Annotated in this window: 181 protein-coding genes, 4 tRNA genes and 3 pseudogenes (1 of these 188 running past the window's edge); 66 read left to right on the top strand and 122 right to left on the bottom strand. The window is 64.1% G+C overall.

Translation table 11 applies throughout. The annotated features are described in order from the left end of the window. A pseudogene (locus tag BM315_RS01275) lies at positions 1-347 on the top strand (IS4 family transposase); the annotation flags it as partial. Between the two features lie 72 nt (positions 348-419). Here BM315_RS01275 and BM315_RS01270 read toward each other — a convergent pair. Beyond that, positions 420-773, bottom strand: coding sequence for a winged helix-turn-helix domain-containing protein (locus BM315_RS01270; protein WP_090496980.1), 354 nt, complete (start codon positions 771-773; stop codon positions 420-422). Positions 774-922: 149 nt separating this feature from the next. Here BM315_RS01270 and BM315_RS01265 point away from each other — a divergent pair, with 149 nt between their 5' ends. From BM315_RS01265 to arsJ, 5 genes are all read left to right on the top strand, one after another. After that, positions 923-1336, top strand: coding sequence for an arsenate reductase ArsC (locus BM315_RS01265; RefSeq protein ID WP_090496978.1), 414 nt, complete (start codon positions 923-925; stop codon positions 1334-1336). Positions 1337-1344: 8 nt separating this feature from the next. Then, positions 1345-1704, top strand: a complete 360-nt coding sequence (locus BM315_RS01260) for a metalloregulator ArsR/SmtB family transcription factor (protein ID WP_090496977.1) — start codon at positions 1345-1347, stop codon at positions 1702-1704. 25 nt (positions 1705-1729) lie between these two features. Next, positions 1730-2446: an arsenical resistance protein ArsH gene (gene arsH / locus BM315_RS01255; protein ID WP_090496975.1), complete on the top strand. Its 717-nt coding sequence runs from the start codon at positions 1730-1732 to the stop codon at positions 2444-2446. 57 nt (positions 2447-2503) lie between these two features. Further along, complete coding sequence (locus tag BM315_RS01250) at positions 2504-3508, top strand: ArsJ-associated glyceraldehyde-3-phosphate dehydrogenase (RefSeq protein WP_090496973.1); 1005 nt, start codon at positions 2504-2506, stop codon at positions 3506-3508. Positions 3509-3609: 101 nt separating this feature from the next. Continuing rightward, entirely contained in the window at positions 3610-4839 is a 1230-nt protein-coding gene (gene arsJ / locus BM315_RS01245; protein ID WP_090496972.1) for an organoarsenical effux MFS transporter ArsJ, read from the top strand. Here arsJ and BM315_RS01240 read toward each other — a convergent pair. From BM315_RS01240 to BM315_RS01215, 6 genes are all read right to left on the bottom strand, one after another. Next, positions 4836-5069: a thioredoxin family protein gene (locus BM315_RS01240; RefSeq protein WP_090496971.1), complete on the bottom strand. Its 234-nt coding sequence runs from the start codon at positions 5067-5069 to the stop codon at positions 4836-4838. The two genes, arsJ and BM315_RS01240, sit on opposite strands and share 4 nt — an antisense overlap. Before the next feature lie 8 nt (positions 5070-5077). Then, the gene (locus BM315_RS01235) at positions 5078-6439 is read right to left on the bottom strand and encodes a permease (protein WP_090496969.1); all 1362 of its coding nucleotides are present in this window, start codon (positions 6437-6439) and stop codon (positions 5078-5080) included. Positions 6440-6671: 232 nt separating this feature from the next. Beyond that, on the bottom strand, positions 6672-8027 hold the full coding sequence (locus BM315_RS01230) for a hypothetical protein (RefSeq protein WP_090496967.1): 1356 nt from the start codon (positions 8025-8027) through the stop codon (positions 6672-6674). Next, positions 8024-9187 (bottom strand): ACR3 family arsenite efflux transporter, encoded by a 1164-nt coding sequence (arsB, locus tag BM315_RS01225; RefSeq protein ID WP_090496965.1) that lies wholly within the window; start codon positions 9185-9187, stop codon positions 8024-8026. Before arsB ends, BM315_RS01230 begins: the two co-directional genes overlap by 4 nt. 227 nt (positions 9188-9414) lie before the next feature. Beyond that, positions 9415-9720 carry a chaperone modulator CbpM gene (locus tag BM315_RS01220; RefSeq protein WP_090496963.1) on the bottom strand — a complete coding sequence of 102 codons (306 nt, stop codon included), beginning with the start codon at positions 9718-9720 and terminating at the stop codon, positions 9415-9417. A gap of 3 nt (positions 9721-9723) precedes the next feature. Then, on the bottom strand, positions 9724-10677 hold the full coding sequence (locus BM315_RS01215) for a DnaJ C-terminal domain-containing protein (RefSeq protein ID WP_090496961.1): 954 nt from the start codon (positions 10675-10677) through the stop codon (positions 9724-9726). Positions 10678-11141: 464 nt separating this feature from the next. Here BM315_RS01215 and BM315_RS01210 point away from each other — a divergent pair, with 464 nt between their 5' ends. Beyond that, on the top strand, positions 11142-11891 hold the full coding sequence (locus BM315_RS01210) for a TIGR01458 family HAD-type hydrolase (RefSeq protein WP_090496959.1): 750 nt from the start codon (positions 11142-11144) through the stop codon (positions 11889-11891). A gap of 79 nt (positions 11892-11970) precedes the next feature. On the opposite strand, the gene BM315_RS01205 is transcribed toward BM315_RS01210, so the two are convergent. Together BM315_RS01205 and pgm are read right to left on the bottom strand one after the other, a co-directional pair. Continuing rightward, a complete protein-coding gene (locus BM315_RS01205) occupies positions 11971-12213 on the bottom strand; it encodes a hypothetical protein (RefSeq protein ID WP_090496958.1) in 243 nt (80 codons plus the stop codon). Between the two features lie 299 nt (positions 12214-12512). After that, positions 12513-14165 (bottom strand): phosphoglucomutase (alpha-D-glucose-1,6-bisphosphate-dependent), encoded by a 1653-nt coding sequence (gene pgm / locus BM315_RS01200; RefSeq protein ID WP_090496956.1) that lies wholly within the window; start codon positions 14163-14165, stop codon positions 12513-12515. A gap of 155 nt (positions 14166-14320) precedes the next feature. Here pgm and cls point away from each other — a divergent pair, with 155 nt between their 5' ends. From cls to BM315_RS01185, 3 genes are all read left to right on the top strand, one after another. Further along, positions 14321-15709: a cardiolipin synthase gene (gene cls, locus BM315_RS01195; protein WP_244527230.1), complete on the top strand. Its 1389-nt coding sequence runs from the start codon at positions 14321-14323 to the stop codon at positions 15707-15709. After that, positions 15706-16608 (top strand): hypothetical protein, encoded by a 903-nt coding sequence (locus BM315_RS01190; RefSeq protein WP_090496954.1) that lies wholly within the window; start codon positions 15706-15708, stop codon positions 16606-16608. Before cls ends, BM315_RS01190 begins: the two co-directional genes overlap by 4 nt. A gap of 115 nt (positions 16609-16723) precedes the next feature. Beyond that, positions 16724-17674 (top strand): bile acid:sodium symporter, encoded by a 951-nt coding sequence (locus BM315_RS01185; RefSeq protein WP_090496952.1) that lies wholly within the window; start codon positions 16724-16726, stop codon positions 17672-17674. A gap of 9 nt (positions 17675-17683) precedes the next feature. Here BM315_RS01185 and BM315_RS01180 read toward each other — a convergent pair whose 3' ends face one another. From BM315_RS01180 to zwf, 4 genes are all read right to left on the bottom strand, one after another. Beyond that, a complete protein-coding gene (locus tag BM315_RS01180; RefSeq protein WP_090496951.1) occupies positions 17684-18547 on the bottom strand; it encodes an aldo/keto reductase in 864 nt (287 codons plus the stop codon). Between the two features lie 137 nt (positions 18548-18684). Continuing rightward, entirely contained in the window at positions 18685-19356 is a 672-nt protein-coding gene (locus BM315_RS01175; protein WP_090496950.1) for a bifunctional 4-hydroxy-2-oxoglutarate aldolase/2-dehydro-3-deoxy-phosphogluconate aldolase, read from the bottom strand. 19 nt (positions 19357-19375) lie between these two features. Beyond that, positions 19376-20089 carry a 6-phosphogluconolactonase gene (gene pgl, locus BM315_RS01170; protein WP_090496948.1) on the bottom strand — a complete coding sequence of 238 codons (714 nt, stop codon included), beginning with the start codon at positions 20087-20089 and terminating at the stop codon, positions 19376-19378. Further along, positions 20076-21545, bottom strand: a complete 1470-nt coding sequence (zwf, locus tag BM315_RS01165; RefSeq protein WP_090496946.1) for a glucose-6-phosphate dehydrogenase — start codon at positions 21543-21545, stop codon at positions 20076-20078. Before zwf ends, pgl begins: the two co-directional genes overlap by 14 nt. A gap of 180 nt (positions 21546-21725) precedes the next feature. On the opposite strand from zwf, the gene BM315_RS01160 reads away from it, so the two are divergent. Then, positions 21726-22586, top strand: coding sequence for a MurR/RpiR family transcriptional regulator (locus BM315_RS01160; protein ID WP_170862132.1), 861 nt, complete (start codon positions 21726-21728; stop codon positions 22584-22586). 211 nt (positions 22587-22797) lie between these two features. On the opposite strand, the gene gpmI is transcribed toward BM315_RS01160, so the two are convergent. From gpmI to edd, 15 genes are all read right to left on the bottom strand, one after another. Then, positions 22798-24324, bottom strand: coding sequence for a 2,3-bisphosphoglycerate-independent phosphoglycerate mutase (gene gpmI, locus BM315_RS01155; protein ID WP_090496943.1), 1527 nt, complete (start codon positions 24322-24324; stop codon positions 22798-22800). A 10-nt stretch (positions 24325-24334) separates the two neighbouring features. After that, positions 24335-25957, bottom strand: a complete 1623-nt coding sequence (locus BM315_RS01150) for an NADP-dependent glyceraldehyde-3-phosphate dehydrogenase (RefSeq protein ID WP_090496941.1) — start codon at positions 25955-25957, stop codon at positions 24335-24337. A 4-nt stretch (positions 25958-25961) separates the two neighbouring features. Then, the gene (gene eno, locus BM315_RS01145) at positions 25962-27254 is read right to left on the bottom strand and encodes a phosphopyruvate hydratase (RefSeq protein WP_170862131.1); all 1293 of its coding nucleotides are present in this window, start codon (positions 27252-27254) and stop codon (positions 25962-25964) included. Between the two features lies 1 nt (position 27255). Then, positions 27256-27432 carry a hypothetical protein gene (locus BM315_RS24600; protein WP_170862128.1) on the bottom strand — a complete coding sequence of 59 codons (177 nt, stop codon included), beginning with the start codon at positions 27430-27432 and terminating at the stop codon, positions 27256-27258. A 14-nt stretch (positions 27433-27446) separates the two neighbouring features. Then, positions 27447-28895: a pyruvate kinase gene (gene pyk / locus BM315_RS01140; RefSeq protein ID WP_090496938.1), complete on the bottom strand. Its 1449-nt coding sequence runs from the start codon at positions 28893-28895 to the stop codon at positions 27447-27449. Positions 28896-29237: 342 nt separating this feature from the next. Continuing rightward, on the bottom strand, positions 29238-30143 hold the full coding sequence (locus BM315_RS01135; RefSeq protein WP_090496936.1) for a D-hexose-6-phosphate mutarotase: 906 nt from the start codon (positions 30141-30143) through the stop codon (positions 29238-29240). 21 nt (positions 30144-30164) lie between these two features. Then, a complete protein-coding gene (locus BM315_RS01130; protein WP_090496934.1) occupies positions 30165-31415 on the bottom strand; it encodes a maltoporin in 1251 nt (416 codons plus the stop codon). A gap of 202 nt (positions 31416-31617) precedes the next feature. After that, positions 31618-32769: an ABC transporter ATP-binding protein gene (locus tag BM315_RS01125; RefSeq protein WP_090496932.1), complete on the bottom strand. Its 1152-nt coding sequence runs from the start codon at positions 32767-32769 to the stop codon at positions 31618-31620. A 9-nt stretch (positions 32770-32778) separates the two neighbouring features. Continuing rightward, entirely contained in the window at positions 32779-33609 is an 831-nt protein-coding gene (locus BM315_RS01120) for a carbohydrate ABC transporter permease (RefSeq protein ID WP_090496931.1), read from the bottom strand. After that, the gene (locus tag BM315_RS01115; protein ID WP_090496929.1) at positions 33602-34510 is read right to left on the bottom strand and encodes a carbohydrate ABC transporter permease; all 909 of its coding nucleotides are present in this window, start codon (positions 34508-34510) and stop codon (positions 33602-33604) included. The genes BM315_RS01120 and BM315_RS01115 overlap by 8 nt, the downstream gene beginning before the upstream one ends. A 166-nt stretch (positions 34511-34676) precedes the next feature. After that, positions 34677-35930 (bottom strand): ABC transporter substrate-binding protein, encoded by a 1254-nt coding sequence (locus BM315_RS01110; protein WP_090496927.1) that lies wholly within the window; start codon positions 35928-35930, stop codon positions 34677-34679. A gap of 292 nt (positions 35931-36222) precedes the next feature. Next, positions 36223-37668, bottom strand: coding sequence for an ATP-binding protein (locus BM315_RS01105; RefSeq protein WP_090496925.1), 1446 nt, complete (start codon positions 37666-37668; stop codon positions 36223-36225). Then, a complete protein-coding gene (locus tag BM315_RS01100) occupies positions 37661-38389 on the bottom strand; it encodes a response regulator (protein ID WP_090496923.1) in 729 nt (242 codons plus the stop codon). The genes BM315_RS01105 and BM315_RS01100 overlap by 8 nt, the downstream gene beginning before the upstream one ends. Positions 38390-38500: 111 nt before the next feature. After that, positions 38501-39463: a glucokinase gene (locus BM315_RS01095; protein ID WP_090496921.1), complete on the bottom strand. Its 963-nt coding sequence runs from the start codon at positions 39461-39463 to the stop codon at positions 38501-38503. Continuing rightward, positions 39460-41286, bottom strand: coding sequence for a phosphogluconate dehydratase (edd, locus tag BM315_RS01090; RefSeq protein WP_090496919.1), 1827 nt, complete (start codon positions 41284-41286; stop codon positions 39460-39462). The genes BM315_RS01095 and edd overlap by 4 nt, the downstream gene beginning before the upstream one ends. 135 nt (positions 41287-41421) lie before the next feature. Here edd and gap point away from each other — a divergent pair, with 135 nt between their 5' ends. The 6 genes from gap to BM315_RS01060 all read left to right on the top strand — a co-directional run bounded on the left by gap (position 41422) and on the right by BM315_RS01060 (position 46150). Further along, positions 41422-42438: a type I glyceraldehyde-3-phosphate dehydrogenase gene (gene gap / locus BM315_RS01085; RefSeq protein ID WP_090496917.1), complete on the top strand. Its 1017-nt coding sequence runs from the start codon at positions 41422-41424 to the stop codon at positions 42436-42438. 439 nt (positions 42439-42877) lie between these two features. After that, entirely contained in the window at positions 42878-43342 is a 465-nt protein-coding gene (locus BM315_RS01080; RefSeq protein WP_090496916.1) for a methylglyoxal synthase, read from the top strand. 285 nt (positions 43343-43627) lie between these two features. Further along, positions 43628-43942 (top strand): BufA1 family periplasmic bufferin-type metallophore, encoded by a 315-nt coding sequence (locus BM315_RS01075; protein ID WP_090496913.1) that lies wholly within the window; start codon positions 43628-43630, stop codon positions 43940-43942. Positions 43943-43965: 23 nt separating this feature from the next. Beyond that, positions 43966-44871 (top strand): MNIO family bufferin maturase, encoded by a 906-nt coding sequence (gene bufB, locus BM315_RS01070; protein ID WP_425287756.1) that lies wholly within the window; start codon positions 43966-43968, stop codon positions 44869-44871. After that, positions 44868-45647: an HvfC/BufC N-terminal domain-containing protein gene (locus BM315_RS01065; protein ID WP_090496910.1), complete on the top strand. Its 780-nt coding sequence runs from the start codon at positions 44868-44870 to the stop codon at positions 45645-45647. The genes bufB and BM315_RS01065 overlap by 4 nt, the downstream gene beginning before the upstream one ends. After that, entirely contained in the window at positions 45644-46150 is a 507-nt protein-coding gene (locus tag BM315_RS01060) for a DoxX family protein (RefSeq protein WP_090496908.1), read from the top strand. The genes BM315_RS01065 and BM315_RS01060 overlap by 4 nt, the downstream gene beginning before the upstream one ends. Here the strand turns inward: BM315_RS01060 and BM315_RS01055 are convergent. Together BM315_RS01055 and BM315_RS01050 are read right to left on the bottom strand one after the other, a co-directional pair. Next, complete coding sequence (locus BM315_RS01055; RefSeq protein ID WP_090496906.1) at positions 46138-47043, bottom strand: LysR substrate-binding domain-containing protein; 906 nt, start codon at positions 47041-47043, stop codon at positions 46138-46140. The two genes, BM315_RS01060 and BM315_RS01055, sit on opposite strands and share 13 nt — an antisense overlap. Before the next feature lie 171 nt (positions 47044-47214). Next, complete coding sequence (locus tag BM315_RS01050) at positions 47215-47646, bottom strand: MerR family transcriptional regulator (protein ID WP_090496904.1); 432 nt, start codon at positions 47644-47646, stop codon at positions 47215-47217. Positions 47647-47710: 64 nt separating this feature from the next. On the opposite strand from BM315_RS01050, the gene BM315_RS01045 reads away from it, so the two are divergent. Further along, positions 47711-48352, top strand: a complete 642-nt coding sequence (locus BM315_RS01045) for a cation efflux transmembrane domain-containing protein (RefSeq protein WP_090496901.1) — start codon at positions 47711-47713, stop codon at positions 48350-48352. Between the two features lie 120 nt (positions 48353-48472). Here the strand turns inward: BM315_RS01045 and arfB are convergent, their stop codons facing one another. Then, entirely contained in the window at positions 48473-48886 is a 414-nt protein-coding gene (gene arfB / locus BM315_RS01040) for an alternative ribosome rescue aminoacyl-tRNA hydrolase ArfB (RefSeq protein WP_090496899.1), read from the bottom strand. Between the two features lie 206 nt (positions 48887-49092). Between arfB and BM315_RS01035 the strand changes: the two genes are divergently transcribed. Beyond that, complete coding sequence (locus BM315_RS01035) at positions 49093-50181, top strand: metal-dependent hydrolase (RefSeq protein ID WP_090496897.1); 1089 nt, start codon at positions 49093-49095, stop codon at positions 50179-50181. Positions 50182-50347: 166 nt separating this feature from the next. Here the strand turns inward: BM315_RS01035 and BM315_RS25355 are convergent, their stop codons facing one another. The 6 genes and pseudogenes from BM315_RS25355 to hppD form a co-directional block, all read right to left on the bottom strand. Continuing rightward, on the bottom strand, positions 50348-51211 hold the full coding sequence (locus tag BM315_RS25355; protein ID WP_425287759.1) for a methyl-accepting chemotaxis protein: 864 nt from the start codon (positions 51209-51211) through the stop codon (positions 50348-50350). Beyond that, positions 51206-51391: pseudogene (locus BM315_RS25350) on the bottom strand (HAMP domain-containing protein); the annotation flags it as partial. The pseudogene BM315_RS25350 and the gene BM315_RS25355, both read right to left, overlap by 6 nt. 1364 nt (positions 51392-52755) lie before the next feature. Beyond that, positions 52756-53397 carry a maleylacetoacetate isomerase gene (maiA, locus tag BM315_RS01025; protein WP_090496893.1) on the bottom strand — a complete coding sequence of 214 codons (642 nt, stop codon included), beginning with the start codon at positions 53395-53397 and terminating at the stop codon, positions 52756-52758. 123 nt (positions 53398-53520) lie between these two features. Further along, positions 53521-54504 carry a fumarylacetoacetate hydrolase family protein gene (locus BM315_RS01020; RefSeq protein WP_090496892.1) on the bottom strand — a complete coding sequence of 328 codons (984 nt, stop codon included), beginning with the start codon at positions 54502-54504 and terminating at the stop codon, positions 53521-53523. Between the two features lie 62 nt (positions 54505-54566). Then, on the bottom strand, positions 54567-55703 hold the full coding sequence (locus BM315_RS01015; protein ID WP_090496890.1) for a homogentisate 1,2-dioxygenase: 1137 nt from the start codon (positions 55701-55703) through the stop codon (positions 54567-54569). 63 nt (positions 55704-55766) lie between these two features. Beyond that, the gene (gene hppD / locus BM315_RS01010) at positions 55767-56849 is read right to left on the bottom strand and encodes a 4-hydroxyphenylpyruvate dioxygenase (RefSeq protein ID WP_090496888.1); all 1083 of its coding nucleotides are present in this window, start codon (positions 56847-56849) and stop codon (positions 55767-55769) included. Between the two features lie 394 nt (positions 56850-57243). Between hppD and BM315_RS01005 the strand changes: the two genes are divergently transcribed. Then, complete coding sequence (locus tag BM315_RS01005; protein ID WP_090496887.1) at positions 57244-57819, top strand: hypothetical protein; 576 nt, start codon at positions 57244-57246, stop codon at positions 57817-57819. A 4-nt stretch (positions 57820-57823) separates the two neighbouring features. Here BM315_RS01005 and BM315_RS01000 read toward each other — a convergent pair whose 3' ends face one another. The 5 genes from BM315_RS01000 to BM315_RS00980 all read right to left on the bottom strand — a co-directional run bounded on the left by BM315_RS01000 (position 57824) and on the right by BM315_RS00980 (position 62189). Continuing rightward, positions 57824-59602: an ABC transporter ATP-binding protein gene (locus tag BM315_RS01000; protein WP_090496885.1), complete on the bottom strand. Its 1779-nt coding sequence runs from the start codon at positions 59600-59602 to the stop codon at positions 57824-57826. Further along, positions 59595-60227 (bottom strand): DsbA family protein, encoded by a 633-nt coding sequence (locus tag BM315_RS00995; RefSeq protein ID WP_090496883.1) that lies wholly within the window; start codon positions 60225-60227, stop codon positions 59595-59597. The genes BM315_RS01000 and BM315_RS00995 overlap by 8 nt, the downstream gene beginning before the upstream one ends. Before the next feature lie 3 nt (positions 60228-60230). After that, positions 60231-61169, bottom strand: a complete 939-nt coding sequence (gene trhO, locus BM315_RS00990; RefSeq protein WP_090496882.1) for an oxygen-dependent tRNA uridine(34) hydroxylase TrhO — start codon at positions 61167-61169, stop codon at positions 60231-60233. 212 nt (positions 61170-61381) lie between these two features. Further along, complete coding sequence (locus BM315_RS00985) at positions 61382-61675, bottom strand: BolA family protein (protein WP_090496880.1); 294 nt, start codon at positions 61673-61675, stop codon at positions 61382-61384. A 13-nt stretch (positions 61676-61688) separates the two neighbouring features. Further along, positions 61689-62189, bottom strand: coding sequence for a DUF2059 domain-containing protein (locus BM315_RS00980; protein WP_090496878.1), 501 nt, complete (start codon positions 62187-62189; stop codon positions 61689-61691). Between the two features lie 235 nt (positions 62190-62424). Here BM315_RS00980 and BM315_RS00975 point away from each other — a divergent pair, with 235 nt between their 5' ends. The 3 genes from BM315_RS00975 (at position 62425) to BM315_RS00965 (ending at position 65538) form a co-directional block, all read left to right on the top strand. Beyond that, positions 62425-63435, top strand: a complete 1011-nt coding sequence (locus BM315_RS00975; protein ID WP_090496877.1) for a DUF2804 domain-containing protein — start codon at positions 62425-62427, stop codon at positions 63433-63435. 97 nt (positions 63436-63532) lie between these two features. Further along, positions 63533-64918 carry a class II fumarate hydratase gene (locus BM315_RS00970; protein ID WP_090496875.1) on the top strand — a complete coding sequence of 462 codons (1386 nt, stop codon included), beginning with the start codon at positions 63533-63535 and terminating at the stop codon, positions 64916-64918. 2 nt (positions 64919-64920) lie between these two features. Then, on the top strand, positions 64921-65538 hold the full coding sequence (locus BM315_RS00965) for an NAD(P)H-dependent oxidoreductase (RefSeq protein WP_090496873.1): 618 nt from the start codon (positions 64921-64923) through the stop codon (positions 65536-65538). Between the two features lie 17 nt (positions 65539-65555). Here BM315_RS00965 and BM315_RS00960 read toward each other — a convergent pair whose 3' ends face one another. After that, positions 65556-66527 (bottom strand): DMT family transporter, encoded by a 972-nt coding sequence (locus tag BM315_RS00960; RefSeq protein ID WP_090496871.1) that lies wholly within the window; start codon positions 66525-66527, stop codon positions 65556-65558. 264 nt (positions 66528-66791) lie between these two features. Here BM315_RS00960 and BM315_RS00955 point away from each other — a divergent pair, with 264 nt between their 5' ends. Beyond that, positions 66792-67001 carry a DUF6316 family protein gene (locus BM315_RS00955; protein WP_090496869.1) on the top strand — a complete coding sequence of 70 codons (210 nt, stop codon included), beginning with the start codon at positions 66792-66794 and terminating at the stop codon, positions 66999-67001. Between the two features lie 88 nt (positions 67002-67089). Here the strand turns inward: BM315_RS00955 and BM315_RS00950 are convergent, their stop codons facing one another. Together BM315_RS00950 and pap are read right to left on the bottom strand one after the other, a co-directional pair. Continuing rightward, complete coding sequence (locus BM315_RS00950) at positions 67090-68274, bottom strand: thiolase family protein (protein WP_090496867.1); 1185 nt, start codon at positions 68272-68274, stop codon at positions 67090-67092. A 131-nt stretch (positions 68275-68405) separates the two neighbouring features. Then, positions 68406-69893, bottom strand: a complete 1488-nt coding sequence (pap, locus tag BM315_RS00945) for a polyphosphate:AMP phosphotransferase (RefSeq protein ID WP_090496866.1) — start codon at positions 69891-69893, stop codon at positions 68406-68408. A 299-nt stretch (positions 69894-70192) separates the two neighbouring features. Here pap and mnmC point away from each other — a divergent pair, with 299 nt between their 5' ends. The 5 genes from mnmC to lpxH all read left to right on the top strand — a co-directional run bounded on the left by mnmC (position 70193) and on the right by lpxH (position 74840). Continuing rightward, on the top strand, positions 70193-72175 hold the full coding sequence (gene mnmC / locus BM315_RS00940) for a bifunctional tRNA (5-methylaminomethyl-2-thiouridine)(34)-methyltransferase MnmC2/FAD-dependent 5-carboxymethylaminomethyl-2-thiouridine(34) oxidoreductase MnmC1 (RefSeq protein WP_090496865.1): 1983 nt from the start codon (positions 70193-70195) through the stop codon (positions 72173-72175). 80 nt (positions 72176-72255) lie between these two features. Next, positions 72256-72816 (top strand): Tll0287-like domain-containing protein, encoded by a 561-nt coding sequence (locus BM315_RS00935; RefSeq protein ID WP_090496863.1) that lies wholly within the window; start codon positions 72256-72258, stop codon positions 72814-72816. Then, positions 72813-73082 (top strand): metal-sensing transcriptional repressor, encoded by a 270-nt coding sequence (locus BM315_RS00930; protein WP_090496861.1) that lies wholly within the window; start codon positions 72813-72815, stop codon positions 73080-73082. The genes BM315_RS00935 and BM315_RS00930 overlap by 4 nt, the downstream gene beginning before the upstream one ends. Before the next feature lie 544 nt (positions 73083-73626). Next, positions 73627-74121, top strand: a complete 495-nt coding sequence (locus tag BM315_RS00925) for a peptidylprolyl isomerase (protein WP_090496859.1) — start codon at positions 73627-73629, stop codon at positions 74119-74121. Continuing rightward, the gene (gene lpxH / locus BM315_RS00920; RefSeq protein ID WP_090496857.1) at positions 74118-74840 is read left to right on the top strand and encodes a UDP-2,3-diacylglucosamine diphosphatase; all 723 of its coding nucleotides are present in this window, start codon (positions 74118-74120) and stop codon (positions 74838-74840) included. The genes BM315_RS00925 and lpxH overlap by 4 nt, the downstream gene beginning before the upstream one ends. A gap of 9 nt (positions 74841-74849) precedes the next feature. Here lpxH and BM315_RS00915 read toward each other — a convergent pair whose 3' ends face one another. Further along, positions 74850-75731, bottom strand: coding sequence for a LysR substrate-binding domain-containing protein (locus BM315_RS00915; RefSeq protein ID WP_090496855.1), 882 nt, complete (start codon positions 75729-75731; stop codon positions 74850-74852). 122 nt (positions 75732-75853) lie between these two features. Between BM315_RS00915 and BM315_RS00910 the strand changes: the two genes are divergently transcribed. Beyond that, the gene (locus BM315_RS00910; protein ID WP_212632923.1) at positions 75854-77074 is read left to right on the top strand and encodes an MFS transporter; all 1221 of its coding nucleotides are present in this window, start codon (positions 75854-75856) and stop codon (positions 77072-77074) included. Between the two features lie 24 nt (positions 77075-77098). Here BM315_RS00910 and BM315_RS00905 read toward each other — a convergent pair whose 3' ends face one another. Next, positions 77099-77701: a MiaE family protein gene (locus tag BM315_RS00905; protein ID WP_090497000.1), complete on the bottom strand. Its 603-nt coding sequence runs from the start codon at positions 77699-77701 to the stop codon at positions 77099-77101. A 203-nt stretch (positions 77702-77904) separates the two neighbouring features. Between BM315_RS00905 and BM315_RS00900 the strand changes: the two genes are divergently transcribed. Then, entirely contained in the window at positions 77905-78768 is an 864-nt protein-coding gene (locus BM315_RS00900) for a universal stress protein (protein ID WP_090496853.1), read from the top strand. 281 nt (positions 78769-79049) lie between these two features. Here the strand turns inward: BM315_RS00900 and BM315_RS00895 are convergent, their stop codons facing one another. Then, a complete protein-coding gene (locus tag BM315_RS00895) occupies positions 79050-79655 on the bottom strand; it encodes an arylesterase (RefSeq protein WP_090496851.1) in 606 nt (201 codons plus the stop codon). 10 nt (positions 79656-79665) lie between these two features. Here BM315_RS00895 and BM315_RS00890 point away from each other — a divergent pair, with 10 nt between their 5' ends. Genes BM315_RS00890 through greB form a run of 3 tightly spaced genes read left to right on the top strand, consistent with a single transcriptional unit; the run spans position 79666 to position 83382 of the window. Continuing rightward, positions 79666-80349 carry an ABC transporter ATP-binding protein gene (locus BM315_RS00890; RefSeq protein ID WP_090496849.1) on the top strand — a complete coding sequence of 228 codons (684 nt, stop codon included), beginning with the start codon at positions 79666-79668 and terminating at the stop codon, positions 80347-80349. Then, positions 80349-82850 carry an ABC transporter permease gene (locus tag BM315_RS00885; protein ID WP_090496847.1) on the top strand — a complete coding sequence of 834 codons (2502 nt, stop codon included), beginning with the start codon at positions 80349-80351 and terminating at the stop codon, positions 82848-82850. Before BM315_RS00890 ends, BM315_RS00885 begins: the two co-directional genes overlap by 1 nt. 34 nt (positions 82851-82884) lie before the next feature. Next, the gene (greB, locus tag BM315_RS00880) at positions 82885-83382 is read left to right on the top strand and encodes a transcription elongation factor GreB (RefSeq protein WP_090496845.1); all 498 of its coding nucleotides are present in this window, start codon (positions 82885-82887) and stop codon (positions 83380-83382) included. A 13-nt stretch (positions 83383-83395) separates the two neighbouring features. Here greB and BM315_RS00875 read toward each other — a convergent pair whose 3' ends face one another. After that, positions 83396-83704 (bottom strand): hypothetical protein, encoded by a 309-nt coding sequence (locus BM315_RS00875; RefSeq protein ID WP_090496998.1) that lies wholly within the window; start codon positions 83702-83704, stop codon positions 83396-83398. 224 nt (positions 83705-83928) lie between these two features. On the opposite strand from BM315_RS00875, the gene thpR reads away from it, so the two are divergent. Beyond that, complete coding sequence (thpR, locus tag BM315_RS00870; protein ID WP_090496843.1) at positions 83929-84459, top strand: RNA 2',3'-cyclic phosphodiesterase; 531 nt, start codon at positions 83929-83931, stop codon at positions 84457-84459. 113 nt (positions 84460-84572) lie between these two features. On the opposite strand, the gene BM315_RS00865 is transcribed toward thpR, so the two are convergent. Further along, entirely contained in the window at positions 84573-85007 is a 435-nt protein-coding gene (locus BM315_RS00865; protein ID WP_090496841.1) for a DoxX family protein, read from the bottom strand. Positions 85008-85106: 99 nt separating this feature from the next. Continuing rightward, on the bottom strand, positions 85107-86522 hold the full coding sequence (locus tag BM315_RS00860; protein ID WP_090496838.1) for an MltF family protein: 1416 nt from the start codon (positions 86520-86522) through the stop codon (positions 85107-85109). A gap of 234 nt (positions 86523-86756) precedes the next feature. Between BM315_RS00860 and BM315_RS00855 the strand changes: the two genes are divergently transcribed. Next, positions 86757-87590: a TatD family hydrolase gene (locus BM315_RS00855; protein WP_090496836.1), complete on the top strand. Its 834-nt coding sequence runs from the start codon at positions 86757-86759 to the stop codon at positions 87588-87590. 206 nt (positions 87591-87796) lie between these two features. After that, positions 87797-89278, top strand: coding sequence for a methyl-accepting chemotaxis protein (locus BM315_RS00850; protein WP_090496833.1), 1482 nt, complete (start codon positions 87797-87799; stop codon positions 89276-89278). A gap of 98 nt (positions 89279-89376) precedes the next feature. Here BM315_RS00850 and BM315_RS00845 read toward each other — a convergent pair whose 3' ends face one another. Then, complete coding sequence (locus BM315_RS00845; RefSeq protein WP_090496831.1) at positions 89377-90174, bottom strand: acyl-CoA thioesterase; 798 nt, start codon at positions 90172-90174, stop codon at positions 89377-89379. A 94-nt stretch (positions 90175-90268) separates the two neighbouring features. Then, positions 90269-90742 carry a MarR family winged helix-turn-helix transcriptional regulator gene (locus BM315_RS00840; RefSeq protein WP_090496829.1) on the bottom strand — a complete coding sequence of 158 codons (474 nt, stop codon included), beginning with the start codon at positions 90740-90742 and terminating at the stop codon, positions 90269-90271. 111 nt (positions 90743-90853) lie between these two features. Here BM315_RS00840 and BM315_RS00835 point away from each other — a divergent pair, with 111 nt between their 5' ends. The 5 genes from BM315_RS00835 to BM315_RS00815 all read left to right on the top strand — a co-directional run bounded on the left by BM315_RS00835 (position 90854) and on the right by BM315_RS00815 (position 99223). Continuing rightward, positions 90854-92623: an N-acetylglutaminylglutamine amidotransferase gene (locus BM315_RS00835; RefSeq protein ID WP_090496827.1), complete on the top strand. Its 1770-nt coding sequence runs from the start codon at positions 90854-90856 to the stop codon at positions 92621-92623. A 157-nt stretch (positions 92624-92780) separates the two neighbouring features. Beyond that, positions 92781-94517, top strand: a complete 1737-nt coding sequence (ngg, locus tag BM315_RS00830) for an N-acetylglutaminylglutamine synthetase (RefSeq protein WP_090496825.1) — start codon at positions 92781-92783, stop codon at positions 94515-94517. A gap of 96 nt (positions 94518-94613) precedes the next feature. Continuing rightward, complete coding sequence (locus BM315_RS00825) at positions 94614-95804, top strand: osmoprotectant NAGGN system M42 family peptidase (RefSeq protein WP_090496823.1); 1191 nt, start codon at positions 94614-94616, stop codon at positions 95802-95804. A 91-nt stretch (positions 95805-95895) separates the two neighbouring features. Next, positions 95896-98646 (top strand): hybrid sensor histidine kinase/response regulator, encoded by a 2751-nt coding sequence (locus BM315_RS00820; protein WP_090496821.1) that lies wholly within the window; start codon positions 95896-95898, stop codon positions 98644-98646. Positions 98647-98983: 337 nt separating this feature from the next. Further along, on the top strand, positions 98984-99223 hold the full coding sequence (locus BM315_RS00815; protein ID WP_090496819.1) for a YheU family protein: 240 nt from the start codon (positions 98984-98986) through the stop codon (positions 99221-99223). 215 nt (positions 99224-99438) lie between these two features. Here the strand turns inward: BM315_RS00815 and rlmKL are convergent, their stop codons facing one another. Then, positions 99439-101706, bottom strand: a complete 2268-nt coding sequence (rlmKL, locus tag BM315_RS00810) for a bifunctional 23S rRNA (guanine(2069)-N(7))-methyltransferase RlmK/23S rRNA (guanine(2445)-N(2))-methyltransferase RlmL (RefSeq protein ID WP_090496817.1) — start codon at positions 101704-101706, stop codon at positions 99439-99441. Positions 101707-102145: 439 nt separating this feature from the next. On the opposite strand from rlmKL, the gene rmf reads away from it, so the two are divergent. Beyond that, positions 102146-102361, top strand: coding sequence for a ribosome modulation factor (rmf, locus tag BM315_RS00805; protein WP_090496816.1), 216 nt, complete (start codon positions 102146-102148; stop codon positions 102359-102361). Between the two features lie 138 nt (positions 102362-102499). Here the strand turns inward: rmf and BM315_RS00800 are convergent, their stop codons facing one another. Together BM315_RS00800 and BM315_RS00795 are read right to left on the bottom strand one after the other, a co-directional pair. After that, the gene (locus BM315_RS00800) at positions 102500-103528 is read right to left on the bottom strand and encodes a quinone-dependent dihydroorotate dehydrogenase (RefSeq protein ID WP_090496814.1); all 1029 of its coding nucleotides are present in this window, start codon (positions 103526-103528) and stop codon (positions 102500-102502) included. Positions 103529-103643: 115 nt separating this feature from the next. After that, the gene (locus BM315_RS00795) at positions 103644-103865 is read right to left on the bottom strand and encodes a DUF2835 family protein (RefSeq protein ID WP_090496812.1); all 222 of its coding nucleotides are present in this window, start codon (positions 103863-103865) and stop codon (positions 103644-103646) included. A 151-nt stretch (positions 103866-104016) separates the two neighbouring features. On the opposite strand from BM315_RS00795, the gene BM315_RS00790 reads away from it, so the two are divergent. Then, the gene (locus tag BM315_RS00790; RefSeq protein WP_090496809.1) at positions 104017-104919 is read left to right on the top strand and encodes a DUF6685 family protein; all 903 of its coding nucleotides are present in this window, start codon (positions 104017-104019) and stop codon (positions 104917-104919) included. A gap of 280 nt (positions 104920-105199) precedes the next feature. On the opposite strand, the gene BM315_RS00785 is transcribed toward BM315_RS00790, so the two are convergent. Next, positions 105200-105595, bottom strand: coding sequence for a helix-turn-helix domain-containing protein (locus tag BM315_RS00785; protein WP_090496807.1), 396 nt, complete (start codon positions 105593-105595; stop codon positions 105200-105202). A 131-nt stretch (positions 105596-105726) separates the two neighbouring features. Here BM315_RS00785 and BM315_RS00780 point away from each other — a divergent pair, with 131 nt between their 5' ends. Together BM315_RS00780 and BM315_RS00775 are read left to right on the top strand one after the other, a co-directional pair. Then, entirely contained in the window at positions 105727-105948 is a 222-nt protein-coding gene (locus BM315_RS00780) for a hypothetical protein (protein WP_090496804.1), read from the top strand. Next, positions 105945-106220, top strand: coding sequence for a hypothetical protein (locus BM315_RS00775; protein WP_090496802.1), 276 nt, complete (start codon positions 105945-105947; stop codon positions 106218-106220). The genes BM315_RS00780 and BM315_RS00775 overlap by 4 nt, the downstream gene beginning before the upstream one ends. Before the next feature lie 237 nt (positions 106221-106457). On the opposite strand, the gene BM315_RS00770 is transcribed toward BM315_RS00775, so the two are convergent. From BM315_RS00770 to BM315_RS00750, 5 genes are all read right to left on the bottom strand, one after another. Further along, positions 106458-111299 carry an NAD-glutamate dehydrogenase gene (locus tag BM315_RS00770; RefSeq protein WP_090496800.1) on the bottom strand — a complete coding sequence of 1614 codons (4842 nt, stop codon included), beginning with the start codon at positions 111297-111299 and terminating at the stop codon, positions 106458-106460. Between the two features lie 336 nt (positions 111300-111635). Further along, complete coding sequence (locus BM315_RS00765; protein ID WP_090496798.1) at positions 111636-112940, bottom strand: TRAP transporter large permease; 1305 nt, start codon at positions 112938-112940, stop codon at positions 111636-111638. 60 nt (positions 112941-113000) lie between these two features. Continuing rightward, on the bottom strand, positions 113001-113507 hold the full coding sequence (locus BM315_RS00760) for a TRAP transporter small permease (RefSeq protein ID WP_090496796.1): 507 nt from the start codon (positions 113505-113507) through the stop codon (positions 113001-113003). A 73-nt stretch (positions 113508-113580) separates the two neighbouring features. Then, on the bottom strand, positions 113581-114564 hold the full coding sequence (locus BM315_RS00755) for a TRAP transporter substrate-binding protein (protein ID WP_244527229.1): 984 nt from the start codon (positions 114562-114564) through the stop codon (positions 113581-113583). A gap of 366 nt (positions 114565-114930) precedes the next feature. Next, positions 114931-115875, bottom strand: coding sequence for a LysR family transcriptional regulator (locus BM315_RS00750; RefSeq protein ID WP_090496794.1), 945 nt, complete (start codon positions 115873-115875; stop codon positions 114931-114933). Positions 115876-116148: 273 nt separating this feature from the next. On the opposite strand from BM315_RS00750, the gene BM315_RS00745 reads away from it, so the two are divergent. Together BM315_RS00745 and BM315_RS00740 are read left to right on the top strand one after the other, a co-directional pair. After that, the gene (locus tag BM315_RS00745; protein WP_090496792.1) at positions 116149-117366 is read left to right on the top strand and encodes an OprD family porin; all 1218 of its coding nucleotides are present in this window, start codon (positions 116149-116151) and stop codon (positions 117364-117366) included. Between the two features lie 118 nt (positions 117367-117484). Beyond that, on the top strand, positions 117485-119368 hold the full coding sequence (locus tag BM315_RS00740) for a methyl-accepting chemotaxis protein (RefSeq protein ID WP_090496791.1): 1884 nt from the start codon (positions 117485-117487) through the stop codon (positions 119366-119368). Between the two features lie 343 nt (positions 119369-119711). On the opposite strand, the gene BM315_RS00735 is transcribed toward BM315_RS00740, so the two are convergent. Beyond that, positions 119712-120719 (bottom strand): TRAP transporter substrate-binding protein, encoded by a 1008-nt coding sequence (locus BM315_RS00735; RefSeq protein ID WP_244527228.1) that lies wholly within the window; start codon positions 120717-120719, stop codon positions 119712-119714. A gap of 441 nt (positions 120720-121160) precedes the next feature. Between BM315_RS00735 and BM315_RS00730 the strand changes: the two genes are divergently transcribed. The 4 genes from BM315_RS00730 (at position 121161) to BM315_RS00715 (ending at position 125036) form a co-directional block, all read left to right on the top strand. Beyond that, on the top strand, positions 121161-121913 hold the full coding sequence (locus BM315_RS00730; RefSeq protein ID WP_090496788.1) for a 5-oxoprolinase subunit PxpA: 753 nt from the start codon (positions 121161-121163) through the stop codon (positions 121911-121913). Beyond that, positions 121910-122638 (top strand): 5-oxoprolinase subunit B family protein, encoded by a 729-nt coding sequence (locus BM315_RS00725; protein WP_090496786.1) that lies wholly within the window; start codon positions 121910-121912, stop codon positions 122636-122638. The genes BM315_RS00730 and BM315_RS00725 overlap by 4 nt, the downstream gene beginning before the upstream one ends. Continuing rightward, positions 122635-123570 (top strand): 5-oxoprolinase subunit C family protein, encoded by a 936-nt coding sequence (locus BM315_RS00720; protein WP_090496785.1) that lies wholly within the window; start codon positions 122635-122637, stop codon positions 123568-123570. The genes BM315_RS00725 and BM315_RS00720 overlap by 4 nt, the downstream gene beginning before the upstream one ends. A gap of 140 nt (positions 123571-123710) precedes the next feature. Then, positions 123711-125036, top strand: coding sequence for an MFS transporter (locus tag BM315_RS00715; protein WP_170862127.1), 1326 nt, complete (start codon positions 123711-123713; stop codon positions 125034-125036). A gap of 661 nt (positions 125037-125697) precedes the next feature. On the opposite strand, the gene BM315_RS00710 is transcribed toward BM315_RS00715, so the two are convergent. Both BM315_RS00710 and pedF read right to left on the bottom strand, forming a co-directional pair. Further along, a complete protein-coding gene (locus BM315_RS00710) occupies positions 125698-126591 on the bottom strand; it encodes a substrate-binding periplasmic protein (RefSeq protein ID WP_090496781.1) in 894 nt (297 codons plus the stop codon). A 5-nt stretch (positions 126592-126596) separates the two neighbouring features. Beyond that, positions 126597-127016, bottom strand: a complete 420-nt coding sequence (gene pedF / locus BM315_RS00705; RefSeq protein ID WP_090496779.1) for a cytochrome c-550 PedF — start codon at positions 127014-127016, stop codon at positions 126597-126599. A gap of 302 nt (positions 127017-127318) precedes the next feature. On the opposite strand from pedF, the gene exaA reads away from it, so the two are divergent. Further along, a complete protein-coding gene (gene exaA / locus BM315_RS00700) occupies positions 127319-129190 on the top strand; it encodes a quinoprotein ethanol dehydrogenase (RefSeq protein WP_090496777.1) in 1872 nt (623 codons plus the stop codon). A 139-nt stretch (positions 129191-129329) separates the two neighbouring features. Continuing rightward, complete coding sequence (locus BM315_RS00695) at positions 129330-129980, top strand: pentapeptide repeat-containing protein (protein ID WP_090496775.1); 651 nt, start codon at positions 129330-129332, stop codon at positions 129978-129980. A gap of 102 nt (positions 129981-130082) precedes the next feature. On the opposite strand, the gene BM315_RS00690 is transcribed toward BM315_RS00695, so the two are convergent. The 3 genes from BM315_RS00690 to BM315_RS00680 are packed head-to-tail and all read right to left on the bottom strand — an operon-like array spanning position 130083 to position 132437. After that, the gene (locus BM315_RS00690) at positions 130083-130733 is read right to left on the bottom strand and encodes a response regulator transcription factor (protein WP_090496773.1); all 651 of its coding nucleotides are present in this window, start codon (positions 130731-130733) and stop codon (positions 130083-130085) included. Positions 130734-130736: 3 nt separating this feature from the next. Beyond that, the gene (locus BM315_RS00685) at positions 130737-131996 is read right to left on the bottom strand and encodes a HAMP domain-containing sensor histidine kinase (RefSeq protein WP_090496771.1); all 1260 of its coding nucleotides are present in this window, start codon (positions 131994-131996) and stop codon (positions 130737-130739) included. Positions 131997-131999: 3 nt separating this feature from the next. Further along, positions 132000-132437, bottom strand: a complete 438-nt coding sequence (locus BM315_RS00680) for a cupredoxin domain-containing protein (RefSeq protein ID WP_090496993.1) — start codon at positions 132435-132437, stop codon at positions 132000-132002. A gap of 157 nt (positions 132438-132594) precedes the next feature. Between BM315_RS00680 and BM315_RS00675 the strand changes: the two genes are divergently transcribed. From BM315_RS00675 to BM315_RS00650, 6 genes are all read left to right on the top strand, one after another. Further along, the gene (locus tag BM315_RS00675; RefSeq protein WP_090496769.1) at positions 132595-133788 is read left to right on the top strand and encodes an ABC transporter substrate-binding protein; all 1194 of its coding nucleotides are present in this window, start codon (positions 132595-132597) and stop codon (positions 133786-133788) included. 33 nt (positions 133789-133821) lie between these two features. Continuing rightward, complete coding sequence (locus BM315_RS00670) at positions 133822-134787, top strand: YVTN family beta-propeller repeat protein (protein WP_090496767.1); 966 nt, start codon at positions 133822-133824, stop codon at positions 134785-134787. Then, on the top strand, positions 134784-135512 hold the full coding sequence (locus tag BM315_RS00665) for an ABC transporter ATP-binding protein (RefSeq protein ID WP_090496765.1): 729 nt from the start codon (positions 134784-134786) through the stop codon (positions 135510-135512). The genes BM315_RS00670 and BM315_RS00665 overlap by 4 nt, the downstream gene beginning before the upstream one ends. 193 nt (positions 135513-135705) lie before the next feature. Beyond that, on the top strand, positions 135706-136497 hold the full coding sequence (locus BM315_RS00660; protein WP_090496763.1) for an ABC transporter permease: 792 nt from the start codon (positions 135706-135708) through the stop codon (positions 136495-136497). A gap of 323 nt (positions 136498-136820) precedes the next feature. Continuing rightward, positions 136821-137360 carry a rhodanese-like domain-containing protein gene (locus tag BM315_RS00655; RefSeq protein ID WP_090496761.1) on the top strand — a complete coding sequence of 180 codons (540 nt, stop codon included), beginning with the start codon at positions 136821-136823 and terminating at the stop codon, positions 137358-137360. A 62-nt stretch (positions 137361-137422) separates the two neighbouring features. Continuing rightward, the gene (locus BM315_RS00650) at positions 137423-138088 is read left to right on the top strand and encodes a response regulator transcription factor (RefSeq protein ID WP_090496759.1); all 666 of its coding nucleotides are present in this window, start codon (positions 137423-137425) and stop codon (positions 138086-138088) included. 382 nt (positions 138089-138470) lie between these two features. On the opposite strand, the gene nahK is transcribed toward BM315_RS00650, so the two are convergent. From nahK to BM315_RS00600, 10 genes are all read right to left on the bottom strand, one after another. After that, on the bottom strand, positions 138471-141110 hold the full coding sequence (nahK, locus tag BM315_RS00645) for a hybrid sensor histidine kinase/response regulator NahK/ErcS' (RefSeq protein WP_090496758.1): 2640 nt from the start codon (positions 141108-141110) through the stop codon (positions 138471-138473). Beyond that, positions 141049-142203 carry a nitric oxide-sensing protein NosP gene (gene nosP, locus BM315_RS00640; RefSeq protein WP_090496756.1) on the bottom strand — a complete coding sequence of 385 codons (1155 nt, stop codon included), beginning with the start codon at positions 142201-142203 and terminating at the stop codon, positions 141049-141051. The genes nahK and nosP overlap by 62 nt, the downstream gene beginning before the upstream one ends. Before the next feature lie 117 nt (positions 142204-142320). After that, a complete protein-coding gene (locus BM315_RS00635; RefSeq protein WP_090496754.1) occupies positions 142321-142716 on the bottom strand; it encodes a hypothetical protein in 396 nt (131 codons plus the stop codon). Positions 142717-142919: 203 nt separating this feature from the next. Further along, complete coding sequence (locus BM315_RS00630; protein ID WP_090496752.1) at positions 142920-144104, bottom strand: porin; 1185 nt, start codon at positions 144102-144104, stop codon at positions 142920-142922. 267 nt (positions 144105-144371) lie between these two features. Then, entirely contained in the window at positions 144372-146912 is a 2541-nt protein-coding gene (gene pqqF / locus BM315_RS00625) for a pyrroloquinoline quinone biosynthesis protein PqqF (protein WP_170862126.1), read from the bottom strand. 261 nt (positions 146913-147173) lie between these two features. Further along, entirely contained in the window at positions 147174-148832 is a 1659-nt protein-coding gene (locus BM315_RS00620) for a fatty acid--CoA ligase (protein ID WP_090496748.1), read from the bottom strand. 109 nt (positions 148833-148941) lie between these two features. Continuing rightward, on the bottom strand, positions 148942-150720 hold the full coding sequence (locus BM315_RS00615; protein ID WP_090496745.1) for an acyl-CoA dehydrogenase C-terminal domain-containing protein: 1779 nt from the start codon (positions 150718-150720) through the stop codon (positions 148942-148944). 56 nt (positions 150721-150776) lie between these two features. After that, the gene (locus BM315_RS00610; protein ID WP_090496743.1) at positions 150777-151445 is read right to left on the bottom strand and encodes a TetR/AcrR family transcriptional regulator; all 669 of its coding nucleotides are present in this window, start codon (positions 151443-151445) and stop codon (positions 150777-150779) included. A gap of 54 nt (positions 151446-151499) precedes the next feature. Continuing rightward, positions 151500-152351 carry a 3-hydroxybutyryl-CoA dehydrogenase gene (locus BM315_RS00605; RefSeq protein WP_090496741.1) on the bottom strand — a complete coding sequence of 284 codons (852 nt, stop codon included), beginning with the start codon at positions 152349-152351 and terminating at the stop codon, positions 151500-151502. Between the two features lie 17 nt (positions 152352-152368). Further along, positions 152369-153553: an acetyl-CoA C-acyltransferase family protein gene (locus BM315_RS00600; protein WP_090496739.1), complete on the bottom strand. Its 1185-nt coding sequence runs from the start codon at positions 153551-153553 to the stop codon at positions 152369-152371. Between the two features lie 178 nt (positions 153554-153731). Between BM315_RS00600 and BM315_RS00595 the strand changes: the two genes are divergently transcribed. The 3 genes from BM315_RS00595 to acnB all read left to right on the top strand — a co-directional run bounded on the left by BM315_RS00595 (position 153732) and on the right by acnB (position 158818). After that, a complete protein-coding gene (locus BM315_RS00595) occupies positions 153732-154745 on the top strand; it encodes an AraC family transcriptional regulator (protein ID WP_090496736.1) in 1014 nt (337 codons plus the stop codon). Between the two features lie 432 nt (positions 154746-155177). Further along, a complete protein-coding gene (gene prpB / locus BM315_RS00590; RefSeq protein WP_090496734.1) occupies positions 155178-156074 on the top strand; it encodes a methylisocitrate lyase in 897 nt (298 codons plus the stop codon). 143 nt (positions 156075-156217) lie between these two features. Next, positions 156218-158818: a bifunctional aconitate hydratase 2/2-methylisocitrate dehydratase gene (gene acnB, locus BM315_RS00585; protein ID WP_090496732.1), complete on the top strand. Its 2601-nt coding sequence runs from the start codon at positions 156218-156220 to the stop codon at positions 158816-158818. Between the two features lie 283 nt (positions 158819-159101). Here acnB and BM315_RS00580 read toward each other — a convergent pair whose 3' ends face one another. The 8 genes and pseudogenes from BM315_RS00580 to BM315_RS25345 all read right to left on the bottom strand — a co-directional run. Continuing rightward, on the bottom strand, positions 159102-159932 hold the full coding sequence (locus BM315_RS00580; RefSeq protein WP_141123910.1) for a substrate-binding periplasmic protein: 831 nt from the start codon (positions 159930-159932) through the stop codon (positions 159102-159104). Between the two features lie 138 nt (positions 159933-160070). After that, on the bottom strand, positions 160071-162509 hold the full coding sequence (locus BM315_RS00575; RefSeq protein ID WP_090496730.1) for an efflux RND transporter permease subunit: 2439 nt from the start codon (positions 162507-162509) through the stop codon (positions 160071-160073). A gap of 27 nt (positions 162510-162536) precedes the next feature. Then, on the bottom strand, positions 162537-163613 hold the full coding sequence (locus BM315_RS00570) for a WD40/YVTN/BNR-like repeat-containing protein (RefSeq protein ID WP_090496729.1): 1077 nt from the start codon (positions 163611-163613) through the stop codon (positions 162537-162539). A 157-nt stretch (positions 163614-163770) separates the two neighbouring features. Then, complete coding sequence (locus BM315_RS00565) at positions 163771-165129, bottom strand: DUF1329 domain-containing protein (protein ID WP_090496728.1); 1359 nt, start codon at positions 165127-165129, stop codon at positions 163771-163773. Between the two features lie 39 nt (positions 165130-165168). Next, on the bottom strand, positions 165169-167130 hold the full coding sequence (locus BM315_RS00560) for a DUF1302 domain-containing protein (RefSeq protein WP_090496725.1): 1962 nt from the start codon (positions 167128-167130) through the stop codon (positions 165169-165171). Between the two features lie 140 nt (positions 167131-167270). Beyond that, complete coding sequence (locus tag BM315_RS00555; RefSeq protein ID WP_090496723.1) at positions 167271-167837, bottom strand: RBBP9/YdeN family alpha/beta hydrolase; 567 nt, start codon at positions 167835-167837, stop codon at positions 167271-167273. A 236-nt stretch (positions 167838-168073) separates the two neighbouring features. Continuing rightward, on the bottom strand, positions 168074-169315 hold the full coding sequence (locus BM315_RS00550) for a methyl-accepting chemotaxis protein (protein ID WP_425287758.1): 1242 nt from the start codon (positions 169313-169315) through the stop codon (positions 168074-168076). Continuing rightward, positions 169313-169639 (bottom strand): annotated as a pseudogene (locus tag BM315_RS25345) (PAS domain-containing protein); the annotation flags it as partial. The pseudogene BM315_RS25345 and the gene BM315_RS00550, both read right to left, overlap by 3 nt. A gap of 265 nt (positions 169640-169904) precedes the next feature. Here BM315_RS25345 and BM315_RS00545 point away from each other — a divergent pair. Further along, a complete protein-coding gene (locus BM315_RS00545; protein ID WP_090496719.1) occupies positions 169905-171023 on the top strand; it encodes an AraC family transcriptional regulator in 1119 nt (372 codons plus the stop codon). Here the strand turns inward: BM315_RS00545 and BM315_RS00540 are convergent. From BM315_RS00540 to BM315_RS00415, 27 genes are all read right to left on the bottom strand, one after another. Then, positions 170926-171771: an SDR family oxidoreductase gene (locus BM315_RS00540; protein WP_090496716.1), complete on the bottom strand. Its 846-nt coding sequence runs from the start codon at positions 171769-171771 to the stop codon at positions 170926-170928. The two genes, BM315_RS00545 and BM315_RS00540, sit on opposite strands and share 98 nt — an antisense overlap. Beyond that, on the bottom strand, positions 171768-172982 hold the full coding sequence (locus BM315_RS00535) for a multidrug effflux MFS transporter (RefSeq protein WP_090496714.1): 1215 nt from the start codon (positions 172980-172982) through the stop codon (positions 171768-171770). Before BM315_RS00535 ends, BM315_RS00540 begins: the two co-directional genes overlap by 4 nt. A 182-nt stretch (positions 172983-173164) precedes the next feature. Further along, positions 173165-173914 (bottom strand): hypothetical protein, encoded by a 750-nt coding sequence (locus tag BM315_RS00530; RefSeq protein WP_090496713.1) that lies wholly within the window; start codon positions 173912-173914, stop codon positions 173165-173167. A 24-nt stretch (positions 173915-173938) separates the two neighbouring features. Next, a complete protein-coding gene (locus BM315_RS24595) occupies positions 173939-174076 on the bottom strand; it encodes a hypothetical protein (RefSeq protein WP_170862125.1) in 138 nt (45 codons plus the stop codon). Between the two features lie 162 nt (positions 174077-174238). Beyond that, positions 174239-174868, bottom strand: a complete 630-nt coding sequence (locus BM315_RS00525; RefSeq protein WP_090496711.1) for a CoA transferase subunit B — start codon at positions 174866-174868, stop codon at positions 174239-174241. Between the two features lie 2 nt (positions 174869-174870). Further along, positions 174871-175254 carry a hypothetical protein gene (locus BM315_RS00520; protein ID WP_090496709.1) on the bottom strand — a complete coding sequence of 128 codons (384 nt, stop codon included), beginning with the start codon at positions 175252-175254 and terminating at the stop codon, positions 174871-174873. Positions 175255-175256: 2 nt separating this feature from the next. Continuing rightward, on the bottom strand, positions 175257-175952 hold the full coding sequence (locus tag BM315_RS00515; protein WP_090496708.1) for a CoA transferase subunit A: 696 nt from the start codon (positions 175950-175952) through the stop codon (positions 175257-175259). A gap of 33 nt (positions 175953-175985) precedes the next feature. Continuing rightward, the gene (locus BM315_RS00510; protein WP_090496706.1) at positions 175986-177842 is read right to left on the bottom strand and encodes an alpha/beta fold hydrolase; all 1857 of its coding nucleotides are present in this window, start codon (positions 177840-177842) and stop codon (positions 175986-175988) included. Between the two features lie 46 nt (positions 177843-177888). Further along, entirely contained in the window at positions 177889-178899 is a 1011-nt protein-coding gene (locus BM315_RS00505) for a YeiH family protein (protein WP_090496704.1), read from the bottom strand. Next, positions 178896-179222, bottom strand: coding sequence for a Rieske (2Fe-2S) protein (locus BM315_RS00500; RefSeq protein WP_090496703.1), 327 nt, complete (start codon positions 179220-179222; stop codon positions 178896-178898). The genes BM315_RS00505 and BM315_RS00500 overlap by 4 nt, the downstream gene beginning before the upstream one ends. Continuing rightward, entirely contained in the window at positions 179219-179881 is a 663-nt protein-coding gene (locus BM315_RS00495) for a DsbA family oxidoreductase (protein WP_090496701.1), read from the bottom strand. Before BM315_RS00495 ends, BM315_RS00500 begins: the two co-directional genes overlap by 4 nt. Next, the gene (locus BM315_RS00490; protein ID WP_090496699.1) at positions 179878-181206 is read right to left on the bottom strand and encodes an MFS transporter; all 1329 of its coding nucleotides are present in this window, start codon (positions 181204-181206) and stop codon (positions 179878-179880) included. Before BM315_RS00490 ends, BM315_RS00495 begins: the two co-directional genes overlap by 4 nt. 215 nt (positions 181207-181421) lie before the next feature. After that, the gene (locus BM315_RS00485) at positions 181422-182471 is read right to left on the bottom strand and encodes a beta-keto acid cleavage family enzyme (protein ID WP_090496698.1); all 1050 of its coding nucleotides are present in this window, start codon (positions 182469-182471) and stop codon (positions 181422-181424) included. A gap of 52 nt (positions 182472-182523) precedes the next feature. Next, positions 182524-183372 (bottom strand): TauD/TfdA dioxygenase family protein, encoded by an 849-nt coding sequence (locus tag BM315_RS00480; protein ID WP_090496696.1) that lies wholly within the window; start codon positions 183370-183372, stop codon positions 182524-182526. A gap of 14 nt (positions 183373-183386) precedes the next feature. Further along, positions 183387-184367: a quinone oxidoreductase family protein gene (locus tag BM315_RS00475; protein ID WP_090496694.1), complete on the bottom strand. Its 981-nt coding sequence runs from the start codon at positions 184365-184367 to the stop codon at positions 183387-183389. A 270-nt stretch (positions 184368-184637) separates the two neighbouring features. Then, entirely contained in the window at positions 184638-185696 is a 1059-nt protein-coding gene (locus BM315_RS00470) for a beta-keto acid cleavage family enzyme (protein WP_090496692.1), read from the bottom strand. A gap of 47 nt (positions 185697-185743) precedes the next feature. Continuing rightward, positions 185744-186592 (bottom strand): TauD/TfdA dioxygenase family protein, encoded by an 849-nt coding sequence (locus tag BM315_RS00465; protein ID WP_090496690.1) that lies wholly within the window; start codon positions 186590-186592, stop codon positions 185744-185746. An 839-nt stretch (positions 186593-187431) separates the two neighbouring features. Then, complete coding sequence (locus BM315_RS00460; RefSeq protein ID WP_090496689.1) at positions 187432-189306, bottom strand: SurA N-terminal domain-containing protein; 1875 nt, start codon at positions 189304-189306, stop codon at positions 187432-187434. Positions 189307-189403: 97 nt separating this feature from the next. Beyond that, positions 189404-189480, bottom strand: a tRNA-Asp gene (locus tag BM315_RS00455). Positions 189481-189528: 48 nt separating this feature from the next. Further along, positions 189529-189801 (bottom strand): nucleoid-associated protein HU-beta, encoded by a 273-nt coding sequence (gene hupB, locus BM315_RS00450; protein ID WP_003239952.1) that lies wholly within the window; start codon positions 189799-189801, stop codon positions 189529-189531. A gap of 135 nt (positions 189802-189936) precedes the next feature. Further along, on the bottom strand, positions 189937-192333 hold the full coding sequence (gene lon, locus BM315_RS00445; RefSeq protein WP_090496687.1) for an endopeptidase La: 2397 nt from the start codon (positions 192331-192333) through the stop codon (positions 189937-189939). A gap of 152 nt (positions 192334-192485) precedes the next feature. Further along, positions 192486-193766, bottom strand: a complete 1281-nt coding sequence (gene clpX, locus BM315_RS00440; protein WP_090496686.1) for an ATP-dependent Clp protease ATP-binding subunit ClpX — start codon at positions 193764-193766, stop codon at positions 192486-192488. 108 nt (positions 193767-193874) lie between these two features. Then, a complete protein-coding gene (gene clpP / locus BM315_RS00435; RefSeq protein ID WP_090496684.1) occupies positions 193875-194516 on the bottom strand; it encodes an ATP-dependent Clp endopeptidase proteolytic subunit ClpP in 642 nt (213 codons plus the stop codon). A 92-nt stretch (positions 194517-194608) separates the two neighbouring features. Further along, entirely contained in the window at positions 194609-195919 is a 1311-nt protein-coding gene (gene tig, locus BM315_RS00430) for a trigger factor (protein ID WP_090496682.1), read from the bottom strand. Positions 195920-196046: 127 nt separating this feature from the next. After that, positions 196047-196131: transfer RNA gene (locus tag BM315_RS00425), tRNA-Leu, on the bottom strand. A gap of 55 nt (positions 196132-196186) precedes the next feature. Beyond that, positions 196187-196262 (bottom strand) — tRNA-His (locus BM315_RS00420). A 33-nt stretch (positions 196263-196295) separates the two neighbouring features. Continuing rightward, positions 196296-196372 (bottom strand) — tRNA-Arg (locus BM315_RS00415). A gap of 270 nt (positions 196373-196642) precedes the next feature. On the opposite strand from BM315_RS00415, the gene folD reads away from it, so the two are divergent. Both folD and BM315_RS00405 read left to right on the top strand, forming a co-directional pair. Next, entirely contained in the window at positions 196643-197497 is an 855-nt protein-coding gene (gene folD, locus BM315_RS00410) for a bifunctional methylenetetrahydrofolate dehydrogenase/methenyltetrahydrofolate cyclohydrolase FolD (RefSeq protein ID WP_090496680.1), read from the top strand. Positions 197498-197843: 346 nt separating this feature from the next. After that, positions 197844-198152, top strand: coding sequence for a hypothetical protein (locus BM315_RS00405; RefSeq protein WP_090496678.1), 309 nt, complete (start codon positions 197844-197846; stop codon positions 198150-198152). Between the two features lie 69 nt (positions 198153-198221). Here BM315_RS00405 and cysS read toward each other — a convergent pair whose 3' ends face one another. From cysS to nosZ, 9 genes are all read right to left on the bottom strand, one after another. After that, positions 198222-199604, bottom strand: coding sequence for a cysteine--tRNA ligase (gene cysS, locus BM315_RS00400; RefSeq protein WP_090496676.1), 1383 nt, complete (start codon positions 199602-199604; stop codon positions 198222-198224). A gap of 61 nt (positions 199605-199665) precedes the next feature. After that, positions 199666-201330: a glutamine--tRNA ligase/YqeY domain fusion protein gene (locus BM315_RS00395; protein ID WP_090496992.1), complete on the bottom strand. Its 1665-nt coding sequence runs from the start codon at positions 201328-201330 to the stop codon at positions 199666-199668. Between the two features lie 242 nt (positions 201331-201572). Further along, positions 201573-202316 (bottom strand): SDR family NAD(P)-dependent oxidoreductase, encoded by a 744-nt coding sequence (locus tag BM315_RS00390; protein WP_090496674.1) that lies wholly within the window; start codon positions 202314-202316, stop codon positions 201573-201575. 310 nt (positions 202317-202626) lie between these two features. Then, on the bottom strand, positions 202627-202791 hold the full coding sequence (gene tatA / locus BM315_RS00385; RefSeq protein ID WP_090496672.1) for a twin-arginine translocase TatA/TatE family subunit: 165 nt from the start codon (positions 202789-202791) through the stop codon (positions 202627-202629). Positions 202792-202873: 82 nt separating this feature from the next. Further along, complete coding sequence (locus BM315_RS00380) at positions 202874-203416, bottom strand: nitrous oxide reductase accessory protein NosL (RefSeq protein WP_090496670.1); 543 nt, start codon at positions 203414-203416, stop codon at positions 202874-202876. A 90-nt stretch (positions 203417-203506) separates the two neighbouring features. Then, complete coding sequence (locus BM315_RS00375; protein ID WP_090496668.1) at positions 203507-204337, bottom strand: ABC transporter permease; 831 nt, start codon at positions 204335-204337, stop codon at positions 203507-203509. Further along, on the bottom strand, positions 204334-205260 hold the full coding sequence (locus tag BM315_RS00370) for an ABC transporter ATP-binding protein (protein ID WP_090496666.1): 927 nt from the start codon (positions 205258-205260) through the stop codon (positions 204334-204336). The genes BM315_RS00375 and BM315_RS00370 overlap by 4 nt, the downstream gene beginning before the upstream one ends. Beyond that, positions 205257-206546 (bottom strand): nitrous oxide reductase family maturation protein NosD, encoded by a 1290-nt coding sequence (locus BM315_RS00365; protein ID WP_425287757.1) that lies wholly within the window; start codon positions 206544-206546, stop codon positions 205257-205259. Before BM315_RS00365 ends, BM315_RS00370 begins: the two co-directional genes overlap by 4 nt. Positions 206547-206687: 141 nt before the next feature. Beyond that, positions 206688-207508, bottom strand: the 3' portion of a protein-coding gene (gene nosZ, locus BM315_RS00360; protein WP_170862129.1) for a TAT-dependent nitrous-oxide reductase. Its footprint extends 1066 nt past the window's final position; the window shows 821 of its 1887 coding nt (coding positions 1067-1887); its start codon lies beyond the right edge, outside the window — the gene reads right to left on this strand; it ends in the stop codon at positions 206688-206690.

Raw genomic sequence — 207508 nt, 5'->3', positions numbered from 1 at the left:
ACACGTTACGCAGCAAGACGCCCGAGATGATCGAGCAGGAACTGTGGGGCGTGTTATTGGGCTACAACCTGCTGCGCTATCAGATGGTGGAGATGAGCCGCCATTGCCCAGGTATTTACCCGTGCGAAATGAGCTTTACCGCGTGTACCTGGGCGATTTTAGGTTTTATCAACAGCGTTTCCGCGGACCGCTCCGGGAACATACCCAAGTACCTGGCCGAGCTTCATGCTTCAGCCTTGCACAATGTCCTGCCGCATCGACGAGAAGAGCGTGTTTATCCCCGGGCGATCAGGCTCAAATCCTCGAAGTATCCGATCAGAAAGAAAAATGCCAGTCAGCTTAACTGACTGGCATTAGCGGCCACTGGCCGCCTTTTTTTGTTCCCCCCCTGGCTCCAGACACACCACCGTCCCAACTGGTTAGCGGGTGGGATCGGCCAACAAGGCGCCCAGATCATCCAGGCCATCCTGCACGGCGGCCAGGGCCTGGTCACAGAGATCACGGTAGCGCCGCAGCACGTGCACGCCCACCTCCGTCAATTGGGTGCCACCGCCATGGCGTCCGCCCGCCAGGGTGGTCACCAGGGGTTCCTTGAAACAGCGGTTCATGGTTTCGACCAACAGCCAGGCACGCCGGTAGGACATGCCCAAACTGCGCGCGGCCGCGCTGATCGAGCCGGTTTGCCGGATGGCTTCGAGCAAGTCGGCCTTGCCGGGGCCGATGGCGATATCGGCGCCACAATGCAGGCGAATCTTCAGGTCGAGTCTGTGCATAGGGTTCTTGCATTCAATGGTGGGGAGAAAGCGCTCACAGCCAGCACTATACCTGCCCAGGCGAACACCCTGGCGCATGCCCGCCCGGCTTTACGATGCATACGATAAGACGTATATTCGGCCAGCCATATATAAAATGAGACCCTGCAATGGCCTACCAAACCCGCGTGCTGTTCGTCTGCGTCGCCAATGCCGCCCGCTCGCAACTGGCCGAGGCGTTGCTCAGGCATACCGATCCGGATAACTTCGCCGCCTTCAGCGCTGGCAGCGCACCCACTGCAGTCGACCCGCGCACCCTCGATGCCTTGCAGCACCTGGGCGTCGACACCCAGGATTTGCGCAGCAAGTCGCTCGACGAAGTGCGCGGCGATGAATTCGAATACGTCATCAGCCTGTGCGATAAATCGGCCCAGGAATGCCAGCACCTCGAGTTCAGCGGCGAGCAGCTCACCTGGAATTTCGCCGATCCGGTGACCAGCGACAAACCGGACGCCTTCCGCCACTGCCTGCATGAGATCCATGAACGGATCAAGATGTTCGTGTTGGTAAAAACCAAACGATGAGCAGCGCAATGGCAGAACAGCTGACCCCGACCAGCGTCTTCAAATGCCTGGCCGACGAAACCCGGGTACGCCTGATGCTGTTGATCACGGCCGAGCAAGAGCTGTGCGTCTGCGAGCTGACCTGCGCGCTGGGCGAAAGCCAGCCCAAGGTCTCCCGTCACCTGGCGCAATTGCGCACCTGCGGGCTGCTGGCGGATCGACGCCAGGGCCAATGGGTGTATTACCGCCTGCACCCCAACCTGCCGCACTGGGTGACTGCCGTGCTGGACGCCACCCTGGGCGCCAACCGGCACTGGCTCAGCCCCGACGCCAAGCGCCTCGACGGCATGGGCGAGCGGCCCGCACGCCTCGCCGCCGCCTGCTGCTGAAACGCCACGCCACTGGAGTGAATTGATGGATCACGATCACCTGCCCAATCTGGATGACCAGTTGGTCGAACTGCCGACCCTGGAAAGACTCGGCTGCCAGCCGGCGCTCGGCCACCCGCCGCGCATCCTGCTGCTCTACGGCTCAAACCGCGAGCGCTCGTTCAGCCGCCTGCTGGTTGAAGAAGCGGCGCGCCTGCTGCAACGCTTCGGTGCCGAGACGCGAGTGTTCGACCCATCCGGCTTGCCCCTGCCGGATGACGCACCGGACAGCCATCCCAAGGTGCAGGAACTGCGCGAACTGATGCAGTGGTCGGAAGGTCAGGTGTGGTGTTCGCCGGAGCGCCACGGCTCGATGAGCGCGGTATTCAAGGCGCAGATCGACTGGGTACCGCTGGCCATCGGCGCGCTACGCCCGACCCAGGGCAAGACCCTGGCGGTGCTGCAGGTGTGCGGCGGCTCGCAGTCGTTCAACGTGGTCAACCAGTTGCGTGTGCTGGGCCGCTGGATGCGCATGTTCACCATCCCCAACCAGTCCTCGGTGCCCAAGGCCTTTCTCGAGTTCGACGCCGAAGGGCGGATGAAACCGTCATCTTTCTATGACCGGCTGGTGGACGTGATGGAAGAGCTGGTCAAGTTCACCCTGCTGCTGCGCGAGCGCCAGGATTACCTGGTGGACCGCTATTCCGAGCGCAAGGAATCCGCCGAAGCCTTGTCCAGGCGCGTCAACCAGCGCGCTCTTTAAATTGATTGCGCAGTCAAATTCATCGCATCGTCAAATTCACTGCATAAGGAGGCCATCATGACCATCAAAGTAGGCATCAACGGTTTCGGCCGCATCGGCCGCCTGGCACTACGCGCCGCCTGGGGCTGGCCGGAGTTCGAGTTCGTGCAGATCAACGATCCGGCCGGCGACGCGGCGACCCATGCCCACCTGCTGAATTTCGACTCGGTGCACGGCCGCTGGCAGCATGAGGCGAGCAGCGCGGGCGACTGCATCCTGATCGACGGCAAGCGGGTCAGGGTCAGCGCCAACAAGGCCATCGCCGACACCGACTGGTCGGGCTGCGACCTGGTGATCGAGGCCAGCGGCAAGATGAAAACGGTCGCGGTACTTTCGGGTTACCTGGAGCAGGGGGTCAAGCGTGTGGTGGTCAGCGCCCCGGTGAAGGAAGCCGGCGCGCTGAATATCGTCATGGGCGTCAACCAGGACCTGTTCGACCCGGCCCTGCACCGCATCGTCACCGCCGCCTCCTGCACCACCAACTGCCTGGCGCCGGTGGTCAAGGTGATCCACCAGCACCTGGGCATCCGCCACGGTTCGATCACCACCATCCACGACCTGACCAACACCCAGAGCATCCTCGACCAGCCGCACAAGGACCTGCGCCGCGCCCGTGCTGCGGGCATGAGTCTGATCCCCACCAGCACCGGTTCGGCCACCGCGATTGCCGAGATCTTCCCCGACCTCAGGGGCCGCCTGAACGGCCATGCCGTGCGCGTGCCGCTGGCCAACGCCTCGCTGACCGATTGCGTGTTCGAAGTCGAGCGCGCCACCACGGTGGACGAGGTCAACCAGTTGCTCAAGGCCGCGGCCGATGGCCCGCTGAAGGGCATCCTCGGTTACGAGGAGCGTCCGCTGGTGTCGATCGACTACCGCAGTGACCCGCGCTCCTCGATCATCGATGCGCTCTCCACCATGGTGATCAACGGTACCCAGGTCAAGCTGTACGCCTGGTACGACAACGAATGGGCCTACGCCAACCGCACCGTGGAACTGGCGCGGCTGGTCGGTTTGGCGGGCTGATACCCAGGCCGGGCCATGCCCGCCTCGTAGGGTGCGCCGCACCCGCAACATGGTGCGCACGGCGCACCCTACGACCCGAAGCCCGCTCACTGGATAACACCATGCCTGCCCTCTCCACGCTCTCGCCCGGAGTCCGCCAATACCTGCTGGTGACCGGCAACTACTGGGCCTTCACCCTCACCGACGGCGCCCTGCGCATGCTGGTGGTGCTGCATTTCCACAGCCTGGGTTACACGCCGCTGCAGATCGCCGCACTGTTTCTGTTCTATGAAATCTTCGGTGTGATCACCAACCTGGTCGGCGGCTACCTGGGCGCCCGCCTGGGCCTCAATCGCACCATGAATATCGGCCTGGGCCTGCAGGTGGCCGCCTTGCTGATGCTCACGGTACCGGCCGCCTGGCTGAGCATCCCCTGGGTGATGGGCGCGCAGGCGCTGTCGGGCATCGCCAAAGACCTGAACAAGATGAGCGCCAAGAGCTCGATCAAGCTGCTGGTGCCGGACAGCCAGCAGGGCACGCTGTACAAGTGGGTGGCGCTCCTCACCGGCTCGAAGAATGCGCTCAAGGGCGTGGGCTTTTTCCTCGGCGGTGCCCTGCTCGCCCTGCTCGGTTTTCGCGGAGCGCTAATGCTGATGGCTGCGCTGCTGGCGCTGATCTGGCTGGCCAGCCTGTTGCTGCTGAAGAAGGATCTGGGCAAGGCCAAGGCCAAACCGCGGTTTCGCGACATCCTGTCGAAGAGCCGGGCGATCAACATCCTCTCCGCCGCGCGCCTGTTCCTGTTCGGCGCCCGCGATGTCTGGTTCGTGGTGGCGCTGCCGGTGTACCTGTCCAGCGTGTTCGGCTGGGATTTCTGGATGGTCGGCGGCTTTCTCGCGGCCTGGGTGATCGGCTATGGCATCGTCCAGTCCTTTGCCCCGGCGCTTACCGGCAAGGCCCGCGGCCAGGTGCCCGATGGCCGCGCCGCCTGCGTCTGGGCGGCGCTGCTGGCGGGGCTACCGGCGGCCATTGCCCTGGGTTTGTATAGCGACTTGTCGGCGCACGGGGTATTGCTCGGCGGGCTGCTGCTGTTCGGTGCGCTGTTCGCGGTCAACTCCTCGCTGCACAGCTACCTGATCGTCAGCTACGCCAAGGAAGACGGCGTGTCGCTGGACGTGGGGTTCTACTACATGTCCAACGCCATGGGCCGGCTGCTCGGCACCCTGCTTTCCGGCTGGGTCTATCAGGCTTATGGCCTGGAGGCCTGCCTGTGGATTTCCTCGGCGTTCGTGTTGTTGGCCGCCTTGATTTCCATCGGCCTGCCGCGACATCAGGCGCCTCATTCAGCCGTTTAACTACCCAGCAGCGCCTCCAGTTCGTTGCTGCTGGGTACTTTGCCTTCGACAACGATGTCTTCATCCACGGCCAGGGCCGGGGTGCGCAGGATGCCGGCATCGATAATGGCATTCACGTCGGTGACTTTTTCCACCTCGAACCTGAGGCCAAGCCGGCGCGCGGCGGTCTCGGCATTGGTGGTCAATTGCTGGCACTTGGCGCAGCCGGAACCATAGATCGTCAGTTTCATCGCATCACTCACATCAGTTGGCCGTAGAGGTTACCGCTGAGGGTGGCCATCACCACCACCAGCGCGCAGTAAACCAGGGTTTTCTCGGTGCCCAGCACGGTGCGAATCACCAGCATATTGGGCAGTGACAGGGCCGGGCCGGCCAGCAGGATCGCCAGTGCCGGGCCCTTGCCCATTCCCGCGCCCAGCAGCCCCTCGACTATAGGTACCTCGGTCAGGGTGGAGAAGTACATAAAGGCGCCGAGTACCGCCGCCAACAGGGTCGAGCCGAAGCTGTTGTCGCCCACCGCCCAGACCACCCAGTTACTCGGGATCAGCCCCTCGTGGCCGGGACGACCGAGCAACATACCGGCGATCAGCACGCCACCGAGCAGCAACGGCACAATCTGCTTGGTGAAGTCCCAACTCTGGCCGACCCACTCCTGGCCCGCGGCATTCTCCCGGCTGGCCTGCAGCATCAGGCCGGCGATGCCGATAACCATGGCCAACTCCGGCCACTCGGGTCTGAATGCGGCCACGGCAGCGACCAGCGCGGCAGTGGCAAGCAACGGCTTGGCCGACCATTGCCAGCGGCGTACCAGCAACCAGCCCAGGAGTGCGGCCAGCAAAGCGGTGATCGGCCATTTCCAGGCATAAATGGCCATCCAGGCAGCGCTGTCGGCACGGGCCCAGTTGGCGAATACCAGAATGCCGATCATCAGGCTGAACAGTGCGACCACGTCGCGCAGCGGATGCCCCTCTTCCTCACCGGCGAAGCCACGCGCACCCTTGATCGCTCGCGCAGCCTCTTCACGGCGATACAGCAGGTGCATGATGGCGCCAATCACCAGGGAGAACAGAATGGCGCCTACCGCCCGGGCTATACCCAGCTCGGCCCCCAGCACCTTGGCAGTAACGACTATGGCCATGACGTTGATCGCCGGCCCCGAATAGAGAAAGGCGATGGCCGCACCCAGGCCAGCACCGCGTTTATAGATGCCGCCAAACAGCGGCAGCACGGTGCAAGAACAAACCGCCAGCAGAGTGCCGGCGATCGAAGCCACGCCGAAGGCCACCGGCTTCGGAGCCTGTGGGCCGAGGTGGCGCATTACCGCGCCCTGGCTGATATACGCCGCCATGGCCCCGGCAATCACGAAGGCCGGCAGCAGGCAGAGAATCACATGTTCACGGGCGTACCATTGGGTCAGGCGCAGGCCTTCCAGCACGGCATTCTCGAAGCGCGGCTGGCCCATGGGCAGAAAGAAAATCAGCAGAAACCCTGCACAGCTCCCCAGCAGCACTTTGACTTCTGTAGGGTGGCCGCGCCAGAAACTGCGCAGATGCTGGGCCATGGATGCCTGGTTAGTCGCGGTATCAGGGGTGTCGGGCATGAACAGAGTTCCTGGCAGTCAGCAACTGTATGGCGACCACGCAGGCTTGTGCAGGTATCTGCGTTAGCCGCAGACGAGGCTTTGCATAGCGTCTCAGTCTAGTCTTTGACAACACCGCCAGATTGATCGAGGTCAATCGCCAGTCATGCAGCAGCCCCTGAAACTCACAGCCTGCTGCAGCGATTCGCGCAGGTTGGCAACCCTTCGCCAGGCACGGATGAAATCGACCACATCAGCTACGGCTCGCCCCCATATCCGGTCCCGGATAGACCGGCGCGAAGCCACCGCCGGGGGTGCGGAAGTTGGTGGTCTGCCCCTGGTACAGGCGCGCCGCCACCCATTGCACCGCGCCGTCGTAGGCGTAATCGCGCAGGTCGTACTTCAACGCCGGGGTGTTACTGGCCATCACCCGTTGCCCCGGCAGCACCAGGGCCTGGGCGACGTAATCGCCGGCGAGAATCTCCTGCCACACACGCTGGGTCAGTTTGTCGCCGCGGTAGGCGGCGCGGCTGCCGTAACCGGCGCAGGGCTTGAAGAACAGCCGCTTGCGCTGGCGCCACAGGCGCTCGGCATTGGCCGGCCCGACCACCTCGGTATGCGGAATGGCCGCCAGCAGCAGCTGCTGAATCTCCTCGGGCACGCCGAGCGCCTGTAGCTGATCGGCATCGCTGAGCAGCGCCAGGTTGCGCTTGTCGGCATACAGGGCGTGGGCCTGCGGGTGCGGCGTGAGCACGGTTGCCTGCTGCAGATAGGCCTGGCGCAGGGTGGCATTGGCGGGCTCGTCCAGGGCGAAGTCGGTCAGGCGGTTGTAGACCAGGTCGATGGCCAGTTCGCCATGCCAGAGCAGACCATCCTTCAAGCTCAACTCGGCCGGGTCGGCGATCACCGCCTGCAGGCCATGGCGCTGAAACAACTGCTGAAACAGCAGAAACTCCGGATAGAGGTACTGCTGCTCGGGCGCCTCGTCGACGATGGCTATACTGCGTAGCGGCCGCGTATGCCCGGCCAAGGCCCATTCCTGCCGGAACATGACGATGACCCCGGCCTCCAGGGTCTCGGCCCGCAGTGCCGGCGGCAACAGCTGTTCGATGGCCGGGCAGCAGGCCCGTTGCGCCCGCGCCAACACCGCGTTGAGCATCGCCCCGCCGGCATTGCTGTTGATCTCGATCAGGCCGAAAGCGCCTTCGGTGACATGAAAGTCGTAGCCGAAGAACACCCCCTTGGCGCCACCCGGATCATGCGCCGCGATGGCCGGCGAACGCGCCAGCACCTGCTCGCGATAGGCCGGCAGCGCCACCACCGAGTCGACGGCGCGGATCACCTCGGCCATGCGCTGCAAGTGCGCCGGGGCGATAAACACCGGATACGCCGCGAACAGATAGGGGCAACGCTGTTGCACCAGCTCGAACAGCCCCGGCTGGCCCAGGGTCGATTCCAGGGCATCGCGCAGCGCCGCGGCATCCAGGCTGATGCAGAAGCAGCGGCTGTTCAGCGTCTCGATCGAAACCCCGGCCAGGGCTGCCGCAGCGCTAGCCGTCGAGAGATAGGTCGTGTCGTTTGCACACGGGGGTAGCAGCGGCTTGCTCATATCAATTCCCGCGGGGCTGGAGGGCTGACAGGTGCCGCGGGGTGCAACTGCTCCCCTGCTTGAGGTTCTGCAGATCGAGATGCAGTTGACCCAACGCAACCTGGAGCCGCTGCCGGGAACCAGCTCCGGGTGCGGTTGGCGAAAGCCACCAACGACAACATCACCGGCACCTCCACCAGTACGCCGACCACGGTGACCAGGGCGGCGCCGGAGTTGAGACCGAACAAACCGATCGCCACCGCCACCGCCAGCTCGAAGAAATTCGAGGTGCCGATCAGGGCGCAGGGCGCCGCCACATTGAAGGGCACTTTCCATAGCCGTGCCGCCGCATAGGCGATGGCGAAAATGCCGTAGGACTGAATCAGCAAGGGCACTGCAATCAGGGCAATCAGCAGCGGCTTGTCGAGAATGATCTGCCCCTGAAAGCCGAACAGCAGCACCACCGTGCCCAACAGTCCGAGCACCGACAGGGGTTTCACCCGGGCATTGAAGCGAGTGACCGCCTGTTCGGCCTCGACCGCGCTACGGGCGCCGGCACTGAGTTTGAGGCGGGTGAACACGCCGGCCAGCAGCGGGATCAACACGTAGAGCCCGACCGAGAGGATCAAGGTTGCCCAGGGCACCGCGATGTCGGTGACCCCGAGCAGCAAGGCGACCAGGGGCGCGAAGGCGAAGACCATGATCACGTCGTTCAACGCCACCTGGGCCAGGGTGTAGGTGGCATCGCCACGGGTCAGTTGCGACCAGACGAAGACCATGGCGGTACAGGGCGCGGCACCGAGCAGGATCAAGCCGGCGATGTACTGGCTGGCATCGGCCGGATCGATCAGGCCGATGAAGAAATAATGGAAGAACAACACCCCTAGGCCCGCCATGGTGAACGGCTTGATCAGCCAATTGACCGCCAGGGTGATGATCAGACCCTTGGGCCGCTCATGAATACGCTTGAGGCTGGAAAAGTCCACCGACACCATCATCGGGTAGACCATCAGCCAGATCAGCACCGCGACTATGAAATTGACCGAGCCGTATTCATAACCGGCCATGGTCTGGAACAAGCGCGGCAACAGGCTGCCCAGACCAACGCCGGCAACGATACAGAGCGCGACCCAGACCGACAGGTAGCGCTCGAAAAAACCGATGGACTGGCTGGCACTCATGCCCAGACCCCTTCTCTTTGCGTCAGCGCACGCAGGTTGTGGATGCCCATCGGCGCGTGCTTGAGCAGTGGGGTCGCTGCGCAGGGTGCGGGATCGCATAGGTGAACGGCCTTCATGTTGACTCCCCAGTGACTAGAATTCAGCACCGGCCTGGATGCTTGCGGCCGGCGTTATATCACGCCATGCGCCGATCAACTCGATGAACTGCGCGGCGCGGCGAACTGCTGCTACTTTTCGTCGATGCCCGCCGCCCTGAGTCGGCCCTTGAGCCGCCCTACTTCCTCGATCAAATCCACCACCAGGGCAGCCAGTTCGGGGTTGGCGTCGAAATCCCGCTCGATCGCCAGCAGGCGCCGGGCGCGGAGCAATTCGGCACTGCTGAAACGCTGCTGCGGGGCTGCCTCGCAGAGCAGCCCCGCCTCGACCCGTTCAACGACCCACAGGGCATCGACCGAGCAGGCCCGGGCCAGCTCATCGAGGTCGAGGGCGACCTCATCCAGCACAACGCCGGTGACAATTTCAATCTGTGGCATGGCTCAGACTCCCATGGCCAGACGCGGGTTGAAGGCCATCTCCCGCGCCATCATTTCATAGAGCTGCCGCGCCTTGTCAGTGTCGGCAGGCGGCAGCGCGATCTCCAGCAGCAGATACAGATCGCCCGCCGGCTCGCCGGGAATGCCGCGGCCCTTGAGGCGCAATTTGCGGCCACTTTGCGAATTGGCGGGGATTTTCACCTGCACCTTGCCGGAGGGTGTGGGCGCCTCGACACTGGCGCCCAGGGCAGCTTCCCAGGGCGTTACCGGCAAGCTCAGGTAAACATCGCGACCGTCCACGCGGTAGTGTGGATCCTGCTTGAAATGCACCTCGAGGAACAAATCCCCCGCGGCACTACCACCGCTACCCGGGCCGCCCTGGCCGGCCAAACGGATGTGCTGGCCCTCCTTGATGCCCTTGGGGATCTGCACGCTGAGGCTGTATTCCTGCATGCTCACGCGGCCCTCGGCATCGGTCCGCGCAGCACGCAGGGTGACGGTGCGCGGCGCGCCCTGATAGGCATCGCGCAGGTCGATGACGATCTTGGCATGGTGATCCTCGCCGCGCCTTGGCCGTGGCCCGGCACGTCCGCCGCGGCCTGCCTGGCCTGCAGCAGCCTGACCGAACAGATTGGCGAAAAACTCGCTGAAGTCGCCCATGTCGGCAGCGGAGAAGCCAGCGCCGGAAAACTCGAAACCGGCGTCCCAGTTCGGTGGCGGCTGGAACTCCTGACCGTCCCGGTAGCGGCCGCCGAGCTGATCGTAGGCCGCGCGTTTTTCCAGATCGCCGAGCACCGCGTAGGCCTCGTTGACCTCCTTCATGCGCAGTTCGGCATCCGCCTCCTTGCTCACATCCGGATGATATTTGCGCGCCAGTTTGCGGTAGGACTTCTTGATTTCAGCCTCGCTGGCGTTCTTGTCCAGGCCGAGAACCTGGTAGTAATCCTTGAATTCCAATGGCTCGCCTCCCCAGCTGATTGATGACTTTAGCCTGCTCGATCTGCGCTAACGCCAGCGTTTGCGGGCTTGCAGAGAGGCCCCTATGTCACCGGCCGTCGGTACCTGATCGGCGATCGTCAGAGCGGGCATCGCCATGACTCCGTAGACGTGGATAACGACATCAACTGCCTGAGTGTGCCGGGACAAGACCTTGCCGTATTCGGTACCGCAGAATATAGCCGAGCAGCCGTAAGCGATAATGATCCAGGACAACTCGAACCTAAGCGACGCCCCCCTGCGGCTGCGCCGTAGCGCATACCAGGCTCGGCGTGCGTTCCTCGGCGCCGGGGAGACGAGCGGGACGCGCGGGAGGGTGCCGGGCTGGCTATGCTCGGCACATCGAGCCCGTGGATGACGCTCTGGCTGGACAGGTGCGAACCCAACGGGTGCCACAACGCGACAACCACACGGAGGGCCAAGCCATGCCAAAGGCCGTGCTACTCGATATCAGCGGAGTGCTCTACCAGGATGGCCAGCCCCTGCCGGGGTCAGTCGGAGCGGTCAAGGCGCTGCAAGCCAAGGGCTACCCCTTGCGCCTGCTGACCAACACCTCGCGCCTGACCGGCGCCGAGATCCACCGGCAACTGAGCGGCATGGGCTACGCTCTGCAGCCCGAACAGATCTATAGCGCGCCGCGCGCCATGCGCCACTACCTCGAGGCCCATGAACTACGCCCCTACTGCCTGATCCACCGCAACCTGGAGGAGGAGTTCGCCGACCTGCTCGAGCAACCCGCGCCCAATGCGGTGGTGCTCGGCGACGCCGAGGAGCGCTTCGACTACGCCCATCTCGAGCGCGCCTTCCACCTGCTGCTGGCCGGCGCGCCGCTGCTGGCCATGGGCGACAACCGCTATTTCCACAGCCGCGGCGCCCTGCGCCTGGACGCCGGCCCCTTCGTCCGCGCCCTGGAGTATGCCGCCGGGGTCCAGGCGCTGATCCTCGGCAAACCCTCGGCAGAGTTTTTCCGCGCAGCCCTGGACGAACTCGGTGTGGCTGCAGACGCGACCTTGATGATCGGCGACGATGTCGAGAGCGATGTGCTGGGTGCGCAGCGCGCCGGGTTACAGGCTTGCCTGGTACAAACCGGCAAATACCGCTGCGGCGACGAGACCAAGGCGCCCACCGCCCTGCTGGCCAAGGATCTGGCCGAAGCCGTGCGCGACTTCTGCTGAGAGGCTGTAAAGATATCGCGCAATCTCGGTGGCGAACGCTTGGCGGTGGTAGCTGTAGGCGAGCGTTTTTCAGCGCCGCTCAGAGATCCGCGCCCGGCGCCCAGGGGTTGCTGCCGACACGCCGACTCGTGCCACTGCGGCGGTCTTCCTGAAAACGGATTTCGGCGCGCCGATCCTGAGTCTTGCGACGTTCGCCGCCACCGCGCGTATCGATCTGGAACTTGGCCCGCCCCTTGGACGTCGGCGTCTCGACGGCCGGCTCGGCGATAGGTTCGAGCGTCAGGACTTCCAGGGAAATCTCGGGGTTTTCACGATTGGCCATTGGCGTACTCCACTTCAGCCTGCCTTAGCGGCATTGAACTCGCCTGACAGCCTCATGATGTTCATGCGCGCAGCGCTCCCTTGCTGACAGGTCTGTGGATAGGCTAGTACCGCTTGGCCCGGCACGACAGGCAGGTCGTCGCTTTTCAAATCGAACCTGCATGCTCTCGGCCTATCCAGTAGGGCCTGCACCTGGGCTTCGCCGGGGCATTCTGGCGAGGCTGGTGGCGAACACCACACCCGCCCCGGCTTATCCAGGCTACAAGCGGGAGCCCGTAGCCGTGCTTGCAGAGGCCTGACTCAGCCCGCCGTCAGCGCCACATCGACGATCTGCTGCGCCTCGCCGAGAATCCGCTGCAGGTGGGCCTGGTCGCGGTAGCTCTCGGCGTAGATCTTGTAGATGTCCTCGGTGCCCGATGGCCGCGCGGCGAACCAGCCACCGTCGCTGACCACCTTGATCCCGCCAATCGCCGCGCCGTTGCCCGGCGCCTTGTCGAGCACCCGGGTGATCGTATCGCCGGCCAACTGGGTGCTGCGCACCTGCCCAGGCGTGAGTTGGCTGAGGGCTTTCTTCTGCACTGGGGTGGCCGGCGCATCGATGCGGTCGGCCACTATCTCGCCGAACTCCTCGGTCAGGCCACGATACAGTTCACCGGGATCGCGACCACGACTGGCGGTCATTTCCGCCGCCAGCAGGGCCAGCACCATGCCGTCCTTGTCGGTGGTCCAGACGCTGCCATCGCGGCGCAGAAAGGTGGCGCCGGCGCTTTCCTCACCGGCGAAGCCCAGGGAGCCGTCGAACAGGCCGCCGGCAAACCACTTGAAGCCGACCGGCACTTCCAGCAGGGGCCGCCCGAGGCGCGCACTGACCCGATCGATCATGGCGCTGCTGACCAGGGTCTTGCCCACCGCCGCGCTGGCGCTCCACTGCGGGCGATGCTGGAACAGGTAATCGATGGCCACGCTGAGAAAGTGGTTGGCCGGCAGCAGGCCGACACTGGGCGCGACTATGCCGTGGCGGTCGTAATCGGTGTCGCAGGCAAAGGCGATGTCATAGCCATCCTTGAGGCCGATCAGCCGTTGCATGGCATGGCTGGACGAGGGATCCATGCGGATCTGGCCGTCCCAGTCCAGGCTCATGAAGGCGAACTGCGGGTCAATGACCTGGCTGACCACCTGCAGATCGAGCCCGTAGCGCTCGGCGATGCGCGACCAGTAATGCACGCCCGCGCCACCCAGCGGATCGACGCCCAGGCGCAGGCCGGCTGCGCGAATAATGTCAAAGTCGATCACGCTGCCCAGGTCGCCGACATAGGCCGCCAGGTAATCGTGCGTATGGGTGCTGGCTGCCTGGCGCGCCTGGGCCAGCGGCATACGCTTGACCGCCTTGAGGCCGTCTTCGAGCAAGGCATTGGCGCGGTTCTGCACCCAGTTGGTGATGTCGCTGTCGGCCGGGCCGCCATTGCACGGGTTGTATTTGAAGCCGCCGCTGTCCGGCGGGTTGTGCGACGGGGTGATCACGATACCGTCGGCCAGGCCGGTGCTACGGCCGCGGTTGTGCACCAGAATGGCGTGGGATATCGCCGGGGTCGGGGTGAACTCGCCGCCAGCGGAAATCATCGTCTGCACGCCATTGGCGGCCAGCACCTGCAGCGCGGTGTCCAGCGCCGGTTGCGACAGGGCATGGCTGTCCGCGCCGATATACAGCGGGCCAGCGATGCCCTGGGCGTTGCGGTAATCGCAGATCGCCTGACTGATGGCGAGCACGTGCCACTGGTTGAAGCTGGCGGCCAATGAACTGCCGCGATGCCCCGAGGTGCCGAAGGCCACACGCTGCGCGGCCACGCCCGGATCGGGCTGCAGATCGAAGTACGCGGCCAGCAGTTGTTCGATATCGACCAGCAGCTCTGCGGGCGCCGGCTTGCCGGCCAATGGATGGATGCGTGAGTTCAAACGAGTCTCCCTGACTGTGTGGACAAAGCCATAGCCTAACAGGCATCCAGCAGCCTACTGAATAGGCCGTCGTGTTAGTCCGTTTGCGTCTACATTCAGGCAATGCAACGGTTCGACAGCAAGCCAGCTGTCGTGCCTCCCCGGGAGGACGCCTGATGCAAGCGCCTGATTGGTGGCTGCCGGCCAGCATGGCAATCCTGTTTCTGGCGCTGAACGCCTGTAGTTCGTTGCCGACTCTCACGCCGGATATGGCGCGCCCCGATGCGCCGCCGGTGCAGCTCGACGGCCCCCATGGGCCACTCTCGGCCACGCGCAGCAAGGCCATTCTCGATCGGCTGCAGGCGCGCGGCGCCGAGACCAATATCTTCGACCTGCACCTGGCAGTCGAAGAAGCCATCGTCGGCAGCCCCCTGACCACCGGCAACAAGGTCGAACTGCTGCAGGACGGTCCCGCTACCTATCGGGCGATGATCGATGCGATCGACGCCGCTCAAGACCACATCAACCTGGAAACCTACATTCTCGAAGACGACGAAGTCGGCCAGCGCTTCGCCGATGCGTTGATCGCCAAGCAGCTGGCCGGTGTGCAGGTCAACCTGATCCGCGACAGCGTCGGCACCCGTGCTACCCCGGGCCAGTTCTTCACCCGCCTCAGCGCGGTCGGTATCCAGGTGCTGGAGTTCAACCCGGTCAACCCGCTGACCGCCAAGGCCGGCTGGACGGTGAACCAGCGCGACCACCGCAAGCTGCTGATCATCGATGGGCGCATCGCCTTCCTCGGTGGCGTCAACATCAGCAGCGTCTATTCCGGCAGCTCCTTCAGCCAGCAGTCGCAGCAACGCCCCGGCGCGGCGCTGCCCTGGCGCGACACCCACCTGCAGCTCGAGGGCCCGGTGGTCGGCGAGCTGCAAAAGCTGTTCATCGATACTTGGGAAAAGCAGCAAGGCAACCCCCTCGCACCACGCGATTACTTCCCGCTCAGCGAACACCAGGGTAACGACGTGGTACGCGCAGTCGGCAGCTCGCCGGACGATCCCTACAGCCTGATCTACGTCACCCTGATCTCGGCACTGCGCAGCGCACAAAGCGAGATCTGGCTGACCAATGCCTACTTCGTGCCCGACCCGCAGCTGCTCGACGCGCTCAAGCAGGCGGCGGCGCGCGGCGTCGACGTGCAGCTGATCCTGCCCGGCAGCAGCGATTCCTGGCTGGTTCTGCATGCCGGCCGCGCCTATTACGGCGAGTTGCTGCGGGCCGGGGTCAAGCTGTACCAGCGCCGCGATGCCTTGCTGCACGTGAAGACCGCGGTGATCGACGGAGTCTGGTCGACCGTCGGCTCGACCAACCTCGACTGGCGCAGTTTTCTGCACAACCAGGAGGTCAATGCGGTGGTGCTCGGCCCGGATTTCGGCGGCAAGATGCGCGCGGCCTTTCTCGCCGACCGGGATAGATCGGAGCCGATCACCCTCGAACAATGGCGCCGTCGCCCCCTCGACGCGAGAATCAAGGAATTGCTCGGGCGCCTGTGGGCGTACTGGCTATGAGGCGTTCGCTGCCAGCAGGCGGTTTGCAGTGGCTAGGCGCAACCCTGTTGTTGGCGCTGCTGCTCATGGCACCGGCCTACGCCCAGGACCCGCAGTCGCTCAAGGCCCGGCATGCCGCCCTGGCTGAACAGCTGAGCGACACCCCGTTCCAACGCCCGTTGCATCTCGAGTCCCGGCAAACAGAAGACACCTTGCAAGGCGATATCTACGCCGTGATCGAGCAGCCCTATGCCCTGGTCGGCACGGCGTTGCAAGGCAGCACGCACTGGTGCGACATCCTCATCCTGCACCTGAATGTGAAAAGCTGCCGCGCCTCATCGAGTCCGTCTGCTGAGGTTCTGCACCTGCATATCGGCCGCAAGTTCGAGCAGGCGCTGGCCGATGCCTATCCGTTCGAATTCACCTACCGGGTCGCCACGGCTACGCCCGAGTTTCTCCAGGTGCGGCTGGATGCCGAGGATGGACCGCTGGGCACCAGCCGCTACCGCATCAAGCTCGAAGCGGTGGCGCTCGATGAGCGGCGCAGCTTCCTGCACCTGTCCTACTCCTATGCTTACGGCATGGCGGCGCGCGTGGCCACGCAGGCCTACCTGGCGACCCTGGGGCGCAACAAGGTGGGTTTCAGCATCGTCGCCCGCGATGCCGCGGGCCAGCCCGTCTACATCGGCGGCATGCGCGGCCTGATCGAACGCAACACCATGCGCTACTACCTGGCGATCGAGGCCTACCTCAGCGCCCTGGCGGAGCCGCCAGCGGCGCGCCTGGAAAAACGCCTGAACCTCTGGCACAGCGCTGTCGAGCAATACCCGACGCAACTGCACGAACTCGAGCGCGAACAGTACCTGACGATGAAACGCCAGGAGATCCACCGTCAGCAGGCGGACACGACTGTCGAATAAGCGACCGGGGCGTCGTGATTTAACCCAAGAGCCCGTCTATGATGCGCGGCCAAACCGCGGGCGCCTGGCTGACGGCTGGCTGCACGCGCGCACATGGACCTACGGAAGCAGCGCATTGAATCGTCTGACCCTGGAACGCCGGCAAGTCTGGGTTTACCTGACGGCCATCATCGCCGGACTGCTGCTCGGCAGCCGGTGGCCGGGCCTCGCCGCGACCCTGCAAGCCCTGCTCTGGCCGACGCTGCTGCTGTTGCTCTATGCGACCTTCGTGCAGGTGCCGCTGCTGCACCTGCGTGAAGCCTGCGCCGATCGACGCTTCATCAGCGCCTTGCTGGTCGGCAACTTCCTGCTGGTCCCCGTGCTGGTCTGGGGCCTGCTGCACTGGCTGCCGGATGATCCGGTGCTACGTGTCGGGGTGCTGCTGGTGTTGCTGGTGCCCTGCACCGACTGGTTCATCACCTTCACCCAGCTGGGCCACGGCGATGTGCCGCGCGCGGTGGCCGTGACGCCGCTCAACCTGCTCCTGCAATTGCTGCTTCTGCCGCTCTATCTGTGGCTGCTGGCGGACGCGCAACTGGCCAGTGCACTGGCGCCCGGGGATCTGTTGCCGGCGCTGCTGGTCGTGCTGCTGCCCCTGCTGCTCGCCGCCCTCAGCGAGCGCTGGTTCGCGGCGCGGGCCGAACGCGACGCCCTGCGCCAGCGCCTGGCCTGGTGGCCGGTGCCGCTGCTGGGTCTGGTGTTGTTGCTGATCGCCGGCGCCCAGGTCGCGGCGGTGCGGGATGCACTGGAGCTGCTGCCGGTGCTGGTGCCGGTGTTTATCGCCTACCTGCTGCTGGCGGCACTGATCGCCAAGCTGCTGGCGCTGGCCTGGCGACTGCCCGCCAGCCACGGTCGCACCCTCGCCTTCAGCCTGGGCACGCGCAACTCCTTCGTCGTGCTGCCCTTTGCCCTGAGCCTGCCGCACGGCTGGGAAGTGGCGGCAGTGGTGATTGTCGTGCAGTCGCTGGTCGAACTGTTCGGCATGCTGGGCTATCTGAACTGGCTGCCGCGCCGGCTGTTCCGCTAGCAGATCCGCTCAGGGAACCCTGTGCCCGCGCGCCGCTTCGGCCAGGTAAAACCAGGTCGGGGCGTCCAGGTGCAACGCAGCGCCGCTCAAGGCCTCCTCGATCCGCGACCAGCGCAGGCTGCCGAGGATCGGCCGCGGGCTGCCCGGCAAACGGCGCAACCAGGCCAGGGCAACCTGGTTGGGGGTTGCCTGTAACACCCCAGCCACCTCGGCCAGGGCCTGCTGCAAGGCCGGAGGAAAAGCGCCGCCGGCCAGCGGCGACCAGGCCAGGACCTGCAAGCCGTCGGCCTGCATGGCCTGCAACTGACCGTCCCAGACTGGTTGCTGAGCCTGCAGCGACAGTTCGATCTGGTTACAGCGCAGCGGCAACTCGCGGCCCAGGCTTTGCCAGTGCAGCGGCGCGGCGTTGGACAACCCGAGCCAGCCGACCTTGCCGCTCTCGACCAGGCCCTGCAGGGCGCGCACTACTTCGTCGGCGCACAGCAGCGGATCGGGACGATGCATGAGAAAGCCATCCAGGCGCTCGACACCCAGGCGCTGCAGGGAATCATCGACCGCCTGCGTCAGGTAGGCCGCCCCGCTGTTGTAGTGCTTGACCTTCCAGCGCGAGCTGTCCAGCGCCGCCGGCACGATATCGGCCTTGCTGATCAGTTGCAGCTGGCCGCGCAACTGCGGGCGCAGGCGCAAGGCCGCGCCGAAATGCGCTTCGCACTGGCCCATGCCGTAGATATTGGCGTGATCGAAAGCATTCAAGCCCAGCTCGACGCAGCGTTCGACAAAGCCCAGCAGGGCCTGCGGGGTTGCCAACTCGGGATAATCGAGCAGGCGCATCATGCCGAGCAGCAAGGGCTGCTCGATCGGTGGTTGATTCATGCTGGCGGATTCCAATAAGGAGTCGGGCGAACGCCCGTAGGGTGTGCTGTGCCGCCCAGGCCGCGCGCACCATCGCAGGAAGGCGACGCGTCCTATATTGGTGCGCACGGCGCACCCTACGCTCGGGCGCCGGCGGCTCAGGCCAGCAGTTGCAAGGCCTCGGCACTGCACTGCTGAATGCGTGCCCAGTCGCCGTTCTTGACCCACTGGCTGTCGAACATCCAGGTGCCGCCGACGCACATCACGTTGGGCAGGGCCATGTAGCGCTGCAGGTTGTCGGGGTTGATGCCGCCGGTGGGGCAGAACCGCACATCGCCGAAGGGACCACCAAGAGCCTTGAGCGCCGCGGTGCCGCCGCAGACTTCCGCAGGGAACAGTTTGAAGCGGCGGTAGCCGAGGGCATAGCCGAGCATGATGTCCGAGGCGCTGCTGGTGCCGGGCAGCATTGGCACCTCGCTGTCCAGGCTGGCCTTGAGCAGCTCGGCGGTCGAGCCGGGGGTGACGATGAACTGCGCACCGGCCTCCTCGGCGGCGGCGAGCATCTGCAGGTCGAGCACGGTGCCGGCGCCGACGCAGAGTTCGGGCCGTTGCTCGCGTAGCAGGCGAATGGCGGTCAGGCCATGGGCCGAGCGCAGGGTGATTTCCAGCACGCTCAGGCCACCGGCCGCCAGGGCATCGGCCAACGGCAGGATGTCCGCCTCGCGGGCAATGGTAATCACCGGCATGATCCGCGCACGGGCGCAGAGGCTGTCGATCTGGGCGATTTTTTCGGCCATGCGGGTGTGCTGGCGATTGTCGTTGGTCGTCATATCGGCTGGTCCTTCGGCCCTAGGGGCACCAGTAAATCTCAAGGGGGGAATGTAGGAGCGCGCGCACCGGCATGTTTGCCTCCTCGCCCGCAGCCAGGGCGGCGGCCAGGGTCTCGAGCTTGCCTTGACCCTGCAGGGCCAGCAGCGGCATACGGGCCGAGCGCAGTAACGGCAAGGTCATGCTCAGGCGCTGATGCGGCACGCTGGGCGCCAGCATCGGCAGACAGCGGCGCGGGCAGTCGGTCTGCAAGGCGTCGTGCAGATTCGGGCTATTGGGGAACAGCGAAGCGGTATGGCCGTCATCGCCCATGCCCAGTACCAGCACGTCGATCGGCGGCAGCTCGGCCAGGGCCTGATCGGCTTGCAGCGCCGCTTGCTCCAGGTTGGCAGCTGGCTGGTACAGGCCGACAAAGCGTGCCGCAGCAGTCGGGCCCCGGAGCAAATGGCGGCGCACCAGGCCTTCGTTGCTGTCGGGGTGGGCGACCGGCACCCAGCGCTCGTCCGCCAGGCTGATCACTACCTGCGCCCAGTCCAGTGACTGCTGCGCCAGGTGTTCGAAGAAGGCGATCGGACTGCGCCCGCCGGAAACCACCAGGGTCGCGACACCATGGCTGTCGATCGCCACGCGCAGCGCCTCGCCAACCGCCTGGGCCAGGGCCTTGGCCAGTTGCGCCGGATTGCTCAGGCTGCGCGCCACCACGCCCAGCGGTAAATCGAGATCAGAGATCGCCATACCAGGACCTCCCGTCGCGGGTGATCAGGGCAATCGAGCCCATCGGCCCCCAGGTGCCGGCCGCATAGGGTTTCGGCGAGTCACCCAGGCGCTTCCAGCCGGCGATCAGCTGATCGCACCACTGCCAGGCGTGTTCGATTTCATCCTTGCGCACGAACAGGTTCTGGTTGCCACGCATCACTTCCAGCAGCAGCCGTTCGTAGGCATCGGGCACCCGGGCACTGCGGTAGGTATCGGAAAAATTCAGTTGCAGCGGGCCGCTGCGCAACTGCATGCCCTTGTCCAGGCCCTGATCCTTGGTCATCACCTGCAGGGCGATGCCCTCGTCCGGTTGCAGGCGGATGATCAGTTTGTTGCCGATCAGCTGGCGCTGCTCAGGGTCGAAGATGTAGTGCGGCGGCGCTTTGAAGTGGATGACGATCTGCGACATCTTCTCCGCCATGCGCTTGCCGGTGCGCAGGTAGAACGGCACACCGGCCCAGCGCCAGTTGCGAATGTCCGCACGCAGGGCGACAAAGGTTTCGGTGTCGCTGCGGGTGTTGGAATTCTCTTCTTCCAGATAACCCGGCACCGCCTTGCCATCGCTGCTGCCGGCCACGTACTGGCCGCGCACCACCTGCTGGCTGAGTTGCTCACCGGTCATCGGCGCCAGGGCCTTGAGTACCTTGACCTTCTCGTCGCGAATGCTGTCGGCGGACAGGTCGCTGGGCGGGTCCATGGCGATCAGGCAGAGCAGTTGCAGCAGGTGATTCTGGATCATGTCGCGCAGCTGACCGGCCTGGTCGAAGTAGCCCCAACGGCCTTCGATGCCGACCTTCTCCGCCACGGTGATTTCCACGTGGGAGATGTGGTTCTGGTTCCACTGGGTTTCGAACAGGCTGTTGGCGAAACGCAGGGCAATCAGGTTCTGCACCGTCTCCTTGCCCAGGTAATGGTCGATGCGGTAGATACGGGTTTCCGGGAAATACTGCGCGACCGCGTCGTTGACCGCCCGCGAGGACTCCAGATCATGGCCGATGGGCTTTTCCAGCACCACCCGCGCCCGCTCGGCCAGACCGACCCGCGCCAGGTTGGCGCAGATGCCACCGTAGACCGCAGCCGGCGTGGCGAAATAGGCGATCAGCCGTTCGCCACTGCCAACCTGCTCGGCCAGCGCGTCGTAGTCATCGGCCTGGAGGAAGTCCATGGTCAGGTAGCTGAGGCGTGCCTGGAAGCGCTGCAGCACCGCCTTGTCGACCTCGTTGGCCGGCACGTGGCGCAGCAGGTGCTCGCCGATGCAGGCCAGATGCTGTTGCGCCTCGCCATTCTCGCGCGCCAGGGCGAAAATCCGCGTATCGGCATGCAGCAGGCCCGCGCGGTCGAGTTGGTAGAGTGCCGGAAACAGTTTGCGCAGGGCCAGATCGCCCAGCGCGCCGAACAAGGCAAAAGTACAGGATTCAACGGTTATCGAAGGCATGATGTTTGTTCTTTTATCAAGTTAAGCTAGAAATACCCTGTAGCCGGGATTTTATCAAGGCCAGATGTAGTAATAAAAACAACATTTTGCTAAAAAACACTTTCCGATGGTAGCTCCCTGGCCCCATCAGTACGATAGGCCAGCAATTTCAGCCCTGGCTAAGGAATGACAATGGACCGCGTGCGCAACCTTCTGGAGCAGATCCAGAGCCGACTCGACAGCCTGAACAAGGCCGAGCGCAAAGTCGCCGAGGTGATTCTGCGCAACCCGCAGCAAGCCACCCGCCTGAGTATCGCCGCCCTGGCCCAAGCCGCACTGGTCAGCGAACCGACGGTCAACCGCTTCTGCCGTTCGTTCGGCGTCAGCGGCTACCCCGAGCTGAAGATGCAGCTGGCGCAAAGCCTGGCCAGCGGCGCCGCCTATGTCAGCCGCGCAGTGGAAGCCGACGACGCCCCCGAAGCCTATACCCGCAAGATCTTCGGCAGCGCCATCGCCTCATTGGACAGCGCCTGCCAGTCCCTCGATCCGCAGCTGATCAGCCGCGCGGTCGACCTACTGATCCAGGCCCGGCAGATCCACTTCTTCGGCCTCGGCGCCTCGGCCCCGGTGGCACTGGATGCACAGCACAAGTTCTTCCGCTTCAACCTGGCGGTATCGGCCCACGCCGACGTGCTGATGCAACGCATGCTCGCCTCGGTGGCCCACACCGGCGACCTGTTCGTGATCATCTCCTACACCGGGCGCACCCGCGAATTGGTCGAGGTGGCGCGCCTGGCCCGGGAAAACGGCGCCTCGGTACTCGGCCTGACCGCCGCCGGCTCGCCCCTGGCCCAGGCCAGCACCCTGAGCCTGGACATCCCGCTGCCGGAAGACACCGACATCTACATGCCGATGACCTCGCGGATCATCCAGCTCACCGTGCTCGACGTACTCGCCACCGGCATGACTCTGCGCCGCGGCGTGGACTTCCAGCCGCACCTGCGCAAGATCAAGGAAAGCCTCAACGCCAGCCGCTATCCGCTGGACGAGGAACCGAGCTGACCCGGAATCAAAGCCCGCAGGGCGCGTTATGCACTCCAGGCACCCAGCGCCAGCGGTGCGCACGGTGCACCTTACTGCGATGCAGCGATTGCCTACCCATCCCCACCGACAAGCCCACCATCCCGTAGGGTGCACCATGCGCACCAAGCGACAAGCCCCAGCGGTGCGCACGGCGCACCCTACGCACGTCACCGAGCTGGCTGGCAGGTAACTAACCGACCACCAGCAGCGACCGTCCATCCATCTCCGCCGGCACCGGCAGGCCCATCAACTCCAGCAGCGTCGGGGCGATGTCGCACAGCCGGCCATCGCGCAGGGCGAACTGCCCGGCGCGGCCGCTGACCAGGATCAGCGGCACCGGATTGAGGGTGTGCGCGGTGTGCACCTGGCCCGACGCGGCGTCACACATCTGCTCGACATTGCCGTGATCGGCGCTGATCAGGCACTCGCCGCCCGCCGCCAGAGTCGCCTCGACCACCTCGGCCAGGCAGGCATCCAGCGCCTCGACCGCCTGCACCGCGGCGGCGAAGTTGCCGGTGTGCCCGACCATGTCGCCGTTGGCGTAGTTGCACACGATCAGGTCGAAGGCCTGACTGCGGATCGCCTGCACCAGCTGCTCGGTCAGCTGCGGGGCGCTCATCTGTGGCTGCAGATCGTAGGACGCGACGCTCGGCGAGGGGATCAGAATCCGCTGCTCGCCGGCAAACGGCTGCTCGCGCCCACCATTGAAGAAGAAGGTGACGTGGGCATATTTCTCCGTCTCGGCGATGCGCAGCTGGGTCTTGCCCAGCGCCGCCAGGTACTCGCCCAGGCTGTTGGCGATAGCCTGCGGCGCATAGGCGCAAGGCCCATCGAGTCGGTCCGAATAGCGGGTCAGGGTCAGCAGGCGCTGCTTGTCGATCGGCTTCGCCCGGGCGAAGCCGTCGAACCCGGGGTCGACCAGGGCCTGGCAGAGCTGGCGCGCCCGGTCGGGACGGAAATTCATGAAGATCAGCGCGTCCTCCTCCGCCACCTGCACCGGCTCGCCGATGGCGCTGGCACGGACGAATTCGTCCGACTCGCCGCGCGCGTAGGCCGCACCCAGTGCCTCGCCGGGACTGGCCGCATGAAACTCGGCGCGGCCCTCGACGATCAGCCGATAGGCCGCCTTGATCCGCTGCCAGCGGTTGTCGCGATCCATCGCGTAGTAGCGACCGATCAGCGAGGCGACACGTCCGCGCCCCAGCCCCGCCAGCTCCGCCTGCAGCGCGTCGAGCGAGGCCTGCGCGCTCTTTGGCGGGGTGTCGCGACCATCGAGAAAGGCGTGCACGTAGAACCGCTCGATACCGCGCTCGGCCAGCACCCGGCAGGCGGCGAGTATCTGCTCGCTGTGACTGTGCACGCCGCCCGGCGACAGCAGGCCGAGCAGGTGCACCGCGCCACCGCGGCGCCGGGCGCCATCGACCAGGTCGAGCAACGGCGGATTGGCGGCGAACTCGCCGCTGGCGATGGCCTTGTCGATACGCGTGAGGTTCTGGTACACCACGCGGCCGGCGCCGAGGTTCATGTGGCCCACTTCGGAGTTGCCCATCTGCCCCTCGGGCAGGCCAACGGCCAACCCGGAAGTGGCGATCCGGCTATGCGGAAAGCACTGCAGCAGGCCGTCCAGGGTCGGCGTGCGCGCCGCGGCCAGGGCATTGGCCTCGGCCTCCTGACGCAAACCGACGCCATCCAGAATAATCAGGGTTCGGGTGGTCATGTATGCGCACTCAGAAGATGTAGTCGGTGGTCAGGAAGCTCGACTCGCGGTTGCGAATGATCTCGCTGACCAGCGCCTTGTTGCTCTCCTGGAATTTGGTCGCCACCAGGGTGCGGATGGAAAACACCCGCAGCGCGTCATGCACCGACAGGGTGCCCTCGGCCGAGTTCTTGCGCCCGTTGAACGGGAAGCTGTCCGGGCCGCGCTGGCACTGGGCGTTGATGTTGATCCGCCCCACCTGGTTGGCGAAGGCGTCGACCAGCCGGCCTACCTGGGCCGAGTCGCTGCCGAAGATGCTCAGCTGCTGGCCGAAATCGGAATCGAGCACGTAGTCGATCACCGCCTGCAGGTCGCGATAGGGCACCACCGGTACCAGCGGGCCGAACTGCTCCTCCTGGTAGATGCGCATGGCCGGGTTCACCGGGTAGAGCAGCGCCGGGTAGAAGAACGATCCGCGGCTTTCGCCGCCGCCGGCGTTCACTACCTGCGCGCCCTGCTCCAGCGCATCGGCCAGCAGGCCGCCGAGGTACTCGACCTTGCCCGGCTCGGGCAGCGGCGTCAGGCTCACGCCCTCCTCCCAGGGCATGCCCGGCTTGAGCGCGGCGACCTTGGCGGCGAACTGCTCGAGAAAGCGCTCGACCACATCCTCATGCACGAACAGGATCTTCAGCGCCGTGCAGCGCTGGCCATTGAACGACAGCGCGCCGGTGACCGCCTCGCTGACCGCGTTATCCAGGTCGACCTCGGGCAGGACGATCCCCGGGTTCTTCGCATCCAGGCCCAGGGCCGCGCGCAGCCGGTGCGGGCGCGGGTGCAGCTTCTTCAGGTCGCTGGCGCCCTTGTGGGTGCCGATAAAGGCGAACACATCGATCTTGCCGCTGGCCATCAGCGCACTGACGGTCTCCCGGCCGCTGCCGTAGATCACGTTGATCACCCCGGCCGGAAAGCTGTCGCGGAACGCCTCGAGCAGCGGACGAATCAGCAGCACGCCGAACTTGGCCGGTTTGAACACCACGGTGTTGCCCATGATCAGCGCCGGGATCAGGGTGGTGAAGGTCTCGTTCAGCGGGTAGTTGTAGGGCCCCATGCACAGGGTCACGCCCAGCGGCACGCGACGAATCTGGCCGAGGGTATCCTGCTCCAGCTCGAAGCGGCTGGAGCGGCGGTCCAGCTCCTTGAGCGCCTCGATGGTGTCGACGATGTAGTCGCAGGTACGGTCGAACTCCTTCTGCGAATCCTTGAGGTTCTTGCCGATCTCCCACATCAGCAGCTTGACCACCCGCTCGCGCTGCTCGCGCATGCGTGCCAGGAAGGTCTCGACGTGCTGGATGCGCTCGGCCACGCGCAGGCTCGGCCAGGCGCCCTGGCCATTGGCATAAGCGCGCACCGCGGCATCCAGAGCGACCAGCGCAGTCTCGGCGTCGAGCAACGGCGTGCTGCCGAGGATTACCTGCTGCTCGCCCTGCTCGGACTTGAGGAACACCGGGCTGCGTACGCTGGCCAGCGGCCCCTCCCAGGTGCGCAACTGGCCATCGACCAGGTAGTCGCGCTGCTCGATGGGTGCGCCGAAACGGTACTGCTCGGGAATCTCGGCCAGGCTCGGAAACAGGTTATCAAGGCGGTTGGTAGTCATGGCGTTAACTCCTCTGGGGGAAGATCGCAGCGCTGCTATAGGCCGCGCGACCCTGCAGTGCCTGCTCGATGCGCAGCAGCTGGTTGTACTTGCCGACCCGGTCGGAACGGCACAGCGAGCCGGTTTTGATCTGCCCGGCACAGGTCGCCACCGCCAGGTCGGCGATGCTGGTGTCCTCGGTTTCCCCGGAACGGTGCGAGATCACCGCGGTATAGCCGGCATCCTGGGCCATGCGAATGGCGTCGAAGGTTTCGCTGAGGCTGCCGATCTGGTTGAACTTGATCAGGATCGAGTTGCCGATGCCGCGCTCGATACCTTCGCGCAGGATCTTGCTGTTGGTGACGAACAGGTCGTCGCCGACCAACTGCACCTGCTTACCCAGGCGCTCGGTCAGGTAGGCCCAGCCATCCCAGTCGCTTTCGTCCATGCCATCCTCGATCGAGGCGATCGGGTAGCGCTGGCACAACCCGGCCAGGTAATCGGCGAAACCGGCGGAGTCGAAGCTCTTGCCCTCGCCAGCCAGCACATAGCGGCCGTCGCGATAGAATTCCGAGGCGGCGCAATCCAGCGCCAGGCTGATGTCCTTGCCCAGCTCATAGCCGGAGCGGCGCACCGCCTCGGCGATCACCACCAGCGCCTCCTCGTTGGACGCCAGCGATGGCGCGAAGCCGCCCTCGTCGCCCACCGCCGTACTCAGGCCGCGCTCGCCAAGCACCTGCTTGAGGGTATGGAAGATCTCCGCGCCCATGCGCAGCGCCTCGCTAAAGGAGCTGGCGCCGATCGGCTGGATCATGAACTCCTGGATGTCGACGTTGTTGTCGGCGTGCTCACCGCCATTGATGATGTTCATCATCGGCACCGGCAGGCTGAAGCGGCCCGGCTGGCCATAGAGCGTCGCCAGGTGCTCGTACAGTGGCAGCTGCTGCGCCGCCGCGGCGGCCTTGGCGGTGGCCAGCGAAATCGCGAGAATCGCGTTGGCGCCCAGCACGCTTTTGTCCTCGCTGCCGTCCAGCGCGATCATCGCCGCATCGACCGCAGGCTGATCCAGCGCATCCAGCCCGCGCACCCGATCGCCAAGCGGCCCGTTGACATTGGCCACGGCGCGCAGCACGCCCTTGCCCTGGTAGCGCTCGCCGCCGTCGCGCAACTCCAGCGCCTCGCGGCTGCCGGTCGAGGCGCCGGACGGCACGCTGGCGACGCCCACGGCGCCGCCGGCCAGGGTCACCACGGCCTCCACGGTCGGGTTGCCGCGCGAATCGAGGATTTCACGGGCGGCCACTTGCTGGATCAGGGTCATGTCAGTCATTGCGCTCGGTACCTTGGACGTGGGTTGAGGTCTCGCGACACAGGGGCGCCTGGTCGAGCAATTCACGCTGCTCGGCGTAGGCTTCGCGAAAATCGAAGTCGCGCGGCCACTCAGCGTCGACCGCCGCGATGACCGTCGTGCGGTCGTTGTGGGTACTGGATCGGTTCACAGGCAGCTCCTCGATTAACAAATGCGATCGCCCACGCGGATCACCCGCAGGCAGTTGGTGCCACCCTGGGCATTGGCGTGATCGCCGCGCGAAATCAATACGTGATCGCCCTCGACCACCACCCCGCAACGCAGCAACTCGTCGACTGCGCGGCCGTTGACCTCGGCGATCGGGTAGCTGTCGCTGTCGAATGGAATGGTCTGCACCCCGCGGAACAGCGCGACCCGGCTCTGGGTGCGCGGGTTGCGGGAAAAGGCATAGATCGGCAGGTGCGAGCGAATCCGCGACATCAGCCGCGGCGTGTCGCCACTCTCGGTCATGCAGATGATCGCCTTGACCCCGTGCAGGTGGTTGGCCGCGTACATCGCCGACATGGCGATCGACTCGTCGATCTTGTGGAACACTTCGTCCATGCGGTGCTTGGAGCGATGCGCCAGCGGGTGCTTCTCCGCACCGACGATCACCCGACACATGGCCTCGACGGTTTCCACCGGATAGGCCCCGGCCGCGGTCTCGGCCGACAGCATCACCGCATCGGTGCCGTCGAGCACGGCGTTGGCCACATCAAACACCTCGGCGCGGGTCGGCATCGACTGGGTGATCATCGACTCCATCATCTGGGTCGCGGTGATCACCAGCCGATTGAGCGTGCGCGCGCGCTCGATGATCATCTTCTGCACCGCGACCAGCTCGGCATCACCGATCTCCACGCCGAGGTCGCCACGCGCCACCATGACCCCGTCGGAGGCCTCGATAATGGCGTCCAGCACCGCGAGGTCGTTGACCGTCTCGGCCCGCTCGATCTTGGCGATCAGCCCGGCCTCGCCACCGGCCTCATGCAGCAGGCGGCGCGCCAGCTGGATATCGGCGGCATCACGGGGAAAGGACACCGCCAGGTAGTCGACCTGCATCTCGGCCGCGGTGCAAATATCGAGGCGATCCTTGTCGGTCAGGGCCGTCGCCGACAGGCCGCCACCCTTGCGGTTGATGCCCTTGTTGTTGGACAGGGGGCCACCGACCAGCACCTCGCAGAGCAACTGACTGGATTCGACCTGGCGCACCACCAGTTCGATGCGGCCGTCGTCCAGCAGCAGGATGTCACCGGGGCGGCTATCGCTGATCAGCGCCTCGTAGTCGATGCCCACCGCCTGGGCATCGCCGGCGTTCTTGTCCAGCCCGGCGTCGAGGACGAAGGCCTGGCCCTTGCACAGCTGCACCTTGCCCTCGGCGAAGCGGGCGATGCGGATCTTCGGCCCCTGCAGATCGGCCAGCACCGCGACGAAGCGCCCATGCTTGCGCGCCATCTCCCGCACCAGCACAGCGCGAGCGATGTGCTCCTGGGCGCTGCCGTGGGAAAAGTTCAACCGCACCACATCGACGCCGGCCTGAACCAGCGCCTCGATCGCCTCGGGACTCTCGGTAGCCGGCCCCAGGGTGGCCACGATCTTGGTTCTTCGGCGCATAGCTCAGACTCCTCAACGACGGTTTGGACAGGGATAGGCAAAGGCACTGGCGGCGAGCACAACAGGCAACCCGCTCACTGCGCCAGCACCCGGAAAGCAGCCACATTCGTAGTTGCTTTACCAAACAATGCCATTGTTATCCGACACAACACCAATCATCAAGGGTAAATGTTGTTTTATTACAACATTTACTTTTGATCGTTCCCGATCCGTGGCGCGAACTGAAATCCATCCACGTCAGAAAGCCCGACCAGCCACCGACCTCATGGACGAAGCCGGTTGAAGGGGTAATCGCCGATGCGTCGTACGCGACCCTGGTCATACCCGGCAATGGCTACGGACTCAGCCCAGGCGGGCCTGCAACTCCAGCACGGCCTCCGCGCCCGGTTCGAGGGACAGGCTGTCGGGTCCGCAACTGGCGGCCTCGACACAGACAAAACCCAGCGCCTCGCGCCAGCGCACATCGGTCAAGGGCCGGCTGCCCGGATGCCAGACCACGCTGTTAGCGCCGCCACGGGTGTCGACCAGCAGGCGCCGCTGCCAGGCCAGATCCTGCACCTGCACGAGCGCGCCAGGACGGAAGATCCGGTGGCAACCCTCCTCGACGCGCAGTTCGCCGTGCTGTTGACAGTCGTCGCGCGTCAGCAGGTCGTAGCCCTGGGCGCCATCCAGGCCGAGCAACGCCACCCGCGCGACATCGCTGACCTGCCAGTAGGCGTGCAAGGCATGGCTGAGCCGGCAGGGTTCGCTGTCCTGGTGCGAGGTGCGCAGGCGCAACCTCATCTGCTCGCCCAGTTCGGCCTCCAGGGTTACCGTCCAGTCGCATAGCTGCAACTGCCAGGTCAGGTGCATGCCCTGCTCGTCCACCTCGCTGCCGAGCAACTGCCAGTCGCTCAGCCGCGCCCAGCCGTGGGACGGCCAACCGCTCTCGCTGGGGTGACGGCCGAACCAGGGCCAGCACACCGGCACGCCGCCGCGAATCGCCCCAACCCGCGGCCAATGGCTGGCGCACCACAGCCAGGGGCGCTGACCGCGCGGCTGGAAGTGCAGCAGTTGGCCGCCCTGACGACTGAATACGGCCTGGAAACGCGGATGCTCGACCAGCAGCAACTCGCGCTCCTGACGGGTCACCCAGCGCAAGGCGGGCCCGGCGGACGGCACAAACAACCCGGCCAGGGGATGCTCTGCAGCAGCCCCCGGCCGGGTTGTCGGCACGCCGGGCGAACGCCGCGGCTTAGCCGGCAGCATCGCCCTGCCCGTACCTGGCGATCACCACCAGTATTCCACCTGCACGCCGAAGTTCGAGCCGTGCCGGGCGTTATCGAAGGCACCGCTGTCGGACAGCGCCGAGCCCGCCGCCAATGCGCTGGCCGCACGCTGCGCTGCTGCGTTCCAGCTGGCATAGGTGTAGTACAGACGCACTTCCGGACGCGCCCAGAACCCCGGACCGGCCGGCGACCAGGTCGGCGCCACGGTGAACTTGCTCAGCTTGCGCGTACCATCGACCGCATCGACCTGATCGTGACCGACCTCGCCGACCAGTTTGAACTGTTCGGTGAAGGCATAGCTGGTACGCCCACCGACCGACAGCCAGTCCTGGTCGCTGCCATCCGGGCGCACGTCTTTCTGGTAGACGAACTGCACCTGGCCGCCCAGGCGCGGGGTGATCTGCCAGTCGAAGAACTCGACCAGGCGGTAACTTTTGTTGTCGCGGTCCAGGCTGACGTCGCCGGTGTAACCCAGGCCGGTACCCGGGCCGCGGCCGTACTGCAGGGCGAACTTGTTCTTGCCGCCGAGGAAATCGCTCTGCACATGCTGCGCGGTGAGCGCCCAACCACTGTTGGCATCGGTGCTGTCGGGCTTGTCGATGTAGCTCAGGCCGAACTCCAGCTCGCCGCCGGGATTGGTCTTGAAGCCGGCGACGTTGAAATCGTGACGGTTGATATAGGGTTCCTGGAAGTAACTGTCCTTGCGCGAGAAGGCGTAGCTGTATTTCAGCCCGCCCAGTTCGTAGTTCTCGATACCGGCGCCGGTGGCGCTCTGGTTCCAGTAGTAGAAGTCGCTGATATGGATGTCGTTACGCTTGTAGAAGCGTCGCCCGGCCCACAGCGAACCGCCATTGAGCGCCGGCACCTTGCTCCACTCGGCGTACATCTGGTTCATCCGGGCGAAACCGTACTCGCCGGTGAACTCGGGTGTGTGGCCGTACTCGTTGTACAGCTGCGCCATGCCCTCGACGCTGAGTACCGAGCCGTCGTCCAGGGTCAGCAGGTCCTGACGCAGATCCAGCTCGATATAGTGTTCGCACTCGTTGCCCAGGCGGTATTTCGACTGCGCGCCTGGCAACTGGAAGCACGACTGGCTGCCATTACCGTCGGCACTGCCGGCGCCGCTACGGACGTAGCCGCTGAACTCCAGCGCCTGGGCCTGGGGCAATACCAATGCCAGGGCCAACAGGTAGGGCGCGCCACGCGCACCACGGGCGATACGCGATGACTGAGGGGTGAGACTGATAGTCATGACTGCTCCTGATTGTTTTTATTGTGTGAACTGCTTCGGATAACCGCCGAAGCGACGGATTCGGTGAAATCCAGCGGTGCGCACGGCGCACCCTACGGGAACGAGGTGCAGCGTAGGGTGCGCCGTGCGCACCAGGGGCCGAGGCTGCCGATTGTCTTTAGCAACCGCCGAAGCGACCCTGGCAGCGCTGCGTGCACCCTACTCAACCAATCTTCAACCGGGCGACCTTGTCCTCGGTCGCCCGGGACTTGCCCGGCAGCAGGCGCTCGCCGGTTTTGGCGTCGAACAGCAGCACCTTGCCCGGATCGAACTGCAGCTCCAGGGTTTGCCCCACCTGCGGCGCATCGTCCGGGGCCATGCGGCAGCAGACCTTGGTCTGGTTGAGTTCGACGAACACCAGGGTGTCCGGCCCGGTGGGCTCGATGACCTCGACCTCGGCGCGAATCGACGACTGGTTGCGGCTCTCGGCCGTGGCCAGGAGGATCTGCTCGGGACGAATGCCGAGGATCACCTCGCGATCCTCGAAGCCCGCCTCCATCGCCCCCAGCGGCAGCTCGCAACGGGCCTGGCCCGAGTCGAGCAGGGCCAGCAACTGGCCGTCGCGGCGCTGCAGGCGCAGGGGAATGAAGTTCATCGGCGGCGAGCCGATAAAGCTGGCGACGAACAGGTTGGCCGGGTCGTTGTAGATCTGCTTGGGGGTGCCGAACTGCTGGATGATGCCGTCCTTCATCACCGCCACCTTGTCGCCCAGGGTCATGGCCTCGATCTGGTCGTGGGTGACGTAGACCGTGGTGGTCTTTAGGCGCTGGTGCATCAGCTTGATCTCGGTGCGCATCTCCACCCGCAGCTTGGCGTCGAGGTTCGACAGCGGCTCGTCGAACAGGTAGATCTTCGGCCGCCGCGCCAGCGCCCGCCCCATCGCCACGCGCTGCTGCTGGCCGCCGGACAGCTGGCCGGGCTTGCGCCCGAGCAGGTGCTCGATCTGCAGCAGCTTGGCCACTCGCGCCACTTCCGTGTCGATGTCGGCCGGAGCCATCTTGCGCATCTTCAGGCCGAAGGCGATGTTGTCCTTCACGGTCATGGTCGGGTACAGCGCATAGGACTGGAAGACCATGGCGATGTCGCGATCCTTGGGGCTCATGCCGCTGATGTCCTGATCGTCGACCAGGATCGCGCCGCCGCTGATGTTCTCCAGGCCGGCGATGCAGTTCATCAGGGTCGATTTGCCGCAACCGGAAGGACCGACCAGGATCAGGAACTCGCCGGAGTCGATCGAGATCTCGATGTTTTTCAGGGTGTCCACCAGGCCGCTGCCGTAGGACTTGTTGACGTTGCGCAGTTCGAGGGTTGCCATATCGTTCTCCTAACCTTTGACCGCGCCGGCAGTCAGCCCACGCAGGAAGTACTTGCCGGCCAGCACATAGACCACCAGGGTCGGCAGGCCGGCGATCATCGCCGCGGCCATGTCGACGTTGTATTCCTTGGCCCCGGTGCTGGTGTTGACCAGGTTGTTCAGGGCCACGGTGATCGGCTGGGTATCGCCGCTGGCGAACACCACGCCGAACAGGAAATCGTTCCAGATCTGGGTGAACTGCCAGATCAGGCAGACCATGATGATCGGGGTCGACATGGGCAGCAGGATGCGCCCGAAGATGGTGAAGAAACCCGCGCCATCCAGCCTTGCGGCCCGCACCAGGGCATCCGGAATGCTCACGTAGTAGTTGCGGAAGAACAGCGTGGTGAAGGCCATGCCGTAGACCACATGGATCAGCACCAGGCCGCCGGTGGTGTTGGCCAGGCCGAGCTGGCCGATGGTGAAGGACGCCGGCAGCAGCACCACCTGGAACGGCAGAAAGCAGCCGAACAGCAGCAGGCCGAAGAACAGCTGCGAACCGCGGAAACGCCACATGGCCAGCACGTAACCGTTCAACGCGCCGATCACGGTGGAGATCAGCACCGCCGGAATGGTGATCTTCACCGAGTTCCAGAAATAGCCGCCGACCCCGTCCCAGGCCTTCAGCCAGCCGATGGCGGTGAATACCTCGGGCCAGGACAGCAGGTTGCCGGTGCGGATGTCTTCCGGGCTCTTGAAGCTGGTCAACAGCATGATCAGCAGCGGGATCAGGTAGACCGCGCAGGCGGCCAACAGAGTGGCGTAGATCGCCATGCGGCTCAGGCTGACGGGCTTAGTCATGACGTTTGCCTCGCAGTTCGGAGTACAGGTAGGGCACCAGGATCGCCAGCACCGCGCCGAGCATGAGGATCGCACTGGCGGCGCCGAGGCCCATCTGGCCACGGGTGAAGGTGTGGGCATACATGAACATCGCCGGCAGATCGGAGGCGTAGCCGGGGCCGCCAGCGGTCATCGAGGCGACCAGGTCGAAGCTCTTGATCGCGATGTGCGAGAGGATCATCAGGGCGCTGAAGAACACCGGGCCCAGGCTCGGCAGGACAATGCGCAGGTAGATGTTCGGCAGGCTGGCGCCATCGACCTGGGCGGCGCGGATGATCGACTGATCGACCCCGCGCAAACCGGCGAGAAACAGCGCCATGACGAAGCCCGAGGACTGCCAGACCGCGGCGATCACCAGGCAGTAGACCACCCGATCCGGGTCCACCAGCCAGTCGAACCGAAAGCCTTCCCAGCCCCAGTCGCGGAGCATCTTGTCGATGCCCAGGCCGGGGTTGAGCAGCCACTTCCAGGCGGTGCCAGTGACGATCATCGACAGTGCCATGGGGTAGAGAAAAATGGTGCGGATAAAACCTTCGCGGCGAATGCGCTGATCCAGCAGCACCGCCAGCAGCACGCCGATCACCAGGCTGATGCCGATGAACAGGCCGCCGAAGGCCAGCAGGTTCTGGCTCGCCACCCACCAGCGGTCGTTGTCCCACAAGCGGGCGTACTGCTGCAGGCCAACCCAGGAATAGTTGGGCATGAAACGCGAGCTGGTGAACGAGAGCAGAAAAGTCCAGAGGATGTAGCCATAGAAGCCGACCAGGATGATCAGCATGCTCGGCGCCAACACCAGCTTGGGCAGCCAGCGTTGCAGCGCATCCAGCGGTGAGGCCTTGGTGAAAACTGCGATTGAACTCATGGGTGACTCCGTTGCGTGTTGCGCCGCCTGCAGGAGCCAGGGGGCGCCTGGCTCCTGCAGAAATCCGGCACGGCCGATCCCGTGGCACGTGCCGGAGGGCATGCGCCTGGGATAAGCAGGTCAAACGTAGTGGGTTACCGCCGGCGCACCGGCGGCCGGACTGGCTCTACTGCACGGCCTGGATAGCCGCGGCCAGTTGCTGGGCAGCCTTCTGCGGATCGGCCTTGGGGTCGTTGAAGAAGTTGGTCACCACATCGAACACCGCGCCCTGCACATAGCTGGAGGCAGCCATGCCGTGGGCCAGGCTCGGCTGCAGGCCACCGCTGGCGGCAGCGGCCTTGAAGTCGACCATGGACTTCTGCGCGCAGGCATCGAAGCTGCTCATGTCCTGATCCATACGCACCGGGATCGAGCCCTTGTTCTGGTTGAAGAACTGCTGGAACTCCGGCTCCAGCACGGTGCGCGCCAGATCCTCTTGGGCCTTGCGGTTGTCCGCATCGCTCAGCTTGAACATGGCCAGCGAATCGATGTTGTAGGCGAAGCTGCCCTGGGTGCCGGGGAACGGCAGGCACTCGTAATCGCTGCCGGCGACCTTGCCGGCGGCGCTCCATTCGCTCTTGGCCCAGTCGCCCATGATCTGCATGCCAGCCTTGCCGTTCATGACCATGGCGGTGGCGCTGTTCCAGTCGCGTCCGGCGGCATTGGCATCGACATAACCGCGCAGTTTCTGCAGGGCGGCGAACACCTCGACCATCTTGGCGCTGGTCAGCACGGACTCGTCCAGTTCGACGAAGGCCTTGTGGAAGTCGTCCGGGCCCAGCACCGCCAGGGCCAGGTCTTCGAACACGGTGCTGTCCTGCCAGGGCTGGCCGCCATGGGCCAGGGGCATGAAGCCGGCGGCCTTGAGCTTTTCCGCGGCGGCGAAGAATTCATCGAGGGTGGTTGGTGGCGTAGCGCCGGCCTTGGCGAACACCTCGGGGTTGATCCACAGCCAGTTGACCCGGTGCACGTTGACCGGCACCGCCACGTAGTCGCCGCCGAACTGCATCACCTCGATCACCTGGGGTGGCAACAGCTCGTTCCAGCCGTTCTGCTCGGCCACCTGATTGAGGTCGGCGAGCAGGCCCAGTTCGCCCCACTCCTGGATGTCCGGGCCCTTGATCTGCGCGGCGGCCGGCGGATTGCCGGAGACGGCGCGGGTTTTCAGCACGGTCATGGCCGCTTCACCACCACCACCGGCGACGGCGAAGTCTTTCCAGCTGTGGCCCTGGTCTTCGACCAGCTTCTGCAGGGTATCGGCGGCGCGCTTTTCGCCACCGGAGGTCCACCAGTGCAGCACTTCGACTTCGCCGGCGAGGGCGGTCAGCGGCATCAGGGCAGCGAGGGAAACAGCGGTGGACAGACGAGAAATCGCATTCATATGAGCAGGTTCCTTTCTTGTTGTTATTCACCGGCAAGTCTGGTGCTTGCGCTGGAATCGAGTCTAACCAGGGTCGGCGCCGCCGCGGGTAACGAAGGGATGCGCAAAGGTCACAGGATGGTTACAAAGCAGGGCACCAGCACGCACCCCGTAGACCCTAGGTTCATTTGCAAGAGCTGCGAGCTCGTAGAGTGGATCGGGGCGCGTAGCTGACGCTTCACCCATCCACCAACTGCAATGATGGATGAAAAAGGCGTCATCCACCCACACACCCCCCGGATACAGGCCCCCATCAACGCGGCAGGCTCAGGGTCACCCGCAACCCGCCTTCGCGCAGGTTGCGCAGACTCAGCTCGCCGCCATGGCTGTGGGCGATGTTGCGCGCGATGCCCAGGCCCAGGCCATAGCCCTGCTGCTGTCCGGCCAGGCGGAAATGCGGTTCGAACACCTGTTCCAGGCGCTGCTCGGGCACCCCAGGCCCCTCGTCGTCGACATGCAGGACGAAGGCCTGGCCATCATCCTCGATATGCAGGTGGGCGTTCTGCCCGTACTTCAGCGCGTTGTCCACCAGGTTGCCGATGCAGCGCTTGAGCGCCAGGGGTTTGCCGGGATAGGCCGCGCACGCCTGGCCATCCAGGGTCACCCGACCATTGCCGGCCGGCGCCAGGTAAGGCTCGACCACGTAATTGAGCAGCTGATTGAGGTCGACCGGCTCGATGTTCTCGTGAATATCGGTGTCCTTGACGCACTGCAGGGCGCCCTTGACCAGCATCTCCAGCTCGTCCAGATCACGACTGAACTTGGCCTGCACGACTTCGTCGTCGAGCAATTCGACGCGCAGACGCAGGCGGGTAATGGGCGTACGCAGATCGTGAGAGATGGCGCTGAACAGCTGGCTGCGTTCGCGCAGGTAACGACCGATACGCTCGCGCATGGCGTTGAACGCGCGACTGACCTCGACCACCTCGCTACCGCCCGCCTCCGGCAGCGGCTCGACCTCGCTGCCCAGCGACATTTCCCGCGCCGCCAGCGCCAGGCGCTTGAGCGGCCGGCTCTGCCAGTGCACCAGAATGCCGATGAACAGCAGCAGGAAGCTGCTGGTAAGGATGATGAACCACAGCTGCTGGGCCGGCAGCCCCTGCTGTTCCAGGCTGACATAGGGTTCGGGCATCAAAGAGGCGAGGTACAGCCATTCGCCCGGGGCGATCTGGATCTGCGTCACCAGCACCGGCGGGTTGAGCGGTTCCAGACTCAGGGCGTAATGCGCCCAGGAGCGTGGCAACTCGTCCAGCTTCAGCGCGTTATTGAAGATGCGCAGGTCATCCGGGCTGACGAACTGCGCCGACACATCCAGGTCCTGGCCCAGACGCTCGCGCAGGGTGGCGTCGACCGCATCGAGCACCGCGCGCTTGCGCGGGGTTTCCGGCAGCACCTGCATCTGCAGCGGCTTGTCATTGAGCGAGACGAAGAAGCGCGTGCCGCCCATATTGCGCAGTTGATCGAGCACCATGGGCCGATAGCCCAGCGGCAGCGAGCGGAAGTAGCCGACGCTGGCAGCCATCGACTGCGCCAGGCTGCGCGCGCTGGTGAGCAGGCCCTCCATCTGGCTGGCGCGCAACTGCGACACCCAGATCACGCTGGACAGCGCCTGCGCCAGCAACACCACCAGCAGGGTCAGCAGCAGCATGCGCCCGAGCAGCGAGCGCGGGGCCGACAGCAGTTTGCGCAGGCTAAACATGGTTATGCGGCGTGACCGTCGCCGCCAACTGGTAACCACTACCGCGCACGGTGCGGATCAGTCGCGCCGGCTTGCCGGTATCGCGCAGGCGCTGACGCAGGCGACTGACCGCCATGTCGACGATACGCTCCAACGGCATCACCTCGCGGCCGCGGGTGGCGTTGCCGATGGTGTCGCGGTCGAGGATCTGCTGCGGGTGGTCGAGAAACAACTTGAGCAGGGCGAAGTCGGCGCCGGAGAGGATCACCTCCTCGCCATCGCGGTGAAACAGGCGGTGACTGACCATGTCCAGGCGCCAGTCGTCGAAGGCCAGCACCTCGCTGCCGCGCTCCTGGGTGAAGTGCACCCGGCGCAACAGGGCCTTGATCCGCGCCAACAGCTCGCGCGGACTGAACGGCTTGCCCAGGTAATCGTCTGCGCCCAGTTCCAGGCCGATGACCCGGTCGGTCTCATCCGAGCTGGCAGTGAGCATGATGATCGGTACCTGGGCAAAATGCTGATGCTCGCGGACCCAGCGACAGAGGCTGAAACCATCCTCGTCGGGCAGCATCACATCGAGAATCACCAGATCCGCCGATTCGGCACACAGGGCCTGGCGAAAGCCCGCGCCATCGCCGACGGTACGCACCTGAAAGCCGGCACGACTCAGGTAGGTGTGCAGCAGTTCGCGAATTTCCTGGTCGTCATCGACCAGCAGAATCGACTTTCCGGGCTGGCTCATGGTCCGCCGTCCTTATTGTCATGCACTCGCCAAAATGGCATGTAGATAGCACTCTGTAGGAGCGGCCCATGGCCGCGAATCGCGGGCATGGCCCGCTCCTACAAGGAATACCTAAGACCGGCCCAGCGCCTGCTGCAAGGCCACGCCCGCGCCCATCAACCCCGGGTATTCGGCCGTCACCAGCCATACCGGGATACCCTCGAAGTAGTCGCTCATGCGGCCCTTGTCGCGCAGGCAGCGGGTAAAACCGCTGGCCAGGAACAGCTCGGCGAAGCGCGGCACCACGCCGCCGACAATATACACGCCGCCGCGCGCGCCCAGGCTCAGCACGTTGTTGCCGGCGGCGCGCCCCAGCCAGCAGCAGAACTGCTCCAGCACCGCCACCGCCACCGCATCGCCGGCCAGCGCCGCCGCCGTGACCTCGGCCGGCGAACTCAAGCGTGGCTCATGCCCATCCAGCGCGCAGACCGTGCGATAGAGCAGCAGCAGGCCGCTGCCGCTGAGCACATCCTCGGCGCGCACATGGCCGAGCTGGCGATACAGCTGCTGCCACAATTCGGCCTCGCGCGGGCTGCCAATCGGCAAGTCGACATGGCCGCCCTCGCCGGGCAAGGCCAGCCAACTGCCATCGGCCAGGGCCAGCAGCGTGCCGACGCCGAGGCCGGTGCCCGGACCGATCACCACGCAGGGCCGCTCGATCTCGGCCGTGCCGGGACAGACCGGCAGCCGCTCGTCATCGCGCAAGCGGGTCATGCCCAGGGCCATGGCGGAAAAATCGTTGATCAACAGCAACTCGCGCACCTGCAGCTCGCGGCAGAAGGCCGAGCGGCTGAGGCGCCAGTGGTTGTTGGTGAAGCGGAACAGGTCGCCGTCGACCGGGCCGGCGCAGGCCAGGCACACCGAACCCACCGCGCCGGGCGCCAGGCCCAGTTCACTCAGGTAGGCACGGATCGCCTGTTCCGGCCCCGGATAGTCGGCGGTGGCCAGCACCCGCACCGACTCCAGCTGTTCGTCGCGCCACAGGGCGAAGCGCGCATTGGTGCCACCAATGTCACCGACCAGGGCCAGTTTCACTTCAGCGACTCCAGGCTGGCGGTGAAGGCGCTGGCGCCCTGCTCCGCCGAGCTGAAGGCCTGGCGCATGAAGGCGAACAGCTCGCGGCCGCAGCCCACGGCATTGTCCAGGGTGCCAACCGCCGGCTCGCGCGCCGCCAGCTCGGCGGCATCGACCAGCAGCTGCAGTTCGCCGGTGTGACCGTCGAGCCGAATCAGGTCACCGTCGCGCACCAGCGCCAGCGGCCCGCCACCGTAAGCCTCGGGACAGACATGGATGGCCGCCGGGATCTTGCCCGAGGCGCCGGACATGCGCCCGTCGGTGACCAGCGCCACCTTGAAGCCGCGATCCTGCAGCACGCCGAGGAACGGGGTCATCTTGTGCAGTTCCGGCATGCCGTTGCTGCGCGGCCCCTGGAAGCGCATCACCGCGACGAAGTCGCGCTCCAGCTCGCCGGCCTTGAAGGCATCGGCCAGCTGCTGCTGATCCTCGAACACCAACGCCGGGGCCTCGACCAGCTGGTGTTCCAGGGCCACGGCGGAGACCTTCATCACCCCGCGCCCGAGGTTGCCCTGCATCAGGCGCAGACCGCCCTCGGCGGAGAAGGGCTTGGCCACCGGGCGCAGCACGTTTTCGTCGTGGCTCTTGCTCGGGCCGTCGCGCCAGACCAGCTGGCCATTGTCGAGGAAGGGCTCGCGGGTGTAACGACTGAGGCCGTGACCGGCCACGGTGTTGACGTTTTCATGCAGCAGCCCGGCATCCAGCAGCTCGCGAATCAGGAAGGCCATGCCGCCGGCGGCCTGGAAATGGTTGATATCGTCCTTGCCGTTGGGATAGACGTGGGCCAGGGTCGGCGTCACCGCCGAGAGATCGGCCATGTCCTGCCAGGTCAACTGGATCCCCGCGGCCTGGGCGATGGCCGGCATATGCAGGGTGTGGTTGGTCGAACCGCCGGTGGCACTCAGGGCGACGATGGAATTGACCAGGCAGCGCTCGTCGACGATCTCGCCGAGCGGCATGAATTGCCCGCTCTGCTTGGTCAGGCGGGTGACCTGCTGCGCCGCCTCGCAAGTTAGGGCCTCGCGCAGCGGCGTGTTGGGATTGACGAAGGAGGCGCCCGGCAGGTGCAGACCCATCACTTCCATCAGCAGCTGGTTGGTATTGGCGGTGCCGTAGAAGGTGCAGGTGCCGGGGCTGTGGTAGGCGGCCATCTCGGCGGCCAGCAGCTCGTCGCGCGTCGCCTTGCCCTCGGCATAGCGCTGACGCACGTCGGCCTTTTCCTTGTTCGACAAGCCGGACGGCATGGGACCGGCCGGTACGAACAGGCTCGGCAGATGACCGAAACGCAGGGCGCCCATCAGCAGGCCGGGGACGATCTTGTCGCAGATGCCCAGGTACAGCGCGGCATCGAACATGTTGTGCGACAGCGCCACCGCGGTGGCCATGGCGATCACCTCGCGGCTGGCGATGCCCAGCTCCATGCCCGGCTCGCCCTGGGTCACGCCGTCGCACATGGCCGGCACACCGCCGGCGAACTGGCCGACCGAGCCGATTTCGCGCAGGGCCTGCTTGATCCGCTCGGGATAGTTTTCATAGGGCTGGTGAGCCGAGAGCATGTCGTTATAAGCAGAAATAATCGCTACGTTGGCCGCGTTCATCAGGCGCAGGGTCTGCTTGTCTTCACTGCCGCAGCCGGCCACGCCATGGGCGAAATTGGCACATTGCAGCTTGCCGCGCTGCGGGCCTTCGCTGGCCGCCGCGCGAATCATCGCCAAATAGGGCTCGCGCGTGGCGCGGCTGCGGGCGATCAGGCGGTCGGTTACCTCAAGTACGCGGGGATGCATGTGGTTGACTCCAGGCTGGCGGTTAGCGATATTTTGTACTTAATACAAAAATACTGCCACTTAAAACACTTGATTTCTATACTTACGAGCATAATCTTGTAATTCAAACAACAAAACCAGGTCGAGACCTCATCCATGACTATCCGCATCGCAATCAACGGTTTTGGCCGCATCGGCCGCAACGTGCTCCGCGCGCTCTATAGCCAAGACTACCCCAGCCAGAACTACCGCCAGCAGCTGCAGGTGGTCGCCATCAATGACCTCGGCGACAGCGCGATGAATGCCCACCTGCTCAAATACGACAGCGTGCACGGGATATTCGCCGGCAGCGTCGACAGCGATGGCGAAAGCCTCACGGTCAACGGTGATCGTATCGCCGTCAGCGCCATTCGCAACCCGGCCGAGCTGCCGTGGCAGGCGCACAAGGTCGATGTGGTCTTCGAGTGCACCGGGCTGTTCACCGAGCGCGACAAGGCCGCCGCCCACCTCGCCGCCGGTGCGCGCAAGGTGATCATCTCGGCGCCGGCCAAGGGCGCCGACGCCACCATCGTCTATGGCGTCAATCACGACATTCTGCGCCAATCCATGCAGATAATCTCCAACGCCTCCTGCACCACCAACTGCCTGGCCCCGGTGGCCCAGGTACTGCAGCGCGAGCTGGGCATCGAGCACGGCCTGATGACCACCATCCACGCCTACACCAACGACCAGAACCTCTCCGACGTCTACCACAGCGACCCCTACCGCGCCCGCTCGGCCACCCAGTCGATGATCCCGACCAAGACCGGCGCCGCCGAAGCGGTCGGCCTGGTGCTGCCGGAACTGGCCGGCAAGCTGACCGGCATGGCCGTGCGCGTGCCGGTAATCAACGTCTCGCTGGTCGACCTGACCCTGCAGGTCAAACGCGAAACCAGCGCCGAGGAAATCAATCAGCTGCTGTTGAGCGCCAGCCGCACCTCCCCGGTGCTGGGCTACAACAGCCTGCCGCTGGTCTCCTGCGACTTCAACCACAACCCGCTGTCGTCGATCTTCGACGCCAACCACACCAAGGTCAGCGGCAAACTGGTGAAAGTCATGGCCTGGTACGACAACGAATGGGGCTTCTCCAACAGGATGCTGGATACCTGCCTGGCCCTGTGCCGCGCCGCGTGAAGGCTGTTGCACTGCAAGTCCGTAGGAGCGAGGGGACGCTGAGCTCCATGGCCGCGATAGCGCCTGCCAGACTACGGATCGCGGGCATGACCCCTCTTATCAAACAATAAATAACTCATTGTTTTATATATAGAAATCTGTACGAAATCTTGTCGGAGCCAGTAACTGTAGGATGGCGTTGAGCGCAGCGATACCCATCGGGTGGTTTATGCCTGTATCCGGTTGTCGTGGCTGAAATCCATGATGGGTTACGGCGCGGTTATCTGCTGGCAGCCGGTCAATTTGTGGGCGCCTAACCCATCCTACGGTCGTGAGCCTTGAGCACCCAGTTTGCTGCGCGACAGCGCGGCGTCTGGACGACGGGGGATCTCCTACGATGCGTACTGATACCGTGGCCCGGATGCAATCCGGGCTACCCAGTCAAATCCAGGACTCGAATATGAGCCGTATCAGCTTTACCACCGCCACCCTGCCCGAGCGCAAACGCATCGCCCTGGTCGCCCACGACCACTGCAAGGAATTTCTCCTCGACTGGAGCGAACGCCAGCGCGACAAACTGGCCAGGCACCACCTGCTGGCCACCGGCACCACCGGCCTGCTGCTCGGCCGGCGCCTCGAGCTGCCGATCGAATGCATGATCAGCGGCCCGCTCGGCGGCGACCAGCAACTGGGCGCGCGCATCGCCGAGCGGCGGGTGGACATGCTGGTGTTCTTCTGGGACCCCTTCGAGCAGCAGCCCCACGACCCGGACATCAAGGCGCTGCTGCGGGTCGCCGCGGTGTGGAACATCCCGGTGGCCTGCAACGAAAGCAGTGCCGACTACATGCTCGGCAGCGTGTTGCTGGATCAGGCCCACGACTACCGCATTCCCGACTACAGCACCTACCTCGCCGCCCGCAGCTAACTGGCGCACACCGCCGCGTCAGCACCGACACCGCCCCCCGACGCTGCATGTCCTGCGGCGTCGGCAGGCAGCCGTGTCCTGCCCGCTACCTAGCCCCCACTTGCCGCAAGTCGCCCGCACCCGCGCGCGCCGGCATGCCTGCGTTTTTGTTCAAGCGTGTCTGTAACAAAACCAGGCCCGCTCCGTCTCTAGAAGCAAGAACAGCAAACGCGGCCAAGGCGAGACGCCCGATGCGACTGCCGTTCCCCTAGCGCACCAATCAATCGCTGAATCGGAGCCACCCAGATGAACACCACCGCTTCCCATACCGTTGTTTCGGCCGCCGCGCTCGCCCTCGCCCTGGGCGCCGCCCTGGCGATTTCCAGCGCGCCGCTCACCGCCCAGGCAGCGGACAGCGAGAAATGTTTTGGCGTCGCCCTGCAGGGCAAGAACGATTGCGCCGCCGGCCCCGGCACCACCTGCGCCGGCACCTCCAAGATCGACTACCAGGGCAATGCCTGGAAACTCGTCCCCAAGGGCACCTGCGAACAGACCGCTTCACCGACCTCGCCGACCGGCTTCGGCCAGCTCGAGGCCTTCGAGGAAGTGAAAAACTCCTGACCGCCCCACGTGCCGGAGCGCCGATGATGATCGCCTCGCCAATCCACGTTACCAACAGCGCTCCTGCACGCCTGCCCGAGCTGCCTTGCCAGGCCGGCATCGGCCTGAAATCGCAGCATTACCAGCAGATCCTCGAGACCGACCCAGCGGTCGGCTTCTTCGAGGTACATGCCGAAAACTACCTGGTGGCGGGCGGGCCCTTCCACCACTACCTGGGCCTGATCCGCGAGCGCTACCCGCTGTCGATCCACGGCGTCGGCCTGTCGATCGGTGGGCAGCAGGCGCTCGACCGGGAGCACCTCGAGCGCCTGGCCACGTTGCTCGAACGCTATCAGCCGCAGGCCTTTTCCGAACACCTGGCCTGGTCGAGCCATGGCGAGGTGTTTCTCAATGACCTGCTGCCGCTGGCCTACGACGCCGCGACCCTGACCCGGGTCTGCGAACATGTCGATCAGGTGCAAAGCCGCTTGCAGCGCCAGCTGTTGCTGGAGAACCCGGCGACCTATGTCGAATTCGCCAGCTCGAGCATGGACGAGGCCACCTTCATCGGCGAGGTGGTCCGCCGCACCGGCTGCGGCCTGCTGCTCGACGTCAACAACGCCTACGTTTCCAGCGTCAACCATCACTGGGACGTGCAGGCCTACCTGCGCGCCCTGCCGCTGCACGCAGTCGGCGAAATCCACCTCGCCGGCTTCGCCGAAGACCGCGACGCGGCGGGCGAGCGCCTGCTGATCGACAACCACGGTGCGCCCGTCGACGCCGCCGTATGGCAGCTCTACGCCGAGGTGCTGCAGCTGATCGGCGCCACCCCGACCCTGCTTGAGCGGGACAACGCCATCCCGCCCCTGCAGGTATGGCTGGAGGAAGCGCAGCACGCGCAGACGCTGCTCGAAGGCGCTCGTGCGACTCGACCGCAGGCTCTGGCATGAACAGCCAAGCGGAGTTTGTCGCGGCCCTGCTCGATCCCGAGCGTGACTGCCCGGCAGATTTGAAAACCTGGAACGGCTCGGACCCGGCGGCGCGCTTCGCCGTCTACCGCAACAACGTCCTGAGTTCACTGATCGACGCCCTGGCCGCCAGTTTTCCGGTGGTGCAGCAACTGGTGGGCGAGACGTTCTTCCGCGCCATGGCGGCCGTCTACGTGCGTCACTCGCCGCCGCGCACGCGCATCCTCGCCGACTACGGCGCCGACTTCCCGGCGTTTATCCAGGGCTTCGCCCCGGCCGCCAGCCTGCCCTACCTGGCGGACGTGGCGCGTCTCGAACTACTGCGCATCCGCGCCTACCACGCGGCCGACGCCGCGCCCCTGGACGCGGATGCGCTGGCCACGGCCCTGGCGGCACCGGAGCGCCTCGCCAGCCTGCTGCTGCGCCTGCAGCCGGCGCTCGGCCTGCTCGATTCGGCCTTCGCGGTGGTCTCGCTGTGGGCCGCCCACCAGGGCGCGCTGACGCTGGCCGAGGTCGACCTCGACCAGGCGCAATGCGCCCTGGTGCTGCGCAACGGCCTGGAAGTCGAAGTGCTCGGCATCCGCTCAGGCGACGCGGTGTTGATCCAGGCTCTACTCCAAGGCCGGCCGCTGGGCGCCGCCACGCAGCTGGCGCTGGCGTGCGATCCGGCGTTCGACCTCGGCGCCTGCCTGGCCCACTTGCTGCGCGCAGGTGCCATCACCCATTGTGCATACGACACGCAAAGGCCACTGCCATGACCACCCATGCCCTGACCACCCCCGCTCGCCTGATCGCCCGCGCGATCGACCTGTGCCAGCTGATCCCCTACAGCCTGATCGCCTTGCTCGCACGCTTCTCGATTGCCGCGACCTTCTGGAAGTCCGGGCAGACCAAGATCGAAGGCCTGGCCATCGATATCGTCACCGGGACTTTCGAGTTCGGCCTGCCCAGGCTCTCCGCCTCGGCCGTGCCGTTGTTCGAATATGAGTACCAGCTGCCGCTGCTGGCGCCGGCACTGGCCGCGCAGCTGGCCGCCTTCAGCGAGCACCTGTTCCCGCTGCTGATCCTGCTCGGCCTGGCCACCCGCTTCTCCGCCCTGGCCCTGTTCGGCATGACCCTGGTCATTCAGCTGTTCGTCTACCCGGATGCCTACCCGACCCACGGGGTCTGGGCGGCCGTGTTGCTGCTGTTGGTGGCCAAGGGCCCGGGGCTGCTGGCCATCGACCGGCTGATTGCCCGGCGCTATGGCTACACCGGCTGATCCGCCTGGTCGCCCAAGCGGTCATTCAGATAATCGAGAAAGCAGGTGATGCGCGAAGTCAGCGCGGTGTTGCGGTAATAGACCGCATGAATCGGCTGGCGCACCTCGACCGTGTGCGGCGTCAGGATCTGCACCAGCTCGCCGCGGGCGCGGTCGGCGCGGGTCATGAAGTCGGCCAGACAGACGATGCCGGCACCGGCCAGGGCCAACTGGCGCAGGGTTTCACCGCTGGAAGCCTGCAGGCTCGGGCTGATCGCCAGGGCATCGCCGAGCGGATGGCGCAGCGGCCACTGGTTGAGGCTGTCCGGCTGGGTGAAACCGAGCAGACTGTGCTCGCGCAACGATTCGACGCTTTGCGGCGTGCCATGAGCCTCGAGGTAGGCCGGGCTGGCGAGGATGCGCAGGCGGTTGCTGCCCAGCGCGCGCGCATGCAGGGTCGAATCGCGCAACGCACCGATGCGGATGGCGACATCGGTACGCTGCTCGAGCAGATCGATGATCTGATCGCTGCTGTGCAGCTCCAGCTGGATCTGCGGGTATTGCTTGCGAAAGCCTGCGATCAGCGGCACCACGGCATGCAGCATGAAAGGCGCGGCGGCATTCACCCGCAGACGCCCGGCGGGCTTCTGCCGACGCACCTTCATCTGCTCTTCGGCGTCCTCGACCGCATCGAGGATCTTGCGCGCCTGGGCGAGAAAGGCCTGGCCCTCCTCGGTCAGCTCCAGACGCCGGGTGGTACGGCGCAACAGGGTGACATCCAGCTTGTCTTCCAGCCGGCTCAAGGCGCGACTGACACCGGAAGCGGTCTGCGCCAGGTGTTCGGCCGCGGCGCTGATAGAGCCGCTGTCCACCACGCTGACAAAGGCCAGCAATTCATCGAGGGTCGTTTTCATTCGTGCATATTAGTCAAATATCTTGGCGCCTAAACTCTGATTTTGCGCATGAGTAGCCAGACGACACTGCGCACCTCAGTGTCCCCGCCATGGCCATTGCCCTGCTGGCCTGACAAGCGCCCGACGATGCGGATGCGCTCTGCGGCACGGGTGGGCAAACCGGGCCAGCGCTCAGCCCGCCTGAGTGCCCCCGCCGGCACAGCAATCGCGGCTGTCCAGCGCCTCCAGCAAGCGGCAGTGCTCGGCCTCGGCGCTGGTACAGCCGGCGAGTTTGCTCAGCTCCGTTTTCATCTTCTGCAGGTCGCGAATCCGCGCCTCGATGGTCAGCAAATGCGCTTGCACCAACTGGTCGGCTTCCGCGCAGGGGCTGTGGGGCTGGGCGGCCAGGCCGAGCAAGGTGCGAATCTCCTCCAGGCTGAAACCCAGTTCGCGGCCGCGGCGGATAAAGCGCAGCAGGCGGATATCGGCCTCTTGGTAATGCCGATAGCCTGAGGCGCTGCGCCTGGGCGGCGGCAGCAGTTCACTGCGTTCGTAGAAGCGAATGGTCTCCAGGTTGACCCCGCTCGCGCGGCTCAACCCACTGATGGTCAGCGGCTTACTCATAGCTTGACTCCGTAGTGACTACAGGATTTAGCGTACTGCCCATACCCTTCCAGGAGAAGCCTACATGGGCGCCAATTGCTGCAACCCCGCATCGAGCCGTGCAACCACCCGTCTCAGCAAGCGCTACCGCAAGATTCTCTGGGCCGCGCTGGTAGTCAACCTGGGCATGTTCGGCGTGGAAATCATTGCCGGCATACGCGCCGATTCGGTGTCGCTGCTGGCGGATTCGCTGGACTTTCTCGGCGATGCCGCCAACTACGGCATCAGCCTGGCGGTGCTGGGCATGAGCCTGACCCTGCGCGCCAGAGCCTCGCTGTTCAAGGCCCTGTGCATGCTGGTATTCGGCGTCGGCGTGCTGATCGCAGCGATCTGGCACCTGCTCAGCGGCCAGGTGCCCGACGCCCCCACCATGGGACTGGTCGGCAGCCTGGCCCTGCTCGCCAACGTCGGCGTGGCCGCCCTGCTCTACGCCTACCGCGAGGGCGACAGCAATATGCGCAGTGTCTGGCTGTGCTCGCGCAACGACGCCCTCGGCAATATCGCCGTGCTGCTGGCCGCCCTCGGCGTATTCGGCACCGGCAGCGCCTGGCCGGACCTGCTGGTGGCCAGCCTCATGGCCGGCCTGGCGGTCACTGCGTCCTATCAGGTGATGCGCCATGCGCGCCAGGAGCTGGCCGAGGAAGCCGAGGCCAAGGCCGTGACTTGAGCGGCTGCGCGATACCTCTCCAACTGGCCGGTGAGCGTTTGTGAAAAAACGCTCGTCTACCGCGGCCGCCGGACCGCCGGACCGCCGGACCGCCGAGTATTAGCCAGAAAAGGTCGCCCGCTAAAAATCCACCTTGCCGCGTCCCGCCTTGATCGTCCCGCGCTTGCTCTTGCCTTCCAGGCGGCGCTTCTTCGAGCCCAGGGTTGGTTTGGTCGGCCGCCGGGCCTTCTCGGTCTTGCCGGCATTGCGGATCAACTCGGCCAGGCGCTCCAGGGCATCGGCGCGGTTCTGCTCCTGGGTGCGGTATTGCTGGGCCTTGATGATCACCACCCCCTCGGCGGTGATGCGACTGTCGCGTAGCGCCAGCAGACGCTCCTTGTAGAACGGCGGCAAGGATGAGGCCTGGCTGTCGAAACGCAGGTGCACGGCGCTGGAGACCTTGTTGACGTTCTGCCCACCGGCGCCTTGCGCACGGATGGCGGTCAACTCGATTTCAGCGTCGGGCAGGTGAACGCTGTTGGAAATAACCAGCATGGCAAAGGGCTTCGGCACAAAGGGCAGTCAGGATATACCCAGGCACGCCAGGAGGCAGCCTCGCAATGACCATCGATAGTTTCACAGCCTCTGCCGACTTAGCCCCAGGCCCATCCCAGGCAAAATCGTTGCTTGGGATTTCCGCACAACAGCGGCAACTGCTGGCGATGTAACCTAAGCATCTCGACAAGACGGACGACTAAACGATGGACTCCATCACCCAGGCAGTGCTCGGCGCCAGCATCCAGGGCGCATTGCTCGGCCGCTGGCAGGGGCGCAAGGCGCTGCTGTATGGCGCCATGCTTGGCACCCTGCCCGATCTCGATGTGGTGATCGATTACGGCGATGCCGTGGCTGAGATGACCTACCACCGCGGCTTCACCCATTCGCTGTTCGTTCTCTTCGGCGTGACGCTGCTGCTGACCTGGCTGGTGCGGCGCCTGCACCCGCATCCGGGCTACTCGTCGCGACGCCTGTTCGCCACCCTGGCCCTGATACTACTGACCCACCCGCTGCTGGACAGCTTCACCAGTTACGGCACCCAGCTGTTCTGGCCGCTGATGCCGACGCCCACGGCTTGGTCGAGCATCTTCATCATCGACCCGCTCTACACCGCCCCCCTGGCCATCGCGGTGCTGCTTGGGCTGGCCTTCGGCCTGCGCGACAAAGCGGCCAAGGCGCCGCTCATCGCCCTGGCCCTGTCGACCCTGTATCTGGGTTCGACCCTGGCCGGCAAGTCCATGGCCGAGCAGCGCGTCGAGGCGCAACTGGCTCGCCAGGGCATCCAGGCCGAGGCGCTGTTCAGCACCCCGACGCCACTCAACAGCCTGCTCTGGCGCGTGATAGTGCTGGATGGCGCGTATTATCACGAGGCCCTGGTCGGCTGGTTCGACCAGCAACCACCGCAACTCAGCCGCCTGCCGCGCGGCACTGCGCTGGCCGAGGTACTCGCGGACTCGGCCGCGCACCAGCGCCTGGCCTGGTTCACCGACGGGGTGCTGCGCTACGACCAGATCGGCGAGCACCTGGTGGTCACCGATATACGCCTGGGCATGACCGGCGTGCACCCGTTCCGCTTCGACTTCGCCATCAAGCACGACGGCGAATGGCGGGTTCACGAGCGGATCGATCGCTGGCCGTCGGGCCTGGTCGATCTGACACGCTTGCAGGTGCTGTGGCGGCGCATCTGGCAGCCGGATCTGCAGGTGCCCCTGACGGTCTGGGCCAACGAACTGGGCAAGCCCCTGCTCAGCGCCGCCCGGCAGCCCTGCAATGCGGAGCGCGACGAGTGCTGACGGCGTGTGGCGGAGCGTAGCCAGGGTCGGTTGGCGGCCGCCCCCAGATTACGCCGGGGCTCATCCAGGCTACGGCTCTGCGACTGCACCCAGGCTCCAGCACTCGTAGCCCGGATAAGCGCAGCGCAATCCGAGTGGGACTGCCGCCCCGGATCGCGCCAGGCCCTCAGGTACGGAACTGCGCCACCAGACCCTGCAACTCGACACCCAGGCGCGCCAGTTCGGCGCTGGAGGCGGCGGTTTGCTCGCTGGCGGTGGCGCTCTGCTCGCCAATGTCGCGCACCCGGGTGATGCTTTCGCTGATGGTATCCGCCACGGCGCTCTGCTCTTCGGCGGCGGCGGCGATCTGCTGGTTCATCTGTTCGATGGTGCTCACCGCCTGGGTGATGCGACCCAGGGCAGCGCCCGCCTGATCGGCCAGGCTGACGGTGCCCTGGGTCAGGCTACGGCTGCTTTCCATCTGATCCACCGCTCCGGCCGCCATGCGCTGCAGGCTGCCGATCAGGCCTTCGATTTCTTCCGTCGAATCGTGAGTGCGCCGCGCCAGCGCCCGCACCTCGTCGGCGACCACGGCGAAGCCGCGGCCCTGATCGCCGGCCCGGGCCGCCTCGATGGCCGCATTCAGCGCCAGCAGGTTGGTCTGCTCAGCGACCGCCCGGATCACCTCCAATACGCTGCCGATGCGGGCGCTTTCCTGATTCAGCGCCTGGATTGCGGCGGCCGATTGATCGACCTCCAGCGCCAGACTGCCGATCTGGCTCACCGCCTGCTGCACCACCCGATTGCCCTGCTGCGCCTCGCGGTCGGCCTCGCGGGCGGCCATGGACGCCTGCTCGGCGTTCTGCGCCACTTCCTGCACGGTGGCGGCCATCTGGTGCATGGCGGTGGCGGTCTGTTCGGTTTCCTGGCGCTGCTTGTGCACCCCGGCGCTGGTTTGCGCGGTGATCGCCGACAGCTGCTCGGCCGCCGCGGCGATCTGGCTGACGCCGCCACCAATCCGCCCGACCAGGTTGCGCAGGCTGGCAGTCATGCCCTGCATGGCCGCCAGCAACTGGCCGAGTTCGTCGTGGCGATCGAGCGGCAAGTCATGGCTGAGGTCGCCCTGGGCGATGCGCTGGGCAAAGGCCACGCTCTGGCGCAAGGGGATGACGATCGAACGGGTGATCAACCAGGCGGCCAGCAAGCCGAGAATTACCGCCGCCACGCCCATGGCCGCGAGCAGCAGCATGGCTTGGCGGCTGCCGGCCGCCATGCGTTGCTCTTCGCCGACTTTCGCCGCTTCGGCCAGAGCGAGTACCGCCCGCGCCCGCTCGACCATCGCGGTTTCAGTGGTACGGCTCTGCTCGCGCACCTGCTGGTAATAGCCGAAGGAGCGCTGGTAGGTGGTCAACGCCTGCAAGGCCGTTTCGATCGCGGCCTTCTGCTCATCGCTCAACCACAGCAGCAGGCTGCGGGCAACACTGTGCAGGTCCTCGCCGATGTAGGCCCACTCCTCCAGCGCCTCGGCCGAACCGTCGATGATGTACAGGCTCTCATGGCCACGCAGGTCGAGCATGCGCTTACTCATGCCGGACGCGGTTTCCGCCAGGGTCAGCGGATCGCTGCCGCGCAGCCGGTCACCCTGCAGGCGCAACTCGCGCACGGCATCGTACATCTGCAGTTCCAGCGTCTCGAACTGAGCGCGCGTCTCGACCGCGGCAGCGCCCATGTCCTGGCGCGCCTGACGCGCCCTGTCCTGCAAGTCGACATAACTGTCGAACTGGCTCAGGTAATCGACAAGCGCCTGGCGCATGGTCTGATAGTGCCTGGCTTGCGCCGCCGAGGCGCCCTGCTCCAGTTGGGTCAGCAACACCTGCACGCGCGCCAGGCTCTCGCGCACCCGCGCGGCACGCTCGGCGCTTGGTTCGATGGCAAAAGTACGCTCCAGACGCCGCGCCTGGAGAATTTCCATATTCACCGCCGTCAGCTGTCCGGTCAGCTTATGCCCTTGCAGGATGCTCTGGACCGCGATGAAACCGCTGGCGGTCACGGCGATGGTCAGCAGCAGCACCAGGGCAAAGCCGCAGAGCAGCTTCTTGCTGACAGCCAGGTTGGTGAACAGGCGGGTGGCAGAGGACATAAGCACAACTCCATTATTGTTATTCGACACGCCGACCGCCCTGCGGGGAGCGGGTTGGCTGGCATGCAGGTGCACGGCATCGATTTTTCAGGCCTGGAGCATCGCAACCCTTGTGCCAGCTTTTGCCTCTATCACCTTTTATAGTCGACCGCTTGCCGCGAACCGTTAGGGCAGAGGCGGCCAGGCATGCACGGCCAATCGGGCCATGATTGCGCCCCGCCTCTTGCCCGGGCCGGTATCGGCGACTTTCCGCCGAGCAAAACCGACAAGTGGCGGCTATTCGCCGATCTGCCGATCACCAGAGACTCGTCCGCCTCGATCAGGTGCGCACAAAAAGAGGCGCGCGACACAAGGCCGGGCGCCTTTTTTGGTATGACAGCAGCAGGCCCATCCTCCGGCGCACCGCATCCAGCCATGCGCAGTCAGACAGTCGGACCAGGCAACCGCGGCCAGCCTCACGGGGCGTCGGGCTGCACCTCGGGAGCGGCCTGCCTGAAGGCCTCGAGGGATTCGCAACGGGCCGCCATGGCGAGGATGCGCGGGTAGGCATCCAGCGCACAGTTGAAACGGCGGGCGTTGTACAGCTGCGGCAGCAGACAGGCCTCCAGGTAGCCGGGGCGCTGGCCCAGCGACAGGCGCCCCTCGAAACCCGCCAGCCCCTGCTCCACTGCCGTCAGGCCGGTATCCACCCAGTGCCGATACCAGGCATTTTTCGCCTCCTCGTCCACGCCGAGCCGATCGCTCAGGTACTGCAGCACGCGCAGGTTGTTCAGCGGATGGATCTCGCAGGCGATGTGCAACGCCAGCGCGCGCACCTGGGCCCGTTGCGCCGGATCTGCCGGCAGCAACGCCGGCACCGGGTAGACCTCATCCAGGTATTCGAGGATCGCCAGGGACTGGGCGATCCTGACCTCGCCATCGACCAGCAGCGGCACCAGCTGCTGCGGGTTGAGCGCCTGGTACTCGGCCGCGTGCTGCTGGCCGCCGTTCTTGACCAGATGCACCGGCACCTGCTCATAGGTCAGGCCCTTGAGGTTCAAGGCGATACGCACCCGGTAGGCGGCGCTGGAGCGCCAGTAGGAATATAGAGTCAGCATGCGAGCTCCTTTGGCGACGTAACCAAGAGCGAAACGTAGGATGGGTTGAGCGCAGCGATACCCATCACTGCTCCCGATGGGTATCGTCGCTACGCTCCTCGACCCATCCTACGATCTACCAATTCACGACCTGTACTTTTCCACCACCTGGTCGATGGCGCCGAAGATGCTCTGGCCGGCGGCATCGAACATCTCGATGCGCACCCGGTCGCCAAATTTGAGGAACGGCGTGCTGGCCTCGCCCTGCTCGATGATCTCCAGCATGCGTTTCTCCGCCAGGCAGGACGAACCGGCGCTGCGATCGTAGTTGGACACGGTGCCCGAGCCGATGATGGTCCCCGTGCCCAGCGGCCGGGTCTTGGCGGCATGGGCCAGCAGGGTCGGGAAGTTGAAGGTCATGTCGGTGCCGGCATCCGGCTGGCCGAACAGCACGCCGTTGAGGTGCGAGACCAGTGGCCGGTGCACCTTGCCGTCTTTCCAGCAATCGCCCAGCTCGTCCGGGGTGATCGCCACCGGCGAGAAGCTCGACGACGGCTTGCTCTGATAGAAGCCGAAGCCCTTGGCCAGCTCGCCGGGGATCAGGTTGCGCAGGGATACGTCGTTGACCAGCATCAGCAACTGGATGTGCTGCGCGGCCTCGGCCGCGCTGACGCCCATCGGCACGTCGTCGCTGATCACCGCGATCTCCGCCTCCAGGTCGATGCCCCAGGCCTCGTCGGCCATCTGGATCGGCGCCTGCGGCGCGATAAAGCAGTCGGCGCCGCCCTGGTACATCAGCGGGTCGTGCCAGAAACTCTCCGGCATCTCGGCGCCGCGGGCCTTGCGCACCAGCTCGACGTGGTTGACGTAGGCGCTGCCGTCGGCCCAATGGTAGGCGCGCGGCAAGGGGCTGTGGCAGGCTGCCTGGTCGAAGGCGAAGGCGTCCGCTTCCAGCCCCTCGTTGAGGCGCCGGTAGACCGCGTCCAGCTTGGGACGGGCCACGGCCCAGTCGTCCAGCGCGGCCTGCAGGGTGGCGGCGATGGCCGGGACTTTCAGCGCACGGGTCAGGTCGCGGGAGACCACGACCAGCAGACCGTCACGGCCGTGCTTCAGTGATGCGAGTTTCATGCTCAATCCTCGTAGGGTGCGCCCTGCGCACCACAGATATCTGTCAGGTTGGTGCGCGCGGCCTAGGTCAAGCCAGGCGCGCGCCAGGAGTTGACGTATTCGGGCACATCGACCTGCGCGGCCGCCGGGTCGATCTCCAGGGCGCGACGGGTATCGATCATCACCGCCACCTCCTCGACGAAGGTCGCCGGGTTCTCCAGGCTCTTCTGCAGCGCCTTGGGGTGCGGACCGTGGGGGAAGCCGCAGGGGTGCAAGGTGACCATGCCCTGCTCGATATTGTCGCGACTGAAGAAGTTGCCGCGGTGGTAGAACAGCACTTCGTCGTAGTCGTCGTTGTTGTGATAGAAGGGCACCTTGAGCGCACCCGGATCGCTCTCCACCGGCCGCGGGGTGAAGGTGCAGACCACGAAACCATTGGCGACGAAGGTGGTGTGCGCCGAGGGCGGCAGGTGATAGCGATGGCTCATCAGCGGACGGATATCGCGCCAGTTGAGCCGCACCACGCAGTTGTCGCCATGCCAGCCGACCACATCCAGCGGGTTGTAGGGGTAAGTCACGGTGCTGACCTGGTTGCGCCGCTTGATCCGCAGCTGCCAGGTGCTTTCGTCCTGCTGGGCCTTGAACGCCTCGTCCAGGCGCGGATGTTCGAGCACCGCTGGATCGAAGATCGCCTGGGGTCCGAGCAGGCCCTTGTCCGGCAGCTGGTAGGCGCCATCGCTGCTCTCGATCAGCAGCATGAAGGTCGGCTCGCGGGCCTCGATACGCCAGGCGGTGCCACGCGGGATCACCAGGTAGTCGCCATCGCGGTAGCTCAGGTGACCGAAATCGCAGAAAAACTCCCCTGCTCCCTCATGGATGAACAGCAGGTCATCGCCATCGGCGTTGCGCACCAGATGGCGCATGGCGCCGTGGGTCTTCCATACGCGCAGCTTCATCTCGGCGTTGTGCAGGGTCAGCGGCGCCTCCAGCGGACAGTCGCGCTCGCTGGCGATGTCGTTGAAATCGAACGCATGCGGGCGTAGCGGTCCCTGCCAGTCGATCCAGCCAGTCGGCGGATGCTTGTGGTGCAGGTGCGCAGTGGGACCGAAAAAACCCTCACGGCCCATCTCACGCTCGTAGGTGCCTTCGGGAAAGTCGCAATGTGCCTGGCGCGAGCAGTCGCCTTCGCGCAGGGGGAAGCTGATCCATTTACGGCTCATGACAGAACTCCATCGTAGGGTGCGCCTTGCGCACCATTAAGCATAGGCGCACAGGGTCAAGGCTCATTCGTCCTTGAGCACGCCGCGCTTGATCTGGTCTTCCTCGATGGACTCGAACAGCGCCTTGAAGTTGCCCTCGCCGAAGCCCTGGTTGCCCTTGCGCTGGATGATCTCGAAGAAGATCGGGCCGATCACCGTATTGGTGAATATCTGCAGCAGAATGCCGTCGTCCCCCGGCGCCCCGTCGATCAGGATATTCAGCTCGCGCAGCAGCTCGGTCGGTTCTCCATGGCCGGCGACGCGGGTGTCCACCTTGTCATAATAGGTGCCCGGGGTTTTCATGAAGTCCACGCCGCTGGCGCGCAACTGGCGCACGGAGGCATAGATGTCATCGGTGCTCAGGGCAATGTGCTGAATGCCTTCGCCGTGGTATTCGCGGATGAACTCCTCGATCTGCGACCTGTCGTCGGCCGACTCGTTGATCGGGATGCGGATCTTGCCGCACGGCGAAGTCATGGCCCGCGAAACCAGACCGGTGAGCTTGCCCTCGATGTCGAAGTAGCGGATCTCGCGGAAGTTGGCGATACGCTCGTAGAAGCCCGACCAGACATCCATCTGCCCGCGCTTGACGTTGTGGGTCAGGTGGTCGATCTGCTTGAGGCCGACCGCGTTGTCGTTAGCCGTACGTCCTTCGATGTACTCGAAATCGACGTCATAGATGCTCTTGTCACCGTAGCGGTCGACCAGGTACAGCAAGGAGCCGCCGATACCTTCGACGCAGGGGATATTCAACTCGCCGAAGTTGGCGTGGCTGCCCACCAGCTTGGCCCCCTGCGACTCGACATAGGCCGCCGCCTGGGCCGCATTCTTCACTCGGAAAGCCATGGCGCAGGCGCTGGGCCCGTGCTTCAGGCCGAACTCGTGGACATGTCCGGTGGGGCTGCCGTTGAGCACGAAGTTGATGTCGTTCTGCTGGAACAACCAGACTTCCTTGGAACGGTGCTTGGCGGTTTCGGTAAAGCCCATGGCGGTGAACAGTGCACGCAGCTGCTGAATGCCTTCGGGGGTCGGCGCGGTGTACTCGACAAATTCGAAACCGTCGGTACCGATGGGGTTGTGCTGTTCGATCTTGTTCACGGCGGTCATTACGCCTCCTCGTTATTGTTGTGGATTCGGCGCCCTCGCCAGCAGGCGGGACGACGTCGATAGCTCCATGACAACCGAGGCAAGCACGCCCGACAAGACGGAGCAGGCGCTGTGCGGCAGCACCCTGCCCGCCCATTGGCAACAAAACCTTACAGCCTGATGAGCATCAGGCAAAGTAGCTAGCGCAGGGTAAAAGCCCAGGAATATCGTAACGATTTATTTACAAAGCGGCGCGTTTAACTGCCAAACAAGCGCGGACTCGGCCGATAGCTGCGGCATAAACGCCCAGACAGGAACCGGCGATTACCCAAAGTGCCAGCCATACTCGAATAGTGGCACACTGCCATTTAAGGACCTGCCACTTCGACCCGCACAACCACGCGACGGAAAAGCCATGAGCAATGACCTACAAGAAAGCAGCGGCGAACCCATCAGCGCAGAGCGACGCCTGGAATCGCTGGAGAAAGGCCGCCGACTCGACCGCATCCTGCTCTTTGTCCTCGCCGCAGTGCTGGCCATGACCCTCACCAGCTGGCTGACCATCGGCTTGCTCCGCCAGCCTGGCGGGCAGGAAGAAAACGGCGACGCCGAGCGGATCCAGAGCTTGCAAAAACAGGCAACCGCCCTGCAAAAACAGCTCGCCGTGCTCGAACAGCACGTGGCCCAGCAGGGCCAGCAGTTGAGTGCCCTGCAAAGCAGCAAACCGGCGACGCCGCTGAGCAGCGGCGACAACCGCCCCGTGCAGCAACAGGTCGCACAAACCCTGATCGGTCAGGAACAGAGTTTCCAGCATAGCCTCGGCGCCCTGAAAAACGGCATGCGCGACCTCGCCGGCATGATCGCGGGGTCACGCAGCTGGCTGAGCGACTACCAGGAGGCGCTGGACAGGCAAGTGAGCGCAAGCCAGACGCGCGCGCAACACTTGCAGCAGTGGGCCAGCGACTCGAGCGATTCGCCAGCGGCGCCCTAACCGATCAATGCTGCAAATGCCCATACAGCTTGGCGTACAGCCCACCATCGGCGATCAACTGCTGGTGATCGCCATCCTCGGCGACGCTGCCGCCATCGAATACCAGCACCCGATCGGCCTGTTTCACCGCCGACAGGCGATGGGCGATGATCAGGGTGGTGCGGCCGTTGAGGAACTGGCCCAGGGCCTGATGCAGGGCGTACTCGGTGGCGGCATCGAGGGCCGAGGTGGCCTCGTCGAGAATCACCACCTTGGGCTCGGCCAGCACCATGCGGGCGATGGCCAGGCGCTGGCGCTGGCCGCCGGACAGGCGCACCCCGGAGCGACCGACGATGCTTTCCAGCCCGCTTGGCAAGGCGCGGATGGTGCCGGCCAACTGGGCGATGTCCAGGGCGCGCCAGCAGGCTTCGTCGCTGCGTAAACGGCCCATGCACAGGTTGGCGCGCACCGTGTCGTTGAACAGCGCCGGGTGTTGCAGCACCACCGCAACCTGTTCGCGCACGGTTTCCAGGCCGATCTCCTGCTGGCTGCAGCCGCCGAAACGAATGATCCCCGCCTGCGGCGTATAGAGGCCGAGCAACAGCTGCACCAGGGTACTCTTGCCGCCGCCGCTGGCGCCGACGATGGCCACCTTCTCGCCCGGGGCAATGCTCAGGTCGAGGTTGTCCAGCACCGGCTCGTCGCCGTAGGCGAACGTGAGTCCGCGCACCTCGATACCGACGGTGTCGCGGCCCTTGAACGGATCGACACCGCCCGGGTACTGCGGTTCGTCGCGACGCGCGAGCAACTCGTTGATCCGCGCCAGCGCGCCCCCGGCGGCGTAGAAGGCGTACTGCAGGTTGAGCAGTTGCTCGACCGGCCCGATCATGAACCACAGGTAGCTGAACACCGCGAGCATCTGGCCGATCGACAGGTCGGAAAACAGCACGGTGAGCATGGCAGCGGCGCGGAATACGTCGACACCGAACTGGAACAATAGGCCGCTGGCGCGGTTCGAGGCATCGGTCCGCCACTGCGAGGCCACCGCGTAGTCGCGCACCTCCCGGGCCCGCTCGCCGAGGCGGCTGAGAAAATAGCCCTGGCGATTGCCGGCGCGGATCTCCTGGATCGCCTCGAGGGTTTCGCTGAGGGCCTGGGTAAAGCGCGAAGTGCTGTCGTTCTCCAGCCTTTTCAGGTGTTTGACCTTCTTGCCCAGCAGCACCGTGGCGTAGATCACCAATGGGTTGAACAACAGGATCAACAGAGCCAGTTGCCAGTGCATCCACAACAGAATCGCCGAGGTGCCGACCAGGGTCAGCACTGCCACCAGAAAGCGGCTGAGGGTTTCGCCGACGAACTTGTCCAGGGTTTCCAGATCGGTGACCAGGTGGGTGGTCACGGTGCCGCCGCCGAGGCTCTCGTATTCACCGAGGGAAATGCGTTTGAGTCGCTCGATCAGGCGGACGCGAATGCGGTAGACGATGTCTTTCGACAGGCGGGCGAACAGGCGTGCCTGCAACACGTTGAAGATCAGTGCCGAGCCGCGCAGCAGCAGGGTCAGCACCAGCATCAGACCGATATAGCCGGCCGCGACTTCCCAGCCGGCCGGGAGGAAGCGATCCATCACCTTGAGCGCGGCATCGCCATCGTGGAGCAGTACTTCGTCGACCAGCAGCGGCAGGAGCAGCGGGATGGGCACGCTGCACAGGGTGGCGAACAGCGCCACCAGATTAGCCAGGATCAGGGCTTGCTTGTGCTGCAGGGCCAGACGGCGGATCTCCGCCCAGCTCAACCGATCAGGCATAAGCCGCGCGCTCCAGCCAGCGGCCGAGCAAGGGCGCCAGCACCTCGAGCGGCTGATAACCATTGGTCAGCAGGGCCAATTGACCGTTGCGTTCGGCCAGCAAGGTGGGAAAGCCGGAGATGCCCAGGTCCTGCACCCAGCTGAAATCGGCACTGGTGGCTTCACGCTGCTCGGCACTGTCGAACGCGGCGGCGAACTCGATCCGCGGAATCCCGGCACGCTCGGCCAGCCCGAGCAATACGCTGGCCCGGGTGACATCCTCGCCCTTGGTATAGAAAGCGCGCTGGATCAACTGGGTCAGCGGCCAGACGCTTTGCACATCGAGACTACGCGCGGTAACCAGCGCCCGGCAGGCCGGCTCGGTGTCGTAGACCAGGCCCTCGGGCAGGCCATCGACGAAATTGAACAGCTGGCCGGTACTGGCATTGACCGCCTGCCAGTAGCCCAGGTAGCGCACCCGCGCCGCCGCATCGATGGCCACAGCATCACGGCGCAGGCCGCCGAGCACCAGGTGCAGGGGCACGCCGGCCGCAGCCGCCTGCTCGGCGAGGGACTCGAGTACCGGGGCAAACCCCCAGCACCAGGAACACATCGGGTCCATCACGTAGAGCAGGCGTGCGTGCATGATCTAGCCCTCGTTGGCTTGGCGTGGGTTGTAACCCAATGGATGCGGCTGGTTGCGGGCCTTGGCCAGTTCGATCTGTTTTTGCCGTTCGCGGGCGCCGGCGCGGGTTTTCTCGGGCAGCGAATCCCAGCAATGCGGACAGCTTACGCCTGCGCTGTAGTACTCGGACTGGCGATCTTCCACGGATATCGGCGTGCGGCAGGCATGGCACTGGTCATAATCGCCCGCAGTCAGGTCATGTCGAACGGTGACCCGGTTGTCGAAGACGAAGCAGTCACCCCGCCACCTGGTCTGTTCCTCGGGCACTTGCTCCAGGTATTTGAGGATCCCGCCCTTGAGATGGAACACCTGTTCGAAGCCGGCACCGAGCATATAGCTGGACGCCTTCTCGCAGCGAATGCCGCCGGTGCAGAACATCGCCACCTTCTTGTGCCGGGCCGGGTCGAAGTGCGCCTTGATGTACTCGGGAAACTCGCGAAACGACTTGGTCTTGGGGTCGACTGCGCCCTCGAAAGTGCCGATCGCCACTTCATAGTCGTTGCGCGTGTCGATCAGCAGCACCTCGGGATCGCTGATCAGCGCATTCCAGTCGTGGGCCTCGACATAGGTGCCGACCTGCTGGTTGGGATCGACGCCCGGCACGCCCAGGGTGACGATCTCCTTCTTCAGCTTGACCTTGGTGCGGTAGAACGGCTGCTCGTCGCAGTACGACTCTTTGTGGTCGACATCGGCCAGGCGCGGGTCCAGGGCAAACCAGGCGAGCAAGCCGTCGATGCCGGCGCGCGAAGCGGAAACGGTGCCATTGATGCCTTCTTCGGCGAGCAGCAAGGTGCCCTTGATCCCGTTGGCCAGCATGCTGTGCAGCAGGGGCTCACGCAATGCCTGGTAATCCGGCAGGGAGACGAACTTGTACAGCGCGGCCACGACTATCTTGTCACTCATCGAATCTTTTCCTTCAGTAGTCGCCCACGTAAAGGGCGGACTGGGTCTGCAAACGAACGCGCCGGCGTGAGCCGGCGCGCTGGGTAGTTTACTTTTCTTGCTGCCTGCCGTGTAGGGGCGGATTGATCCGGCGCCCCGGACAGGTTGCTTTTTGTCGGTGCGCTAGGCGCTCGACCGTAGAGTAGAGAAGGTCGCCGGCAGACCGCTCGGCTTCAATGCCCACCCTGGCAGGTCGGCGATTTCGGCGCAGCCCCCTGTTGCGCCCATTCCTCGGGTGTATAGGTATGCAACGCCAGGGCATGCACTTCGTTCATCAGCTCGCCCAGGCTGGCGTAAACCTTCTGGTGCCGCTTCACCGCATTCAAGCCGGCAAATCCAGGGCTGACAATCACCGCCTTGTAATGGGTTTCCAGCCCCCGGCTGTGCATGTGACTTTCGTCCAGCACCTCGAGGTGCTCGGGGTCAAGTGCAGCCAAGGCAGCCTGCAGTTGAGCTAGTTTCGACATATTAAAACTCCATTCACGGTTGTTTCGGCCCCAGCTCGGCGGTCATGTCCGCCAGCAGTTTATTCACTTTCGGTACTGCGGTTTCCAGCTTGCCCTGGGTCAGTTGCGCCGATTTCTCGGTCAACATCGGCATCTTCTGCAAGACCTTCTGGCCCAACGGCGATTGGTAGAAGCTAACCAATTCCTGCATTTCCTGCTCGTTGAAATTGCTGGTGTAGAGTTTGACCATATCCGGCTCGAGCTTGTCCCAGGCGACGGCCCGATCCAGCTCGGTATTGGCCTTGGCCTGGTAGGTTTCCAGCAGAGCCTTTTTAGACGCCGGCGCGCCATTCTCGGCGAAACGCTGGGCGAACATCTGCTGCACCTGGGCATAGACCGGCACCACCAGTTTGTCGGCCTGGGCCAACTGCAGGAAGCGCTCCGCATCGGCAGCATGACTGCTGGCATCGGCAAACGCCTGGGCGCTGCCGCAGGTCAATATGGCAACGGCACAGAGGGCAGATAAACGCGACATTGAATGCTCCGGATTTGATGGGACGACTCATGTACGACCCATGAGCGGGCATTTTGTGCCCAAGTCGGCCCTGCACTCAAGCGACGCCCCGCTTGTCAGGCAACAGATCAGAATGCCTGTACTCACCCAGGCCTGAAGGTGCGGGCAAGCTCGACTTATGCCTGCAATCCTCCTAGGCTCTTGCAGGACGGCGGATTCACTGCACCGCGTTTCGCAACACACATGGACGTGCCCGATGAACAGCTTCGCCCAGCCACCTGCCACTTGCGCCATAGCCCTGTGCGATTCTCGCGGCCAACTCAATCCGCAGGCCATCGGCTGGTCGCCCCGACCGCGAGTCGACTGTGCCCTACCCGGGCACCTCGGCCGCCGCAAGCGCTGGAACCACTGGTGCATCACCACCCCGCACTGGATGCTCTCGCTGACTCAGGCCGACCTCGACTATGTCGGCTACGGCGCCGCCTTCTTTCACGACCTGAGCAGTGGCCAGGCACTCGCGCATAGCCAGCTGCGCCTGCTGGCGCGCGATTGCGGGCTACCGGATCAGCCCGAGCAAAGCCATGAGTTCTGCCACCCGCGCCTGCAGCTGCGCGTCATCGAACAGCCGGGCCGCCTGCGCCTGACCGTCGCGGCACCCGACATCGGCGGCCAACCACTGCAGGTTGCCCTGGATATCCAGCGCCCCGCCCATCTCGACTCGGTCAACCTGGTCGCCCCGCTCGGCCCGCGGCACTTCCATGCCACCTGTCGGCAGATGGGGCTGCCAGTCGGCGGCAGCGTGCAGCTCGGCAACCGCCACTACGACTGCGCCCCCGGCCAAAGCTTTGCCGCCATGGACTTTGGCCGCGGCGTCTGGCCACTGCACAGTCATTGGACGCGCGCCGCCTTTGCCGCGCCGGGCGGCATTGCCGGCAATTTCGGCGCAGGCTGGACCGATCACAGCGCGCTGTCGGAAAACGCCTTGTGGTTTGGCGGTGCACTGCTGCATCTCGACACCCCGGTATTGATCCAGCAAAAGAACCAGGCCCCGATGGCCCCGTGGCACCTGAACAGCCATGACGAACGGGTCGACCTGACTTTCACCCCGCAGCAACTGCATCGAGCTTATCCACGCCTGGGCCCCTTCTACGCCGATACCCGACAGTGGTTTGGCCATTTTGACGGCATGCTGCGTGGACCCAATGGCGCATGCGTGCCGGTGAACGCAGCGCTGGGCTGGCTGGGCGCGACCCATGCGCGCTGGTAACCCGACCAGGAGCGCATGCACAGACCCGCCGTCGGCAAGGGAACCCGCGAACGGTTTCCACAGCCTAAACTGGCTGAAGCGTTTTCCGGAGAACTCCATGAACCGCACCGAAACCGACAGCCTCGGCCCCATCGAAGTACCTGCAACAGCCTACTGGGGCGCGCAAACCCAACGTTCACTGATCAATTTCGCCATCGGCGAGGAGCGCATGCCGCTGGCCGTGCTACATGCCCTGGCCTTGATCAAGAAAGCCGCTGCGCGGGTCAATGCCCGCATCGGCGACCTGCCGCTGGACATCGCCCGCCTGATCGAACAAGCCGCCGACGAAGTGCTGGCTGGCCAGCATGACGCGCAATTCCCCCTGGCGGTCTGGCAAACCGGCAGTGGTACCCAGAGCAATATGAACGTCAACGAAGTGATCGCCGGCCGCGCCAACGAACTGGCCGGTGGCCCACGTGGCGGCAAAAGCCCGGTACACCCGAATGACCACGTCAACCGCGCGCAAAGCTCCAACGACAGCTTCCCCACGGCCATGCACATCGCCGCGGCCGGCGCCGTGCAGCATGACTTGCTGCCGGCCCTGGCCGAACTGTCCGGCGGGCTCGCCGAGCAAGCCGCTCGCCACGGTAAACTGCTGAAGACCGGCCGCACCCACATGATGGATGCCACGCCGATCACTTTCGGCCAGGAACTCTCAGCCTTCGTCGCCCAGCTCGAGCATGCCGAACGGGCGATCCGTACCACCCTGCCGGCGGTTTGCGAACTGGCCCAGGGCGGTACCGCCGTCGGCACCGGGCTCAATTCCCCCCAGGGCTTTGCCGTAGCCATCGCCGCCGAACTCGCGGCCTTGAGCGGCCTGCCGCTGGTCAGCGCGCCCAACAAGTTTGCCGCCCTGGCCGGCCACGAACCCCTGACCAGTCTGTCCGGCGCGCTGAAAACCCTTGCCGTGGCCCTGATGAAAATCGCCAACGATTTGCGCCTGCTCGGCTCCGGCCCACGCGCGGGATTTGCCGAGGTCAAACTGCCGGCCAACGAGCCTGGCAGCTCGATCATGCCGGGCAAGGTCAACCCGACCCAGTGCGAAGCGCTGTCGATGCTGGCGTGCCAGGTACTGGGCAACGATGTCACCATCGGCTTTGCCGCCAGCCAAGGGCATCTGCAGCTCAACGTGTTCAAACCGGTGATCATCCACAACCTTCTGCAATCGATTCGCCTGCTCGCCGATGGCTGTCGCAATTTCCAGCAGCACTGCATCGCCGACATGCAGCCCGACAGCCAGATGATGGCCGCGCACCTGGAACGCGGCCTGATGCTGGTCACGGCATTGAACCCGCATATTGGTTATGACAAGGCTGCGGAGATTGCCAAGAAAGCCTACACGGAAGGCCTCACCCTACGCGCCGCCGCACTGGCCCTGGGTTATGTGAGCGACGAACAATTCGACCTCTGGGTACGCCCGGAAAGCATGCTAGGAGCCAGATAAGGATGACTGAAAGCAAAAGCGGCGCGACGCCAATCGAAGGTGACGGCAAACGCATCCTGATGATTCTCGGCACACCGAAAAATACCAGCCTGTGCAACGCACTCGGCGAAGCCTATGCCCAGGGCGCACGCGAAAAAGGCCACGTGGTGCGACAGCTGAGGCTGGGGGAAATGACTTTCGATCCGATTCTGCGCGGCGGCTACGAGCAGAACCAGAACCTCGAGCCGGATCTGCTCGAGGCACAGCGGCAAATCCATTGGGCCGAGCACCTGGTGTTCGTCTATCCAGTCTGGTGGGGTGGCATTCCGGCCCTGCTCAAGGGCTTCTTCGATCGCACCTTCCTGCCTGGTTTCGCCTTCAAGTACCGCAATCGCTCGCAACTCTGGGATAAATTGCTCAGCGGCCGTACCGCCGATCTGCTGGTGACCATGGACACTCCGCCCTGGTACTTCCGCTGGATCTATGGCGCGCCGGCACACCGGCAGATGACCCGCACCATCCTCGGTTTCAGCGGCATCAAGACCCGTCGCCTGGCCGAATTCGCCCCGGTGCGGCCCTCCTCCGAGGAACAGCGCCAGAGCTGGCTACGCCGCGCCGAAACGCTCGGCAGCCGTGCCTGAGAACTGCGGATGCGCGGCTACAGTTGCGCCGCCAACCGCGCACGCCGGGCACGCCGGGCACGCAAGTTGGCCATCAGCGATGGACCGAGAGCCGTCAAGACCGAGCCCAGCACCACCAGCGCCGCACCGCCGTAGGCGAGCCAGTTGATCTGCTCGGGCCGGACATGATCCGGCCACCAGGTCGCTGCCAGCGCTACCGAGCCGAACGTCACCAGCGGCGTGATCGCCAGGGTCGCACTGACCCGCGAGGCCTCCCAGTGCGCCAGCGCCTCGGCAAACGCGCCGTAGGCCACCAGGGTGTTCAGGCAGCAGGCGAACAACAGCCAACCCTGTAGCGCACTCAGCTCGAAGACCTGCTGCGGTTGTGCCCAGGGCGTCAGCAGCAGTGCACAGGCCAGGTAGATCACCATCATCACCTGCAGCGAATTCCACACCGTCAGCAACTGCTTTTGCGCCAGCCCGTAGAACACCCAGACAATCGCCGCCAGCAGCACGATCAGGACCCCGGCGGTGTAATCGGTCAAGGAAGTCAGCAATTCGCCCAGGCGCTGATTGAAAAACAGCACAAAACCGAGCAGCAGCACGACCAGACCAACGCCCTGACCGAGACTGAAACGCTCACGGAAGACAAACAGACTGCTGATCAGCAGCAAGATGGGCGCGACCTGGATCACCAGCTGCGTAGTACCGGGGCTGAGCAGGTTCAAGCCGGCCAGATAGAGCACATAGTTGGCGCTTAACCCGGCAATCGCCAGGGCAAGAAGCCAGGCGCCCTTACGGCCCAGAGGACGGAAACGCGGCAAGCGCTGGACTGCAGCCAGGTACGCCAGCAGAATCGAACCGGAAACCAGCAGTCGATACCAGGTGACCGTAACCGGGTCCATCACCTGCAGCACTTCCTTGAGCTTGATCGGCAGCACGCCCCAGAGCAGAGCGGTGAGCAGCGCCAGAAACATGCCGTAGAGCCAACGGCCGGAAGAAATATGCATGACTGCCTCGAACCCAAGCTGACGACGTAAACCGCTAGTTTATGCCGCCCAAGCCTACCGACACAGTCACAGTTAAGTCGGCTTGCGTACCGCAACTGTACTGCTTGGAATAACATACAGTCACAGGCTTGACGTCAAAAGCGCATAAATCAGCGAAAATCATGCAACTAAAGTCAAAAAACCAACCATTGGTCGTCAAGTCGAGCAACTTGACCCGCGAGGATTAGACTCAAACTGTTCGGCTTATTGCATGAGGTTCCCGTCATGTTCGGTCAACGCACCATCGACCCCAGCCCCGGCACGCACTACCGCAGTGAGCGGGTCACTGCGGTAAACGGCCAGTATTTCTTCGCCACCCGCGAAGGCACCCTCGAAGGCCCCTACTTCACTCGCATCGACGCGGAGCGGGAGATTGCCTTCTATGTCCGCCGCATGATTCAAGCCAGCGACATCATCGAGAGTCGAGCATTCTGAGCCAGGTTGTGCCGCCCGCCGCCCATAAAAACCGCGCCTGGATCGACGCGGTTTTTTTATGCTCAACCCAGGCTTACCTGGCTGCGCTTCAGCGATAGGCCTCGAACAGGCCGGTCGCGCCCATGCCGCCACCCACACACATGGTGACGATGCCGTAACGCAGGTTGCGCCGCTGCAGCTCGCGCACCAGATGACCGACCTGACGCGAGCCGGTCATGCCGAACGGGTGACCGATCGAGATCGACCCGCCATTGACGTTGTACTTGTGGTTGTCGATACCCAGGCAATCGCGGGCATACAGGCACTGCGAGGCAAAGGCTTCGTTGAGCTCCCACAGGTCGATATCGGCAACGCTCAAGCCCTTGGCCTTGAGCAGCTTCGGCACCGAGAACACCGGGCCGATGCCCATTTCGTCCGGCTCGCAGCCGGCGACGACGAAACCGCGGAAATAGGCCTTGGGTTCGAGGCCCAATTCCAGGGCTTTGTCCAGACTCATGACCAGGGTCATGGAGGCGCCATCGGACAACTGCGAGGCGTTGCCGGCCGTTACCGAACCGTCATCGGCAAACACCGGCTTGAGCGCGGCCAGGCTTTGCAGGGTGGTGTCGGCACGGTTGCAGTCGTCGCGCTCGACCACGCCTTCGACGATGCTCTTCTCGCCGCTGGCCTTGTCTTCGACCAGGTACTTGACGCTCATCGGCACGATTTCGTCGTCGAACAGGCCTTCGGCCTGGGCCCGCGCGGTGCGCTGCTGGCTCTGCAGGGCGTAGGCGTCCTGGGCTTCGCGGCTGACGTTGTAGCGCCGCGCGACGATCTCGGCGGTCTGCCCCATCGGGTAGTAAATCCCCGGCAGATCCTTTTGCAGGGTGGGGTTGAACAGGTTGTCGGTATTCATGCTTTTCAGGGTCATGGTGATCGACTCGACGCCGCCGGCGACGATGATCTCGCTGCAACCCGAGGCGATCTGGTTGGCGGCGATGGCGATGGCCTGCAGCCCCGAAGAACAGAAGCGGTTGAGGGTCATGCCGGCGACCTGGGTGCCCAGACCGGAGAGCACCGCCACATTGCGGCCGATGTTCATGCCCTGGGCGCCCTCGTTGGAGCCGGCACCGACGATGCAATCCTCGACCAGCGCCGGATCCAGGTCGCTGCGCGCCAGCAGCGCATTCACGCAATGAGCCGCCATATCGTCCGGACGGGTCTGGTTGAACTTGCCACGGAAGGATTTGGCCAGGCCAGTCCGCACGCTATCGACAATCACCACTTCACGCATGATGCACCTCATTGTTGTTGACGTTGGATAGGTCGCGAGAATAAGGCTGAACAATCTCAGCCTGCGACGATCATTCACCAGCCATATGCGCGACCATCTTTCGCCAACTCCTATTGGTGCCGCGGCAAGCTTCAATCCTTGGCAAACGCCGCCTCCAGCGCCTCATTGAGGGTGCGCAGCACCTTGACCCGGGCGAAGCGCTTGTCATTGGCTTCGACCAGGGTCCAGGGCGCGATCTCGGTACTGGTGCGGTCGACCATGTCGCCCACGGCATCGCGGTACAGCGGCCACTTGTCGCGATTGCGCCAGTCGTCCTCGGTGATCTTGAAACGCTTGAAGGGAGTCTGTTCACGCTCCTTGAAGCGCTGCAACTGGGTTTGCTGGTCGATCGCCAGCCAAAACTTGACCAGCACCACGCCGGCGTCAGTCAGTTGCTCCTCGAAGTCGTTGATCTCACCATAGGCGCGCAGCCAGTCGGCGGGACTGCAATACCCCTCGACCCGTTCCACCAGCACCCGGCCATACCAGGAGCGATCGAACATAGTGAACTTGCCGCGCGCCGGGATATGCCGCCAGAAACGCCACAGGTACGGCTGCGCACTCTCCTCGTCGGTCGGCGCCGCCACCTGCACGATGCGGTACAGGCGCGGATCGAGCGCCGCCGTCACCCGGCGAATCGCGCCGCCCTTGCCGGCCGCATCGTTGCCCTCGAACACCGCCACCAGGGCATGCTTGCGCATGCGCTTGTCGCGCAACAAACCCGAGAGCCGCGCCTGCTCGGCGATCAGTTGTTCGTTGTAGTCAGCCTTGTCCAGCGCCTGGCTCATGTCCAGGCTGTCGAGCAAGCCACGGTTATCCAGGCTGGAGGTCAGCGGCGCCGCATGGGGCTGAGGCTCCTGCCGGCTCTTGGTCTTGAGCGCGGCCTGCAAGCCATCGAGAAGAATCTGCCCCACCGTCAGACTGCGGTAATACTCATCCACCCCCTCGACCACATACCAGGGCGCATAGTCACGGCTGGCGCGGCGCAGCACCCGCTCACCGACCCGCACATACTTGTCATAGGTTTTCGACTGCTGCCAGTCCAGCGGGCTGATGCGCCAGCTGTGCAAGGGATCGTCCTGCAGCGACTTGAGGCGCGCCTTCATCTGCTTCTTGGACAGATGGAACCAGAACTTGAAGATCAGCGCGCCCTCGTCACAGAGCATACGCTCCAGGGCCAAGGCGGCCTCGATAGCCTGATCCAGCACGGCATTCTTGAAGCGCCCGTGCACCCGCCCCTGCAACATCTGGCTGTACCAGTTGCCGAAGAAAACCCCCATGCGCCCCTTGGCTGGCAGCTGCCGCCAATAGCGCCAGGCCGGCGGGCGGGCCAGCTCCTCGTCGGTCTGCTGATCGAAGGTGCTGACCTGGATCAGACGCGGATCCATCCACTCGTTGAGCAACTTGACCGTCTCACCCTTACCGGCCCCCTCGATCCCGCAGAGCAGGATGATCACTGGAAAACGCGCCTGCTGGCGCAACTCGTACTGTGCCTCCAGCAATGCTTCGCGCAACGCCGGTACGGCGGCGTCGAACGTGGCCTTGTCGATGGAATGACCAATCTCGGCGGACTCGAACATGACTAGCTCCCTGGTGTGATCAATAGAGCCTAGCGGATCGCGCGCGCGACGGGCTGGGCCATGTGCCATTACCCAGCAGATTCATTCGGCAAAGCAACCCGCAGCGCGCCGGGGCCGCCTCGCCGACACAATCAGTCGACACAACCGAAGTTCGCTGCCCCGACCGAGGCAAGCAACCAATCGCAAACACCCCACAGGCCCTGTGGGGGGCTTTAGCCGCGATAACACCAAGCAGACACCCTTTCGCGGCTGAAGCCCCTCCCACATAATGCCCGCCTGCTAAATCTGGTGCCCTTGCCATGCCCGACTCCCCGCTCGACCTACCCGACAGCCAACCCGCGCAACTCGATTGGGATGCTCAGGGGCAACCGTTATCGCGGCTATTCGGCGACGTCTATTTCTCCAAGCAGAACGGCCTGGCCGAAACCCGCCATGTGTTTCTCGCCAATAACGATCTGCCGGCGCGTTTCAGTGCCCTGGGTGACGACGAGCAACTGGCGATAGGCGAAACCGGCTTCGGCAGCGGATTGAATTTTCTCTGCGCCTGGCAGTTGTTCGAGCAGCAGGCGCCCGCCGGCGCACGGCTGCACTTCGTCAGTGTCGAGAAATACCCGCTCGACTACGCCGACCTGCAGCGCGCCCTGGCCTTGTGGCCGGAGCTGGCGCCCTTTGCCCAAGAGCTGCTGAGCCAGTACATCGCCGTCCATCCGGGTTTTCAGCGCCTGACGTTCGCCGGCGGACGGGTCATCCTGACCCTGCTGATCGGCGATGCCCTGCAGATGCTGCCGCAACTCGATGCGCGCATCGACGCCTGGTTTCTCGACGGTTTCGCCCCGGCGAAAAATCCACAGATGTGGACTGCGAAACTCTTCGCCGAGCTGGCCAGGCTAAGCGCCCCCGGCACCAGCATCGGCACCTTCACCAGCACCGGCTACGTGCGCCGGCGCCTGAATGACGCCGGTTTCAAGATGCAGCGGGTGCCTGGCCTGGGCCATAAGTGGGAAGTCCTCAAAGGCCAGTTCGTCGGCAGCGCTACATGCGCCGGCAAACCCTGGTTCGCCCGTCCAGCGCTACGCCAGCGCGAACGCCGGGCCCTGGTCATAGGCGCGGGAATGGCCGGTTGCGCCACCGCGGCCAGCCTGGCGACACGTGGCTGGCAGGTGACCCTGCTGGAACGCCACGCGGCTATCGCCGAGGAAGCCTCGGGCAACCCGCAAGGTGTGCTCTACCTCAAACTGTCGGCCCACGGCACGGCTTTGTCGCGTTTGATCGTCAGTGGCTTCGGCTACACCCGCCGTCTGCTCGAACGCCTGCAGATTGGCCGCGACTGGGACAACTGTGGAGTGCTGCAACTGGCCCTCGACGCCAAGGAGGCGCAACGCCAGACGCAATTGGCCGCCGCCTTCCCCGACGACCTGCTGGTCAAGCTCGACCAGGCCAGTGCCGAAGCCAAAGCCGGCATCCAGCTGCCGGCCGGCGGGCTGTTCTACCCGCAAGCCGGCTGGGTGCATCCGCCGGCGCTGTGTCGGTTGCTCGCCGAGCAGCCGAATATTCGCCTGCAACTGCACCAGGAAGCACTGGAATTGCGCCGCGACGGCCAAACCTGGCAGGCCTGGAACGGCACCCGGCTGCTTGCCAGTGCCGCCGTGGTGGTGCTGGCCGGCGCCGCCGAGATCAAGCGCTTCCCCTGCAGCGCCGAACTGCCGCTCAAACGCATTCGCGGGCAGATCAGCCGGATACCGGCTACCACACAGAGCGCGGCACTGCGCAGCGTGGTCTGTGCCTCGGGTTATATCGCCCCGGCGCGCCTCGGCGAACACTGCCTGGGTGCCAGTTTCGATTTCAAGAGCGACGACCTGGCGCTCAACAGTGCCGATCATGCGGACAACCTTGGCCTGCTCGAAGAAATCTCCAACGACCTGGCCGAGCGCCTGCACAGCGCCCGGCTCGACCCGGCACAGCTCGAGGGCCGCGCCGCCTTTCGCTGCACCAGCCCGGACTACCTGCCCATCGTCGGCCCCCTGGCCGATCGTCCGGCCTTTCTCGAGGCCTATGCGGTGCTGACCAAGGATGCCCGCCAGGTGCCGGATACCCCCTGCCCCTGGCTCGACGGCCTGTATATCAACAGCGGCCACGGTTCACGGGGGCTGATCACCGCGCCCTTGTCCGGCGAACTGATTGCCGCCTGGCTGGATGCCGAACCGCTGCCCGTGCCCCGCGATGTCGCCGAGGCCTGCCACCCCAACCGCTTCGCCCTGCGCCTGCTGATACGCGGCCAATAGTCGCATCCCAAGGAGCGGCGCTTGCGTGCATCACCCCGCATAAATACCCTACGGGGTATACAGACCTGGAGTGATACCGCATGCGCCTGATCCTCGTACTTGCCGCCCTGCCGACACTGGTCTGGGCCGCACCCGCTGCTGACCTGGCCAGCCTCGAACGCGAAGCCGCCGGCCTTATCCCAGCCTTCCAGCAACAGCTGATGCAGACGGTAAAACAGGCGGTCGCCGAGGGCGGCCCGGTACAGGCCGTGCAAGCCTGCCACCTGCTCGCGCCGACTATCGCTGCCGAGCACAGCCAGCAGCCCTGGACAGTCGGACGCACCGCCCTGCGCCTGCGCAACCCGGACAATCAGCCGGATGCCTGGGAACGTCAGGTACTGGAAGACTTCTTGCAACGGCAAAGCGCCGGCGAAGCGCTGACGCAGATGAGCGCATCGGCGGTCGTCGACGGCGAATTCCGTTATATGCAGGCCATCGCCACCGGCGAGCCGTGCCTGGCCTGCCATGGCCAAGCGATCAAGGCCGAGGTGGCGACGCAGATCGAGCAACACTATCCCGACGACCGGGCCAGCGGCTTTAGCCTGGGCGAACTGCGTGGCGCCTTCACCCTGCGCCGCACGCTGGCAGAGGCAACACCATGAGCGAACAAACCCGCGCCGCCCATCAAGACGCCATGCTCAAGCGCCTGGCCCGGGTCGAAGGGCAGATCCGCGGCATCCAGGCGATGATCCGCCGCAGCGAGGACTGCGAAGCCATCGCCCAGCAATTCGCCGCCGCCCGCAAGGCGCTGGACAAGGCCTATCAGGAGCTGCTCGCCTGCCTGCTGGAAGAGGCCGTACTCGACCCCGAGCATGCCCCCGGCGAAACCCTGGCCCGGGTCCGCGCGATCTTCACTAAATACACCTAGCCGGGATTATTCACGAACAACCTCGGGCTCCGCTTGATCCTCTGCAAGAGCCGGCGTAACCCGCAGGCACGGGAATAACATCTGCCGCGCTCGACTGCCGATCCGCCAATGGAGCGCACACAAGCATTCACGCATTAAACCAAGGCTGAAAAGCCGCAGCATCACAATGCTTGCAGCCAAGCCGAAGGGACTCTGCTTGTGCAAGCACGTCATACCCATTGAGACGAGCAGACATGGCCGCCACACTTGGCACCGTTCACAAGGCGGCAACGACTTTTTAAAAACCGGGTATTATTGCATCCCGGCTGCCACCTACAGTTCCACGTACGTGGTTTAACGCCCCAAAAGGGCATTGAAAAGGCTTGAGCCATATGTGCCAAAAAGCGCATGTACGGCTCTTCGGGACTCCGCGCCGGTTATGGTTCGGGGTCACCCGACTCAACCCACCGACACTCCACGAACCCGTTCTCTATCCACCGCGCATCACTAACGCAGTATCAATATTGAGCAGGCCGCTGGATTTCCCGACAGAGCGATTACCTACATGATCAAGCTGCACACCAACCATGGCGTCATCACCCTCAATCTGTTCGAAGACAAAGCCCCGGAAACCGTGGCCAACTTCAAGCAATACGTGAAGGAAGGTCATTACGACAACACTATCTTCCACCGCGTGATCAGCAACTTCATGGTTCAGGGCGGCGGTTTCGAGCCAGGCATGAAGCAGAAAGCCACCCGCGCGACCATCAAGAACGAAGCCAACAACGGCCTGGCCAACAAGATCGGCACCGTAGCCATGGCCCGCACCATGGAGCCGCATTCGGCCTCCGCACAGTTCTTCATCAACGTCGCCGACAACAGCTTCCTCAACCACAGCGCACCAACCGTGCAAGGCTGGGGCTATGCGGTATTCGGTGAAGTGGTCGAAGGCATGGACGTGGTCGAGAAGATCAAGGGCGTTGCCACCACCATGAAATCCGGTCACCAGGACGTGCCGGTCGACGACGTAATCATCGAGAAGGCCGAGATCGTCGAGTGATCCTGCTGATCTCCGACCTGCATCTCGAACAGGAGCGCCCGGACATCAGCCGGGCGTTTCTGCATTTTCTAAAGCACCGCGCCAGCGAAGCCGAGGCGCTGTATATCCTTGGCGACTTCTTCGAGGTATGGATCGGCGACGACGCCATCAGCCCCTTTCAACACAGTATTGCCCAGGCCCTGCGTCAGCTCAGTGACAGCGGTACGCGCATCTACCTGATGCACGGCAATCGCGACTTCATGATTGGCCAGGCCTTTTGCCGGGAAGCTGGCTGCAGCCTGCTGCGCGACCCCAGCCTGGTCGAACTCGCGGGGGAGAAAGTCCTGTTGATGCACGGCGACAGCCTCTGTACCCAGGATGAGGCCTACATGCGCCTGCGCCGCTGGCTACGCAACCCGCTGGCACTGTTCATCCTGCGCAACCTGCCGCTGGCCACTCGCCGCAAGCTGGCGCGCAAGCTGCGCAAGGAAAGCCGCGCGCAAACCCGCATGAAAGCCAGCGACATTGTCGATGTCACCCCGACAGAAGTGCCGCGCATCATGGCCGCCCACGGCGTGCGCACGTTGATTCACGGCCACACCCATCGCCCCGCGGTGCACCAACTGGAGGTGGCCGGCCAGCCCGCCCGGCGGATTGTCCTGGGTGACTGGGACAGTCAGGGCTGGGCCTTACAGGTCGACGAGCAAAACTGGCAGCTGGCCCCCTTCTCTCTCAGTTGATCAGCGCCGCTACAGGCTTAACGCTGCAGGAGCGACGGCCTGGTGTCGGTATTGCGGGCTTGCCTCAATGGTTTGCGCCAGGCGCTGAGTCGCCTCGTTGACCTGTTCGGCGACGAACAGGGTGATATCCGTACCCGGCAGGGACGGCAGTCCTTGCTCGATCACCTGTAGACCAGGCTCCAGGGTCGAACGGGGAATGATCCCCACACCGATCCCTGCACGTACGGCCGCCAGGACGCCCGCCCGACTCTGACTGGTGAAGGCAATCCGGTACGGGATCTGCGCGCTGGCCAGGGCCTTGCGCGCCGAATCACGGTGATAGCAGCCCTCGGCAAAGACCGCCAGCGGCAGCGGTTCGCGCTGGTGCGTCGAATGTGCCTCGTTGCACACCCAGACCAGCTCATCGCGAAACAAGCGCTGCCCGCCATCCGACAAGGCCGGCATCTCAACCAGGGCCAGGTCCAACTTGCCCTCGGCCACCAGCGACGCCAGGTAATCGGGCCGATGATCACAGACCACCTCCAGATTGGCCTCCGGGTAGCTCAGCACGAATATCTCCAGCAGAGGCGCGAGGTTACGCGTGGCGTATTGGTCATGGGTACCAAGGCGCACCTGCCCGCCTACATCGGCGTGCCGGAAGGTGCCGAGGATGCGGTCATGCAGGTTAAGCAGCTCCTGTGCGCAGGACTTCAGCTGTTCTCCGGCGGGGGTCAGCCTGACCCCGTACTGGCCGCGCTGTAGCAGTTCGGCCGCTACCAGCTCCTCCAGTCGCGTGAGCTGCATGCTGATGGTCGAGGGCGCGCGATGCAGACGCAGGGCCGCGGTGGTCAGATTCAGCGTCTCGGCGACCATGACGAAGGTACGCAGCAAGACAATTGGCAGGTCGCGCATGGCAGAATTCAACTTTATTGAAGGTCACGATCAATATTTATCGTTTTTACGAATTCTGGCAAGCGGATATCTTAGCCGGCATCCAGCCAGCCCCATGCGCCCAGCGCCATCACGGAGTCCGAATGATGCGAATGCCCACCACGTTCGGCATGAACCAGATCGTCAGCCATGGTTTCGGCATGTTCCTGTTTGCCGCCCTGATGCCGTTTATGCGCGAATCCATCGAGATCAGCGCCTGGCAGCTGGCGACCATCGGCGCCCTGACCCAATTGGCCTATCTCGGCGGCGCCATGCTCCTGGGCCTGCTCGGCCATCGCCTGGGCACCGGCCGCCTAGCCCTGATCACCGGCATTACCTCCAGCACCCTGCTGCTCACCATGTCGCAGCTGCGTGATCCCTTGCTGATCACGCTGACCCTGACTTGCCTGGCCGCCAGCGCGGCAATCAGCTGGGGCTGCATCGTCGAGATCGTCAGCCGCTGCGCCCGTGCCGAGTCGCGCTCGACCTACCTGTCCTGCGCCTCCAGCGGCACGGCCTGGGGCTATGCCATCAATGGTCTGCTGATCCTTGTCGTGGTGCCGCTGCTTGGCTGGCAGGCCAGTTGGCAGGTCGCCGGGCTGTTCGGCCTGCTGGTCGTAACCCTGACCTGGCACATGCTGCGCGACCTCAAGCCGGCGCCCGTCAGTCCGACCGCCAGCGCCGGTCCGGTCGACTCGGTGATCCCGACTTCCCGGCTGTTCGCCACCATCATCGGCGAGCGCACCGCCCTGTTCGCCTGCCTGATCTGCCTGCTGGTCGGCTTCACCACCATGCCGTTTTCCTACTGGCTCAACAGCTACCTGGATGAACTCAGCCTGCCGGCGGCGCTGGGCGGCTACACCTGGGCGACGGTCGGCGGCACCGGCATGGTGGCCGGTTTCGTCACCGGCAAGCTGGCCGACCACAAGGGCCATGGCACGGCCCTGCTGGTGATCTTCAGCGGCTTCGCCCTGGGCTTGCTGGCATTCGTCGCGGACCCGGGCAAGTTTGCCCTGGTCGCCGGCTTCGGCTATGGCCTGATGTACTTCCCGATGTGGGGCATCGTCGCCGGCTGGGTCAACCAGCACTATTCATCGACCGCCACCATGCAGATCAGCGGCATCTGCATGGTGACCTTCGGCCTGGGCGGCACCCTGGGCAACTTGTTGGCCGGGTACATCCGCGAAACGACCGGCTCATTGCAAGGCATTTTCTTCGTGCTAACCGGAGCGTCCTTGCTCCTGGTGGCATTGGCAATCGTCATCTTGCGCGGCGACCGCCAGGCAGCGCTGGCGGCAAAGCTGGCAGCTGCCGAGGCCTGTTGATTTGCGACAAGGGCGGCGCTTGCCCTAAGCGGCTGCGCCGCTGTGAAAGCGGAATTCCTTATCGGGCGTGAGGATCGCCTCGCGCTCGATCTCGGCGAAGTACGCCACCCGCTCATCGATAGGCTCTGCCGAATAGTCGCGCGCCATTTTCAGGTAACCCTGGTAGTGCCGCGCCTCGGACTTGAGCAGCGAGCGATAGAACTGCCCCAGTTCCTCGTCCAGATGTGGCGCCAGGCGAAAGAATCGCTCACAGGAGCGCGCTTCGATAAAAGCCCCGACGATCAGGGTGTCCACCAATTTATGCGGCTCGCTGCTGCGCATGTGTTTGTGCAGGCGCTGGGCATACAGGGCGGCACTGACCGGGCGATAGGCAATGCCGCGCTTTTTCATCAACGCCGCGACCTGCTCGAAATGGCGTAACTCCTCACGGGCCAAACGCGACAAGTTATATTGCAAATCAGCCTTTTCGATATAGCGAAAAAGCAGGGTCAAGGCAGTTGATGCCGCCTTCTTCTCGCAATTGGCGTGATCTATCAGCATTACGTCCTGATTTTGCAAGGCCTGGGCGATCCAGGCGTCAGGCGTTGGGCAGAGCAGAAACGCTTCAATTTCAGGTAACAGTTGCATAGGCTCACGAAATTCGATGGCCGCCTCGGCGGGCGGGCAGGCAGGGCCGGCCATTATACGAATGGCGGCGCGAACAGCCAGCCACGCCGTTGATACCGGTCAACAACACGCTGCTGTTGCTGCATCTATGCTGCACTTATAGTAGTTACAGTAGTAGCTAGGACAGCAGTCACGAGTCACAAACACATCGGACGGAGACGAGCATGCAAGCCATTCGCAATATTTTAGTGGTCATGGAACCAGAACGACCCGAAGGCTTGGCACTCAAGCGGGCCAAATTGATCGCTGGCGTGACGCAATCGCACCTGCACTTGCTGGTCTGCAGCAAGAAGCATGAGCACTCGGCCTATCTTAGCGACCTGTGCGCCACGCTCGACAAGGAAGGTTACAGTACCTCCAGCCAGCAGGCCTGGCATGAGAACCTGCACCAGACCATCATCACCGTGCAGCAGGCCGAAGGCTGTGGTTTGGTGATCAAGCAGCACTTTCCCGACAATCCGCTGAAAAAAGCCCTGCTCACCCCGGACGACTGGAAACTCTTGCGCTATTGCCCGGCCCCGGTGCTGATGGTGAAAACCGACAAACCCTGGACTGGCGGCACCATACTGGCTGCGGTCGATGTCGGTAACGCCGACGGTGAGCACCGCACCCTGCACAACAGCATCATCAACCACGGCTACGACATCGCCGCGCTGGCCAAGGCCGACCTGCACGTAATCAGCGCCCACCCCGCGCCGATGCTGTCGGCCGCAGACCCGACCTTTCAGTTGAAAGAGACCATCGAGGCGCGCTACCGCAATGAGTGCAAGGCCTTCCAGGCCGAATACGACATCGCCGAGGAGCGCCTGCATGTTGCCGAAGGCCCGGCCGACGTACTGATCCCCCAGGTCGCTCATCAACTGAATGCCGCCGTGACCGTGATCGGCACAGTGGCTCGCACCGGCCTGTCCGGGGCGCTGATCGGCAATACTGCTGAGGTCATCCTCGACGCGCTGGACTGCGACGTCCTGGTGCTCAAACCCGACGACATCATCGCCCACCTGGAGGAGCTGGTGTCACAGCACTAGGGCTCCATCGGTGAGGTTTGGGGCGCGGCGATCTCGCTAGCAGCCGTTGGCTGCTGCTTCGCTACGCTACGTTTCTCGGCTGTTTTCGCCGGGGTGCCTAGCCCTTCTGTCTGCTTCGCCTGCGTTTGCACCGGCAAGGTAGGAGTTTGTGAAAAAACTCCCGCCTACTGCGACCGCCTCCAAACGCCCGCCGTGGCGTTACGCTACGTGAAAAGCAGGGTCATTTAGCTCACTAAACTCCCTTACTTTCGCGTAGCGTGCCTTGCTCTTCAGAGGTTGCTTCAGAGCAGCGGCTTGAGTGTCGGCCAAACGTTTTCCAGTATCCGAGACTGGGCTTCGACAGTTGGGTGAATACCATCGCTCTGCATCATCGAAGGCACGCCCCCTATGCCCTCCAGCAGAAAAGGCACCAAGGTCGCACCGGTCTCACTGGCCACCCTGGGGAACACTTCGGCAAAAGCAGTCGTATAGCGCTGCCCGTAATTGGGCGGCAGTTTCATCCCCAAAATCAGCACCTCGGCCCCCGCCTTCTGCGACTGCTGAACCATGGACGCAAGATTCTGTTGCAATTGCGCGGGGGGCTGGCCACGCAGGCCATCGTTGCCGCCCAGTTCCAGAATCACCAGGCTCGGCCGATGCTCGGCAAGCAGTCCAGGCAGCCGCGCGGCGCCGCCTGCACTGGTGTCGCCACTGATCGAGGCATTCACCACCTGGTGTTGATAACCCTGCTCGGCCAGGCGTTTTTCCAGCAATGCGACCCAGCCCTGCCGGGTATCCAGGCCGAAAGCCGCGCTGATACTATCGCCAACGACCAGCACGGTGTCCGCCAGCGCGAGCTGCCCCCAGCACAACAGGGTAAAAATCGCACTCATTAACCCTGCACGCATTGGATTCTCCATGAGCTCAAGCATTCTTACCGCCCGCAACCTTAGCAAAGTGGTTGCCAGCGCGGAAGGCGAGTTGACCATACTCCATGACCTGTCCCTGGCGCTGAACAGGGGCGATAGCCTGGCCATTGTCGGCAGCTCCGGTTCGGGCAAATCCACCCTGCTCGGCCTGCTCGCCGGCCTCGATCTGCCGAGCAACGGCACTGTCGCCTTGGCCGGCCACGACCTGGCCGCACTGGATGAAGACCAGCGCGCGCGGATACGCGCCGAGCATGTCGGCTTCGTGTTTCAATCGTTCCAGTTGCTCGACAGCCTCAATGCCCTGGAAAACGTCATGCTGCCGCTCGAGCTGGAAGGCCATGCCGATGCCCGCCAGCGCGCCCATGCCCTGCTCGAGCGGGTCGGCCTGGGCCAGCGTTTGACCCACTATCCGCGCCAGCTCTCCGGCGGCGAACAGCAGCGCGTGGCGATTGCCCGCGCCTTCGTCGCCGAACCCGACGTGCTGTTCGCCGACGAGCCCACCGGCAACCTCGACAGCCACACCGGTGAACGCATCAGCGACCTGCTCTTTGAGCTTAACCGCGAGCGCGGGGCGACCCTGGTGCTGGTCACCCACGACGAGCGCCTGGCCCATCGTTGTCAGCGCCTGATCCGCCTCGAAGGCGGCCACCTGGTCGACCACGTGGAACCCTGATGACCCACTTGCCGTTGGCCCGACTGCTCTCCCTGGCGACCCGCCAACTGTTGCGCGACGCCCGCGCCGGCGAGTTGCGCGTGCTGTTCTTCGCCCTGCTGGTCGCAGTCGCCGCCAGCACCGCGATCGGCTACTTCAGCGCGCGGTTGAACGACGGCATGCTGATGCGGGCGACCGAGTTCCTCGGCGCCGACCTGCTGCTCAGCGGCAGTACGCCCGCCGCTCCGGAACAGGTCAGTCAGGGCAAACAGTTGGGTCTGGAGCACTCCCAGGTGGTCGAGTTCTCCAGCGTGATCGCCAGCGATGCCGGCATCCAACTGGCCAGCGTCAAAGCCGCCGACAGTGCCTACCCACTGCGCGGCCAGCTGAAAAGCGCCGCTGAACCCTACGCAGCCGAGCAAACCGGTCCTGGCCCGCAACCCGGCGAGGCCTGGGCCGAGGCACGCCTGTTCGCCGCGCTGGAGTTGAGCGTCGGCGACACCATCGAAGTCGGCTCGAAACCCCTGACCCTGCGCCGGGTCCTGACCTACGAGCCGGATCGTGCCGGCGACTTCTACAGCCTGACCCCGCGCGTACTGATGCACCTGGATGACCTGGCCGCCACCGGAGTGGTGCAGCCTGGCAGCCGGGTACGCTACCGCGAACTCTGGCGTGGTACGCCGCAGGCTCTGGGCGCTTACCGACAGGTAATCGGCACGAAGCTGGCGGCCAACCAGCGCCTCGAGGATGCCCGCGACGGCAATCGGCAAATCGGCAGCGCCCTGGGTCGCGCCGAACGCTACCTGAACCTCGCCAGCCTGGCGGCCGTGCTGCTCGCCGGGGTAGCGGTGGCCCTTTCGGCCGCGCGCTTCGCCGCCCGACGCTTCGATACCAGTGCCTTGCTGCGTTGCCTGGGACTGTCGCGCAACCAGGCACTGGGCCTGTTCGGCCTGCAACTGGCCCTGCTCGGGCTCGGCACCAGCCTGATCGGCGCCCTGCTCGGTTGGCTGGCCCAGCATGGCCTGTTCTACCTGTTGCAGGGCCTGCTACCGGCGCAGATCCCGGCTGGCGGTTTATGGCCCGCACTGGCTGGCATCGCCACCGGCCTGGTCGCTCTCGCCGGCTTCGCCCTGCCGCCACTGGCCGCCCTCGGCCGGGTGCCGCCGCTACGCGTGCTGCGCCGCGACCTGCTGCCCGTGCCCGCCAGCTCCTGGCTGGTGTATGGCGCCGCCCTGTTCGCCCTCGGCCTGATCATGTGGCGCCTGAGTCTGGACCTGCAACTGACCTTCGTCCTGCTCGGCGGCGGCCTGATTACCGCCCTGCTGCTCGGCGGCCTGCTCCTGCTCGGCCTGCAAAGCCTGCGCCGCCTGCTGGCCCGTTCCTCGCTGCACTGGCGCCTGGGGCTCGGCCAGCTGCTCCGCCACCCCTTGGCCGCCGCCGGGCAAGCCCTGGCATTCGGCCTGATCCTGCTGGCCATGGCCTTGATCGCCCTGCTGCGCGGCGAACTGCTCGACACCTGGCAGGACCAGTTGCCCGAGCAGGCACCCAATCATTTCGCCCTGAATGTCTTACCGGCCGACAAGGATGCGTTCGCCGCGCGCCTGGCCGAACTCTCGCCCCATCCGGCCCCGCTCTACCCGGTTGTACCCGGACGCCTGACCCTGATCAACGGCGAGCCGGTGCGGCAGATCGTCAGCAAGGAATCCCAGGGCGAGCGCGCCATTCGCCGCGATCTCAGCCTGACCTGGGCGGCCGATCTGCCCGAGGGCAATCAGTTGCTCGCCGGCGACTGGTGGAGTGCGTCCAGCGACGACTTGCCAGGGGTCTCGGTCGAGTCGGAGCTGGCCGAAAGTCTGCAGCTCAAGCTCGGCGACCGCTTGCGTTTCAATGTCGGCGGCCTCGACCGCGACGCCCGGGTCAGCAACCTGCGCGAAGTTGACTGGAACAGCTTCCAGCCCAACTTCTACATGATCTTCGAACCCGGCACCCTGCAGGATCTGCCGGTCACCTACCTGACCAGCTTCTACCTCCCCCCCCAACAGGAACGACGCCTGGTCGAACTGTCGCGGGCCTTTCCCGCGGTCACCCTGCTGCAGGTCGAAGCCTTGCTCGCGCAGCTGCGCAGCATCCTGGCCCAGGTCACTCTGGCCATCGAATTCGTCTTGCTGTTCGTCCTCGCCGCCGGTCTGGCCGTGCTGTTCGCCGGCTTGCAGGCCACCCTGGACGAGCGCATCCGCCAGGGCGCCTTGCTCCGCGCGCTGGGTGCCGAGCGCAAATTGCTGGTCCAGGCGCGGCGGGCCGAGTTCGCCCTGCTTGGGGCAATCAGCGGCCTGCTGGCAGCCATCGGTTGCGAACTGATCAGCTTCCTGCTCTACCGCTACGCCTTCGATCTGGCCTGGCACGCCCACCCCTGGCTGTTGCTCCTGCCCGCGATAGGCGCGCTGCTGGTGGGTGGCGCTGGCGTGCTCGGTACTCGCCGAGCGTTGAATGTCAGCCCGCTGACGGTGCTGCGCGAGGGCTGATAGACTCGCCATTCATTCGCCAGTCAGCAGCCCCATGAGTCGCTATCGTCCACCCCGCTCCGCCGGCACGCCACTGATCACCCCCGAAGGCGAGGCGCGCCTGCGCGCCGAGCTGCACGAGCTCTGGCACGTTCGCCGGCCCCAGGTCACCCAATCGGTCAGTGAAGCGGCGGCGCAAGGCGATCGCTCGGAGAACGCCGAATACACCTATGGCAAGAAAATGCTGCGCGAGATCGACAGTCGTGTGCGCTTTCTCACTAAACGCCTGGAAAGCTTGAAAGTGGTCAGCAGCCGCCCCGGCGATGCCGACAAGGTGTATTTCGGCGCCTGGGTCACCCTCGAAGACGAGGACGGCAACGAGTCACGCTATCGCATCGTCGGTCCGGACGAGCTGGAGCTGAAACTCAACCTGATCAGCATCGACTCGCCCCTGGCCCGCGCCCTGATCGGCAAAGCCCTGGACGCCGAAGTCCGGGTGGCAACCCCGACCGGCGAGAAGACCTGGTATGTGATCGCCATCGATTACCCGTAACTGCGGACGCCGCTCAACGCCGGGTAATCAAGCCCTGCCTGGCGACCCGCGTCAACTCACGGATGGCGTCGTGCAGATGCTCGGCGCTGGGTGCTTGCAGCACCGCCATATCGAAGCTGTCGCTGGCGAAACGCGCCAACGCCTGATGGTCATCGACGAAGTGGATCAGGAAGGCCCGCGGCCCGCCCCAACGCTTGGGCCAGCCGTCGAGATAGCGCAGCAGGGTCGGCTGGTGACTGCCGCCGAGGAGAATTTTCGGGTTGCGCTGGCTCAGCCCGGAAGTGATCGGGGCCAAACGAATCAGCGGTTGGGGGCAACTCATGCTCATGTCTCCGCCTCAGAAATCCCGCCGGGCAGGTGAGAGGCGACACCGAACCAGCGCTTTAGCGGTATTTCGAAGCCTCCGCAGAGTACTTCTCAGAGCCTTGCAATCTGCAAGTGACTCGGCGCCCCGCAAGTAGCTGTTTAAATCGGCGCATGGGTCGGCATCCTAGAGAAGCCTGCGCAATACTGTCAAGACAGCGCCCCGCATGGAAACCGGACAGCATGAAAGACGATGTTCTGCGCCTGTTCTTCGCCCTGGGTTGCCCGCCTGAACTGACCGAGGCCATCGCCACCTGGCGCAGCAGCCTGAACGTGCACGGCCGTCCAGTCGCCGCGGCCAACCTGCACCTGACCCTGGCCTTTCTCGGCCAGCAGCCGCGCGCCCGCGTTGCGCAGCTGCAAGGCCTGGCGGACGGTTTGCGCGCCAAGGCCTTCGAGCTGCATCTGGATCGCCTCGGGCGGCATCGCAACGGCTTGCTGTACCTGGCCCCGAGCCACACGCCCGAGGCATTGCTGGAGTTGGTCGAGCAGCTGAACAACAACCTGCGCAGCGCCGCGATTCAGCTGGAAAGCCGACCTTTTCGCGCCCACCTCAGCCTGCTGCGCCATTGCCCCCAGCTCCCAATCGACGCCCCTCCCTCTTTCGCTTGGCCGGTGAGCCGGTTTTCCCTGTTCGCCTCCGAGCAGAACACGCGCGGCACCCATTATCGGCCGTTGCACACCTGGCCATTGCGGCACGGCGACCTGGACTGACCTTTCACAGCGTCCCTGGTGAGCCGCACCTGGTGTCTGGCTACTCAAGAAAAATGCCGCATTCCCTTGGCAGGAAGCGGCATTCTTCTGAACCTGATCCCAGCTCCTCCTTCCTAGGAGGCGATTTGCCTGTCCAGCGACAGTTTGCCTGCCCCCTCGACCAGTATGGCCAGGCTAATGGCCAGCAGGGCCAAAGCGAATTCATAGCCATTGTTGCTCATGAAAAAGCCGTTGCTCAAATGCACGGTGACAATCGCCACCAGCATGGTCACCGCCAACAGTGCCGCCGCCGGACGCGCCAGCAGACCGATTATCAGCGCCAGGCCGCCGAAGAACTCGGCGCTGCCGGCCAGCAAGGCCATCAGATAGCCCGGCGCCAGACCGATACTCTCCATCCACTGGGCCACGCCCGCCAGGCCATGCCCGCCGAACCAGCCGAACAACTTCTGCGAACCATGTGCAGCGAAGGTCAGGCCAGCGATGATGCGCACAATGGCCAGGCCGTAACCGGCTTGAGTGGCAACGACAGATTTGATCAGAGTGTTCATGGCTTGCAATCCTTGTGTGTGGGTTGATGGAGCCAAGACTAAACCAATTAACCGATATTAAAAGCCGATAAAACCGCTAATTAATATCGTATAAATAGATCACTCTCGTGCACTAATCACTGCTTCCTGCGGTTCCAGCAGATAGCGCTCGCGGTCATAGGCGAGGTAGTACTTGTTCACGCTATTTACATAACTGACCACCCCCATGCCAACCTGCTCCATGGCGATCCGCTCGACCTGGAAGAACCACTGATTGGCATTCAGGCCACGCCGGCGCGCCTCGGCGCGCATGCTCTGCACCCGCTGCGGCCCCATGTTGTAACCGGCCAGGACGAAGGCCATGCGCTCGCGCTCGTTGAGCTGCGGGCTGTTGAAGAAATTGCGCCGAATCATCGCCAGGTACTTGGCACTGGCCTGCACGTTGTTCTCCAGCACGCCGATATTGCCGACCCCGACACTGCGCGCGGCGGCCGGGGTTATCTGCATCAAGCCGGTGGCACCGCCGACACCCCGCGCAGCCGGATCGAGGGTGGACTCCTTGAACGCCAGCGCCGCCAGGGTCAGCCAATCGAAACCCTGCTGCGCGGCATGCCGTTGCAGTACCGGACGCACCTTCTCCAGGCGTTGGCGCTCGGTTCGCCCAAGCGGGTAATGCACCTTGTACAGGCGCCGATAGACCCGTTGAAACGCGCCATCCAGATCGGCCGGGGCGCGATAGCTCGCCAGGAAGCGGTCGATACTGGCGCCCAGCATCGGTGTTTCACGGCGCAGGTACCAACGCATGTCGCCGTTCCTGGCCAACACCAGATGCGGCTCCAGGCGCAGCTTGGGCATGACCTTGGCCCAACGCTCGGCAATCGGCTGCTCCACCGCGGTGACGCTGTAGATACCGGCCTGCACCATCTCCAGCACATCTTCGACGGCCAGACTGGGGTCGACCCACTCGATGATGATCGGCGGCCGCTTGTTTTGCAGCAGTTTCTGGTTGAACGCCTGCACGGCGGCACCCGCGGCACTACCTGACGCCAAGGCCAGGCTGCGCCCGGACATCTGTTCGAGGCTCTGATAGCGTCGATCGCCCTGGCGCGCCACTACGATCAAGGGGACATTGCTGCTGATCGCCGCACTGGCGCTGACACTGCCGCTACCGCGCAGGTTGAGCAACTCCCCCGGCGCGACCAGATCGCCCTCGCCGCGCTGCAAGGCCGCGAGCAATTGGTCCTTGGCCTTGGGAATGATCTTCAGTTTGAGGGCACGGCCATCGCGGGCATTGCGATTGAGGTACTGCTCGAATGCACGCAGGCGGTGGTATTCCACCCCGATGCTCTGGCCTTTGACTTCACCCGAACTATTACGACTCTGGTTGACCAGCACACGCAGTTCACCGCTGCTGCGAATACTCGCCAGATCACGCGCCTGGCTCGGCTGCCGCACTTCCGGCGGCCCAGCCACACGCGCGGCGGCCGACAACGGCAGCAACAGCAGAAGGCAGAATAAAAGCAGCGGGCGCGACATCGAGTTTCCACGGCAAGGGCGCGTAGCCAGGCCTCATTGGCCGAGTGAGACTACCGCAGCGCTCGCCAAGTTCCAGGAATGCGTGGGCCGCGCAGATTCGCACAGCTCGCTTTCGGATACCAGCCCGATGATTTACTCAACATTACAAAGCAATCATAAGACACTGTAATTTATCGATTTTTTTAAAATAAAAAAGCTCTGTTATGCTGCCATCCCCAGCCCATAGGTCACACCATGCAACTCATCGACATAGGCGTCAACCTGACTCATCCCAGCCTCGCCGGACAGCGTGAGGCTCTGCTCGCCCGGGCCTATGCGGCCGGTGTCTGCCAGTTGCTGCTGACCGGCACCAGTCTGGAGCAAAGCGAACAGGCCCTGGAACTGTGCCGCCGGCTGGATGGGAGCGGCCAGCGCCTGTTCAGCACCGCCGGCATCCACCCGCACGACGCCGGCAGCTGGAACGCCGACAGCGCCAGCCAACTGCGGGCCTTGCTGCGCGAGCCGCAGGTGCGCGCCGTGGGTGAATGCGGGCTCGACTTCAACCGTGATTTTTCGCCGCGGCCACAACAGGAAAAAGTACTCGAAGAGCACCTGGCCCTGGCCGTCGATCTGCAGCTGCCGGTCTTTCTCCATGAGCGCGACGCCGACCAGCGCCTGCTGCAGATCCTGCGCGACTACCGCGATCGCTTGCCGGCGGCGGTAGTGCACTGCTTCACCGGAGACAAGCGCGCCCTGTTCAACTACCTCGACCTCGACCTGCACATCGGCATTACCGGCTGGATTTGCGACGAGCGCCGCGGCACCCACCTGCACCCGCTGGTCAGGGAAATCCCGGCCGGCCGGCTGATGCTGGAAACCGACTCACCCTTTCTGCTGCCGCGCAGCCTGCGCCCGAAGCCGAAAAGCGGTCGCAACGAACCGGCCTTCCTGACCGAAGTGCTCAGGGAGGTGGCGCTGCACCGCAACGAAAGCCTGGAAAGCCTGGCGGCACACAGCAGCGCCTGTGCCCGGCAATTCTTCAACCTGCCGAGCATTGTCGACACAATCACCGAGCGAGAGCAGCGCTGAACGGCCTGCTGCATGACAGCAGCCCCATACTCAACGCCTACAGCCTCGCGAAACACGAGCAGCGCCTTCGTTAAAGTCCACACAGAATCGGTCGTTAACATGGACGGAGCGTCCTGTTGATAGAGATCAACAGGCGCAGGGCAGTTTCGCGAGACAGTAGTGGCACTTTGCCAAACTGCTTTCACCGCTATCAGAAGAAGACATCTATGGGCACTTGGGTTCGCGACCTCTCTCTCAAATACAAATTCTGGGCCGTCAACGCCGTGGCCTTCTTCACCACCCTGCTGCTGGTGCTGTACGCCCTGCAACTCGAACAACAGGTACGCGTCGACGCGGCCAAGAGTGCCGCGCAGACGCAGGCCAGACTCCTGAGTGCCTGGCCGGCGGGTCAGCCGCTGCCTGGCGGAACGCAACTGCTGCAATTTGCCGATGGCCAGACGCCGCCGCTGGCCAACAACCAGGGTGCCAGTCTGAGCCGGGCGCGCGGCTGGGTAGACATGCAGCAGGACCCGCTGTCGACGCATGACAGCCTGATCGGCGCCGAGGTCATCGATCTGGGCCAGGGCCAACGCCTCGCCGTACTGGCCCATGCGCCCAGCCTGACGCAGGTGATCGCCGAGCGCGCGCTGAGTTACGCGCTGGTTGTCGCCCTGTTGATGCTGGCCCTGCTGGCCGCCTCGCAACTGCTGATCCACTTCCTGCTGAGCCATCTCAACACCCTCAAGGATGTGATGCTGCAGGTAGAAAAAAGCGGCGACCTGGCGGCCCGCGTGCCGCTCGACTGCCGTGACGAAGTCGGCCAGATGGCCACGGCCTTCAATGCCATGCAGGCCGGTTACCAACGTGTAGTCGGGATCGTTGCGCAGACCGCTGCACGCCTGGACGAAGGCGCCGAGCGCATGGCGGTAAGCATGCGCGACGTGCGCCAGGGCATGCTCGACCAGCAAAGCGAGACGGAACAGGCCGCCACCGCGATCAACGAGATGTCCACCACCGTGCACCATATCGCTCAGCACACGGCGGACACCCGCGACCAGTCAAAAAACGCCGAGCAGCTGGCCGGCAGCGGCCAGCAAGTGGTCGACCGGGTTGGTCAGTCGATTGCCGGGCTGTCCAGCGGCGTGCAACAGACCGCGCAAATGATCCAGCAACTGGCCGTCGACAGTCAGAAAATCAGTGGCGTCGTCAGCGAGATTCATGGCATTGCCGAACAGACCAACCTGCTCGCCCTCAATGCCGCCATCGAGGCTGCGCGCGCCGGCGAGATGGGCCGCGGCTTTGCGGTGGTGGCCGACGAGGTACGCAATCTGGCCAAACGCGTGCAGGTCTCAACCGATGAAATCACCCTGATGATCACCTCCCTGCAAAGCGGCACCCGCGATGCCGTCGAGTTCATGCAGGAAAGCTCGCTCAAGGCCGACGACTGCGTGCAACAGGCCCACGAAGCAGGCCAGGCACTGCTCGCCATCACCGGCTCGGTGGCGCAGATGCGCGAGAGCAACACCCAGATTGCAGTGGCCGCCGAGCAGCAGAGCCAGGTGGCCGAAGAAATGAACCGCTCCATCGTGAGCATTCGCGACGTCACCGAACAAACCGTCCAGCAAACCACAGGCTCCGCCACCACCAGCTCCGAGCTGGCGGCCTTGGCCGGGGAACTGAACAAGGCCATCCGCCAGCTCAAGCTGTAGCAGCAGGAACATGGATAAAACGTGGCACGCGGTGCAATCCGGGAATCGGCTGCGGATTGCGCTGGAGCTTGGGCGGGTTATGGTGTTTTTTGCCCTGTTTAACCGAACACCGCGACCGTCTGCCGGCTGATCGCCAGCAACTCCCCACGCGGCCCCCACAAGGCGGCGGCGATATGCCCATAGCCGTCGCGGGCGTGTTCGATCTGTGCGCGGTAGAGGCACCAGTCGCGGCTATTCAACGCAGCGACGGGCTGGATGAACTCGATGGTCCAGGTCAACGAACTACCCGGCGCCGGTTTGCTCAAGTGCGCCAGCACTGCCGGCGGCCAGGCATCGACCAGGGCCAGCAGGTGCGCCTCGCTGACAGCCTGAGCCTCGCCCTCCTCGCGCAAGCGCACCCAGCCACCCATTTCCCGCGAGGGATTGTTGCTGAAGGGCATACCGCCGATGCCCCAGCGCATGGCCAGGAAACGAGTGAACGCCGGTGTCACATTGCGCACATAGGTGAGTTCCGGGCAATCCTCGACCGGTTTGATCTGTGGAGCGGGGTCGGCGACGACCTCTATCGCCGACTGGCGTGGCGCACCGAAACTGCCTTGCACCAGGGTCACCACCTGACCGTTCTGCACTGCACGGCCCAACACCTGGCTGACCGCCTTGCCCTCACGCAGCAGCTCGACCTGGAAACTCACCGGCACATCCGGCTCGGCCGGGCCGACGAAAGTGATCGCCAGCGAACGCGGTGGCCGTCCTGCCGGAACCTGAGCACGCATGGACTCATACACCAGCGCGGCCATCAAGCCACCGAAACTGGCCCGCCCCTGCGCCCAGGCGGGCGGAATTACCACGGCCTGCGGGTTGGTGCGAACCGCCTGGAGCAACTCGGAAAAGACCATAACCACCTCAAAGACACCGACAGCGGATGATCTTAGGGGAAATACACGGTGGGGCAAAACGGCGTTCCGGCCAATTGACGCGAGCAAATGGCACTCACTCCATCTCGCCGCACAGTTCCGCCGCCCGCAGCAGCGCGGCGGTCAGGCTGTGCCGCTCCCACTCCTTGAGCACGGCCAAGCGCTGGCGAAACTCCGGTGGCAGCAGGGTCGGCGCCTGCTGAACCAGTTCGCGGCCGGCCTCGCTGAGCAGCAACCACTGGCGCCGGCGATCCTGGTCGTCGCGCTGGCGCTGCAACAGGCCGCGCTCCTCGAGACGATCGAGCATGCCCGAGAGAGTCGCCGCGGTCAGACTGACCCGCCCACTCAGGTCGCTGGCGGTCAAGCGCGCCTCACCGGCCAACACCTGCAGGATCATCAGCTGCATGGGCGTCAGCCCGCCGAAACGGGCCAGGCGCTTGGCATGCACCTCGCCGGCCTGCTGCAGGCGCCTGAGCGCCTGGAAAATCGGCAGATCGAGGGCCACCACAGATGACAAATCTATTTCAGTAGAAACTATTTTATCTGTCATATATGCCTTTAAACCGAGTTATCGCTTTGACATGAAATCATTTATTTGTTTCCCTGTAAAAGGTTCGGCAAGCCCGGACCACTCCCCAACGGACAAACCGGTAAGGAACATATGTGCGGAATAGCTGGAGAACTGCGTTTTGATCAACGCCCGGCCGATTTGGCTGCGGTCGAGCGAATCACCCACCACCTGGCCCCCCGGGGCCCCGATGCCCACGGCTTTCACAGTCAGGGGCCGATCGCCCTCGGCCACCGCCGGCTGAAAATCATGGATCTGGCCGAAGCCTCCGGCCAACCGATGGTCGACAGCGAGCTCGGCCTGTCGATGGTATTCAATGGCGCCATCTACAACTACCCGGAACTGCGTGCCGAGCTGCAAGGCCTCGGCTACCGTTTCTTCTCCGGTGGCGACACCGAGGTGCTGCTCAAGGGTTATCACGCCTGGGGCACGGACCTGCTGCCCAGGCTCAACGGCATGTTCGCCTTCGCCGTGTGGGAACGTGACAGCCAGCAACTGTTCATCGCCAGGGATCGTCTTGGGGTCAAACCCTTGTACCTGTCGCGCACCGGCCAGCGCCTGCGCTTCGCCTCAACCCTGCCGGCCCTGCTGCAAGGCGGCGATATCGGCAAGACCCTCGATCCCATCGCGCTCAACCACTACCTGAATTTTCATGCCGTGGTGCCGGCGCCACGCACCATCCTCGCCGGCGTGGAGAAACTGCCGGCAGCCAGCTGGATGCGCATCGACGCCCAGGGCAACTGCGAACAGCAGACCTGGTGGAACCTGGAGTTCGGCCCGCGCCGCGATGAAATCGCCTTCGACCTGGAGGACTGGTGCGAACGCGTGCTCGACGGCATGCGCGAGGCGGTGTCGATCCGCCAGCGTGCGGCGGTGGAAGTCGGCGTGCTGCTGTCCGGCGGGGTCGACTCCAGCCTGCTGGTCGGCCTGCTGCGCGAGGCCGGAGTGGAACAGCTGTCGACCTTCTCCATCGGCTTCGAGGATGGCGGCGGCGAGCGCGGCGACGAGTTCCAGTATTCCGACCTGATCGCCGAGCGCTTCACGACCCGCCACCACCAGCTGCGCATCGGCGAGAACGAGATCCTCGAACAACTGCCCGCCGCCTTCCGCGCCATGAGCGAGCCGATGGTCAGCCACGACTGCATCGCCTTCTACCTGCTGTCGCGCGAGGTGGCCAAGCACTGCAAGGTGGTGCAAAGCGGCCAGGGCGCCGACGAACTGTTCGCCGGCTATCATTGGTATCCGCTGGTGGACGGTGCCGCAGATGCCTTCGCCGCCTACCGCCAGGCATTCTTCGACCGCGACCACGACGAGTACGCCGCCTGCGTGCAGCCCGCATGGCTGACCGACGACTGTGCCGGCGAGTTCGTTCGCCAGCACTTTGCCCAGCCCGGCGCCATTGCCGCGGTGGACAAGGCGTTACGCCTGGACAGCACGGTGATGCTGGTCGACGATCCGGTCAAGCGGGTCGACAACATGACCATGGCCTGGGGTCTGGAGGCGCGCACGCCGTTCCTCGACTACCGCCTGGCCGAGCTGTCCGCGCGCATTCCCGCACGTTTCAAACTGCCCAACAGCGGCAAGCACGTGCTCAAGGAAGCGGCGCGCCAGGTGATTCCCGCCGAGGTGATCGACCGTCAGAAAGGCTACTTCCCGGTGCCCGGCCTCAAGCACCTGGAAGGCGCAACGCTGGGCTGGGTGCGCGAGCTGCTGGTCGACCCGAGCCAGGATCGCGGGCTGTTCAACCCGGCCATGCTCGACCGCCTGCTGACCGACCCGCACGGCCAGCTCACGCCGTTGCGCGGTTCCAAGCTGTGGCAGCTGGCGGCGCTCAACCTGTGGCTGAGCGAGCAAGGCCTGTAACGCGTAGGGTGGATGTAAAAAGCGACATCCACCCTACAGAGCTCCCCTGTGGAGCGCGTGCCGTCGCCGTAGCCCGGACGCCATCCGGGGATGTCACGACCCCATTCACGACCCGGAACCAATCCGGGCGCTGCAGATAGCAAAGGACACTTCGCCAATGCGCGCCACTGCCTTCAATCAACGTCTTCTACGCGGCCAGTCGCCCTCCTACGAGCGCCTGCAAGCCCGCTTCGCCGAGGATCACGGGACCGAACCCTGCCAACCCCTGGCCGTGCATTGCGGCTGGGGCCGCCTGCTGATCGGCCATACCTACCCCGATGCCGCCGAACTGGCGCACGAACTGCTGGCCGAGCGAGCGGGCGAGCGCGATATCGCCCTGTACGTCGCCGCCCCGCAGCAGGTGCTGGCGCAGGCGCCGCAGCAATTATTCCTCGATCCCTCGGACACCCTGCGCCTGTGGTTCAGCGACTACCGCCCGGCGCACAGCGGCTTTCGCGGCTACCGCATCCGCCGCGCGCAGAATCCCGAGGACTGGCAGGCGATCAACTGCCTGTACCAGATGCGCGGCATGCTGCCGCTCGACCCGGGCAAACTCACCCCACGCCATCAGGGCGGGCCGGTGTACTGGCTGGCCGAGGACGAGGACAGCGGCACGGTGATCGGCAGCGTCATGGGCCTCAACCACCACAAGGCCTATCGCGACCCGGAACACGGTAGCAGCCTCTGGTGCCTGGCAGTCGACCCGCGCAGCAGCAGGCCCGGGGTCGGCGAAGTGCTGGTGCGCCACTTGGTCGAACACTTCATGAGCCGCGGCCTGAGCTACCTCGACCTGTCGGTGCTGCACGACAATCGCCAGGCCAAGGGACTCTACGCCAAGCTGGGCTTTCGCGAGCTGCAGACCTTCAGCATCAAGCGCAAGAACAGCATCAACCAGCCGCTGTTCCTCGGTCCCGGTCCCGAGGCGGACCTCAATCCCTACGCGCGGATCATCGTCGACGAAGCCCTGCGCCGCGGCATCGAAGTGCAGGTGGACGATGCTGAAGCAGGACTGTTCACCCTCAGCCACGGCGGCCGGCGCATCCGCTGCCGCGAATCGCTGAGCGACCTGACCAGCGCGGTGAGCATGACCCTGTGCCAGGACAAGCGTCTGACCCACCGCGCCCTCAGCCGCGCCGGCCTGAGCCTGCCGGCCCAGCGCCTGGCCGGCAGCGCCGAAGAGAACGCGGCCTTCCTCGTCGAGCATGGCAGCCTGGTGGTCAAGCCGGTGGACGGCGAACAGGGCCAGGGCGTGGCGGTCGATCTGCGCAGCCCGGCCGAGGTGCAGGACGCCATCGAGCGCGCCCAGGTCTTCGACAGCCGGGTGCTGCTGGAAAGCTTCCACGAGGGTCTCGACCTGCGCATCCTGGTGATCGGCTTCGAGGTGGTCGCCGCCGCCATCCGCCGCCCGGCCGAAGTCATCGGCGACGGCCGTCACTGCATCGGCGACCTGATCGACGCCCAGAGCCGCCGCCGCCAGGCCGCCACCGGCGGCGAGAGCCGCATCCCCAAGGACGCCGAGACTCTGCGCACCCTTCATGCCGCCGGCGTCGACTATGCCAGCGTGCTGCCCCAGGGCCAGCGCCTGGCCGTGCGCAAGACCGCCAACCTGCACACCGGCGGCTGCCTCGAGGACGTCACCGCGATTCTCCACCCGGCGCTGGCCGACGCGGCGGTCAAGGCCGCGCGCGCCCTGGACATCCCGGTGGTCGGCCTCGACCTGCTGGTGCCGGCAGCCGACCAGCCCGACCACGTGTTCATCGAAGCCAACGAGCGCGCCGGCCTGGCCAACCACCAGCCGCAACCGACCGCCGAGCGCTTTATCGACCTGCTGTTCCCGCTCAGCCAGGTGGATTGAGCCTCGGTTGAGTTGTACGGCGCAGTCCGGAGCGGGTAGATAGCGGATCAGGTGCATGCGGCAGGCCGCTCCGACCAATTTCGCAAGGAGACGTTAATGCAGAAACTCCCCGAACCGGATCTCGCTTACCTGCAGAGGATCCTCCTGGAAATGCTCGCCATTCCCAGCCCTACAGGTTTCACCGACACCATAGTGCGCTACGTCGCCGAGCGTCTGGAAGAGATCGGCATCCCCTTCGAGATGACCCGCCGCGGCACCATCCGCGGCACCTTGAAAGGCAAGCAAAGCAGCCCGGATCGCGCGGTGTCGGCCCACCTAGACACCATAGGTGCGATTGTCCGCGAGCTGAAAGACAGCGGTCGCCTGGGTCTGGCCCCGGTGGGCTGCTGGTCGAGCCGCTTCGCCGAAGGCAGCCGGGTCAGCGTATTCACCGATCACGGGGTGATCCGCGGCAGCGTGCTGCCGCTGCTGGCCTCGGGACATGCCTTCAATACCGAGGTGGATCAACTGCCGATCAGTTGGGATCACGTCGAACTGCGCCTGGACGCCTACGCCAGCACCCGCGCCGACTGCGAGTCACTGGGCCTCTCGGTGGGCGATTTCGTGGCCTTCGATCCATTGCCGGAGTTCACCGACAGCGGCCACATCAGCGCCCGCCACCTGGATGACAAGGCCGGCGTCGCCGCCCTGCTCACGGCGCTCAAGGCCATCAAGGAAAGTGGCCTGGAAGCGGAAATCGACTGCCATCCGCTGTTCACCATCACCGAGGAAGTCGGCTCCGGCGCCGCCGCCGTGCTGCCCTGGGATGTCAGCGAGTTCGTCGGCATCGACATCGCCCCGGTCGCGTCCGGCCAGCAGTCCAGCGAGCACACGGTCAGCGTGGCCATGCAGGACTCCGGCGGTCCCTACGACTATCACCTGTCCAGGCACCTGCTGCACCTGGCCGGCGCCAACGAGATCCCGGTGCGCCGCGATCTGTTCCGCTACTACCACAGCGACACGCAGTCGGCCGTCACCGCCGGCCATGACATCCGTACCGCCTTGCTGGCCTTCGGTTGCGATGCCACCCACGGCTACGAACGCACCCATATCGACAGCCTGGCGGCACTCACCCGGCTGCTCGGCGCCTACCTGCTCAGCCCGCCGGTGTTCGCCAGCGACGCGCAACCGGCCCAGGGTTCGCTGGAGCGCTTCAGCCATCAGCTGGAACACGATGCGCAGATGGCAAGCGATACCCGCGTGCCGACCGTCGACAGCCTGCTCGGCCAGCGCGACAAGGACGCTTGAAGGCCCGCCCACATCCGGGCAAAGTGGCCGACTGGGGATGTTGGCGCGGCCTGTTTCACGCGCCCCAATCACGATAATGGGGGGGCGCGGGATGCCGCGGATGTGCCTGGCGCTGCTGTTGCTCTGTCTTTGTGGCCCAACCTGGGCGTTATTACCCGCGGAGCTGGACAGGCCGGAACTGCGCCTGTCCCTCGGCGCCAGCATGGGCTACCTGCAAGACCCACAGGGCAACCTGACCCTCGAACAGGTCAGCGCCCTGGACGACGAACGCTTCGAACGGATTCAGGGCGACCACGCCAACCTCGGCAAGAACCCTTCGGTCTGGTGGTTCAAGGTGCGCCTGCACAACAGCCTGACGCAGGATCTGAGCGGCTATCTGGAAGCCAATTACCCGCTGCTCGATCATATCCGGATCTACCTGAGCGGCAGCGACGGTAATTGGCGCATGCAGGAGAGTGGCGACCGCTACCCCTTCACCCAGCGTCCGGTGCAGGTGCGCAACTTCTGGTTTCCGGTAACCCTGCCCCCGGGCGACAACAGCCTGCTGGTACGCGTGGATACCAGCAGCACGGTATTCGTGCCGCTATACTTCAGCACCCACAACGCCAGCGCGGCCGCCCAGGAAAACCTCATGGGCATCAACGGTGCCTTCTACGGCGTGCTGTTCGCGATGTTCTGCTACAACCTGTTCCTGTTTATCTCGCTACGCGAATCGGCCTATTTCTGGTACCTGGTCTACAGCCTGAATATCGGCCTGTTCAGCGCCAGCTTCGACGGCATGCTGTTCAAATTGCTGCCGCACTACGTCGGCCTGCAGTCGATCGGCATCTACATCCTGATGTTCCTCCACTGCCTGAGCGCCAGCCAGTTCAGCCGCCATTTCCTGCATACCCGGCAGCACTTCCCACGCCTCGACCTGGGCCTGCGCCTGTTCATGCTGGCCACCCTCGGCTGCCTGCTGTCGCTGCCGCTGATCGGCCTGCAGGCCTGGAATATCCTGGCCAGCCTGACCGTGCTGGCGGTCTCCCTGGTGCTGCTGCTCAGCGGCGCCCATGTCTGGCGCCGGGGCTTGCGTTACGGCTCCTACTACATCCTCGCCTGGGGCATTCTGCTGGCCTCGTTCATCATCGCCACCTCGGGTTCGCTGGGGGTCGAACTGTTCGGCCTGTACGGCGCCGCGGTGGTCAAAGTCGGCGTGACCATCGAACTGATCACCCTGTCCATCGGTCTGGCCGATCGCATCAACAGCCTCAAGGAGGAAGGCTTCCGCTCGCGTCGCGCCGCCGAACAGGCGGAGATCGAAAACCAGGCCAAGAGCCGCTTCCTGGCCATGATGAGCCACGAGATCCGCACTCCGCTCAACGGCGTGCTGGGCATGCTGCAACTGCTGCGCGAAACCTCGCTGGATCGCAGCCAACGCTTCTATGTCGACACCATCTCCAGCTCCGGCAGCTCCTTGATGGCGGTGATCAACGACATCCTCGACTACGCACGGATCGAATCCGGCAAGCTCAGCCTGGAACACATCGACTTCGACCTCGAACAGCTGACCTCCGACACCCTCAGCCTGTTCACCGGGCAAGCGCTGGACAAACAGTTGCGCCTCTACATCAGCCTGGATGCGGGCGTGCCGCGCTGCATCCGCGGCGATCCGACCCGGGTCAAGCAGGTGCTGATGAACCTGCTGAGCAACGCCCTGAAGTTCACCGACACGGGTCATGTCGCGGTAAATATCTGCCGCCGCAGCGACTCGCTCGGCCAGGCTCATCTGCTGTTCTCGGTAAGCGACAGCGGCGCCGGCATTGACCCGCAGAATCAAGCCAGGCTCTTCGAGTCCTTCTCCCAGGGCGACTCCAGCACCACCCGGCGCTATGGCGGCAGCGGCCTGGGCCTGGCCATCAGCAAGGAACTGGTGGAAATGATGCACGGCCGCATCGAAGTTCAGAGCACGCCAGGCCAGGGCACGTGCTTCGCCTTCGACATCCCTCTCGACGACCAGGCAGGCGAAGCCGATGCCCTGGGCCTGCTGCTCAAGGGCCGCGCCGCCCTGCTCTGCTCGCTCGACAGCCTCGGCCTGGGCGCCCTGAGCCGCCTGCTCGGACGCTGGGGCATGCGTACCGAACACTGCCAAAACCCGGACAAGTTGCACATCTACCTGGAAGACTTCGCCGTCGCGCCACTGCTGGTGCTGATGTCGCCCTGGCCCGGCAGCGCCAGCCACTGGCTGGACTCGCTGGCCCCGTACCTGCAACCCGGCCAGCGCATCTTGCTGCTCTGCCCGCCGCAGCAATGCCAGCAACTGCCAACCAGCACCAGCCTGCGCCTGCTCAGCCTGGCGCAACCGCTGACGGTCAGCGCCCTGCGTGCCACGCTGGTCGAACTCTATGCAGAACCCCGCGCCGAAGTGCGCAGCCTGCCGCGTGCCGCACGCCCCGGCCCGGAGGCAGCCCCATGCATCCTGGTCGCCGAAGACAACCCGGTTAACCAGCTGGTGGTGCAAGGCTTGCTGAAGAAACGCGACTATAACGTGCGCCTGGTGACCAATGGACTGGCCGCACTCAACGAATACCAGCGCGACCCGGCGGCGATACAACTGATCCTGATGGACTGTGAAATGCCGGTCATGGACGGCTTCGCAGCGACCGATAAAATTCGCCAGCTGGAGCGGCAGCAGAAGCTCGCGGCGGTGCCCATCCTCGCCCTGACCGCGCACACCCTCGACGAACACCGCCAGCATGGCATGGATGTCGGTATGGACGACTTTCTCGGCAAGCCACTGGACAGCGCCCAGCTCTACGCCACCCTCGAGCGTTATCTGCTCGGGCAGACACTCGATAACTAAGGAACACGCCCCAACAGCACCCACTCACCCCCCATGAGGGCAGTTTCAGCAGCGAAAATAGTCGCACCCCACCCAGACCGAGGCAAGCAACCAATCGCACCCGCCGCAAACTTCTGTGGGAGGCAAGCCCTCCAAGCTTCGCGGATAAATCCGCGCCTACAAGAGTCGCTGCGCACAACTGCGAACCGCGAAGGCGGCCGGTGCCCCACCACTCGGACTCTGTTGCTCTTCTGAACGAACAGCTAACTGAGGCCTAGCCATTCTCAACAGACCAGCAGCCATGGCCAGCACGCCCAGGGCGCGTTAGCATCGCCGCTGCGTTCTGGAGAAACGAACCGTGCTGATCCCCGCATCCCTGCTCGAAGCCGACACCCTCACCCACCTGATCGAAGACTTCGTCACCCGCGAGGGCACCGACAACGGCGATGAAACCCCACTGCAGACCCGCGTCCAACGGGTGCGCCGCGCCCTCGACCAAGGCGAGGCGGTCATCGTCTTCGACCCGCAAAGCCAGCAATGCCAGTTGGCCCTGAAGCGCGACGTACCCAAGGAGTGGCTGCAAGCGCTCTACGAGTGACAGGCGCATCAGCCCGTTCGGGCGTGATGCGCTTCTGGTTTGCAACCTAGGTCGTAGGGCGGCCTGGGCGCCGTCCGCTCGCAGCGCAGCACAGCGACAGCCCGCCAGACGAACCATCGGTGCACTGCCTGAGTCCATATACACCCTGATCGCGAGGTGCCCGAAGCATCGAGGCAGCGCCTAGCGCGTCACGTCAAGATGCCCGCCAGCCGCTCTCAGCCTTGCGCGGTCAAACGCCAGGCACGGTGGATTTTCGGGTTGCGGGCGAAGTCCGGATCCAGGGTCGCGGCGCTGATTTCCTCCACTCCGTAGCGTGCCGCCAGCCCTTCATCGAGCTGGAACTTGCGGAAGTTGTTGGAGAAATACAGCACCCCGCCCGGCGCCAGACGGGCCATGGCCAGGTCGAGCAACTGCACATGGTCGCGCTGGATGTCGAACACGCCGTCCATGCGCTTGGAGTTGGAGAAGGTCGGCGGGTCGATGAAGATCAGCTCGTACTCGCCGCGATCCTCCTCCAGCCAGCTCATCACATCGGCCTGCTCCAGCCTGTTCTTGTCCGAGAAGCCATTGAGCGACAGGTTGCGCCGCGCCCAGTCCAGGTAGGTCTTCGACAAATCGACGCTGGTGGTGCTGCGCGCGCCGCCCTTGGCCGCATGCACGGTCGCGGTGGCGGTGTAGCAATACAGGTTGAGGAAGCGCTTGCCGGCGGCCTCACGCTGGATGCGCAGGCGCAACGGTCGGTGATCGAGGAACAGCCCGGTATCCAGGTAGTCGGTGAGGTTGACCAGCAGCTTCACCCCGCCTTCGCCGACCTCCACGAACTGGCCCTGGGTGGCCTGGCGCTGGTACTGCTTGGTGCCGCTCTGACGCTCACGGCGCTTGATCACCACCTTGCTCTTGTCGACGCCCAGCGTTTGCGGAAGCGCGGCTATGGCGTCAAACATACGAGCCTTGGCTTTCTCGGGATCAATTGACTTGGGTGCGGCATATTCCTGCACATGCACCCAATCACCATACAAATCCACCGCCATGGAATATTCCGGCATATCGGCGTCGTACAGGCGATAGCAGTCGACGCCTTCCTTGCGTGCCCATTTACCCAGCTGCTTGAGGTTTTTTTGCAGGCGATTGGCGAACATCTGCCCGCCTTCGCTCAGGCGCGCCTGCTCGACCACAGGTGCCGGCGCAGGCTTGAGCGGGTTGCCGTTCTTGTTGTACTGGCGCTCTTGCGGCGCAAGCACAGCCTTGTCGGCCTCAGCCTGTTCGCGCTCGCGTTCGCGCTGCTCGGGGGTGCGCCGTTCGCCGGTGACGAACTGCTCCGGCTGCACCTTGATCAGCAGCAACTTGCACGGCAGCGCGCCGTTCCAGAACGCGTACTGCTTGTGGCTGCGGATACCCATGCGCTTGCCCAGGTCCGGCGCGCCGGTGAACACCGCCGCCTCCCAGCCCATGCAGGCCTGGCGCAGGCGCTCGCCGAGGTTCTGATAGAGATACAGCAGGCTGGCCTCATCGCCCAGGCGCTCGCCATAGGGCGGGTTACAGATCACCAGGCCTTTCTGGTTCTGGTCCGGGCGCGGCTCGAAGGTCGCCAACTCGCCCTGGTAGACCTTGATCCAGTCGCTCAGCCCGGCCCGCTCGATATTGTTGCGCGCCGGCTGGATCAGGCGCGGATCGGCTTCGTAACCGCGAATCCACAACGGCGGCTTGGCCAGCCCTTCGCTCGCGCGCTGCTCGGCCTCGGCGTGCAGTTTCTTCCACAAGGCCGGCACATGACCCAGCCAATGACTGAAGCCCCACTGCTCACGCCTGAGGTTCGGTGCGATGTCGGCGGCGATCATGGCCGCCTCCACCAGGAAGGTACCGACCCCGCACATGGGGTCGGCCAGGGCGCCGCCCTCGGCGGCGATGCGCGGCCAGCCGGCACGCAGCAGCACGGCGGCGGCGAGGTTTTCCTTGAGCGGCGCAGCGCCCTGCTGCAGGCGATAACCGCGCTGGTGCAGGCTATGCCCGGACAGGTCGAGGGACAGAATCGCCTCGCCGCGATCCAGACGCAGGTGCACGCGCATGTCCGGGTTGAGCTTATCGATCGACGGCCGCGTGCCGTCCTTCTGCCGCAACTTGTCGACGATGGCATCCTTGACCTTCAACGCACCGAAGTGGGTGTTGTCGATGCCCGAACCATTGCCGCTGAACTCCACGGCCAGGCTGCCGTTGGGTTCCAGATGCTCGAACCAGTCGACCTCCAGCACACCTTCGTACAGGCTTTCGGCGTCCTGGATCGGGAAGCGCCTGAGCACCAGCAATACCCGGTTGGCCAGGCGCGACCACAGGCACAGGCGATAAGCCGTCTCCATCCCGGCGACGCCCCGAATGGCGGACGTATGCTCGCGCGCCTCCTCCAGCCCGAGGTTGCCGGCTTCTTCGAGCAGCAAGCCTTCCAGACCCTTGGGACAGGTGAGAAAGAGTTCGTAACGATCCGACATGGGAATATCCAGTGCCTAAGGCAGTAAACGGCAGGCGAACGAGTCAACACGGCCAAAATAAGTGACAAAACGTCGCAAGGCGACCCTTCATCGGAATAAACGGAACATACCGCCGCGACTGCTTCGCAGTGGCGAAACACCAGCACGCAGGCTGCAAACGCCCGCGCCATGGGTGGTAGTCCCAGGAAACAGAACCTTTTGCGTGTCGCCTTATGGCTTGAGCAGCAAAAGTGTTACTTCCTTATGACAAAACGATCATTCCCAGGCACCCAAGCATTCGATAGAAATCTACCCAGGCCTTCGTTGCAACGACGAGGGCGTGAGGTAGAACCGCCACGCCGGCAGCGGCTTTCTCCTCCGGCAGATCTTTCTGCCTGACCTCGCGACGAGGTCGCCGAGGTCTAAGGGACATAACAGTCAACATTGAGGGCAACACCCTATGAGAAGACTTAAGCGTGATCCGTTAGAAAGAGCTTTTTTGCGCGGCTACCAGTACGGCATCCATGGCAAATCCCGCGAAATGTGTCCTTTTACCCTTCCTTCCGTTCGTCAAGCCTGGTTAAACGGCTGGCGCGAAGGTCGCGGTGACAACTGGGACGGACTGACCGGCACCGCCGGTATCCATCGACTCAACGAACTCAACGCAGTCGGCTAACTGACTCAAGGAACCACCGACTTCATCAAGCACGCCCCATCCGGGCGGCGGGCGAGAGCCCAGGGGCTCCCTCAGGGAGCCCTTTTTATTGCCTGCCACGCCAGGGGTTTTAACCATTCGCCGTAACAACCTTATCGCTCAGCCCTTGCGCGGCAAGCCGGCAATCGCATCCACCGCTTCGCGGATCAATGCCGGCCCCCTGTAAATGAACCCGGAATAAATCTGTACCAGGCTCGCCCCGGCGGCGATCTTCTCGCCGGCATGCTTGCCTTCGGTGATGCCGCCGACGGCAATGATCGGCAAACGCCCGGCCAGCTCCGCAGCCAGAACCTCGACGATATGGGTGCTCTTGTCACGCACCGGTGCGCCGGACAGCCCGCCAGCCTCATCGCCGAACTCCAGCCCCTGAACACCTTCCCGGCCCAGGGTGGTGTTGGTGGCGATCACCGCGTCCATACCGGCCTCGACCAGCGCCCTGGCCACTTCGACGGTTTCTTCGTCGCTCATGTCCGGGGCGATCTTGATGGCCAGTGGCACGCGCTTGCCATGCTCCCGGGTCAGGTCTTCCTGACGCAGGCGCAAGGCTTCGAGCAGCTGCTTGAGCGAGTCGCCGAACTGCAGGCTGCGCAGGCCCGGGGTATTCGGCGAGCTGACGTTGACCGTCACGTAGCTGGCGTGGGCGTAGACCTTGTCCAGGCACAGCAGGTAGTCGTCCACCGCGCGCTCGACCGGGGTATCGAAGTTCTTGCCGATATTGATGCCCAGCACGCCTTGGTACTTGGCCGCCTGCACCCTGGCCAGCAGATGGTCGACGCCGAGGTTGTTGAAGCCCATGCGATTGATGATCGCCTCGGCCTCCGGCAAACGGAACAGCCGCGGCTTGGGATTGCCCGGCTGCGGACGCGGAGTCACGGTACCGATCTCGACGAAACCGAAACCGAGCTGGGCGAAACCGTCGATGGCATCGCCGTTCTTGTCCAGACCTGCCGCCAGACCGACCGGATTGGCGAACTCCAACCCCATCAGCTTGACCGGCAAACTCGCCGGCGCCTTGCACAGCAGGCCATTGAGACCCAGGCGTCCGCCGGCCCCGACCAGGTCGATGGTCAGCTCGTGGGAAGTCTCCGGGGAGAGTTTGAACAGTAGCTGGCGGGCCAGGGTATACATGGGCAGGCTTAGCTCGATAATGGCGAAATCGCAAAGGCGGCGATTATACAGGCCGGGAGAACAGCTAGCGAGCGAAGCTGGCACAAGCGAACGCCAGCTGAAACGGCAAGCCGCATCAGTCCAGACGGCGCAGGCTGAGCAACTGGCCAGCCGTGTTGAACTCCAGCTCGAAGCAGCCGTAGATGCCTTCATGAGTCAAAAACGGCCTGAAATGATGGGCCGGCACACTGACCCGCCTGCCGTCACGACTCTGTACCAGGATGCGGTTGGCCCGCCCCTGATAGACCGCGCGCAGGCGCTCGGCAGATAACGCGAGATCCAGCAACAGACTGGCCATGCACACACCTGGGCAAATGAATGCGCCAATCTTGCCACAAGCAACAGCCAGGCTCCGCTCCGAACCTGCGATTTTGCCCAGCAAAGCCTGTGCAACCGCCTTGCGGCTCTGCCACACTTGCCCCCGGTGTCCATGGAGTTCGCACCCGCTCATGAGCCTGTTCGATCAACCCTCCTCCCTCAGCTCACGCCTTGCCGCCCTGATCGAGCGCCTGGGTTTGAGCAGTCGCGCGCCGCGCTTGATACTGGAACGTGCCAGCCGCCTGCACCTACCGTTCAACGCCATGCCCGCGACCCGCGACAGCATCTGCTGGCTCGAAGGCCCGCCACTGCAGCGCCTGGTCGAACTGCCACGCGGCGCCCTGTCCGGCCCGGTACAGGAAGACAAAGCCCAGGCCCATGCCGTACTGATTCAAATCGTCGAGGTGCAACAGCAACAACTGGCTTCGTTCGACCTGCGCCTGATCGACGGGCTGAGCAACTGCGACCCCGAGCAGATCCACTGCACCAGCTTCGAGGATTACGCCGCCAGCGCAGCCTGCCGCCAGGTGCGCATCATCAGCTACAAAGACTTCGTCAAAACCATCAGCCTGGCCTTGCCGAGCTTTCTCGCCGGCGAACGCATCAGCCTGCGTCAGGCCAGCTGGCATGGCGACCGGGTGTTCTGGGCCGGCGAGCAGCACTGCGAAGCCTTCGCCTGCGCCGTAGCCTATGCACGCCGCCGCCAACTGGAAATCAATTTACCCGCCGAACTGTCCCGTTACCGCCTGAGCAGCAGCGGCCTGAGCGAACTGCAGCGGCGCTATCACGTCCTGGCCATGCCCGGCGCCGCCTGGAGCGACCCGGCGTTCATGAGCCTACTGCTCGATACCGGCCTGCCGTATGCCCGCCTGTCGCTGCTGCGCAGCCCTGACGCGCCAGAGTTCCTCCTCCTGCCCAAGCACTCAGCCGAAGCCACAGCCCTGGGAGAAGGCCTGTGTCTGGCCGGTGCGCCGGATGTGGTGCACTACCTGCAAGGGCTGGCGGCGCATGAGTCCAGCGATCACGTGGGCTAGTGTCTCGACACCAATCACCTGTCGCTTCCCACAAGCCCAATGCCGCTCATTTAAGCCAAGTGAACGGCATTTTTTGTAGCCGGATGCAATCCGGGGAACATCATCGCCGACAGAACCGCTCCCGGATTGCATCCAGGCTACGGGTTCCGGTGCTGATCTTGCGCAGCACGCCGCTCTTGAACCGTGCTCTTGCCAGGGATTTAGCGTGGCGGTTAACCCATCCTGGGCGGCCGCCAAAGGAAACGCCGAAGTACGCAGGCTGTTGCAAGGCACGACAGGCTTAGTTCGCCGTGTCTTCGCTGTCCTTCAACTCATCCAGCATCGCCTGGTGGCGGCTCTGCCACTCCGCCAGGGAAATACCACTGTTGTTGAGCAGCTCGGGATTGCACTTGACCAGGTAAACCGCCGCCTTCTGCGCGGAGTCTGCCACCTTGAGTTCCATTGGCTGCCGATCGACCGGTCCTTCGTAGGCAATCCAGCGACTGAATTCCTCGAACACGCTGCAGACCTTCTCGAAGTCTTCGTCGTGCATCTTCTGCCAGCCGTTCTCTATGTTCTCCAGGCGCTTGGATTTTATTCCAACGATTTCTGCGAAAGCCGGCCGACTCAGCCCCATCAGCTCACGCAAGCCTCGGAGACGCTCACCGGCAGTGAACAGAAAACGCTTCTTGGTCATCGTTGATCCAGCCTTGACGGAAAACCCGGATATCACTAAATTACTAACAGCTAGTAAATCAGCCCACACATAAAAGAGACCACCGGCAGGAACAGGCTGGTCGCGGAGACCGTAATGGTGCAGGAAGCCGCATGAAAGTGGAAGAACTGCCCCCCGACCTGTTCGTTGGCTGCCCCCGCTACCTCACACAAAGACGATTCGCCGAACTGGCAGGGTTGCAGCAGCAGGAGAAACTGCTGGCTCGATGGGGCGATGAGGGACTTTTGCCCACTCGCAGTTTCGGCCGGCACCGACTGATCGATATGCAGGCGCTGCTCCAGCGCCTTGACCCACCCCAGGAGATTCAGGGATGAAGCCCGTTTGCCTGTCACAAGTATGCCTGCATGCCGCCGATCTGGTGCGCGGCAAGATCATCCATCTGCAAGCGGAAGAACGTGCCATCTTCGAGCCCTTCTCGGCTATCGGCTATGTGAACTTCAGTCCCGATACGCACACGAGCGCCCTCACCCTCTGCTCCTGCCGCCACCCCGCGCTCTTTGAATTCTATTTCTACTACCGCTGGCTGCCCGGCAATCTGCATCACTTCAAGCTGCCGCAGCGCGAGTGCCCGCCGCAGCCGATATAGCGGTACGGGCCCCGGACATGCCTGCCGGATGCTGGATGCGTATCCCGACGGCAACCGCTGTGATGGCTTGCGCCGTTCTTGAGCAGTGGTCCGGACGGTCCGCTTCATCCCCGAACTGAGCGCCGCCCAAATGGCGGGTCGACGGTGGTCGCAAGGCAAGCGGTTTTTCCCAGTCTCACAGTAAAAAGCCCCGCACTGGGCGGGGCTCGGTACTTCTGGCGGCACTCAGCCCCCGTGCTAGGCGCTTTGGGCCAGATCCATCAACTCGCGGTTGGCGACCGCGTACATGGCGTAATCGGTACCTGTCGCCGCACGCAGCTCGGCGAGCATGCTCCTCCAGCGATCGACCAGCCGACGATGCTGCTCCAGCCAGCCCACCACCCGCTCCTCAATCTGTGCCGGCCCCTCAGGCATCTGCAATACCGACACGGTGATCGCCCGCTGCTGCCAATCCAGATCGTCGCGGAAGGCTTCCCGCGCCAGGGCCTGCCAGTTGTTTTCCACCGTCAGACCGGTGATTTGCTGCAGGTACCAGGACAGTTCCAGCGCGCCGCCGACCGCGAAGTAGGACGCGGCAACCCGCGCCGGATCCTGGGCGGTGACATCCGAGGCTTCGATGATCGGCAGCAGGGTGTACAGATGGCTGGTCCCAGCCACCATACGTGCCAACACCTCGGGCACGCCGGCCTCGACGTAGCCCTGGAAACGCGCCAGCCACTGCTCGCGCGCCGGACCTTCGAGCAACTCGTCAAGACTCATGGCCAGCGCTTCGATGCGTGGAGCGAAATGCGCGACATCGCGCGCCGCATCCAGCTCATTGCGCCGGCTACGCAGGAACCAGCGGGTAGCCCGCCGGCCCAGGCGCATCAGCTCATCCATCATCTGCAGCTGCAGTTCGGCCGGCACCTGATAATCCAGCGCCTCGATCTGCTTCCACCAATGCGGCAGGCGGAACACATCGCGCACGATGACGTAGGCTCCGGCGACGTTGGCCGAACTCATGCCGGTGGATTCCTTCAAGCGCTGCACGAAGGTAATGCCCATGTGGTTGACCAGGTCGTTGGCAATCTGCGTGCTGACGATCTCGCGCTTGAGGCGATGACGGCGCATCTGCTCGCCAAACTTCTTCGCCAGCAACGGTGGGAAGGCGGTCTCCATCTCGCGCGCCAGGTAGTCATCGTCCGGCACCTGGGATTTGAGCAGCGACTCCTTCAGATCGATCTTGCTGTAAGAGATCAGCACGGCCAGCTCCGGACGGGTCAGGCCCTGGCCTTTGGCGGCGCGCTCGTTGAGCTCGTCGTCGGAAGGCAGGAACTCCAGACCACGGTCCAGCTTGCCGGCCGCTTCCAGGCCCGCCATGACCCGCTTGTACTCGCCCAGCCGCTCGCGAGCACGGCGCTCGGCCAGCGACAGCGCCTGGGTCTGCTTGTAGTTGTTGGCCAACACCAGACCGCCCACCGCATCGGTCATCTCGACCAGCAGCTTGTTGCGCTGCTTGCCGGTCATGTCGCCGGCTGTGACGATCTCGTTGAGCAGGATCTTGATGTTCACCTCGTGGTCCGAGCAGTCCACCCCGGCGGCGTTATCGATGAAGTCGGTAAAGCTTGCCCCGCCATTGAGGCCGTACTCGACGCGGCCCAGCTGGGTCATGCCGAGGTTGCCGCCCTCGCCGATTACTTTCGCGCGCAGCTCGCGACCATCGACACGCAGCGCATCGTTGGCCTTGTCGCCGACATCGGCGTGGCTCTCCTTGCTCGACTTGACGTAGGTACCGATGCCGCCGTTCCAGATCAGATCCACCGGCGCCTTGAGCAACGCATTGAGCAGCTCGTTCGGCGCCAGCTTGTCGGCGCTGATATCGAAACGCTCCTTCATTTGTGCGCTGATGGCGATGCTCTTGGCGCTGCGCAGGAACAGCCCACCACCTGCGGAAATCAGCGAAGTGTCGTAATCGGCCCAGCTCGAACGGGGCAAATCGAACAGACGCTGGCGCTCGACGAAGCTCGTGGCCGCATCCGGGTTGGGATCGATGAAGATATGCAGGTGGTTGAAGGCCGCGACCAGTTGCAGCTTGTCCGACAGCAGCAGGCCGTTGCCGAACACGTCACCGGCCATATCGCCGATGCCGATCACCGTCACGGGATCCTTCTGCACGTCGATGCCGCGCTCGCGGAAGTGGCGCTGTACGCTGACCCAGGCGCCCTTGGCGGTAATGCCCATGCCCTTGTGGTCGTAGCCGGCCGAACCGCCGGAGGCGAAGGCATCGCCCAGCCAGAAGTCGTACTCGGCGGCGATGCCGTTGGCAATATCGGAGAAGGTCGCGGTGCCCTTGTCGGCGGCGACCACCAGGTAGGGGTCGTCCGCATCGTGGCGTACCACGTTGGCCGGCGGCACCACCTTGCCTTCCTTGAGGTTGTCGGTGATGTCGAGCAGGCCGCTGATGAAGATCCGGTAGCAGGCGATGCCCTCGGCCATGATCTCGTCACGCGAGCCGCCCAGCGGCATGCGTCGCGGCAGGAAGCCGCCCTTGGCCCCCATGGGCACGATCACGGCGTTCTTCACCTGCTGCGCCTTGACCAGGCCCAGCACTTCGGTGCGGAAGTCTTCTTCGCGATCCGACCAGCGCAGGCCACCGCGGGCGACATCGCCGAAGCGCAGGTGCACGCCTTCGACGCGCGGCGAATAGACGAATATCTCGAACTTGGGCGTCGGCTTGGGAATGTCCGGGATCGCCCGCGGGTTGAGCTTGAAGCTGAAGTAGGACTTGTTCTGCCCCGCCGCGTCGGTCTGGTAGAAGTTGGTGCGCAGGGTAGCCTTGATCAGATCCAGATAGCGCCGCAGGATGCGGTCTTCGTTGAGCACCGCCACGTTGTCCAGCGCGGCAAGAATGGCCTGTTCGAGCTTCTGCTGCTTGCTCTCCAGGTCTGCGCCGCCGAGTTTGCGCGCCAGATAGAAGCGGGTTCTGAACAGGCGTACCAGTTCCTTGGCGATGTTGGCGTGATTGACCAGGGTGCTGGCGATATAACCAAGGTCGAAGCCCAGGCGAATCTGCTTCAGATAACGCGCATAGGCGCGCAACAGGGCCACATCCCGCCACGGCATGGCCGCGGTCAGCACCAGACGGTTGAAGGCATCGTTCTCCGCATCGCCACCGACGATGTGGACGAAGGCATCCTGCAGGGTGTCGTTGAGCTGCTGGATGTCGACGTCCAGGCCTTCGGCGTAGGTGAAGGCGAAATCGTGGATCCAGAACTCGCGACCGTTCTGCTGGTGCAGGCGGTACGGGAACTCACCGAGCACACGCAGACCAAGGTTCTCCAGAATCGGCAGCACGTCCGACAGCGGCAACGGCGTGTCGGCGTGGTACAGCTTGCAATGCAGCTGCTGGCCGGCCTGGGCCAGCGGCTGATAGAAACTCATCACCAACGGCCGCTCGCTGCTCAGGCTGAGCAGGTGCTGCATGTCGACCACCGCCGAATGCGGGGCGAAACGCTCGCGGTAACCGGCCGGGAAACCGCTGGGGAAATCCGCCAGCACATTGGTGCCCTGGGCTTCGCCGAAGCTTTCCACCATCAGGCTGACGTAATCGTCCTTCCACGAACGGCAGGCCTGGATGACTTCCTTCTCCAGGCGCACAGGGTCGATCTGCACCTTGTTCTTCGGGTCGACGCGCAGGATGAACTGCACCCGCGCCAGCACCGACTCGGAGAAGAAGGTCCAGAATTCGCAGTCGGTGGCTTGTAGGCGCTCCATCAGCACCTGCTGGATCTTCAGTCGGGTCTCGGTGGAGTAGACATCGCGCGGCACATAGACCAGGCAGTAGCAGAAACGGCCATAGGGATCGCGGCGCAGGAACACGCGGATCTTGTTGCGCTCCTGAATCTGCACGATGGCCATGGCGGTATCGCACAGGTCGTCGACCGGGGTCTGGAACAGGTCGTCACGCGGCAGCACTTCCAGCACCTGAGCCAGTTCCTTGCCCAGGTGCGCCTTGCTGTCGAAACCGGCACGCTGTTCGATCACCGCCACCTTGCGGCGAATGTAGGGGATGTTCCACACGCTCTCGGCATACACCGCCGAGGTGTACAGACCCATGAAGCGGCATTCCTTGATCACCCGCCCCTTGCTGTCCAGTTCACGCACCGACACCAGATCGGGATAGGCCGGACGGTGCACACGGCTCGGCACCGCAGCCTTGGCAAAGGACAACAGCAACGGCTCGCGCAGGTAGCTGAGGGCTTCCGCTTCGATGCTCAGGTCCTCGCTCTTGAGGCCGCTGCGCAAACGCTTGGACATACCCAGCAGGGACTGCTCGTCGTAGACGATGGTGCCGCCACCCGGGGCATCGACCACGGTGAACTCTTCATAACCGAGGAAGGTGAAATGGTCATCCAGCAACCAGCTCAGGAAAACCTTGATTTCCTCGACTTCGGCGGCCTCGACATTGAGTTTCGCACTGCCCAGCCAGGCCAGCAGTTCCTGGGCCCGGGCCTTCATCGGCTGAAAATCGGCGACGCACAGGCGCACTTCGGTAAAGATTTCATGCAGGGCTTTTTCCAACGTTCGCAGCTCGCCGGCGCTGGCGCAACGGTCGATCTCCAGGAACATCAGCGCTTCCTGCAGCACGCCCTCGCCCTGGCTGCCCTTGGGCAGGATTTCCAGCAGCTCGCCCTGTTTGTTGCGACGCACGCTGAACACGCTGTTCTGCAGGGTATGGATGCTGTAACCACGGCGATTCAGCTCCATGCGCGCCGAGTCGACCAGGAAGGGAATATCGCTACGCAGGATTTCCACAGCGGTATGCGTCGACTGCCAGCCGTGCTTCTCGTAGTCGGGATTGAAGGCGCGAATTTCAGTCTTGCTGTGATCGAAGCGCTGCAACAGGCGCCAGGAGGACAGGGTGCACCCGACCAGGTCGGAAAGCCGGCGCTGGGTAAGTTCGTCTAGCGCGATGATGCCGAAGAATTGCTCGGCGAACAGCGCGACTTGTGGCAATGCTTGTTCACTGACGTGCTGCGCCAGGGCCGCTTGCAGTTGATGCTGAAAGTCGGCTTTGCTGGCCGCCGTAAAGAACGCCATGGTTGAGCTCCATTTGGCTTGTGATTCGATTAGCAGGCTTAGGGCAGTCGCGAATCCTGAACTTGCGTCACAACATTAGTTCACCTGGCAATTGCTGCATTGAGAATGCTTGCCCCTAAAGCTGTGCCGCCATCAGCGACTCGCCGGTCACATTTGCCGCATGAGCTTAACGAGGGAACACCTTGCCGCGCTTGCCACGCTGCGACATTTTCTTTCACCGCAGATACTGTGCCGGAAAAAACTCGCCGATTGCCCGCCTGGTGGCGGTCTGCATTCAGCGTAAATCGACATATTCGCCCTGCCCCGCCAATCAAGGGCGGGACACGACTAGACGAACTAAGCCCCGCGCATCGCTTGCGGCAATCCCAGCACGATCTGCGGAAAAAGCGTGATCAGGATCGCCGCCAGCACCAGCAGCAGGAAGAACGGGAAGCTGGCCTTGGCCACCTTCCACATGTCGTAGCCCGTGAGGTTCTGCACCACGAACAGGTTGAAGCCCACCGGCGGGGTGATCTGCGCCATCTCCACCACCAGGATGACGAAGATGCCGAACCACAGCAGGTCGATGCCCGCCGCCTGTACCGCCGGCAGCACCACCGCGGTGGTCAGCAGGATGATCGAGATGCCGTCGAGGAAGCAGCCCAGAATGATGAACAGTAGGGTCAGCGCCAACAGCAGCACATAGGGCGAAAGCTGCTTGGCGATGATCCAGTCGGCCAGCGCCGACGGCAGCCCGGTGAAGCTCATCGCCGAGGTCAGGTAGTGCGCGCCGAGCAGGATGAAGAAGATCATGCACGAGGTGCAGACCGCGCCCATCAGGCTGCCCATGAAGGTTTCGCGGTTCAGCGAGCCGGAATACCAGGCGATCAGCAGCGCGCCGACCACCCCGACCGCGGCGGCCTCGGTCGCCGTGGCGAAGCCCGCATAGATCGAGCCGATCACCGCGACTATCAGCGTGACCACCGGAATCAGCAGTTTGCCGCGGCGCAGTTTTTTCATGAACGGCAGGGTTTCGTGGTCATCGGGCATCTGCTCGCGGTTGATCAGCGACCAGACCATCAGAAAGCCGCTGAAGATCAGCAACAGCATCAAGCCCGGCAGAATCCCGGCGATGAACAGGCGCGAGATCGACACCTGCGCCGCCACGCCATAGACAATCATCATGATCGACGGCGGGATCAGCAGGCCCAGGGTGCCGGCGCCAGCCAAGGAGCCGATGGCGATGCTTTCCGGATAACCACGCGCCTTCAACTCGGGCAAGGAGATGCGGCCGATGGTCGCCGCCGTCGCCGCGGACGAGCCGCTGACCGCAGCGAAGATCCCGCAGCCCACCACGTTGACGTGCAGCAGACGCCCCGGCAGGCCACGCAACCAGGGCGACAGGCCGTTGAACATGTCCTCGGACAGGCGCGTACGGTAGAGGATTTCGCCCATCCAGATGAACAGCGGCAACGCAGTCAGCGTCCAACTGGCGCTAGAGGCCCAACTGGTGGTGGCCAGGATCGAGCCGGCAGGCGCACCGCCGAACAGTTCCATAGCGATGATGCCGACACCCAGTAGCGACAAGGCGACCCAGACGCCACCGCCGAGCAAGGTAAACAAGGCCACCAGCAGCGTGATAGTAATTATTGTGTAGTCCACGGTTAACTCACTGATCCGGTGCGGCCGAGGCCGCAAGAATGGATAAAGCTCGCGAGCTGCTTATTCGCTCAGCGCAGTGCCAGCGTCGAGGCTCTCGAAGCGCTGTCCCTGGCACACCACGATCAGCCGCTCAACCATCGCCACCGCCAGCACCGAAGTGCCCAGCAGCATCGGTAGTTGCGGAATCCACATTGGAATGGGCAGCAGCCCAGTCGACACTTCCTTGAATTCATAGGATTCGATGACGAACAGCGCGCAATACCAGGCCAGGTAAAGGCTGATGCCCAGGCCCACCAGGTTGCTCAGCACCTCGGCGACGAAGCGGCCGCGGGTCGACAGCAGGCGGTAGAGCAACTCGACGCGGATGTGCGCGCCGCGCTGCAGGGCGTATGGCAAGGCGAGAAAGCCCGACGCAGCCATGGCATAGGCGGCGAACTCGTCGGCCGACGGCACCATGCCACCGAACTGACGCGCCACGACCTGGGCGATCACCAGCAGGCAGATAAGCACCAGGAACAGGCCCGAGAGCAGCCCGCAGAGGGTATAGAGCTTATGCAAGAGTTTCATTGTCTGAGGCTCCCGATACTAGAGATGCCGAGGCCGCACGCCTTTAGGCATGGCCTCAGCGTCAATGGTTATCTCAGTTCTTGTAGGCGTCGATGATCGCCTGGCCGTCCGCACCGGCCTTGCTCAGCCACTCGGCGGACATGGTCTGGCCAATGCTCTGAAAGCCCGCCTCGACCGGTGCCGGCGCGGCCGGATCAACCTGCATGCCGTTCTCGGCGAGGGTGGCGACCAGCTTGCTGGTTTGCGCCTCGGCGATTTCCCAGCCGCGCTGCTCGGCACGTGCGGCTGCGTCCAGCACCGCCTGCTGCGAGGCCTCGGGCAAGCGCTTGAAACTGCGCTCGTTGACGATGACGAAGTTCTTCGGAATGAACGCCTTGACGTCGTAGTAGTACTTGGCGAAATCCCAGGCCTGGGTGTCCACGCCAGTCATCGGCGAGGTGATCATGCCGCTGATGATCCCGGTGCTGAACGCCTGCGGTACTTCGCCGGCGTTGATCACCGTGGGCACCGCACCCATCAGCTCGGCCATGCGCGAGGTGGCCGGGTTATAGGCGCGGAATTTCATGCCCTTGAAATCCTCCATGACGCTGATCGGGGTCTTGCTGTAGATGCTTTGCGGCGGCCATGGGGTGGCGTACAGCAGCTTGATGCCCTGCTTGGCCAGGCGTGCTTCCACCGCCGGGCGGCTGGCCTTCCAGAGTTTCTGCGCATCGCCGTAGTTGCGCGCCAGGAAGGGCACGCTGTCGACTTCATAGATGGGATCTTCGTTGCCCAGCACCGACATCAGCACGTCACCGAGCTGAACCTGGCCGGTCTGCACCGCGCGCTTGACCTCGGGGCGCTTGAACAGCACCGAGTTGGCGTGCACGCGGATGCTCAGTTCGCCTGCGGTGGCTTTCTCGACATCCGCCGAGAACTCCTTGGCTACCGCGGTGATGTAGTTGCCCTCGGGGTTCTCCGTGGTCATGTTCCAGCGTTCCGCGGCCTGTGCACTGACCACGTGCAGACCCAGGGTGCAGGCCATGGCGGCCATGGCGAGGCGAGAGAGGTTGTTCATTATTATTTTCTCCAGATTGAGATGAAGGCGAATGGCCTGAACCCACAGTTGCCGGAAGGCCTGATTTCGAGTCTCGGGCGAGGCCGCAAGGCTGTCCAACTAGAAAAACCAAGGGTGCATGATCGGAAATCGTTATGAGCAATAACGGGGCACTGTGGTGATAAAGATAGTCATGTTCGCGCCAGGCATCGTATTGCCGGGCCTTCAGCTCGGTCCTTCGATGTGGGCAAAGGAGCCAATCGCCCCTCACCCTAGCCGGGCGCCCGAAGGGGCAGGGGAAATAATCGCGCGCATGCATAACCGGGATATGAGCCGCTAAGGGCCAGAGCCGGGCCGAGTTGAGCACCTGAGCCGGCCCGTACGCCATCAGGCCGTTTCCTGATCGCTGGCGAATGGCAGCAGGGTGATCATGCTGTCGCCCATTTGCCTGGCGTACTCCTGCAACACTTCGCCGGCCAGCGCGACTATGTCCTCGCTCAGTTCGAGACCGACCCCGGTGCGCCAGGTCAGCACCATATCCAGGGCTGGTGGTTGTGGCACATCGTCGAGGATGGTGAGCAGACCCTGCTTGAGCTCCTCGTGGACCAGGGCCGCAGGCAACGCGCCAATGCCGAAACCATCGCGGATCAGGCGCGTCATGGCCGCCACCGAGTTTACGCAACTGATGCGCGGTGCTGCGACATTGCCGGCGTGCAACAGATTGAGAATGTCTTGGTGCGGGCGCGAATTCTTGGAGAAGGTGATGATCCGCTCCTTGGCCAATTCATCTATCGAGGCGTAGCCGCGGTCGTAGATCGAGCCGGTCAGGACGATCCACTGCACCGGATAACGCGCCACCTCCAGGTTGCGCACGCCATCGCCGCGCAGCACGTCGGTCTGGAAAATGATGTCGAGATAACCTTTCTGCAACTGCTCGCAGAGGTTGCGCGCGGTGTCGGCGGTGAGCTCGATCTCCACCCCCGGATAGACTTCCATGACTTTCGTTACGAAAGGACTCAGCAGCGTGTGGATCACCGTATCCATAACGCCCAGGCGGATACGTCCCTGGATGCTGCCGGTCTCGCTGATCGACTGTTTCAACGCCTGCATGGTGTCGAGCATGCGTTCGGCGTATTCGAGCACCTTGCGCCCCTCCGGCGTCAGCGAAACCCCCTTCGAATCGCGCAGAAAAAGACGAACCCCCAACTCGTCTTCCAGCGCGGCGATGCGGCTGGAAATCGAGGCCTGGGTGCTGAACAGCTTTTCCGCCGTGAGACGAAAGCTCTTCAGCCGTGCGACCCAGACAAAGGTCTCGAGAAATCTCAGATTCATGGCTGTTCGACCCTCGTTCGATAAACGGATAACGGCATTTCGCCAGTGACATGCGAAGCAGGTTACATGCCAGCGCTTGGTAAAACGCCGCGCCGGGCGCATCGGATTTTCTGATCGGCGGCCCCTGCTTTTTCTCGTTGGACGCTGGCTCGCGCTGCTAACAAGAATCTCCCCGCGGCAACTCAAGCCCGATAACAACAGACCGCAAATCGCGCCCTGCCAAGCAGACGGTAACCACCGCTGTGCGCGCTTACCTCACAGGAGAGATTTCTCATGAACCAGATCCACCGCATGGCAGCTTTGCTCGCCATCAGCAGTGTGCCCGGCGTGGCCAGTGCCGATTTCATCAACGACAGCAAAGGCAGCCTCGAGCTGCGCAACTTCTACTTCAATCGCGATTTCCGCCAAGACAATGCGCGCGACAAGGCTGAAGAATGGGCGCAGGGCTTCTTGCTGCGCATGGAGTCCGGCTACACCGAAGGCAGGGTCGGCGTCGGCATCGATGCGCTGGGCATGCTCGGTCTCCAGCTCGACTCCGGCGAGGGCACCGCGGGCAGCGGCTTGCTGCCGGCAGACCGCTCCGGTGGTTCGCAGAGCGAATACGCCAAGCTCGATGTCACCGCCAAGTTCAAGGCTTCCAACAGCACCTTGCGCATCGGCTCCCTGGCGTTTCGCAGCCCTATCGTCTCGTCCAACGACTCGCGCCTGCTGCCGGCCTCGTTTCGCGGCGCCCTGCTGAACGTGCAGGAGATCGACAAGCTTACCCTGCAAGGCGGCCAGATCGATCGGGTCAAGGCCAACGCCTCCACCGACTACACCGAGATGAGCGCCAACCGTATCGGCGGCAACAGCGACTCCTTCACCTTCGCCGGCGGCGATTACAAGCTGACCCCCGAGCTGAGCCTGGGCCTGCACTACGGTGAGCTGGAAGGCATCTACCAGCAGCACTACGGCACCCTGGTCTACCTCAAGCCGCTGGGCGAAGGTCAGTCGTTCAAGACCGACCTGCGCATGGCCAAAAGCCGGGAAGACGGCAACTTCCGCAACATCGACAACACCGCCTTCGGCGCCATGTTCACCTACACCCTTGGCGGCCATGCGTTCGGCGCCGGCTATCAGCGCATGAGCGGCGACGACCCCTTCCCCTATATCGCCAACAGCGACCCGTATCTGGTCAACTTCGTCCAGATCAACGATTTCGCCAACACCGATGAACGTTCCTGGCAGGCCCGCTACGACTACAACTTCGCCAGCATGGGCATCCCCGGCCTGACCTTCATGACCCGCTACATGTCCGGTGACCAGGTGCAGGTCGGCAACAGCAACGGCGGCAAGGAATGGGAACGCGACATGGACCTGGGCTACGTGGTGCAAAGCGGCCCGTTGAAGAACCTCGGCCTGAAATGGCGTAACGCCACGGTGCGCTCCAACTTCGGCAACGACCTCGACGAGAACCGCCTGATCCTCAGCTACAGCCTGCCGCTCTGGTAATCGGCAAGTACATGGCCGGCGCTCCGGCGCCGGCCACTGCTCTCCCCTGGCAATCCACACTGACCTAAGACCGGCCCACCTTCGTGGCTATCACCGGGAAGGGGGCGAGGAGTCTCCCATGCAGATATTCCTGTCCTGGCAAGAAAAATTCCGCCTGCTTATCGTCATCACCCTGCTCGGCCTGGGGCTGATCACGGCAACCTCGTTCTGGGCCAACCGCCAAGTCGATGCGGCGCTGCAAGCCCGGGAAAACGCCACGGCATTCGCCGGCGCCTCCTCCGCCTTGGTTAACGACTGGCTCAAGCTCGGCATCCTGCGCAGGGAACTTACACCTGCCAATAGCGCGGAATTTCTCGCGCGTATCGGCGCTCTGGAACAACGTGCCGAGCAATTCGTCAGCCAGGCGCAAGGCCTCGGCGACAACGCCATAGGCCAAAGCGCGGAGCAGATCGAAGCCCTGATCCTGGCCGAAACAGAGCAACAAAGAAGCTGGCGGACGCTCTCCCGGCAACTGGGCCTGACTCCCTTTCAAGGTCAACGCCAGGCACTTTCCGTCAGCGCCAAGCAATTGGAAGCCATCAGCATCGGCCTGATCCAGCCGCTGATCGCTGCGGCCCTGAGCAACCAGCGCAACTACCTGTCGAGCTTCGACAGCGACTACGCCGCGCAGGCCCATAGTGCCATCGGCGAATTGCAGGCCAAGGTTCAGGAGCTGGATTGGGGCGATAACCAGATCGGCCAGACGGTCGCGGCCTTCAGTGCGGCCTTCTCCCAAGCGGAGGCATCCATCCAGCAACTGCGCGCCCTCGAGACGCAGCTCGCCGAGCAGCGCGAGCAAACCGAACAGCGCATCCTTGAGCAAAACCGCATGCTGCAGGACGGCATCCTCGCCAGCACCGCGCAGCAGGCGCAACGGGCCAGGCACTCGGCGAACTGGCTGATGGGCCTGACCTCACTCTGCGTCGCGCTATTTCTATTGGTAACCCTGAGCCAGGCATCGCGCACGCTGATGGCCCAGTTGCACAAGGTCACCCGCCTGCTCACCCAGGTCGCGTCCGGCGACCTCACCGGCAGGCTGGCCATTGGCGGCAACCCCAAGGATGAATTCAACCGGTTGGGCGAGGCCTGCAACCGCATGGTCCAGGGCATCGGCCGAATTCTCTGCCAGGTGGTCGAGGCCAATCGCGCCCTGACCGAGCTGCACGCCTACCTCGGCGTCTCGATGCGCGATCTCGGTGACAACAGCAGCCAGGTGGAGATGCAAACCGAACAGGCCGCGTCGGCCTCCCAGCAGATCTGCGCGACCATCAACGAAATGGCCCAGCGCACCTCGGACGTGGGCAATGCCACCCACGGCGCCTACGAGTCGGCGCGCCTGGGCAGCACGGTGATCGCTGCCAGCGTCGACAACATGCGCCGGCTGTCGCAGCTGATCCAGCAGACCCACGCCCAGGTCGCCCTGCTCAGCCAATCCAGCGGCAAGGTGCGCGGCATCATCGATGTGATCAACAGCCTGGCCGACCAGACCAACCTGCTGGCCTTGAATGCCGCCATCGAAGCGGCGCGCGCCGGCGAGGCCGGGCGCGGCTTCTCGGTGGTAGCCGATGAGGTGCGTTCGCTGGCGCAGAAAACTGTGTCCGCCACCACCGATATCGCGCACATCATCGGCGACTTCAACCAGCAGACCCAGAGCATCGACGGCTTGATGAGCAACGGCCTGTCGCTGGCCGCGCAAAGCGAGGAGCATGCCGGGCAAGTGGCCACGGCCATCGAGGCGATCACCCTGTCGATGGAGCAGCTCAGCGGGGAAATGAATCAGGTGGTGGTGGCCATCGAAGAAATCTCCAGCACCACCGGCGATATCGCCGAGAAGATGGAGGAAATCAACCTGCATACCGGCCAGATTAAGGGCCTGCGCTTGACCCTGGAACAACAGACCCACGGCCTGTCCGAACAGATCCAGGTGCTGAGCCAGAGTGCGCGGCAGTTTCAGATCGGTTAGCGCGGCCTGGTAGCCCGCCTAAATTTATAGAGCAGGCCTTGGCGCAATCCGGGATGGGGGGCTGCCGATCCAAGATGGCGCTGCGCTTATCCAGGCTACAAAAAATGGTTCTTCGCTGAATGTCGGGGCTGACCTCGTAGGGTGCGCCGTGCGCACCAAAAATACGCGTCGAGGCTGATGCGCACAGCCTAGGCGGCCCCCCCTACCTTTGCGGCCGCTGCAAGCAAACGTCACGCTTACCCAAGTGCTCCATGCAACAGGCAATGGGTGCATAAACAAAACAATGCCGCCCCCCGGCTTGAGTGAGCGGCATTGCGACTGCGATTATGACTGAGCAGCAGGGCTATTCGGCCTGCCCCTTGGCGGAGCCTTCGCGGTACTGGTCGACTATTTGCCGGCCTTGCGCGCCCGCCGTGCCCAGCCACTCCCAGGCCAGCGTCCGGCCGATGGCATCCAGGCCGGTGCGTATTGCCGGCGGCACTTCATCGGCCACGGTCAGGCCGCGGCGGCGCAAGGTTCTGATCTGGTAGGCGTTCAGTGCCCAGGACAGTTCCCAGCCCTGCATCTCGGCGCGTTGCGCCGCCGCCAGCAGCGCCTGCTGCGCGGTGACCGACAAACGCTGGAATGCCGCCTCGTTGACCACGGTGATGTTTTTCGGGATGAACGCCTTGATGTCATAGAAATGACTGGCGAACCTCCATGCTCGCAGGTCCACGCCGGTGGCCGAGGAGGTCAGCATCGCCTGCACCTCGCCGCTGCCGAACGCCTGGGGCACGTCCTCGGTGGCGATGGTGGTCGGCACGGCGCCGACCAGTTCGGCCATGCGCGCGCTGGTCGGGTTGTAGGAACGGAATTTCAGACCCTGGAAATCCGCCATCCGGGTCACCGGCTTGTTGCTGTACAGACTCTGCGGCGGCCAGGGCACGGCATACAGCAGACGCACGCCGTCTTTCAGCAGGCGCTGCTCGATGGCCGGACGGCTGGCCTGCCAGAGGCGTTTCGCCTGGTCGTAGTCGGTGACCAGAAACGGCAGGCTATCGAGCGCATACAGCGGATCTTCCTCGCTCAGTACGGACATGAACAGATCGCCGAGTTGAATGTCCTCGCGCGCCACCGCGGCTTTCACCTGGGCGCGCTTGAATAGCCTCGAGTTGGGCGAGACGCGGATATCCAGCTCGCCCTTGCTCTCGCGCGTGACCTGACGGGCGAAGTCGCGGGCGATGCGCGTAATGAAGTTGCTGGTCGGTTGCTCAGCCGACATATTCCAGTGCTCGCCCGCCTGAGCGACCGTCACGGAGCTGACCAGGGAGGCGAGTACCGCGGGGAACTGCAAATAAAGAGAGGGTCTCATTAGCGTGTCCATGAGTCGTGACATCAGGGAGCCAGGCCAACGATCTATCCGGAATAACCACGGCGCCCGGCCGATGGAAAGGACACCCCCGGCCGAGATGGTGGACCGACCAGGGGTGCGCGCAAGGTGTTTGCTGCGCGAATGGGAGCAAACCACAGCACGACTGTCGGATTTGCCGGAGACCCTGTCCAACGAGAAAAAACATCGACGCATGATCGAAAATGCTTATGCCCCACGGCCTTTTGCAGACGGATCGCGCAAGGCTGCGCTGCAATCAGCGCCATCAACTTTTCCTATCCCCGCCGCTCATTTTTATTAGTTGGACGCCCGCCTCGCGTCACTCAAGAATGCCGCACAGGTCATTCCATAACACGCGGCCGTTCGTTCGCCAGCGCCCTGCCTGCGCATGCCGACGAGGCGCCCCGCACAGAGGAACATCCCTTGAACAGCCTGCTTCTGAACTGCGATATCGGCGAGAGCTTCGGCGCCTGGCACATGGGTCTGGATGCCGAGGTCATGCCCTATATCGACTGCGCCAATATCGCCTGCGGTTTCCATGCCTCCGACCCCAGCACCATGCGCAAGACCGTGGCCCTGGCGGTCGAACATGGCGTGCGCATCGGCGCCCACCCGGGCTATCCGGATCTGGTCGGCTTCGGCCGCCGCTCGATGGACTGCTCGCCCCAGGAAGTCGAGGACCTGCTGCTCTATCAGGTCGGCGCGCTGGAAGCCATCTGCCGCAGCCAGGGCAGCCGGGTCAGCTACGTCAAACCCCACGGCGCGCTGTACCAGGACATGATGCGCAAGCCGCCGATCCTGCGTGCGGTGATGCGCGCCGTGGCCAGCTACGACCGCAGCCTGCCGCTGATGCTGATGACCACCCGCGACAATCGCCAGAGCCAAGCCATGGGCGCCGAACTCGGCCTTACCCTGTGGTTCGAAGCCTTCGCCGACCGCGCCTACGACCCGGCGGGCTTCCTGGTCGCGCGCGGCCAACCCGGCGCGGTGCACCACGACCGCGAGCTGATCGTCGATCAAGCGGTCAGCCTGGCCAAGGGCCATGCGCTGTTGGCCAGCGATGGCAGCTCGTTGTCCTTGCAAGCCCACACACTCTGCGTGCATGGCGATAACGCCGAATCCGTCGCGGCGGTGCGGCGCATCCGCGAAGCCTTCGACGCCCTGAGGCCCGCATGAGCGCCCCCGTCCCGAAACTCGAAGTCGCCGGCATCGACAGCCTGACCCTGCGCCTGTTCGACAACATCGACGAAAGCAACATGCCCTGGATGCTGGCCGCCAGCCAACGCCTGCGCGCCAGCTTCGGCGACGCGCTGATCGATCTGGTGCCGTCCTACACCACCCTGCTGCTGCACTACGACCTTGAACGCATGGACCTCAAACGCATGGCCGGGATGCGCGTACGCGAACTGATCGCCGAAGCCTTCGTCGATCTGCAACCGGCCAGCGCCGAGGGCGGTCGCTGCCATGAATTGCCGACCTGGTACGACCGCAGCGTCGGCCCCGAACTGCCGCTGCTGGCGCAACGCAGCGGGCTCAGCGAAGCCCAGGTTATCGAGCGCCACAGCCGCCATGAATATCAGGTGTTCGCCATAGGTTTCGCCCCCGGCTTCGCCTTTATGGGCCTGGTCGAGGAAGCCCTGGCGGCGCCGCGCCTGAGCACCCCGCGCAAACGGGTCGCGGCAGGCAGCGTGGGCATCGCCGAACGCCAGACCGCGGTCTACCCGGTGGTTTCGCCGGGTGGTTGGAACCTGCTCGGACGCAGTCCGGTGAAACTCTTCGACCATTCCATCGACGGCTACAGCCTGATGCAACCGGGCGATCGGGTGCGCTTCGCGCCCATCGATCACGCCGAATTCATCCGCCTAGGCGGCGACGACAGCCCCCTGGAGACACCCCTATGAACCGCGACGCAGGCGGGCTGCGCGTCGAGCGCAGCAGCCCCTTTATCCAACTGCAGGACGCCGGGCGTTTCGGCGTGCGCCACCTCGGCGTCAGCCAAAGCGGCGCGCTGGACTGGATTTCCATGTACTGGGCCAACTGGCTGCTGGGCAACGCCCTGGACGCCGTGGTGGTGGAAATCACCCTGGGCAATTTCGACCTGCGCTGCGAGCAGGACGGCTGCCTGGCCCTGGCCGGCGCCGACCTCGGCGCCACCCTGGACGGCGAGCCCCTGCAGCCCTGGCGCACCTTCGGCGTGCGCCGCGGTCAGCAGTTGCGTTTCGCCCAGCCACGCCTGGGCGCCCGCGCCTACCTGGCGGCGCCAGGCGGTTTCAGCGCGAGCGCGGTGCTCGGCAGTTGTTCGAGCATGGCCCGCGAGCAATTGGGCGGCCTGCACGGCGACGGCAAACCGCTGGCGATGGGCGACCATTTGCAGTGGATGCAATCCGTAGCGGCACCACGGCCCATGGACGCACGCCTGATTCCGCAGTTCACGCCCTCGCCGCGTCTGGAACTGGTGATGGGTGCGCAGATCGGCGATTTCAGCGGCCAGAGCCTGTTCGATGTGTTCAACAGCGCCTGGAAAATCGATACGCGCGCCGACCGCATGGGCATGCGCATACTCGGCCCGCGCCTGCAGGCGCGGCGTTCGACGACTATTTCCGAGGGCATTCCCCTGGGCGCTGTACAGGTGCCACCGGATGGCCAGCCGATCATCCTGCTCAACGACCGGCAAACCATCGGCGGCTACCCGCGCCTCGGCGCCCTCACCCCACAGGCCGTGGCCCGTCTGGCGCAATGCCTGCCCGGTGAAGAATTGCAACTGGCGCCGGTGCTGCAGGAGACCGCGCAGGAGAGCCATCTGCAGTTTCTGGAGCAATGGCGGCACGACTAGCGAGCGCATAGCGCTTGCTGCCGTCGGCGCCAACGCCAACCGCTGCGCAGCAGGCTCGGGCTCCCCTGGCCCGCTCCCATGCCGCAGATGGCGGGCGTCGCCCCCGAACCTTTCCTTGCGGTATGAATGGACGCCAAGCAATGCAAGCACTTCGTCTCACACCCAATCGGCTGCGTTGGGTGATGTTCACCATCCTGGTCATGGCCTACATCATGGCCTTCTTTCAACGCATGGCGCTGGCGGCGGTGGCAACCGATGTGATGAACGACCTACAGACCAAGGAAGCGCTGATGGGGGTGCTCAGCGCGGCGTACTTTTATCCACATGCGCTGATGCAAATGCCCGCGGGCGTACTTGCCGATAAATGGGGCGCGAAACGCACCATCGGCACCTTCTTTGCCATTGCCGCGCTCGGCTCTGTGCTCTTCGGCTTGGCGGAGTCGATGCTTGTTGCAGCGCTCGGCAGGTTTCTCGTCGGCGCCGGTATGGCAATGCTTTTCGTGCCGGCGATGAAGCTGTTTTCGCTGTGGTTCCAAGGCAAGGATTTTGCGCTGGTGACCGGGCTGTTTATCTCCTCCGGCGGTCTGGGCGCCCTGCTGGCAACCACTCCCCTGGCGGTCCTCACCGAATGGCTGGGCTGGCGCACGTCCTTCGTTGGCGCGGGCCTTTTCACATTCGTCACAGCAATCCTGGCTTTCGTGCTGATCGTCGAAAAACCGCCAGCGCCAACCGCCGCAACCAAAGCTCCACTGCCGAACGAACAGCCCGCCGACACTGTCTGGAACAGCCTCCTGGCGATCCTGAGGCAGCCCGCGTTCTGGCCCCTTGCCGTCTGGTTCTTCTTCGGCAACGGCCTGTTCTTCACCTTTGCCGGCTTGTGGGGCGGCCCCTATCTGGAAGAAATCCATCACCTGGGCAAGGCGGACGCCGGCAGTGTTCTGTCGATGGTCGCGGTTGGCATCATGCTTGGCGGCGTACTCTTGAGCACCCTGTCGAATCGACTGTGCGGCGCCAGGAGAAAGCCGCTGATGACCTTCGGCGCCTTGCTCATCCTCGCGCTGTTTGCAACGCTACAGATATTCGAAACGTCCCTGCCCTTGCCGGCCCTCTACGCGGTCTATCTGCTATTGGGCATATTCGGCAACGGCATAGCCGCAGTCGGCTTCACCCTGACCAAGGAAAGTTTTCCGCTGCAGCTATCGGGCACGGCCATGGGCCTGGTGAATGTTTTTGCCTGGCTCGGGGTGGCGATCCTGCAAGCGGCCACCGGCCTGCTGCTGGAGGGCGATGGCGGCGAAAGCCCGCAGCAGCGCTACACGCAATTATTTATCGCCTTGCTCGCACTCAGCGGCGTCACCCTCATCGCCTCGGTTCTGCTGAGGGAAAGCGGTACCTGTAAGCCTGCGGATGTCGGTGCGACGGCACTGCAACTCGATCCGTTCGGCAAGCGAATCGATCGCGGCTAGCCGTACGCTAAGGGCGGAACAACCCGCTATTTCTAGAACGCCCAAGCGGCCAGTGTCCAGCATGCCGGGCGCGACGCGCATAGCCTATAGAAAGGGCCCAACGATGGAGGCCTTGGGCGCTTGCCGCGCTACGGCATTTTCATTCAACACAGATACCTGACCGGAAAAAAACCGCGCTAAAGGCGGTTCATAACCTCACTCGCGGCAGCAAGCATGCACGGATAAACCGGTGATGGCTGCCAACCGGTGGAGACTGGTCAATGCACGGCGGCAGACCCCACCCGAAGCGAGAATGTGGCGCCTAGCAGATCGACCCGCGAAGGTTCTGCATTGTCCCTGGAGACTCGGAACATTGCCTGTCCCCACGGCCATGGTTATCGCGCAGCCATAGCCCGGACACTTCCCGGGCGAGGGGCAGGCTCTCTCGGTAAGGCGGGAACAGCTCGAACGCGGCCAGGGTATCGCCCTTGCCCTCGGCCTGTTTGCGATAGAAGAGCGGTGAGAATATCGAGCGCCGTAGCGAGGTCGACGCCAGGCGCTCGCGCTAGGCCGGTGTTTTTGCACAACCACGGGGAATTACCGCTGCGCAGGACATGGCTCATCAGATGATGGGCAGCAGTGCCGCGCCAGAACGTCAACAGCAGCAAAGGCGGCCGGCGCGTTATTCGACCTCCTGATACAACCCGGGCAGTTCGTAGCGCAGACCATAGCGGGCATAGAGCTGCTTGATATCGCCTGCAAGAATCAGCTCCTCGAGCTTCTCCTCCAGGGCGTAGGCCAGTTGCCGGTTGCTTTCATGCACCGCCATGCCGATGTCCCAGACCTGCCTGCCCATGTTCGGATAGGCGTTCTCGGCCAGGGCCAGATTGCTGTCTGCGGCCTGTTTGACCTGCCAGTCGATCTCGCCGCGCATGGCCATCACCGCATCGACCTCGCCCTTTTTCATTCCGGCGAAGGCCGCCTGCGGATTGGTGAAGTGTCGGGTCTTGCCACTGAGCATGCCGTCGAATACCGAGGACAGGTAAAAGGACGGCACGCTGTCGACCTCGACACCAATCGGGTGCCGCTGGAATACCGCCACACTGGGCACGGCCTCGAGTCGACGGCGATCGAAGGCGACCTGCCAGCGCTCGCGCTGGTAGGGGCCGAACATCACCACCAGCTCGTTGACCAGCTCGCCGAACTCGTTGCTCATGTGAGAAAACTCGCGATCATAAGGCACCCGCAGCATCACGTCGGCCAGCACCTGCGGACGCAGGTAATGCCCGCGCCAGATATAGTCGCGCAGATCGTCGTCGAGTTTCTCCCCGGCCGGCGCCCAGATCAGCTCCAGCTTGAGGCCCAGGCCACCGGCCAGGGCCCGGGCTACTTCGTAGTCGACCCCGCGCGGCTGGCCATCCTGCTGGAAGCTGTAAGGCGGAAAATCCTTATAGAGGGCGACCTTGAGTACACCCGACTCGATGATCGAGTCGTAGCTGCGCACCGGCGCCTGCGCCTGGACCTGCGGGGCCAGCACACTCAACAACGCAAGCAACAGCAGGACACTCAGGCGCATAGCCGTCACTCCTCGATCGCCACGCTCTCCAGGTAGGAACGCACGGCCCACAGCGCTTCCTGGCTGAGGTAGTCGGCCATTTTCGGCATGTACACCCGGCCGTCACGCACCGCACCATTGATCACCCGCTCCTTGTACCACTCGTCGCCCATGGCGCCGACTTCGAGCAGACGCAGATCCGGGGCGATGCCGCCGGACTTGGCTTCCAGCCCATGGCAGGCCGCGCAGTTCTGATTGTAGGCCGAGGCGCCGATTTCGATCGCCTTGGCATTGCCCCGATAGGGGTTCTCTTCCAGCCATTCTTCGCCCAGCGGTTCCAATCCTTCGGTCTTGACATCCTGCGGCACCACATCGCCGTGCGCCCAGAGAGTGGCCGAAAAAGCCATTAGCAGCAGGGCGGCAGCGGTTTTTTGTTGGATTTTCATGATCGAGACCTCTTCGAGTACACGCAGCACAGACTTTATGGAGCTTGGTTGTAGCCATCTTAGAAAGACCTCGGCAAGCATCGAATGCTGCTTTGGTGGCTCGCATCTAGTTCCTTGGTAGTAGCGCTTGTGACCGCCGTCTGGCAGGGCTTTCGCAGCAAGGCCAAGTCATGGGCGGTTTGGGCATTTTTCCCGGCACGAGCGGGAGCTTTTCCGTTTCGGCCAAATGGCGGCGGTTCCACTATCGCTACGCCAGGTCGCTCACCGGCGGCCTTACCTCCACCTCAATGGGAACCACAACCATGACAATAAGATCGTTACCCAGCACACCACACCCCGTGGCCCTTGCCCTCCACAGCCTGCTGCTGGCCGGCGGCCTGGCCCTGAGTGGCAGTGCCTTGGCCAAGAACGTCACCTGGGACGACATCGCCAACGACCACCTGAGCACCAGCAACGTGCTGCAATACGGCATGGGCACCAACGCCCAGCGCTGGAGCCCACTGGCCCAGGTCAATGCCGACAACGTGTTCAAGCTGACCCCGGCCTGGTCGTTCTCCTTCGGCGACGAGAAACAGCGCGGCCAGGAGTCACAGGCGCTGATCCACGACGGGGTGATCTACGTCACCGGCTCCTATTCGCGCATGTTCGCCCTCGACGCCAAGACCGGCAAGCGCCTGTGGACCTACAACCACCGCCTGCCGGACAACATCCGGCCGTGCTGCGACGTGGTCAACCGCGGTGCGGCGATCTATGGCGACAAGGTCTACTTCGGCACCCTCGACGCCCGCGTGGTGGCCTTGAACAAGGACACCGGCAAGGTGGTGTGGAACAAGAAGTTCGGCGATCACGCGGTCGGCTACACCATGACCGGCGCGCCGACCCTGGTTAAAGACCAAAAGAGCGGCAAGACCCTGCTGATCCACGGCAGCTCCGGCGACGAATTCGGCGTGGTCGGCCGGCTGTTCGCCCGCGACCCGGAGACCGGCGAGGAAGTCTGGATGCGCCCCTTCGTCGAAGGCCACATGGGCCGCATGCACGGCAAGGACAGCACCCCGACCGGTGACGTCAAGGCGCCGTCCTGGCCGGATGACCCGAACTCGCCGACCGGCAAGAAAGCCGCCTGGAGCCAGGGCGGCGGTGCCCCCTGGCAGAGCGCCAGCTTCGATGCCGAGACCAACACCATCATCGTCGGCGCCGGCAACCCGGCGCCCTGGAACGGCTGGGCGCGCACCGCCGAAGGCGGCGAGCCGAAGGACTATGACAGCCTCTACACTTCCGGCCAGGTCGGCGTCGACGCCACCACTGGCGAAGTGAAGTGGTTCTACCAGCACACCCCCAACGATGCCTGGGATTTCTCCGGTAACAACGAACTGGTGCTGTTCGACTACCAGGACAAGGCCGGCAAGACCGTAAAGGCCAGCGCCCACGCCGACCGCAACGGCTTCTTCTATGTGGTCGACCGCGCCAACGGCAAGCTGCAGAACGCCTTCCCCTTCGTCGACAAGATCACCTGGGCCAGCCATATCGACCTGAAGACCGGCCGCCCGGTAGAGAATGAAGGCCAGCGTCCGCCCAAGCCCAAGGCGGGCGAAACCAAGGGCGAAGTGGTGGAAGTCTCACCACCCTTCCTCGGCGGCAAGAACTGGAACCCCATGGCCTACAGCCAGGACACCGGCCTGTTCTACGTGCCGGCCAACCATTGGAAGGAGGACTACTGGGCCGAGGAAGCACACTACAAGCCGGGTTCCGCCTACCTTGGCATGGGCTTTCGGATCAAGCGCCTGTACGACGACCACGTCGGCATCCTGCGCGCCATGAACCCCACCACCGGCAAGGTGGAGTGGGAGCACAAGGAAAAACTGCCGCTGTGGGCCGGGGTTCTGGCGACCAAGGGCAATCTGGTGTTCACCGGCACCGGCGACGGCTTCTTCAAGGCCTTCGACGCCAAGAACGGCAAGGAGCTGTGGAAGTTCCAGGTCGGCACCGGAATCATCTCCCCGCCCATCACCTGGGAACAGGACGGCGAGCAGTACATCGGTGTGACCTCCGGTTACGGCGGCGCGGTACCGCTGTGGGGCGGCGACATGGCCGAGCTGACCAAGCCGGTCGCCCAGGGCGGCTCGTTCTGGGTGTTCAAGCTGCCGAGCTGGGACAAGACTACGGCCAAGCGCTGAGTCCAGGCCGCACGGCGTACCCGCAGGGTGCGCCGTGCGCACCGGCCCTCCTCGTCCGGGTGCCCTGCCGGACACCCGCCTCCGTATACCTCGGTGCGCACAGCCTAGGCGGCCCCGCACCCCCTACCGAGCAATCGCCATGAACTACCCGCCGCTGTTTCTGCCTCTGATTTTGCTGGTCATCGGTTGCCAGGCGCTGGCCGCCGATGATGAGGTGCTAAGCATCAACGGCTGTCGCATCGAAGCCGACAGCCGCTGCCCGAATGCCAATCTGCGCAATGCCGACCTGAGCAACCAGGACATGCGCCGGATGAACCTGGCCGGCGCCGATCTCTCTGGCGCCAACCTGCGTCACGCCCGCCTCGACCTGGCTAACCTGGAAAAGGCCAACCTGCAAGGCGCCAACCTCACCCGCGCCAGCCTGCAACAGAGCAACCTGCGCCTGGCCGACTTCACCGATAGCACCCTGATCGCCATCCAGGGCTGGGGACTGTTCGCCCAGGCCGCACAGTTCCAGGGCGCCGATCTGCGCGCCGCCAACCTGGAGTTCGCTCGCCTGTCCGGCGCCAAACTGCACAAGGTCAAGCTGCAAGCGGCCAACCTGGAGATGACCTGGCTGAGCAAGGCCGACCTCAAGGGCGCGTCCCTGATCGACGCCAACTTGCAGGAAGTTAAGCTGTCGGGCGCCAACCTGGAAAACGCCGACCTGAGCGGCACCCGCACCCATTACGGCAACTTCCAGGGGGCGAATATGCAGGGTTGCAAGGCATGCCCGCAGGGCTGGGATTGAAAGCCAATGCCTGACCGCGGCAAAGCACCGCGGCCAAGAACTCGGCGTCCCATCGCATGCATTCCGTGGGACGGTCTTGACCGCGATATTTAGCCCTCTGCCCTATGCGCTCTCCATCCCCACCCGCAGCACCCCGGTATCGATGGCCAGGTGCACCAGTTCGGCTTGCGAGCCGACCTGCAGCTTGTTCTTCAGCAGGGTCATGTAGTTGGATACCGTCTTGCCGCTGATACACAGCTTTTCCGCGATCATGCGCGTGGGTATGCCTTTGGCCAACATCACGAAGATCTCGAATTCGCGCTGGGTCATGTCGCGCAAACGCGGGTCGGCGCTGCCCTGATGCACCGGGTTGCAGGCCAGGTGGGTGGCCAGCGGCTGCTCGATATAGGCATGCCCGGCCAGGGTGCGCTTGACTGCTTCGATCAGCACTTCCGGCGCCGAGCTCTTGGTCAGGTAGCCGATCGCCCCGGCATCCAGCGCCTGGCGCACCAGCGGCAGTTCGTCGTGCATGCTGAAGAACAATACGCGCAGCTGCGGCAGGCGCTGGCGCAGACGCCGCATGGTTTCCAGGCCGCTGATGCCAGGCAGGCCGATGTCCATGATCACCAGATTGGGGATTTCTTCCTGCACCCGTTGCAGAGCCTGCTCGCCATCGCAGGCTTCGCGGACCAGCACCTCGGGCAGCAAGGCACGCAACAGGCTGGCATAGCCCTGGCGCACCACCGCGTGATCGTCGACCAACAGGATCTTCATGGGTCATTCCCCTTCAAGTGGAATACTCAGGCACAGCGCCCAACCGGCACCGGGTCGACTGTTCAGGTGCAACACACCGCCGAGGCAACGCGCCCGCTCGCCGATCGAACGCAGGCCGATCCCCGCTCGTTGCGGCATCTGTGCGCCGATACCGTTGTCACGCACCAGCAGGCGCAAGCGGCCGCCCTGGTATTGCAGACGCACGCGCACTTCGCTGGCCCGGGCATGCCGCGCCACATTGGTCAGGGCTTCCTGGACCAGACGATACAGGTGAGCCTTGCTCGGCAATGGCAGTCGCGGCAAGGCGTCGCTCACTAGCAAGCGACAACGCACACCCTGGGTGACTTGCCAGTCCTGCGTTAGCTGCTGCAACGCCTCGCCCAATTCGAGACGTTCGAGCACGACCGGATAGAGATCGCGAATCAGCGCACGAAAACCTTCCTGTAACTGCTGGCAGTTGTCCTCCAGGCACTGCGCGGTGCTCCTTACCGCCTCCGGCCTATCGGCCACGGCACGCAGCAGACAGGCCTGGGCGCGGATCCCGCTGAGGTACTGGCCCAGGTCGTCGTGCAGGGTTTGCCCCAGCCGGGTGCGCTCGCGCTCTTGCAGCGCCAGCAGGGCCTGGGTCAGTTCGGCGTTATCCACCTGCACCTGCTGCAAGGTAGTGGCCATGGAATTGAAATGCCCGGCCAATTGCCGGGCCTCGGGCAGGCTGTGTGTTTGCAGGCGCGCATCGAGCTGTCCGTCGGTCACCCGCTGCAGGCCGCCGAGCAACTCGTCCAGCACCGCCAAACCGCGGCGAACCGCCCAGCGAATGCTCAACAGACTCAAGATCAGCGCCGTGACACTGAGCAGCAGAAGCTGCAACAGGGAATCCCAGACCTCGTCGATCTCGTCTGCGGGGTCGACGGCAATCTGCACCTGACGCCCGTCAGCCATCTGCAACAGCAACGCAGGTTGCCGGGCACTGAGCAGATGCTGGCCCAGCCAGCGGTCCAGCCAACCGGGCTCGCTCTCGAGCGCCGTCTGCCCGACCTCCAGCCACTGCACGCGGACATGGCGCAGGCTGTCGGTCAGCCCCTGCTGCAGGCTCGCGGGGTCGCGCAATGCGGCCTCGTGCAGGTATTCGACCACCGCTTCGGCGGCCTGCATTTCACGCTGCACGTCGTAACTGGCCTGGCGCAGCAGCAGCGCCAGGCCGGCGGCGCTCACCAGGACAAAGAACAGGCTGACCAGCAGGTTGACCCGGCGCAGCGCCGACATGCCTTACTTGACCACGAAGTGGCCGAGCATGCCCTTGCCTTCCAGACCCTTGGCGAAGAAACGGAATTTGCCCGGCTTGATCGGCACGAAGAAGATTTCCGCCTCGCCGGCATCCTCGAACTCGAGCTCGGTGAGGGTGATCGCCTTGATCTCCACGCCACCGGCCTCGACCTTGCGCAGGAAAATCGAGGTGGCGAATTCCGGCGCCTGGAACGCGTATTCCTTCTGCCCGCTGGCGATGACCTTCAACTGATAGGCCTTGCCGGTTTCCAGCTGGTATTCCTTCTGCGACATGCTGTAGTCGCTCTCTGCGTTGCCCAGCACCAGGTCCGGCAATGCCGTGCCACGCCGGGTCAGGTCGCCGGCGGCATGCAGGTTGTCGAAGCCGATCAGGCTGCCAACCAGTAGCAGGGGAAGAAACAGCGCCTTGAGGTTACGCATGGACATCACCGATTGTTGTTATGGGTTGATGCCTCCATGCTAAAACCCCTTGCCCCGCACCGGTTTACTACCTTGGTACGGGCCGCCTGGTACTTTATGCATATTCCCCCACCCGCCCACTGTTCCTATGCTGACGGCACCTACACAGGAGTTGTCCATGCGCCAGATCAGTCGTCACCTCTTGCTCTGGGTCGCCGTCAGCCTCGGTTATGCGGCCATGAGCCAGGCCGACAGCCCGGCAGCCGAGTTGCAGGTGCGCATCGCTTACCTGGCCTATATCCCGGACACCGGGCCGCTGCTGTCCAATGTCATCCCCGAACCCACGGACGCCGGCCGGCGCGGCGCCGAACTGGCGATCACCGACAGCAACAGCACCGGGCGCTTCCTCAAGCACGCCTACAGCCTCGACGTCGCCGAGCATGACGACAGCGCCAGCCTGCTCGCTGCCGCCACCGCGCTGCATGGCCAGGGCGTGCGCCTGTTCGTGGTCAACGCCCCCGCGCCGACCCTGCGCCAACTCAGCCAGGCGCTCGGCGACAGCCTGCTGATCAACGCCGGCAGCGCCGACGACAAGCTGCGCCAGAGCGAATGCCTGGCCAACGTGCTGCACACCCTGCCGAGCCGGGCGATGCTCGCCGATGCCCTGGCGCAGTTCCTCACCGTGCGCAAATGGTCGCGCTGGCTGCTGATCACAGGGCCGACCGAGGACGATCAGGCCTATGCCGCGGCCTTGCGCCGGGCGGCCAAGCGCTTCGGCCACCAGATAGTCGCAGAGAAGGCCTGGAGCTTCGACAACGACCAGCGCCGCAGCGCCCAGGCGGAGATGCCGCTGTTCACCCAGACCAAGGAATACGACGTGGTGCTGGTGGCCGACGAGCGCGGCGACTTCGGCGAATACCTGCCCTACCAGACTTGGTACCCGCGCCCCGTCGCCGGCACCCAGGGCCTGACGCCCACCGGCTGGCACAAGACGGTCGAGACCTACGGCGCCGCACAGTTGCAGAAACGCTTCGAGGCCCATGCCCAGCGCTGGATGAACGACCGCGATTTCGCCGCCTGGCTCGGCGTACGCAGCATCGCCAGCGCGGTGAGCAAACTGCGCCAGAGCGACGCCAAGGCGATTCGCGCGCTGGCCCTCAGCGATCAGCTGCCGCTGGACGGCTTCAAGGGCCGCAAGCTGAGTTTCCGCAGTTGGAACGGCCAACTGCGCCAACCGATCCCCCTGGTGCAGCCCCGCGCCCTGGTCAGCAACTCGCCGCAGGACGGTTTTCTCCATCCCAGCAGCGAGCTGGACAGCCTCGGCTACGACGCGCCCGAGGTCAGTTGCAACCTCGCCGCTGCAGCACCTTGATTCATGCCCTTCAATAACAAGAGGAACAATCCCATGCGTATCGCCCTGCTCGCCGCGAGCATCAGCCTGGCCCTGGCCAGCACTTCGAGCCTCGCCGCCACCGCCTATGTGTCCAACGAGAAGGACGACAGCATCAGCGTGATCGACCTCGCCAGCATGGAGGTCAGCGCCACCCTGGAGGTCGGCATGCGTCCGCGCGGCCTGCTGCTGTCCAGCGACAACAAGCTGCTGTACATCTGCGCCAGCGATTCGGATCGGGTCCAGGTGATGGACCTGGCCACCCGCAAAATCATCAAGGAGCTGCCCTCCGGCGCCGATCCCGAGCAGTTCGCCCTGCACCGCAACGACCGCTGGCTGTATATCTCGAACGAAGACGATGCGCTGGTGACTGTGGTCGATACTCAGAGCGACGAGGTGCTGGCGCAAATCGACGTTGGCGTCGAACCCGAAGGCATGGCCGTCAGCCCCGATGGCAAGTGGGCGGTCAACACCAGCGAAACCACCAACATGCTGCACTGGATCGATACCAGCAACCAGACCCTGGTCGACAACACCCTGGTCGACCAGCGCCCGCGGCATGTCGAGTTCGACGCTGACGGCAAGCGCCTGTGGGCCTCGGCGGAAATCGGCGGCACGGTCAGCGTGATCGACGTCGCCAACCGGCAGATCGAGAAGGTGCTGACCTTCCAGATCAAGGGCGTACACCCGGACAAGGTGCAGCCGGTCGGGGTCAAGCTCAGCGCCGACGGCAAGCTGGCCTTCGTCGCCCTCGGTCCGGCCAACCACGTGGCGGTGGTCGACGCCAAGACCTATGAGGTACTCGATTATCTGCTGGTCGGCCGGCGCGTCTGGCACATGGCTTTCACCCCGGACCAGAGTCAACTGCTGACCACCAACGGGGTCAGCGGCGACGTCTCGGTGATCGACATGCAATCGCTCAAGGTGACCAAGTCGATCAAGGTCGGCCGTTATCCCTGGGGCGTGGTCGTCACCCCGTGAACGCCCTCGAGGTCAGCGCTCTGGGTTTTGCCTACGGCGCGCGCCAGGCCTTGCAGGGCGTCGGCTTCAACGTCGCGCCCGGCAGCTTCGCCGCCCTGCTGGGACCGAACGGTGCCGGCAAGTCGACCCTCATCGCCCTGCTCACCCGCCTCTACGACCTGCAGCAGGGCGATATCCAGGTGATGGGCTGCAGCCTGCGCCAGCAGCCGCGTCAGGCATTGCGCCAACTCGGCGTGGTGTTCCAGCAGAGCACCCTGGATCTGGATTTGAGCGTGGAGCAAAACCTGCGCTACCACGCCGCCCTGCACGGCATGGCCAAGCCAGTGGCCAGCGCCCGGATCGACGAGGAACTGGCGCGCCAGCAGCTGAACGAACGCCGGCATGACAAGGTCCGCGACCTCAACGGCGGCCATCGCCGCCGTGTGGAGATCGCCCGCGCCCTGCTGCACCAGCCGCGTCTGCTGCTGCTCGACGAGGCCAGCGTCGGCCTCGACCCGGCCAGCCGCCTGGCGCTCAACCGGCATGTGCGCCAGCTCTGCCGCGATCATGGTCTGGCGGTGCTCTGGACCACCCACCTGCTCGATGAGGTGCAGGCCAGCGACGAGCTGCTGATCCTCAACCGCGGGCGCCTGGTCGCCCAGGGTCTGGCCAGCCAGATCGGCGCCGACGACGCCAGCCTGGCCGCCACCTTCGAACGCCTGACCGCCAGCGAGGCACGGGTATGAACGCTTTATGGCCAATGCCCAGCGGCACACATCCACGGGTATGGCGCAATCGCGTAGGAGCGGCCCATGGCCGCGATCCACTCGAGCATTCGACACCCATTCGCGGGCATGGCCCGCTCCTACGGACACCTCGCAACGCGGCAGCGGTCTCGACTGCGTCGCTCTTTCATTGCTCATACCAGGAGCCGCAGCCATGAACGCCTACTGGTACTGCCTGCAAGGCATCGTGCAGCGCGAATGGTTGCGCTTCGTCCTGCAGCGCTCGCGCTTCTTCAGCGCCCTGGTGCGCCCGCTGCTGTGGCTGCTGGTGTTCGCCGCCGGTTTCCGCGCGGCACTGGGCATCGCCATCATCGCGCCCTACGACACCTACATCACCTACGAGACCTACATAGTCCCGGGGCTGGCCTGCATGATCCTGCTGTTCAACGGCATGCAGGGCTCGCTGTCGATGGTCTACGACCGCGAGATGGGCAGCATGCGCGTGCTGCTGACCAGCCCGCTGCCGCGCGCCTTCCTGCTCGCCAGCAAACTGTTGGCGATCGCCCTGATCTCGCTGCTGCAGGTCTATGCCTTCCTCGCCATCGCCTGGCTGTACGGCGTGCAGCCGCCGCTCTGGGGCCTGCTCGCGGCCCTGCCCGCGCTGCTGCTGGTGGCGCTGCTGCTCAGCGCCCTGGGCCTGCTGCTGTCCAACGGCATCCGCCAGCTGGAGAACTTCGCCGGAGTGATGAATTTCGTGATCTTCCCGCTGTTCTTCCTCTCCTCGGCGCTCTACCCGCTGTGGAAGATGCGCGAGGCCAGCGAATGGCTGTACTGGCTCTGTGCGCTCAACCCCTTCACCCACGCGGTCGAGCTGGTACGCTTCGCCCTCTACCAGCGCCTGAGCGTCAGCGCCCTGCTGATCTGCCTGGGCCTGACTGCGCTGTTCGCCGTGCTCGCCGTAGCCACCTTCAACCCGCAACACGCCGCCCTGCGTCGGGCCAGCTAAAACCCGCTCCTACGAACGTCACATACCCGCAGGAGCGCGGGGTGGCGCCCAGTTTCATCCCCGCGATAATTTCCAGACTGCGCCCCGCTATCACCCACACCAGCAAGACGCGGCTTTGCCCTGCCGAGCCAATGCCAGCCATCCATGCTCTGCCGCCAAACCGCGCCAAGCTCATTCGCGGCCATGCGCCGCTCCTACGCAGACCGCATGCTCCAGCGGGGACTTCTACTACTTTGGTACTGCTTTCCCTTTCCAATGTAGAATTTCCAAAGCAGGGGTATTGCCCTGTAATACGCACACAAAAAGAACCGAGACTTAAGGCGATGAAGCACTGCCTGGCCCTATCGACGGGTCTTTCACTGATCCCAAGCCTACTACTGGCCGCCCCATTGCCGACCGGGCCGAGCCTGTTTTCCGCGGAAGGCTATCGCTTCAGCCCCACACCCTCCCAAGCCGAACACGCGCGCGCCTTCGACTCCCTGAGCGTACAACGCCTGCTGAACGAACCACTGCAGACACCGCCGGCCGACGCTCATCCTCGTCAGTGGCGGCATGGCCAGTTCATCAAACAAGGAGCACACATCAACCCGCCCGGCAACCCGGAGCTAGCCAATGCTGGCGACGACCAATTGAGCAGTCCGAGGCAAAATCACTTCAACCGCCAGCAACAACAGGCCGGCCATGGCGACAAAGGCCGGCCGCTGGTGTTCTACTGCGGCGCCGACTGCAGGTTCGTCTGGAATGCCAGCAAGCGCGCCCACTCCCCTGGTTACCGTGACCTCCACTGGTATCGCGACGGCATCGACGGCTGGCAACAGGCCGGTCTGTCCCTGATCCCCGCGCAACCGCTCGTCATGCCGTAACCCTGCAAGCATTTCCCTGCGGCTACAGCCACACCATAATCAAAACAATGAGGTGAAAGGCCATGTACAAGATTCTGATTGCCGACGACCATCCGCTGTTTCGCGAAGCCATCCACAACGTCATCAGCGACGGCTTCCCCGGTAGCGAAATCATGGAAACCGCCGACCTCGACAGCGCCCTGGCGATGACCGTGGAAAACGACGACCTCGACCTGATCCTGCTCGACCTGAACATGCCCGGCATGCACGGGCTGAACGGCTTGATCAACCTGCGCAACGACGCGCCAACCATCCCGGTGGTGATCGTTTCCGCCGAGCAGGACAAACAGATCGTCCTTCAGGCCATCACCTATGGCGCCGTCGGTTTCATCACCAAGTCCTCGCCGCGCGCGCAGATGACCGATGCCATCCAGCAGATACTCAACGGCAATGTCTACCTGCCGCCGGACATCATCCGCTCGCAAAAGAACACCACCCACCGCAGCCATTCAGAGCACCACGGCTTCCCCCAGGAACTGCTGCAAGCCCTGACCCGCAAGCAGTTGCTGGTGCTGGAGCGCATGACCAAAGGCGAGTCGAACAAACAGATCGCCTACAGCCTGGACATCGCCGAAACCACGGTCAAAGCCCACGTCTCCGCCATCCTGCGCAAGCTCAACGTGCACAATCGGGTGCAGGCGATCCTGTCCGCCGGTGATATCGATTTCGCTGCCTATTTGCGTCGCTGAACCGCCCCCAGGCGACGCTGCATGGCGCCTGTAGGGTGCGCCGTGCGCACCTCAGGCGGCCGCAATTTCCGTCGAATGATCCATTCTGCTTTACGCTCCTCCGACGCCAGACAGGCGCACCCGGCCGCGACAGATCAAGCAGGTGTCCGCGGCCTAGGCGGCCCCGCACACCCTACGGATCGACGGTCGCCGCTCCGGATAGCCCACAGGATGGGTTGAGCGTAACGATCATCCTGTCGGGTTAGGCGCGCGCAAATTGACCCGCTGCCAGCAGACCAACCGCGCCGTAACCCATCATGGATTTCAGCCACGACAACCGGGGACATAACCCGCATGTTGGGTATCGTTGCGCTCAACACCATCCTACAAAATCAACACCGCATCAGCCTGCGCCCCTGTCCAACAGATGGCTCATCGCCGTCTTCAGCTTCATCGGCCGTACCGGTTTGTGCATCAAGGTGTGGCCGAGTTCGCGCATCTGTTGCTTGAGTTCGTTGCTGTAGTTGGCGGTGATCATCAGCGCCGGCAGCGGTGTGCTGCGCCTGGAGTTGATCAGGGCCACGGCATCGACGCCGTTGTGGCCGTCGTCGAGGTGGTAGTCGGCGATCAGCAGGTCGGCGTCGGCGTGGTAGTTGTCGACCTGACGCGCCAGGTCTTCTTCGCTCAAGGCCGTGACCACCTGGCAGCCCCAGGTTTCTAGCAGGGTGCGCATGCCGGCGCAGATCGCCGCATCGTTATCCAGCACCCAGATGCGCGCCCCACTGAGGCGCTCGAGCAGCAGATCGGGCGTGTCATGCACCACCCGGGCCCTGGGCGCGCGGGTGGCCAGGGGTACTTCGATGGAGAACATCGAGCCCTTGCCCAATTGCGAGGACACGCGGATGCGATGACCGAGCATGCGCGCGATCTTGTCGACGATGGCCAGGCCCAGGCCCAGGCCGCGGTCTTGTTTGCGGTGGGTGACGTCGCCGCGTTTGAACTCCTGGAAGATTTCGCCGAGTTTGTCTTCGGCAATGCCGATGCCGGTGTCCCAGACCTCGATCGACAGGCTCTGCCGGTGCCGGCGGCAACCGAGCAGGATGCGCCCGCTGGTGGTGTAGCGAATGGCGTTGCTGAGCAGGTTGCGCAAGATCCGCGCGAGCAATTGGATGTCGCTGCGCACCAGCGCCGAGCTGGCCACGAAGTCCAGGCGCAGGCCCTCGCTGCCGGCGATCTGGTGGTATTCGGCGGCGAGGTTTTCCAGCAGTTCGCTGACGGCGAACGGGGCGATATCCGGTTTGATCACCCCGGCATCCAGCTTGGAGATATCCACCAGGGTGCCGAGCAGGCTTTCCACGTCTTCCAGGGAATTGCTGACGTTGCGCACCAGGGCCGCACTTTCGGCCAGCTCGCGTTTTTCCAGCAGCGCGCTGGTGAACAGGCGGGCGGCGTTCAAGGGCTGCAGCAGGTCGTGGCTGACCGCGGCGAGGAATTTGGTTTTCGACAGGTTGGCCTGCTCGGCCTCGCCCTTGGCTTCGCGCAGGCGGGCTTCCATCTGCGTGCGTTCGTCGATTTCGCAGCGCAGCTGGGCATTGAGGTCGGTGAGTTCGGCGGTACGTTCACGCACCCGCTGCTCCAGGTGCTGATAGGCCTGATGCAGCGCCTCGGCGGTGCGCCGGCGCTCGGTGATGTCGCGGATCAGTACGAAGATGCCAACCACCTCGCCACTGGCCTGACGATTGGGCACGTAGGAGCGCAGCATGTAGCGCTCCTGGCCATTGTGGTTGGTTTCCGCCACCTCGAAGGTCACGCTCTCGCCGGATAGCGCCCGCTCGATATAGGGCTCCAGGCGCCGACAGTGTTCTTCGTTGTGCACCTCGCGCAGGCTCTGGCCGAGCATGGCGCCGCGCGGCCAGAAATACCATTCTTCGTAGACCTTGTTGGTGAACTCGTAGACCAGATCGGCGTTGAGGTAGGCGATCAGCGCCGGCACGTGGTCGGTGATCAGGCGGATCCAGCGTTCGCTCTCGCTGAGCGCTTCGGCATGCCGGTAGCGCTCGGTGATGTCGGTGAAGGTGTTGACGAAGCCGCCGGTGGGCAGTGGATGGGTGCGCACTTCGAGCATGCGTCCGTCGAACAGGCGCAGTTCCAGTTCCTCGATGGGTTTGCCGCTGGCATCGCGGCTGTCGGGAGTCAGCAGTTGCAACTCGCTGTCGGCCATGACCTCGGCGAACGGCCGATGGGCGTTGATCGGTGCCAGGCCGCAGAGGTCGAGAAAGCGGTGGTTCCACAGCTCCAGTTGGCCCTCGGCATTGACCATGGCCATGCCTTGCGACAGATTGTCCACCGCGCGCTGGAGCAGGCGCGACTTCTGCGCCAGGGCCTGCTCGCGGCGCAGGGTTTCGTTCTGCTTGACCTCGGTAATGTCGGTGTAGAGGATCACCAGGCCGCCCTCACGGGTCGGCCGTTCGCTGACCTGCACCCAACGTCCGTCGCGCAGACGGTAGAGCATGTGCTCGTCGCGGTTGCCGCGCTGCTCCTCGACCACCAGGCCGGTGCTCTTGCTCAGGCGTTTGATCTCCGCCAGCCGGGTGCCGGCATTGATCCGCGCGCGGCTATGGGCCCAGAAGGACTTGAAGCGGCTGTTGAACAGGACGATGCGCTGCTCGCTGTCGAACAGCACAAAGGCATCGGAGATGCTCTCGATGGCGTCGATCAAATGCTGATGCGCGGTTTCCGCGCGCAGGCGCGCGTCGCTGAGCAACTGGTTGCTGGATTTCAGCTCGGCCATGGCCTGGTTCAGCGCATCGGTGCGCTCGCGCACCTGTTCGGCGAGCACCACCGAGTGCTGGAAGGCCGCGTAGGCATCGTCGCCGCGCGAGTGGATCGACTCGACCCGTTCGATCAGCGCGGTGTTGATGCGTTTGAGCTTGTGGTTCTCCTTTTCCAGGGCCTGACAGCGGGCCTGCAGCTCGGCGACATCAGCCTCGGCCGGGACGGCCAATGGCGACTCCGGTAAAGGTCTGGTTGATGTGCATGCCATTGAACTGCTCTCCGTAGGTATTGAAGCCTATGACCGGCTGGCGGCGCAGGAAGGCCGAAACCGGGTCGACGCCACCATGGCCTTCGATCTCCAAACGACGCAGAAAACAATCGCAACCGATAGTCAGCAACAAGGGCCCGAGGCGCTCGCGCAGGCCGTCGAACAGGTTTTCCAGATTGGGCAATAGTGGCCCGGGACGCATCGCGGTGAGCACGATGCCGTTCTCCACCGCGCAGTAGAAGGTCAGGCTGAGGTCGTCGTTGACCTGCTGGATCGAGCGCACGTAGTACTGCTCGCTGATGCGCACGGCCAGGGGGTTGGCAGCGAACACCCGATGATCGAGCGCCTCCAGGGGCACGCCGATCAACTCGGCGTATTCCTGCGCGGCCGGTGCCGCGTTCAACTCATAGACCCGCCGGCCAGCGCTGTCGGCCCGGGTGACCACCAGCTTCTCGGCACAGGGTTCGATGTGATGGGTGCTGAACACCTCGAAATCCAGCCAGGTGTTGAACAGCACCACCACCGCCGCACCGGTGTGGAACTGGCCGCCGTGGTAGACGTGGGTGTGGGTCAGGTGGTTGTCGTCACCCGCCGAGCCGCCAAAATGGGGGATGCTGCCCAGGGCCGCGCTGAGCGCACCGAGCACCACCTCCTCGCGGCTGGACAGGCCGTCGAGCAGGGTCAGGGCGAAGCTGTGGCCCTTGATCGAGGCCAGTTCGTTGGTGCGGCAGTCCTTGACCAGGCGCTCGACCAGTTGCTGGGCGTCGATCAGGCTGAAGCGTTCCATTTCGTCAATCAGGGCGCTGGCGATGGAGAAACTGCGGTGATCGAACCCCACCGCACTGACGCAACCGCGCCCATAGCCCTGCGGGGTGATCTCGCCGGCCGTGGTGCAGCCGACCAGCTCGATGCCGCCGAAATACTGCTCCAGCGCCGCGCCCAGTGCTTGCAAGTCGTATTCGGCGGAACAGAAGAACAGGACGAAGCCCAGGTGCGGATGAATCAGCTGCCGTGCCAGCTCCTGCGCCACCAGCTCTACATCCGTGGCACATGAGGTGGCGGTGACAACCCCTTCTGTCCGTTCCTGCTGCATAACGTGCCCCAATAGAAAACCCACCTGTCATGGGATGATTCTACGAAGGTCCGCACAGGCCACCCATGCAACTTGAGTCGTGTCGACCTCCTCCCTAAGTAGCGGTATACGACAGCATCAGGCCGACAACGGCCAGAACAGCAGGGTCAGCAGCAACAAGCCGGCGTAGAAACCGATTTCCAGGGTCTCGCTGAGCGGCTGGATACGCCGCAAGGCGCCATAGACGTGCACCACTATCATCATCAGCGCCGTGGCGGCGAGCAGTTCAAAGACCGTGTGGATGGCTTCGCCAGTCAAGGCCGCGCGCAGCATCATGGCTTCGAGGATCAGGATGAACGCCCCCAGACAGCGGCCGAAGTAGACCGCCAGGTCAGTGTGCGTGGGGATCCGCCAACCCATCAGTCGGGCCCAGGCCAGCGGAACGAGAAAGATCGGCAACGCGAAAACCAGGGTGGTCGAGATTGTCAGGACCAGCAGGTAATCCGTCGCGTAAAGATGCCATATACCCAGCATCGGAGCATCCTTTCATGGGTGTTGGGTAAGTATGCTGCAGTCAGATGCAGCGCATCAGCACAATCGGCAGGACGAGGAACAAGCCGGTTACCGGCAGCAGGATCAGCAGTACATCCAGGCTATCGATCAGCATTTCCACCTCTAGGCGCCCCCATAGATAAAAACCGGACAGGCTGCCCTGTCCGGTTGTTTCACCTCAGGGTTTACCAGCTCAGCACGGCACCGACGGCGAAGGTATCGGTGTCTTCGGCCAGGCCACTGCCGGTCGCCGCATCGATCTCGTACTGGTTGTATTCGGCAACCAGCTTGAGGTTGTCGTTGATGGTGCGGAAGTAGGCGACGCCACGGGTCTCGTAGTCGGCGGCGGTACCCAGGCCGTTGCCATCGTCCTCGGTCTTGCCGTAGGACAGGGCGAAGCGGTTCTTGCCGAAGGTGTAGGAGCCCTGCAGCAGATAGCCTTCGCTGTCGATTTCACGCAGGGTGGCTTCACCGGCGTTATTGGTGAAGAACGGGTTGATGCCCTCGGCCTGGAAGCCGGAGCCGGTCAGCGACAGGCCGCCGATCTTGGCCTGTACGCCGTAGCCCACACCCTGAGAAGTGACGCTGTCGACGGTGTCGTCGGTGTTGTCCGAGGTCTGGTAGGCACCATTGAGCCAGGAGTAGATGGTCGCGCCGCCGAGATCGAACTGGTAGCTGACTTCCGACTCGAAACGCGGCTCCTCCTGGTAGGACTTGCCAACGGCGCTGTCGTCGTTGGTGTCCACCGGGTCCATGATGCCGACCGCGAAACGCAGGCCCTCGGCCAGGTTGTTGTTGCGGTAGGTGATCTGCGAGGTCGGGAACGGATAGGGGTAGCCGGTGCCGATGTTGCCGAAGGACACGCCGGTGCCATCGACCAGGCCCAGGGTATCGCTGACGTTGCCGTAGCCGGCGAGCAGTTCGTCGAGGAAGATGTTGGAGCGCGAGAACAGGCCGAAGTCCTTGCCCACCAGCACCTCGCCCCACTCCGGGTTGGCCACGGTGCCGTAGAACTGGCGCACGTCGATGGCGGTGCCGGTGCCGTTGGTCTCGCTGTCGTTGATGGTCACCCAGAACGAGGAACGACCGCCGAGCTTGAGATCGTCGACCTGCTTGCCGAAGTTGAAGCCGATCCAGTTGGGCAGAAAGCCCATCTTCACCCGCGACTGACGGCGGTCGAACTGCTCGCCTTCGCGATCCACATCGCTGTTCACATAGAAGGCATTGATATAGCCATCGGTGGAGAACGTGGTGTCGTCCTTGTCATACAGGACGATTTCCGCGGCCGCTTGCTGGGCTGTTGCCAGGGCGACGGCAGCAGTCAGCGCCAGAGGCAGGAATCGGGTATTGGCGATTTTCTTGTTGTTCATAACGCTCTCCGCTTGAGGGAATGACCGTCGGTCAGTCGGTTCGGAGGCGATTATCGAAAAGCAGCACCATCAGCCATACGCTGCTATGGCGCTAATTGAGTGCTGCTTTGGCCGGACGCGACGGCTCGCACAATAAGACGTAAGACCTGGCCAGACCACGGAGCGAGCCAAAGGTCGTAGACCTTTACGCCAAAGTGCACGCAGGCCTGCCGCCGGATCGACGACATGCCCGAGGTGGAGGATCGAAGGAAGAAATAGCGCAATGGATCAGCTTGGCGATGACCAACCCGATACCGGCGTGGCGGCATTGGCCAGTACCCGCCAACCACCCTGAGCCTCGCTCAGTTGACGATGAGCACCCAGCAACTGCGACCGATCGAGCCTTGCCAAGGCCTGCAGCACGTCCATCTCATGCTGTGCGGACAAACCAGCCAGGTGTGCTTGCCAGTGCCGCTCGGCAAGCTCCTGCGGACTGCCCGCCTGGGCCTGCCGGCGTAGCTCGTCGGCCACCCGGGCGAGCGCCCGATCATCGAGTGCCGCCAGGCGCTGGCCCTGGGCCTGGAGAAACGCCTCGATATGGCCGAGTACTTGCTCCGCCGACGCATGCGGCGACTGCACGGCGAACAGGATGCCGCGATGCGCCTGCACCTGGCGGAACCCGCAAAACACCGCATAGCCCAGTTGCAGTTCGCTACGCAGACGCTGGAAAAAGGCCCCCTGGCAGAGCTGTGCGAGCAATCGCCAAGCAGCCTCGGTCGCGGCATCTGCGGCCGGCAACGGGCAGAACAGCAGCAACGCCGAGTCACTGCAGTCGATGGCGGCGTCCTGCCAGTAACGCCCGGCCGGCCCCATGACCGGCGCTTCGGCCGAGTGCAGCGCCGCCACCGAGTGGAACAATCGCTCGATGGCGAGTTGCTCGGTCGTGTCGATCCCCATGCCCAGGCCATCGAAGCGCGCCTGTCGGTAGCACTCGTGCAAACGTTGCGGGGTCAGGGCGGCACACTCGCGCCTGGGCGGCGCAAACAACTCGGGCAAGCGCTTGAGCAACTGGCGAAATGGCATCTCGGCTTGCGCCTGGGCCGCAGCCTGTCGGGCCTCGCGCCGCCCTTGCGGCCAGGCATCGGGCGCGGGGCGAAGCAACACTGGCAGCGCCTGTTGCATGACCGCAGGCAACAAAGCGGCAGGTCCGTGCAGCGACAGTTGCCAGCCCTCATCCCGGGCGACCACGTGCAAGGCGACTCCGACCTCCGCCGCATCAGCTACAAGGCTACGCAACGCCACCCCCAGCAGTGCCTGCAACAGGACTACGTCGACCCGCTCGGCCAGACAGCAGCGCCAGTAAAGCACGCCTTGTCCGCCCGCGGCTTGAGCCGGCAACCAACGCACCCGGGCCGCGATGTCAAGGGCAGGCACTGGACCAGCTGCGGGGGCAATAAACGGATTGGCCGGCGGCAACCGCCACGCCCAGGTGCGAGGCGCCGCGCACACCGGCGGCGTCTCCTGCATCTGCAGGGCAAAGCCCGCGGCGGGCCAATCGGGCATTTGTCCGCTGCCGCCGAACAGCCTGACCTGACGCCGAGCGTCTTGCATCTGTTCCAGCAGCGCTGCCAGCGCCGTCTGCCCTGCCCCGCTCAAGCCGTCAGCCGGGTTCCAACCGGCCGCCAGGCAATCCTGCCAATGACGGGCCAAAGCCAAGGCTGGCAAACTGTTCAGGCGACAGCGCTGGATGGTCCGATAGCGCTCATGCAAAGCCCCGCGCCGATCGGCACTCGCAAAGAAGCCCAACCAGCTCAGCACGGCGGCCGCAACCGCGGCCTGGCTTGCAGGCGCCTGATCGACGCCCGCGCAGCTCAGCAGCAACATGGCCTGATCGGCGTAGCGATACACCAGCCGGACCTGCAACCCCTGGCACAGACCCGCCTCGCGCATACCGGCGAGCAAACCGCCCGGGGCCTCGGAGCGCAGCCAGGTCTGTAGAAAATCCAGCGCCTCGTCCATCTCGGGAGGGACCCATTCGAGGGCGAACGCCAGTTGCAAGGATGGCGCACCGCCGGGCAGGGTCATGCATAACTGCTGCAGGCGCAACGGCAATAACGCTGCCGCAGGCGACTGCTGTTGCCTGCCCCGCCCCGGCAACGCGGCGCCGTGCCGCTGGACCAGCGCATGCAACTCATCGAGCGGCTGCGGCCCAACCACCAGCAGCGACAGTTGGCCGGCCTGGTAGAACCGCTGGTGAAACGCCTGTAATGCCTGCTGGAACCCGGCCTGCTCGACGGCCAAGGTGTCACGGTTACCGGCCTGGAAAGCCGCGAACCTGTGCCCGGCCGGCAACGCCTGACCCAGCGCCACCGACACCAGGGTGTCCGGATCCCGGCCGCGGGCGAGAAACTCGGCATGCACCACCTCGCGCTCGCGCAACTGCGCGGCCTCGTCCAGCAGCGGATTGGCCAGCATGTCGAGCAACCGGACCAGAGCCTCTTCGAGTCGATCCGCCGGCACCTCGCAGAAGTAATCGGTATGGCGTGCCTGGGTCGAGGCATTGACCTGCCCGCCACAGGCCTGCACGAACGCCATCAAACTCTGTTCGACGGCATAGCCACTGCTGCCGAGAAACAGCAGGTGCTCGAGAAAATGCGCCAGGCCGGGGTAATCGTCCGGCTCGTCATGACTACCCGCCGCGACCCGCACGCTGAGCGCCGCCTTGACCGTACCCGGCAGGCTGAGCATCGCCACCTGCAGCCCGTTGGCCAACTGCCGAGACTCGGGTTGCGCAACATTGAGCGCAGGGAAGTTGCAGGCGGCAGGCATAGCGAGACTCGGCTCTGGCAGGTTTCGGCATTTCAGCATCGAACACCAGGCAAGCGAAGGGCAATAGTGCTTTGGAAGTAGCTGCAACCGCACAAAGCCCCAGCCGATTGCCTGGCGAGCTCAGCGATTGACCACTTACCCAGGCAAGGACCGGATCGATAGCGGACGTGGCCTCGCATCGATCCGGTCGGTCGCCGGCGGTGCGTCACGGCTGATTGCCATCACTCGGCGCAGGGCGCTGTCCAGGAGATTGCAACCTGCTTACTCGGCACGCCCTTGCGCCAGTTCATTCTCGCGGATGAGCTTCTTGTTGATCTTGCCGACGCTGGTTTTCGGGATATCCGCAACGAACTTGATCTGCTTGGGGATCGCCCACTTGTTGATGTGGCCGCTGTCGACGAACTGTTGCAGGTGGACCTCAATGGTCTTCTGCTCGACTGCCTGGCCCGGCTGACAAACCACCAGGGCCATCGGCCGCTCGCCCCACTGATCATCGGGAATACCCACTACGGCGACAGAAGCCACGGCCGGGTGCTTGCTGATCAGGCTCTCCAGCTCCAGCGAGCTGATCCACTCGCCACCAGTCTTGATCACGTCCTTGATCCGGTCCTTGATCTCCACCCCGCCACGGGGGTCGATCGAGGCGATGTCGCCCGTATGCAACCAGCCATCCTCCCACAGTTCGGCGCCCTTCTCGGGCTCATGCAGATAGCCCTGGGTCAGCCAGGGCGCACGCACCACGACCTCGCCCTGCGCCACACCATCGTGAGCCACCCGGTTGCCGCTGGCATCGATGATGCGCAGATCGACCATCGGCACCGGCACCCCGGTCTTGATCCGCACGGCCAGTTGCGCGTCCATCGGCTGCTGCAGTTCCGCCGTCCGCAGGTAGGTGACGCAGAGCAGCGGGCAGGTCTCGGACATGCCGTAGCCGCTGTGCACCAGCATCCCTCTGGCGGCAGCCTGGCCAGCCACGCCCAGGGTCAGGGCGCTGCCGCCCAGAAGCATCTTCCAGCCACTGAAATCGGTGTGCGCCGCTTCGGGGCAGCTCAGGATCATCTGCAAGATGGTCGGCACGCAGTGGGAGAAGGTCACCTTTTCCTCACGATACAGGCGAACCAGGCTGTTCGGCTCGTAGCGCCCCGGGTAGACCTGCTTGATCCCCATCAGGGTCGCCACATAGGGCACGCCCCAGGCATGCACATGGAACATCGGCGTGATGGGCATGTAGACGTCGTCGGAACGCAGCAGCGGCGCGCCCTGGTACACGCCCAGGGTGCCGACCGCATTCAGGGTATGCAGCACCAACTGGCGGTGGCTGAAATACACGCCTTTCGGGTTGCCGGTGGTTCCGGTGGTGTAGAAGGTGGTGGCCACCGAGTTCTCGTCGAAGTCGGGGAAGTCGTAGATCGCCGCCGCCTGGGCGAGCAGCTGCTCATATTCCCCAAGCACCGGCAGCGCGGTAGCGGGCGCACCCTCGTCGCTGAGCTGGATGAAACCCTTGACGGTGGTCAGCTCACCCTGGATCTGCTCGAGCAGCGGCAGGAAGTCATCATGCACCAGCACCAGGTCATCCTCGGCGTGGTTCATGGTGTAGAGCACCTGCTCCGGCGACATGCGAATGTTCACCGTATGCAGCACCGCGCCAATCATCGGCACGGCGAAGAAGCATTCCAGGTAGCGGTGGCTGTCCCAATCCAGCATCGCCACGGTGTCGCCGGCCTTGATCCCGGCAGCCGTCAGGGCATTGGCCAAACGGTGGATACGCTCGTTGAGCGTGCGATAGCTGAAGCGCAGCTTGTCGGCATAGACGATCTCCTGCTCGGCTTCGTAGCGCTGGCCCGACAGCAGCAGGCTCTTGATCAGCAAGGGATAGTTGTAGGCACCTTGTGCGGGGGTAATTATTTTTGTCTTCACCATGGTGAGGTCTACCTGGTTCTTATTGAGCGTTTGAGTAACGGATCGGCGCGCAGTACGTACAACGGCAATCCGGAGTTTGCCCGGGCCTGTGGGCCCGGGCTTGGGTCGATCAGAACTGCGCGGCGTCCAGCAGGTACAGGCTCTCGCTGCCGGCCTTGACCGAGGCGGTCAGGGAGTGGATGCGCGGCAGGATGCGGGCGAAGTAGAAGCGCGCGGTGCCGAGCTTGCTGGCGTAGAAGTCGTCCTGCTCTTGCTTGGCCTGTGCGGTGCGTGCCATCAAGGCCCACATGTAGGCGTAGGCGGTGTAGCCGAACACCTGCAGGTACTCGACCGAGGCCGCGCCGATCTCGTTGGGGTTGACCTTGGCCCGCTGCAGCAGATCACTGGTCATCTGCTCCAGGTTGGCGATGGCGGCCTTGAGCGGCTCGACGAACTCGGCCAGGCTGCTATCGGCCGAGTCGGTAAAGGCCTTGATCTCCTCGGCGAAGTGCCGGTAGAAGGCGCCGCCGCTGCCGATCACCTTGCGCCCGACCAGGTCGAGGGCCTGGATGCCGTTGGTGCCTTCGTAGATCTGGGTGATGCGGCAGTCGCGGATCAGCTGCTCCTGGCCCCACTCGCGGATGAAGCCGTGGCCGCCGAACACCTGCTGACCGTGGATAGTGGTCTCCAGGCCCATGTCGGTGAGGAAGGCCTTGGCCACCGGGGTCAGCAGTGCCACCAGCTCTTCGGCGCGCTTGCGGGTAGCGGCATCCTCGCTGAACTTGGCGGTGTCGAGCTGCATGGCGACGTAGCTGGAGAAGGCGCGGCCGCCCTCGTTCAGCGCCTTCATGGTCAGCAGCATGCGGCGTACGTCGGGATGCACGATGATCGGGTCGGCCGCCTTGTCCTTGGCCTGCGGGCCGCTCGGCGCGCGGCTCTGGATGCGCTCGCGAGCGTACTCGATGGCGTTCTGGTAGGAGCGTTCGCCCAGGGCCAGGCCCTGGATGCCGACGCCCAGGCGCTCGTAGTTCATCATGGTGAACATGGCCGCCAGGCCCTTGTTCGGCGCATCGACGATCCAGCCGCTGGCGCCGTCGAAGTTCATCACGCAGGTGGCCGAGGCCTTGATACCCATCTTGTGCTCGATCGAGCCGCAGGATACGGCGTTGCGCTCGCCCAGCGAACCGTCGGCATTGACCAGGAACTTGGGCACCAGGAACAGCGAGATGCCTTTCGGACCCGCCGGGGCGTCCGGCAGCTTGGCCAGCACCAGGTGGATGATGTTCTCGCTCAGGTCCTGCTCGCCACCGGTGATGAAGATCTTGGTGCCGCTAATCTTGTAGCTGCCGTCGGCCTGGGGTTCGGCCTTGGTGCGGATGATGCCCAGGTCGGTGCCGGCATGCGGCTCGGTCAGGCACATGGAACCGGCCCAGGTGCCGGCGTACATGTTCGGCAGGTACTTGTCTTTCAACTCTTCGCTGGCATGGGCGTTGAGCGACAGGCAGGCGCCGGCGGTGAGCATCGGGTAGAGGCCGAACGACAGGTTGGCGGCGTTGACCATCTCCTCGACCTGGGCCGAGATCACCTTGGGCATGCCCATGCCGCCGAACTGCGGGTCGCCGCCAACGCCACCCCAGCCGCCTTCGGCGAAGGTCTTGTAGGCCTCGGGGAAACCGGCCGGGGTCTTCACCGCGCCGTTGTCCCAGGAGCAGCCTTCCTCATCACCGCTGCGGTTGAGCGGGGCTATCACCTCGGCGGCGACCTTGCCGGCTTCCTCGAGGATGGCGCTGGCGGTTTCTTCGTCCACCACTTCGGCCAGGGCCGGCAACTGGGCCCACAGCTTGGACACTTCGAACACCTCGTTGAGCACGAAGCGCATATCGCGCAGGGGAGCTTGATAGTCAGACATGATTGAATTACTCGGACAGTGTGCGGGCATTGCGCATGCCCCGATTAATAGAAAGGTCAGCCGCGCGGGCTTGCACCAGGGACGCGCAACGCAACTACGGTTGCGCTATCTGCAGCCGCTGTCGGCTGCTTGAAAACGCCGGACAGAGAACCGAGGACGATCCCGCCGATCACCTCCTGTCTCTGTGCCGGGGACAAACCAGACTGATCCAGCCAGGCCGGCAGGTTGTTGAGCCAGGCGACGACAGCTTGCACGGTGGCCTTGAGCACCGGCAGCGAGCCTGTAGCGCCGGCCTCCAGCAAGCGCAGCAGGAGCTTTTCCTCATAGCGCCTGCGCAGCTGCTGGATCTGACCCTGGTGCTGCGGCGAGAGACAGCGATACTCCCGCTCGGCCATCAGGAAATGCAGACCGCGGTGCTCGTGCAGGGCTACGTGTGCCCGCAGCAGCGCCTGCAGGCGGCCGTGGGCAGCGCCCTTGTCGGTGAGCAGAACCGCGTCTAGCAGATCCTCATAGAGTTCCTCGATCAGCTCGAACAGCAGTTGTTCCTTGCTCTGGAAATGGTGGTACACCGAGCCGGCACCCATCCCCAGGTGCAGGGCCAGCTCACGCATGCCCACCTCGGCAAAGCCACGCTCGGCGAACAGCTCCAGCGCCTTGCGGCGGATCTGCTCGAGTCGCGAGAGCGCTGCCCCTGACTCGTCAGGGCACGATCGCTTGGTATTCATGCCGACATGACTCCCGGAAAACGCCAGCGCTGGGCCATCCCTGGCTCCGGCTGGTCAGCCATAACGATAAAAACCATGACCGCTCTTGCGCCCGAGACGACCGGCCGCCACCAGTTCCTTGAGCAAGGGGGCCGGACGGTATTTGGGATCGCCGAAACCCTGCTGAAAGGACTGCAGAATTGCCAGCAGGGTATCCAGACCGATCAAGTCGGCCAGCGCCAGCGGCCCCATGGGCTGACCGCAGCCCAGCTGCATGCCGGTGTCGATGTCCTCGGCAGTGGCCAGGCCCTCCTGCAGGGTGAAGATGGCCTCGTTGAGCATCGGCACCAGAATCCGGTTGACCACGAAACCCGGACGGTTGCCGGCGCTGATCGCGGTTTTGCCAATGCGCTCGGCGAACGCCAGGGTGCGGGCATGGCAAGCCTCGGCGGTTTCCAGCCCGCGAACCACTTCCACCAGGGTCATGAGCGCTACCGGGTTGAAGAAATGCAGGCCGATAAAGCGCTCGGGCTGACTGACAACGGCCGCCAACTGGCTGATCGACAGCGACGAGGTATTGCTGGCGATGATCGCCTCGCTGCCGACCTGCTCGCTGATCTGCTTGAGGATGCGCAGCTTCAGCTCCAGGTTCTCGCTAGCCGCCTCGATCACCAGACCGGCGTCGCTCAGGCTGGCATAGTCGCTACTGGTGCCGATGCGCCCCAGCGCGGCGGCGCGCTGCTGCTCGCTCAGCGCGCCCTTGTCCACCTGCCGGCCAAGGTTGCGCTCGATGCTCGCCACGGCCTTGACCAGGGCGGCTTCGGATATGTCCACCAGCGCGACCGACAGACCTGCAAGGGCACACACCTGGGCAATACCACTGCCCATGATGCCGCCGCCAATGACACCGATGATCTCGTCGCTCATGGTCGTCTCCCGCCTGCTCAAACGCGCTCGAAGATCGCGGCAATACCCTGGCCACCACCGATGCACATGGTCACCAGGGCAAAACGTCCCTGGGTACGATGCAGCTCGTGGATGGCCTTGGTGACGATGATCGCGCCGGTGGCACCGACCGGGTGGCCGAGGGAAATGCCCGAGCCATTCGGGTTGACCTTGGCCGGGTCGAAGTCGAGTTCGCGGGCCACGGCGCAGGCCTGGGCGGCGAAGGCTTCGTTGGCCTCGATCACATCCAGGTCGGCGATCTTGAGGCCGGCCCGCTGCAGGGCCAGGCGGGTTGCCGGGATCGGCCCCAGGCCCATCAGCTCGGGCTCGACGCCGGCATGCGCGTAGCTGACCAGGCGGGCCAGCGGGCGCAGGTTGTCGGCCTGCACTGCCGCGCCGCTGGCCAGGACCACCGCCGCCGCGCCATCGTTGAGGCCCGAGGCGTTGCCGGCGGTGACCGTGCCGCCCTGTTTGAACGCGGTGCGCATGCCCGCCAGTTGCTCGAGCGAAGTATCGCCGCGCACATGCTCGTCGACCTCGAACAGCTGGGTGCCTTTGCGGCTCTTGATTTCAACCGGCACGATCTGACCGGCGAAACGTCCTTCGGCAATCGCTTGCGCCGCACGTTGCTGACTGACCAGCGCCAGGGCGTCCTGCTCGGCGCGGCTGATGCCATGCAATTCGGCGATGTTCTCGGCGGTGATGCCCATGTGCATGCGCTGGAACGGGTCATGGAGGATGCCGAGCATGTAGTCGATGGCCTGCATGTCGCCCATGCGGCCACCCCAGCGAGCACCCGGCAGCAGGTATGGACCGCGGCTCATGGACTCGGCACCGCCGCCGATGGCGATGTCGCAGTCGCCCAGCAGCAGGCTCTGCGCCGCCGAGACGATGGCCTGCAGGCCGGAACCGCAGAGGCGATTGACGTTGAACGCGGGGACTTCCTTGGGGATACCGGCATTCATCGCGGCCACCCGGGAAATGTAGGCATCGCGCGTCTCGGTAGGGATGACATTGCCCATCACCACATGGCCGACCCGCTCGGCGGCACAACCACTGCGCTGCAGGGCGGCGCTGACCGCGGTCGTGGCCAGTTCACAGGGCGGGGTGTCCTTGAGCGTGCCGCCGAAGGAACCGATTGCGGTTCTGACAGCGCTGACGATATAGACTTCGGGGTTAGACATAGGAGACTCCGGTGGCATTGAGATCCAACTGATGCGTGAACGGCGCACGCTGTGGCGGCGCACTGCTCATGCGTGAGGTAGTCTAGGCAGCCGATGAACACTGGCCTATGCCGAAAATTACCGATTTGGCTGATACTTTTTGCAACCCCTGGCAACTGACCCGCAGCGAGCGAGCGTTATGCAAAAGAAGGACTCGGTGGCCGTGTATTTCGTCCGGGCCGCCCTCTACGGGCTGCGCAACAACCCGCAACGCAGTGCACAGTTGCTCGCCCAGGCGGGCATTGCCGAGCCGCTGCTGGCAGACCCCAAGGCGCGGGTTGCCGCCGCGCAACTGGCCAAGTTGTGGCTGGCGGTCGCCGGGGAACTGGACGACGAGTTCCTCGGCCATGATTCGCACGGCATGCCCCAGGGCAGCTTTGCCCTGATCTGCCGCGGCCTGATCCAGGCGGACAACCTCGGCCAGGCGCTGCGCCAGTGCCTGAGCGGCCTCGGCCTGTTCTTGCGGGATATCCGCGGTAGCCTGTCGGTACGCGGCGACCGCGCCGTGATCAACCTGCACAATCGTCAGCCAGACCCGCAGGCACGCAGCGTCGCCGAGGAAATCTACCTGACCGTGGTGCTCGGCCTGCTGTGCTGGCTGGCGGGTCGGCGCATCCCGATCGATCGTTCGCAATTCGCCCATCCGCGACCGGAGCATGGCGACGACCACCTGTTCTGGGGGCCGAACCTGACCTTCGAGGCCGCCCATAGCGAAATCGAATTCGCCGCCAGCTATCTCGACCTGCCGGTGGTACAGGATCTGGCAACACTGAAGACCTTCCTGCGCAGCTCACCGCAATGGCTGATCGTGCGTTTCAGCAACCGCCAGGGGCTGAGCGCCCAGGTATACAAAGAGTTGCGCAACTGCAGTTACGAGCATTGGCCGACCCTGGCCGACATGGCCGAGGAACGTGCGCTGAGCATCGCCAGCTTCCGCCGCCAGCTGCAGCGCGAGGGCTTCTCCTTCCAGGAGCTGAAAGATGAGGTACGCCGCGCCATCGCCTTCGAGTGCCTGCGCAACAGCGACCTGAGCATCACCGCGATCGCCGAGAAGGCCGGCTTCTGCGAGGCCAGTGCGTTTCACCGGGCGTTCAAGCAATGGACCGGCGAGAGCCCCGGGCAATACCGGATGAAGTGGCACAGCAACGCCTAACCAGCACCCAGGCAACCACCCTCGCCGGCCGACAGATTGTCGACAGCTCGGCAGTCCCCCTCATTCCCCGCACTCGCCCCCGATAACCGCCCCTCCCGCCGTCAGCCCGAGCGACGCCCGGCGCGCCTGAGCGCGAACAGCCCGACGCGGTCACATACCTGCCCCCTCCGCACATACCGATCATCAATATTGTCGACAATTTTTAGAATTTCAATTGACCACCTGACATTAACTGGGTAATTTTCGACCAAATTCCTGGATGTGTTGACAGTGCGTGCCACGCGCATGGTCTTCAGCGCCAGGGGAAATGTGCCTTAGCCCACCGGGAAAGCCCGAGCCGAGGCCGCACGACATTTGCGCCGCACCGCGGCCCCCCATAAACCAACGCCTGCATCCAGGCGTGTAGCACCAGACAACCTCAGAGGCTGAGTCATGAACCACGTTTCCAAGCCAAGCACGCCCGGCCAGCGCTTCCGCGATGCGGTCGCCAGCGAACATCCCTTGCAGGTAGTCGGCGCGATCAACGCCAACCATGCGCTGCTGGCCCAGCGCGCCGGGTTCAAGGCCATCTACCTGTCCGGTGGCGGGGTGGCGGCTGGCTCCCTCGGTCTGCCGGACCTGGGTATCACCGGGCTGGATGACGTACTCACCGACGTGCGGCGGATCACCGATGTGTGCGATCTGCCGTTGTTGGTGGATGTCGACACCGGCTTCGGCTCCTCGGCGTTCAACGTGGCGCGCACGGTCAAGTCGATGATCAAGTTCGGCGCCGCGGCGATTCATATTGAAGACCAGGTCGGCGCCAAGCGCTGCGGCCACCGGCCGAACAAGGAGATCGTCACCCAGCAGGAAATGGTCGACCGGATCAAGGCGGCGGTGGATGCACGTACCGACGACAGCTTCGTGATCATGGCGCGCACCGATGCCCTGGCCGTGGAAGGCCTCAACTCCGCGCTGGATCGCGCGGCCGCCTGCATCGAGGCCGGCGCCGACATGATCTTCCCGGAAGCGATCACCGAACTGGCGATGTACAAGACCTTCGCCGAGCGTATCAAGGCGCCGATCCTGGCCAACATCACCGAGTTCGGCGCCACGCCGTTGTACACCACCGAAGAGCTGGCCGGCGTCGACGTGTCCCTGGTGCTCTACCCGCTGTCGGCCTTCCGCGCCATGAACAAGGCGGCCGAGAACGTCTACACCGCGCTGCGCCGCGACGGCACCCAGAAGAATGTGATCGACACCATGCAGACCCGCATGGAGCTCTACGAGCGCATCAACTACCACGCCTTCGAGCAGCACCTCGACGCGCTGTTCGCCGCCAAGAAATAAGCCGTGGGCGCATAGCCTGCGCCCCACTTGCTTCGACAGAACGAATTCAACAGGCCGGTGATGATGAAAGCCACGCCGCCCTCACCTTGCCCAGATCGTCAAAACAGACTCCGCCTTCGCGGGGCCCTATCGGGGGAAATACCGTGCTTGAAACCTACCGTAAACACGTAGCAGAACGTGCCGCCCAAGGCCTGCCGCCCCTCGCGCTGAACGCCGAACAAACCGCAGGCCTGATCGAGCTGCTGAAGAACCCGCCGGTTGACGACGAAGCCGTTCTCCTCGACCTGATCACCAACCGCGTACCGCCAGGTGTCGACGAAGCCGCCTACGTCAAGGCCGGTTTCCTTGCTGCCATCGCCAAAGGCGCAGCCACCTCCCCGCTGATCGACAAGCAACACGCCGTCGAGCTGCTCGGCACCATGCAGGGTGGCTACAATATCGCCACCCTGGTCGAACTGCTCGACGACAGCGAACTGGCCGGCGTGACTGCCGAGCAACTGAAGCACACCCTGCTGATGTTCGACGCCTTCCACGACGTCGCGGAAAAAGCCAAGAACGGCAATGTTCACGCCAAAGGCGTGCTGCAATCCTGGGCTGACGGCGAGTGGTTCAAGAACCGCCCGACCCTGGCCGACAAGATCAGCCTGAGCGTGTTCAAGGTCACCGGCGAAACCAACACCGACGACCTCTCGCCGGCTCCAGACGCCTGGTCGCGCCCGGATATCCCGCTGCACGCCCTGGCCATGCTGAAAATGGCCCGTGACGGCATCGTGCCGGACGAGCAAGGCGTAACCGGCCCGATGAAGCAGATCGAAGCCATGCGCGGCCAAGGCTTCCCGATTGCCTACGTCGGCGACGTGGTCGGCACTGGCTCCTCGCGCAAGTCCGCCACCAACTCGGTGCTGTGGTTCTTCGGCGACGACATCCCCAATGTGCCGAACAAGCGCGCCGGTGGTTTCTGCTTCGGCAACAAGATCGCGCCGATTTTCTACAACACCATGGAAGACGCCGGCGCCCTTCCGATCGAATTCGATGTCGCCAACCTCAACATGGGCGACGTGATCGATGTCTATCCCTACGCTGGTAAGGTCTGCAAGCACGACAGCGAAGAAGTCCTGGCCACCTTCGAAATGAAGACCCCGGTGCTGCTCGACGAAGTCCGTGCCGGCGGCCGCATCCCGCTGATCATCGGCCGCGGCCTGACCGACAAGGCCCGCGCCGAACTGGGCCTGGGCCCGACCGACCTGTTCAAGCTGCCCGAGCAGCCGGCTGCCAGCAGCAAGGGTTTCACCCTGGCGCAGAAGATGGTCGGCAAGGCTTGTGGCGTCGAGGGCGTTCGTCCCGGCACTTACTGCGAACCGAAGATGACCACCGTCGGCTCCCAGGACACCACCGGCCCGATGACCCGCGACGAGCTGAAAGACCTGGCTTGCCTGGGCTTCTCCGCTGATCTGGTGATGCAGTCGTTCTGCCACACCGCCGCCTACCCGAAGCCCGTGGATGTGGTCACCCACCACACCCTGCCGGACTTCATGCGCAACCGCGGCGGGGTCTCGCTGAAGCCGGGCGACGGCATCATCCACAGCTGGCTGAACCGCATGCTGCTGCCCGACACCGTCGGCACCGGTGGCGACTCGCACACCCGCTTCCCGCTCGGCATCTCCTTCCCGGCCGGTTCCGGCCTGGTTGCCTTCGCCGCTGCCACCGGCGTAATGCCGCTGGACATGCCGGAGTCGGTACTGGTGCGCTTCAAGGGCAAACTGCAACCGGGCATCACCCTGCGTGACCTAGTGCATGCCATCCCCTATTACGCGATCAAGGCCGGCCTGCTGACCGTCGAGAAGAAGGGCAAGATCAACGCCTTCTCCGGCCGCATCCTGGAGATCGAAGGTCTGGACGAGCTGACCGTCGAGCAGGCGTTCGAGCTGTCCGACGCCTCCGCCGAGCGCTCCGCTGCCGGTTGCACCATCAAGCTGCCGGAAAAGGCCATCGCCGAGTACCTGCAATCCAACATCACCCTGCTGCGCTGGATGATCAGCGAAGGCTACGGCGATGCGCGGACCATGGAGCGCCGTGCTCAGGCGATGGAAGCCTGGCTGGCCGATCCCAAGCTGATGGAAGCCGACAAGGACGCCGAGTACGCCGAGATCATCGAAATCGACCTGGCCGAGATCAACGAGCCGATCCTCTGCGCGCCGAACGACCCGGACGATGCCCGTCTGCTGTCCAGCGTTCAAGGCGAGAAGATCGACGAAGTCTTTATCGGTTCGTGCATGACCAACATCGGTCACTTCCGCGCGGCCGGCAAGTTGCTGGAAAAAGTCGAAGGCACCCTGCCGACTCGTCTGTGGCTGTCGCCGCCGACCAAGATGGACCAGCATCAGCTCACCGAGGAAGGCTACTACGGTATCTTCGGCAAAGCCGGCGCGCGTCTGGAAATGCCGGGCTGCTCGCTGTGCATGGGTAACCAGGCACGCGTTGAGGCGAACGCCACCGTGGTGTCGACCTCGACCCGCAACTTCCCCAACCGTCTGGGCGATGGCGCCAACGTCTACCTGGCTTCGGCCGAGTTGGCCTCGGTCGCGTCAATTCTCGGCAAACTGCCGAGCGTCGAGGAGTACATGGTCTACGCCAAGGAAATCGACAGCATGGCAGCGGACGTCTACCGCTACCTGAGCTTCGACCAGATCGCCGAGTTCCGTGAAGCGGCAGCCAACGCCAACATCCCGGTCGTGCAAGCCTAAGCGTTACCCGCGTCAGAAGAGCCCCGCCCCCCGTGCGGGGCTTTTTCTTTTCCACCGGCCGCCCTGCAGGCCAGCGCGTAGTCCGGATGCAATCCGGGAGCAGTTGTTCAGGCGCCAGATTTCCCCGGATTTCATCCGGGCTATAACGTGGAAGCGGCGCAGCCGCGGGTTGCCGACAGGCAGGATCAGCAAGGGCGAGCAGATTGCCCACAATGCCGCGGTCGCTTAGCGCGGTCGACAGGCACGCAACAGCGCGTAGCCGAACATTCCCGCGCCGGCTGCATCACTCCTCGCCCAGCGCCTGCGGGGGCAAGCCGGCTTGGCGCAACGGTCTGAACGATGGTCCTGCCGCACGACGCAGCACGCCAATCTCGCTCCAGATGGCCTCGACCTGGCGGCTGTGGCGCTGGTACAGCTGCCGCCCCACCGCCAGAAAGATCGGCGCCTCGCCCAACGGCACCGGCAACACCTCGAAGCGCCCGCGGAACTCCGGCTCGGCGAGCAGCAGTTCGACCTGGTAGTCATGGTCGATCACCAGGCTGCCACGCCCCCTGAGCAACATGTGCGCCAACTGCGTGGACGTCCTCGCCGTGTCGACCGCGGGAACGCCCAAACCCTCGAGCAGGACCGTGAGGGTGGTGCGCCCCGACAGATAGAGCACCGGCCGCGCCAGCCCGCTGAAACCCTGACCATCCCAAGTGGCTGCCCCGCCGGCAGGCCGGTAGACCACCAGCCGGGTAATGCCCAGGGCACGCCGTGGATCCGGCTGCCCGGAACGTTGCGGAAAAACCATGAAACCCAGGTATTCAGGGGTAGCCGCAGCACCGGCGATGGCACCGAACAAGCCCTGCTCCACGCCCGCCAGGCAGCGGCGCCAGGGCAAGGCGATGAACTCCACCTGCCAGTCCTGGCGTTCGACGGCCGAGCGGATCAGCCGCTGGCTATCCCCTTCGCGGTTTGGAAAAGTGAAGGGAGGAAAGGCCTCATCGCTGACGCAGACCAGCAGCGTTGCCGCCTGAACAGGGGCAACCAGGCAGGCCAACAGGCACAACAGGCGCAATAGAGTATGCCCGCCGGCGCGCTGGGGTTCGTCCCCAACAGGGCGAGGCGTCACGCCCAAGCAGCCATTCATACTCACGTCAGGTATCTATCCAGGTAGGAACAGCGCAACCCCGGCCCAACAAGGCAGAGGCCAAGGGCAATTTCTTGCCGCCCGGTAAAACCCCACCCTGGCGGGCGGGGCCTAGCCGGCTTATGCCCGCCTTGGGTTGCGCAGCAGGAAGTGCGACAGCGCCGGGATCAGGATCAGCGCGCCGAGCATGTTCCAGACGAACATGAAGGTCAGCAGGATGCCCATGTCGGCCTGGAACTTGATCGGCGACCAGGCCCAGGTGATCACCCCGGCGGCCAGGGTGATGCCGACCAGGCCGACCACCCGCCCGGTGAAGGCCACCGCGTTCTTGTAGGCCGCCGACAGCGGCAGGCCCTGGCGCTGGAAGTGCAGCTGCACGCTGAGCAGGTACAGCGCATAGTCGATACCGATGCCCACGCCGAGGGCGATTACCGGCAGGGTCGCGACCTTGACGCCGATGCCCATGTACACCATCAGCGCCTCGCAGAGGATCGAGGTGAGCACCAGCGGCAGCACCGCCACCACGGCCGCGCGCCAGCTGCGGAAGGCGATCAGGCAGAAGATGATCACCGCCGTATAGACGTAGAGCAGCATGGTGCGGTTGGCCTCGCGCACCACGATGTTGGTCGCCGCCTCGATCCCGGCTGAGCCGGCGGCGAGGAGGAACTGGCGATCCTCGCTGCTGTTGTCCTGGGCGAACTTGTCGGCGATGGCCACCACGGCATCGAGGGTCTCGGCCTTGTGGTCGGCCAGGTAGGCGATCACCGGCATCAGCGAGCAGTCGGTGTTGAACAGCTCCGGCGCGTTGACCGAGGCCTGCTGCGCGGCGTAGTTGAGCATGTCCTGGTTGCGCTGGATGCTGTTCAGCTTGGGGTTGCCCTCGAACGAGCCGGCGGTGATCTGGCGTACCGCGTTGACCAGCGACACCGTGGTCTGCACCTGCGGGTGCTGCTGCAGTTCCCAGGCCAGGCGGTCGGCCAGAACCAGGGTCTGGTAGTTCAGGCAGCCTTCCGGGCCGGTCTTGATCATCACCGCGAACATATCGCTGGACAGCGCGTAGTGGCCGGTGATGTAGGCGTTGTCGCGGTTGTAGCGCGAGTCCTCGCGCAGCTCCGGGGCACCGCTGTCGAGGTCGCCGATCTTCAGCTGCAGGCTGACCATGAAACCGCCGATGCCCAGCGCCAGCGCCACCAGCACCGCGCCGGTCGCCCACTTGGCCGTGGTGAAGCGGTCGAGCAGGTCCCACAGCTTGCCCAGGCCGCGATGCTGGGTGGCGTGGGCGTCGATGATCAGCGCGCGCTCGGCGGCCTTGGCGCTGACGCCGACATAGGACAGCGCCACCGGCATCATCAGCAGGGTGGTGAAGATCAGCACGGCGACGCCGATGCTGGCGGTGATCGCCAGCTCCTGGATCACCGGAATGTCGATCAGCATCAGCACGGCGAAACCCACAGCATCGGACAGCAGTGCGGTGACCCCGGCGATGAACAGGCGGCGGAAGGTGTAGCGCGCCGCCACCAGCTTGTGGGTGCCCTGGGCGATGTCCTGCATGATGCCGTTCATCTTCTGCGAGGCGTGGGACACGCCGATGGCAAAGATCAGGAAGGGCACCAGGATCGAGTAGGGATCGATGGCGTAGCCCAGCCAGGAGACGATGCCCAGCTGCCAGACCACCGCCATCAGCGAACAGCCGACCACCAGCAGGGTGCTGCGCAGGCAGCGGGTGTACAGCAGGATGATGCAGAAGGCGCTGAGTACGGCGATGGCGAAGAACATCATCACCTGGATCAGGCCGTCGATCAGGTCGCCGATCAGCTTGGCGAAGCCGATCACGCGGATCTTGATCTTGCCGCTGCCTTCCGCGTCGCCCTGGCGAACGCTGGCGCCGGTGAACTCGTACTGGTCGCGCAGTTTTTCCTCGAGCACCTGGGAGAACTGGTGGTAGTCGATGCCCTGACCGGTGGCCGAGTCCTTGTCGAGCAGCGGCACGATCAGCATGCTCGACTTGAAATCGCTGGCCACCAGGCTGCCGACGATGCCGGCGCGGTTGATGTTCTGCCGCAGCAGCTCGATGTCCGCCGGCGTGCCGCTGTAGGTATCGGGCATCACCGGCCCGCCCTGGAAGCCTTCTTCGGTGACCTCGGTCCAGCGTACCGCCGGGCTCCACAGCGACTTCATCCAGGCGCGGTCGACCCCAGGGGTGAGGAACAACTCGTCGTTGACCTGCTTGAGCACCTCCAGGTACTCGGGGTCGAAGATATCGCCCTCGGTGTTCTCCACCACCACCCGCACCGAGTTGCCCAGCCCGCGCAGCGAGGCGCGGTTTTCCAGGTAGTTCTGGATGTAGGGCTGGCTCTGCGGAATCATCTTCTCGAAGCTGGGGCGCATTTCCAGGCGGGTCACGGCCATGTAGCCGAGCAGCAGGGTAATCAGCGCCATGCACAGGACGAACAGCGGACGGTGGTTGAACACCGAGCGCTCCAGCAGGTTGCCGGTAGCCGGATCGAAGTCGCGCACGTGACGGATCACCGGCATGCTGTCTTGTTGGATTGTGCCCATGTCAGGGTACTCGCTCTTGTTGTTCTGTTATTCGACGGGCAGCACGCGCACGCCACGGCTACCCACCAGCACCAGGGCGCCATTGGCGGCCTGGGTGGCGCCGGCGACCGGCGACTGCTGGGCCTGCGGTAGCAGCTGCAGGGCGGCGTCGGCGCCGGCGCCGGCCCGGAGCATGTGCCCGGCCTGGGTGAACAGCCGGTAGTCGCCCCGGGCATCCCGCGCGGCGGCGGTGATGCTGACCTGCAGGCCGCTGTCGAGCTGCTGCCAGCTCTGACCAGCATCGCGGCTGTGAAACACATGACCGCGCAGGCCGTAGGCGAGCAGCTCGCCGGGGCTACCGATCAGGCCGAAGTAGCTGCCCTGGTAGGGGCTGTCAACGGCGACGAAGCGCTCCTGCCCGGCATCCCACTTGCGCAGCAGGCCCTGCTCGCCGGCCAGGTACAGTGCAGCGCCGGTGGCGGCGATGGCATTCAGGTGCAAGCCCTGGGGGTTGTCGGTGCGGTCCTGCAGCGGCGTCCAGCTCTGGCCGCCATCGCGGGTGGCGAGGATCAGGTTGAACACGCCGACCGCGTAACCGCGCTGGGCGTCGGCGAACCAGACGTCGAGGAACGGCTTGTCGGCGCCCTCTTCGATCAGCCGTTGACCTTCGGCGGCGAACAGTGGCCAGTGTTCGTTGCCCGGCTCGGCACTGGCCAGGGCACTGTAATGCTTGAGCACCAGCTCGCCGATCGCACGGCCATCGAGCTGCTTGCTCCAGCTCTGGCCGGCATCGCTGCTGTGCAGGATCACGCCATCGTTGCCCACCGCCCAGCCCTGCTCGGCGGTGGGGAAATGCACGGCATTCAGATCGGCGCTGACCGGCACGGCGGCCTGCTGCCAGGACTGGCCGGCATCATCGGAATAGAGAATGTGGCCACGTTGGCCAACGGCAACCAGACGCTCACCCGCACGGGTTACGTCCAGCAGGGGGCTGCGCACGGCCAGGGCACTCGGCTTGGCCGGTAGGTCCAGCACATCGACATAGCTGGCCGCCTGGGCGACAGCCTGCAGCAGTACCAGTGTGGCGCACAGCGCCAGCCGTACATACTGTCTGACAGAACACATAACGCGTCCTCTTGGAAAAAGGGCGCCGGAGTGCACCCGTGGTACAACCCCGGCGTCAGAATCAGCAGCCCCGGCTGACTGATCGCTAAGCGGGTCAGCCGCCGCTCACGCTGCCGGGGATGGCAGCGGACCGGCGAGGGCTCTTGTCATCGTGCGTTTAGCGGATACCGGCACCAGCCAGGGCTTCCGGCGACCACTGCACCTTCGACAGGGGTTCGATGTACTTGATGCCGCCGTAAGGGCCGACCACACCGTTGATGTTGTAGCTGCCACCGACCAGATCGTAGATGACGTGTGGCGCGGTGTTGGGCGTATCCACGTCGTAGCTCTGGGTGAAGAAGCTGTAGGAACCACGATACAGCTGACCGCGGGCATCGTACTGGTCAGAGGCCAGGGCGTTCCAGGTGTCCTCGTCCAGGTAGAAGCGGCGCTTGTGGTAGATATGGCGGGCGTCACCCTTGAGGGTACCTTCGACCACCCACACGCGATGCTTCTCCCAGCGCACGAACTCCGGCGCCAGGTGGTTCGGCGTGGTCATCGGCTTGGGATCCTTGATGTAGGTCAGCGCGTAGGTGTTGTACGGCACGATCATTTCCTGCTTGCCGACCAGTTTCCAGTCGTAGCGGTCCAGCGCACCGTTGAACACGTAGATGTCGTCATAGGTGCCGGAGCCGGCGGTGCCAGGGTTCGGCGTGTCGTAAGCCAGGTTCGGCGCCAGCTTCACCCGACGCACGCCGGGCAGGTACTGCCAGGCACGGCGCGGTTGTTCCAGGGGGTTGGCGGCGTCCTTGAGCATCAGCGACTCGCCGGCGCGGCGGGCCGGACCGCTGTAGTACAACTTGGTCTGGAAGAAGATGTCCTTGGCATCGATCACCTTGTTCAGGTCTTCGTAGATCGGGAAACCGTTGTATGCCATGCCGGTGGTGGCCAGGGTCGGCACCCCGGCGGAGTCGACGTTCCAGGAGTCGTACTTGGTGGAGTACGCGACCCCCTGGTAGCGCAGCAGGTGGTTCCACATGGCTTCCGCCCCGCTCTGCGGAATCGGGAAGGGCACGCCCGGCAGGACGTTGTCGATGGCGTTGCCACCTTCCAGCGACTTGGCGCCGGTAGCGTTCTTCAGGGTGTTGTCCAGCAGGGCCTGGGGTAGCGTCGCCGTGCGATGACTCGGGTAGACATCGATGCGGAAGCTGGGGAAACGCTTGACCAGCTCGGCGGTGACCGCAGTCAGTTGGTCCTTGTACTGGTCGAGGTTCTTGCCGTCGATCACCAGCAGCGGCTTCTCGCCGGCGAAGGGATCGGGACGGACGGTGTCGCCGGCCTTGAACCCGGCCGGCGCGGTTTTCAGGCCGCCGTCGAAGGCCGGGATGGAGCCGTCGGCGTTACCGGCTTGCTCGGCGCCGACCGCAGTCAGGCTGGTGCCCAGCTTGGCCGCTTCCTCGGCCGATACCGCTGCCAGGGCGGAACTTGAAATCACGGCGGCCAGAGAGGCGGCCAGCAGCGTAGTCACGAATTTCATCTTGTTGTACTCCTGCCTAGAGGCTAGGTCATTCGCGGATCAGAAGGTGGTTTTCATGGTCAGGTATACGGCGCCACGGTCTTCGCCGGTGGCACCGCCGCCGGAGAACGAGGAGTAGCCGCCGCCGTAGCAGGTGTAACGCTCGGGACCATCCAGGGCGTTCGGCGTGGCCCCATCGGTGGCGCCGTCGTTACACTTCTCCGTCTCGCCGAAGGAGTCGACGTACTTGAGGTCGACGAAGTACTTGCTGTAGATCGCCGCGCTCACGCCTACCGCATAGTTGCCGGTATCCTCGGCACCGCCTGCGACGACCGGGGAGACGCCATCGAGGCCGACGTTGATCGACATAGGCGCACTCAGGTCGACACCCGGGAACACCTGGTACCAGGTCGGGGTGAAGTTGACTGCCAGGCCCCAGTTGTCGCGGGTCGGCTTGTCGATGCCACGGTAGGTGCTCTTGCCCTTGTACAGCGCCTCGTTCTCGCTATCGAGGCTGATCAGGTTGCTGTAGTACAGCTCGCCGAGCAGGGTGGCCGAGTCGAACAGCGGGGTGTCGCCGATGGCGACCAGACCGTTGAGGGTCCAGTGCAGGGTATCGCCGGTGGCTGCCATGCTGTCGCCTTCGCCCGGCACGGCAGTAACCACGCCGGTGCCCGGGGTGCGCGCCGGCAACAAGCCCAGTCCAGAGGCAAGCCCGAAAGGACCAGGCGCACTGAGGAGGGCCGGAATGCTGCTCAGCGGCATGTTCTGGCGGAAGTTGAGGTCGCTGCCGACGCTGACGTCGCCGAAGCTCTTGGACAGGCTCAGGCCGTAGATGTCGATATCGTCGCCGTAGCTGAGGTTGTAGCTGGTGCCAGCCAGGGATTCGACCAGAGTACAGACCGCCCCACCCGGACCGCCAAAACCGCAGCTATTACCCACGACAGTCAGCGAGCGGGCATCCAGTACGGCCTGCGGCAGGATGTCCGAGGTGTTGCGGTAGTAGGCGCCCAGGGTGCCGTCCAGCCATTCAGGCGACCACTTGACCATCAGACCCCAGTCGCCACGATCATCGGGGGTGTTGTCATCGCCGCGACGCACATTGGTCAGCGCGTCCTGGCCGAGGAAGCCCGGCGGCGTGGCGGTGTGGCCGAGCAGGAAGGACTGCGCGCCCTCGCCGAGCACATCGGAGGTGCCGTAATAGGTCCCCGCCTCGGGCAGGCGTGCCTCGTCCCACTTGAGGAAATACTGGGCGCCGAAGGTCAGCTCTGGATTGAGGGTGAAGGTGGTGGAAATCTGGTTGCGCGGAACGAACAGTTCCTTGGCCTCGGTGCCCGGGGACGCGGCCAGCTTGGCCAGGTCCAGGCCGGACTGGCCGTAGCTGACCGAATGCACCGGGTTGAGGATGGTCTCGCCCCAGAACACGTTGTGCTGGCCGGCCTTGATGCTGAACAGCGACTCCTCGCCCACCTCGGTGCTGTAGAACACGAAGGCGTCGAGAATCTCGCCGGACGGCCCACTGTAGTAGCGCTGGGCATAGTTGCTCAGATGTCGGCTACCGTTGCCCACGCTGTCGAGAGCGGTGAAGCCACCGACCAGGGGGTGCTCGCCGAGCATGCCGCTGACGGCGCCATTGCCGTTGACGAACGGATTGGAGTTCGAGCCGGTATTGTCGTAGGCCTTGTCGTACCAGCTCGCGGCGCTGACGCGGAAGCCCATGGCATTCTGATAGACCACGTCGAACTCGGACAGCAGGTCGACGCGGTTGGTGATATTGGTGCCGGACTTGCGGAAGTTGTAGTCGCCGTCGTTGTTGTTCGGCGTAGCCAGCATGCGCTTGTCGGCACTTTCGGTACGCACGCCGTAGTTGTACTTGACCGTGTTGTCGAAGCGCACTGCCCAGTCTTCGCTGCCCGTATCCACCTCGAAGGCCTGGGCGGCCGGCATCGAGGCGGCCAGGATGGCGGTGGCCAGCAGGCTGCGACGCAAGGGTCTGGGGTTGTGATTCTTATTGTTGTGCATTGCGTTGTCTCCGCTTTTTGTGATTGTTGCTCTAACAACGGCTCACATCAGGTATAGCAGCGATGCGAGTTGTACTTGTTCAGTCTGTTCCTGGATGCAAACTTGTTTGCTGCGCGGAACGCGTGCGTCGGCGTTCCCGACTAGTGATCCAGATCGTCGATGAAATCCTCGGCCAGCGGCCATTCGCCGTAGCCGGAAGCCGGATTGAGGTGGCCGACCGCGCCGAGGTTGACCAGTGCGCTACCCCAGTCCTGGGCCATGCGGGTAACCGCGTCCAGGCTGGCCAGGTAATCGTTGGAGCTGCCGGCGAGGATGCTGCGAAACGGCAGCCTGCCCTTGGGCAGCGGATCCCAGCCGTTGGCACGCAGGCTGTCCGGCGTCGGGTAGTTTTCCGGCCAGCTGGCCTCGAGGTCCGGCGGTGCGACCAGCAGGGCACCCTTGATCGGACGGTCGTAGCACGCCGCCCAATGCACCACCATCAGCACGCCGGCGCTGTGCGCGACCAGGATCACCGGCCCGTCGATCTGCTCCAGCTCACGCTGGATGGCCTCGACCCGGGCGGCGCAACTGAGCTTGTCGGTTTCCAGGGGCGGCACGCTGCGCACCTTGGCCAACCTGGCCTCGAGCAATGTCTGCCAATGCTCGGCGACATGCTCACGCAGGCCCGGCACGATCAGAACGGTTGCGGCAGTTTGTTTCTTGTCCACCTCAGCACCCTCGTCTTCTCGATGATTCGGGCAGCCGACCCGCCAGAATCTTTCATAGTGTCGACAATAAAGAGCCACCCTCCCCTGCGCTTCTCATTTGACGTCAGTCACTTTTCTATTGATGACAAGGCGACCGTGCAGCGACAACAGGAGATGGGTGGCCAGTCGCGGCTGCGTCGCCTCGAGGGGAGCCGCCTGTCGGCGTCGACAGGTCGGGGCCTATTCGCCCATCGCCGCTAGACGTTGAACCGCTCGACCAGTGCATGCAGCGAATGCGCGGTGGTCTCCAGATCGCGCCCGAGCAGCGAGGAGCGCCCGGTGATCTCGGCGTTGCGTTCCGCCGCCTGGGAGATGGTGGTGATCTGCCGGGAAATGTCCTCGGCGACTTGGGTCTGCTGTTCGGCCGCGGCGGCCATCTGCTCGGCCATCTCATGGATACCACCGACCGCGCTGGTGATGCCGTCCAGGGCGCGCTCGGTGTCGATCACCCGCTCCACTCCCGCGCGTGCCTCGTCGCTGCCCTGGCGGGCGATTGCCACCGCCTGCCGGGCGACGTCCTGCAAGGTACCGATGATCTGCTGGATCGCCTCGGTGGAGTCGCGGGTCTTGGAGGCCAGCGCCCGTACTTCGTCGGCCACCACGGCGAAACCGCGGCCCTGCTCGCCGGCCCGCGCCGCCTCGATGGCGGCATTCAGGGCCAGCAGGTTGGTCTGCTCGGCGATCGCCTGGATCAGGTTGGCGGCCTGCTGGATCGACTGCGTCTGCGCGGCCAGGTTGTCCACCGAGCCACCGATGTTGTCCACGGTGTCGGCCAGTTTCTCGATCACCCGACGGCTCTGCTGCGCCTGCTGGGTACCACTGGCCGACAACTGATTGACCTCGCGCGCGCCATTGGCGGTCTGCTGGATATGCACCGAGACCTGGGCGATCGAGGCCGCCATCTCGTGCATGGCAGTGGCGGCCATGTCCGCCTCGACACGCTGCGCCTGCAGCGCGGTTTGCGCCTGCCCGACCAGCTGACCGTTCTGGGTCGCCAGCACCGCCGTCTGGTCGGCGTAATCGCCCAGGCGCGCGAGCGCGGTGCGAATGCGCGAGCCCTCGCTGATCAGCGCCATCTGCAGGCGGGCAACCGCCCCCGACTCGCTGCTGTAGGTGCGCGCCACCAGTTCGCTGTCGAAGGCCAGCGGCGCCGCTTCGTGGACCTTTGCCAGCGCCCGCCGCACGTACCAGAGCGACAGCCAGGTTTGCCCGAACGACAAGCCCAGCAGGCAGCCGACCGCCCACCCCGGCTGGCCCTGGCTCAGCAGCAGCGGCCCCGACAGGGCGCCCAGCAGCGGCAGCAGCAGGAAGCGGCTGAGCGTGCGCAACCGCTCGCCGCCGCTGGCCGCCGGCTGCCCGTTGCGCAGGCGCGCATAAAGCGCGGCGGCCCGCTCGACCTGCTCGACGCTGGGCCTGACCTGTACCGACTCGCAGCCCACCACCCGGCCATTCTGGCGGATGGGCGTGACATAGGCGCTGACCCAGTAGAAGTCGCCGTTCTGGCAGCGGTTCTTGACCATGCCCATCCAGTTCTTGCCGGCCTTGAGGTGGCTCCACATGTGCGCGAACAGCGCCGGCGGCATATCGGGATGGCGCACGATATTGTGCGGGCTGCCGATCAATTGCTCGCGGCTGAAGCCGCTGACCGCGACGAACTCGTCGTTGCAGTAGGTCAGGTTGCCCTGCTCGTCCGTCGCGGAGATCAGCCGCTGCTCGGCTGGAAAACTGCGCTCGCGGTCGGTGATCGGCGTATTGGCTCGCATAGGTGCTCCTTCGGGTTGCTCGGTTCGTCCGCGCCCCCACGCCAGTGGCTGGCCACGCAGCCGAACGCCGCGGGGGTGGTCATCGGCGCAAGGTGGGTGGAGGGGAACTAAGGGTCCGAAAAGTACTAGAGCGAACCGTCGTGCACGGCACAATCGACGTCAAAAACTTTTCATTTCATGACTTGCAGGCCAGACTTGATCCATGTCATTTTTTCCTGTCGGGGCCGCTGCCCAGCGCAAGCCCCCCTCCGAGGAATGCTCGCACATGACAAAACTGGTTCGCGCCGCCGTCCTCACCAACTACCTGGAAACGGCCCAGCACCTCGGCTTGAATCCGTACAACCTGCTGGCCGCAGTCGGCCTGAACAAGGCCATGCTGCAGGATCCCGAGCACCGTATCCCGGTCGATGCCGCGGTGCGCCTGCTCGAAGACTCGGCCGCCGCCAGCGGCTGCCAGAACTTCGGCCTGAGCATGGCCGAGTCGCGCCAGCTCTCCGACTTCGGCGCGGTCAGCCTGCTGCTCACCCACCAGCGCACGCTGCGTGAGGCGCTGCAGGTGGTGGTGCAGTACCGCCATCTGCTCAACGACTCACTGGCGATCTTCGTCGAAGAAGCCGGCAGGATGGTGATCATTCGCGAAGAGGTGGTGACCGAGTCGCACCTGCCCTGTCGCCAGGCCAACGAACTGGCCATCGGCGTGATGTTCCGCCTCTGCGCCGCCCTGCTCGGCACGCACTGGCACCCCTACAGCGTCAACTTCACCCACCAGGCACCGAGCAACCTGCAACTGCATCGACGCCTGTTCGGCTGCATGCTGGAGTTCGGCAGCGAGTTCAACGGCATCGTCTGTCCCGACGCCGACCTGGACGCGACCAACCCCCATGCCAATCCAGCCATGGCCCGCTATGCCCAGCGCTACCTCGACTCCCTGCAGAGCAGCAGCGGCGAATCGATGCTGTTCGAGGTGCGCAAGGCCATCTACCTGCTGCTGCCGATGGGCCGGGCCACCATCGAGCAGATCGCCCAGACCATGGGCATGAACGTGCGCACCCTGCAGCGCCGCCTGAAGGAAGGCGGCAGCACCTTCAACGAGCTGATCAACGACGTGCGCCGCGACCTGGTGGTGCGCTACATGGAGAACCCGGACTATTCGCTGGGACGCATTGCCGACATGCTCGGCTACTCCATGCCGAGTTCCTTCACTCGCTGGTTCATCGCCCAGTTCGGCATGCCGCCGGCCGCCTGGCGCAGTACGCGCAGGCAGACACCCCTCGGCAGCGGTGGAGTCAGCGAGCCGGGCGCCGCGGCAACGCCATCCGCTTCGCCAGCAGCCGATCGAGCAGCCGGGTCGGCAGCAGCGCGGCCAGATACCACATCGGGTTGAGCGGGTAGCGCGGCTTGGGCCGGGGCGCCTCGATGGCCTTGAGCACGACCCGGCTGACCGTCGCCACCGGCGCCCCTTTGGCCCCGTTGTGCGCCAACAGACCGAACAGCGCCTGCATGGCGCCGGCGTAATCGCTGTCCAGGTAGCGCGTGTCGGGCTGCGCCTTGCTCCAGATCGGCGTGCGGATCGGCCCCGGCTCGATGATCACCACCGCGATACCGTAGATGCCCAGCTCCACCCGCAGCGCATCGCTGACCGCTTCCAGCGCATGCTTGGTGGCGGCGTAGCAGCCGGTCAGCGGCGTCGCCACCCGCCCGGATACCGAGCCGATATTGATCACCCGCCCCGGCCGCGCGCTGCCGTGGCGCGCGCCGAGCAGCGGCAGGAAGGCCTGGGTGACCGCGAGCAGGCCGAACAGATTGACCTCGAACATGCCGCGGATTTCCTCCAGCGGCTGCAGCAGCAGCGGGCCGCTGGGCGAGGCGATGCCGGCGTTGTTGACCAGCGCGGCCAGGCCCTCGGTGCCGACCCACTGCTCGACCTGGCGCACCGCCTGCGGTAGGCCGGCGCTGTCGCTCACGTCCAGGCGCAGCGGCAGGAAGGCCGCGCCGAGGATGGCGCGGGCACGCTCCCCGTCCTCCTCGCGGCGCACCGTGCCGATGACCCGGTAACCCTGTTCGATCAGCAGGCGGGCGCTGTCCAGGCCAATGCCCGAAGAGGCGCCGGTGATCAGTACGAAAGGCTTCATGTGTTCTGCTCCTGGTGAGATGTATCGCTACGTGCAACTGCATTGCGCTGCGCAAGCCAGAACGCCAGCAGGGCCAGGTACTGCAGGGCAGCCATACCCAGCGCCAGACTCAGCGTGCTGTCCTGCAGCAACGGCACCAGCAACGCAGAGGACAGCGCGGTGACGAGTTGATGGACGGTGATGAAACCACTGGAGGCCAGGCCGCGGCGCTCGGGAAAACGATCGAGGGCAAGCAACTGCAGACCCGGTTGGGTCAGCATCAGACCCAGGGCGAAGATCGGCAGAGCCAGCAGTGGCCAGGGCACGTGGCTCGGCAGCCACAGGCAGAGGCCGATATTCAGCAAGGTGGCGAACAGCATCACGGCGCTGCCAAGCAGCACACCGCGTGCGGCACTCATGCGGCCGGCCACCCGATGGGCGGCGAAGGCGCCGGCCAGCAGGCCGCCGACAATCGGCAGGAACAACCAGGCGAAGGATTGCGCACCCAGTCCCAGGTGCTCGATGACGAAGGTCGGCGCACTCAGCACATAGAGGTAGATCGCGGCATTGGCCCCGGCGTTGGTCAGGCAGATCAGCACGAATGGAGCATCGCGCAGTTGCTCGGCGAACGCGCGGCTCAACGCCAGCGGATGCAACGACTGGCGCTTGTCGAAGGGCAGGGTCTCGGCCAAGTGGCGCCAGCAGCCAAACAGCAGCAGCGCACTGAGCAGGGCGAGAAAGGCGAAGATGCCGCGCCAGCCGAACCAGGGCAGCAACCAGCCGCCACATAACGGGGCAATTGCCGGAGCCAGGGAAAACCCGATAGCCACCAACGCCATCTGCCGCTGCGCGTGCACGCCGTCGAAACGATCGCGGATCATCACTCGTCCGACCACCATGCCGATCCCCGCGCTGAGCCCCTGCAGGGCACGCCCGGCGAACAGCCACTCGATGCTCGGCGCCAGCATGCACAGCAGCGAGGCGCCGAAGAACAGGCCAAGGCCGAACAAGAGGAAGCCGCGGCGACCGATGGCGTCGGCAATCGCGCCGTGCCAGAACAGGGCCAGGGCAAAAGGCAGCAGATAGGCGGTGAGCGTCTGTTGCACCTGGACGGGCGTCGCCGCCAACTCCTCGGCGATGGCGGCGAACGCCGGCATGTAGGTGGCAATGGCGAACTGGCCCATGGAGGCCAGGCTGGCGACCAGCAGGACAAACAGGTAGGAGTTTCGCATTGGGGGCGCTCGCCGCTCTCCGTGGACGGCCCCGGCCGTCCGTGAGGAGCGTCGCCGCGACCGCAAACAATAAAAAAGCGGCCGACTGCGCAAACAGCCGCCGCCAAACCGGGACTCACCACCCCGGGTAACTGCCCCCTCACAGGGGCTTTACACGCTCATGACATGGCCGCCCGGCGCTTTCAGCCCTGCTTCCCGAGCAACGTCAGCGCCAGCTCGTCGAGATCAAGCACCGCGCGACTGAGATAAAATTCGGCGCCACCCTGGGCGCGGCCCTTACGCTGCTGCAGTTCGGCGCGCACGAAGCGGTAGTTGCCCCTGACCTTGACCAGCACCTCGGCGTGTGTCGAATACGCGGCCAGCAGGCTGTCGAAACGCTGTTCGATGGCAGCGTCGAGGGCCTGCAGTTGCGCGGGCGTCAGGGCGAAGTCGGCCTTGTCCGGCAGCGGGTAGCGGTGCAACTGGTAGTCCAGCAACAGACTGGCCAAGGCCTGGCTTTGGGCATTGAACGGCTGCAACGACGCGGTCGCGAGCAGATCCCGATGGGCGCGGGCGTGGGCATCGGCGCCCTGGCGCAGCTGCACATGCTCGACCAGCAGTTGCCGAACCAGCTCGGGATAGCGCTCGCGCTGGGCCCGCGGCAAGCGGTCCAGTTCGGTGAACAGGCGCTTCATGGCACGCAGCGGCTGCGCCAACGGGTCCGGCTGGCCAAGCTGCACGACGTGGGTTTCCAGGGTATTGAGGTGATAAAACGCCGCGCTCAGGCTGCGCGGGTCGGGGCTGCGATCCTGCGGGTTGAAATAGACCATGGCACTGGCGCACAGCAGCCGGCTGCGGCTGCCGAGCTCACTCAGTTGCTGGGCGCTGCGCCCGTCGCCCCAGGCCGGTGGACTCATCAGGTACAGCAGGCACAACAGCGCTGTCGTTCGCATCTTCCCTTCCCTCGGTTCTTGTTGTTATGTCGAATCCTGTGGTGAATCTGCCCGGCTCAGCCAAATCAGGACGCTGAAGACCTGCGGCAAGGTGCGGCTGGCGAACTGGCCCATGGGAGCCAGACTGACGATCCGAACGACGAAGAGGTAGAAGTCACGCATTCGGGGCGCCAATCTGACTTCCATGGGAGGGTCCGGCACTGGGCAAAGGGTGTCACGGCAAGTAGCGTTAAAAAAACGGTCGACTGCCGAAGCAGTCGCCGCAAAGGGATCCGGGGACCGCTCCCCGGATAAAGTGCCCTGTGGAGTAACGGGGTAAGGCGCTTAACGCAGAATCGTGCAGCCGGTGGCCGCCTGCAATTCGTCGAAGCTGACGCCCGGCGCCATCTCCACCAGACGCAGGCCGTCGGCGCCGATATCCAGCACGGCCAGGTCGCTGATGATCCGGTCGACCACGCCGACCCCGGTCAGCGGCAGCTCGCAGCGCTCGAGGATCTTGTGCGCACCGCCCTTGGCGCAGTGCTCCATCAGCACCACCACGCGCTTGACCCCGGCCACCAGGTCCATGGCGCCGCCCATGCCCTTGACCATCTTGCCGGGGATCATCCAGTTGGCCAGGTCGCCCTGCGCCGAGACCTGCATGGCGCCGAGCAGGGCCAGGTTGATGTGGCCGCCGCGGATCATGCCGAAGCTCTCGGCGCTGTCGAAGAAGCTGCTGCCCGGCTGGGTGGTGATGGTCTGCTTGCCGGCGTTGATCAGGTCGGCGTCGATCTCCTCCTCGCCGGGGAAGGGACCGATGCCGAGCAGGCCGTTCTCGCTCTGCAGCCAGACTTCCATGCCCGCGGGAATGTAGTTGGCGACCAGGGTCGGCAGGCCGATGCCGAGGTTGACGTAGAAGCCGTCCTGCAGCTCCTGGGCGGCGCGCTGCGCCATTTCTTCACGGGTCCAGGCCATTTTCAGTTGCCCTCAGGGTTGCGCCGCGCAGGGCTGGCGTCGATTACCAGGCTCTGGGTGTAGATGCCTGGCAGATGGAGGTTGTCGGCGTCGTCGGTCTCGGCGTCGCAGTGGTTCAGCGGGCGGATGCCGTCGGTCAGCGGATTGCACAGGGCCAGGCCGAGGGTGCCGGTGAACACCCGGGTATCCGTCAGGGCGAGCGCGCCCAGGCGCCGAGCGTCGCTGTGGGGCTGGCTCGGTGCGTGCGGCTGGCTGCGCTGGTACCAGGCGTCCATGCCGTCGGGGACGAAGCCGGCGCGCAGCGCGGACAGGCCGATGCCGAGGTGCACATGGGTGTCGCCGCGGCTTTCGTCGATGGCGCGTTGCGCCAGGTTTAGCAGGGTCATGATCAGCTTCTCACCGTGCGCACTTCGATACGTTTTTCCGGGCTGGCGTTGAGCACCAGACGCTGCACATAGATGCCCGGCAGGTGGATCTCGTCCGGCGACAATTCGCCGACTTCGACGATCTCCTCCACCTCGGCGACGCACACCCGCCCGGCCTTGGCGCACAGCGGATTGAAGTTGCGCGCGGTCTTGTTGAACATCAGGTTGCCGGCCTTGTCCGCCTTGGCACCCTTGATCAGCGCCACGTCGGCGGTCAGCGAGCGCTCCATGACGTACCACTCGCCGTCGAACTGGCGGGTCTCCTTGCCCTCGGCGATCAGCGTGCCGTAGCCGGTGCGGGTGAAGAACGCCGGGATGCCGGCGCCGCCGGCACGCAGCTTCTCGGCCAGGGTGCCCTGGGGGGTGAACTCAAGCGTCAGCTCGCCGGCCAGGTACTGGCGCTCGAACTCCTTGTTGCCGCCGACGTAGGAGGAAATCATCTTGCTGATCTGCCGGCTGTAGAGCAGCGGGCCGAGGCCGAAGTCGTCGACCCCGCAGTTGTTGCTGATGATGGTGAAGCCGCGCTTGCCGGTCTCGTGCAGCGCCTCGATCAGCGCCTCGGGGATGCCGCACAGGCCGAAGCCGCCGGAGGCGATGCTGATGCCGTCATGGACGATGTCGGCCAGGGCCGCGTGGGCGTCGGGATAGATCTTGTTCATGGAATACCTCTGGGTTGATCGGGGCCGGCTGTTTCAGCGCTCCAGCACGTAGGTGCCGGGGGCGGCGCACAGCGGCGGGTACTTGCGCGAACCGAGTTTCTTCGGCGCCGGCAGGCTGTCGCCCGAGCGCGCCTGGATCCACTGCCGCCAGTGCGGCCACCAGCTGCCCGGCTGGCGCTCGCCGGCAGCCTGCAGCCAGTCCTCGGCGTCGGCCTGGGCGGCAGTCGCCGCGAAGAAATGCGACTTCGGATTGCCCGGCGGATTGACCAGGCTCTGCAGATGGCCGGCATTGGACAGCACGAAGGTGCTGTCCGCGCCGAACAGCCGCGCGGTGCCATAGCAACCCTGCCAGGGCGTGATGTGGTCGGTGGTGCCACCGACCACGTAGGCACCGACCTTCACCTCGCTCATGTCGATTGGCAGGCCGGCGATCCACAGCTTGTTCGGATTGCTGAAGGGGTTCTGCTGGATCAGGTCCAGGTAGTCGGCATGCAGTTGCGCCGGCAGCCGCGTGGTGTCGCTGTTCCAGGCCAGGATGTCGAAGGCCGGCGGCTTGTTGCCGAGCAGGTAGTTGTTGACCCAGTAGTTCCAGATCAGGTCGTTGGGCCGCAGCCAGGCGAACATGCGTGCGATTTCCTGGCCACTGAGCACGCCCTTGTGCCAGGAGCTGGCCTTGGCCGCGGCCAGCGCCGCCGGCGTAGCCAGTACGCCGATGCCGGTGTCGTCGAGCACCGCCGGCATGTCCAGCACGCACACCGCCCAGCAGGTGTTGGCCACCTTGGCACTTTCGCCGCGCGCCGCCAGCCAGCCCAGGTAGGCGGCCAGGGTGATGCCGCCGGAGCAGGAGCCCCACATGTTCACATCGGCGCTGCCGGTGATCTGCCGTGCCGCGTCCACCGCCTGGTCCAGGCACTGCACGTAGTCGGACAGGCCCCAGTCGCGGTGCTTGGCGGTCGGGTTGCGCCAGCTGATGACGAACAGCTGCACGCCGCTGTCCTGCACCCACTTGATCAGGCTCTTGTCCGGCGACAGGTCGACGGCGTAGTACTTGTTGATCTGCGGCGGCGACATCACCAGCGGCCGGGCATGCACGTCGGGCGTGGTCGGGGCGAACTGCAGCAGTTCGAACATCTCGTTGCGCAGCACCACCTCGCCCTTGGCGGTGGCGATGTTCTCGCCCAGCTTGAACGACGAGCTGTCGACCTGCGACGGCATACCGCGGTTGTGCAGCAGGTCGCTGGACATCTGCCGGGCGCCCTGCAGCAGGCTCATGCCGCCGGTGTCGACCACCTTGCGCAGGGCCGTGGGGTTGGTCAGCAACAGGTTGCTAGGCGCCAGCGCATCGACCAGCAGCGAGGCGACGAAGCGCGCGCGGCCCTTGTCCTGCGCATCCAGATCGGACGCCTGGATGAAGGCGTTGAGCTCGCGCTCGCCGGCCAGATAGCTCTGCACCAGCGAGCGCAGGAACACATTGCTCTGCCAGGCCGGGTCGGCGAAGCGCTTGTCCTTCGGCGCCGGCGCCAACTGCGACTCGCCGCTGGCGATGCGATACAGCTCGCGCAGGTACTTGCCGGTGTGCATGCCGGCCTTGATGGGGGTACGCCCCACCGCCTTGAGCAGCGTGCCGGCCGCTCCCAGCATATCGCGAGGGCGCACGCCGATCAGCGGGGTGATGGCCAGGGTGTTGCTCTCGGCGGCAGCCGTCAGCTCGGTGCTCGGGCTTTCTGCAGCAGGTTTCTCGGCCTTCTTCACGATTTTCTTGGGCTTGTTCGCGCCCTTGCTCGCAACCCCGCCGGAGGCCTTGCTACGGGGGGGGCGTGGCTTGCGTGGAGACACCGCAGGCTGTTCGTCAAACGGGGTTGCCGGCGTGGATTCGGGAGGTAGACTCATGAAGGTTCTCGGGCTGGAGGTTTCGGAAAGCGTGAGACTCGGATCATCACCAGGCCCAATGCAGAAGGAGCAAAACCAGGGCGACCAGGAAGACCGTCTCGCCGATCATCAGCAGGATCGGCTTGATGCCGACCGAGGCCAATTCCTTGAGCTGGGTCTTCATGCCCAAGGCACTGATCGACACCACCAGGCACCAGCGCGACAGCTCGTTGACCCCGCCCTGCACCAGGCTCGGCACCCAGCCGGTGCTATTGACGCAGGCCAGGATGATGAAGCCGACGGCGAACCACGGCAGCAGCGGCGGGCGCTTGCCGGTGGGGTCGGCGCCCTGCATGCGGGTGATCATGGCGGCGACGACGATCACCGGCACCAGCATGGCCACCCGCATCAGCTTGACCACGGTGGCGGTGTCGCCGGTCTCCGGCGACATGCTGTAACCGGCGCCGACCACCTGGGCGACGTCGTGGATGGTGGCGCCGAGGAACACCCCGGCCTCCTGCGGCGACAGGCCCGCCCAGTTGGCGATCATCGGGTAGAGGATCATCGCCAGGGTCGACAGTGCCGAGACGCCGATCACAGTGAACAGGGTGGCGCGTTCCTTCTGCGGATGGTTGGGCAGTGCAGCGGCCAGCGCCAGGGCCGCCGAGGCGCCGCAGATGGCGGTGGCGCCGCCGGTGAGCATGCCGAACAGGCGCTGGAAACCCAGGGCCTTGGCCGCCACTACCGAGACCAGGATAGTCACCACCACCAGGGTCACCACCAGCGCCACCGGCTTCCAGCCGAGGCCGGCGATCTGCTCCAGGGTGATACGCATGCCCAGCAGGGCCACGCCAATGCGCAGCACGCTGCGCGCGGTGAACTCGATGCCGGCCTTGCACTTGCCGTCGGCGGAGAGGAAGTTCAACGCCATACCGAGCAACAGGGCAAACAGCATCACCGGCGCACCGTAGTGCTCGGAGAGGAAGGTCGCCGCTGCCGCGACGATCAGGCTGACGACGAAGCCCGGCGCCAGTTCGCGCACACGGTCTTGAATGCTGACGAGAGCGATGGCGCTCATGGCGCGGACTCCTCGGGGACGATGACAATGAATACCTGGTCGCCCTCTACCGCTATCGGGTAGTTGGCGACCTTGAGTGCGGTCGAGTTGAGCAGGTAGCCGCTGGCCAGATCGAAGCGCAGGCCGTGGGCGCAGCACTGGATCACCTTGCCTTCGAGTTTGCCGCCACACAGCGACGAGCCCTGGTGCGGACAATTGTCGTCGATGGCGTAAAACTGGCCGGCGACATTGAACAGCGCCAGGCTCTTGCCCGCCTGCTCCAGCAGCGCGCGACCGCCGGGGGCCGGAACTTGGTCGACGGGCACCTGCAGCCGTACGCTCATGCCGGCTGCCTCGCGGCATGGGCAAGGGCCTCGGTCATGGCGCCGAGCAGCACTTCGGCCGGCTGCGCGCCGGAGACTGCCAGGCGCCGATCGAAGACGAAATAAGGCACGCCGTTGCCGGCCATGCCAGCAGCTTCGCCGACAAAGGGGCTGCCATCGCCGCGCAGGCTGGGGGCCAGTTGCGCGGGTTCAAAGCCACAGGCTTCGGCGATGGCCAGCAGGCTGGCGGTATCGCCAAGATCCTCGCCATTGTGGAAGTAGGCGGCGAACAGGCGCTCGAGCAGGGCTTCCCGCTGCGCCGCACTGCCCAGGCCGGCGGCGCAGGCCAACAGGCGATGGGCATCGGCAGTATTGGGCATGCGCGCGATACGGGTCAGGTCGATTTCCACCCCGGCTGCGGCGGCGGCCTGTTGCACCTGGGCCTGGCGCAGGCGTACGGCCTCGGTGCTGCCCAGACGCTGACGATAGAACTCGGCGAAGGGCTCGCCCTGCACCGGCATGTCGGGCAGCAACTGTACACCATGCCAGACCAGCTCGACCTTGACCTCCGCCCGGCTGGCGCGCAGCTGAACCAGCGCGCGCTCCAGCTGGCGCTTGCCGATCAGGCACCAGGGGCAGATGAAGTCGAAGAACACATCGATGCGCAATACAGGGTTCATGCCTGGGCCTCCGCGGCAGCCTCGATGGCCTTTTCCTCGACGCCCGCGTCGTTCAGGCGGGCCATGTCGTTGTGGTAGTGGCGCTTGGCGAAGAAGAACACCGCGGCGGCGGCGATGCTGATCAGCGGCACCAACTGGAAGGCGTTGTCCAGGCCGATGATGTCGGACACCTTGCCAGTGATGAACGGCCCCGGCGCCAGGCCCAGCAGGTTGTTGGCCAGGGTCAGGGTGGCGAAGGCGGTGCCGTGCACGCTGTAGTGGGTGAGATTGGCGACCATGGCCCCGGCCGGTCCCGAGGTGCCGGCGGCGATCAGCATGCCCAGGCAGATCAGCACCAGTTGGGGCATGCCCACCGGCAGGGCGAAGGCCAGCGACAGCAACAGGCAGCTACCCAGGCAGAAGGCGATGGCCAGGCTGATCTTGCGATCCGGACGGTTGCGGCACATGCGGTCGCTGAGCATGCCGCAGAGGATCATCCCGGCGCCGCTGCACAGCACGATGATCGCCGCCACCGCGCCGGCCTTGTCGGTGCCCATCTCGTAATAGCGGTTGAGGTAGCTGGGCATCCACACGATCACGGTGCCGCCGACGAACAGCTGCAGGCCGCTGCCGACATAGGCGCTGATCACCGAGCGGCTGGAGTACAGGGTGCGCAGTGGCCGGGTCAGCGCCACGGCGGCCTTGCTCGCGGCTGTCGTCGCGCGCTGCGGAGCGATACGCGATTGCTTGACGATGATCGGATAAAGCGTCGCCAGCACCAGGCCGAAGATGGCCATGCCGGCGAACGCCCAGCGCCAGCCCAGGTGCTCGGCCAGCACGCCGCCGGCGGCCATGCCCAGCACCGAACCGAACATGCCGCCGGAGATGAAGGCACCGGACAGGGTGGCGCGCATCTCGCGCGGGAACACCGCCACCACCACGGCGATGCCGACGCTGCCATAGGCGGCCTCGCCGACCCCGACCAGGAAGCGCGCGACGAACATCTGCTGATAGTTCTCGGCCAGCGCACAACCCATGGTCGCCAGGCTCCAGAGCACGGCCATGATGGTCAGGCTCTTGATCCGGCCGAAGCGGTCGGCCAGCAGCGACAGCGGGAAGGTCAGCAGGCCGACCATCAACGCGACTATGCCGCTGAGCAGACCCAGCTGGCTGTCGCTCAGCGCCCACTCGCCCTTGAGCAGCGGGAACACCGCATTGAGTACCTGGCGCGACATGTAGTCGGAAATCAGCAGACCGAAGGTCAGGGCGAAGACGATCCAGGCATAGGTGCGCGGAATACCGATCGAGGTGTCTTCACCGTCGTTGCTGATGTGGTGTGCGGCCATGCTGCCTCCTGGTGCTACTGCCGATTGTTCTTGTTGTGAGTCCGCTTGTGAAAAAGCTTCAGCAGCCTCACTTGTAGAGACCGCTCTGACGCTCTAAGTCCCGGCCTGCAGGCTGAAGCTTTTTCGCAAACGACTCGGCTGGGCTGCCCTGCCCCGCCGGCGGCGGGACAGGGCAATGCCGTCAGCTTGAACGGCACCCTGCAACTGCGGGTGAATCACTTACGCAAGAAACCCTGCTGACCACCCTTCGGGTTCGGGGCGAAGCCGTTGGCGGCCAGGGTTTCTTCGACCGTGTTGTAGAAAACGCCGATCTTGAGGATCTCGCGGGCTTCCTTGCCGTTGGCAACAGGACGGCCGATTTCTTTGGCGAGGCGTACCAACTGTTCAATCTGCTCGACGGAGGTCATCTTGCGCGAACGGTCCTGGGTCCAGAGGTTGTCCTCGATACCGCAGCGCACATGCAGGCCCATCGCCATGCCCATCAGGTTGATCGGCAGGGTATTGAGCATGGTGCTTTCCACGGTCAGCATGGTGCCGTCGGGGATGGCGCGCAGGAAGTTGGCCATGCTGTAGATATGCGGCTGGTCCATGCCACCGCCAATCGCCACCCAGTTGCACACCAGCGGCCCCTTGTAGACGCCGCGCCGGATCAGGCGCTCCACCGACTCGTAGCTGTTGATGTTGTAGAACTGGAAGGCGCTCTGGATGCCGGCGGCACTCAGGCGGCGCACATGCTCCTCGATGAAGCTCGGGCCGGAGGGCACGATCATCTCGCGGTAGGCCTCGTAGGTATCGCCACCCATGGAGGTGCCGGCGTAGTCGCGCGCATCCATCTGCTCGATGACGTTCATCTGCGTGGTGTTGACCGTCACCGTGACCTGGTCGGGCTTGGGATCGAGTTCGGCGAGCATGTGACGGGTGTCGTCATGCAGCCACTTGGCGGCCGCGCCGTCTTCCGGGGGGGCGAAGGAGATAGAGCCGCCGACCTGGATGACCATGTCCGGTACGGCCTTGCGCACACCGGCAATCAGTTCGTTGAACTTGGACAGGCGCTTGGAGCCCTTGCCGTCCAGTTCACGCACGTGCAGGTGCAATACAGAGGCGCCGGCTTCGTAGCAATCAACGGCCTTCTGGATCTGTTCTTCCATGGTCACCGGAATGTCTTCCGGATAGTCGGAGGGGAACCATTCCGGGCCATAGGGCGCAGCGGTGATGACGAGCTTGTCCTGGTTTTCAGGGAAGAGAGAACCGTCAAGGAAGTTCATTTCTGTTGCCTCAAACAATTGAAAGTGAGTGGTGCCACTTGAGCGTTCCGACTCAGTAGGTCTTGTCGCCGATGATCCCGGCACGTTCCATCTTGCGATGGCAAGGCGGGTAATCCATGACGGCGTAGTGCTGAGTGCTGCGGTTGTCCCAGATCGCCACGCTGTTGGGCTGCCAGCGCCAGCGCACCTGGTACTCGGGGATGTACGCCTGACTGATCAGGTAGCGCAGCAGGTCGGCGGCACCGGGGTTGGCGTCCTGGCCGAAGCGCACCCGCTGCGGGGTGTGGTAGTTGCTGATATGGGTGGTGAAGGCATTGACGAACAGTACCTTCTCGCCGGTTTCCGGGTGGGTGCGCACCACCGGGTGCTCGGCGTCCGGAAACTGCGCCTTGAGCGCCAGGCGCTTTTCGATCGGCATGGCCGCACCGAAGCTGGCCTCGATGCTGTGGCGAGCGCGCAGGTCGACGATCTTCGCCTTGACGTCGTCGGGCAGGCGCTCGTAGGCCACCACCATGTTCGCCCACATGGTGTCGCCGCCCACCGGCGGGCACTCGATGCAGCGCAGCACGCAGCCCAGCGGCGGCGCCTCGCGCCAGGTGGCGTCGGTGTGCCAGGCGTTCTCGTAGCGATCCATCGGCTGGTCCGGGCGCTTGTAGATCTGCACCAGACCCGGATTTTCCGGATCGCTGCCGGCCACCGGATGGTCCTCCAGCTCGCCGAAGCGGCGGGCGAAGGCCACATGCTCGGCGCGGCTGAAGTCCTGGTCACGCAGGAACAGCACGCGGTGCTGAAGCAGCTGGCCGCGGATCGCCGCGAACAGGCCGTCATCATGGATGGCGTCGGCGAGGTTGACGCCGATCAGCTCGGCGCCAATGTTGTAGGTCAGTTGTTCGACTTGCATGGCGATAGCCCTTCTCAGATGACGAAGATCGACGAGCCGGTGGTCTTGCGCGCTTCCAGATCGCGGTGGGCCTGCACGGCGTCCTGCAGGGCGTAGTGCTGGTTGATCTCGATCTTGATCCGGCCGCTGCCGACGTGGTCGAACAGCTCGCCGGCCAGGGCGGCCTTCTCCGCCGGGTCGGCGATGTAGTCGGCCAGGGCCGGACGGGTCATGTACAGCGAGCCCTTCATGGCCAGCAGCTGCGGGTTGAAGCCTTCGATCGGGCCGGAGGCGGTGCCGACGCAGACCAGCAGGCCGCGGCGCTTGAGCGAATCGAGCGAGCCCATGAAGGTGTTCTTGCCGACGCTGTCGAACACCACGTTGACGCCGACGCCATCGGTCAGCTCACGCACGCGCTTGGCGACGTCTTCGTGACTGTAGTTGATCGTGTGGTCGCAGCCGTGGGCGCGGGCCACTTCGGCCTTGGCGTCGCTGGACACGGTGCCGATCACGGTCAGGCCGAGCAGCTTGGCCCACTGCGAGACGATCAGGCCGACGCCACCGGCGGCGGCGTGCAGGAGGATGCTGTCGCCTGGCTTGAAGTCATAGATGCGGCGCATCAGGTAGGACGAGGTCAGGCCGCGCATGGTCATGGCCGCGGCGGTCTCGAAGGCGATGGTCTCCGGCAGCTTGATCAGCGGCGCGGCCGGGATCAGGCGTTCGGTGCTGTAGGCGCCGAGGGTATTGAGAAAGCCGGTGTAGGTGACGCGGTCGCCGACCGCCACGTTGGTCACGCCCTCGCCCACCGCCTGGACCACGCCGGAGGCTTCCACGCCCATGCCATTGGGCAACGGAATCGGGTAGGTGCCGTTGCGGAAATAGGTGTCGGCGTAGTTCAGGCCGACGGCGACATGACGCAGCCGAACCTCGCCCGGGCCGGGTTCGCCGACCTCGACGTCTTCGTAGCGAAGAACCTCGGGACCACCGGTTTCATAGAAGCGTACGGCTTTGGCCATGTTTCTTTTCTCCAATCTGCGATCTGGGCGAATTGCATCGATTTGCGTTGATTGAACTCTAGGCTGCCGGCTGAGCCGACGCTTCTCATCAAACGACAGCGACTTTTCATTTCATGACACCGACCTGCTGCGCCGGCCAAGCAAAAAGCCGCCGCCGCGGCCGATCCCGTGGATCACCCACAGAACCGGCCGCGCGCGGCGGCGTACAGCGCATGACAGCGCCAGCGGCCCCCTCTGCCTGCAAGCTGCAAGCGAGGCGCCCGCCAGGCATCAGCCGTGCAGCAGGAAGCCCTTCTGGCCCGGCTTGCGGTTGGGCGCGAAGCCGTTCTTGGCCAGAGTCTCGTCGGCGTCCTTGTAGAAGGTGCCGATCTTGTAGATCTCGCGGGCTTCCTGGCCGTTGGCGATGTCGCGGCCGAACTCGCGGGAAATGCGTACCAGCTGCTCGATCTGTTCGACGGTGGACATCTTGCGCGAACGGTCCTGGGTCCAGAGGTTGTCCTCGATGCCGCAACGCACGTGCAGGCCCAGGGCCATGGCCATCATGTTCAGCGGCAGGGTGTTGAGCATGGAGGTTTCCAGGGTCAGCACCGAGCCATCCGGGCAGGCGCGCACGAAGTTGGCCAGGTTGTAGAGGTTCGGCGCCTCGAAGCCGCCGCCGATGGCTACCCAGGTGAGGATCAGCGGCACGTTGCACACGCCGCGGCGCATCATGCGCTCGACCGTCTCCAACTGGGCGATGTTGGCCAGCTGGAAGTGGGTCTGGATCCGCTTGTCGCTCAGGCGCTTGATGTGCTCCTCGACCCAGGCCGGGCCGGCCGGGATGGTCATCTCGCGGTAGGCCTCGTAGCCGGCGGTGCCCACGTCCAGCGAGGTGCCGCGGACGTCGGCGGCGCACATCTGCTCGACCACGTTCATCTGGTTGGTGTTGATGGCAATGGTCACCTGGTCCGGGGTCGGCTCGATCTCGGCCAGCATGTGACGGGTGTCGTCGCTCAGCCACTTGGCTGTTTCGCCTTCGCTTTCCGGGGCGAAGGAGATGGAACCGCCGATCTGCAGGATCATCTCCGGGCAGGCCTCGCGGATGCCGGCCACCAGCTGGTTGGTGAAGGACAGGCGCTTGGAGCCCTTGCCGTCGGCTTCGCGGCCATGCACGTGGAGCACGCTGGCGCCGGCGTTGTAGCAGTCGACGGCCTTCTGGATCTGCGCATCCAGGGAGACCGGGATGTCCTCGGGGAAGTCGGACGGCTGCCATTCCGGACCATAGGGTGCGGCGGTGATGACCAGTTTCTGCATGTTTTCGACAAACAGCGAACCATCGATGAAGTTCATGGCACTTTCCTCTAAATAAAATGGGTGGTGGTTGTGCTCGACAGGAGTCAGAACGGCTTGTCGCCGATGATCGCGGCGCGCTCCATCTTGCGATGGCAGGCCGGGTAATCCATGACCGCGTAGTGCTGGGTGCTGCGGTTGTCCCAGATGGCGATGCTGTTGGGCTGCCAGCGCCAGCGCACCTGGTACTCGGGGATGAATGCCTGGCTCACCAGATAGCGCAGCAGGTCGGCGGCGCCGGGGTTGGCGTCCTGGCCGAAGCGCACGCGATCCTTGGTGTGGTAGTTGGTGAAGTGGGTGGTGAAGGCGTTGACGAACAGGACCTTCTCGCCGGTTTCCGGATGGGTGCGCACCACCGGGTGCTCGGAGTCCGGGTACTCGGCCTTCATCGCCAGGCGCTTGTCGATCGGCATGGCGGCGGCGAAGGACGACTCGAAGCTGTGGTTGGCGCGCAGGTCCTCGATCTGCTGCTTGATCGCCTGCGGCAGGCGCTCGTAGGCCAGCACCATGTTGGCCCACATGGTGTCGCCGCCCACGGTTGGGCACTCCACGCAGCGCAACACGCAGCCCATGGCCGGGGTCGGGCGCCAGGTACCGTCGGCATGCCAGGCATTCTCGTAGCGGTCGATCGGCTGGTCGGGACGCTTGTATATCTGTACCAGGCCCGGCGCCTCCGGATGGCTCGGCGCCATCGGGTGGTCTTCCAGCTGGCCAAAACGACGGGCGAAGGCCACGTGATCCGGGCGCGAGATATCCTGGTCACGCAGGAACAGTACCTTGTGCTGCAGCAGCAGGCCCTTGATCTCGTTGAACAGACTGTCGTCGCGGACGGCATCGGCCAGGTTCACGCCGACCAGCTCGGCGCCAATACTGCAGGAGAGTGGTTCTACGCGCATCTTGTTATCCTCAGGGGGTACGTAGGTCGTCGAACGGAGTAATGCGGCAGCAGGACGGAGCGGATTCCGCGTGGCAGGCCGTGAGGAGGAATTTAGGAGCGAGGGGCCGCGCCGACCTTTCATTCGGCGACAGCGTTTTCTCATTTCATGACAGGCACCCCGCATTTTCCGGGGGATTGCACCACTCATTGACCCAGGTCAGTTTTTTCCGCGCAGGACTGGGACAACAGCTTCAGTAGCCCTTGCCATGACGGCCGATCCTTCTTCGATGCCGAGCATGAAGTCGGAGACCAATTGGTTAGCGACAAGAGTACTGTGCCGCTCTCGAATGCGAGCCTTGCCGCTGCGCAAGCCGGCCTCGGAGCAGCCAGAACTGCGATGGGCGTTGTCGGGTTGACGATGGGAGTCGCTGTATGTGCTTCCATCCGTGCTTCTGGCCGGGTCGGGCGATCCAGGGCACTGCGGAACAATGACAAGCTCTCAACCCCTGGCAAGGGCGCTGTCGAGCGGGTCGTGATCCGAGCATCGGGACCGAGGCCGCGTGGGCTCTGCTCGATAGCAGAAAACCGATCCGCCCCTTCATCTAGCGGCGGCTCGTCCTGAACGGCTCTCGTACGGCTTCGCGCCACGCGCCTCGCCACACGCAACCGGCCTTGGTGCAGTTGCGCTTCACTTCGTTCGCTGTGGTCAGCTGCGGGCTTTCACCCGCAAGATTGCGCCCTGCCGGGTGCACAAAAAAAAATCCGGAACCTGATGAAGGTTCCGGATTCTTCACTGATCAAGGATTAATCAACAATCCTTAAGTCAATAACGTTCGGCTTTTCGCTACTCGACAGCCATCAGAAACGTTCGATATCCGCCTTAGCTTCCAATTGCTTGCGGAATGCCACGAAGTCCTGCTGTCCACTGCGTGAGGCAAGGAAACGGCTATACATGGCCTTTTCTTCAGCCGCCAATGGCATCTCTGGCTCGCTCACGCCATTCAAGCGCACCACCACGAAATCACCATTTTCCAGCGTGACTCCGGTAAAGGTCGACTGACCAGCGGCGTTCGGCTTGGGCAACCGGAACAGCGCCTGCAGTACGATGGGATCAATCCCCTCCTGACTGCGCGTGGCCGCCTCAACCACCTCCCAGGCTTGTCCCGACTCAGCCTGCTCAACCGGCGTCTTGCCTTCCTTCAAAGCTGCCAGAAGCGCCTCACCCTCAGCCTTGGCAGCCTCACTGGCACGAACCCTGGTCAACTGTTCACGAATACTCTCTGCAACCTGTTCGAGAGCCAGTTGTTCGGGCTTCTTGTGCTCCTTGACGCGCAACACCACAACGGTATTCGGATCGAGTTCGATGGCGCTGCTGTTACTGCCGTCCTCCAGCACCTCGGCACTGAATGCAGCCTGAACCACCTGACGGTTAGCGGCCAGCCCCTCGCCACCTTCACGGCCGAAGGCTTCGCTGGTTTTGATATCCAGCCCCAGTTCCTGGGCAGGCTGAGCCAAATCCGACGCTTCGAACGCGGCATCCTCAAGCTGCTTGCTGGCTTCGACGAACCGCCGCTCCAACTGGCGCGCCTTCAAATCACGCACCAGTTTTTCCTGCAGGCTGGCAAAACTTGGCACCTCAGGCGCCTGAACAGCCAACAGTTTGATCAGGTGCCAACCGAACTCACTGCGTACCGGCGCCGATACCTGACCTTCGCTCAAGGCATACAGCGCCTCTTCAAAGGCCGGATCGTAGACACCCGGACCGGCGTAACCGAGGTCGCCCCCATTGACAGCGGAACCCGGATCGTCGGAAAACTCCTTGGCCAGCACGGCAAAGTCTTCGCCTTGCTGCAGGCGCTTCTGCGCTTCCTCAATCTTGGCCTTGGCCTGCTTGTCGTCGAGCGCGTCGCTTACCTCGACCAGGATATGCGCGGCCTGACGCTGCTCGGCCAGGTTGGCGATTTCGTTTTCGTAAGCGCTCTGCAGATCTTCATCGCTGACTTCGACCTGATCGAAGAAGGCATCCTTGTTCAGTTCGACATATTCCAGCACGACCTGCTCAGGACTCATGAACTGACTGGCCTGCGCATCATAGTAGGCCTTGATGTCGTCATCACTGAGTTGAACCGCGCTGCTATCGGCCTTCAGGGTCAGGGTCGCGAAGTCACGGGTTTGCTTTTCCAACCGCGCGAACGCCATTACCTGCGCATCGGTAACGAAGGCGCTGCCGGAGATGCCGGCGCGCAACTGCCCGATCAGCATTTCTTGCTCGAGCATCTGGCGGAACTGCATGCGCGTGTAACCAAGCTGGCGGATGACCTGATCGAACCGATCGGCATCAAACTGACCATCCACCAGAAATTCGGGCGTTTGCAGAATCAGCTGATCGAGTGCCTGCGGGGAAAAGCCAAACTTGGCATCGGCTGCGACCTGCAGCAACAAAGTGCGCTCGATCAGACCCTTCAGTGCAGCCTCGCGCAGCAATTTCTCGTCCAGCAAGGAAGCATCAAAATCACGCCCGAGCTGTTGCAACAACTGACGCCGTTGCATCTCGACGGCTTGGCTGAGTGCGTTGAGTGTGACCTTCTCGCCGTTGACTTCAGCCGCGTTCTGACTGTTGCTGGTGCCGGTGAAAACGGCTTCGACACCGGTCAGCGCGAGCAGCACCACGATGAGACCGATGATGGTTTTGGCAATCCAACCCTGTGAATTGTCCCTGATATTCTGCAGCATGCTTCCCCCAGAACGACTGTACAAAAAAAGCAGCCGTGCAGTGTGGGTAAAATCCGGATAGAAGAAAGGCGCATCCGAGGATGCGCCTTCTCGTAACTGGCGGAGCGGACGGGACTCGAACCCGCGACCCCCGGCGTGACAGGCCGGTATTCTAACCGACTGAACTACCGCTCCGCTGCCAGATCAGGGGTTAGACTGACCTAGGACAACGCCTGAAGACGCTTAGTTGACGGCGTCTTTCAGTGCCTTGCCGGCTTTGAAACCTGGAATCTTGGCAGCAGCAATGCTGATCGGCTTGCCAGTTTGCGGATTACGGCCGGTGCGCGCAGCGCGCTCCTTGACAGCAAAGGTACCGAAACCAACCAGTACAACGGAGTCACCAGCTTTCAAAGCGCCAGTGACGGATTCAATCACTGCATCCAGCGCGCGGCCAGCAACAGCTTTCGGGATATCAGCAGATGCAGCGATGGCATCGATCAGTTCCGACTTGTTCACTCTAAGTCCCCTTAATTTCTGTTGAGTTTGTTTCTTGATTTTTAGTGTAAGCAAAACGAGTGCTGAAAAGTCTTCCGCACAATAAGAGCCGCTTTATAACAAGGGCTCTAAAATTGTGTCAAGGAAGCCCCCCTGCTAATGCGTGCTAATTCGCTCCTTGGAATCAGTCTCGCGCGTGTCATCCTTTGCAACCAGCTCCGGAGCCGCATCAGGCAAGGGCTCCGGCGCGTATTGCAGCGCAATTTGCAGGACCTCGTCAATCCATTTAACCGGTTTAATCTGCAAGTCCTGCTTAATGTTCTCCGGTATCTCTTTCAAATCGCGCACATTCTCTTCCGGAATGATCACGGTCTTGATTCCACCCCGATGCGCAGCCAGTAGCTTTTCTTTCAGGCCACCGATGGCCAGTACCTGGCCACGCAGAGTGATTTCGCCGGTCATGGCCACGTCTGCGCGAACCGGAATCTGGGTCAGGGCCGAGACCAACGCCGTGCACATCCCTACACCCGCGCTAGGGCCATCTTTCGGGGTTGCACCCTCTGGCATATGGATATGAATATCGCGCTTCTCGTAGAAATCAAGAGGCACTCCCAGGCTCTTCGCTCGGCTGCGCACGACGGTCTGCGCTGCCGTAATGGACTCCAGCATCACATCGCCCAGCGAACCGGTCTTGATCAGTTGCCCCTTGCCTGGCACCACTGCGGCCTCGATGGTCAGCAACTCGCCCCCCACCTGAGTCCAGGCAAGCCCGGTCACCTGACCGATCTGGTCTTGCTGTTCCGCCAAGCCGTAACGATGCTTGTGCACACCGAGGAAATGCTCCAGCGAGTCCGCTGTCACCAGCACCTCAAAGCGCTTTTCAAGGCTGTGCTCTTTCACCGCCTTGCGGCAGACCTTGGCAATCTGCCGCTCAAGACTGCGCACACCCGCTTCTCGAGTGTAGTAGCGAATGGTGTCGCGAATGGCTTCGCGCTCGAACGTGAGCTCACCCTTTTTCAGGCCATTGGCCTGGATCTGCTTGGGCGCCAGGTACTTGATGGCAATGTTGATCTTTTCGTCTTCCGTATAACCGGGAAGGCGGATCACCTCCATGCGATCGAGCAAAGCTGCCGGAATATTCATGGAGTTGGCGGTACAGAGGAACATCACATCGGAGAGGTCGTAATCGACCTCCAGGTAGTGATCATTGAAATTATGGTTCTGCTCCGGATCGAGCACCTCGAGCAGCGCGGAAGCCGGATCGCCGCGCATATCCTGGCCCATCTTGTCGATTTCATCGAGCAGGAACAGCGGGTTACGCACGCCTACCTTGGTCATCTTCTGGATCAGACGGCCCGGCATCGAGCCGATGTAGGTGCGCCGGTGGCCACGGATCTCGGCCTCGTCACGCACACCGCCCAGCGCCATGCGCACGAACTTGCGGTTGGTGGCGTGCGCGATGGACTCCGCCAGCGAAGTCTTGCCCACACCTGGCGGCCCGACCAGGCAGAGTACCGGGCCCTTGATCTTCTTCACCCGCTTCTGCACGGCGAGGTACTCAAGAATCCGCTCCTTGACCTCATCGAGCCCGTAGTGATCGGCATCCAGGATCGCCTCGGCGCGCGCCAAATCCAGGCGCACCTTGCTCCGGGCAGTCCAAGGCACATTCACCAGCCAGTCGATATAGGATCGCACCACTGTGGCTTCCGCTGACATCGGCGACATTTGCTTGAGCTTGTTCAGCTCAGTGTGAGCCTTGTCGTAGGCCTCTTTGCTCAATCCGCCTTTGTCGATGCGTTTCTTCAGGTCATCGAGTTCATTGTGACCTTCCTCGCTGTCGCCGAGCTCTTTCTGAATGGCCTTCATCTGCTCATTCAGGTAGTACTCGCGCTGACTGCGCTCCATCTGCTTCTTGACCCGGCCACGGATGCGTTTCTCGACCTGCAACAAATCGATCTCGGCATCCAGCAGGGCGAGCACATGCTCGACCCGCGCCGACAACTCGGTGATTTCGAGAATCTCCTGCTTCTGCTCGATCTTCAGCGCCATATGCGCGGCCATGGTATCGACCAGACGACTCGGTTCATCGATACCGTTGAGCGAAGACAGCACCTCCGGCGGAACCTTTTTCCCCAGTTGCACGTACTGCTCGAACTGGCTGAGCAGGCTGCGGACAAACACCTCGGACTCGCGCCCCGGCGCATCGACCTCGTCGATCAACCGCACTTCGGCACGGCAGTGGCCATCCACCTCGATAAACCGTTCGACTGCTCCGCGCTGCTCGCCCTCGACCAGCACTTTGACCGTGCCATCGGGCAGCTTCAATAATTGCAAGACAGTCGCAACGGTGCCAACCCGGTAGAGCCCATCTTCGCCAGGGTCATCATCTGCAGGGTTTTTCTGGGCGATGAGCAGAATCTGCTTTTCGCCTGTCATCGCTGCCTCCAGGGCCTCGATGGATTTCTCGCGCCCGACGAACAGCGGGATGACCATGTGCGGATAGACCACGACATCGCGTAGCGGAAGGAGAGGCAATTCGATGGTTGTCTTCATGATTTCTGGCTCTACAGCGGCCTGTCAGGCCTTAGATAGATGGGATAAGCCTTCACCCTAAGATGGGGGTAGCCCCAGCAAAAAACAAGCGTTTCGACTGCAAAAGCAAAGGGGCCCGCAGGCCCCTTGCTTTCAACATGCTACGGACGGACTCAAGCGTCAGGCGCCGCTTTGGCAGCAGGCTCGTTGTTTTCGTATATCAACAGGGGCTTGGATGTGCCATCGACGACGCTCTCATCGATAACCACCTTGCTGACCTCCGACTGCGAGGGAATCTCGTACATGGTATCGAGCAAAATACCCTCGAGGATCGAGCGCAAACCACGCGCACCGGTCTTACGCTCCAAAGCCTTGCGCGCCACGGATAGCAATGCGTCAGAGCGGAACTCCAGATCGACACCTTCCATCTCGAAAAGCTTGGCATATTGCTTGGTCAGGGCATTCTTCGGCTCGGTCAGAATCTGCATCAGCGCAGCTTCATCCAGCTCGTCGAGGGTTGCGATAACCGGCAAACGACCAACGAATTCCGGAATCAAGCCAAACTTGACCAGATCGTCCGGCTCGACCGCACGCAGCGACTCTCCGATCTTCTTACCCAGATCCTTGCTGCGAACCTCGGCATTGAAACCTATCCCCCCCCTGGTCGAGCGGCCCTGGATGACTTTTTCCAAGCCAGAGAAAGCACCGCCGCAGATGAACAGGATATTGCGCGTATCGACCTGCAGGAACTCCTGCTGCGGATGCTTGCGCCCACCCTGCGGAGGAACCGAGGCCACGGTGCCCTCGATCAGCTTCAACAGGGCCTGCTGGACACCCTCACCCGACACATCGCGAGTGATCGACGGGTTGTCGGACTTGCGCGAGATCTTGTCGATTTCGTCGATATAGACGATGCCCATCTGGGCCTTTTCCACATCGTAATCGCACTTCTGCAGCAGCTTCTGGATGATGTTCTCGACATCCTCACCCACATAGCCGGCTTCGGTCAGCGTGGTGGCGTCGGCGATGGTGAAGGGAACATTGAGCAAGCGCGCCAGGGTTTCGGCCAGCAGAGTTTTACCCGAACCGGTCGGACCGATCAGCAAGATATTGCTCTTGCCCAGCTCGACATCGTCCTTCTTTTCGCGCTGATTAAGCCGCTTGTAGTGGTTATAGACTGCCACCGCCAGGATCTTCTTGGCTCGCTCCTGACCAATCACATACTGATCGAGGATGGCGCTGATTTCCTTTGGCGCAGGCAGCTTGTGCGCGCTGCTTTCGGCCTGGGCTTCCTGCACCTCCTCGCGGATGATGTCATTGCACAGGTCGACGCACTCGTCGCAGATAAAGACCGAGGGGCCGGCAATCAATTTGCGCACTTCATGCTGGCTTTTGCCGCAGAAGGAGCAATAAAGCAGCTTGCCGTTGTCCTCGCCATTGCGGGTGTCAGTCATTCGATCAATCCAATACGGTAGGCTTGAAAAACAAGATGGAGGCAAATGCGGGCATTTTCAAGCCCGCAATACGACCGACTGCATGCCGGTCGCGCACGACCGGCGTAATTAGCTGGAAGCCAGGCGTTTATCGAGAACCTTATCGATAAGGCCATAGGCAACCGCCGTATCACCGCTCATGAAGTTATCGCGATCGGTATCACGGGCAATCACATCCAACGGCTGGCCAGTGTGAGCAGCCAGCACGTTGTTCAGGCGATCACGGATGGTCAGGATTTCGCGAGCATGGATCTCGATATCCGAGGCCTGTCCCTGGAAGCCACCCAACGGTTGATGGATCATCATCCGCGAATGCGGCAGGCAGAAACGCTTGCCGGCAGCGCCAGCAGTCAGCAACAGGGCACCCATGCTGCACGCCTGACCGATACAGATAGTCGACACATCGGGCCGAATGAACTGCATGGTGTCGTAGATCGACATGCCGGCGGTCACCGAACCACCCGGCGAGTTGATATACAGATGGATGTCCTTGTCCGGGTTTTCCGCCTCAAGGAACAACAGTTGCGCGGCTACCAGATTGGCCATGTAGTCTTCGACCGGACCAATCAGGAAGATCACGCGCTCCTTGAGCAGGCGCGAGTAGATGTCATAGGCGCGCTCACCGCGGGCCGTTTGTTCGATGACCATGGGCACCAAGCCGCCAGCGGCCTGGATGTCTGGCATTTGTTGCATAAAAGGATTGCGGGACATTTCTTGCACTCGCTCCCTAAACAGTCATGTATCAAATACGCATAAGCCAGCACGGTGGCTGGCTTATGGTGTGCTCGAACGAGATAAGAAAATCAGGCGGCTTGCGGAGCTTCCACCGGCTTGACAGCTTCTTCGTAAGAGACCGATTTGTCGGTCACATTAGCCTTCTGCAAAACAGTATCTACAACTTGCTCTTCCAGCACAACCGAACGGACTTCGTTCATTTGCTGGTCGTTTTTGTAATACCAGGCCACGACCTGCTCAGGCTCCTGGTAAGCCGAGGCCATTTCCTGAATCATTTCGCGTACGCGGGCATCGTCAGGCTTGAGCTCGAACTGCTTGACCACTTCTGCAACGATCAAGCCCAGCACCACACGACGCTTGGCCTGCTCTTCGAACAGCTCCGCAGGCAATTGCTCGGGCTTGATGTTGCCACCGAACTGCTGCACCGCCTGCACGCGCAGACGATTGACTTCGTTGCCGATCAGGGACTTGGGCACTTCGATCGGGTTGGCAGCCAGCAAGCCGTCCATCACCTGATTTTTCACCTTGGACTTGATGGCCTGACGCAGTTCGCGCTCCATATTCTTGCGCACTTCGGCGCGGAAGCCTTCCAGGCCGCCTTCCTTGACGCCGAATTGAGCGAAGAACTCGTCATTGAGCTCAGGCAACTGGGGCGCGGAAACGCTGTTCACGGTAACCGTGAACTCGGCGGTTTTGCCGGCCAAGTCCAGGTTCTGGTAGTCCTCCGGGAATACCGGCTTGATCACCCGCACGTCACCGGCCTTGGCACCGACCAAGGCATCTTCGAAGCCAGGGATCATGCGGCCGGAGCCCAGCACCAGCTGAGAGCCGGTGGCCGAGCCACCCGCGAAGGCTTCGCCGTCGATCTTGCCAGCGAAATCGATATTCAGCTGGTCGCCATTTTCGGCAGCACGCTCGACCACTTCAAAACGGGTGTTCTGCTTGCGCAGAATTTCCAGCATATTGTCCAGATCGGCATCAGCCACATCGGCTTGAAGGCGCTCGATGGCAATGGTCTCGAGGCCAGTCACCTGGAACTCCGGGAAGACTTCGAAGGTCGCGACGTACTCCAGGTCCTTGCCCTTCTCGAAGGCTTTCGGCTCGACGGCCGGAGAACCCGCCGGATTGAGCTTCTGCTCGACCACGGCCTCATAGAAGGTAGCCTGAATCAGGTCGCCCAGGGCTTCCTGACGAGCGGCGTCTTCGTAGCGCTGACGAATGACGCTCATCGGCACCTTGCCAGGACGGAAGCCAGCAACTTTAGCCTTGCGGGCAGTCTGCTGCAGACGCTTGTTGACTTCAGTCTCGATGCGCTCGACAGGAACGCCCACGGTCATGCGACGCTCAAGAGCAGAAGTGCTTTCAACAGAAACTTGCATGGGTATTCCTCGTTGCATAGACATAGGCCGGCCGTTTACCGGCCCCGAATCAAGGGCATGCATTCTAGAGGGTCAATTTGCAGAAGTCACCCTAGATGCTAGCGGCAAACGGGAGGGAGCTAAAAGATGGTGCGGACGGAGAGACTCGAACTCTCACGCCTTGCGGCGCTGGAACCTAAATCCAGTGTGTCTACCAATTCCACCACGTCCGCGTGGTAAGGCTTTCAAACAAAAACGCCAGGCTTTTGACCTGGCGCCTTTTAAATATGGGGTGGACGATGGGGATCGAACCCACGACAACAGGAGTCACAATCCTGTGCTCTACCAACTGAGCTACGCCCACCATATTGCATTTACTTGCGCCAAAGCTGCCAAATGGCACGCCCGGCAGGACTCGAACCTGCGACCATCCGCTTAGAAGGCGGATGCTCTATCCAGCTGAGCTACGGGCGCCTATCCATCTGCAAACGCAGATTTAAAGCTTTCGGCTTCAGCAGAAGTCTCGCAACCTCTACGTTTGCCGTCTTACCCAGCGACTGGCTGTGCTCGACAAGCGGGGCGAATGTTATAGAGGCGCCGACAGCACGTCAACAGGGAAAGCTAAAAAAATTCAGCTATATAAAGGAGTTACGCGAAAACCCTCGCACGCGCCTTTGCCCCGGGGGTTCGCCATGCGAGAATGCGCCTCCTTTTTCAATCCTTTGCAATGGTTAACCAAGCGCAATGACCGCACAACTGATCGATGGCAAAGCGATCGCCGCCAGTCTCCGCCAGCAGATCGCCAAACGTGTCGCCGAAAGGCGTGAGCAAGGCCTGCGGGCACCCGGCCTCGCAGTGATACTGGTCGGCAGCGATCCTGCCTCTCAGGTCTACGTTTCGCATAAGCGCAAGGACTGCGAAGAAGTCGGCTTCGTTTCCCAGGCCTACGACCTTCCCGCCAGCACCAGCCAAGATGGGCTTCTGGCGCTGATCGAACGCCTGAACGACGACCCGAGCATCGACGGCATCCTGGTGCAGCTACCGCTGCCGGAAAACCTGGATGCGTCCTTGTTGCTCGAGCACATCCGCCCGGACAAAGATGTCGACGGCTTCCACCCGTACAACATCGGTCGCCTGGCTCAGCGCATGCCACTGCTGCGCCCCTGCACACCGAAAGGCATCATGACCCTGCTGCACAGCACCGGAGTCGATCTGTATGGCCTGCATGCCGTGGTGGTAGGCGCGTCGAATATCGTCGGCCGGCCCATGGCTATGGAACTGCTGCTGGCCGGCTGCACCGTGACCATCACCCATCGTTTCACCACCGATCTGGCCAACCATGTGGCGCAGGGCGACATAGTGGTTGTCGCCGCCGGCAAGCCGGGCCTGGTCAAGGGCGAGTGGGTCAAGCCAGGCGCCATCGTCATCGACGTCGGCATCAACCGCCAGGCCGACGGCAAACTGATCGGCGACGTGGAGTATGACACCGCCCTGCCCCGCGCCGGCTGGATCACCCCGGTACCGGGCGGCGTCGGCCCCATGACCCGTGCCTGCCTGTTGGAAAACACCTTGCACGCGGCCGAACACCTGCACAAGTAACGCGTGCGACTCGGTTTGGGTGGCGGCCTTCATAGGCTGCCACCCGCCACCCCACCCCGCATACGGTTCCGCAGCGGGCGATTTGAGATTCCGTGGCCAGGAAAAACGCGGCAACCTCAGGCCGGGCTTGCCGCGCGCGAAATCCTGATCGCCGCGCGCCTGCGAGCCTGCGGGAAAAACTCCCGGCCGACCGACCACATCTTCGAGCATCTGAGACGGGCAGCGTCTGCGGAGCGCCGCGCCACTCCGCCGAGCGGTCCTCGTGATCCTTCTGCGGCAGCCTATAGTTATAATGATGTCATCAATGCTTTATCGATGCCGCCCATACAACCTAATGGAGGCCATGATGAAATTTTCCATGCGAATTCTCATCGCCGCAGGCGCCCTTCTTGCCGCCGCCTCGACTCCGCTGGTACAGGCCGATACCGGCTCCGACTGGTTCGATGCCGAGGTTGCCCAGGTGCAACATCGCGTCGCTTCGCGCAACCAGCTCGACGATGACCTGGTGCTTTCGCAAATCGCCCTGGGCTATGCCGTACCGGAGTCGCTGCATCCGCAGAGCAGGACCCTGCTGGCACGCTCGAATGACGACGCTTTCGACACGGTCCTGAAATACCTGCAAGGCACGATGGAGATGTATGCGGGGGTTGAGTAAGGCCCGTCGATTACCACATCCTGAACATGGAAAAGGCCGCAATGCGGCCTTTTTCAATTCACCCGCCGCCTATTCAGCCAAGCGCCAGGTGGTACCACCCTTGCCGTCTTCCAGCACCACACCCATGGCGCCGAGCTGGTCGCGGATGCGGTCGGACTCGGCCCAGTTCTTCTCGCTTCGGGCCTGCAGGCGCGCGGCGATCAGCGCCTCAACCTCGGCGGAATCGACCTTGCCGGCGGCGCCAGCCTGGAGAAAGGCCTCGGGCTCGAGTTGCAGCACGCCGAGCACCCCGGCCAGTTCCTTCAGGCGCGCCGCCAGACCGGCCGCGGCCTGCAGATCGCTCTCGCGCAGACGATTGATCTCGCGGGCCAGCTCGAACAGCACGGCGCAGGCTTCCGGCGAGTTGAAGTCGTCGTCCATGGCCGCACCGAAACGCTCGGCGAAGACTTCGCCGCCGGCCGGCGCGGCATCCGGCAAGCCCTTGAGCGCATTGTAAAATCGCTCCAAAGCACCCTTGGCTTCCTTGAGGCTGTCTTCGGAGTAGTTGATCGGGCTGCGGTAGTGGCTGGACACCAGCAGGTAACGCACCACTTCCGGGTGATACTTTTCCAGCACTTCGCGGATGGTGAAGAAGTTGCCCAGGGACTTGGACATCTTTTCGCCATCCACCCGTACCGCGCCAGCGTGCATCCAGGCGTTGGCGTAAAGCTTGCCGGTGGCTGCCTCGCTCTGCGCGATCTCGTTCTCGTGGTGGGGGAACACCAGGTCCGGGCCGCCGCCGTGGATGTCGAAGGTTTCGCCCAGGCAGCAGGTGGACATCACCGAGCACTCGATGTGCCAGCCCGGCCGGCCTGCGCCCCAGGGCGACGGCCAGCTCGGTTCGTCAGGCTTGACGCCCTTCCACAGGACGAAATCCAGCGGATCCTGCTTGGCCTCGTCGACTTCGATGCGCGCACCGATTTTCAGGTCTTCGATCTTCTTGCGCGACAACTTGCCGTAGCCGACGAACTTGCCGACCCGGTAATAGACGTCGCCATTGCCCGGCGCGTAGGCGAAGCCCTTGTCGATCAGAGTCTGGATCATCTGGTGCATGCCGGCAATATGCCCGGTGGCGCGCGGCTCCTGGTCCGGACGCAAGACATTGAGGCGTGCCTCGTCCTCGTGCATGGCGGCGATCATGCGTTCGACCAACGCCTCGAAGGGCTCGCCGTTGTCGTTGGCGCGCTTGATTATCTTGTCGTCGATGTCGGTGATATTGCGCACATAGGTCACCTCATAGCCACGCTGGCGCAGCCAGCGGCTGACCACGTCGAACGCCACCATCACCCGCGCGTGACCGATATGGCAGAAGTCGTAAACCGTCATGCCGCACACGTACATGCGCACCTGGTTGTCCACCAGCGGTTTGAAGACGTCTTTGCTTTTGGTCAGCGTGTTGTAGATCGAGAGCATTGGAATTCCTTGGAAACCACGGGCCGGCGTAGCGGCCCGATTCTAATCAACCACCTGGGTTTTAAGCCCAGGAGTCGCGCAGGGTCACGGTACGGTTGAACACCGGGGTACCGGGCTTGCTGTCCTTGCTGTCGACGCAAAAGTAGCCTTCACGCTCGAACTGGAAGCGCTCCTCGGGCTGCGCCTGGGCCAGCGACGGCTCGGCGCGACAGCCTTTGAGCACCACCAGCGACTCGGGGTTGATGTTGTCGAGGAAGCTGCTGCCCTCTTCTGCCTTTTCCGGGGTCGGCGAGCGGAACAGACGGTCGTACAGGCGTACTTCGCACTCGATGCTGGCAGCGGCCGGCACCCAATGGATCACGCCTTTGACCTTGCGCCCCTCGGGATTCTTGCCCAGGGTATTTTCGTCGTAGCTGCACCGCAGTTCGACGATATTGCCCTCGGCATCCCTGATCGCCTCATCGGCACGGATCACGTAGCTACCACGCAAGCGGGCCTCACCACCGGGGATCAGACGCTTGAAGCCGGCAGGCGGGACTTCCTCGAAGTCGCCGGCATCGATGTAGATCTCGCGGGCGAATGGCAGCACGCGCACGCCCATGTCCTGCTTGGGATGGCGCGCCAGCTCGAGGTTTTCCACCTGACCTTCGGGGTAATTGGTGATCACGACCTTCAACGGCCGCAATACGCACATGGCCCGCGCGGCGGAGGCGTCGAGGTCTTCGCGAATGGCGAATTCGAGCATGCCGATATCCACCAGGCCACCGGCGCGGTTGACGCCGACCATGTCGCAGAAGGTGCGGATCGAACCCGGGGTGTAGCCGCGCCGGCGGTAGCCACTGAGGGTCGACATGCGCGGGTCGTCCCAACCCTGCACATGGCCTTCATCGACCAGCTGCTTGAGCCGGCGCTTGCTGGTGATGGTGTAGTTCAGGTTGAGCCGGGCGAACTCGTACTGCCGCGGCTTGCTCGGCACCGGCAGGTTGTCGAGAAACCACTCGTAGAGCGGGCGATGATCCTCGAACTCGAGGGTGCAGATCGAGTGGGTAATGCCCTCGATGGCGTCCGACTGACCATGGGTGAAGTCATAGCTGGGGTAGATGCACCACTTGTCGCCGGTCTGATGGTGATGGGCATGACGAATGCGGTAGAGAATCGGATCGCGCAGGTTCATGTTCGGCGAGGCCATGTCGATTTTCGCCCGCAGGGCACGCGCGCCATCGGCGAACTCGCCGGCCTTCATGCGGGCGAACAGCTCGAGGTTCTCCGCCACCGAACGCTCACGGAACGGGCTGTTCTTGCCCGGCTCGGTCAGATTGCCGCGGTACTGCCGCGCCTCATCCGGCGACAGGTCGCAGACGTAGGCCTTGCCGGCCTTGATCAGCTCGACGGCCCAGTCATGCAACTGGTCGAAGTAGTTGGAGGCGTAGCGCTCCTCGCCGGCCCACTGGAAGCCCAGCCACTGCACGTCGCTCTTGATCGCGTCGATGTATTCCTGGTCTTCCTTGGCCGGGTTGGTGTCGTCGAAGCGCAGATTGCACTCGCCGCCAAACTCCTTGGCCAGGCCGAAGTTCAGACAGATAGACTTGGCATGGCCGATATGCAGGTAGCCGTTGGGTTCCGGCGGGAAGCGGGTGATGATCTTCGTGTGCTTGCCGGCGTCCAGATCGGCCTGGACGATGGGACGAAGGAAGTTCGAAGCGGCAACAATCTCTGGCTTGCTCATGGGGTCCTTGATCATGCGGATGCGCGGCACAGGGAGGCCGACAAAACAAAACGCCTATCATAGCCGAAGCAGGCGCGATACGCATGGTCACGTCCCACGCGGTTCGCGCAACTTGCCCAGGCTTCCAAGCCCTTGAGTTTCAAGGGCTTGGAATTGCAGGACAAAGACCACCCTGGCCCCGTTTCAAGCCTGCACAAGCGCATCAGAACCAGCATGAAACATATGACTGCAGCCCAGCCGGGTCAGCTCAGGGTGTAGCCGTTGTCCACCACCCAGTCCTGGCCATAGACGCCTCGGGCACCTTGGGACAGCTGGAACAGAATGACATTGGCCACGGCCGCGGCCTCGAGAAAATGACCAGGCAACAGGCGCTTGGTGACCGTATCGGCCACATCGCCCAACTGTTCATCGCTCAACCCCAGAGTGCCCCAGAGCGCCGTCGCTGTAGGGCCTGGAGAGACGATATTGATGCGCATATCCAAGGCTGCAAGCTCCACCGCGATGGTTTTCACCTGCGCGGTCAAAGCCGCTTTGCTGGCGATATAGGCGGCCAACCCGGGAAAGGTCGAATGGGTCAGGAAGGTGCTGACGAAGACTACAGAAGCTGGCTTCGCCAGCTTGTCGCGCAACGCTGCCAGGGTATTCAGGGCGCCCTCCCCATTGACCGCCCATTGCCGGTCGAACGCGCTCAGGTCGAGACAGTCAGCCAGTTCTGCGATACCGGCGTTGGGCACCAGGTAATCCACCGGCCCCAGACAGGCAGCCTGCTGGGCGAGACTGTGCAGGTCTTCCTGGCAGGTCACATCGCCGGCATGCCAGTGCAAACGTTCACCATAGGTTTCCAGCAGTGCCGGCAAGCCGCCGAGAGTACGGGACATGGCCAGCACCTTGGCGCCGCGCTGCAACAAGGCCGCGCACAGCGCCAAGCCGATACCGGAACTGGCGCCGGTAACCACGGCCAGGCGATCCTGGAATTCGCTTCTCATCAATGCTCTCCGATGCCCGGCGATACCGAGCGGCTGGGTCACCCAGAGAGATATTGTGGGCAACCGGTTTCCAATTCGGAGCAGCAACGCTGCTCGCGACAGGACCTTTTTACCGTGAGAGAGAGGGTGGGCGACTTGATCACAATCAGCTTTGCCGCCCAGCACAGAATGCCTGCAGTGCGGGGCATGCGGTGTCGGCGATGCCAGGAGCGCCCGCCGGCGAGGCGCCTGTATATTGCCAGGGTATAAATGGCGCGCCAGCCAACAGCCCAGCCGGGTTGGCGAGCCGAAGGATTACAGCTCGGCCTGCCTACGAACGGTCGTGCGGCTCAGGCGAATCTTTGCCGCTCATCGATTTACGAAAACCGCCGATTGCCCCCCCCAGGTCGGAACCCAGGCTGCGCAGTCGCTTACTGCCGAATAACATGACCACTATCAGCAGAACGATAAGAAGCTGCCAGATGCTGATACCCATGGAGTACTCCTTGTTTAACGAGCGAAATCAAATACCGGTTGAAGCCATGCGCGTCCGTGCACAGTAATTTGTAAACACCCTCTCAGTGATGGGCCTGGCCATGCTGCATGGCCGCCGCTTGTTGCAGAACCGCCTGATCGATCTCGGCGAAAGCCAGCACCCGGGCGCCGTGGATGGCAGCCAGTTGCCGCGCGGCCTGCTCATCGGCAAAGGGAGCCAGCACTGCGCCCATCGCACCGGTCAGGCCGCTGCCGGCGAGGTCGACCACGTAGAACGCCTGGGTAGCATCGATCAGGTGACTATCGTCGGGCGCAGCCCAATCGCTGCGACCCATGTCATGCACGTAGAGCCTGGCATCGCCAATGCGGTTTTCCGGCTGCAACCACCAGCCGAGCATCTCCGCGGCGGAACAGAACTTCTTCACCTCGCCCTTGCCCACGGCCTGACCCTTGGGTCCGGGGAAGTCGGTGATGATCATGCCGCAGACATGACACTCATCGCTGTCGTGAAAGGCCACAGGGGTGAGGCTTTTCTGTTCGGTTTCGGGCTCGCTGCAGGCCAGCAACCCCAACCCCAGCAATAGCGCCAGCAGGGTTCGCGTAGTATTTTTGAACAGGTTTTCCATCATTGAACCTCGTTACTTGTAAAACACAGCTTGGATTGTTGACCCGCGCGCCCCGACCTACGCGGCCCGACCCCAGCAACGCTCAGAACATCAGGTCGGGCGGCGCAGAAACACCCAATAGGCCAACACCAAGGGCACGCCAACCCACAGCAACAGGCACGACCATAGCAGCATGCCGTCAACGGGCAGGTCGCCGCCCAGGGCCATGACACCGGCAGCATTGCCGCTACCCTCGAAACCGGACAGATTGATCAAGCGATAGACATCGGCCGGGTTGAGCAGCAGCAACCAGGGCAGCAGATCTGGGCTGAACTTGCCCTGACTCAGCACCAGCAGCGCCAGCAGGGCCAGGTCGAACACCAGCACGAAGAGGAACCACACGCCCAGGGCCAGCCCGGCGGCGCTGGATTTTTCACTAACCTTGCTGCTCAGCACATAGGCCATGGCCAGGAACACCCAACCGAGCAGCGTGCTCGACAGCATGAAGCGGCCGAACGCCCAGCCCAGCAGACCCAGTTCGATATCCTCGACCAACACGGCAATGGCCAGGCCGGCGCAGCCGAATCCGATCAGGGTGGCCAGCGCCAGGATCAGGCCATGGCCGACGAACTTGCCCAGCAGCAACTGGCCACGCCCCAGGGGATAGGTCAGCAACAGCATCAGGGTGCCGCCCTCGTCCTCGCCGACTATGGCGTCGTAGGCCAGCAACAGCGCGATCAGCGGCACCAGGAAGGTGGCCAGACTGGCCAGGCTGGCGATGGTCGCCGGGATCGAAGTGAAGCCCAGCTGCCCGGACGCCGCAGCGCCGAGCCAGGCGATACCCACCGCCAACACCGCGAACAGCAGGCTGATGGCGAGCAGCCAGCGGTTGCGCAGGCCGTCGCTGAGTTCCTTGCGGGCGATATTCCAGACCTGGTTCATGCCACACCCTCCTCTGCTTGAGCACCCTGAGCGTGGGTCATGTAGTGGCGATACAAATCCTCCAGCGACGGCTGGTGGATATCGATGTCCTGGGCTCCCCCTTCGCCGAGCAACTGGCGCAGCAGGCCGAGCTTGTGGCCGTTGATCGCGACCACTTCGACGCCATCGACGCCGACCGAGCGGGCTTGATGCCCGTCGGCGTGCCAGCGCTGCAACAACTGCGCGCTCTGTTTCAGCCCACTGGCGCGGATCACCGCCGGCAGGCCGGCATCTGCGCGCAGGCTGGCCAGGCTGCCGACCGCCTGCAGGCGACCATGGGCGAGGATCGCCGCGCGGTTGATATGCGCCTCGACCCCCGGCAGCACGTGGGAGCAGAGAATGATGCTGGTGCCCTGCTGACGCAGGCGGTCGACCAGTTGGTAAAGATCCTGGGTGGCGATGGGGTCGAGACCGACCGTGGGTTCGTCGAGCAGCAACAGGCGTGGCACGCCGAGCAGTGCCTGGGCCAGACCGAGACGCTGGCGCATGCCCTTGGAATAGGTCTTGACCCGTCGATCCATGGCTGCGGCCAGGCCGACCTGCTCCAGCAACTCGCCCACCTGGTTCATCGGTGCGCCCTTGAGGCGGGCGAAATGGCGCAGGGTTTCGCGGCCGCTGAGCTGTGCATAGAAGGTGACGTTCTCCGGCAGGTAGCCGAGTTGCTGGCGCACATGGGGATCGCTGGGCGTGCGCCCGAGCACTTGCACCCGGCCGTGACTGGCCTGCAACAGGCCAAGAATCAGCTTCATGGTGGTGGTCTTGCCGGCGCCGTTGTGGCCGAACAGACCCAGTACCTCGCCCTCGCCCAGGCTCAGATGCAGGTCGTGCAGCACGGTCAGGTTGCCGTAGTGCTGGCTGACGCCCTCTATCTCGACGGCATTCATGGCGTTGGCTCCTGGCGGGTTGGCAGCAGATCGGTGGTGGGCAAGCGCATCAGCGGGTGGCTGTCCTGCACTCCGGGAGACTTCATTACCGGAAAGGCACGCTGCACCCAGCGCAGCAATTCGATGCCCGGACTGTTCATCAATAGACGCACCTGCGGGTACAGCCACAGCAGCCGGTCGACGTTGTCGTTGGGTTCGTAGGCGACATCGCCCAGGCCATCGTCATTACGATCCCAACCCAGGTAGTCGCTCCAGTAGTTGCCGCGCCCCTCCAGCGACCATTCCTGGGTGCGGCTGGCGACGTACTTGACCTGCTGGCGATTGCCGACGAAGGCGTTGCCAGCGATGCGGTTGTCCTCGGAACCCGCGGTCAGGTGGATACCCAGGGCGCTGCGTTCGAAGTGGTTGTGCTCGATGCTGTTGAACAGCGAATTGTAGATGAACAGCGCCTTGCCTTCGGCACCGGAGATCATGCTGTCGCCGGTCGAGCCACTGCGCACGTCGCTGACAAAATTGTCGCGCACGGTCGAATAGGTGATGTAGTTCATCAGGATGCCGTAGTTCTCGTCCTGTTCGGAGCGATTGCCGATCACCGTCAGTTTGCGGCTCTGCATCAACGCATAGCCGGTGCGGGTGCGGCGGGTGGTGTTGGCGAACACCTGGTTGTCGTTGGAGAACATGTAGTGCACGCCGTAACGCAGGTCTTCCAGGGTGTTGTCCTCGAGCAGGTTACCGTTCGAGGTATCGATGTAGATACCGTCGCGGGCATCGCGCACCTGGTTGCCGACGACCTTGGCACCGCGCACCGCATACAGGTGGATGCCATTGCCGCGATCCTGGGAGCGGATACTCGGATCGCCCTGGATGCTGTTGCCGAGCAGGCTGACATCCGCCGCGCCGTCGACCCAGATGCCGAAGCCCGGGCCTTGCAGGCGGTTGTCCTTGATCACCGCGCCGCGCGCGCCGGGCTGGATGAACACCGCGGCGTTCATGGCGGTCATGTCCCGCCCCCAATCGAGCAACGTGCAGCCCTCGATGGTCACCTCGGGCGCGCTGATAAGCAGACCGTTACCCTGGCCTTGCCCGTGCAAGACGGCGCCTGGCTCGCAGCGGATGTGCATCGGCTGATCGACGCTGAACGAACCCTGATAGTCGCCGGCAGGCAGCCGCCAGCGATTGTCGCCCTCGGCCTGCAGCGGTAGCGAGGTGATGGATTGCGCCGCCGCCTGGGCCACGCCGAAGAAAATGAGCAACAGCCACAGCGCACTGGCGCGAAGCGAAGCAATTGCCTGGGGTCTGAGCACTGCGTTTACCTTGTTCCTCGAGCCGTACAGGGCTGGAGAAATAAATGGGGTCCGTAGCCTGGATGCAATCCGCGAGCTTTACAAGAGCCTTCGCGGATTGCATCAGGCTACGGGGCTACGCCTTTATACCGGTTCGACCATCATGCGGCCGACCATTTCCATGTGCAGGGCATGGCAGAACCAGCTGCAGTAGTACCAGTGCAGGCCCGGCTTGTCGGCGATGAAGGTGATCGACGAGGTCTGCTGCGGGCTGATTTCCATGCTCGCACCATGGTTGACCATGACGAAACCGTGGGACACGTCTTCGATCTGGTCGATGTTGGTGATGGTCACGGTAACTTCATCGCCCTGCTTGACGGTGAACTCCTGCACACCGTACGACGGCGCCATGGAGGTCATGTACACCCGAACCTTGTTGCCGTCGCGGATGACCTTGTTGTCGGTCTCCAGGTTGATGCCATCCTTTTTCGCCATGGCCGTGGTACCGGCGAAGAACGGATCGTTGCGATCCCAGATCTTCTTGGTCTTGACCTGGTCACGACGGGCCATGGTGCAATCATGCGGTTCGGCGAAGGTCGGGCCGTCGTGCACCAGCTTCATCTCATCGCCGGAGATGTCGATCAACTGATCGTTCTCCGGATGCAGTGGGCCAACCTGCAGGAAGCGGTCCTTGGAGAACTTGCACAGGGCAACCAGCCACTTGCCATCGGCTTCGTTGGTTTCACACAGCGAGGCGTGGATATGACCCGGCTGGTACTGCACGTCCAGCTTCTGCTTGATGTAGTCGACCTTCTCGCCCTTGTAGGCGCGCACGGCGTCGGCCATGTTCCACTTGACCACCTGGCTGTCGATGAACAGCGTGGTGTAAGCGTTGCCGCGACCGTCGAAGGTGGTGTGCAGCGGGCCGAGGCCCAGCTCAGGCTCGGCGACGATGGCGTCGCGTG

It is taken from the genome of Pseudomonas borbori, assembly GCF_900115555.1.
In the GTDB taxonomy this organism is placed as follows: domain Bacteria; phylum Pseudomonadota; class Gammaproteobacteria; order Pseudomonadales; family Pseudomonadaceae; genus Aquipseudomonas; species Aquipseudomonas borbori.
The sequence above is the reverse complement of the archived record's forward strand: the minus strand, read 5'-3'. Positions and strand labels throughout refer to the sequence as shown.

What these genes read in the sequence shown, in the direction of transcription:
- BM315_RS00770 (WP_090496800.1), bottom strand. Translation starts at nt 111,299, where the DNA reads ATGGCGTTCTTTACGGCGGCCAGCAAAGCCGACTTTCAGCATCAACTG.
- BM315_RS00485 (WP_090496698.1), bottom strand. Translation starts at nt 182,471, where the DNA reads ATGAACTTCCTTGACGGTTCTCTCTTCCCTGAAAACCAGGACAAGCTC.
- BM315_RS00540 (WP_090496716.1), bottom strand. Translation starts at nt 171,771, where the DNA reads ATGAAGCCTTTCGTACTGATCACCGGCGCCTCTTCGGGCATTGGCCTG.
- BM315_RS01235 (WP_090496969.1), bottom strand. Translation starts at nt 6,439, where the DNA reads ATGCCCGACACCCCTGATACCGCGACTAACCAGGCATCCATGGCCCAG.
- BM315_RS00620 (WP_090496748.1), bottom strand. Translation starts at nt 148,832, where the DNA reads ATGGTGAAGACAAAAATAATTACCCCCGCACAAGGTGCCTACAACTAT.
- BM315_RS00930 (WP_090496861.1), top strand. Translation starts at nt 72,813, where the DNA reads ATGAGCGAACAAACCCGCGCCGCCCATCAAGACGCCATGCTCAAGCGC.
- BM315_RS00825 (WP_090496823.1), top strand. Translation starts at nt 94,614, where the DNA reads ATGCAGAAACTCCCCGAACCGGATCTCGCTTACCTGCAGAGGATCCTC.
- BM315_RS01130 (WP_090496934.1), bottom strand. Translation starts at nt 31,415, where the DNA reads ATGACTATCAGTCTCACCCCTCAGTCATCGCGTATCGCCCGTGGTGCG.
- nahK (WP_090496758.1), bottom strand. Translation starts at nt 141,110, where the DNA reads ATGGCATGCACATCAACCAGACCTTTACCGGAGTCGCCATTGGCCGTC.
- BM315_RS01250 (WP_090496973.1), top strand. Translation starts at nt 2,504, where the DNA reads ATGACCATCAAAGTAGGCATCAACGGTTTCGGCCGCATCGGCCGCCTG.
- BM315_RS00725 (WP_090496786.1), top strand. Translation starts at nt 121,910, where the DNA reads ATGAGCGCCCCCGTCCCGAAACTCGAAGTCGCCGGCATCGACAGCCTG.
- BM315_RS01050 (WP_090496904.1), bottom strand. Translation starts at nt 47,646, where the DNA reads ATGAGTAAGCCGCTGACCATCAGTGGGTTGAGCCGCGCGAGCGGGGTC.
- BM315_RS00560 (WP_090496725.1), bottom strand. Translation starts at nt 167,130, where the DNA reads ATGCACAACAATAAGAATCACAACCCCAGACCCTTGCGTCGCAGCCTG.
- BM315_RS00615 (WP_090496745.1), bottom strand. Translation starts at nt 150,720, where the DNA reads ATGTCTGACTATCAAGCTCCCCTGCGCGATATGCGCTTCGTGCTCAAC.
- BM315_RS01100 (WP_090496923.1), bottom strand. Translation starts at nt 38,389, where the DNA reads ATGAGCCAGCCCGGAAAGTCGATTCTGCTGGTCGATGACGACCAGGAA.
- BM315_RS00480 (WP_090496696.1), bottom strand. Translation starts at nt 183,372, where the DNA reads ATGCAAGTCGAACAACTGACCTACAACATTGGCGCCGAGCTGATCGGC.
- BM315_RS00460 (WP_090496689.1), bottom strand. Translation starts at nt 189,306, where the DNA reads ATGCTGCAGAATATCAGGGACAATTCACAGGGTTGGATTGCCAAAACC.
- BM315_RS00760 (WP_090496796.1), bottom strand. Translation starts at nt 113,507, where the DNA reads ATGAAACTCTTGCATAAGCTCTATACCCTCTGCGGGCTGCTCTCGGGC.
- BM315_RS00715 (WP_170862127.1), top strand. Translation starts at nt 123,711, where the DNA reads ATGCAAGCACTTCGTCTCACACCCAATCGGCTGCGTTGGGTGATGTTC.
- nosP (WP_090496756.1), bottom strand. Translation starts at nt 142,203, where the DNA reads ATGCAGCAGGAACGGACAGAAGGGGTTGTCACCGCCACCTCATGTGCC.
- BM315_RS01270 (WP_090496980.1), bottom strand. Translation starts at nt 773, where the DNA reads ATGCACAGACTCGACCTGAAGATTCGCCTGCATTGTGGCGCCGATATC.
- BM315_RS00745 (WP_090496792.1), top strand. Translation starts at nt 116,149, where the DNA reads ATGAACCAGATCCACCGCATGGCAGCTTTGCTCGCCATCAGCAGTGTG.
- BM315_RS01035 (WP_090496897.1), top strand. Translation starts at nt 49,093, where the DNA reads ATGGACTCCATCACCCAGGCAGTGCTCGGCGCCAGCATCCAGGGCGCA.
- BM315_RS01260 (WP_090496977.1), top strand. Translation starts at nt 1,345, where the DNA reads ATGGCAGAACAGCTGACCCCGACCAGCGTCTTCAAATGCCTGGCCGAC.
- BM315_RS00900 (WP_090496853.1), top strand. Translation starts at nt 77,905, where the DNA reads ATGCAAGCCATTCGCAATATTTTAGTGGTCATGGAACCAGAACGACCC.
- hppD (WP_090496888.1), bottom strand. Translation starts at nt 56,849, where the DNA reads ATGACCGCCGTGAACAAGATCGAACAGCACAACCCCATCGGTACCGAC.
- BM315_RS00755 (WP_244527229.1), bottom strand. Translation starts at nt 114,564, where the DNA reads ATGAACAACCTCTCTCGCCTCGCCATGGCCGCCATGGCCTGCACCCTG.
- BM315_RS00695 (WP_090496775.1), top strand. Translation starts at nt 129,330, where the DNA reads ATGAACTACCCGCCGCTGTTTCTGCCTCTGATTTTGCTGGTCATCGGT.
- BM315_RS00775 (WP_090496802.1), top strand. Translation starts at nt 105,945, where the DNA reads ATGAAGCCCGTTTGCCTGTCACAAGTATGCCTGCATGCCGCCGATCTG.
- BM315_RS01015 (WP_090496890.1), bottom strand. Translation starts at nt 55,703, where the DNA reads ATGAGCCGTAAATGGATCAGCTTCCCCCTGCGCGAAGGCGACTGCTCG.
- BM315_RS00720 (WP_090496785.1), top strand. Translation starts at nt 122,635, where the DNA reads ATGAACCGCGACGCAGGCGGGCTGCGCGTCGAGCGCAGCAGCCCCTTT.
- clpX (WP_090496686.1), bottom strand. Translation starts at nt 193,766, where the DNA reads ATGACTGACACCCGCAATGGCGAGGACAACGGCAAGCTGCTTTATTGC.
- BM315_RS00860 (WP_090496838.1), bottom strand. Translation starts at nt 86,522, where the DNA reads ATGTCGCGCCCGCTGCTTTTATTCTGCCTTCTGCTGTTGCTGCCGTTG.
- BM315_RS00660 (WP_090496763.1), top strand. Translation starts at nt 135,706, where the DNA reads ATGAACGCCTACTGGTACTGCCTGCAAGGCATCGTGCAGCGCGAATGG.
- BM315_RS01220 (WP_090496963.1), bottom strand. Translation starts at nt 9,720, where the DNA reads ATGCCACAGATTGAAATTGTCACCGGCGTTGTGCTGGATGAGGTCGCC.
- ngg (WP_090496825.1), top strand. Translation starts at nt 92,781, where the DNA reads ATGCGCGCCACTGCCTTCAATCAACGTCTTCTACGCGGCCAGTCGCCC.
- BM315_RS00570 (WP_090496729.1), bottom strand. Translation starts at nt 163,613, where the DNA reads ATGTGTTCTGTCAGACAGTATGTACGGCTGGCGCTGTGCGCCACACTG.
- BM315_RS00865 (WP_090496841.1), bottom strand. Translation starts at nt 85,007, where the DNA reads ATGAACACTCTGATCAAATCTGTCGTTGCCACTCAAGCCGGTTACGGC.
- BM315_RS00595 (WP_090496736.1), top strand. Translation starts at nt 153,732, where the DNA reads ATGCAAAAGAAGGACTCGGTGGCCGTGTATTTCGTCCGGGCCGCCCTC.
- BM315_RS00635 (WP_090496754.1), bottom strand. Translation starts at nt 142,716, where the DNA reads ATGCTGGGTATATGGCATCTTTACGCGACGGATTACCTGCTGGTCCTG.
- eno (WP_170862131.1), bottom strand. Translation starts at nt 27,254, where the DNA reads ATGACCCTGATCCAGCAAGTGGCCGCCCGTGAAATCCTCGATTCGCGC.
- BM315_RS01210 (WP_090496959.1), top strand. Translation starts at nt 11,142, where the DNA reads ATGCCAAAGGCCGTGCTACTCGATATCAGCGGAGTGCTCTACCAGGAT.
- BM315_RS00890 (WP_090496849.1), top strand. Translation starts at nt 79,666, where the DNA reads ATGAGCTCAAGCATTCTTACCGCCCGCAACCTTAGCAAAGTGGTTGCC.
- BM315_RS00655 (WP_090496761.1), top strand. Translation starts at nt 136,821, where the DNA reads ATGAAGCACTGCCTGGCCCTATCGACGGGTCTTTCACTGATCCCAAGC.
- rlmKL (WP_090496817.1), bottom strand. Translation starts at nt 101,706, where the DNA reads ATGTCGGATCGTTACGAACTCTTTCTCACCTGTCCCAAGGGTCTGGAA.
- BM315_RS01020 (WP_090496892.1), bottom strand. Translation starts at nt 54,504, where the DNA reads ATGAAACTCGCATCACTGAAGCACGGCCGTGACGGTCTGCTGGTCGTG.
- gpmI (WP_090496943.1), bottom strand. Translation starts at nt 24,324, where the DNA reads ATGACCACCCGAACCCTGATTATTCTGGATGGCGTCGGTTTGCGTCAG.
- BM315_RS00850 (WP_090496833.1), top strand. Translation starts at nt 87,797, where the DNA reads ATGGGCACTTGGGTTCGCGACCTCTCTCTCAAATACAAATTCTGGGCC.
- BM315_RS00510 (WP_090496706.1), bottom strand. Translation starts at nt 177,842, where the DNA reads ATGAGTCTACCTCCCGAATCCACGCCGGCAACCCCGTTTGACGAACAG.
- BM315_RS00885 (WP_090496847.1), top strand. Translation starts at nt 80,349, where the DNA reads ATGACCCACTTGCCGTTGGCCCGACTGCTCTCCCTGGCGACCCGCCAA.
- BM315_RS01060 (WP_090496908.1), top strand. Translation starts at nt 45,644, where the DNA reads ATGACCACCCATGCCCTGACCACCCCCGCTCGCCTGATCGCCCGCGCG.
- BM315_RS00925 (WP_090496859.1), top strand. Translation starts at nt 73,627, where the DNA reads ATGATCAAGCTGCACACCAACCATGGCGTCATCACCCTCAATCTGTTC.
- BM315_RS00785 (WP_090496807.1), bottom strand. Translation starts at nt 105,595, where the DNA reads ATGACCAAGAAGCGTTTTCTGTTCACTGCCGGTGAGCGTCTCCGAGGC.
- arfB (WP_090496899.1), bottom strand. Translation starts at nt 48,886, where the DNA reads ATGCTGGTTATTTCCAACAGCGTTCACCTGCCCGACGCTGAAATCGAG.
- BM315_RS01105 (WP_090496925.1), bottom strand. Translation starts at nt 37,668, where the DNA reads ATGTTTAGCCTGCGCAAACTGCTGTCGGCCCCGCGCTCGCTGCTCGGG.
- BM315_RS00370 (WP_090496666.1), bottom strand. Translation starts at nt 205,260, where the DNA reads ATGAATGCCGTCGAGATAGAGGGCGTCAGCCAGCACTACGGCAACCTG.
- tig (WP_090496682.1), bottom strand. Translation starts at nt 195,919, where the DNA reads ATGCAAGTTTCTGTTGAAAGCACTTCTGCTCTTGAGCGTCGCATGACC.
- BM315_RS00690 (WP_090496773.1), bottom strand. Translation starts at nt 130,733, where the DNA reads ATGAAGATCCTGTTGGTCGACGATCACGCGGTGGTGCGCCAGGGCTAT.
- BM315_RS01175 (WP_090496950.1), bottom strand. Translation starts at nt 19,356, where the DNA reads ATGACGACCAACGACAATCGCCAGCACACCCGCATGGCCGAAAAAATC.
- BM315_RS00405 (WP_090496678.1), top strand. Translation starts at nt 197,844, where the DNA reads ATGAAATTTTCCATGCGAATTCTCATCGCCGCAGGCGCCCTTCTTGCC.
- BM315_RS00535 (WP_090496714.1), bottom strand. Translation starts at nt 172,982, where the DNA reads ATGCGAAACTCCTACCTGTTTGTCCTGCTGGTCGCCAGCCTGGCCTCC.
- rmf (WP_090496816.1), top strand. Translation starts at nt 102,146, where the DNA reads ATGAGAAGACTTAAGCGTGATCCGTTAGAAAGAGCTTTTTTGCGCGGC.
- cysS (WP_090496676.1), bottom strand. Translation starts at nt 199,604, where the DNA reads ATGCTCTCGATCTACAACACGCTGACCAAAAGCAAAGACGTCTTCAAA.
- BM315_RS01075 (WP_090496913.1), top strand. Translation starts at nt 43,628, where the DNA reads ATGAACACCACCGCTTCCCATACCGTTGTTTCGGCCGCCGCGCTCGCC.
- folD (WP_090496680.1), top strand. Translation starts at nt 196,643, where the DNA reads ATGACCGCACAACTGATCGATGGCAAAGCGATCGCCGCCAGTCTCCGC.
- BM315_RS00795 (WP_090496812.1), bottom strand. Translation starts at nt 103,865, where the DNA reads ATGGCCAGTCTGTTGCTGGATCTCGCGTTATCTGCCGAGCGCCTGCGC.
- BM315_RS00630 (WP_090496752.1), bottom strand. Translation starts at nt 144,104, where the DNA reads ATGAACAACAAGAAAATCGCCAATACCCGATTCCTGCCTCTGGCGCTG.
- BM315_RS00895 (WP_090496851.1), bottom strand. Translation starts at nt 79,655, where the DNA reads ATGCGTGCAGGGTTAATGAGTGCGATTTTTACCCTGTTGTGCTGGGGG.
- BM315_RS25355 (WP_425287759.1), bottom strand. Translation starts at nt 51,211, where the DNA reads ATGACTGCCAGCCTGCGCAACCTGGTCGGGCGGATTGGTGGCGGCGTC.
- BM315_RS00505 (WP_090496704.1), bottom strand. Translation starts at nt 178,899, where the DNA reads ATGAGCGCCATCGCTCTCGTCAGCATTCAAGACCGTGTGCGCGAACTG.
- BM315_RS01180 (WP_090496951.1), bottom strand. Translation starts at nt 18,547, where the DNA reads ATGAATCAACCACCGATCGAGCAGCCCTTGCTGCTCGGCATGATGCGC.
- BM315_RS00475 (WP_090496694.1), bottom strand. Translation starts at nt 184,367, where the DNA reads ATGGCCAAAGCCGTACGCTTCTATGAAACCGGTGGTCCCGAGGTTCTT.
- BM315_RS00395 (WP_090496992.1), bottom strand. Translation starts at nt 201,330, where the DNA reads ATGAGCAAGCCAGAGATTGTTGCCGCTTCGAACTTCCTTCGTCCCATC.
- BM315_RS01125 (WP_090496932.1), bottom strand. Translation starts at nt 32,769, where the DNA reads ATGGCAACCCTCGAACTGCGCAACGTCAACAAGTCCTACGGCAGCGGC.
- BM315_RS00610 (WP_090496743.1), bottom strand. Translation starts at nt 151,445, where the DNA reads ATGAATACCAAGCGATCGTGCCCTGACGAGTCAGGGGCAGCGCTCTCG.
- BM315_RS00740 (WP_090496791.1), top strand. Translation starts at nt 117,485, where the DNA reads ATGCAGATATTCCTGTCCTGGCAAGAAAAATTCCGCCTGCTTATCGTC.
- BM315_RS00875 (WP_090496998.1), bottom strand. Translation starts at nt 83,704, where the DNA reads ATGAGTTGCCCCCAACCGCTGATTCGTTTGGCCCCGATCACTTCCGGG.
- zwf (WP_090496946.1), bottom strand. Translation starts at nt 21,545, where the DNA reads ATGCCTTCGATAACCGTTGAATCCTGTACTTTTGCCTTGTTCGGCGCG.
- BM315_RS01110 (WP_090496927.1), bottom strand. Translation starts at nt 35,930, where the DNA reads ATGAATGCGATTTCTCGTCTGTCCACCGCTGTTTCCCTCGCTGCCCTG.
- BM315_RS00565 (WP_090496728.1), bottom strand. Translation starts at nt 165,129, where the DNA reads ATGAAATTCGTGACTACGCTGCTGGCCGCCTCTCTGGCCGCCGTGATT.
- BM315_RS00855 (WP_090496836.1), top strand. Translation starts at nt 86,757, where the DNA reads ATGCAACTCATCGACATAGGCGTCAACCTGACTCATCCCAGCCTCGCC.
- BM315_RS00820 (WP_090496821.1), top strand. Translation starts at nt 95,896, where the DNA reads ATGCCGCGGATGTGCCTGGCGCTGCTGTTGCTCTGTCTTTGTGGCCCA.
- BM315_RS00710 (WP_090496781.1), bottom strand. Translation starts at nt 126,591, where the DNA reads ATGCGCCTGAGTGTCCTGCTGTTGCTTGCGTTGTTGAGTGTGCTGGCC.
- BM315_RS00950 (WP_090496867.1), bottom strand. Translation starts at nt 68,274, where the DNA reads ATGCGTGAAGTGGTGATTGTCGATAGCGTGCGGACTGGCCTGGCCAAA.
- BM315_RS00960 (WP_090496871.1), bottom strand. Translation starts at nt 66,527, where the DNA reads ATGCATATTTCTTCCGGCCGTTGGCTCTACGGCATGTTTCTGGCGCTG.
- BM315_RS00985 (WP_090496880.1), bottom strand. Translation starts at nt 61,675, where the DNA reads ATGTCGAAACTAGCTCAACTGCAGGCTGCCTTGGCTGCACTTGACCCC.
- BM315_RS01055 (WP_090496906.1), bottom strand. Translation starts at nt 47,043, where the DNA reads ATGAAAACGACCCTCGATGAATTGCTGGCCTTTGTCAGCGTGGTGGAC.
- BM315_RS00470 (WP_090496692.1), bottom strand. Translation starts at nt 185,696, where the DNA reads ATGAACTTCATCGATGGTTCGCTGTTTGTCGAAAACATGCAGAAACTG.
- arsH (WP_090496975.1), top strand. Translation starts at nt 1,730, where the DNA reads ATGGATCACGATCACCTGCCCAATCTGGATGACCAGTTGGTCGAACTG.
- arsJ (WP_090496972.1), top strand. Translation starts at nt 3,610, where the DNA reads ATGCCTGCCCTCTCCACGCTCTCGCCCGGAGTCCGCCAATACCTGCTG.
- BM315_RS00500 (WP_090496703.1), bottom strand. Translation starts at nt 179,222, where the DNA reads ATGAGCGTACGGCTGCAGGTGCCCGTCGACCAAGTTCCGGCCCCCGGC.
- BM315_RS00970 (WP_090496875.1), top strand. Translation starts at nt 63,533, where the DNA reads ATGAACCGCACCGAAACCGACAGCCTCGGCCCCATCGAAGTACCTGCA.
- BM315_RS00495 (WP_090496701.1), bottom strand. Translation starts at nt 179,881, where the DNA reads ATGAACCCTGTATTGCGCATCGATGTGTTCTTCGACTTCATCTGCCCC.
- edd (WP_090496919.1), bottom strand. Translation starts at nt 41,286, where the DNA reads ATGCATCCCCGCGTACTTGAGGTAACCGACCGCCTGATCGCCCGCAGC.
- BM315_RS01045 (WP_090496901.1), top strand. Translation starts at nt 47,711, where the DNA reads ATGGGCGCCAATTGCTGCAACCCCGCATCGAGCCGTGCAACCACCCGT.
- BM315_RS00375 (WP_090496668.1), bottom strand. Translation starts at nt 204,337, where the DNA reads ATGAACCAGGTCTGGAATATCGCCCGCAAGGAACTCAGCGACGGCCTG.
- BM315_RS00965 (WP_090496873.1), top strand. Translation starts at nt 64,921, where the DNA reads ATGACTGAAAGCAAAAGCGGCGCGACGCCAATCGAAGGTGACGGCAAA.
- pap (WP_090496866.1), bottom strand. Translation starts at nt 69,893, where the DNA reads ATGTTCGAGTCCGCCGAGATTGGTCATTCCATCGACAAGGCCACGTTC.
- BM315_RS00675 (WP_090496769.1), top strand. Translation starts at nt 132,595, where the DNA reads ATGCGCCAGATCAGTCGTCACCTCTTGCTCTGGGTCGCCGTCAGCCTC.
- BM315_RS01265 (WP_090496978.1), top strand. Translation starts at nt 923, where the DNA reads ATGGCCTACCAAACCCGCGTGCTGTTCGTCTGCGTCGCCAATGCCGCC.
- BM315_RS00575 (WP_090496730.1), bottom strand. Translation starts at nt 162,509, where the DNA reads ATGGGCACAATCCAACAAGACAGCATGCCGGTGATCCGTCACGTGCGC.
- BM315_RS00750 (WP_090496794.1), bottom strand. Translation starts at nt 115,875, where the DNA reads ATGAATCTGAGATTTCTCGAGACCTTTGTCTGGGTCGCACGGCTGAAG.
- lon (WP_090496687.1), bottom strand. Translation starts at nt 192,333, where the DNA reads ATGAAGACAACCATCGAATTGCCTCTCCTTCCGCTACGCGATGTCGTG.
- greB (WP_090496845.1), top strand. Translation starts at nt 82,885, where the DNA reads ATGAGTCGCTATCGTCCACCCCGCTCCGCCGGCACGCCACTGATCACC.
- BM315_RS00380 (WP_090496670.1), bottom strand. Translation starts at nt 203,416, where the DNA reads ATGGAAAACCTGTTCAAAAATACTACGCGAACCCTGCTGGCGCTATTG.
- maiA (WP_090496893.1), bottom strand. Translation starts at nt 53,397, where the DNA reads ATGCTGACTCTATATTCCTACTGGCGCTCCAGCGCCGCCTACCGGGTG.
- clpP (WP_090496684.1), bottom strand. Translation starts at nt 194,516, where the DNA reads ATGTCCCGCAATCCTTTTATGCAACAAATGCCAGACATCCAGGCCGCT.
- pyk (WP_090496938.1), bottom strand. Translation starts at nt 28,895, where the DNA reads ATGCGCCGAAGAACCAAGATCGTGGCCACCCTGGGGCCGGCTACCGAG.
- BM315_RS01080 (WP_090496916.1), top strand. Translation starts at nt 42,878, where the DNA reads ATGAGCCGTATCAGCTTTACCACCGCCACCCTGCCCGAGCGCAAACGC.
- BM315_RS01240 (WP_090496971.1), bottom strand. Translation starts at nt 5,069, where the DNA reads ATGAAACTGACGATCTATGGTTCCGGCTGCGCCAAGTGCCAGCAATTG.
- BM315_RS01150 (WP_090496941.1), bottom strand. Translation starts at nt 25,957, where the DNA reads ATGACTACCAACCGCCTTGATAACCTGTTTCCGAGCCTGGCCGAGATT.
- BM315_RS00905 (WP_090497000.1), bottom strand. Translation starts at nt 77,701, where the DNA reads ATGCAACTGTTACCTGAAATTGAAGCGTTTCTGCTCTGCCCAACGCCT.
- BM315_RS01005 (WP_090496887.1), top strand. Translation starts at nt 57,244, where the DNA reads ATGAGCAATGACCTACAAGAAAGCAGCGGCGAACCCATCAGCGCAGAG.
- BM315_RS00995 (WP_090496883.1), bottom strand. Translation starts at nt 60,227, where the DNA reads ATGCACGCACGCCTGCTCTACGTGATGGACCCGATGTGTTCCTGGTGC.
- BM315_RS00955 (WP_090496869.1), top strand. Translation starts at nt 66,792, where the DNA reads ATGTTCGGTCAACGCACCATCGACCCCAGCCCCGGCACGCACTACCGC.
- BM315_RS00975 (WP_090496877.1), top strand. Translation starts at nt 62,425, where the DNA reads ATGAACAGCTTCGCCCAGCCACCTGCCACTTGCGCCATAGCCCTGTGC.
- BM315_RS01000 (WP_090496885.1), bottom strand. Translation starts at nt 59,602, where the DNA reads ATGCCTGATCGGTTGAGCTGGGCGGAGATCCGCCGTCTGGCCCTGCAG.
- BM315_RS01115 (WP_090496929.1), bottom strand. Translation starts at nt 34,510, where the DNA reads ATGAGTTCAATCGCAGTTTTCACCAAGGCCTCACCGCTGGATGCGCTG.
- BM315_RS00685 (WP_090496771.1), bottom strand. Translation starts at nt 131,996, where the DNA reads ATGTCGGCGCTGCGCCGGGTCAACCTGCTGGTCAGCCTGTTCTTTGTC.
- prpB (WP_090496734.1), top strand. Translation starts at nt 155,178, where the DNA reads ATGAACCACGTTTCCAAGCCAAGCACGCCCGGCCAGCGCTTCCGCGAT.
- BM315_RS00650 (WP_090496759.1), top strand. Translation starts at nt 137,423, where the DNA reads ATGTACAAGATTCTGATTGCCGACGACCATCCGCTGTTTCGCGAAGCC.
- BM315_RS00835 (WP_090496827.1), top strand. Translation starts at nt 90,854, where the DNA reads ATGTGCGGAATAGCTGGAGAACTGCGTTTTGATCAACGCCCGGCCGAT.
- BM315_RS01120 (WP_090496931.1), bottom strand. Translation starts at nt 33,609, where the DNA reads ATGACTAAGCCCGTCAGCCTGAGCCGCATGGCGATCTACGCCACTCTG.
- BM315_RS00520 (WP_090496709.1), bottom strand. Translation starts at nt 175,254, where the DNA reads ATGACCCTGCTAAACCTGGCGCAACGCGCCATCGACGAAAGCCGCGGC.
- BM315_RS00910 (WP_212632923.1), top strand. Translation starts at nt 75,854, where the DNA reads ATGATGCGAATGCCCACCACGTTCGGCATGAACCAGATCGTCAGCCAT.
- pgl (WP_090496948.1), bottom strand. Translation starts at nt 20,089, where the DNA reads ATGGCGATCTCTGATCTCGATTTACCGCTGGGCGTGGTGGCGCGCAGC.
- BM315_RS00680 (WP_090496993.1), bottom strand. Translation starts at nt 132,437, where the DNA reads ATGCGTAACCTCAAGGCGCTGTTTCTTCCCCTGCTACTGGTTGGCAGC.
- BM315_RS01230 (WP_090496967.1), bottom strand. Translation starts at nt 8,027, where the DNA reads ATGAGCAAGCCGCTGCTACCCCCGTGTGCAAACGACACGACCTATCTC.
- BM315_RS00915 (WP_090496855.1), bottom strand. Translation starts at nt 75,731, where the DNA reads ATGCGCGACCTGCCAATTGTCTTGCTGCGTACCTTCGTCATGGTCGCC.
- BM315_RS00790 (WP_090496809.1), top strand. Translation starts at nt 104,017, where the DNA reads ATGAGCCTGTTCGATCAACCCTCCTCCCTCAGCTCACGCCTTGCCGCC.
- BM315_RS00670 (WP_090496767.1), top strand. Translation starts at nt 133,822, where the DNA reads ATGCGTATCGCCCTGCTCGCCGCGAGCATCAGCCTGGCCCTGGCCAGC.
- trhO (WP_090496882.1), bottom strand. Translation starts at nt 61,169, where the DNA reads ATGAGTGACAAGATAGTCGTGGCCGCGCTGTACAAGTTCGTCTCCCTG.
- BM315_RS00605 (WP_090496741.1), bottom strand. Translation starts at nt 152,351, where the DNA reads ATGAGCGACGAGATCATCGGTGTCATTGGCGGCGGCATCATGGGCAGT.
- arsB (WP_090496965.1), bottom strand. Translation starts at nt 9,187, where the DNA reads ATGAGTGCCAGCCAGTCCATCGGTTTTTTCGAGCGCTACCTGTCGGTC.
- BM315_RS00390 (WP_090496674.1), bottom strand. Translation starts at nt 202,316, where the DNA reads ATGAGAAGCGAATTCCAGGATCGCCTGGCCGTGGTTACCGGCGCCAGT.
- BM315_RS00525 (WP_090496711.1), bottom strand. Translation starts at nt 174,868, where the DNA reads ATGGCCTGGACCCGTGAAGAAATGGCGCAGCGCGCCGCCCAGGAGCTG.
- BM315_RS24595 (WP_170862125.1), bottom strand. Translation starts at nt 174,076, where the DNA reads ATGCGTGACTTCTACCTCTTCGTCGTTCGGATCGTCAGTCTGGCTCCC.
- BM315_RS00465 (WP_090496690.1), bottom strand. Translation starts at nt 186,592, where the DNA reads ATGCGCGTAGAACCACTCTCCTGCAGTATTGGCGCCGAGCTGGTCGGC.
- cls (WP_244527230.1), top strand. Translation starts at nt 14,321, where the DNA reads ATGCAAGCGCCTGATTGGTGGCTGCCGGCCAGCATGGCAATCCTGTTT.
- BM315_RS00800 (WP_090496814.1), bottom strand. Translation starts at nt 103,528, where the DNA reads ATGTATACCCTGGCCCGCCAGCTACTGTTCAAACTCTCCCCGGAGACT.
- BM315_RS00545 (WP_090496719.1), top strand. Translation starts at nt 169,905, where the DNA reads ATGACAAAACTGGTTCGCGCCGCCGTCCTCACCAACTACCTGGAAACG.
- BM315_RS00780 (WP_090496804.1), top strand. Translation starts at nt 105,727, where the DNA reads ATGAAAGTGGAAGAACTGCCCCCCGACCTGTTCGTTGGCTGCCCCCGC.
- BM315_RS00840 (WP_090496829.1), bottom strand. Translation starts at nt 90,742, where the DNA reads ATGACAGATAAAATAGTTTCTACTGAAATAGATTTGTCATCTGTGGTG.
- BM315_RS01190 (WP_090496954.1), top strand. Translation starts at nt 15,706, where the DNA reads ATGAGGCGTTCGCTGCCAGCAGGCGGTTTGCAGTGGCTAGGCGCAACC.
- thpR (WP_090496843.1), top strand. Translation starts at nt 83,929, where the DNA reads ATGAAAGACGATGTTCTGCGCCTGTTCTTCGCCCTGGGTTGCCCGCCT.
- BM315_RS00845 (WP_090496831.1), bottom strand. Translation starts at nt 90,174, where the DNA reads ATGGTCTTTTCCGAGTTGCTCCAGGCGGTTCGCACCAACCCGCAGGCC.
- BM315_RS00980 (WP_090496878.1), bottom strand. Translation starts at nt 62,189, where the DNA reads ATGTCGCGTTTATCTGCCCTCTGTGCCGTTGCCATATTGACCTGCGGC.
- BM315_RS01205 (WP_090496958.1), bottom strand. Translation starts at nt 12,213, where the DNA reads ATGGCCAATCGTGAAAACCCCGAGATTTCCCTGGAAGTCCTGACGCTC.
- BM315_RS01135 (WP_090496936.1), bottom strand. Translation starts at nt 30,143, where the DNA reads ATGCTGCCGGCTAAGCCGCGGCGTTCGCCCGGCGTGCCGACAACCCGG.
- gap (WP_090496917.1), top strand. Translation starts at nt 41,422, where the DNA reads ATGACTATCCGCATCGCAATCAACGGTTTTGGCCGCATCGGCCGCAAC.
- BM315_RS00530 (WP_090496713.1), bottom strand. Translation starts at nt 173,914, where the DNA reads ATGCGAACGACAGCGCTGTTGTGCCTGCTGTACCTGATGAGTCCACCG.
- BM315_RS00735 (WP_244527228.1), bottom strand. Translation starts at nt 120,719, where the DNA reads ATGAGACCCTCTCTTTATTTGCAGTTCCCCGCGGTACTCGCCTCCCTG.
- BM315_RS01065 (WP_090496910.1), top strand. Translation starts at nt 44,868, where the DNA reads ATGAACAGCCAAGCGGAGTTTGTCGCGGCCCTGCTCGATCCCGAGCGT.
- BM315_RS00600 (WP_090496739.1), bottom strand. Translation starts at nt 153,553, where the DNA reads ATGTCTAACCCCGAAGTCTATATCGTCAGCGCTGTCAGAACCGCAATC.
- pedF (WP_090496779.1), bottom strand. Translation starts at nt 127,016, where the DNA reads ATGAAAATCCAACAAAAAACCGCTGCCGCCCTGCTGCTAATGGCTTTT.
- exaA (WP_090496777.1), top strand. Translation starts at nt 127,319, where the DNA reads ATGACAATAAGATCGTTACCCAGCACACCACACCCCGTGGCCCTTGCC.
- mnmC (WP_090496865.1), top strand. Translation starts at nt 70,193, where the DNA reads ATGCCCGACTCCCCGCTCGACCTACCCGACAGCCAACCCGCGCAACTC.
- pqqF (WP_170862126.1), bottom strand. Translation starts at nt 146,912, where the DNA reads ATGCCTGCCGCCTGCAACTTCCCTGCGCTCAATGTTGCGCAACCCGAG.
- bufB (WP_425287756.1), top strand. Translation starts at nt 43,966, where the DNA reads ATGATGATCGCCTCGCCAATCCACGTTACCAACAGCGCTCCTGCACGC.
- BM315_RS00490 (WP_090496699.1), bottom strand. Translation starts at nt 181,206, where the DNA reads ATGGCCGCACACCACATCAGCAACGACGGTGAAGACACCTCGATCGGT.
- tatA (WP_090496672.1), bottom strand. Translation starts at nt 202,791, where the DNA reads ATGGGTATCAGCATCTGGCAGCTTCTTATCGTTCTGCTGATAGTGGTC.
- BM315_RS00935 (WP_090496863.1), top strand. Translation starts at nt 72,256, where the DNA reads ATGCGCCTGATCCTCGTACTTGCCGCCCTGCCGACACTGGTCTGGGCC.
- BM315_RS00515 (WP_090496708.1), bottom strand. Translation starts at nt 175,952, where the DNA reads ATGAACAAGATCTATCCCGACGCCCACGCGGCCCTGGCCGACATCGTC.